Annotated in this window: 209 protein-coding genes and 4 tRNA genes (2 of these 213 running past the window's edge); 111 read left to right on the plus strand and 102 right to left on the minus strand. The window is 45.5% G+C overall.

From position 1 onward, the window contains the following. On the minus strand, nucleotides 1–1046 hold the 5' portion of the coding sequence (purB, locus tag SEDOR53_RS0110965; protein ID WP_026769765.1) for an adenylosuccinate lyase. The gene continues 301 nt to the left of window position 1, outside the view; the window shows 1046 of its 1347 coding nt (coding positions 1–1046); the start codon lies at nucleotides 1044–1046; its stop codon lies beyond the left edge, outside the window. Nucleotides 1047–1110: 64 nt separating this feature from the next. Here purB and SEDOR53_RS0110970 point away from each other — a divergent pair, with 64 nt between their 5' ends. Further along, nucleotides 1111–1857 carry a menaquinone biosynthetic enzyme MqnA/MqnD family protein gene (locus tag SEDOR53_RS0110970; protein ID WP_026769766.1) on the plus strand — a complete coding sequence of 249 codons (747 nt, stop codon included), beginning with the start codon at nucleotides 1111–1113 and terminating at the stop codon, nucleotides 1855–1857. Between the two features lie 11 nt (nucleotides 1858–1868). After that, nucleotides 1869–2621: a TylF/MycF/NovP-related O-methyltransferase gene (locus SEDOR53_RS0110975; RefSeq protein ID WP_026769767.1), complete on the plus strand. Its 753-nt coding sequence runs from the start codon at nucleotides 1869–1871 to the stop codon at nucleotides 2619–2621. Between the two features lie 14 nt (nucleotides 2622–2635). Here SEDOR53_RS0110975 and SEDOR53_RS0110980 read toward each other — a convergent pair whose 3' ends face one another. Next, nucleotides 2636–4150, minus strand: a complete 1515-nt coding sequence (locus SEDOR53_RS0110980; RefSeq protein WP_026769768.1) for a lipopolysaccharide biosynthesis protein — start codon at nucleotides 4148–4150, stop codon at nucleotides 2636–2638. 125 nt (nucleotides 4151–4275) lie between these two features. Here SEDOR53_RS0110980 and SEDOR53_RS0110985 point away from each other — a divergent pair, with 125 nt between their 5' ends. Next, on the plus strand, nucleotides 4276–5058 hold the full coding sequence (locus SEDOR53_RS0110985) for a glycosyltransferase (RefSeq protein WP_026769769.1): 783 nt from the start codon (nucleotides 4276–4278) through the stop codon (nucleotides 5056–5058). Here the strand turns inward: SEDOR53_RS0110985 and SEDOR53_RS0110990 are convergent. Then, a complete protein-coding gene (locus SEDOR53_RS0110990; protein WP_026769770.1) occupies nucleotides 5044–6195 on the minus strand; it encodes a glycosyltransferase family 9 protein in 1152 nt (383 codons plus the stop codon). The two genes, SEDOR53_RS0110985 and SEDOR53_RS0110990, sit on opposite strands and share 15 nt — an antisense overlap. A 50-nt stretch (nucleotides 6196–6245) precedes the next feature. Between SEDOR53_RS0110990 and SEDOR53_RS0110995 the strand changes: the two genes are divergently transcribed. Together SEDOR53_RS0110995 and SEDOR53_RS17780 are read left to right on the plus strand one after the other, a co-directional pair. Next, complete coding sequence (locus tag SEDOR53_RS0110995) at nucleotides 6246–6956, plus strand: class I SAM-dependent methyltransferase (RefSeq protein WP_037327942.1); 711 nt, start codon at nucleotides 6246–6248, stop codon at nucleotides 6954–6956. Further along, nucleotides 6953–7930, plus strand: a complete 978-nt coding sequence (locus SEDOR53_RS17780; RefSeq protein ID WP_051416605.1) for a hypothetical protein — start codon at nucleotides 6953–6955, stop codon at nucleotides 7928–7930. The genes SEDOR53_RS0110995 and SEDOR53_RS17780 overlap by 4 nt, the downstream gene beginning before the upstream one ends. Here SEDOR53_RS17780 and SEDOR53_RS0111005 read toward each other — a convergent pair. From SEDOR53_RS0111005 to SEDOR53_RS0111015, 3 genes are read right to left on the minus strand one after another with little or no spacing between them, the layout of a single operon-like run. After that, nucleotides 7920–8504, minus strand: coding sequence for a methyltransferase domain-containing protein (locus SEDOR53_RS0111005; RefSeq protein WP_026769772.1), 585 nt, complete (start codon nucleotides 8502–8504; stop codon nucleotides 7920–7922). The two genes, SEDOR53_RS17780 and SEDOR53_RS0111005, sit on opposite strands and share 11 nt — an antisense overlap. 11 nt (nucleotides 8505–8515) lie before the next feature. Beyond that, nucleotides 8516–9433 carry a glycosyltransferase family 2 protein gene (locus tag SEDOR53_RS0111010; RefSeq protein WP_026769773.1) on the minus strand — a complete coding sequence of 306 codons (918 nt, stop codon included), beginning with the start codon at nucleotides 9431–9433 and terminating at the stop codon, nucleotides 8516–8518. Then, a complete protein-coding gene (locus SEDOR53_RS0111015; protein ID WP_026769774.1) occupies nucleotides 9430–11922 on the minus strand; it encodes a YfhO family protein in 2493 nt (830 codons plus the stop codon). Before SEDOR53_RS0111015 ends, SEDOR53_RS0111010 begins: the two co-directional genes overlap by 4 nt. Nucleotides 11923–12023: 101 nt before the next feature. Between SEDOR53_RS0111015 and SEDOR53_RS0111020 the strand changes: the two genes are divergently transcribed. The 3 genes from SEDOR53_RS0111020 (at nucleotide 12024) to SEDOR53_RS0111030 (ending at nucleotide 14100) form a co-directional block, all read left to right on the plus strand. Continuing rightward, entirely contained in the window at nucleotides 12024–12308 is a 285-nt protein-coding gene (locus SEDOR53_RS0111020) for a hypothetical protein (protein ID WP_026769775.1), read from the plus strand. Further along, a complete protein-coding gene (locus SEDOR53_RS0111025) occupies nucleotides 12308–13090 on the plus strand; it encodes a queuosine precursor transporter (protein WP_026769776.1) in 783 nt (260 codons plus the stop codon). The genes SEDOR53_RS0111020 and SEDOR53_RS0111025 overlap by 1 nt, the downstream gene beginning before the upstream one ends. An 86-nt stretch (nucleotides 13091–13176) precedes the next feature. Further along, nucleotides 13177–14100, plus strand: a complete 924-nt coding sequence (locus tag SEDOR53_RS0111030) for a hypothetical protein (protein ID WP_026769777.1) — start codon at nucleotides 13177–13179, stop codon at nucleotides 14098–14100. Here the strand turns inward: SEDOR53_RS0111030 and SEDOR53_RS0111035 are convergent. The 4 genes from SEDOR53_RS0111035 to SEDOR53_RS0111050 are packed head-to-tail and all read right to left on the minus strand — an operon-like array spanning nucleotide 14097 to nucleotide 17200. Next, the gene (locus SEDOR53_RS0111035; protein WP_026769778.1) at nucleotides 14097–14564 is read right to left on the minus strand and encodes an NUDIX hydrolase; all 468 of its coding nucleotides are present in this window, start codon (nucleotides 14562–14564) and stop codon (nucleotides 14097–14099) included. The genes SEDOR53_RS0111030 and SEDOR53_RS0111035 overlap by 4 nt on opposite strands. Nucleotide 14565: 1 nt before the next feature. Beyond that, complete coding sequence (locus SEDOR53_RS0111040; protein WP_026769779.1) at nucleotides 14566–15504, minus strand: magnesium transporter CorA family protein; 939 nt, start codon at nucleotides 15502–15504, stop codon at nucleotides 14566–14568. A 3-nt stretch (nucleotides 15505–15507) separates the two neighbouring features. Next, on the minus strand, nucleotides 15508–16284 hold the full coding sequence (dapF, locus tag SEDOR53_RS0111045) for a diaminopimelate epimerase (protein ID WP_026769780.1): 777 nt from the start codon (nucleotides 16282–16284) through the stop codon (nucleotides 15508–15510). Between the two features lie 40 nt (nucleotides 16285–16324). Continuing rightward, on the minus strand, nucleotides 16325–17200 hold the full coding sequence (locus tag SEDOR53_RS0111050; RefSeq protein WP_026769781.1) for a nucleoside phosphorylase: 876 nt from the start codon (nucleotides 17198–17200) through the stop codon (nucleotides 16325–16327). 101 nt (nucleotides 17201–17301) lie between these two features. On the opposite strand from SEDOR53_RS0111050, the gene SEDOR53_RS0111055 reads away from it, so the two are divergent. After that, nucleotides 17302–17372: transfer RNA gene (locus SEDOR53_RS0111055), tRNA-Cys, on the plus strand. 189 nt (nucleotides 17373–17561) lie between these two features. Continuing rightward, complete coding sequence (locus SEDOR53_RS17785; protein WP_037361087.1) at nucleotides 17562–18401, plus strand: HAD-IIA family hydrolase; 840 nt, start codon at nucleotides 17562–17564, stop codon at nucleotides 18399–18401. Between the two features lie 455 nt (nucleotides 18402–18856). On the opposite strand, the gene SEDOR53_RS0111065 is transcribed toward SEDOR53_RS17785, so the two are convergent. After that, the gene (locus SEDOR53_RS0111065) at nucleotides 18857–19732 is read right to left on the minus strand and encodes a DUF4382 domain-containing protein (protein WP_026769782.1); all 876 of its coding nucleotides are present in this window, start codon (nucleotides 19730–19732) and stop codon (nucleotides 18857–18859) included. 196 nt (nucleotides 19733–19928) lie between these two features. Beyond that, on the minus strand, nucleotides 19929–20114 hold the full coding sequence (locus SEDOR53_RS19495; protein WP_084220415.1) for a cysteine-rich CWC family protein: 186 nt from the start codon (nucleotides 20112–20114) through the stop codon (nucleotides 19929–19931). A gap of 85 nt (nucleotides 20115–20199) precedes the next feature. Here SEDOR53_RS19495 and SEDOR53_RS0111080 point away from each other — a divergent pair, with 85 nt between their 5' ends. The 8 genes from SEDOR53_RS0111080 to SEDOR53_RS0111115 all read left to right on the plus strand — a co-directional run bounded on the left by SEDOR53_RS0111080 (nucleotide 20200) and on the right by SEDOR53_RS0111115 (nucleotide 31963). After that, nucleotides 20200–20781, plus strand: a complete 582-nt coding sequence (locus tag SEDOR53_RS0111080; RefSeq protein WP_026769784.1) for a helix-turn-helix domain-containing protein — start codon at nucleotides 20200–20202, stop codon at nucleotides 20779–20781. A gap of 155 nt (nucleotides 20782–20936) precedes the next feature. Continuing rightward, nucleotides 20937–24185, plus strand: coding sequence for a SusC/RagA family TonB-linked outer membrane protein (locus tag SEDOR53_RS0111085; RefSeq protein ID WP_026769785.1), 3249 nt, complete (start codon nucleotides 20937–20939; stop codon nucleotides 24183–24185). 17 nt (nucleotides 24186–24202) lie between these two features. Further along, nucleotides 24203–25780, plus strand: coding sequence for a SusD/RagB family nutrient-binding outer membrane lipoprotein (locus SEDOR53_RS0111090; RefSeq protein ID WP_026769786.1), 1578 nt, complete (start codon nucleotides 24203–24205; stop codon nucleotides 25778–25780). Nucleotides 25781–25865: 85 nt separating this feature from the next. Further along, on the plus strand, nucleotides 25866–26438 hold the full coding sequence (locus SEDOR53_RS0111095) for an HD domain-containing protein (RefSeq protein WP_026769787.1): 573 nt from the start codon (nucleotides 25866–25868) through the stop codon (nucleotides 26436–26438). A gap of 10 nt (nucleotides 26439–26448) precedes the next feature. After that, nucleotides 26449–27132 carry an HAD family hydrolase gene (locus SEDOR53_RS0111100; RefSeq protein WP_026769788.1) on the plus strand — a complete coding sequence of 228 codons (684 nt, stop codon included), beginning with the start codon at nucleotides 26449–26451 and terminating at the stop codon, nucleotides 27130–27132. 3 nt (nucleotides 27133–27135) lie between these two features. Beyond that, the gene (locus SEDOR53_RS0111105) at nucleotides 27136–28401 is read left to right on the plus strand and encodes a DUF5690 family protein (RefSeq protein ID WP_026769789.1); all 1266 of its coding nucleotides are present in this window, start codon (nucleotides 27136–27138) and stop codon (nucleotides 28399–28401) included. Continuing rightward, nucleotides 28394–29521 (plus strand): TIGR03364 family FAD-dependent oxidoreductase, encoded by a 1128-nt coding sequence (locus SEDOR53_RS0111110; protein ID WP_026769790.1) that lies wholly within the window; start codon nucleotides 28394–28396, stop codon nucleotides 29519–29521. The genes SEDOR53_RS0111105 and SEDOR53_RS0111110 overlap by 8 nt, the downstream gene beginning before the upstream one ends. A 9-nt stretch (nucleotides 29522–29530) precedes the next feature. Next, on the plus strand, nucleotides 29531–31963 hold the full coding sequence (locus SEDOR53_RS0111115; RefSeq protein ID WP_026769791.1) for a bifunctional YncE family protein/alkaline phosphatase family protein: 2433 nt from the start codon (nucleotides 29531–29533) through the stop codon (nucleotides 31961–31963). Here the strand turns inward: SEDOR53_RS0111115 and SEDOR53_RS0111120 are convergent. Continuing rightward, nucleotides 31960–32361, minus strand: coding sequence for a polymer-forming cytoskeletal protein (locus SEDOR53_RS0111120; RefSeq protein ID WP_037361094.1), 402 nt, complete (start codon nucleotides 32359–32361; stop codon nucleotides 31960–31962). The two genes, SEDOR53_RS0111115 and SEDOR53_RS0111120, sit on opposite strands and share 4 nt — an antisense overlap. Nucleotides 32362–32364: 3 nt before the next feature. After that, the gene (locus SEDOR53_RS0111125) at nucleotides 32365–33420 is read right to left on the minus strand and encodes a ParM/StbA family protein (protein ID WP_037361097.1); all 1056 of its coding nucleotides are present in this window, start codon (nucleotides 33418–33420) and stop codon (nucleotides 32365–32367) included. Between the two features lie 107 nt (nucleotides 33421–33527). Between SEDOR53_RS0111125 and SEDOR53_RS0111130 the strand changes: the two genes are divergently transcribed. Further along, entirely contained in the window at nucleotides 33528–33917 is a 390-nt protein-coding gene (locus tag SEDOR53_RS0111130; RefSeq protein ID WP_026769794.1) for a hypothetical protein, read from the plus strand. Nucleotides 33918–33927: 10 nt separating this feature from the next. Here the strand turns inward: SEDOR53_RS0111130 and SEDOR53_RS17790 are convergent, their stop codons facing one another. Further along, a complete protein-coding gene (locus tag SEDOR53_RS17790; RefSeq protein WP_037361100.1) occupies nucleotides 33928–34545 on the minus strand; it encodes a GDSL-type esterase/lipase family protein in 618 nt (205 codons plus the stop codon). A gap of 138 nt (nucleotides 34546–34683) precedes the next feature. On the opposite strand from SEDOR53_RS17790, the gene SEDOR53_RS0111140 reads away from it, so the two are divergent. Then, on the plus strand, nucleotides 34684–36990 hold the full coding sequence (locus tag SEDOR53_RS0111140; protein WP_026769795.1) for a family 20 glycosylhydrolase: 2307 nt from the start codon (nucleotides 34684–34686) through the stop codon (nucleotides 36988–36990). Here SEDOR53_RS0111140 and kynU read toward each other — a convergent pair. Then, the gene (kynU, locus tag SEDOR53_RS0111145; RefSeq protein WP_026769796.1) at nucleotides 36983–38251 is read right to left on the minus strand and encodes a kynureninase; all 1269 of its coding nucleotides are present in this window, start codon (nucleotides 38249–38251) and stop codon (nucleotides 36983–36985) included. The genes SEDOR53_RS0111140 and kynU overlap by 8 nt on opposite strands. A gap of 111 nt (nucleotides 38252–38362) precedes the next feature. Between kynU and SEDOR53_RS0111150 the strand changes: the two genes are divergently transcribed. Further along, complete coding sequence (locus SEDOR53_RS0111150; protein ID WP_026769797.1) at nucleotides 38363–39535, plus strand: exo-alpha-sialidase; 1173 nt, start codon at nucleotides 38363–38365, stop codon at nucleotides 39533–39535. Between the two features lie 5 nt (nucleotides 39536–39540). On the opposite strand, the gene SEDOR53_RS17795 is transcribed toward SEDOR53_RS0111150, so the two are convergent. Next, nucleotides 39541–40725 (minus strand): cation:dicarboxylate symporter family transporter, encoded by a 1185-nt coding sequence (locus tag SEDOR53_RS17795; RefSeq protein ID WP_037361104.1) that lies wholly within the window; start codon nucleotides 40723–40725, stop codon nucleotides 39541–39543. A 59-nt stretch (nucleotides 40726–40784) separates the two neighbouring features. On the opposite strand from SEDOR53_RS17795, the gene SEDOR53_RS0111160 reads away from it, so the two are divergent. From SEDOR53_RS0111160 to SEDOR53_RS0111190, 6 genes are all read left to right on the plus strand, one after another. After that, complete coding sequence (locus tag SEDOR53_RS0111160) at nucleotides 40785–41969, plus strand: acyl-CoA dehydrogenase family protein (protein WP_026769798.1); 1185 nt, start codon at nucleotides 40785–40787, stop codon at nucleotides 41967–41969. Nucleotides 41970–41992: 23 nt separating this feature from the next. After that, entirely contained in the window at nucleotides 41993–42499 is a 507-nt protein-coding gene (locus SEDOR53_RS0111165; protein WP_026774833.1) for a shikimate kinase, read from the plus strand. After that, complete coding sequence (locus SEDOR53_RS0111170) at nucleotides 42492–42893, plus strand: DUF423 domain-containing protein (RefSeq protein WP_026769800.1); 402 nt, start codon at nucleotides 42492–42494, stop codon at nucleotides 42891–42893. The genes SEDOR53_RS0111165 and SEDOR53_RS0111170 overlap by 8 nt, the downstream gene beginning before the upstream one ends. A 74-nt stretch (nucleotides 42894–42967) precedes the next feature. Further along, nucleotides 42968–45499, plus strand: a complete 2532-nt coding sequence (locus SEDOR53_RS0111175; RefSeq protein WP_026769801.1) for a DNA translocase FtsK — start codon at nucleotides 42968–42970, stop codon at nucleotides 45497–45499. A 114-nt stretch (nucleotides 45500–45613) separates the two neighbouring features. Beyond that, nucleotides 45614–46243, plus strand: coding sequence for an outer membrane lipoprotein carrier protein LolA (locus tag SEDOR53_RS0111185; protein ID WP_026769802.1), 630 nt, complete (start codon nucleotides 45614–45616; stop codon nucleotides 46241–46243). 15 nt (nucleotides 46244–46258) lie between these two features. After that, nucleotides 46259–47395, plus strand: a complete 1137-nt coding sequence (locus tag SEDOR53_RS0111190; protein WP_026769803.1) for an alpha/beta hydrolase — start codon at nucleotides 46259–46261, stop codon at nucleotides 47393–47395. Nucleotides 47396–47452: 57 nt separating this feature from the next. Here the strand turns inward: SEDOR53_RS0111190 and SEDOR53_RS0111195 are convergent, their stop codons facing one another. After that, nucleotides 47453–48355 carry a ribonuclease Z gene (locus tag SEDOR53_RS0111195; RefSeq protein ID WP_026769804.1) on the minus strand — a complete coding sequence of 301 codons (903 nt, stop codon included), beginning with the start codon at nucleotides 48353–48355 and terminating at the stop codon, nucleotides 47453–47455. A gap of 178 nt (nucleotides 48356–48533) precedes the next feature. Here SEDOR53_RS0111195 and rpsO point away from each other — a divergent pair, with 178 nt between their 5' ends. The 5 genes from rpsO to SEDOR53_RS0111220 all read left to right on the plus strand — a co-directional run bounded on the left by rpsO (nucleotide 48534) and on the right by SEDOR53_RS0111220 (nucleotide 53647). After that, a complete protein-coding gene (rpsO, locus tag SEDOR53_RS0111200) occupies nucleotides 48534–48806 on the plus strand; it encodes a 30S ribosomal protein S15 (RefSeq protein ID WP_026769805.1) in 273 nt (90 codons plus the stop codon). A 112-nt stretch (nucleotides 48807–48918) separates the two neighbouring features. Next, nucleotides 48919–51084: a polyribonucleotide nucleotidyltransferase gene (gene pnp, locus SEDOR53_RS0111205; RefSeq protein ID WP_026769806.1), complete on the plus strand. Its 2166-nt coding sequence runs from the start codon at nucleotides 48919–48921 to the stop codon at nucleotides 51082–51084. A gap of 80 nt (nucleotides 51085–51164) precedes the next feature. Further along, nucleotides 51165–51983 carry a 50S ribosomal protein L11 methyltransferase gene (prmA, locus tag SEDOR53_RS0111210; RefSeq protein ID WP_070415563.1) on the plus strand — a complete coding sequence of 273 codons (819 nt, stop codon included), beginning with the start codon at nucleotides 51165–51167 and terminating at the stop codon, nucleotides 51981–51983. Nucleotides 51984–52062: 79 nt separating this feature from the next. Then, nucleotides 52063–52716: a glycerol-3-phosphate 1-O-acyltransferase PlsY gene (plsY, locus tag SEDOR53_RS0111215; protein WP_026769808.1), complete on the plus strand. Its 654-nt coding sequence runs from the start codon at nucleotides 52063–52065 to the stop codon at nucleotides 52714–52716. A gap of 88 nt (nucleotides 52717–52804) precedes the next feature. After that, nucleotides 52805–53647 carry a M48 family metallopeptidase gene (locus SEDOR53_RS0111220; RefSeq protein ID WP_026769809.1) on the plus strand — a complete coding sequence of 281 codons (843 nt, stop codon included), beginning with the start codon at nucleotides 52805–52807 and terminating at the stop codon, nucleotides 53645–53647. Nucleotides 53648–53856: 209 nt separating this feature from the next. Here SEDOR53_RS0111220 and SEDOR53_RS0111230 read toward each other — a convergent pair whose 3' ends face one another. From SEDOR53_RS0111230 to SEDOR53_RS0111245, 3 genes are all read right to left on the minus strand, one after another. After that, the gene (locus tag SEDOR53_RS0111230) at nucleotides 53857–54075 is read right to left on the minus strand and encodes a hypothetical protein (protein WP_026769810.1); all 219 of its coding nucleotides are present in this window, start codon (nucleotides 54073–54075) and stop codon (nucleotides 53857–53859) included. 54 nt (nucleotides 54076–54129) lie between these two features. After that, the gene (locus SEDOR53_RS0111235) at nucleotides 54130–54381 is read right to left on the minus strand and encodes a hypothetical protein (RefSeq protein ID WP_026769811.1); all 252 of its coding nucleotides are present in this window, start codon (nucleotides 54379–54381) and stop codon (nucleotides 54130–54132) included. A 358-nt stretch (nucleotides 54382–54739) separates the two neighbouring features. Next, a protein-coding gene (locus tag SEDOR53_RS0111245) for an IS3 family transposase (protein WP_369751278.1) occupies nucleotides 54740–55860 on the minus strand; the annotation gives its coding sequence in 2 pieces (ribosomal slippage) (nucleotides 54740–55599 and nucleotides 55599–55860; 1122 coding nt in all). Between the two features lie 754 nt (nucleotides 55861–56614). On the opposite strand from SEDOR53_RS0111245, the gene SEDOR53_RS0111260 reads away from it, so the two are divergent. From SEDOR53_RS0111260 to SEDOR53_RS18590, 3 genes are all read left to right on the plus strand, one after another. Next, the gene (locus tag SEDOR53_RS0111260; protein ID WP_026769813.1) at nucleotides 56615–57547 is read left to right on the plus strand and encodes an IS1595 family transposase; all 933 of its coding nucleotides are present in this window, start codon (nucleotides 56615–56617) and stop codon (nucleotides 57545–57547) included. Further along, on the plus strand, nucleotides 57544–57972 hold the full coding sequence (locus SEDOR53_RS0111265; RefSeq protein ID WP_026769814.1) for a hypothetical protein: 429 nt from the start codon (nucleotides 57544–57546) through the stop codon (nucleotides 57970–57972). The genes SEDOR53_RS0111260 and SEDOR53_RS0111265 overlap by 4 nt, the downstream gene beginning before the upstream one ends. A gap of 197 nt (nucleotides 57973–58169) precedes the next feature. Then, complete coding sequence (locus tag SEDOR53_RS18590) at nucleotides 58170–58835, plus strand: YdeI family protein (RefSeq protein ID WP_051348035.1); 666 nt, start codon at nucleotides 58170–58172, stop codon at nucleotides 58833–58835. Nucleotide 58836: 1 nt separating this feature from the next. Here SEDOR53_RS18590 and dnaG read toward each other — a convergent pair whose 3' ends face one another. Then, nucleotides 58837–60774 carry a DNA primase gene (gene dnaG / locus SEDOR53_RS0111275; protein WP_026769815.1) on the minus strand — a complete coding sequence of 646 codons (1938 nt, stop codon included), beginning with the start codon at nucleotides 60772–60774 and terminating at the stop codon, nucleotides 58837–58839. A 55-nt stretch (nucleotides 60775–60829) separates the two neighbouring features. Between dnaG and SEDOR53_RS0111280 the strand changes: the two genes are divergently transcribed. Next, a complete protein-coding gene (locus SEDOR53_RS0111280) occupies nucleotides 60830–61576 on the plus strand; it encodes a DeoR/GlpR family DNA-binding transcription regulator (RefSeq protein WP_026769816.1) in 747 nt (248 codons plus the stop codon). Nucleotides 61577–61595: 19 nt separating this feature from the next. Here the strand turns inward: SEDOR53_RS0111280 and SEDOR53_RS0111285 are convergent, their stop codons facing one another. After that, nucleotides 61596–61976: an STAS domain-containing protein gene (locus SEDOR53_RS0111285; RefSeq protein WP_026769817.1), complete on the minus strand. Its 381-nt coding sequence runs from the start codon at nucleotides 61974–61976 to the stop codon at nucleotides 61596–61598. Nucleotides 61977–62067: 91 nt separating this feature from the next. Here SEDOR53_RS0111285 and SEDOR53_RS0111290 point away from each other — a divergent pair, with 91 nt between their 5' ends. Then, entirely contained in the window at nucleotides 62068–64611 is a 2544-nt protein-coding gene (locus tag SEDOR53_RS0111290) for an ATP-dependent Clp protease ATP-binding subunit (RefSeq protein ID WP_026769818.1), read from the plus strand. A gap of 65 nt (nucleotides 64612–64676) precedes the next feature. Here the strand turns inward: SEDOR53_RS0111290 and smpB are convergent, their stop codons facing one another. The 11 genes from smpB to SEDOR53_RS0111345 all read right to left on the minus strand — a co-directional run bounded on the left by smpB (nucleotide 64677) and on the right by SEDOR53_RS0111345 (nucleotide 74714). Next, complete coding sequence (gene smpB / locus SEDOR53_RS0111295; RefSeq protein ID WP_037361111.1) at nucleotides 64677–65117, minus strand: SsrA-binding protein SmpB; 441 nt, start codon at nucleotides 65115–65117, stop codon at nucleotides 64677–64679. A 28-nt stretch (nucleotides 65118–65145) separates the two neighbouring features. Beyond that, nucleotides 65146–66063 (minus strand): acetyl-CoA carboxylase, carboxyltransferase subunit beta, encoded by a 918-nt coding sequence (gene accD / locus SEDOR53_RS0111300; protein WP_084220416.1) that lies wholly within the window; start codon nucleotides 66061–66063, stop codon nucleotides 65146–65148. A 47-nt stretch (nucleotides 66064–66110) separates the two neighbouring features. Next, complete coding sequence (locus SEDOR53_RS0111305; RefSeq protein ID WP_037361116.1) at nucleotides 66111–67169, minus strand: class I fructose-bisphosphate aldolase; 1059 nt, start codon at nucleotides 67167–67169, stop codon at nucleotides 66111–66113. Between the two features lie 185 nt (nucleotides 67170–67354). Beyond that, on the minus strand, nucleotides 67355–68422 hold the full coding sequence (fbaA, locus tag SEDOR53_RS0111310) for a class II fructose-bisphosphate aldolase (RefSeq protein WP_026769822.1): 1068 nt from the start codon (nucleotides 68420–68422) through the stop codon (nucleotides 67355–67357). 86 nt (nucleotides 68423–68508) lie between these two features. Next, nucleotides 68509–69309: a helical backbone metal receptor gene (locus SEDOR53_RS0111315; protein WP_026769823.1), complete on the minus strand. Its 801-nt coding sequence runs from the start codon at nucleotides 69307–69309 to the stop codon at nucleotides 68509–68511. Between the two features lie 61 nt (nucleotides 69310–69370). Then, on the minus strand, nucleotides 69371–70531 hold the full coding sequence (locus SEDOR53_RS0111320) for a threonine synthase (RefSeq protein WP_026769824.1): 1161 nt from the start codon (nucleotides 70529–70531) through the stop codon (nucleotides 69371–69373). 59 nt (nucleotides 70532–70590) lie between these two features. After that, nucleotides 70591–71490: a LysR substrate-binding domain-containing protein gene (locus SEDOR53_RS0111325; RefSeq protein WP_026769825.1), complete on the minus strand. Its 900-nt coding sequence runs from the start codon at nucleotides 71488–71490 to the stop codon at nucleotides 70591–70593. A gap of 9 nt (nucleotides 71491–71499) precedes the next feature. Next, nucleotides 71500–72855 (minus strand): pyridoxal-phosphate dependent enzyme, encoded by a 1356-nt coding sequence (locus SEDOR53_RS0111330; RefSeq protein WP_026769826.1) that lies wholly within the window; start codon nucleotides 72853–72855, stop codon nucleotides 71500–71502. A 113-nt stretch (nucleotides 72856–72968) separates the two neighbouring features. After that, nucleotides 72969–73910, minus strand: coding sequence for a phosphate acyltransferase PlsX (gene plsX / locus SEDOR53_RS0111335; RefSeq protein ID WP_026769827.1), 942 nt, complete (start codon nucleotides 73908–73910; stop codon nucleotides 72969–72971). 35 nt (nucleotides 73911–73945) lie between these two features. Next, a complete protein-coding gene (gene rpmF / locus SEDOR53_RS0111340) occupies nucleotides 73946–74140 on the minus strand; it encodes a 50S ribosomal protein L32 (RefSeq protein WP_026769828.1) in 195 nt (64 codons plus the stop codon). Nucleotides 74141–74168: 28 nt separating this feature from the next. After that, the gene (locus tag SEDOR53_RS0111345) at nucleotides 74169–74714 is read right to left on the minus strand and encodes a DUF177 domain-containing protein (protein ID WP_026769829.1); all 546 of its coding nucleotides are present in this window, start codon (nucleotides 74712–74714) and stop codon (nucleotides 74169–74171) included. Nucleotides 74715–74838: 124 nt separating this feature from the next. Between SEDOR53_RS0111345 and SEDOR53_RS0111350 the strand changes: the two genes are divergently transcribed. Further along, entirely contained in the window at nucleotides 74839–75957 is a 1119-nt protein-coding gene (locus tag SEDOR53_RS0111350) for a DUF3810 domain-containing protein (protein WP_051416607.1), read from the plus strand. On the opposite strand, the gene dcd is transcribed toward SEDOR53_RS0111350, so the two are convergent. Continuing rightward, nucleotides 75954–76490: a dCTP deaminase gene (gene dcd / locus SEDOR53_RS0111355; protein WP_026769831.1), complete on the minus strand. Its 537-nt coding sequence runs from the start codon at nucleotides 76488–76490 to the stop codon at nucleotides 75954–75956. The two genes, SEDOR53_RS0111350 and dcd, sit on opposite strands and share 4 nt — an antisense overlap. A gap of 68 nt (nucleotides 76491–76558) precedes the next feature. On the opposite strand from dcd, the gene SEDOR53_RS0111360 reads away from it, so the two are divergent. Beyond that, on the plus strand, nucleotides 76559–77185 hold the full coding sequence (locus SEDOR53_RS0111360; protein ID WP_026769832.1) for a 4'-phosphopantetheinyl transferase superfamily protein: 627 nt from the start codon (nucleotides 76559–76561) through the stop codon (nucleotides 77183–77185). On the opposite strand, the gene SEDOR53_RS0111365 is transcribed toward SEDOR53_RS0111360, so the two are convergent. Both SEDOR53_RS0111365 and SEDOR53_RS0111370 read right to left on the minus strand, forming a co-directional pair. After that, nucleotides 77182–78288, minus strand: coding sequence for a hypothetical protein (locus SEDOR53_RS0111365; RefSeq protein ID WP_026769833.1), 1107 nt, complete (start codon nucleotides 78286–78288; stop codon nucleotides 77182–77184). The genes SEDOR53_RS0111360 and SEDOR53_RS0111365 overlap by 4 nt on opposite strands. Beyond that, a complete protein-coding gene (locus SEDOR53_RS0111370; RefSeq protein WP_026769834.1) occupies nucleotides 78281–79498 on the minus strand; it encodes a DUF2130 domain-containing protein in 1218 nt (405 codons plus the stop codon). Before SEDOR53_RS0111370 ends, SEDOR53_RS0111365 begins: the two co-directional genes overlap by 8 nt. Before the next feature lie 151 nt (nucleotides 79499–79649). On the opposite strand from SEDOR53_RS0111370, the gene SEDOR53_RS0111375 reads away from it, so the two are divergent. Beyond that, on the plus strand, nucleotides 79650–80198 hold the full coding sequence (locus SEDOR53_RS0111375; protein WP_026769835.1) for an ORF6N domain-containing protein: 549 nt from the start codon (nucleotides 79650–79652) through the stop codon (nucleotides 80196–80198). A gap of 50 nt (nucleotides 80199–80248) precedes the next feature. Here SEDOR53_RS0111375 and SEDOR53_RS0111380 read toward each other — a convergent pair. Then, a tRNA-Leu gene (locus SEDOR53_RS0111380) sits at nucleotides 80249–80332 on the minus strand. A 42-nt stretch (nucleotides 80333–80374) separates the two neighbouring features. Continuing rightward, complete coding sequence (gene argS, locus SEDOR53_RS0111385; protein ID WP_026769836.1) at nucleotides 80375–82147, minus strand: arginine--tRNA ligase; 1773 nt, start codon at nucleotides 82145–82147, stop codon at nucleotides 80375–80377. A gap of 59 nt (nucleotides 82148–82206) precedes the next feature. Here argS and SEDOR53_RS0111390 point away from each other — a divergent pair, with 59 nt between their 5' ends. Then, a complete protein-coding gene (locus SEDOR53_RS0111390) occupies nucleotides 82207–82698 on the plus strand; it encodes a GtrA family protein (protein ID WP_037361121.1) in 492 nt (163 codons plus the stop codon). Between the two features lie 13 nt (nucleotides 82699–82711). Here the strand turns inward: SEDOR53_RS0111390 and SEDOR53_RS0111395 are convergent, their stop codons facing one another. Further along, nucleotides 82712–85201, minus strand: coding sequence for a DUF5686 and carboxypeptidase-like regulatory domain-containing protein (locus tag SEDOR53_RS0111395; RefSeq protein ID WP_198018899.1), 2490 nt, complete (start codon nucleotides 85199–85201; stop codon nucleotides 82712–82714). A 270-nt stretch (nucleotides 85202–85471) separates the two neighbouring features. On the opposite strand from SEDOR53_RS0111395, the gene dnaK reads away from it, so the two are divergent. Then, nucleotides 85472–87388: a molecular chaperone DnaK gene (gene dnaK, locus SEDOR53_RS0111400; protein ID WP_026769839.1), complete on the plus strand. Its 1917-nt coding sequence runs from the start codon at nucleotides 85472–85474 to the stop codon at nucleotides 87386–87388. Nucleotides 87389–87444: 56 nt separating this feature from the next. Here dnaK and SEDOR53_RS0111405 read toward each other — a convergent pair whose 3' ends face one another. The 6 genes from SEDOR53_RS0111405 to SEDOR53_RS0111430 are packed head-to-tail and all read right to left on the minus strand — an operon-like array spanning nucleotide 87445 to nucleotide 96405. After that, nucleotides 87445–88413 (minus strand): FAD:protein FMN transferase, encoded by a 969-nt coding sequence (locus tag SEDOR53_RS0111405; RefSeq protein WP_232214765.1) that lies wholly within the window; start codon nucleotides 88411–88413, stop codon nucleotides 87445–87447. A 34-nt stretch (nucleotides 88414–88447) separates the two neighbouring features. Beyond that, nucleotides 88448–89659, minus strand: coding sequence for a Gfo/Idh/MocA family protein (locus SEDOR53_RS0111410; RefSeq protein ID WP_026769841.1), 1212 nt, complete (start codon nucleotides 89657–89659; stop codon nucleotides 88448–88450). 12 nt (nucleotides 89660–89671) lie between these two features. Beyond that, the gene (locus SEDOR53_RS0111415; protein WP_026769842.1) at nucleotides 89672–91012 is read right to left on the minus strand and encodes a Gfo/Idh/MocA family protein; all 1341 of its coding nucleotides are present in this window, start codon (nucleotides 91010–91012) and stop codon (nucleotides 89672–89674) included. Between the two features lie 21 nt (nucleotides 91013–91033). After that, nucleotides 91034–91747, minus strand: coding sequence for a DUF1080 domain-containing protein (locus SEDOR53_RS0111420; RefSeq protein WP_051416761.1), 714 nt, complete (start codon nucleotides 91745–91747; stop codon nucleotides 91034–91036). A 26-nt stretch (nucleotides 91748–91773) separates the two neighbouring features. After that, complete coding sequence (locus tag SEDOR53_RS0111425; protein WP_051416608.1) at nucleotides 91774–93411, minus strand: RagB/SusD family nutrient uptake outer membrane protein; 1638 nt, start codon at nucleotides 93409–93411, stop codon at nucleotides 91774–91776. Between the two features lie 51 nt (nucleotides 93412–93462). Next, entirely contained in the window at nucleotides 93463–96405 is a 2943-nt protein-coding gene (locus SEDOR53_RS0111430) for a SusC/RagA family TonB-linked outer membrane protein (RefSeq protein WP_051416609.1), read from the minus strand. 177 nt (nucleotides 96406–96582) lie between these two features. Between SEDOR53_RS0111430 and SEDOR53_RS0111435 the strand changes: the two genes are divergently transcribed. Both SEDOR53_RS0111435 and SEDOR53_RS0111440 read left to right on the plus strand, forming a co-directional pair. Continuing rightward, entirely contained in the window at nucleotides 96583–98019 is a 1437-nt protein-coding gene (locus SEDOR53_RS0111435) for a sensor histidine kinase KdpD (protein ID WP_026769846.1), read from the plus strand. Between the two features lie 2 nt (nucleotides 98020–98021). Then, nucleotides 98022–98729 (plus strand): response regulator transcription factor, encoded by a 708-nt coding sequence (locus SEDOR53_RS0111440; RefSeq protein WP_026769847.1) that lies wholly within the window; start codon nucleotides 98022–98024, stop codon nucleotides 98727–98729. A gap of 8 nt (nucleotides 98730–98737) precedes the next feature. Here the strand turns inward: SEDOR53_RS0111440 and SEDOR53_RS0111445 are convergent, their stop codons facing one another. Both SEDOR53_RS0111445 and SEDOR53_RS0111450 read right to left on the minus strand, forming a co-directional pair. Next, nucleotides 98738–100666 carry an ABC-F family ATP-binding cassette domain-containing protein gene (locus SEDOR53_RS0111445; RefSeq protein WP_026769848.1) on the minus strand — a complete coding sequence of 643 codons (1929 nt, stop codon included), beginning with the start codon at nucleotides 100664–100666 and terminating at the stop codon, nucleotides 98738–98740. A gap of 29 nt (nucleotides 100667–100695) precedes the next feature. Beyond that, complete coding sequence (locus tag SEDOR53_RS0111450) at nucleotides 100696–101790, minus strand: hypothetical protein (protein WP_026769849.1); 1095 nt, start codon at nucleotides 101788–101790, stop codon at nucleotides 100696–100698. A gap of 89 nt (nucleotides 101791–101879) precedes the next feature. On the opposite strand from SEDOR53_RS0111450, the gene thrS reads away from it, so the two are divergent. The 7 genes from thrS to SEDOR53_RS0111485 all read left to right on the plus strand — a co-directional run bounded on the left by thrS (nucleotide 101880) and on the right by SEDOR53_RS0111485 (nucleotide 108973). Continuing rightward, the gene (gene thrS, locus SEDOR53_RS0111455; protein WP_026769850.1) at nucleotides 101880–103817 is read left to right on the plus strand and encodes a threonine--tRNA ligase; all 1938 of its coding nucleotides are present in this window, start codon (nucleotides 101880–101882) and stop codon (nucleotides 103815–103817) included. A 56-nt stretch (nucleotides 103818–103873) separates the two neighbouring features. Continuing rightward, a complete protein-coding gene (infC, locus tag SEDOR53_RS0111460) occupies nucleotides 103874–104446 on the plus strand; it encodes a translation initiation factor IF-3 (protein WP_026769851.1) in 573 nt (190 codons plus the stop codon). A 163-nt stretch (nucleotides 104447–104609) separates the two neighbouring features. After that, a complete protein-coding gene (gene rpmI / locus SEDOR53_RS0111465) occupies nucleotides 104610–104810 on the plus strand; it encodes a 50S ribosomal protein L35 (protein ID WP_026769852.1) in 201 nt (66 codons plus the stop codon). Between the two features lie 59 nt (nucleotides 104811–104869). Next, on the plus strand, nucleotides 104870–105214 hold the full coding sequence (rplT, locus tag SEDOR53_RS0111470; RefSeq protein WP_026769853.1) for a 50S ribosomal protein L20: 345 nt from the start codon (nucleotides 104870–104872) through the stop codon (nucleotides 105212–105214). A 143-nt stretch (nucleotides 105215–105357) separates the two neighbouring features. Next, nucleotides 105358–106788, plus strand: a complete 1431-nt coding sequence (locus tag SEDOR53_RS0111475; protein ID WP_026769854.1) for a decarboxylase — start codon at nucleotides 105358–105360, stop codon at nucleotides 106786–106788. Nucleotides 106789–106965: 177 nt separating this feature from the next. Further along, on the plus strand, nucleotides 106966–108096 hold the full coding sequence (gene hppD, locus SEDOR53_RS0111480; RefSeq protein ID WP_026769855.1) for a 4-hydroxyphenylpyruvate dioxygenase: 1131 nt from the start codon (nucleotides 106966–106968) through the stop codon (nucleotides 108094–108096). A 118-nt stretch (nucleotides 108097–108214) separates the two neighbouring features. Continuing rightward, nucleotides 108215–108973: a murein L,D-transpeptidase family protein gene (locus tag SEDOR53_RS0111485; protein WP_051416610.1), complete on the plus strand. Its 759-nt coding sequence runs from the start codon at nucleotides 108215–108217 to the stop codon at nucleotides 108971–108973. A gap of 9 nt (nucleotides 108974–108982) precedes the next feature. Here SEDOR53_RS0111485 and SEDOR53_RS0111490 read toward each other — a convergent pair whose 3' ends face one another. Then, nucleotides 108983–110269, minus strand: coding sequence for an aspartate kinase (locus SEDOR53_RS0111490; protein ID WP_232214766.1), 1287 nt, complete (start codon nucleotides 110267–110269; stop codon nucleotides 108983–108985). Nucleotides 110270–110365: 96 nt separating this feature from the next. Between SEDOR53_RS0111490 and SEDOR53_RS17805 the strand changes: the two genes are divergently transcribed. The 6 genes from SEDOR53_RS17805 to SEDOR53_RS0111520 are packed head-to-tail and all read left to right on the plus strand — an operon-like array spanning nucleotide 110366 to nucleotide 114316. Then, entirely contained in the window at nucleotides 110366–110869 is a 504-nt protein-coding gene (locus SEDOR53_RS17805) for a CAP domain-containing protein (RefSeq protein WP_037327925.1), read from the plus strand. A 45-nt stretch (nucleotides 110870–110914) separates the two neighbouring features. Then, nucleotides 110915–111943, plus strand: coding sequence for a class 1 fructose-bisphosphatase (gene fbp, locus SEDOR53_RS0111500; protein ID WP_232214767.1), 1029 nt, complete (start codon nucleotides 110915–110917; stop codon nucleotides 111941–111943). Nucleotides 111944–111949: 6 nt separating this feature from the next. Further along, entirely contained in the window at nucleotides 111950–112447 is a 498-nt protein-coding gene (locus SEDOR53_RS0111505; RefSeq protein WP_026769859.1) for a hypothetical protein, read from the plus strand. 3 nt (nucleotides 112448–112450) lie between these two features. Further along, the gene (locus SEDOR53_RS0111510) at nucleotides 112451–113212 is read left to right on the plus strand and encodes an ABC transporter ATP-binding protein (RefSeq protein WP_026769860.1); all 762 of its coding nucleotides are present in this window, start codon (nucleotides 112451–112453) and stop codon (nucleotides 113210–113212) included. Nucleotides 113213–113230: 18 nt separating this feature from the next. Beyond that, the gene (locus SEDOR53_RS0111515; RefSeq protein ID WP_026769861.1) at nucleotides 113231–113758 is read left to right on the plus strand and encodes a YfiT family bacillithiol transferase; all 528 of its coding nucleotides are present in this window, start codon (nucleotides 113231–113233) and stop codon (nucleotides 113756–113758) included. An 18-nt stretch (nucleotides 113759–113776) separates the two neighbouring features. Next, a complete protein-coding gene (locus tag SEDOR53_RS0111520) occupies nucleotides 113777–114316 on the plus strand; it encodes an NUDIX hydrolase (RefSeq protein ID WP_198018901.1) in 540 nt (179 codons plus the stop codon). On the opposite strand, the gene SEDOR53_RS0111525 is transcribed toward SEDOR53_RS0111520, so the two are convergent. From SEDOR53_RS0111525 to SEDOR53_RS0111535, 3 genes are all read right to left on the minus strand, one after another. After that, nucleotides 114311–115594, minus strand: coding sequence for a folylpolyglutamate synthase/dihydrofolate synthase family protein (locus SEDOR53_RS0111525; RefSeq protein ID WP_026769863.1), 1284 nt, complete (start codon nucleotides 115592–115594; stop codon nucleotides 114311–114313). The genes SEDOR53_RS0111520 and SEDOR53_RS0111525 overlap by 6 nt on opposite strands. 49 nt (nucleotides 115595–115643) lie before the next feature. Beyond that, nucleotides 115644–116528 carry a hypothetical protein gene (locus SEDOR53_RS0111530; protein ID WP_026769864.1) on the minus strand — a complete coding sequence of 295 codons (885 nt, stop codon included), beginning with the start codon at nucleotides 116526–116528 and terminating at the stop codon, nucleotides 115644–115646. 141 nt (nucleotides 116529–116669) lie between these two features. After that, entirely contained in the window at nucleotides 116670–117443 is a 774-nt protein-coding gene (locus SEDOR53_RS0111535) for a TSUP family transporter (RefSeq protein ID WP_026769865.1), read from the minus strand. A gap of 114 nt (nucleotides 117444–117557) precedes the next feature. On the opposite strand from SEDOR53_RS0111535, the gene SEDOR53_RS0111540 reads away from it, so the two are divergent. Continuing rightward, the gene (locus SEDOR53_RS0111540; protein ID WP_026769866.1) at nucleotides 117558–118406 is read left to right on the plus strand and encodes a hypothetical protein; all 849 of its coding nucleotides are present in this window, start codon (nucleotides 117558–117560) and stop codon (nucleotides 118404–118406) included. An 8-nt stretch (nucleotides 118407–118414) separates the two neighbouring features. On the opposite strand, the gene SEDOR53_RS0111545 is transcribed toward SEDOR53_RS0111540, so the two are convergent. Genes SEDOR53_RS0111545 through SEDOR53_RS0111555 form a run of 3 tightly spaced genes read right to left on the minus strand, consistent with a single transcriptional unit; the run spans nucleotide 118415 to nucleotide 121348 of the window. Beyond that, on the minus strand, nucleotides 118415–119725 hold the full coding sequence (locus SEDOR53_RS0111545) for a radical SAM protein (RefSeq protein ID WP_026769867.1): 1311 nt from the start codon (nucleotides 119723–119725) through the stop codon (nucleotides 118415–118417). A 32-nt stretch (nucleotides 119726–119757) separates the two neighbouring features. Further along, nucleotides 119758–120312, minus strand: a complete 555-nt coding sequence (locus tag SEDOR53_RS0111550) for a hypothetical protein (RefSeq protein WP_026769868.1) — start codon at nucleotides 120310–120312, stop codon at nucleotides 119758–119760. 1 nt (nucleotide 120313) lies between these two features. Further along, nucleotides 120314–121348 carry an agmatinase family protein gene (locus SEDOR53_RS0111555; protein ID WP_026769869.1) on the minus strand — a complete coding sequence of 345 codons (1035 nt, stop codon included), beginning with the start codon at nucleotides 121346–121348 and terminating at the stop codon, nucleotides 120314–120316. Between the two features lie 138 nt (nucleotides 121349–121486). On the opposite strand from SEDOR53_RS0111555, the gene SEDOR53_RS0111560 reads away from it, so the two are divergent. The 3 genes from SEDOR53_RS0111560 to SEDOR53_RS17810 all read left to right on the plus strand — a co-directional run bounded on the left by SEDOR53_RS0111560 (nucleotide 121487) and on the right by SEDOR53_RS17810 (nucleotide 125107). Continuing rightward, nucleotides 121487–121897, plus strand: coding sequence for a cytochrome c maturation protein CcmE (locus SEDOR53_RS0111560; RefSeq protein WP_026769870.1), 411 nt, complete (start codon nucleotides 121487–121489; stop codon nucleotides 121895–121897). 53 nt (nucleotides 121898–121950) lie between these two features. Next, nucleotides 121951–124401 carry a cytochrome c biogenesis protein CcsA gene (ccsA, locus tag SEDOR53_RS0111565; RefSeq protein WP_026769871.1) on the plus strand — a complete coding sequence of 817 codons (2451 nt, stop codon included), beginning with the start codon at nucleotides 121951–121953 and terminating at the stop codon, nucleotides 124399–124401. A 73-nt stretch (nucleotides 124402–124474) separates the two neighbouring features. Next, complete coding sequence (locus SEDOR53_RS17810) at nucleotides 124475–125107, plus strand: DUF4294 domain-containing protein (RefSeq protein ID WP_051416611.1); 633 nt, start codon at nucleotides 124475–124477, stop codon at nucleotides 125105–125107. On the opposite strand, the gene aat is transcribed toward SEDOR53_RS17810, so the two are convergent. After that, complete coding sequence (gene aat / locus SEDOR53_RS0111575; protein ID WP_026769872.1) at nucleotides 125104–125745, minus strand: leucyl/phenylalanyl-tRNA--protein transferase; 642 nt, start codon at nucleotides 125743–125745, stop codon at nucleotides 125104–125106. The genes SEDOR53_RS17810 and aat overlap by 4 nt on opposite strands. A gap of 2 nt (nucleotides 125746–125747) precedes the next feature. Further along, the gene (locus tag SEDOR53_RS0111580; RefSeq protein WP_232214768.1) at nucleotides 125748–126056 is read right to left on the minus strand and encodes an ATP-dependent Clp protease adaptor ClpS; all 309 of its coding nucleotides are present in this window, start codon (nucleotides 126054–126056) and stop codon (nucleotides 125748–125750) included. A 105-nt stretch (nucleotides 126057–126161) separates the two neighbouring features. Here SEDOR53_RS0111580 and SEDOR53_RS0111585 point away from each other — a divergent pair, with 105 nt between their 5' ends. From SEDOR53_RS0111585 to SEDOR53_RS0111610, 6 genes are all read left to right on the plus strand, one after another. Further along, the gene (locus SEDOR53_RS0111585) at nucleotides 126162–127730 is read left to right on the plus strand and encodes a TSUP family transporter (protein WP_026769874.1); all 1569 of its coding nucleotides are present in this window, start codon (nucleotides 126162–126164) and stop codon (nucleotides 127728–127730) included. A 113-nt stretch (nucleotides 127731–127843) separates the two neighbouring features. Next, nucleotides 127844–128356: an RNA polymerase sigma factor gene (locus tag SEDOR53_RS0111590; RefSeq protein WP_026769875.1), complete on the plus strand. Its 513-nt coding sequence runs from the start codon at nucleotides 127844–127846 to the stop codon at nucleotides 128354–128356. A gap of 73 nt (nucleotides 128357–128429) precedes the next feature. Beyond that, nucleotides 128430–129467 (plus strand): FecR family protein, encoded by a 1038-nt coding sequence (locus SEDOR53_RS0111595; RefSeq protein WP_026769876.1) that lies wholly within the window; start codon nucleotides 128430–128432, stop codon nucleotides 129465–129467. A 54-nt stretch (nucleotides 129468–129521) separates the two neighbouring features. Next, on the plus strand, nucleotides 129522–132767 hold the full coding sequence (locus SEDOR53_RS0111600) for a SusC/RagA family TonB-linked outer membrane protein (protein WP_157576781.1): 3246 nt from the start codon (nucleotides 129522–129524) through the stop codon (nucleotides 132765–132767). Between the two features lie 38 nt (nucleotides 132768–132805). Then, nucleotides 132806–134551, plus strand: coding sequence for a RagB/SusD family nutrient uptake outer membrane protein (locus SEDOR53_RS0111605; protein WP_026769878.1), 1746 nt, complete (start codon nucleotides 132806–132808; stop codon nucleotides 134549–134551). An 18-nt stretch (nucleotides 134552–134569) separates the two neighbouring features. Continuing rightward, the gene (locus SEDOR53_RS0111610; RefSeq protein WP_026769879.1) at nucleotides 134570–137014 is read left to right on the plus strand and encodes a bifunctional YncE family protein/alkaline phosphatase family protein; all 2445 of its coding nucleotides are present in this window, start codon (nucleotides 134570–134572) and stop codon (nucleotides 137012–137014) included. 47 nt (nucleotides 137015–137061) lie between these two features. On the opposite strand, the gene SEDOR53_RS0111615 is transcribed toward SEDOR53_RS0111610, so the two are convergent. Beyond that, nucleotides 137062–137135, minus strand: a tRNA-Arg gene (locus SEDOR53_RS0111615). An 80-nt stretch (nucleotides 137136–137215) separates the two neighbouring features. Here SEDOR53_RS0111615 and hutH point away from each other — a divergent pair. From hutH to SEDOR53_RS0111640, 5 genes are read left to right on the plus strand one after another with little or no spacing between them, the layout of a single operon-like run. Continuing rightward, the gene (gene hutH / locus SEDOR53_RS0111620) at nucleotides 137216–138715 is read left to right on the plus strand and encodes a histidine ammonia-lyase (protein WP_051416613.1); all 1500 of its coding nucleotides are present in this window, start codon (nucleotides 137216–137218) and stop codon (nucleotides 138713–138715) included. A 47-nt stretch (nucleotides 138716–138762) separates the two neighbouring features. Further along, nucleotides 138763–140427: a glutamine--tRNA ligase/YqeY domain fusion protein gene (locus SEDOR53_RS0111625; RefSeq protein ID WP_026769881.1), complete on the plus strand. Its 1665-nt coding sequence runs from the start codon at nucleotides 138763–138765 to the stop codon at nucleotides 140425–140427. 35 nt (nucleotides 140428–140462) lie between these two features. Further along, complete coding sequence (gene tilS / locus SEDOR53_RS0111630; RefSeq protein WP_026769882.1) at nucleotides 140463–141794, plus strand: tRNA lysidine(34) synthetase TilS; 1332 nt, start codon at nucleotides 140463–140465, stop codon at nucleotides 141792–141794. Between the two features lie 53 nt (nucleotides 141795–141847). Continuing rightward, nucleotides 141848–142276 carry an antitoxin Xre-like helix-turn-helix domain-containing protein gene (locus SEDOR53_RS0111635; RefSeq protein ID WP_232214769.1) on the plus strand — a complete coding sequence of 143 codons (429 nt, stop codon included), beginning with the start codon at nucleotides 141848–141850 and terminating at the stop codon, nucleotides 142274–142276. 11 nt (nucleotides 142277–142287) lie between these two features. Next, nucleotides 142288–142758, plus strand: coding sequence for an RES family NAD+ phosphorylase (locus tag SEDOR53_RS0111640; protein ID WP_026769884.1), 471 nt, complete (start codon nucleotides 142288–142290; stop codon nucleotides 142756–142758). A gap of 14 nt (nucleotides 142759–142772) precedes the next feature. Here the strand turns inward: SEDOR53_RS0111640 and SEDOR53_RS0111645 are convergent, their stop codons facing one another. The 5 genes from SEDOR53_RS0111645 to SEDOR53_RS0111665 all read right to left on the minus strand — a co-directional run bounded on the left by SEDOR53_RS0111645 (nucleotide 142773) and on the right by SEDOR53_RS0111665 (nucleotide 147123). After that, nucleotides 142773–143462: a rhomboid family intramembrane serine protease gene (locus SEDOR53_RS0111645; protein WP_232214770.1), complete on the minus strand. Its 690-nt coding sequence runs from the start codon at nucleotides 143460–143462 to the stop codon at nucleotides 142773–142775. Beyond that, a complete protein-coding gene (locus SEDOR53_RS0111650; protein WP_026769886.1) occupies nucleotides 143440–143913 on the minus strand; it encodes a 23S rRNA (pseudouridine(1915)-N(3))-methyltransferase RlmH in 474 nt (157 codons plus the stop codon). Before SEDOR53_RS0111650 ends, SEDOR53_RS0111645 begins: the two co-directional genes overlap by 23 nt. 17 nt (nucleotides 143914–143930) lie before the next feature. Beyond that, nucleotides 143931–144752, minus strand: coding sequence for a hypothetical protein (locus SEDOR53_RS0111655; RefSeq protein WP_026769887.1), 822 nt, complete (start codon nucleotides 144750–144752; stop codon nucleotides 143931–143933). A 277-nt stretch (nucleotides 144753–145029) separates the two neighbouring features. After that, complete coding sequence (locus SEDOR53_RS0111660; RefSeq protein WP_026769888.1) at nucleotides 145030–146430, minus strand: HAMP domain-containing sensor histidine kinase; 1401 nt, start codon at nucleotides 146428–146430, stop codon at nucleotides 145030–145032. 3 nt (nucleotides 146431–146433) lie between these two features. Continuing rightward, nucleotides 146434–147123 (minus strand): response regulator transcription factor, encoded by a 690-nt coding sequence (locus tag SEDOR53_RS0111665; protein WP_026769889.1) that lies wholly within the window; start codon nucleotides 147121–147123, stop codon nucleotides 146434–146436. A gap of 164 nt (nucleotides 147124–147287) precedes the next feature. Here SEDOR53_RS0111665 and SEDOR53_RS0111670 point away from each other — a divergent pair, with 164 nt between their 5' ends. The 6 genes from SEDOR53_RS0111670 (at nucleotide 147288) to SEDOR53_RS0111695 (ending at nucleotide 153938) form a co-directional block, all read left to right on the plus strand. Beyond that, nucleotides 147288–148658: a chloride channel protein gene (locus SEDOR53_RS0111670; RefSeq protein ID WP_037361948.1), complete on the plus strand. Its 1371-nt coding sequence runs from the start codon at nucleotides 147288–147290 to the stop codon at nucleotides 148656–148658. 72 nt (nucleotides 148659–148730) lie between these two features. Further along, nucleotides 148731–151130 (plus strand): hypothetical protein, encoded by a 2400-nt coding sequence (locus tag SEDOR53_RS0111675; protein ID WP_026769891.1) that lies wholly within the window; start codon nucleotides 148731–148733, stop codon nucleotides 151128–151130. A 7-nt stretch (nucleotides 151131–151137) separates the two neighbouring features. Then, entirely contained in the window at nucleotides 151138–151722 is a 585-nt protein-coding gene (locus tag SEDOR53_RS0111680) for a Crp/Fnr family transcriptional regulator (RefSeq protein ID WP_026769892.1), read from the plus strand. Between the two features lie 86 nt (nucleotides 151723–151808). Continuing rightward, the gene (locus tag SEDOR53_RS0111685) at nucleotides 151809–152180 is read left to right on the plus strand and encodes a hypothetical protein (RefSeq protein WP_157576783.1); all 372 of its coding nucleotides are present in this window, start codon (nucleotides 151809–151811) and stop codon (nucleotides 152178–152180) included. Between the two features lie 16 nt (nucleotides 152181–152196). Continuing rightward, nucleotides 152197–153066 carry a pirin family protein gene (locus SEDOR53_RS0111690; protein WP_026769894.1) on the plus strand — a complete coding sequence of 290 codons (870 nt, stop codon included), beginning with the start codon at nucleotides 152197–152199 and terminating at the stop codon, nucleotides 153064–153066. A 17-nt stretch (nucleotides 153067–153083) separates the two neighbouring features. Further along, nucleotides 153084–153938: a pirin family protein gene (locus SEDOR53_RS0111695; protein ID WP_026769895.1), complete on the plus strand. Its 855-nt coding sequence runs from the start codon at nucleotides 153084–153086 to the stop codon at nucleotides 153936–153938. Here SEDOR53_RS0111695 and SEDOR53_RS0111700 read toward each other — a convergent pair. The 4 genes from SEDOR53_RS0111700 to SEDOR53_RS0111715 form a co-directional block, all read right to left on the minus strand. Then, nucleotides 153932–154531, minus strand: coding sequence for a cation transporter (locus SEDOR53_RS0111700; RefSeq protein ID WP_026769896.1), 600 nt, complete (start codon nucleotides 154529–154531; stop codon nucleotides 153932–153934). The two genes, SEDOR53_RS0111695 and SEDOR53_RS0111700, sit on opposite strands and share 7 nt — an antisense overlap. A 162-nt stretch (nucleotides 154532–154693) precedes the next feature. After that, nucleotides 154694–154957: a GIY-YIG nuclease family protein gene (locus tag SEDOR53_RS0111705; protein WP_369751303.1), complete on the minus strand. Its 264-nt coding sequence runs from the start codon at nucleotides 154955–154957 to the stop codon at nucleotides 154694–154696. A gap of 21 nt (nucleotides 154958–154978) precedes the next feature. Next, nucleotides 154979–155056, minus strand: a tRNA-Val gene (locus tag SEDOR53_RS0111710). Nucleotides 155057–155311: 255 nt separating this feature from the next. Continuing rightward, nucleotides 155312–156343, minus strand: coding sequence for a YCF48-related protein (locus SEDOR53_RS0111715; protein WP_051416614.1), 1032 nt, complete (start codon nucleotides 156341–156343; stop codon nucleotides 155312–155314). A gap of 44 nt (nucleotides 156344–156387) precedes the next feature. Here SEDOR53_RS0111715 and SEDOR53_RS0111720 point away from each other — a divergent pair, with 44 nt between their 5' ends. After that, nucleotides 156388–157107, plus strand: coding sequence for a ThiF family adenylyltransferase (locus SEDOR53_RS0111720; protein ID WP_026769899.1), 720 nt, complete (start codon nucleotides 156388–156390; stop codon nucleotides 157105–157107). Here the strand turns inward: SEDOR53_RS0111720 and SEDOR53_RS0111725 are convergent. Beyond that, nucleotides 157104–158270, minus strand: coding sequence for an exo-beta-N-acetylmuramidase NamZ domain-containing protein (locus tag SEDOR53_RS0111725; protein WP_026769900.1), 1167 nt, complete (start codon nucleotides 158268–158270; stop codon nucleotides 157104–157106). The two genes, SEDOR53_RS0111720 and SEDOR53_RS0111725, sit on opposite strands and share 4 nt — an antisense overlap. A 166-nt stretch (nucleotides 158271–158436) precedes the next feature. On the opposite strand from SEDOR53_RS0111725, the gene SEDOR53_RS0111730 reads away from it, so the two are divergent. The 5 genes from SEDOR53_RS0111730 to SEDOR53_RS0111750 are packed head-to-tail and all read left to right on the plus strand — an operon-like array spanning nucleotide 158437 to nucleotide 164662. After that, on the plus strand, nucleotides 158437–160326 hold the full coding sequence (locus SEDOR53_RS0111730) for a DNA topoisomerase IV subunit B (protein WP_026769901.1): 1890 nt from the start codon (nucleotides 158437–158439) through the stop codon (nucleotides 160324–160326). 43 nt (nucleotides 160327–160369) lie between these two features. Continuing rightward, on the plus strand, nucleotides 160370–161215 hold the full coding sequence (locus tag SEDOR53_RS17815; protein WP_051416615.1) for a DUF1835 domain-containing protein: 846 nt from the start codon (nucleotides 160370–160372) through the stop codon (nucleotides 161213–161215). Between the two features lie 19 nt (nucleotides 161216–161234). Then, complete coding sequence (locus tag SEDOR53_RS0111740; protein WP_026769902.1) at nucleotides 161235–161606, plus strand: hypothetical protein; 372 nt, start codon at nucleotides 161235–161237, stop codon at nucleotides 161604–161606. Nucleotides 161607–161612: 6 nt separating this feature from the next. Next, nucleotides 161613–164129 (plus strand): DNA gyrase/topoisomerase IV subunit A, encoded by a 2517-nt coding sequence (locus SEDOR53_RS0111745; protein ID WP_026769903.1) that lies wholly within the window; start codon nucleotides 161613–161615, stop codon nucleotides 164127–164129. Nucleotides 164130–164173: 44 nt separating this feature from the next. Beyond that, nucleotides 164174–164662: an SRPBCC family protein gene (locus SEDOR53_RS0111750; protein ID WP_026769904.1), complete on the plus strand. Its 489-nt coding sequence runs from the start codon at nucleotides 164174–164176 to the stop codon at nucleotides 164660–164662. On the opposite strand, the gene SEDOR53_RS0111755 is transcribed toward SEDOR53_RS0111750, so the two are convergent. Beyond that, nucleotides 164656–165558 carry a hypothetical protein gene (locus SEDOR53_RS0111755; protein ID WP_026769905.1) on the minus strand — a complete coding sequence of 301 codons (903 nt, stop codon included), beginning with the start codon at nucleotides 165556–165558 and terminating at the stop codon, nucleotides 164656–164658. The two genes, SEDOR53_RS0111750 and SEDOR53_RS0111755, sit on opposite strands and share 7 nt — an antisense overlap. A 106-nt stretch (nucleotides 165559–165664) precedes the next feature. Here SEDOR53_RS0111755 and SEDOR53_RS0111760 point away from each other — a divergent pair, with 106 nt between their 5' ends. Together SEDOR53_RS0111760 and SEDOR53_RS0111770 are read left to right on the plus strand one after the other, a co-directional pair. Beyond that, on the plus strand, nucleotides 165665–166504 hold the full coding sequence (locus tag SEDOR53_RS0111760) for a S1 RNA-binding domain-containing protein (RefSeq protein ID WP_026769906.1): 840 nt from the start codon (nucleotides 165665–165667) through the stop codon (nucleotides 166502–166504). Between the two features lie 166 nt (nucleotides 166505–166670). Continuing rightward, the gene (locus SEDOR53_RS0111770) at nucleotides 166671–167861 is read left to right on the plus strand and encodes an acetyl-CoA C-acyltransferase (protein WP_026769907.1); all 1191 of its coding nucleotides are present in this window, start codon (nucleotides 166671–166673) and stop codon (nucleotides 167859–167861) included. Here SEDOR53_RS0111770 and SEDOR53_RS0111775 read toward each other — a convergent pair. Genes SEDOR53_RS0111775 through ytxJ form a run of 3 tightly spaced genes read right to left on the minus strand, consistent with a single transcriptional unit; the run spans nucleotide 167851 to nucleotide 169719 of the window. Further along, nucleotides 167851–168690 (minus strand): sulfite exporter TauE/SafE family protein, encoded by an 840-nt coding sequence (locus SEDOR53_RS0111775; RefSeq protein WP_232214771.1) that lies wholly within the window; start codon nucleotides 168688–168690, stop codon nucleotides 167851–167853. The genes SEDOR53_RS0111770 and SEDOR53_RS0111775 overlap by 11 nt on opposite strands. Before the next feature lie 9 nt (nucleotides 168691–168699). Continuing rightward, nucleotides 168700–169338 carry an NAD(P)-dependent oxidoreductase gene (locus SEDOR53_RS0111780; RefSeq protein WP_026769909.1) on the minus strand — a complete coding sequence of 213 codons (639 nt, stop codon included), beginning with the start codon at nucleotides 169336–169338 and terminating at the stop codon, nucleotides 168700–168702. A gap of 48 nt (nucleotides 169339–169386) precedes the next feature. Beyond that, nucleotides 169387–169719: a bacillithiol system redox-active protein YtxJ gene (gene ytxJ / locus SEDOR53_RS0111785; protein ID WP_026769910.1), complete on the minus strand. Its 333-nt coding sequence runs from the start codon at nucleotides 169717–169719 to the stop codon at nucleotides 169387–169389. Nucleotides 169720–169924: 205 nt separating this feature from the next. On the opposite strand from ytxJ, the gene murC reads away from it, so the two are divergent. From murC to SEDOR53_RS0111805, 4 genes are all read left to right on the plus strand, one after another. Further along, a complete protein-coding gene (murC, locus tag SEDOR53_RS17820) occupies nucleotides 169925–171370 on the plus strand; it encodes a UDP-N-acetylmuramate--L-alanine ligase (protein WP_084220419.1) in 1446 nt (481 codons plus the stop codon). Further along, the gene (locus SEDOR53_RS0111795; protein WP_026769911.1) at nucleotides 171300–172070 is read left to right on the plus strand and encodes a 3'-5' exonuclease; all 771 of its coding nucleotides are present in this window, start codon (nucleotides 171300–171302) and stop codon (nucleotides 172068–172070) included. The genes murC and SEDOR53_RS0111795 overlap by 71 nt, the downstream gene beginning before the upstream one ends. A 108-nt stretch (nucleotides 172071–172178) precedes the next feature. After that, on the plus strand, nucleotides 172179–172937 hold the full coding sequence (locus tag SEDOR53_RS17825) for a polyprenol monophosphomannose synthase (protein WP_037361149.1): 759 nt from the start codon (nucleotides 172179–172181) through the stop codon (nucleotides 172935–172937). Nucleotides 172938–172951: 14 nt separating this feature from the next. Next, complete coding sequence (locus tag SEDOR53_RS0111805; RefSeq protein ID WP_026769912.1) at nucleotides 172952–173851, plus strand: DMT family transporter; 900 nt, start codon at nucleotides 172952–172954, stop codon at nucleotides 173849–173851. Here SEDOR53_RS0111805 and SEDOR53_RS0111810 read toward each other — a convergent pair. The 6 genes from SEDOR53_RS0111810 to ahcY form a co-directional block, all read right to left on the minus strand. Then, nucleotides 173832–174347, minus strand: coding sequence for a DUF2911 domain-containing protein (locus tag SEDOR53_RS0111810; protein WP_037327915.1), 516 nt, complete (start codon nucleotides 174345–174347; stop codon nucleotides 173832–173834). The two genes, SEDOR53_RS0111805 and SEDOR53_RS0111810, sit on opposite strands and share 20 nt — an antisense overlap. A 71-nt stretch (nucleotides 174348–174418) precedes the next feature. Beyond that, nucleotides 174419–176299, minus strand: a complete 1881-nt coding sequence (locus tag SEDOR53_RS0111815; protein ID WP_157576787.1) for a hypothetical protein — start codon at nucleotides 176297–176299, stop codon at nucleotides 174419–174421. A 213-nt stretch (nucleotides 176300–176512) separates the two neighbouring features. Further along, nucleotides 176513–177337, minus strand: a complete 825-nt coding sequence (locus SEDOR53_RS0111820; RefSeq protein ID WP_026769915.1) for a polysaccharide deacetylase family protein — start codon at nucleotides 177335–177337, stop codon at nucleotides 176513–176515. Between the two features lie 49 nt (nucleotides 177338–177386). After that, the gene (locus SEDOR53_RS0111825) at nucleotides 177387–177995 is read right to left on the minus strand and encodes a hypothetical protein (RefSeq protein ID WP_157576789.1); all 609 of its coding nucleotides are present in this window, start codon (nucleotides 177993–177995) and stop codon (nucleotides 177387–177389) included. Then, nucleotides 177985–178932 (minus strand): hypothetical protein, encoded by a 948-nt coding sequence (locus tag SEDOR53_RS17830; RefSeq protein WP_157576791.1) that lies wholly within the window; start codon nucleotides 178930–178932, stop codon nucleotides 177985–177987. The genes SEDOR53_RS0111825 and SEDOR53_RS17830 overlap by 11 nt, the downstream gene beginning before the upstream one ends. Nucleotides 178933–179042: 110 nt before the next feature. After that, a complete protein-coding gene (gene ahcY, locus SEDOR53_RS0111835; protein ID WP_026769917.1) occupies nucleotides 179043–180368 on the minus strand; it encodes an adenosylhomocysteinase in 1326 nt (441 codons plus the stop codon). Between the two features lie 119 nt (nucleotides 180369–180487). Here ahcY and SEDOR53_RS0111840 point away from each other — a divergent pair, with 119 nt between their 5' ends. Next, complete coding sequence (locus tag SEDOR53_RS0111840; protein ID WP_026769918.1) at nucleotides 180488–180985, plus strand: Lrp/AsnC family transcriptional regulator; 498 nt, start codon at nucleotides 180488–180490, stop codon at nucleotides 180983–180985. 501 nt (nucleotides 180986–181486) lie between these two features. Here SEDOR53_RS0111840 and SEDOR53_RS0111850 read toward each other — a convergent pair. The 5 genes from SEDOR53_RS0111850 to SEDOR53_RS19395 form a co-directional block, all read right to left on the minus strand. Continuing rightward, nucleotides 181487–181996, minus strand: a complete 510-nt coding sequence (locus SEDOR53_RS0111850) for a GNAT family N-acetyltransferase (RefSeq protein ID WP_026769920.1) — start codon at nucleotides 181994–181996, stop codon at nucleotides 181487–181489. Nucleotides 181997–182004: 8 nt separating this feature from the next. Beyond that, on the minus strand, nucleotides 182005–182610 hold the full coding sequence (locus SEDOR53_RS0111855; protein ID WP_051348010.1) for a phosphatase PAP2 family protein: 606 nt from the start codon (nucleotides 182608–182610) through the stop codon (nucleotides 182005–182007). Between the two features lie 36 nt (nucleotides 182611–182646). Beyond that, nucleotides 182647–185262: a valine--tRNA ligase gene (locus tag SEDOR53_RS0111860; RefSeq protein WP_026769922.1), complete on the minus strand. Its 2616-nt coding sequence runs from the start codon at nucleotides 185260–185262 to the stop codon at nucleotides 182647–182649. Between the two features lie 108 nt (nucleotides 185263–185370). Beyond that, nucleotides 185371–185601, minus strand: coding sequence for a hypothetical protein (locus SEDOR53_RS19110; protein WP_146109888.1), 231 nt, complete (start codon nucleotides 185599–185601; stop codon nucleotides 185371–185373). A 202-nt stretch (nucleotides 185602–185803) separates the two neighbouring features. Then, nucleotides 185804–185935, minus strand: a complete 132-nt coding sequence (locus SEDOR53_RS19395; RefSeq protein ID WP_255346347.1) for a hypothetical protein — start codon at nucleotides 185933–185935, stop codon at nucleotides 185804–185806. Between the two features lie 203 nt (nucleotides 185936–186138). On the opposite strand from SEDOR53_RS19395, the gene SEDOR53_RS0111875 reads away from it, so the two are divergent. The 3 genes from SEDOR53_RS0111875 (at nucleotide 186139) to SEDOR53_RS0111885 (ending at nucleotide 190296) form a co-directional block, all read left to right on the plus strand. After that, entirely contained in the window at nucleotides 186139–187452 is a 1314-nt protein-coding gene (locus SEDOR53_RS0111875; protein ID WP_026769924.1) for an exonuclease domain-containing protein, read from the plus strand. Between the two features lie 25 nt (nucleotides 187453–187477). Further along, nucleotides 187478–187774 (plus strand): hypothetical protein, encoded by a 297-nt coding sequence (locus tag SEDOR53_RS0111880; RefSeq protein WP_026769925.1) that lies wholly within the window; start codon nucleotides 187478–187480, stop codon nucleotides 187772–187774. Nucleotides 187775–188046: 272 nt separating this feature from the next. Beyond that, entirely contained in the window at nucleotides 188047–190296 is a 2250-nt protein-coding gene (locus tag SEDOR53_RS0111885; RefSeq protein ID WP_026769926.1) for a Tex family protein, read from the plus strand. A gap of 4 nt (nucleotides 190297–190300) precedes the next feature. On the opposite strand, the gene SEDOR53_RS0111890 is transcribed toward SEDOR53_RS0111885, so the two are convergent. Further along, nucleotides 190301–192037: a DUF885 family protein gene (locus SEDOR53_RS0111890; protein ID WP_026769927.1), complete on the minus strand. Its 1737-nt coding sequence runs from the start codon at nucleotides 192035–192037 to the stop codon at nucleotides 190301–190303. A gap of 2 nt (nucleotides 192038–192039) precedes the next feature. Beyond that, nucleotides 192040–192396, minus strand: a complete 357-nt coding sequence (locus SEDOR53_RS0111895; RefSeq protein ID WP_026769928.1) for a YraN family protein — start codon at nucleotides 192394–192396, stop codon at nucleotides 192040–192042. Between the two features lie 84 nt (nucleotides 192397–192480). Here SEDOR53_RS0111895 and manA point away from each other — a divergent pair, with 84 nt between their 5' ends. Further along, on the plus strand, nucleotides 192481–193707 hold the full coding sequence (gene manA, locus SEDOR53_RS0111900; RefSeq protein ID WP_026769929.1) for a mannose-6-phosphate isomerase, class I: 1227 nt from the start codon (nucleotides 192481–192483) through the stop codon (nucleotides 193705–193707). Here the strand turns inward: manA and rnhA are convergent. Genes rnhA through SEDOR53_RS0111915 form a run of 3 tightly spaced genes read right to left on the minus strand, consistent with a single transcriptional unit; the run spans nucleotide 193693 to nucleotide 196645 of the window. Next, on the minus strand, nucleotides 193693–194178 hold the full coding sequence (rnhA, locus tag SEDOR53_RS0111905; protein ID WP_026769930.1) for a ribonuclease HI: 486 nt from the start codon (nucleotides 194176–194178) through the stop codon (nucleotides 193693–193695). The genes manA and rnhA overlap by 15 nt on opposite strands. Continuing rightward, nucleotides 194175–194963: a PhzF family phenazine biosynthesis protein gene (locus SEDOR53_RS0111910; RefSeq protein ID WP_026769931.1), complete on the minus strand. Its 789-nt coding sequence runs from the start codon at nucleotides 194961–194963 to the stop codon at nucleotides 194175–194177. The genes rnhA and SEDOR53_RS0111910 overlap by 4 nt, the downstream gene beginning before the upstream one ends. 53 nt (nucleotides 194964–195016) lie before the next feature. After that, nucleotides 195017–196645 (minus strand): acyl-CoA carboxylase subunit beta, encoded by a 1629-nt coding sequence (locus tag SEDOR53_RS0111915; RefSeq protein ID WP_026769932.1) that lies wholly within the window; start codon nucleotides 196643–196645, stop codon nucleotides 195017–195019. 174 nt (nucleotides 196646–196819) lie between these two features. On the opposite strand from SEDOR53_RS0111915, the gene SEDOR53_RS0111920 reads away from it, so the two are divergent. From SEDOR53_RS0111920 to SEDOR53_RS17845, 5 genes are all read left to right on the plus strand, one after another. Then, nucleotides 196820–199600, plus strand: coding sequence for a 4-alpha-glucanotransferase (locus SEDOR53_RS0111920; protein WP_232214772.1), 2781 nt, complete (start codon nucleotides 196820–196822; stop codon nucleotides 199598–199600). A gap of 15 nt (nucleotides 199601–199615) precedes the next feature. Beyond that, the gene (locus tag SEDOR53_RS0111925) at nucleotides 199616–200629 is read left to right on the plus strand and encodes a dipeptide epimerase (protein ID WP_026769934.1); all 1014 of its coding nucleotides are present in this window, start codon (nucleotides 199616–199618) and stop codon (nucleotides 200627–200629) included. An 81-nt stretch (nucleotides 200630–200710) separates the two neighbouring features. Then, entirely contained in the window at nucleotides 200711–201280 is a 570-nt protein-coding gene (locus SEDOR53_RS18595; RefSeq protein WP_051416617.1) for a hypothetical protein, read from the plus strand. Between the two features lie 119 nt (nucleotides 201281–201399). Beyond that, nucleotides 201400–201993, plus strand: a complete 594-nt coding sequence (locus tag SEDOR53_RS17840; RefSeq protein WP_037361158.1) for an RNA methyltransferase — start codon at nucleotides 201400–201402, stop codon at nucleotides 201991–201993. 10 nt (nucleotides 201994–202003) lie between these two features. Continuing rightward, the gene (locus SEDOR53_RS17845) at nucleotides 202004–202483 is read left to right on the plus strand and encodes a TlpA disulfide reductase family protein (protein WP_084220420.1); all 480 of its coding nucleotides are present in this window, start codon (nucleotides 202004–202006) and stop codon (nucleotides 202481–202483) included. A gap of 86 nt (nucleotides 202484–202569) precedes the next feature. Here SEDOR53_RS17845 and SEDOR53_RS0111945 read toward each other — a convergent pair whose 3' ends face one another. Then, a complete protein-coding gene (locus SEDOR53_RS0111945; RefSeq protein ID WP_037361160.1) occupies nucleotides 202570–202770 on the minus strand; it encodes a hypothetical protein in 201 nt (66 codons plus the stop codon). 351 nt (nucleotides 202771–203121) lie between these two features. Here SEDOR53_RS0111945 and SEDOR53_RS0111950 point away from each other — a divergent pair, with 351 nt between their 5' ends. Next, the gene (locus SEDOR53_RS0111950; RefSeq protein WP_037361162.1) at nucleotides 203122–205401 is read left to right on the plus strand and encodes a tetratricopeptide repeat protein; all 2280 of its coding nucleotides are present in this window, start codon (nucleotides 203122–203124) and stop codon (nucleotides 205399–205401) included. Between the two features lie 5 nt (nucleotides 205402–205406). Here SEDOR53_RS0111950 and SEDOR53_RS0111955 read toward each other — a convergent pair whose 3' ends face one another. Beyond that, nucleotides 205407–206189, minus strand: a complete 783-nt coding sequence (locus SEDOR53_RS0111955) for a LytTR family DNA-binding domain-containing protein (RefSeq protein ID WP_026769937.1) — start codon at nucleotides 206187–206189, stop codon at nucleotides 205407–205409. Between the two features lie 332 nt (nucleotides 206190–206521). Between SEDOR53_RS0111955 and SEDOR53_RS0111960 the strand changes: the two genes are divergently transcribed. Both SEDOR53_RS0111960 and SEDOR53_RS0111965 read left to right on the plus strand, forming a co-directional pair. Beyond that, nucleotides 206522–206917 carry a hypothetical protein gene (locus SEDOR53_RS0111960; RefSeq protein WP_157576793.1) on the plus strand — a complete coding sequence of 132 codons (396 nt, stop codon included), beginning with the start codon at nucleotides 206522–206524 and terminating at the stop codon, nucleotides 206915–206917. 182 nt (nucleotides 206918–207099) lie between these two features. Beyond that, nucleotides 207100–211578, plus strand: coding sequence for an HYR domain-containing protein (locus tag SEDOR53_RS0111965; protein ID WP_026769939.1), 4479 nt, complete (start codon nucleotides 207100–207102; stop codon nucleotides 211576–211578). Nucleotides 211579–211712: 134 nt separating this feature from the next. Here SEDOR53_RS0111965 and SEDOR53_RS0111970 read toward each other — a convergent pair whose 3' ends face one another. The 7 genes from SEDOR53_RS0111970 to miaB all read right to left on the minus strand — a co-directional run bounded on the left by SEDOR53_RS0111970 (nucleotide 211713) and on the right by miaB (nucleotide 218096). Beyond that, entirely contained in the window at nucleotides 211713–212654 is a 942-nt protein-coding gene (locus SEDOR53_RS0111970) for a YihY/virulence factor BrkB family protein (protein ID WP_037361165.1), read from the minus strand. Further along, nucleotides 212651–213691: an endolytic transglycosylase MltG gene (gene mltG, locus SEDOR53_RS0111975; protein ID WP_198018912.1), complete on the minus strand. Its 1041-nt coding sequence runs from the start codon at nucleotides 213689–213691 to the stop codon at nucleotides 212651–212653. The genes SEDOR53_RS0111970 and mltG overlap by 4 nt, the downstream gene beginning before the upstream one ends. An 86-nt stretch (nucleotides 213692–213777) precedes the next feature. Further along, a complete protein-coding gene (gene secG, locus SEDOR53_RS0111980; RefSeq protein WP_026769942.1) occupies nucleotides 213778–214134 on the minus strand; it encodes a preprotein translocase subunit SecG in 357 nt (118 codons plus the stop codon). A 1-nt stretch (nucleotide 214135) separates the two neighbouring features. Further along, complete coding sequence (locus tag SEDOR53_RS0111985; protein WP_026769943.1) at nucleotides 214136–214858, minus strand: hypothetical protein; 723 nt, start codon at nucleotides 214856–214858, stop codon at nucleotides 214136–214138. A 21-nt stretch (nucleotides 214859–214879) separates the two neighbouring features. Next, complete coding sequence (locus SEDOR53_RS0111990; RefSeq protein ID WP_092726029.1) at nucleotides 214880–215389, minus strand: LptE family protein; 510 nt, start codon at nucleotides 215387–215389, stop codon at nucleotides 214880–214882. Beyond that, complete coding sequence (locus SEDOR53_RS0111995) at nucleotides 215382–216668, minus strand: sigma-54-dependent Fis family transcriptional regulator (RefSeq protein ID WP_026769945.1); 1287 nt, start codon at nucleotides 216666–216668, stop codon at nucleotides 215382–215384. Before SEDOR53_RS0111995 ends, SEDOR53_RS0111990 begins: the two co-directional genes overlap by 8 nt. A gap of 6 nt (nucleotides 216669–216674) precedes the next feature. After that, nucleotides 216675–218096: a tRNA (N6-isopentenyl adenosine(37)-C2)-methylthiotransferase MiaB gene (gene miaB, locus SEDOR53_RS0112000; RefSeq protein ID WP_037361964.1), complete on the minus strand. Its 1422-nt coding sequence runs from the start codon at nucleotides 218094–218096 to the stop codon at nucleotides 216675–216677. Nucleotides 218097–218224: 128 nt separating this feature from the next. Between miaB and SEDOR53_RS17850 the strand changes: the two genes are divergently transcribed. Continuing rightward, nucleotides 218225–219283 (plus strand): DUF3078 domain-containing protein, encoded by a 1059-nt coding sequence (locus tag SEDOR53_RS17850; protein ID WP_084220422.1) that lies wholly within the window; start codon nucleotides 218225–218227, stop codon nucleotides 219281–219283. On the opposite strand, the gene SEDOR53_RS0112010 is transcribed toward SEDOR53_RS17850, so the two are convergent. After that, nucleotides 219255–220373 (minus strand): 5-(carboxyamino)imidazole ribonucleotide synthase, encoded by a 1119-nt coding sequence (locus SEDOR53_RS0112010; protein WP_026769947.1) that lies wholly within the window; start codon nucleotides 220371–220373, stop codon nucleotides 219255–219257. The genes SEDOR53_RS17850 and SEDOR53_RS0112010 overlap by 29 nt on opposite strands. 101 nt (nucleotides 220374–220474) lie before the next feature. After that, complete coding sequence (locus tag SEDOR53_RS17855) at nucleotides 220475–220891, minus strand: NUDIX hydrolase (RefSeq protein WP_051416620.1); 417 nt, start codon at nucleotides 220889–220891, stop codon at nucleotides 220475–220477. 168 nt (nucleotides 220892–221059) lie between these two features. On the opposite strand from SEDOR53_RS17855, the gene SEDOR53_RS0112025 reads away from it, so the two are divergent. Continuing rightward, nucleotides 221060–221812: a hypothetical protein gene (locus SEDOR53_RS0112025; RefSeq protein WP_026769948.1), complete on the plus strand. Its 753-nt coding sequence runs from the start codon at nucleotides 221060–221062 to the stop codon at nucleotides 221810–221812. A gap of 105 nt (nucleotides 221813–221917) precedes the next feature. Here the strand turns inward: SEDOR53_RS0112025 and SEDOR53_RS0112030 are convergent, their stop codons facing one another. Both SEDOR53_RS0112030 and SEDOR53_RS0112035 read right to left on the minus strand, forming a co-directional pair. Continuing rightward, the gene (locus SEDOR53_RS0112030) at nucleotides 221918–222580 is read right to left on the minus strand and encodes a response regulator transcription factor (protein ID WP_026769949.1); all 663 of its coding nucleotides are present in this window, start codon (nucleotides 222578–222580) and stop codon (nucleotides 221918–221920) included. Nucleotides 222581–222643: 63 nt separating this feature from the next. Continuing rightward, nucleotides 222644–224494, minus strand: coding sequence for a sensor histidine kinase (locus tag SEDOR53_RS0112035; protein ID WP_026769950.1), 1851 nt, complete (start codon nucleotides 224492–224494; stop codon nucleotides 222644–222646). Nucleotides 224495–224583: 89 nt separating this feature from the next. Between SEDOR53_RS0112035 and mgrA the strand changes: the two genes are divergently transcribed. The 6 genes from mgrA (at nucleotide 224584) to lepA (ending at nucleotide 230541) form a co-directional block, all read left to right on the plus strand. Continuing rightward, nucleotides 224584–225579 carry an L-glyceraldehyde 3-phosphate reductase gene (mgrA, locus tag SEDOR53_RS0112040; RefSeq protein WP_026769951.1) on the plus strand — a complete coding sequence of 332 codons (996 nt, stop codon included), beginning with the start codon at nucleotides 224584–224586 and terminating at the stop codon, nucleotides 225577–225579. 71 nt (nucleotides 225580–225650) lie between these two features. After that, nucleotides 225651–226286: an orotate phosphoribosyltransferase gene (gene pyrE / locus SEDOR53_RS0112045; protein WP_026769952.1), complete on the plus strand. Its 636-nt coding sequence runs from the start codon at nucleotides 225651–225653 to the stop codon at nucleotides 226284–226286. A 17-nt stretch (nucleotides 226287–226303) separates the two neighbouring features. Further along, complete coding sequence (locus SEDOR53_RS17860; protein WP_051416621.1) at nucleotides 226304–226711, plus strand: hypothetical protein; 408 nt, start codon at nucleotides 226304–226306, stop codon at nucleotides 226709–226711. 4 nt (nucleotides 226712–226715) lie between these two features. Beyond that, nucleotides 226716–227882, plus strand: a complete 1167-nt coding sequence (locus SEDOR53_RS17865; protein WP_037361170.1) for a putative sugar nucleotidyl transferase — start codon at nucleotides 226716–226718, stop codon at nucleotides 227880–227882. Between the two features lie 14 nt (nucleotides 227883–227896). Then, entirely contained in the window at nucleotides 227897–228664 is a 768-nt protein-coding gene (gene tpiA / locus SEDOR53_RS0112060) for a triose-phosphate isomerase (protein ID WP_026769953.1), read from the plus strand. A 92-nt stretch (nucleotides 228665–228756) separates the two neighbouring features. Continuing rightward, entirely contained in the window at nucleotides 228757–230541 is a 1785-nt protein-coding gene (gene lepA, locus SEDOR53_RS0112065; protein WP_026769954.1) for a translation elongation factor 4, read from the plus strand. A 37-nt stretch (nucleotides 230542–230578) separates the two neighbouring features. On the opposite strand, the gene SEDOR53_RS18600 is transcribed toward lepA, so the two are convergent. Next, nucleotides 230579–230686, minus strand: the 3' portion of a protein-coding gene (locus SEDOR53_RS18600; RefSeq protein WP_157576795.1) for a hypothetical protein. The gene runs 774 nt beyond the window's last position; only the last 108 of its 882 coding nucleotides appear in the window; the start codon falls outside the window, past its right edge; its stop codon occupies nucleotides 230579–230581.

Below are 230686 nucleotides of genomic sequence, written 5' to 3' on the forward strand. Positions count from 1 at the left end.
ACATGCGCTACCGGAACGCCCAGGTTCCGTAAAACAGTGGAATCGGTAAGGTCGCGCTGGAGCCTGCTGATGGGCAGTTTAGCCGATAAATGTTCCAGGAGGGCATTGGCTACCCCCAGGTTGCCTTCGGCATTTTCAAAATCGATAGGGTTCACTTTATGGGGCATGGCCGAGGAACCAACTTCTCCTTTTTTGGTTTTCTGTTTGAAATAATCCATGCTGATATAGGTCCAGCAGTCGCGGCAAAGATCTATGAGGATATTGTTGATGCGCTTCATGGCATCAAAATGTGCCGCGAGATTGTCGTAATGTTCAATTTGCGATGTGTACTGCATGCGTTGCAGGCCCAATACCTGGTCTACAAACTCATTGCCCAGTGTGATCCAGTTCTTTTTAGGGAATGCAACATGATGGGCGTTGAAATTACCGGTAGCACCGCCGAATTTAGCGGCATACGGTATGCTCGAAAACAACTCTACCTGGTTGTGGAGCCTTTCTACAAAAACCATGATCTCTTTACCCAGCCGGGTGGGTGAAGCAGGCTGTCCGTGTGTGCGTGCGAGTAAAGAAATGTCTTTCCATTGTGCAGCCAACTGGTAAAGGTTGTTTTGCAGGTTGATGATGGAAGGCATGTATTCATGCTCCATGCAATGTTTCCAGCTTAGTGGGATAGAAGTATTATTGATGTCCTGTGAAGTGAGTCCGAAATGGATCCACTCTTTCAGTTCTGGTATGCCGGCTTTATCGAGTTGCTCCTTGAGAAAATATTCCACCGCTTTTACATCGTGGTTTGTAATGGATTCGATCTGTTTGATCTGCTGCGCATCGGCGATGCTGAAATCATCGGCCACTTTCTTCAGATGGAGCCTTGCTTTGGCGGGCAGTTTGAAGAATTTTTTATCGGCCAGGAAAAAGAAATACTCGATCTCCACCAACACCCTGTATTTGATCAGTCCGTATTCAGAAAAATATTCATCGAGGTGATGTACTTGTTTGCGGTAACGTCCGTCTACAGGGGAAATGGCGGTGAGTGGGAGCAATTCCATGGTTTAGGGTACTTGTTTTGGGTTTTGGTTAAATAACCGTTCTTTGCATGCAAAAGTAACCTAATTGGACAAGAGAATACGTGTTGGTGTTGTTAGTTATTTAAATACCAGGCCTTTGTTATATGGAATCAGGCGTTCGGACCTGATGAATGAGATGGATCTGATAGAGGAGTACCCATCGCGCATAGCCGGTATGTTGATGGATGATGCGATAGATGTGGGACTGGTTCCGGTAGCCATCATACCCAGGCTGAAAGAGGCACATATCATTACCGATTATTGTATAGGCGCCAATGCCGAAGTGGCTTCCGTGGGCATTTTCAGTGAAGTGCCGATAGAAAAGATCAGTACCGTGTTACTGGATTACCAGAGCCGCACTTCTGTTAACCTGTCAAAAGTGTTGCTGAAAGAGTACTGGAAAAAAGAAGTGGTATTTGAAGATGCGGGTAAGGATTTTCGTTCCTATATCAAAGGTACAACGGCAGGAGTAGTAATTGGCGACAGGGCGTTGGAACAGCGTACGCAATCGGCTTATATATACGACCTGGGGCTGGCCTGGCAAAAACACACAGGGCTCCCTTTTGTTTTTGCAGCATGGGTAGCGAACAAAAAGTTGGGTAAAGACTTTGAAGAAGCATTCAGCCTGGCGAACGGATATGGGTTGCATCATATCGATGAGATCGTGGCGGAAATAGATTGCCCCTGGTATGATATGAAAACCTATTACACAAAAAACATCAGCTACCAGCTGGATGAAGCAAAAAGAAAAGGACTTGACTTGTTTTTGCAAAAGTTATCTCATTTACACTAAAGGGAATTTTTATGATGAAATTAATAAGGAAGTGCTTGCGCATGCTGCGTTACGACCTGGTCAAATATGATGGGAAGAACAAGCTTCCCAGCGATTTTGAACCGCTGCACCAGGAAATCTATCAAAAAGTGGCAGACCGTACCATGACCAGTCCTGAAAGGATTTACAGCCTGGTGCAGGCAGTAAAGTATATCGAAAAACATGCGATCGAAGGTGCAATAGTAGAGTGTGGTGTTTGGAAAGGCGGGAGTATGATGGCGGTTGCCGAAACCCTTACGCATTGTAGTAATCTTAACCGCGAATTGTATTTATACGATACATTCGAAGGCATGTCGGAGCCCACTGCGCATGACAAAACTTTTTTTGGCGCCGATGCTGCTGAGATTCTTGAGTCGGATACCAATAAAGAACGAAACCTGGTATGGGCTTATTCATCGCTCGAAACCGTGCAGCAGGGCATGGCTTCTACCCGTTACCCACAAGACAAGATCAGGTACGTGAAAGGCAAAGTAGAAGATACCATACCGGCCACTTTGCCAGGTAAGATAGCGCTTCTGAGGCTTGATACAGACTGGTATGAATCTACCTTACATGAGATGATTCATCTGTTTCCCCTGCTTGAAAAAGGAGGTGTATTGTTGCTGGATGACTACGGACATTGGGAAGGTGCCCGAAAAGCAGTGGATGAATACATCGAAAAATACCAGCTCAAAATTTTACTAAACAGGATCGACGAAACAGGGCGCATCGCCATCAAACAGTAATACCCTGTTCAATACTAATTTTCTTTTCTGCGGGTGAATAAGGCTAATTTATCTACCACCAAATTGGTAAGATCGGGCGCAATCCGGATATAATAAGTGAGTGGTATAAAAAGTATAAGGAATGCCATGGAACGGATGGCGATATCGATATACAGGTTACTGCTTTGCGGAATGATGCGCACTATCCAATAGATCAATGCTGTGAACAGCAGCATATACAAATGCCTCATCGTATAAGGCTGCAGCCTGAATTTTTTCCATAAAAAGAAATACCGTACACTATTGTACAGCGTTAAGGCAATGAGGTTTGAATAAGCCAGTCCCATCAACCCCAGCCACTTGATCAACACAAAATTCAATGGAATGGAAAGGATGGTATAAAATACATTGGTGTAAAAATCGAAACGCCAGTAATTCGAAGTGCCAATGATCTGTCCATTTACACCAGTGGCCAGGTCCAGCACTTTGGCCAATCCCATTACTAATACTACAGATCCCACAATGGCATAGTTGCCATTGGTTCCGGAAGCAAGTTTATTGAGGAACAGCACCAGGTTGTGAACATTCAACCAAATGAGGCCAAACAGCCCCAGGCCAATGACCAGCAGGTTCGACACACTTTTTTTATAGATGTTGCTGATATTGGCCATGTTCTTATTCTTCCATGATTCCGATAAGACGGGTATACTGATGGAGCTGATGCTTCGCTGTGGAATTTCCAGCGTGGCGCTGACGTAGGTGGCAATGGCGAATATGCCGGTATCGGCCAGACCGCGCAGGCTAATGACAAGAATAGTGTCATTGGTTTTTGCAAGCACATTCAGGAACTGCGCACCGAAAATGAACAGGCTGAATGCGATCATTTTCTTTTTCAGCCGCTTGGTTACACTGCTGATGGGAACAAAATGTAATTTCCATTTTCGGGAACGGATCAACGCAACCAGTAATACTACTGCAGGAATAAGATAAATAATGCTGAAAAGATGTATGAAGGTTGTCATGCCAATCTGGTGGAAAGCATAGGCAACGATGAGCAGCGTGGTGAGCACACGGATACTCGTTTCCTTCAGAAAATTGGTCAGGGTAGTTTTCTTCAAACACCATCCAAATGCCTCGAGCCAGGAAAAAAGCAAAAGACAGAAGGTATACGGATAGATGGTATAAAAGTAATGGGCGAACTGGGGAGACTTGCCCAGTTTTCGAACGATGAAGTCCCTGAAAAAAAAGCCGGCAAGACAGGTGATCACAAAACCGATGCTACAAGCGATGCCGGTGATCATGGGAAGATCGTTTTTGTCAGCACCTGTGTAATCATTATAAAAAGGGAAGAATTTATAGATCGCAGGCAGGGAGCCCAATGTGCAAAGTATCGAAAGGGTAAGCGATATATCTATCATCGCCCGGGTAAGACCTATCTCATCCTGGGATAAGAAACGGGGGAACAAAATGAGGATATTGATGGCGCCAATAATAAAACCGATGAAAATATAGAGCGAAGATTTGACGCTTTGTTTTTGAATGATCCCCATAGTAAAGTTGTGTCCTTATTCAGGAAGTGGTTACCAGCGTGGTTTTTGAATATAGTCACAAAAATAGCCGAATTTTAATATGATGACCTCATAATCAATACTTTTGCCTTTACGCCATTATTCAGATGTCCCATCTTTCCGTTATAACCATTTGTTTTAATAACCTTGAAGAAGTCAAGCTCACCTGCGCTTCTGTGGATGCACAAACTATGAAACCGGCTGAGCACCTGATTGTTGACGGATCTACCAATACTGTTATTGCCGACTGGTTGGCAACCACACCGCAGCCTGCATATAGGAAATGGATGCATATTCCTGGTGAAGGCATTGTGGATAGTTTTAACAGGGGAATTGTGCATGCGGCGGGAGATATAACGCATTTGCTCAACTCTGGGGATTCGTATGCAGAAAATAATGTGATAGAGCAGGTGATAAATTTCTTCAGCCAGCATGAAGCTGTTCAGTGGGTCAGTGCAAAATTACGTACCCTGCGTAGCGGGCATATTGTAGAAGTAGGGAAGCCCTTTGATAAAAATAAGATCTACCGTGGTATGCGCAGTGTGTTGCATCCTACCTGGTTTGTGAAACGGCAGGTGTATGATCGCATCGGGTTGTATGATAAACAGTATCGCATTGCGATGGACTATGATATGATGTGCCGCATTGGAGCGGAACCGTATGCGTTCATTGATATCACTACTACGTATTTTGATAACACCGGTGTGAGCACCATTAAATACCTTGATTCACTGAAAGAGAACATCAAAGCCTATGAATCTCATTTTGGTTATTCCATCAAATGCCGGCTCTGGCAATTCCGTTTAAAAATGCTGCACCTGTTATTGCGGACAGGTTTCGGTAAAGCCTTGTACAGCTTGAAAAAAGCATTGGGCTTAGAAAACCTCTGATGCCTGCCACTTCTCTATTTTTTGTATTAATTGACCGGTGGTTACCGATGCATAAGGAATGTCGACCACGAACTCATATTCAGGCGGAACAGTTGCTGATGAAGCAATAGCTGTCATTACTTGTTCGGGATAAAAAGCAAAAAAATTAGCAGCAACGGCCGGCGGATAAGGCGCGAAACGTTTGTATTGAGAACCGTTGAAAATACCGAATACTGTACAACCCACTGCTGCGGCCAGGTGAACAGAACCCGTATCAACAGACAACAGGCATCGGGCGCCACGGAGTACAGAAAGCAACTGGGGTAATGATGTTTTTCCCGACAGGTTGATAAAGGGATGACAGTATTGATCGCAAAAAGCCGTTGTATAAGGTTCGTCATTGGCCGCGCCGCATACAACGGCAGTATAGCCTCTTTGTTCGTACAAATAATTGCTCACCGTTACAAAATGACCGGTTGGCCATATACGCGACGGATGCCGAGAGCCGGGAAAGACCACGAAATATTTATCTGGTAACGGAGCTTCAACAACAGGTAACTGATCGGTCTGTATTTGTGTATTGAGCACGCTGGAAGCGGCACCCGTTACGAATTCGGTGAACAAACGGTTTCGGAGAAATTCAAAAATGGGTTTCTCCTGCAACGTGAATAATTGATCGTATAAGCGGGTATCGTATCCTTTTTGGTAAGACTTTATATTCTCTGCATTGGCTTGCATGCCTATGGCATAAGTTGCTTTTGCAGCTTTTACAATGGCGTCATCATTGCGCAGATCACGAGAGAAAGTAGGATTGATGACAACATCAAAATGACAGAAAAATATTTTCCTCAAATAACTGAAACGATACCGCAGGTCTTTTTTGAAACGTTGCTTGTCTATCCAGTGCACTTCATCAACCAGCTTGCTGTCGAACAGGTTGAACAAGCTTTTCCAGCTTTGATTACCGCATAGATGAATTTCATGGTCTTTGAATTTTTCTGCCGAAACGATCTCTTTCAAAAAGTTACGCCAGAGTATATAATCGCCGATCTCATCAATGCGGACAATAAGCAAACGGGGTGCTGTTTTTTTACGAGAACCGGCTCTTGCGGCAAGGGAGGTGAGATCGTATAAGACGCCTTTTAATCTGTTTAGCATAACCCAAAAAACTTTATCTTAGCTCATTTAATCATTTGTTTACTTTCTGCATGGTATCCAAAGACTTCAATCCGGGCGTCAGGCATCCTTTATATTTTATCCGCAAGGGGTTGTATAACAAAATTAGTCTTTATAGCGGAGAATTGAAGGGGCGCGTGCTGGATTTTGGATGTGGCGCCAAGCCTTACCGTTCCTTATTCCAGCATGTGGATGCTTATATTGGGGTTGACTACGCCAGTGAAGGGCATAGCCATCAAAACGAAGAGATCGACGTGTACTATGACGGAAAAACCCTACCATTCGAAAATGAAAGTTTTGATGCGTTGTTCAGCTCGGAAGTGTTTGAACATGTATTCGGACTGGCACAAATATTACCAGAGATCAACCGGGTACTGAAAAAGGATGCTAAAATACTTATTACCTGCCCTTTTCTGTGGGAAGAGCACGAAGAGCCGGTTGATTATGCGAGGTATACCCGTTTTGCTTTGCAGGATATGTTGACGAAGAATGGATTTGAGATACTGATAACAGACAAGAACGGACACATGGTTCGTGCCATGCACCAGGCATTCATTGTGTACCTGCATGATTACTGGTTGCACAAAGTGCCTTTCTTTTCCAGGTTCAACCTTTTCAAAAAAATCATACGACAGGCTGTGATTCCTTCCCTGAACTGCCTGTTCCTGCTTTTTGAACCGCTTTGGCCGAAATACGACAAGCTTTATTTGAATACCATAATCCTCGCACAAAAGAAAGGATGAAGAAGATACTGTATACCGTTTGTTCTGCTAATCACCTGGCTCATTGCCAAACGATGGTACAATCTTTTTTACAATTCAACCCTGGTTATGAAGTGGTGATCGGATTGGTAGACAAGATCAATGGCCGATTCGATCCGCAACGGCTTGCGCCCTGCCGCCTGTTGGAAGTAGATACACTGGCAATCCCCGGCTTCGATCAAATGGCGAAGCAGTACACGGTTATTGAACTGAACTGCGCCATGAAAGCTTTTCTGGCTGCGTATATCATGGATCACTATGCACCTGATATATTGTTATACCTGGATGCTGATATATGGGTATTCGATTCTTTTGATTTAATAGAAGAGCGGTTAAAAGATCATGAAATAGTATTGACGCCGCATTTCATGGAACCGATGCCGGATAACGAATTGCTGCCACGCGAGCGCGATCTGCTTCGTTCAGGGTTGTACAATGCCGGGTTCCTTGGATTTAAGGCAGGAGAAAATACCAGTCGTTTCATCCATTGGTGGTGCGGACATATGGCCAATGAATGTTACTATCGATTTGAAGAAGGAATGGGGGTAGACCAAAACTGGCTGAACCTGGTTCCATTCTTCTTTGAGAAAGTGCATGTGCTCAAAGAAAAACGGGCGAACGTGGCTTACTGGAATCTTCATGAGAGAACCGTTACTAAAACGAGCAACAGATGGATGGTGAATGAGCAGGAGCCTTTGTTATTTCTGCACATCAGCGGCTATCGTTTCAGTACACCTGAGATACTATCCAGGCACCAGACCCGGTTCAATCTGGCAGATATGCCGGCATTGAATGAATTATTACACGCTTATAAACAGCAGGTCGCTTCGAATGGGTACGATGCTTTCATTGATCTTCCTTGTGCATTTGCAAAACCTGTGAAAAAATCAACCGGCCTGATGAGAACACTGAACCGGCTGTTGTCGCCAACAGGATGGAAACTGTCTAAAGTTTAGTGATTTTCAATGCCAGCACAACATTATAATCGATCTCGCAATTACTGCTGAACAAAACCTCAAAGGAGATACCCTGTAATTCCTGCAGGTGATGCATCATGGTATCATAACCCATATTGGCGTGTATATGATAAGGGTTAGCGGTAATGCCCATCTTACGGCAATAACGTTCGTATTTGGGTTGATCGGGAAAAGCCAGTACCAGATTCCCACCACTCTTTAATATGCGTATGAATTTCCGAAGTGCATCTTTTGTGTCGGTAAAGTCTTCTATGAGGTGACTCGAATACACATAATCATAGGTATTATCAGGCACGGGTATTTCACTGTTGATAACATCGCATGGAATATCCACTTTGTCTTCACCGGTATGGGTATAGGGCTTGGCATAATCGATACCATCACAATCGATCTTCTTTATTTTATCGCCACCAAAGCCAATGTCACAGCCTTTGCCCTCGCAATAGGGAAGTACCCATTTGCGCACCTTGCCTGTTTCTGACCGGGGCCCGAAACGAATTCCCCATTTTTCCAGTGTACCCCTTATTTTTCTTTTCAGAACGAAAATATCCATCGTAAAAAATATTAGTATCCCAACAATCCTTTTAAAGCATCGATCCTGAACTGGATAACCGGCCATGCTTTTGCCGGGTGCCCCGCGAGTGAATATTTGATACCCAGTATTACCGAAGCACCCAGTTTAAAAAAGTATTCCGCAATTTTGTTATAATAAGCCATCCTGCCAATGGCTTTGACCCTTACCTGTTCTCCTCTTCCTATACCACTTGCCACGCGGTACATATATTCGGCAGTCAACTTTTTTACTTCAACCACATGTTCAACAGATATGGCAGGATCATAGTATATGGGTTTGCCCATCGCCTGTAATTTGAAAAAGAATTCTTTTCCTTCACCACCGATGCGCAATGTGCCAGCTACACCAGGCAATGCTGTGTTGAATCCGTTGACGGCTACAAAATCTTCTTTTCTCACGATCATATTGGATTCCAGCGGGTACTTGCCGGGTTTGAAAATCGCTACTTCCTGTGCATAATCAAAGTTGCCTACCAGTGAGGAAACATAATAACTCATCCATTTCGGCTCGGCAGGGATATACCTGGGTGTGATCCTTCCGCCTAACCCTCCCGCATCGGCATGTTCGTTGAAAAAAGATACAATGCGCTCCAGGTAATCAGGTGCTGCAACGGCATCATCATCCATGAAACACAATAGGGGAGCGCGGCTCAGGGCTGCTCCAGTATTCCTGGCAAAAGAAGCGCCTTGTTTGTGTTCATTGAGAAAATAGAACTGCGCATCGGGATGCGCACTGATATAGTTTTCACAAATCGCGGCCGTATTATCAGATGAGTTGTTGTTGACGATGATCACCTCGTAATAAGATTTATCGAGACTTTGCCCGTAAAGGCTATTCATGGCATCCGTAATATAATCGGCACGGTTATAAGTGCAAACAACTACTGATATCTTGGGCGCTGTATTCATGAATGAGACCTGTTCCTGCGGAACTCCATCACCGCAGCACTTGCCAATAACAGCCATATCAGAAATGAAGCGCCTACTGAAGCTTTGACACTGTTGTAATAAGAAGCCGGTCTGAATTCAAACATAATGGTATGTTCTCCCGGAGGAACTGCCAGTCCACGCAATACATAGTTGGTTTGTACAATCGGAGCCTCTTTGCCGTCGATGGTAGCCTTCCAGCCACTTCCATAATATATTTCACTGAACACGGCAAACTGGTTGGTTTTGCTGTTCGAATGATATTTAATCTCGTCGTTGTCGTTATACACTTGTGAGATATGTGCGGTACTGTCGAATACAGGTTCAAAAGGAATATCTTTTTTAAACCTGTTTTCTACAATGGCCGTGTCTTTGGCGTTGAAGTGATCCATAGCCTTCATCGCCGTAACCGGGTCGGCGGCATACTTAATCTGTTTCACAAACCAGGCATGTCCCAATGCATCGGGATTTACTTGCAACATGGGCTGTCCGTTCTGCTGGTTGGGGAAGATAAAATATTTGGTATTGAGCATATCCAGCACCTGCATATTGAATGGCTGTTTACGAAGCTGGAAATTCAGCAGGTCGTCATAGATACTCAATTTAGCCGGGTGATAGCCGCCAACAGACCGGTGGTGGTATGAAGTGATGGCGTCGGAAAAAGGATCGCCGGTCAGGTTGAATACCCGCGGGCGAGTAGTATCTTTCAATATTTCAAGATCAACTGGAGTTGGGCGGAAATTATTATCGTTCAACGTTTCCTGCTCCTGGAAATTATTGTCGTTCAGGTATCTTTTGTCTACAGTGAGCAGGTCGAAAGAACCGAGCAATATCAGTGCGATCATGGCATAGACCGGCTTCAGTTTATTTTTAACAGCCAGCCACAACAAAGAAACAGCTACAGCGATCAACAGGATACTGCGTAACAAGTCCGCACCGAATATCGACTTACGGTCTTCACGCAGTGCATTATAAAAGGCATTCGCTTCTTCCTGTTTACCACCCAGCAGCTGAGTCAGGTATGCTTTGAGGTTGGTATCACTGCTGCTTATATAATCGAATGAAAGATAAAAACCCGCAGCTATTACCAGGAACCCGCCTGCTATATAAGCAGCGGTCTTGAGTTTTTTAAGTGCTTCTGCTTTATTGGTCTCGTCAAACAGGAACTGTTGTAATGTAAGTACTGCTACCAACGGGAACAATAATTGTGGAAGAATGAGAATGATGCTGGGAGCCCTGAATTTATTATACAGCGGCAGGTGATTGAACAAGAAAGTGTTGACCCCTTCGAGGTTTTTCCCCCAACTCATGATCATCGCTATTATGCATACCGCAAGTATCCACCATTTATGCCATGTCTTCAAATACACCATACCGAAAATGAACAGGAAACAGATCACGGCGCCCAGGTATACGGGTCCTGAATTGGCAGGCTGTTCTCCCCAATAGGTACTATTGGATGCGAGTTGCGTGAACTGCATGGCCTGTTCCTCCGGGATACCTTTTTCAGTGGCCAGTTTATAAAAGCGTGAGCCGGCATCAAGCTGGCTGGGGCCTCCATAGATACCCGGTATGAGGTAGGTAAAACTCTCCGCCTTGCCGTAACTCCCATAAGTAAAAGCATAGTCGATAGATAAGCCGCTACTCTTCTTGAAAGATTGGGTATGATTACTAGTGTCTACGCTGAGCGTGCTTCCGCCACGCATGGTTGCTTTGGCATAATCGGCCGTAGTTGCAAGGGTTACCATATTGGTCAGGGCTCCGAGACCTGCTGATACTATTACGATACCCAATGAATACGCCAGGTGTTTATAGTCTTTTTGTTTGATCCATTGAATGGCGAAAGCAATACCCATGATGCCCGCCATGAGAATAAAATAATAAGAGACTTGCGGATGGTTCATGCCCACCAGCAGACTGGTAAACAAGGCGGTGAGCGCAGCACCCCACCAATATTTTTTCTGAAAAACAAGCCATACAGCTCCTAACAGCGCAGGCATATAGCCCATGGCCTGTATTTTGGTATCGTGACCCACCGCTGCCAGTATGGGACTATACGTAGCATACGCATAAGCAAGTCCACCCAGGATACCCAGCCATGGCTTGATGCGTAATACCTGGCATAAAAAATAAAAACTGATGCATAAAAGGAAGAAGAATCCTGCCGGCTTGGGGAGGAAAAGCATGAAGAGTTGATGAAAATAAATGGGAGAGAAGATATTGTCGGCCCCCAGCGCTACCTGGTAACCAGGCATACCCCCAAACAGGTTATTGTTCCATAAAGGCCAGTGGTTATCGTGTTTTTGTTTATAATTCACCATGTCCTGCGCCATCCCCTGCCAATGTATCACATCGGATTGAGCGAGTACTTTACCTTCCAGCGCAGGTTTACAGTAGATCACTGCCACAAGAACAAATACAGCTACTGCAATGGCATGGGGTAATATTGCTTTCCACTGGAAATTCTTCATGATTCCTTTTTTACGATGTTGGCAAACCTACAGGAAAAATATTTGATTTTTATAGCACAGATGGTTATTTATATACAGCTGGACTGTAATTTGTGGAGAATATGAAGAGTCTCGCTTTCCTTTCCCGGTTGGCCCTGATCTGTAACCTGCTGTTCATTGTTTGCCTCATCATCCAGCGAACCCATGATTTCATTGGCAGGGCAGAAGTGAGTCATACAATTATTGTGCTGGGTTGGTTCATAGCACCCTTACTGAATTTAATGGTGCATAGCTGGTATGGGGTCAGGCTGATAAAAAAAGAACCTGTTTTATTGCCCAAATGGCTCATCATCGTTAATTTGTCGGTATTGTTTTTACAATTCTTCATTTTTTTTATACTCCCCTGATGATACACAGCATACTGAAAGACAAACCCACCAAATTGTTTTTAGGAATCAGCGCTTTTTTTGTAGCCAACGCACTCATCGCAGAATGCATTGGCGGAAAGATTTTTTCGCTGGAAAAAGTTTTCGGATTGAACCCGGTTCAATTCAACTTGTTCGGACAGTCAGGCATGTCGTTCAATCTCACCTGTGGTGTGTTGTTATGGCCGCTTGAATTTGTGATTACCGATGTAGTAAATGAATATTACGGACCGAAAGCCGTGCGAAGAATCAGTTATACCGCGGTAGCGCTGATAGGTTATGCCTTCCTGATGTTTTACCTGGCCATGCAGATAGCGCCTGCCAATTTCTGGATTGCGTCCAAACAGGCCGATGGGATACCCAATATGCAGCAGGCATTTAGCGGGATATTCGGACAAGGTATGTGGATCATCCTGGGTAGTCTTACCGCATTCCTCGTAAGCCAGATCGTGGATGTTACCGTATTTCACCGCATTAAAAAAGTTACCGGTCACAAATGGGTTTGGTTGAGGGCAACAGGCTCTACGGTTGTATCGCAACTGGTGGATAGTTTTGTAGTGCTTTTTATTGCTTTTAAAATAGGTAATGGCTGGAGCTGGCAATTGGTGCTAGCCATTTGTTTTGTAAACTATTTGTATAAATTTACAATGGCGGTAGTACTTACGCCACTGATTTACCTGATCGAAGGAAAGATAGAACGGTATGTGGGACATGAAACAGCCCACAAAATGAAGCTGGCGGCGATGGGCAAATCGGAAGAGTGAGCTGCTTAAATACAGCTTAAAATGAACCTCTTTTTTTGATGCTGGCATAGTTGTAGGCAACTTTGCAGCGATTTTAAATAAACCCTATGAAACGATTATTTATCCTTGCATGCTTCTCTTTTTGTATCCTGACCCAATTGACGGCGCAGGACAGCAGCCATACCTCCCAATGGCGTTTTTCGGCCGGAATCAACCTTTTAACTGTTCCAACGTATAACATCGTTGGCACCGATACAGGTTTTAACAACTCGTTTTCTTTAGGCCCAACCCTTTCCCTTGGTAGCAGCAGTGGTTTTGCTATCAGCTATTCGCCACGGTTTGTAATGGGTGGCGCGAATAAAGGATTGTATATGCATGCAGTGAGTGTGGGTTTTTCCCGTTACGACCTGCCTGTTTTTGATTATGCCATTACTTATGGACATTATTTTTTTACCGGTAACAAAAGCGTTCCCTATTCGCCCATGAGCAATGAAATATATGGCGACCTGACCTACAAAAAAACCTGGTTGAGGCCTTATATCGCTGCAGGAATCGGATTTGGAAAAGATACTTCAGCAAGACCTGCTTCTTCAGTAAGTGATATTGGATTGACGGCAGGCTTTAGCCATTCATTCGATTGGGAGAGTGGAGATGTTGGGTTTTCAATGATCCCTTCTGTGGGATTGAATGCCGGAACAAACGATTATTTTTCCTTCCTCAATATTACCAAGTACATAGGTCATAATTCAAAGTCTGTTAGCTACGTGAAGAAAGGTAGCGGAGGAACTGCAAGAAGCGGAGGCAGACGCGGCGGAGGGGGTACCAGCACAGGAGGAGGAACCACCACCTCTACTACTGCTGCAGCACAGGGTTTTGGTATAACCAATGTGCAACTGAATCTTGAATCATCTGTTGACATCAATAATTTGTCTATTCGCCCTACTGTAAGCCTCTTCATTCCTGTAGGAAATGCAGCAACGGGGAACAGTACCACAGCCTTCTGGCAATTGGTGTTCGAATATAAGTTCTAAGCTACTGAGTGCTGTTCGAGCACTTTCCGGACAACGATCTTATCAATGGGCAGGGTCATGATATCTTCATGAACCTGTTCCCATAGGATCCAACGAAAGACCTCACTTTCTCCTTGCGGATCAGCTACCTGGTGGGGAGCAAAATCGAAGGGACGGTCTTTTGTTTCTAGTTGCATGGGTTCTGTTGCATGTACGTAATAGTAAATGGAGATGATCTGGTCGCCTGGATGAAAAGCGGAAGGCTGGTAATAATCGGTGGTATAAATATGGTCGCCGATGTTTACAGAGAGACCGGTTTCTTCCATGAACTCGCGTTTGAGACAATCCCTCGTGCCTTCGCCGAATTCCAATCCTCCTCCGGGCAGTTTGGTGAAATACCCGCCGCGAATGAATTCATCGCTTACGAGTAAACGTTGACGACTGTCGAGCAGGATGCCATATACTCTAACGTTTATTTTTGCCATATCAGAACCATTTCTTTTTCATGAAATACCAGCTGATGATCACCGATGCGATTAGCGAAAGTACGATTGAGACATAGAATGCATATGGAGAATGCATATAGGGTATGCCTACGTTCATGCTATATATACCGGCCACTAACGCGGGAAATGAAATTATGATGATAATAGCCGTCAGGCGCTTCATCACACTATTCAGGTTATTGCTGATGATGCTGGCAAAAGCATCGAGTGTGCTGGTGAGGATATTTGTGTAAGTATTAGCCATTTCAAGGGCCTGGCTGGTATCCACGATCAGGTCGTTCAGGAATTCGCGTTCTTCTTCATTCAGTCCCAGGAAATTACTTCTCTCCAGTTTCATCATCAACATCTCATTGCCGCGCAGGGCAGTGACGAAATACACAAGACTTTTTTGTATCCGCATGAGGTTGAGCAGATCTTCGTTGCTGTTGCTTTTGTACAAACTTGTTTCATATTGGTTACGGCGGTGGTTGATCTCTTTGAGGAATTCCATGAAATTCTGCACCACTTTCTCAAACACTTTCAGGATCATCATATTCTTTTTGTCGGGATGACGTTTCTGAAAAGAGTTGAGGAATTTTTTGATGGCTCCATTGTCGAATGAGTTTACCGTAACAATCTGGTTGTGCGTTAGGATGATGCAGATGGGAATAGTGATATAGTATGCATCGCTGTCGTTGAAAGAATTATTTTCGGTAGGCGTTTTGATAACAATGAACCGCACATTGTCTTCCAGTTCATAACGCGGCCGTTCGTCTATATCCAGTGAATCGCGCAGGAAAGCGATGGGTATTTCCAGTTTTTCTCCCAATTCAATGAATTCTTCTTCCTTGAAAGGAGGAACAAGATTCACCCAGATGCCCGCTTCCGGTTTATTGATTTCAATCGTTTGACCGTCTTGGTTCTTAAAGTATTGTATCATTGGCTATATCTCTATCTCCCCTTTGAATACAAATGTCGCTGGTCCGCATAACCAGATATTCTCAAAACTGTGTTCCCCTGTCTTGTCGAATTCAACCGCGAGGTGTCCGCCCAGGGTCTGCACTTCCACCTGGTTGAATCCTTTGTCGTTATGAGCAGAAATCAGTGCAGAGGCAGTAGCACCCGTTCCGCAACTGAAGGTTTCATCTTCCACACCACGTTCATAGGTTCGTACAATGATTTTTTTATCATCGTTCTCTACAAAATTCACGTTAATGCCTTCGGCTTCAAAGTCCTTGCTATAACGGATTTCTCTGCCTGCTTTGAAAACATCGAGGTCCATCACATGGTGAACGTTCTTGACATAATGCGGAGAACCGGTATCGAGCAAAAGGTCGCCATGGTATTCTTTTACATCGCTTACATCCTGCATTTTAAGCCTGATCCAACCATTTTCGCCAAGCTCTGCTTGGTGATCGCCGTCTACTGCCCTGAATAAATAGTTTGCTTTGTGGATACCCCTGTCGAATGCAAAGCGGGTCAGACAACGGCCTCCATTGCCGCACATGCTGCTCTCACGGCCATCGGCATTGTAATAAGCCATTTCAAAATCATAGCCATCCAGCTTATTGAGGAGCATCAGGCCATCTGCCCCGATGCCGAAACGCCTGTCGCACAAAAATTTCACTTGCTGGGTATTGAGTGAAATGGAACCATCCCTGTTATCGAGGATCACAAAATCATTTCCGGTGCCCTGGTATTTGTAAAAATTAAGTTGCATGTTGTTCAAATTCAAAAGCCAAAACTAATATTATTGCTGTTTAATTCATCGCCAGTATTTCTAGTGTTTTTACGATCAATTGTTCTATAGCGGCCGCACTATCTTTACTGAATTCTTTTTTTACCCTGTTCGCCACAATAGCGCTGAGGCTCAAACAATGATGACCCAACAATTTCCCGATGCCATAGATGCCACTGGTCTCCATTTCAAAATTAGTGATGCGATGATTGCCAAAACGAAATGCGGTGAGCAGGTCTATGAAATCCGGGTTCACGAGGCCCAGTCGCAGCACCCTGCCCTGTGGACCATAAAAACCCGGACAGGTAACGGTGATGCCGTGGTAGAACCCTTCCACAAAATGTTTCAATACAGCGGCACCTGCACCGGCAATATACGGAGCAGCCATGCCACCTGTTAACTGCGTATGAGCAGTAAATGCTTTGAGTATATGCAGGTCCTCATCGTTGTTTTCCTGGCGGTAAAAATTCAGCAGGTTGTCCACCCCTAATCCATGTGTGCTGGCCACAAAACTGTCTACCGGTATATCGGCTTGCAAAGAGCCGGAAGTGCCTACGCGCACAATGGTCAATTTAGTGAGTTCCTGTTTGACCGTTCTGGCCGTAAAATCAATATTTACCAAAGCATCCAGTTCATTCAATACAATATCGATATTATCGGTGCCGATGCCTGTAGAAACCACTGAAATCCTTTTCTTTCCAATACGGCCGGTATGTGTTACAAATTCACGGTGTTGGTATTTTCCTTCGATGCTGTCGAAATGCTTGCTAACTTCCTGTACCCGGTCGGGGTCGCCCACCGTAATGACAGTAGGAGCCAGTTCTTCCGGTCTGAGGTTCAGGTGATAAACTGCCCCTCGATTATTAATGATCAACTCGCTTTCCGCTATGCGATTCATGGTCCCTTCTTTGTTCTGTACAAATCTCGTGTATTCAGGCAAAGAATTTAGAATTTTGAAATTCAGCCGTTTACTTTATTTTCGCAGCCTGAATAAGAGAAGGTCCTGTGGCCGAGTGGCTAGGCAGAGCTCTGCAAAAGCTTCTACACCAGTTCGAATCTGGTCGGGACCTCTTTTTTTCCTATAAATTCGTATATTCGTACGGTACTCTACATGCTCTTTCTTCGGTTCGGTTGACCATATCTTTTGCGTGACCTGTTGCACGCGTTCATTTCTTGCACATATTTTTCGAAGCCTGCCGCCTGCGTTTCTTGCCTGCGATCCGTATCTGTTTTTCTAAAACGAACAAAATCAACACACTATGAAAAAGAAAGGTTTTCTTATTGACATGGATGGGGTAGTGTACAAAGGCAGCGAGCCTATCCCCGGTGCAGTAGCATTTATCAATGGCCTGCGTGAGCAAGGGTTTCCCTTCCTGTTCCTGACCAATAACAGCCAGCGTACGGCCAGGGACGTCTGTTATAAGCTGCGCAAAATGGGCTTTCATGTAAGCGATGAAGATATCTTCACCTGTGCAATGGCTACAGCCCGGTACCTGGTTTCGAGAAAAGAACAGGGTACCGCTTATGTGATAGGGGAAGGCGGCCTGCTAACAGAACTTCATAATATTGGTTACTCTATTGTAGACGATCATCCCGATTATGTGATCATCGGTGAAGGAAGAACGATCATGCTGGAATCGGTTGACAAAGCCATCAACATGATCATGGGTGGGGCCAAACTGATTGCCACCAACCTGGATCCGAATTGCCCGGTAGGCAATGAGAAATACAGGGCAGGTTGTGGTGCGTTTGTTGCCATGCTGGAATTTGCCACAGGCAAACAAGCATTCAGTGTGGGTAAACCCAGCCCGGTGATGATGCGTATGGCCAGGAAGATATTGGGATTGTCTACCGCGGAGACCATCATGATCGGGGATACCATGGGCACCGATATCCTGGGCGCCGGCTCCATGGGGTTCACCACTGTACTTACTTTATCGGGCGTAACGAAAGAAGAGGACCTGGATCATTATGGATACACACCCGATTTCATCATACCCTCTGTGAAGAGTTTGCTGGATGAAGCATTGTTTACAAAAGTACTGTCCAAACAACACGAACAATTTTCATACGATGATCACACGATGATCCTGCATTAAATAAAAAGAGAGCGGCTGAGGAATCAGCCGCTTTGTCTATCCTGTATTCAAAACCAACCCGTAAGAAACGGGTACCTAAACTCATGGATAATAGTAAACTTTTTACATCGGCCGGATTTGTTTTAAGAAATAAAAGTAACGATCGCGAAAAGTATCAGTGTGGCCACTATAGCCGGTAATACCAATGCCAGGATCATACCGAGTTTATCGGGGATTGTTTTTTTCTTCATGCGTATTGGGTTTAGTTAATGAATTGGTTTAGCCCTCCAGTGTAAGTCAACAAGCGTGCCAATCTGTTTGAGCCAGGCACAGCTTGAGTTTCATCGTACCTGTTGATGATAGATGTAAGAGAATGAGCCTGAGCCTGTATAAAAAGAAAGCGGCTGAAGAATCAGCCGCTCTGTCTATCCTGTATTTAAAACCAAACCCGCAGGCACGGGAATCCTAAGCCTTATTTACTTGTGCAGTGTAACAGTAGGAAGGTCTGTTTCATTTCCTTTCATTACCTGTACATTAGTGATCGTAGTGTCCCTGTATCCGTTACTTGATTTGAACGATACACTGTAAGTGCCAGTCTTTAATCCACGAATCTTGAATTCTCCATTACCTGCTTCTGGAATCGCTGTTGCAGTATCTGTTCCGGAATAAGCTTTTACCATTGCATGTGCATCGAGCGGTAATACTTTGCCTTCAATGCTGCCGGATTGCTCCATGCTGAATGCTTTTAATGCCGGTTTCAGGTAAAACTGACCATTGTACTCACGGATGGATTCTGAAAGATCAAAGTCAATCCAAAGACCTACCTGGCCACCTGCATTATCGAGATCTTCATCGTCAATTTTTACATAGAGATAGTTGTTCTGACCGGGAGCCAGGATCAGCGGTTGTGATACATTATTGGCTAACACCACTGAATTGTTAGTACCCAGGGTAATCCGGATCTTCTCGATCCTGCCCACAGGGATATTACCAGTGGCCAATACAGTGTCCAATCCATTCCTGAGTTTCATGATATCATACACACCAGGTCTGATGTGCAGGGTATCCCATTTACCAAACTGGTCATGGTCTGTCCCGTCATCATCACTGTCTTTATCAGCATCGCTGAAATGGCTGTCGTGATTCAAATCAGGGTCGATTTTAACTTCCACTGTTTTAACATCAATGAAGACGTCGTTGAAAAGTGCAGGGTCATCTGTCAAATGCACTGTCAGGGATTTGTTTTGCGGAGTGCTCGCCGATTTGTTACAGGCGATTGCAAAAAATAATAAGAGAACCGGCAATACCATTGCCATCATCATGCCGAAGCGTTTCAAAGTAATTTTTTTCATACATCTGGGTTTTTGATAAGGATACCAGCTATCTGCCAGGCTAAATGCAACAAGTATGCCAGCCTGTTGCGCAACTGTGTTTTATAAGAAGACAATGGAGTGGGAGGAAGGTCCTAGTGGGAAGGCCAAAAAGATAAAAATAATTTCTAAAGAAGATACTTCACTTATAATTAACTACTTATGCATTATTATCAACTTATTCTTGTTGCGAATCCTGCAAATGGCTGTACGATTGCAAGCAAGCGGGACAAAGACAATTATCAAATTGTTCCCTCAATAAAGCGAGGGTGGGTGCATCAACACGGACCGATTCGCACCAGCAGCCCGGCGCTTCATTCTTGCAGCCAAACGTGGTTCCGCATTTTGAGCAGGTCTTTTGCATGGGATGCTAAATTAATATTATTATGTAGTAGCAATACCGTATATGCCCTACATTTAATTTGCAGAATATTTAAATGAACGCATGTATGCAGGAGGATATCATCAACCAGATCAGTAACCGTTTGCGGGAGCTCAGAAAGGATAAGAACATCACATTGCAGGAACTGGCCGATGCTGCAGGCGTTTCCAAGGGAATGCTCAGCCAGGTAGAAAACAACCGCAGTATCCCTTCTTTAACGGTATTGCTCAACCTGATCAGGTCTTTGCAAATAGACTTCAACGAATTCTTTAAAGATATCAACCTGCTCACCACCGATCATAAAGTGATCTACCGGAAAAAAGAACAATACCAGCCTTTCGAAAAAGAGAATGCCCATGGGTTCTTTTATCAACGGCTGTTTTCTACCACCGTGCACGATTACCATGTGGATTTTGTAATGCTGCGGCTGGAAAGCAATGCAGAACGCCAAATGGTAAGCACAGATGCTTTTGAGTTCAAATACCTGCTCAAGGGCAAAGTGGAATATACCATCGGTGAGGAAACCTACCTCATGGAAGAAGGCGATTCTCTTTTTTTCGACGCAACCGACATGCATAACCCCCGCAATGTTGGCAAAGAAGACGCCTTGCTGTTGGTGATCTACTTTTTCAAAAACAAAGCTGTATAGTTTTTTAAATACATATTTGTTTAGTATTTGTGAACATTAAGCCCTTTTAAAGGGTTTGTTGTTTACAAATACTTTACTTTTAGTTAACTTTAACTAAACTATTTCATAACACTGCGCTGATACTTTTGCCTTCTAAAACATCAAAACCCTTGTTTATGAAGCATCAGTTGATTCGCTACTTCAAGGCTTTGTTATTGTCGTTTACGACCCTTGTGATGTGCGCACATTTGTCTGCACAATCCGTTTCCGTAAAAGGAAAAGTAACAGATGCCGCTACCAAGCGCCCCGTAGAAGGGGTTAGTGTTACTGTTAAGCATACCAATATTGGCACTACCACCAATGCAAATGGTGAATTTGAACTGCATGTTGCTCCTGCAAATAGCCAGTTGTTGATCAATTATGTTGGATATGCACAAAAACAAGTGAATGCAACCAGCCAATTTTTGGATATCCTTATCGACCCTTCGTCAAAACAACTGGACGAAGTGGTGGTAACCGCCCTGGGTGTGAAAAAGGAAACCAAAAAACTGGGTTACGCTGTTCAGGAAGTAAAAGGCGCCGACCTGGTAAAAGCCCGGGAGCCTAATCCCGTCAATGGCCTTGTGGGCAAAGTTGCAGGCCTCGATGTGGCCATCAGCCGGGAAATGCTGGCTGCACCAGCCGTATCTCTCCGCGGTTATAATATCTCTTTATATGTAGTAGATGGTATTCCCATCACATCCGATACCTGGAACCTCAGTCCGGATGACATCGAATCTTATACTGTCCTGAAAGGCCTCGCTGCTACTGCTATCTATGGTAGCCGTGCCCAGGATGGCGCTATCCTCATTACTACCAAAAAGGCTAAGAAAAACGATAAAGGCTATACCATAGAATTCAATTCATCTACCCAGCTTGACAAAGGTTTTATAGCCGTTCCGAAAACACAGGCGCTCTATGGCGGAGGTGATTATTCGCAGTATGCGTTTGGAGATGGTAAAGGTGGTGGTATCAATGATGGAGACTACGACGTATGGGGACCTAAATTTGAAGGACAATTGGTTCCCCAGTACGACAGCCCTATCGACCCGGTAACCGGAGTTAGAAAGGGAACGCCTTATATTGCCCGTGGTGTGGATAACCTGAAAAAATTCATCCAGGCCGGTCTGTTAACCACCAATAACCTCAGCTTTTCATCTGCCAACGACAGATCCAATATCAGGATGTCGCTGTCTCATACTTACCAGCAGGGTATTGTACCCAATACCAAATTGAATACGGTTAATTTCAACATCAATACCGGGTACAACCTGAGTGATAAATTGAAGATTGAGGGTAACCTGAACTATAATCGTCAATTCTCTCCCAACTTTCCTGATGTTGTGTACGGCCCTAACAGCGTGATCTATAACCTGACCATCTGGACTGGCGCCGATTACGATGTGAATCAACTGCGTAATTACTGGCAGCCTGGCAAGGAAGGTGTTCAATCCATATTTGCTGAATATCAGCGTTACCACAATCCCTGGTTCATGAGTTACGAATGGTTGCGTGGTCATTATAAAACAGATGTGTATGGAACTGCTGCGTTAACCTATAAACCCAATTCGCATATCGAAGCCATTCTGAGGACGAACGTGAGCACTTTCGATGTAATGCGTAATGAGAAACTGCCTTATTCGGCACACCCCTACGGCAGGGAACTGAACCGTGGCGATTATTCTGAAGACAGGCGCACAATGTTCGACAACAACGTAGAAGGCCTGGTGAAATACACCGGTAAGATCAGGGGTGGATTTACCATTGACGGCCTTGGTGGTGTCAATGCCCGCAATTTCAGCTATAACTCCAGCTTTGTGAAAACGGACTACCTGAACGTTCCGGGGCTTTATTCTTTCGCCAATACCCTGAACCCGCTGAAAGCTTACAATTTTAATTCGAAAATGCTCGTATTGAGTGCTTATTACTCTCTTAGTGTAGACTATAAAAAATACCTTTCTGTAACTACTACCGGCAGGGTAGATAAAAACTCTACACTCCGTGTGAACAATAACACTTATTTCTATCCTTCGGTTTCAGTAGCATCTGTTATTTCAGATTATATAGACCTGCCCCGCGCCATCAGCTTCCTGAAAATCAGGGGAAGCTATGCTACGGCAAAAGCGCCCAGTACCAGCCCTTATCTCGGGCCGGCCGGATACCCGCTGGGTTATGGAACTCCTTATACAACGGTATATGGCGGACCTTCTTATTCATTGTCTGACCCTGCTTATGGTATTGGAACTGTGTACAATAACCAGACAGGCGCTTATGCACCGGGTAATAAAGTAGACCCCAATATCAAGTCTTCCGTTTCTACCAGTGCAGAGTACGGTCTGGATATCAAATTCCTGAAAAACAGACTGGGCTTGAGTGCTACTTATTACGACAATATCAAAGGTCCAGGCATCGTTACTTCAGCGCTTTCAGAAACATCCGGCTTAACCGGTATCATTACCAATGCGATTAAAACAGAGATCAAAGGTGCTGAACTGTCGCTGACCGGATCTCCCATCCAAAACAGGAAAGGCCTGTCATGGGATGTGTTGTTGAACTGGTCTACTTTCCGCGAAACTTATAAAGAACTGCCTGCCAACCTTTCGGACTACAAATTTAAGCAGGGTGACAGGGTGGATAAGCTGTACGCAAGTGTGACAGCTAAAACTCCCGATGGAAAAGTGATCAATGATGCATCAGGCTATCCTGTTTATTTGCCGAAAGCCCAGTATGTAGGAAATGGGGATGTGGATTGGAGTTGGGCTGTTTACAACAAATTCACTTATAAAACCTTCAGCCTTGCTTTCCAGTTTGATGGTAAAGTAGGAGGAAAGGTGCAGGACAGGGTATTGAGAAAGGGTATTGAAGGCGGAAGTAATATCGAAACCGTACAAGGTGCAGTAGGTGCAGCCAGGGAGTACGAGTTCCACCATTATACAGATCCGGGATTCAAAGGTACTTATGTAGGTGAGGGAGTACAGATCATCAGCGGTACACCCAAGTACGATCCGGTTACAGGCGTGATCACCAACTATAAAGACCTGCAATTTGCACCCAATAAATCCGTGGTGAATTATATCCAGGACTATGTGAGCAGTTATTTCAATGATTTCGAACACACTTCTGTAGCCAAAACCTACGCTAAATTGAGGGAATTAGTGCTGACCTATTCTCTTCCCCAGCGATTCCTGGGCAAGAAATCCTTCATTACAAAGATCGATGTGTCACTGGTTGGCCGTAATCTGCTGTATTTCTTCCCTTCCCGTTTTAAAGACATGGATGTGGACCAGTACTCTGGCAGAAACATCTATTCCGGCAACAGCAGGGAACCGAACCTGCAAACGCCCACAACGCGTAGCTACGGATTTAACGTAAACATTGTTTTCTAAACGACAAATAACCAAGCATGAAAAAGAATACAATAACCGGAGCGCTCCTTATAGCTATTGTACTGGTAGCAAGCAGTTGTTCCAAGAAGTTCGAAGAATATGCAGTCAACCCCAACCAGCCTGTGTCTGTACCTGCCTACCTGTTGTTAAGGCAGGTAGAAAATGACATGGTGGAATTTCCCGCAGGCGATGCTGATAAATTTTGCCAGTATACCTTGTCAACTTACACTTATTATGGCCTCAACGAATATTGGAGTGGTGGTGCAAGCTTAAATTATGGCACCCTGCGTAATGTGATAGCCATGGAAAAAGAGGCTGCAAAGGCATCCGGAGATAATAATCCGTACAGCGCCCTGGCTAAATTCTTCAAGGCCTATTTTTTTGTGAAGATGAGTCTGAAAGTAGGCGACATCCCCATGAGCGATGCATTAAAGGGGTTGGATAATCCCAAACCGAAATATGATACACAGAAAGACGTTTTCAAACAGTCTTTGCAATTACTTGAGGATGCCAATACACAACTGGCAAGTCTGATTGCAGCATCTAATACCTCATTATTGGGTGATTTCTACTTCCAGGAGCGCATCAGCGGCGCCAAGGATCCGCTGACGGCTTTAAAGCAGTGGCAGAAAGTAGTCAATACATTTAAACTCCGTGTGCTCATCGAACTGAGCAAGAGAGCGGATGACGCTGACCTGAATGTAAAGCAGAAGTTCGCAGATGTATTGTCGAACCCTGCCAAGTATCCTATTATGAACGATCTCACCGATAACCTTGAGTATGTTTATAACGATGCTTTCAACCAATACCCGAACAACAAGAACAACTATGGTAACGATGCATTGAGGTTGTGTGTGGCAGCAACATGGTTGAATACGTTGGCCGGACTGAAAGATTTGAGAGCGATGAAAGTAGCTGAACCTGCACGCGGTCTGGGTTATTCTGATACATCCTACCAGTCATTTGTAGGAGGAAGCAATGGTGCACCTACCAGTAACCTGGGTGGTGATGTAGTGGCGTTCAGGATTTCTGCTATCGGCCGTAAACGGTATTACGATGGATTTAAAGGTGAGAACACTTTTATCATCGGCTTCCCGGAAATGTGTTTCAATATTGCTGAAGCCATTAACCGTGGCTGGGTAACAGGCGATGCCAACAGTTGGTATCAGAAAGGTGTAAAAGCTATGTTCGCTTTTTATGGTGTGAACGATGGAGCCAATACTGTTAGCTTCTTAAAAACAACAGCACCTGGCGTATATGTGGATTATAATATTACCTTTAATTACAGTGACTATTTTGCCCAACCCGCAGTAAGTTATGCAGGTAATAATGCAACAGGGCTCAACCAAATCCTGATCCAGCGTTACCTGTCATTGGCCCGTAACTCAGGAATGGAAGCTTATTACCAGTGGCGCAGAACAGGTGTACCGGTTTTTGCCACCGGTTCAGGCGTAGGTAACGGAGGGGTGATTCCGATAAGATACCAGTACCCGGCTTCTGAATTGTCTACCAATAAAGACAATTATACTGCGGCTGTACAGAGCCAGTACAATGGCAACGACAATATCAATGCAGCCATGTGGCTGATCAAATAGATGATTTGTTCTATAAGAATATAGTTTTCAGATTGTAAAGGTGATGCCTGTAAAGGCATCGCCTTTATTTTAAACATTCATCGTTATGACGCAACAGGAGGTAACCCAGATCGTAAAAGAAATCCTTGCGCTCTATGAGCAATATGGAGATGCTGATTACATAGGCGAGCCGGTGTCGCAACTGGAGCATATGTGCCAATGCGCGCAACTGGCGGAAGAAGAGGGCTATGACAATGAAGTGATCCTGGCCGCATTCATGCACGATATAGGGCATCTCTGCGGTAACCTGTTGTCTGCCTCAGAAATGAACGGATTCGGCATTGTAGACCATGAGAAATTGGGTGAGGTATACATCAGGAGCAAAGGGTTTTCCGAAAAAGTAGCCAAACTGGTAGGGTCGCATGTGGCATCCAAAAGATACCTTACTTTTAAATATCCCGAATACTACGCAAAATTATCACCGGCCAGTAAAGAAACGCTGGTGATGCAGGGGGGTATGATGACAGTGGAAGAAGCAGAAGCATTTGAGCAGGAAGAACTGTTTCACCTGTATGTAACCCTTCGCAGGTGGGACGAAGAAGCTAAAAGAGAAAACGTTCCATTGGTTTCCCTGCAACATTATGAACGTATAATGGAAGAACACTTATTAAAACAATAGAGATCAAGAGATGAATACAGCATTGGTAGTTTTTGATATCGCCGGTACAACGGTATTGGACAAAGGAAACGTAAACGAAGCATTCCGCAGGGCTTTTACGGCATCAGGTATTGAAGTGGAAGTACCCGCTATCAACAAAGTGATGGGATATCGTAAGATAGAAGCTGTGGAGATCATCCTAGACCAGTTTGCACCTGGTAGGAAAGTAACAGAGCCCGAACTGATAGCTACTATTCACGATGTTTTTACTCAGAACATGGTTCGTTTCTATGAAAACGACGACACACTGCAGCCATTGCCTCATGTAATGGAGACATTTGAATGGCTGCAATCAAAAGGTATCAAGATAACGCTCGATACCGGATTTACACGCATCATCACAGATGCCATATTGAAGAAACTGAATTGGGACAAGCATCCGCACATAAATGCTGTGATTTGCAGCGATGAAGTGCCACAAGGCAGACCCCATCCTTATATGATTCAAAGCCTGATGCAACAAACGGGCGTTACCGATCCGGCACGTGTAGTGAAAGTGGGAGATACGGAAGTGGATATCCAGGAAGGACGGAATGCAAACTGCGGGCTCGTAGTGGCTGTTACTACCGGTGCTTACACACGCGAGGCATTGGTGCCTTATGAACCCGACTATATCATTGATTCTATGCAGGAACTGGTTGCTAAAATTCAATAGGTATTGGAAACTAAACGAGAAAAGTGGGTTGCCCTCTATGCAGCTGTTATAACCTTCCTCACTTATGCTGCTGTATATGCGTTCAGAAAGCCTTTTACAGTAGGCACATTTCAGCATGAAAAAAATGTGCTGGGCCTGCAGTATAAAGATGCCCTGGTCATTTGCCAGGTGCTGGGTTATATGGCCAGTAAGTTTTATGGGATTCGCTTTATAGCAGAGCTTAAAAGAATAGGCAGGGGCAAAACCATATTATTGCTGGTTGGTATCTCATGGCTGGCCTTGCTTTTATTTGCCCTGCTGCCGGCTCCTTTTAATATTGTATGCCTTTTTCTGAATGGATTTCCATTGGGAATGATATGGGGCATTGTGTTTTCTTTTGTGGAAGGAAGAAAAGCCACAGACTTCATAGGTGCTTCTCTTGCGGTAAGTTTTATTTTTTCTTCAGGCCTGGTTAAAACCATTGCGAAATGGCTGATGGTCTATGGAAATATAAACGAATACTGGATACCTTTTGTAACGGGATTGTTGTTTATGTTGCCCATGATATTATTGGTTTTCCTGCTGGAAAAAATACCGCCGCCTTCGGTCGAAGACACCAATAGCCGGGTAGCGCGTTTGCCCATGAATAAGGAAGAGCGAAAACAGTTTTTCAACCAGTTTAAAACAGGACTGGTGCTGCTCATCATCGTTTATGTGTTTCTTACCATTTTCCGGGACATACGCGACAATTTCGCAGCCGATATGTGGCAGGAGCTGGGCTTTGGTAACCAACCCGAAGTGTTTACCACTACAGAGGTACCTACCACCATATTGGTATTGATATTGATCAGCTGCATGATGCTGATTCAAAACAACAGGCGTGCTTTTGTACTTACGCATCTGATTGTGATACTGGGCTTTTTCATGGCAGGAGCCAGCTCCCTGTTATTTGTTACCCATCATCTCTCGCCCTTTATGTGGATGACCCTGGCCGGCCTTGGGTTATATATAGGTTATATTCCTTTCAACTGCATCTTATTTGACCGGATGATCGCTAGTTTTAAATGTGCAGGCAACGTGGGCTTCCTGATGTACCTGGCCGATTCATTCGGTTATATGGGAAGTGTGGGAGTGATCATGTTAAAGGCAGTTTTCAACCTGAAACTAAAATGGACTGCCATTTACAGCAACGGGGTAGTGGTACTGTCGGTGATGGGTATCGCACTTACTTTGCTGGCATTGGCTTATTTCAATAAAAAATATCAAACCATCGTGAACGAGCATGAGTAATAAGACAGCCATTGTTGTGGGAGCGGGAATCGTTGGACTGGCAACAGCACGCGCACTCTCATTGAAAGGCTACAAGGTAACATTAGTAGAAAGAACGCAGAAAGCTGTAGGCGCTTCCATTCGCAATTTCGGAATGCTGTGGCCGGTGGGACAACCCGAAGGCACTTTATACAACCGGGCAGTGCGCAGCAGGGAAATATGGAAAGAAGTGGCCGACAGCATCGGACTATGGTATGAAGATGCCGGAAGCCTGCACCTGGCGCACCATGCAGATGAATGGGTTGTATTGCAGGAATTGTATGATGCGTTCAAAGCATCAGGCAGACCGGTTGAATTGTTGGATAAAGATGCGATTATGCGACGTTTCAAAGGGGTGAACGGGAACGGATTACAGGGTGGCTTGTTCAGCGCCACCGAGACCATTGTAGATCCGCGTGAAGCCATCGCTTCCATCCCTGCTTATCTTGAAGAATACCTCGATGTAGCGTTTGTTTGGGGAAAGCAGGTGAATGCAATTGCCCCGGGGAAAGTATATATCGAAGGGCGGATATTAGAAGCTGATCTTGTTTTTATATGCAGTGGCGCAGATTTTGAAACCCTTTTTCCTGAAGCGTTTTCCGCATTGCCGATTACCAAATGTAAATTGCAGATGATGCGTTTCATGCCGGGAAGTCCACAATGGCGTATGGGTACTTCTTTGTGCGGAGGTCTGTCACTGATCCATTACAACAGCTTCAAAGTAGCTCCGTCACTCGGATTGCTCAGGAAAAGGTATGAGACGGAAATGCCGGAATACGTGGCAAATGGAATACATGTGATGATCTCTCAAAACGACAAAGGAGAATTGACAGTAGGCGATTCTCACGAATATGGTCATACCTTCGATCCGTTCGACAGGGTGCATATCAACGAAATGATCATTCATTACCTCAAATTATTTGCAGTATGCGATGATTGGAAATTGATACAGACCTGGAATGGCATATATCCGAAAATGACGAACGGGCAAACCGATGTTTTCCTGAACCCTATGCAAGGTGTATATATCATGAATGGATTGGGAGGTGCAGGAATGACTTTGTCTTTCGGTTTCGCAGAAGAAATGATTGCAACATTATAAACAGATGATATGAAAAAGATAGTATGGTTATTGGCTGTGTTTTGTATTTCGAGCGGTATTACAGCGCAATCATTGCAAACCCTGGAAGCAGGTCGGGTAGGGCTTCCCAACGGATGGAGCCTCACGCCGGCAGGTAAAAGCCTGCCTGTGGGTGATCTGCCGTTGAATATTGCTGTAAGCGCATCGAGAAAATTAATGGCAATAACCAATAACGGGCAAAGCACCCAGACCTTGCAGCTGATCGATGTGCAGCAAGGTAAAGTGCTGGACAATATCATAGTACCCAAATTGTGGGTAGGTTTGAAGTTCAGCGCCGATGAAAAATACCTGTACGCATCCGGTGGTAACGATAACTGGATACTGAAATATACCATCCGCCAACAAAAACTGGTGTTACAGGATAGCATCATCCTGGGTGCTAAATGGCCTAATAAAATATCACCCGCCGGCATCGATATCGATGATGCCAAACAATTGCTTTATGTGGTAACCAAAGACAACAACTCGCTGTATGTGATCGATCTTCAATCGAAGAAAACCATACAAGAGTTGAAGCTTCCGGGAGAAGCTTATACCTGTTTGTTATCACACGATAAAACCAAGCTGTATATTTCCTGCTGGGGTTGTGGCAAATTACTGACTTATCATACCGGCTCTCGTCAATTGATCGCAGAAATCAATGTGGGCAGTAACCCGAACGATATCTGTCTTTCCAAAAACGACAGGTACCTCTATGTAGCCAACGCCAATGATAACAGCGTATCAGTGATCGATACCAGGAACCAAAAAATATTGGAAACGCTGAATGCCGCTTTGTACCCTGATGCACCCAATGGATCTACTACCAATGGAGTAGCGTTGAGTCCGGATGAAAAAACACTATACATCGCCAATGCAGACAATAACTGTTTGTCTGTTTTCGATGTATCAACGCCCGGTAGTAGTCATTCAAAAGGTTTTATACCGGTGGGTTGGTATCCTTCCTGTGTAAGAACCATTGGCAAGAATATATGGGTGGCCAACGGAAAAGGATTCACTTCCATGGCCAATCCGTATGGTCCCAATCCTGTGAACAAGAAAGTGCATTTAGGTTTTCAAAAAGGTGATCCTAATAAGCCTGCAGAAGTACAATACATCGGCGGACTCTTCAAAGGAACCCTCAGCATTATCCCGGTTCCCGATGCAAAACAGTTGAGCATTTACTCACAGGTGGTATATCGCAATACACCTTATACAAAAGAAAGAGAAAAGATAAGTGAAGGCGCGGAAGGCAACCCCATACCCAGAAGAGTAGGAGATGCGTCGCCTATTAAATATGTGTTCTACATCATCAAAGAAAACAGGACTTACGACCAGGTATTGGGCGATATGCCGGAAGGTAATGGCGATACCAGTCTTTGTTTGTTTGGAGAAAAAGTAACGCCCAACCTGCATGCGCTGGCCAGGGAATTTGTATTGCTCGATAATTTTTATGTTGATGGTGAAGTAAGTGCCGATGGTCATAACTGGAGCATGGGTGCTTATGCTACCGATTACCTGGAGAAAACATGGGTAACCAGTTATGGCGGCAGAGGCGGTGATTACGATGCGGAAGGCAACAGGGCCATTGCCAATAACAAAAAAGGATTTATCTGGGATCATTGCAAAAGAGCGGGCGTGAGTTATCGTACCTATGGTGAATTTGCAGATGATTACAAGCCCAATATACCGGTGTTGAAAGATCATTTCTGTCCGTATTATACCAGTTGGGACCAGCGCGTACGTGATACCACACGGGTAGGTCAGTGGAAAAGGGAATTCGATTCGCTGGTGGCCAACCATGCGCTGCCGCAGTTAAGCACGCTTCGCATCATCAATGATCATACAGAGGGGTTGAGCAAAGGACGGCCTACGCCTTTTGCCCATGTTGCTGATAACGACCTGGCCATAGGCATGTTCATCGAGTACCTCAGCAAAAGCTCCGTGTGGAAAGAGTCTGCCGTTTTTGTTCTGGAAGACGATGCACAGGATGGCCCCGATCATGTGGATGCACACAGGAGTACAGCTTATGTGATGGGTGGATTTGTAAAAAGGCATTTTGTAGATCATAGCATGTATTCTACTTCTTCGATGCTGCGTACCATTGAACTGATTTTAGGTATTCCGCCCATGAGCCAGTACGATGCTGCTGCAACGCCCATGTGGCGCTGTTTCTCGGCAACGCCTGATCTCACGCCTTTCGCTGCAAAGCCCTTGCAGACAGATATCAATGAAAGAAATGAAGTGGTCAATGCATGGCAGAAGAAAAGCGAGACTTTCGATTTCACCAAAGAAGACCGGGCGCCCGACAGGGAGTTCACAGAAGTGATCTGGAAAGCAGTGAAAGGAGAACACGCTATTGTGCCGGCACCAAGAAGGGCTTCATTCTTCAAGCCGAATCCCAGGATGGTTGATAATGATTAGATCCAACGCGGTGGTTGAGCAGGAGTGGTATCATTATCGACGGCAGACTGCTGCTGGTGAATCGCATTCACCTGTCCATCGATGCGGGCGTCTTTATCAATAACAAGCGGAGAAGCGCTGATGTTGCCGGTGATGTTAGCACTGTCCATCATCTTCGCTTCTCCACTGACAATAATTTCTCCCTGGATCTGTCCGTACACAACCAGGCGCGCTGCATGCACATTTCCAATAATGGATCCTGTATTTCCCAGGTAAACCAGTGCACCGGCTTCCACTTCGCCATAGATAGTTCCATACACATACAATGGAACAGATACATCAATGCCACCATGCACCACGGCGCCTTTGGGAATGCAACAGATCCCATTTTTACGTATCAAAGAAAGAAGCTTCAGCACATATTAAGCTTTAAAGTCGAGGTTGGTTAGGTTTTCTGAAAAGAAAGACAACGCAGAAAATGCATTTCCGAGGTCAATGCCTGCACAACGGTTGGGATAATTATCCGACAACCGTAGTGAATTATACAGGTAACCAACACTGGCAACCCGTTCAGGTTGTGGCACTACTTCAACGGGCATCAGGTCTTTGAATTCATCTTCAACAAGCTGAACCAGTTCCGCGTAATGAGCGCCGCCGCCCAATATGTATATTTTTTCGCAGAGCTCCAGGTCGCGGTCGGTGAAATAAGTCCGCATGGAAGGAGATACCACTTTTTGATAGTATTGCAGCAGCAGTTCTTTACGTGTTTCGGCAATATCAACCCGCTTACGGTTGGCAAAGATGGACCCTTTCATAAAGACATCATCCAACTGGTGCTCATTTTTGAGTTCGAGGTAATACTTCTTGTTCAACTCCTGCGTAAGGTTGTGAATGGCATAACGTAAACCATGCGTACTGAATGCAGTTCGATGGATGAGACTGGCGTCTGAAACCATAATGCCTTCCAGTGTTCCAAAACCAAAACTAAGTACCATGAAATTTTGTGGAACAGGATTGGTTACGATATGCTTCAATCCTATGATACCACCCACGATTTCTGGAATCACTTCAAACTTTTCAATATCAAACACCTCGCGCTTTACCTGTCCTTTTACGTTGAAAGTTTGCGAATCATACTCCACCATGAAATGCCTTTTAGAAAGGTATTGCTCGGCCATCTGCTTGAATGCATGATAGGTAGAGAACGGGAAGCCGATGGTAACCGTTATGGGTTGCTGTAACCGGGGTGCAAGGTTAACCAGGGCGGCGCGGAAGAGAATGTCGAAATCTTCTTCCGCCGGCGTGGCATTCGTAACGCGCGAAGGGTTAATGCCATTGTGCCTGGCAAGATTGCCTACCATATACCAGGCATTGTCTTTTTTTACTTTGATACCGTTCAGCAGGTCTTTGGCGGTATTTTCCATATTACCGAATGCGGTTTCAAAAACACTTGGGAAATGCAGTGTAACGACGTTCATGGGCAAAATAATTGGGTTCCCAGCAATTTACTAAGTTTCCCTGCATTTCCCATAGTCCGGATAGACTTAATAGAAAGTTATTAATGAAAAAAGAGTAGGTTTGGCGCATGAAGTATTCGCAACAGGCAGGACTGATAGCTGCTGTTTTATTGATCGTCGTTTGTTTTTTTCCCTGGACCTATATTGCCAGCCGGCAGATTACCATTACGGGTTTATCTGCTGTAGGCACCAATTTCGGTAAACCCGGACTGTTCAATATTGTCATGTCGGCGATCGCTGCGTTCCTGTTTCTGATACCCCGTTTGTGGGCCAAACGAACCAATGTATTTGTATGCGCCATCAACCTGGCTTGGTCTATCCGCAATTATATTATCTTGTCAACCTGCTTGCTGGGTGAGTGCCCTGAAAAGAAAGTGGGATTATACCTATTGGTAGTACTGGCTATTGCCACGCAATTGATGGCTCTTTTTCCAAAGCTTGAAGTAAAGCAACAGTAAGTTGTGATGATCAGCGATGGAGTATCACCTGCCTGATGGTATTCGCTATTTTCTCTGCCCAAACAGCGTGTTCTTTTGCTGAATAATGCAACTGATCCGAGGCTAATAAACTGACGTCGCTTTTTGCTTTCCTGCTACCGGCAGTAATGTCAATATAATGTACATGGAATTGCGCAGCCGCTTTTACACATACATTATTGAAATGGTCAATCTCTGTCGAGATCAGCTCCCTGTCGCGGTTTGATGCAAAAGGCGTAACACCCCAATCGGGAATAGATAGCAGCATCACCCTTTCATCATGGCCGCCGGCCAGGTGTTTCGCTTTTTTCAGCAGAAAGCCCAGGTCGTTTTCAAAATCTTCAGCAGGAAGTCCGCGGTACTGGTTGTTGACGCCTATGAGCAGGCTAACAAAATCATATTGCTCGAGCAGTTTTGTATGCAAAAGGTGCTCTGCCAGTTCTCCGCTGGTCCACCCGGTCTGGGCTACTATTTCGGGTGCGCTGAAATGCAAGCCGGCCTTGCGCAATAACTGCACTGCCAGGTAAGGGAATGATTCGTGCAGGGGAACCGATTCGCCGATGGTATAAGAATCGCCGAGAGCGAGATAAGAGAAATGATGCTTGGTCATAGCAGCAGCATTGTGTTTACTAAAGATACGCTTAAAATTGAATTTGAATTTTGTTGACAGACTTTCTCATTTTCTTTGTTGCGATGCAGGCAGATTGATTAAGTTCGTGCCATCAAAAAGTATTCAAAAAACGTCTTTATGTTGCGCAGTAAATTATTTCTGCTCCTGGCTGGCCTGCCCATGCTGGTTTTTGCACAGGAAACAGTCAGTATCATTCCCAAGCCGGTTTCCTTGCAATTGAATCCGGGCCATTTCATCATTGATGAACATAGTTCCATTCATTATCGCAGTACAGAAAAAGACCTGGCTGCTGCAGCGCATTTCTTGCAGCAAAGCATCAAGACGATTTCGGGCTATACATTGCCTTCCAACAAAACCGGCTTCAAAACCATACAACTGGTATTGAAGGATACGCTTGGCTTGGGCAATGAAGGTTATTTCCTGCAGGTAACCAATTCAGGCATTACAATCCGTTCCGGCGCCAAAGCGGGGATCATTTATGGTATACAATCGCTCCTGCAAACACTTCCTGCAACGCGCACCAATGCTGTTTTGCGGGTACCTGCCATGCAGGTAACAGATTATCCCAGGTTCAAATGGCGTGGCATGCACCTGGATGTAAGCCGTCATTTCTTTTCTGCTGATGTTGTTAAAGAATATATCGACCTGATGGCCAGTTACAAGATGAATGTGTTTCATTGGCATTTATGTGATGACCAGGGTTGGCGCCTGGAGATCAAAAAATATCCGAAGCTTACCACAGTAGGGGCTTGGCGCGTAGAAAGACCCGGAAAGAATTGGAGTGACAGGGAGCCGGCTAAAGCCGGCGAAGCAGCCAACTACGGCGGCTATTATACACAGGAACAAGTAAAAGAAATCATTGCGTATGCCAAGGAAAGGAATGTGACCATCGTTCCCGAAATAGAAATGCCGGGGCATTCGGCGGCAGCCATAGCGGCTTATCCGCAGTTGGCTTGCTCGCCACACCCGCAGATGGTGGTAACGGGCGGTCAATATCCGAAGGACAATCAATCCAATTATTGCCCCGGTAACGACAGCGTGTTTGTTTTTTTGCAGGATGTGTTGAAAGAAGTGGCAGATTTGTTTCCTTCTCAATACATACATGTAGGAGGAGATGAAGTAGATAAAAGTGACTGGAAGAAATGCCCCAAATGCCAGGCCCGGATCAAACAGGAAGGATTGAAAGATGAAAATGAATTGCAGAGTTACCTGATCCGCCGCATTGAAAAGTACCTGTTGAAACTGAATAAAAAGTTGATTGGTTGGGATGAAATACTGGAAGGCGGACTGGCGCCCGAAGCTACTGTAATGAGCTGGAGAGGAGAATCAGGTGGTATTGAAGCTGCCAAGATGAAACACAATGTGGTCATGACACCCGGTTCGCCCTGTTATTTCGATCATTACCAGGCCGGCCCCGAAGGAGAGCCACTGGCTATTGGCGGATTCAATACACTGCATAAAGTGTACGACTATGAACCCATCCCTAAAGAGCTGAACGGCGATGAAGAAAAATATGTATTGGGTGCGCAGGGCAATGTGTGGACGGAATTCATTCCCACAACAGAACACCTGGAATACATGGTGTTGCCAAGGATGCTGGCGTTGGCTGAAGTGCTGTGGAGCCCTAAAGGCAGTAAGGATTGGGAAGGATTCAGCCAGCGTTTGCAATATCATTTCAACGGGTTTGATCAAAAAGGATTGCATTATTGCAAAGGCAATTTTACTGTCAATATCAAACCTGCTTCAAAAGACGGTAAACTAAAAGTGAGCCTCGCTACAGAAGCAACCCAAGGAGATATCTATTACACGCTGAACGGCGCTGCACCCAATACCGGCGATCACAAATACCAGGGGCCGATCGATATAGACAGTTCTGTTACCATTAAAGCCGTTACCGTACTCAATGGCAACGTTATGGGCGTTAAGCCGGCCGAACAGTCTTTTGTCATGCACAAAGGCATCGGCAGTAATGTTGTGTATGAGCATCCGGTCAGTAAATATTATACGGCCGATGGCCCTAATTCACTCACCGATGGTGTGCGGGGAACAGAAGCCGTAGGTAAATTCTGGCATGGGTTTAATGGCAAGGACCTGGTGGCAACAGTTGATTTAGGTATGACTAGAGACGTTCAATATCTTTCGCTGGGTTGTTTGCAACGTTACCGCGACTGGATATTCCTGCCACAATCGGTACTGTTTGAAACATCGGTAGACGGCACTCACTATACGGCTTTGCCTATCATCACTCACCAGGTATCTGTGAATGAAAAAACTACGGTCATACACGATTTTGTTGCAAGATTTGCTGCGCGGAAAATAAGGTATATACGTGCGACCGCCAAAAGTATCGGGGTATGCCCGAAAGGACACAGCGGCGAAGGACAACCGGCCTGGATATTCGCAGACGAACTGATCGTTAATTAAAATGATCTCTTAAGATCGTGTAAAAACGGTACACATCTTCAAAGCTGCAATACAAGGGAGCAGGCGCTACACGTATAACGCCCGGTTCGCGGTAATCTACCGTGATGCCGTTGTCGATCATGCGTTGGTGAATTTCTTTTCCCTTCTCCCTGAAAAAGAGAGACAACTGTGCTCCGCGGCTGTTGACATCCGCAGGGGTGAGTATCTCAAAATCCAGTTGGGGTAATTGATGCAGGAGGTATTCGAGGTAAGCAGTGAGGCGGATGCTTTTGGTACGTAACCGGTCCATTCCCGCTTCGTCAAACAATTCCAGCGAAGCTTTCAGCGCAACTGTATTGAATACCTGTGCCGTGCTGATATTCCATCCGCCTGCATCCTGCTTGGGTATAAACCCTTTTTCCATTTTAAAGCGCGTCTTTTCATCATTGCCCCACCAGCCACCCAAACGGGGGGTGTGGATGTTTTGTGCATGTTTTTCATGGATATAAGCGCCACCTACCGCACCCGGACCGGCATTGAGGTATTTGTAACTGCACCACACTGCAAAATCAACGTCCCATTTGTGTAATTGCAGGGGTACATTGCCTGCTGCATGCGCGAGATCGAAGCCCGCAACAGCACCAGCAGCATGTGTGGCAGCGGTAATGGCCGGCAGATCGAGTAACTGACCGGTATAATAATGGATGCCGCCGAAGAGTACCATCGCCAGTTCTGCACCAGTGTTGTGGATGGTTTGAACAATATCACTGGTGCGCAATGTTTTTTCATTTTCCCTCGGATTGATTTCAATGATGGTATCAGCAAGATCAAGATTGAAATGACGCACCAATGTTTCTATTGCATATTGATCGGATGGGAAAGCGCCTGCTTCCATGATGATCTTGTACCTTCCTGCAGTAGGACGGTAAAAACTCAGCATCAATAAATGCAGATTGACAGTGAGCGTATTCATGACAGTCACTTCGTTTTCATGACACCCCATCAGTTTTGCCAGTGACGATTGCACATAATGCTGGTAATACAACCAGGGGTTGGGGCCGCTGAAATAGCCGCCCACAGCCATTTCCCGCCAGGTGTCCAGTTCGGTCTGCATAGCTGCTGCTACATTTTTGGGTTGCAAGCCCAATGAATTACCGCAGAAATAAATCACGTCCCTGTCCTGGTGCCGGGGGAAATGAAATGCCTGTTTGAAATTTTGTAAAGGGTCTTGCTGGTCAGACTGGCGGGCGAATTCCGGGGTGAGGTCGAAAGTATCGGGCATACCACTGTGCGTTTCACCGAAAATAAACCATTACTGACAGGATTGGGTATACAAGGAGTTGGTTTTTTACTTAATATTACCGCTCGAAAATTTCCCCAACCCCCCAATGCTATGAGAAAAATAAACCTGGCAATATGCTTTGCCTTGTTATGTTTTGCTGTTGATACTTATGCGCAATCAACAGAAATCCCCATTTTTCAATCAGGTACCGAAGGATATAAAAGCTTTCGCATACCGGCCATCGTTCGTTTGAAGGATGGAACATTGCTTGCTTTCTGCGAAGGAAGGATCAATAACGCAGCAGATTACGGCAATGTAGATATTGTAATGAAAAGAAGCACCGATGATGGCAAAAGCTGGTCGCCACTCAGTGTCATTGCAGACAACGGATCTTTCCAGGTAGGCGGCCCGGCACCGGTAGTAGATATAAGTGACCCGGTTTATCCTAATGGCAGGGTCTTTCTTTTTATGAACACCGGCAATGCCAGTGAAAAAGAAATCAAAGAAGGCAGGGGGATCAAACAATGCATTTATAAAACATCGGTCGATGATGGACTTACCTGGTCAAGACCTGTGAAGATCACTGCACAGGTGCACAGGCCCAATAAGCCGGATGTAGATACCGCATATCATTTCAAAGAAGACTGGCGTTATTATGCCAATACACCCGGACATGCCATGCAGTTGACAGAAGGACCTTACAAAGGACGCATCTTTGTACCAGCAAACCATTCTGTAGGCCCGCCCGGCAAAGACGGTAACGAATACTTTGCACATGGCTACTATACAGATGATCACGGCAAAACTTTTCAACTGGGTAACAGCCTGCGTTTGTCTGGCAGCAATGAATCGATGGCAGCAGAACTGGCGGGAGGAAAATTGATGATGAACAGCCGTAACCAAAAAGGCGATATTCGCGAACGCATCGTTTCTGTCAGCAGCGACGGGGGGGCTTCCTGGGATACTACGTATTTCGATCCCAACCTGCCCGATCCAGTTTGTGAAGCGAGCCTGCTCAACATTGGCAGGTACAAGGGGAAAAATGTACTGGCATTCTGCAATCCGGCTGATACCAAAGAAAGAAACAACCTGATACTGCGCATCAGTTATGACGAAGGACATAGCTGGACCAAAAATTTCCTGGTAGACAAAAAAGAGGATGCTCCTCATGATGCCTATACAGCTTATTCAGACCTGGTAAAACTCAACAGGCATGAAGTAGGCGTGATGTATGAGAAGAACAATTACCGCAGCATTGTTTTCAAAGTGATCAATTGGAAGTAAGGGCATCATTCCATTGAAACGAATTCCTTTTCGGTTTTCGCAATCACAAGCGTGGCCACTCCGTTGCCAATGATATTGGTGATGGCCCTGGCCTCGCTCATAAACTTGTCGATACCCAATAAGAAAGCCAACCCTTCCAATGGTATCCGGTGAACAGCCGTTAAGGTAGATGCAAGCACAATAAAACCACTGCCGGTAACGCCGGCTGCGCCTTTGGAAGTCAGCATCAGCAATAATAATATCATGATTAATTCAGTGGCGCTGAGGTGTACATTATACAACTGCGCCAGAAAAATAACCGACATGGACAGGTAAATGGAAGTGCCGTCGAGGTTGAAGGAATAGCCTGTTGGTATCACCAATCCTACTACAGGCTTGCTGCATCCCATATCTTCCAGTTTACGCATGATGGAAGGCAACGCAGCTTCGGAAGATGAAGTGCCCAACACGAGCAATAATTCTTCTTTGATGGACGAAAGGAATGACCAGATATTGAATTTAAAATAACGCATGATGCTGCCCAATACCAATGCTACAAACAAAAACATGGTCAGGTAAACACAAGCCATCAGTTTCATGAGGGGCAGCAATGTGCTCAAGCCAAATTTACCAATGGTAAATGCTATACCTCCGAAAGCGCCGAGTGGTGCGAGGTACATAACATATTTGAGGGCGCCGAAAACGTATCGCGATAATGTTTGCAACAATCGGAGAGCGGCAGACCGGTACCGCGAATAATTGAGTACAATGCCCGTAACAATGGCCGCCAGCAAAACTTGTAAAGTGATGTTCGACTGAAAAAAGCCGATCCAACTGAAATGGGCCGATCTGGCACCGGTATATTTGGAAGCATCCTGCAGGGGCAACCCTGTTTTATCGAGCAATCCCGGTTTGATCAGGAGTGCTACTGCAATCCCGATGGCCAGGGCTAAGGTAGTTACCACTTCAAAATACACCAGCGATTTGATGCCGATACGCCCTACTTTTTTCAGGCTACCCATGCCACTGATGCCTTGTACAATGGTCAGGAAAATAATGGGTGCGATGAACAATTTGATAATATCGACAAAGGATTTGCCGATAATTTCCATTTTAACTGCGGTAGCAGGAGCGTAATGCCCCAGTAATATGCCGGCAATGATGGCAATAAGCACATAAAAGCTCAGGTGTCGGGTAATCTGTTTCCACATTTGCGGTCAAGATAATTTATTTTTGTTAGGTTGCAGCCAGAACGCAAACCAATAACGATATGGCTGCCAGAACCGATCTGTTCCAATCGCCCGATTATTACATGGTAGACGATCTGCTTACCGATGAACACAAACACATACGCGAAGCGGTACGCACTTATGTCAGGAAAGAAATATCTCCCATCATCGAAGAGTATGCCCAGCGCGCCGAATTCCCTTTGCAGATTGTAAAGCAAATGGGGGAGTTGGGCTGTTTCGGTCCAACTATTCCGGTGGAATATGGCGGCGGCGGATTGGACTATATCAGTTATGGTTTGATGATGCAGGAATTGGAACGCGGAGACAGCGGTGTGCGCAGTACGGCCAGTGTACAGGGAAGCCTGGTGATGTTCCCGATCTACGCTTATGGAAGTGAGGCTCAGAAGAAAAAATACCTGCCCAGGCTGGCCAGCGGAGAATGGCTGGGCTGCTTCGGATTAACAGAGCCCAATCATGGGAGCGACCCCTCCAGCATGGCAACACATTTTAAGGAGGCCGGTGACCATGTTGTATTGAATGGCGCCAAAATGTGGATCAGTAACGCGCCTTATGCGCAGGTAGCCGTGGTGTGGGCCAAAAATGAGGTTGGGGAAATACAGGGTGTGATCGTAGAAAGAGGGATGGAAGGGTTCAGTACGCCCACCACGCATGGCAAGTGGAGCCTGCGGGCCAGCGCTACCGGCGAATTGGTGTTCGACCATGTAAAGGTTCCGAAAGAAAACATATTACCGGGTGCAAAAGGATTGAAAGCACCGCTCAGTTGCCTCACCAAAGCCCGTTATGGCATTGCATGGGGGGCATTGGGAGCCGCCATGGACTGTTATGATACCGCATTGCGTTATGGCAAAGAACGGGTGCAGTTTGACAGGCCCATCGCCGGATTCCAGTTACAGCAGAAAAAACTGGCCGAAATGATCACCGAAATTACCAAAGCCCAACTGCTGGTATGGCGCCTCGGTGTATTGATGGATGAAGGAAAAGCCACTCCCCAGCAGGTGAGTATGGCCAAACGCAACAGTTGCGAAATTGCCGCCGATATCGCCCGCGAAGCCCGGCAGGTATTGGGGGGAATGGGCATTACCGGCGAATACAGTATCATGCGGCACATGATGAATATAGAAAGTGTAATCACGTATGAAGGCACGCACGACGTACATTTGCTGATTACCGGTATGGATATAACCGGACTGAACGCATTCAAATAATACGGAGTATAATAAATGAACCAATGAAAATATTCTTGTTAGGATTGATGGGTACGGGGAAAACTTACTGGACAAAACGATTGTCGAAGAAACTGAAAGTCGGTGGCTACGACCTTGACCAGATGGTGGAAGCACATGAAGAGAAAACCATTTCCGAAATGTTTGCCGAAGAAGGAGAAGATCATTTCCGCAAGACCGAATCGAAAATATTACGCTGGTTTGGTGAGAAAAAAAGTTTTGTATTGTCTACAGGTGGAGGAACACCCTGCTTCAACGATAATATGGATTGGATGAATAAACAGGGCATAACCATCTGGATCGATGAACCTGTTGATGTGCTGGTGCAAAGATTACTACCGGAAAAAACACATCGTCCATTGATCGCTTCCTTATCTGATAAGGAACTGAGCCGGTTCCTGGAAAATAAACTGGCCGAGCGCAGGTCTTTTTACAACCGGGCAAAAGGTCACCTGCAAGGTTCAGACATATCTGAAGAAGGGTTTATTCAAATACTGAGGATCTATGCATAAAGGTTTTCTTACTACTGCGGCCTTGCTGGGTTGCCTGGCCGTAGCATTAGGCGCCTTCGGCGCCCATGCGTTAAAAGCAATGGTAACAGAACAAATGCTCAATGCGTATGAAACGGGTGTACGTTACCAGTTTTATCATGTTTTTGCATTGGCTTTGACAGGTCTGTGCATCAAACAAACCCCGCAACCGTACTTCCATACCGCCGGCCGTTTATTCATAACAGGTATCATTCTCTTCAGCGGACCACTGTATGTTATGACCTGGCTCGATGCCGCAGGAATGACAGGGATGAAATGGATAGGGGCGATAACACCTCTCGGCGGACTCGCATTCATCGCCGCCTGGATTTTCCTGGCGCTGGGCTTTCGAAAAGCGCACAAAGTGGAAAACTGAAAACCGGTTCACCAGTTTTGCACATAAGGCTGCATCCGTTTCGGGGCTTTGGCCGTTAGCTTATATTTGTTTTCATGGCAAACCGTTTAAAAAAGAAAGCGCCATCACCGCCCAGCCCGGAGCAACTAACTCCAGATAAGGAAACACAGGTAACTGTTACCGAAGTGGTGAAAGATGAACGTACTGCCAAGATCATTGGAGCGGTGAGCCTCTTGCTTACAGTCTTTCTTTTCGTAGCATTCACTTCCTATCTCTTCACCTGGCAGGAAGACCAGGATAAAGTATACCGTTTTGGCATTAAAATTTTTGCTACCGATGACGTGCACGTCAGCAACCTCCTGGGTGTATTGGGGGCTTATGTAGCGCACCTGCTTTTTTACAAAGGATTCGGACTGGCATCCTATCTCTTTTGTACTTTCTTCTTTGTGTTGGGGGTTAATCTCCTGTTCGGAAAAAAAATATTCAACCTGGTACGCAACCTCAAATATGTACTCGCAGGTTTACTGGTATTGAGTATGGGTTTTGCGTTTGTAGCGAGAAACAGCAGCTTCTCCTGGGGAGGCGCTGTAGGAGAATTATTGAATGAATGGTTCATCAAATGGATCGGCAATGTAGGTACAGGTTTTTTGCTGCTGTTAGCCTTATTCAGCTATTTTATCTGGCGGTTCAATCCAACTTTTCGTATTCCCGAATGGAAACGCAAACCGGCTGCCGGTACCGACCCGGATATTCATGCAAGTGAAACAGCCGATGAAGCAATGTTTTTAAAAGAATGGAATGATGAAGAAGCGCATACAGGCGAAGAATCACCATTGAGCAATAACCGGTTGAAAGCAGAAGGGAAGGACGTTGTAGTGATCATGCCGCAGGAAAGCCACAACCCGATGAACGAATTTGAAGTGTTGGAAAAAGAAAGTTTGGCAGATATGCCGGAAGAAGCGGCAGTGCCAATGGAGGAAGAGGAGTATGAGGAGGAAGCATCGGAAGAAGAAGTCTATGAAGAGGAAGAAGAAACAGAAGACGATGGATTGGAATTGGAGATCAAAGAAACCCCCGAAGCATCCGGAGAGACGATCAGTGAAACGCCGGGCAAACTGGGCACGAAATACGACGCTACCCTTGATCTGAAAGGATACAAGTTCCCTTCACTTGAATTGTTGGAAACGCATGGCAGTGAAAAGATCGTACATGACCCCGCAGAGTTGGAAACCAATAAGAACCAGATCATCGCTACACTCAAGAATTACGATATCGCCATCCAACGCATAGCAGCTACAGTAGGCCCTACCGTTACTTTGTATGAGATCGTTCCGGCTCCCGGCGTACGCATTAGCCGGATCAAGAACCTGGAAGATGATATCGCATTGAGTCTTGCTGCACTGGGTATCCGCATCATCGCACCCATACCTGGCAAAGGAACCATTGGTATTGAAGTACCCAATGTTCGCAAAACGGTGGTCAGCATGAAGACATTACTGGCCAGTGATAAGTTCCAGTCCAGCTCATTTTCACTGCCCATTGCCATCGGTAAAAAGATCGACAACGATCTCTTCATCGTAGACCTGGCCAGTATGCCCCACCTGCTCATGGCTGGTGCAACGGGACAAGGTAAATCGGTTGGTCTCAATGCCATACTGGTTTCATTGCTCTATAAGAAACATCCTTCACAATTGAAGTTCGTGCTGGTAGACCCCAAGAAAGTGGAATTGAGCCTGTACAGGACCATTGAGAAACATTTCCTGGCCAAATTGCCCGGAGAAGATGAATCCATTATCACAGATACCAAGAAAGTGATCAATACCCTCAATGCGCTTTGCATTGAAATGGATAACCGTTACGATCTGTTGAAAGAAGCAGGCTGTAGGAACATCAGGGAGTACAACGATAAATTCCAGGCCCGCCGCCTCAATCCAGAAAAAGGCCATCAATATTTACCTTTCATTGTGTTGGTAGTGGATGAGTTTGCCGATCTGATCATGACGGCAGGTAAGGAAGTGGAAATGCCGATCGCACGACTGGCGCAGTTGGCGCGAGCAGTGGGTATACACCTGATCATCGCCACGCAAAGGCCTTCGGTGAATATCATTACAGGTACCATCAAAGCCAACTTCCCCGCGCGAATTGCTTTTAAAGTATCGAGCAAAATCGACAGCCGTACCATTCTCGATGCCGGAGGCGCTGAGCAATTGATTGGTAAGGGAGATATGCTGGTGAGCTACAACGGAGAGATCACACGTTTGCAATGCGCGTTCGTTGATACGCCTGAAGTAGAGCATATTTGCGAGTTCATTGGAGAACAAAAAGGGTATCCACATGCTTTCCTGTTACCGGAATATATTGATGAAAAAGACCTGGAAGGCAAAGACTTTGATGTCAACGACCGTGACCCGCTGTTCGAAGATGCAGCGCGGCTGATCGTGCAAAACCAGGTAGGATCTACTTCGCTCATACAACGCCGCATGAAACTGGGCTACAACCGGGCCGGCCGACTCATGGACCAGTTGGAGGCCGCCGGTGTGGTAGGCCCCAACCAGGGAAGCAAAGCCCGCGAAGTGTTGTTCAAAACCGATATGGAATTGCAGGAATTCCTTGATTCATTGGTATAAGCTCTGTTCACTGACGATCATCCACTGTTCACCGATTGATTTAAACTTCTTTTTACCCAAACCATCCTTCCAATGGGGAAATTGTATATTTGCGCCCATTAATTGAAGCATAGCATGAAGAAATATTGTCTTTTCCTGTTTAGTTTGGTATTTGTTATCAGCCAGTCATTTGCACAGAACGACCCCGCCGCTAAAAAAGTACTCGATGCTGTCAGCGCCAAAGTGAGGAGCCTGAAAAGCATTGTTACTACTTTTTCTATACGCCAGTTAACCAGTAAAGGGAAAGATAATGGTACCAAAACAGGACAAATTTCTGTAAAGGGACAAAAATACCTGCTCAAGCAAGGAAGGATGGAAGTGATCTGCGATGGCACTAAAACATATAACTATGATGGTAATAAGACCGTTACAGTAGCCGCAGCAGAAGAACCCGGACAAACACTGACCCCTCAGAAAATATTATCCGGCGCTTACGATAAAGATTTTTCATACAAACTCATGCCTGCCCAGGGCAATTTCCATGTTATTGAATTGCGGCCCCTCGATGCCAGGAAAAACTTCCAGAAAGTAACTGTATATGTAGACAAAGCAAAGAGCCTCATTACCAAAGCAGTGATCCTGGATAAAAGCAATAATACCTTGCAGGTGAGTTTTACCAAGATCAACACTTCAGCTAACCTGGCCGATAACCTCTTTGTTTTCAACAAAGGTAAATATCCCAAAGACGTAGAGATATTGGACTAAAGTAAACGATTACGGATGAAAAAATGGTTGTTCTTTGCCATGACACTTGCGGGCTCTCAAGTGCACGCCCAATATACTGTTCGATTAATTGTCAGTACTGTTGCCACCCGCCAGCAGGAGGATATTTATATCGCGGGTAATTTCAACGGATGGAATCCCAAGGATGAAAACTATAAGTTGAAACCTTATGCTGGTGGCAGAAAGAGCATTGTTGTGAAAGATGTTACTGCCGGTACTTATGCATTCAAGTGCACCCGCGGTAGTTTCGATAAAGTAGAATGCGCTGCCGACGGACGCGATATCAGCGACAGGATCGTGGAGGTCAATAATGATGTGACGCTGGAAATTACCGTTGCCGGATGGAAAGATGATTATCCGGAAAGACCCAAACCATTCACGGCGAGTCCGCAAGTGCGTGTACTCGACACCGCTTTCAGCATTCCGCAACTGGATAGAAAAAGACGCGTTTGGGTATACCTGCCCAAAGGCTATGCAAGTTCCTCTAAAACTTACCCTGTGCTTTATATGCAGGACGGACAAAACCTGTTCAATGAACAAACAGCTGCTTTTGGCGAATGGGGTGTAGATGAATGTCTCGATACTTTGCAGCAACAATTAGGAAAAGAATGCATTGTAGTAGGTATTGATCATGGCGGCACGAGACGCATGACCGAATACAACCCCTACGACAATGATAAATTCGGAACAGGAGAAGGTAAGCGCTATGTAGATTTTCTTGCGCATACATTGAAGCCTTATATCGACAGTAAATACAGAACGCAGAAGGCGTCTGAACATAATTTCATAGCCGGCAGCAGCATGGGCGGATTGATCAGCCTGTATGCGGTGATGCAATATCCGTCAGTGTTTGGCGGCGCCGGCGTATTCTCACCTGCTTTATGGACCGCTCCGGCCATCTATAGCGATCTGGAAAATTTCAGCACACCTACCATGCCTAAATTCTATTTTTATGCAGGTGCCAAGGAAAGTACTACCATGGTCAGCGATATGCAGAAAGCATCGGATATACTCCAGAAAAAACAACGTTATGTTATTCGAAATGTAGTGAACCCGCTTGGACAGCATAATGAAAAATACTGGAGGCAAGAGTTTGCTGCGTTTTACGTCTGGCTCGTGAAGGAGAATTTCTGATTTCGGATTTGATTATACGAGTTGTTCAGCTTAAATCAGAAATGATCAAATCAGAAATCAGACATAATACGTTACTCCCTCAATCGCCAACTGCGTATTCGGAAATGCCTGTATGGTTTCTTCTAAAAACGGTTCCAGGGCTTCATATTTGCTGCTGAAATGGCCAATCAGCAACTTGCTTGCATTGGCCTTTTGGGCAATAGCTGCGGCTTGCAGGGTAGTGGAGTGATAACGTGCAGCCGCCCTTTCTTCCAGGTCTTTCAGATAAGTGGTCTCGTGGTAAAGCAGGCTTACATTTTTTGTTTTATCGGCAATCGATTCATCGTAAATGGTATCTGCGCAGAACGCATAACTTTTTGGAGGAATACCCGGCCGGGTTACCCATTCATTTTTGATTATCTCTCCTGATCTCGTTTCATAATCGAGTCCTTCTTTCAGCCTTTCATAATATGCAGCGGGAATTTGATAAGCCGTTATTTTATCCTTATCGATCTTGCGCGGTTTCTTTTTCTCGCGTATGATAAAACCCCAACAAGGTATACGATGACGGGTAGCAAAACAGGAAACTGAAAATTTGGGATGATCGATCAGCACTCCTTCTTTTTCCAGCGGATGAAAATGCAGCGTGAAAGGCAATGCGGTAGAAGCCACTTCCAATTGCAGATTGATGATGTCTTTCAGGGGAGGGGGCGCATAAATGTGCAGGTCCTGCTCCCTGCCCAGCAAGCCCATACTGGTGATGAGCCCGAGCAGGCCAAAATAATGGTCACCATGCAGATGCGAAATGAATATATGATTGATCTTGCCCCGCTTGACCTTGTACCTGGCCAATTGCATTTGGGTGCCTTCGCCGCAGTCGATCAGGAACAATTGCTCGTTCAATGTTACCACCTGTGCGGTAGGGTGCCGCTCGTAGGCTGGAAGAGCCGAATTATTGCCTAATATGGTAACGCCAAACATAGGAGAATGGTCTGAAAATGAATTAAATACGATGATATAGCTGGTTACAAATAAACAATTTTCCTTTTGTATCTAAAAATACTGCCGCAAATTCTCCATTTTACATTATTCTTCCTAACTTTGCCGCCGAATAAAAAAAGAAAAGAAACCATTCGGAGTCTTATTTAAACATTTTGAGATGCCTTATTTAACCAAAGAAAAAAAAGCAAGCATTTTTGCTGAGTACGGTGGAAAAGCAACCAATACAGGTTCTATCGAAGGACAGGTGGCTTTGCTGACCGAACGAATCACTGAAATTTCCAATCATCTGCAAGCTAACCAAAAAGACCATTCCACACAACGTGGCCTGATGAAAATGGTAGGTCAGCGTAAGCGTTTGCTTGGATACATGCAAAAGCACAACCTGCAGGGTTACCGTGCGCTCATCGAGAAATTAGGTCTGAGAAAATAATTTTTCAGTCATGATAAATCGGCTATTCCCAACTGGTCTTTAAAGCGGTTGGGAATAGTTATTTTTATCGGTCTCCCGTTGATAAGACTTCATTCCTTAACAAAACATCATTATGTTATCACAACCAATCAGTGTGCGTTTCGACCTGGGAGGCAACCGCGAGGTGCTCATCGAAACAGGCAAACTGGCCCGCCAGGCCGACGGTGCTGTAACCGTTCGCCAGGGCAATTGTATTATCCTGGCTACTGTTGTAGCCAACAAGGAGCCGAGAGAAGGACAGGACTTCTTCCCCTTGAGTGTAGATTACCAGGAAAAATTTGCGGCTGCTGGTCGCATTCCTGGCTCTTTCTTTAAACGCGAAGCAAGACTGAATGACTATGAAATATTGACCAGCCGGTTGATCGACCGGGCGCTGCGTCCCCTCTTCCCCGAAGATTATTTCTGCGATGTGCAGGTATTGCTCAGCCTCGTATCAAGCGATGCCGAAGTGATGCCCGATTCGCTGGCCTGCCTGGCAGCATCGGCTGCACTGGCTGTTTCGGATATACCTATCAAAGAAATCATCAGTGAAGTGCGTATTGCACGCATTAAAGGCGAATTTGTGGTGAATCCCACCCGAAGCCAGCTGGAAACAGCAGAACTGGAATTTATCATCGCCGCTACCGAGAAAAACCTGATGATGGTGGAAGGGGAAGCCAAAGAATGTTCTGAAGCTGACTTGGTAAAAGCGCTGGAATTGGCACACGATGCGATCCGCATCCAGATCAAAGCGCAGGAAGAACTGCGGGCTAAAAAAGGTATTACCGCCAAACGCGATTATAAAAAACCGGAAGAGGATGAAGCCCTGAAAGCTAAAGTGGAAGCTTTTGCCAAGGATAAAGTATACCAGATATCCCGAAAAGGTTCTAGTAAACACGAACGTTCTGAAGCCTATAGCCTGCTGAAAGACGAACTAATGGCCAGCCTGGGCGAAGAAGCAACCGATCTGGAAAAGAAACTGACCAAAAAGTACTACGAAGACCTGAAATGGGAAGTGGTGCGTAATATGATCTTAGAAGATCGAATCCGTCTCGATGGCCGTCAGTTAGACCAGGTGCGTCCGCTCGCAATGGAAGTAGATCCCCTGCCCGCACCGCATGGCTCTTCTTTGTTTACCCGTGGTGAGACTCAATCACTTACAACAGTTACTTTTGGTACTGCTTTGGATGATCTACTGATAGAGAGTGCAGCTAAATCGGTTGATTCTAAATTCTACCTGCATTATAATTTTCCTCCTTTCAGCACAGGCGAAGTGAAAATGATGCGCGGGCAGAGCCGCCGCGAAGTAGGTCACGGCAACCTGGCCATGCGTTCGCTGAAACAAATGATGCCTACCGGTGACTATGCTTACACCGTTCGCGTAGTAAGCGATATCCTGGAAAGTAATGGCTCTTCTTCCATGGCTACCGTTTGTGCCGGATCACTGGCATTGATGGATGCTGGCGTACCTATTCCCAAACATGTGAGTGGGGTGGCAATGGGATTGATTACCCGTAACGATGGGAAATATGCGATCCTGACCGATATCCTGGGCGATGAAGATCACCTGGGCGATATGGACTTTAAAGTAACCGGTACCCGCGATGGTATCTGTGGCGTACAGATGGATATTAAGGTAGACGGTCTGAGCATGGATGTGATGCGCGAAGCGCTGGAGCAAGCCAGGAAGGGACGTTTACATATACTTGATGCCATGTACGAATGTATACCGGCTGCAAGGGCTGATGTGAAACCGCATGCGCCACGTATGGTAAAACTGATCATCGACAAAGAATTCATCGGGGCCGTGATAGGACCGGGTGGTAAAGTGATACAGGAAATCCAGCGCGAAACAGGTACTACCATCAATATTGAAGAAGTAGGCAATACAGGTGAAGTGAGCATCTTCTCTCCGGAGAAGAGCGGACTGGACAAAGCCGTAGCCTGGGTAAGAGGCATTGCTGCCGTGCCACAGGTAGGAGATGTATACGAAGGGCCAGTAAAAGGCATCAAGGAATTCGGCGCTTTCGTGGAATTCATGCCCGGCAAACAAGGACTGCTGCACATCAGCGAGATCAGCTGGAAGCGCCTTGAAAGCATGGACGGACTGTTCAAGGAAGGCGATATGGTGAAAGTGAAGCTGGTAGGATTGGACCCTAAAACAGGAAAATTCAAGCTCAGCCGCAAAGTACTGATGCCCAAACCTGAAGGCAGGCCCGAGGGAAAACCCCAGGGAGAAGCCAAAGCAGGAGAACAATAAGATAATTAAAAATTAAAAAGTTGAAAGTCAAAAGTTGCTGGTTCGCTGGCTACTTTTGACTTTTCCATTTTCATTGGAACATGACATCGCAATACCAATGCATTTCGATTCCTGTAACAGATGAGTCAACCAGGGAGCAAATTATTGCCGGGTTGGCCGAGGCAGGTTATGATGGGTTTGAGGAGTTGGAAGAATCGCTGCAGGCCTATGTACCGGACGATATATTTGATGCAAATACGCTCGATGAAATATTGAGTAAGCATAATCTAACATATTCAAAATCAATAATTGAAAAACAAAATTGGAATGCGGTATGGGAATCCAATTTTGAGCCGGTTCAGGTAGAAGATTTTGTAGGGGTGCGGGCGTCTTTTCATCTGCCTTTTACGGGTGTGCAGCATGAAATTGTTATTACCCCCAAAATGAGTTTTGGTACCGGGCACCATGCCACTACTTACCTGGTTATGCAACTGATGCGTGGCATTGGTTTTGAGGCTAAAACAGTGTTTGATTTTGGTACGGGTACGGGTATATTGGCGATACTGGCGGCTAAGCTGGGAGCCAAAGCCATACTGGCAGTGGATAATGATGACTGGTGCATAGAAAATGCCTTGGAGAATACTTCAGTTAATGGCACGCAAAATATTGCAATAGAGAAGGTTAATGATGCAAGATTGAATCAAAAATTTAATATTGTCATCGCTAACATCAATAAAAACATTATCCTGGATAACCTGCCATATTTAGCGGAAGACCTGGAACCGGGAGGAGATGTATTGTTGAGTGGATTGTTAAAAGAAGATGAAGCTGATATAAGGGAAGCTTGCGGTAAAATGGGATGGGTGCATCAAAATACCCTGGAACGTAAGGGGTGGATAGCTTGCTGGTTTCGGCAATAATTATCCCCTAATGGCTTGTTAACTTATTATTATCTTCATTTAAGCTATATTTGTTTCCCCAAACTTCAACCGCCCCCTGATGAACGAATTGTTGCTCATTGTATTAGCTTATTTGATTGGTTCGATACCAACGGCCGTATGGGTAAGCAGGTACTTCTTCGACATTGATATCCGTGACTATGGCAGCGGTAATGCCGGAGCCACCAATACCTTTCGTGTACTCGGCTCCAAATGGGGCAGCTTTGTAATGGTCATCGATATCATCAAAGGCGTGGTTGCCACTTCCCTGTATATTGTATTGCCTTATTACATGGCTGACGAATGGGCCCGCACCAATCTTATGATCGGACTGGGACTCTCTGCCGTGATAGGACATATTTTCCCTATCTGGGCTGGTTTCAGGGGCGGCAAAGGAGTTGCTACTTTATTGGGTATGGCTGTGGCCATCCAACCCCTGGTTGCGATTTGCTGTATCGGTGTTTTTCTTCTTGTTTTATACCTCACGCGTTTTGTATCGCTCAGCTCTATACTGGCAGGTATTTCTTTCATGGTATTCATCCTTTTTATCTTCAATGAAAAGGAACCCCTCTACCGTATTTTTGCCGTATTGGTGGCATTGATGGTGGTGCTCACCCATCAGAAAAACATAGGCCGCATACTCAAAGGAACAGAAAGCAAAGTGCCCATCCTCAAGTACCGCGATCGCCGCAAACAACGGAGAAACGCTGAATAGCCGTTAACCATTTTATTCCTGTTATCTCTTTTTCTCGCCGCAGATTTTTTGGCACGGTTCTTATCTTTGTATTGTATAAACCATTACTATGAAGAAACAAATCAAATTATTGGCAGGCATGAGCGTACTGGTTGCTTTTTCTTCCTGCACACGCAATGCGATCACAGGCCGTAGCCAATTGAACCTTGTACCGGAATCTGAAGTGCAATCGATGGCTTTTAGTCAGTATAAAGAATTCCTTTCCACCAATAAAGTAATATCACCTGCGAGCAATAGAGATGCTGAAATGGTAAAACATGTAGGTAACCGGCTGATCAGCGCCATTACCAACTATTATACTGAAAAGGGAATGAGCAATGAGCTGAGCGGCTATAATTGGGAGATCAACCTGGTGAACGACAAACAGGTGAATGCCTGGTGCATGCCCGGTGGAAAGATTGTGGTGTACAGCGGACTGCTCGCTTATACCAGAAACGAAGATGCATTGGCCATAGTAATGGGACATGAAATTACCCACGCACTGGCCAAACATGGTAACGAAAGGATGAGCCAGGGATTGTTGCAACAGATGGGGGGGGTGGCACTGTCTGTGGCTACTGCAAATAAGCCGGCTGAAACACAAAGCCTGTTCCAGACTGCTTACGGAGTAGGTACAAATGTGGGTATTATGCTGCCCTTTAGCCGCAAGAATGAATTTGAAGCCGATAAATTCGGGCTGATGTTTGCGGCTCTGGCCGGCTACAACCCCCGGGAAGCCATTCCTTTCTGGAAACGGATGGCCGATGCTGGTTCAGGTAATAAACCGCCCGAATTCCTCAGCACGCACCCCAGCGATGAGGCACGTATTGAAAGATTACAAGCGATGATGGACGAAACCGTTAAAAATTATTACCATCCGTCTGGCAAGACTATGAGTAAAAATTGGTACTAATATACCATTTTACACAAGCTAATAAAAAAGCCTCCGATCTAGGAGGCTTTAACATTTTAAAACACTTTAAATCAATTTGTTATGATAATGTTTGAAAAGATTGTTTACATGAATAGAAACTACATGGAAATTGGTAAGCTGATACATCATAAGCATGTGTACAAGTTTTTTGGAATTACTTTTCTTGTAGTGCGTGGAGAATTCTATGATTAACCCAAATGAATGGCAGCGGGATAAACGGGTTTATTCTCCTCCGATTTATCAACCAATATCACTACTATACCAACTTCATTCTCTTTTTCATATTGAGTTATGTTTATAACAGAATACCCTTTACCGATGAGTCTGTTAATTTCTTCGGTTTCCCGAAACTCATGTTCTTTTGAGAAAGGAATTGGTATGGGTATATACTTTGTTTCAGATACCATAAACTTTATTTTTTGATTGAGAAAATATAGTGATTAATGTTTATAAAAACAAATTCAGAACCGAAGCATAGAACACATGGTTGCGATTCTTTTACCATTGTCAGCAGCAAGATGACGTTCACAAAATTTTGATGTGTAATCATCAAATTCATCAAGATCGAAATTTTGCATTTTTTGACTTAAGTAACTGATCAGACTATCCAACTGCGTTTGTAGGAGGTATATATTAGTAAAAACTTGGTTAAACCTGAGGTATTCCATTTTTTGCTGATCGTTCATGGCTTTAAATCTTTCTGACTCTGTCATAGTTGTAAATTTTATTGAGTAAAAAATTGTTTTATAATTCTTCGATGTCTATTCGTGGTATGTTAAAAAATGCTGCTCCTATCCAATAGAATAAGAGTAACGGAATGCATACGAGAGCATGAATGATAGTAAAGCAAAATAGCTTCCATTGTACCACCGTGTACCAATCCGGATCATTATTAAACAGAAAAAGGATAACAATGAAAATAATAACTTCCACAAGAAGTGCTACACAATTCAGTCGCCCGGCGACTCGTAGTTTATTTTCATCTTTTGTAAACAACGCTGCGACGAAATACGCCGCAGCGTAAAAAACATACAAGACAATCTGTCGGCTCCCCTTTATTTTTACCCACGCTTAGTTAGAGTTTTCTAAGATAAGGTTTTTTCGTTCTTCCATCATTTGCGCATACCTGATCGGTGAGAGATAACCTAACGATTTGTGTGGTCGTTCAGTGTTATAGTCGATCCTCCACTCTTCGGTCTGTTCTCTCACTTCTGACAAACGATAAAACAGGTAAGCATTCAATACTTCTCTTCTGATGCTTCCATTCTTCCTTTCTATGTATGCATTTTGTGTGGGTTTCCCCGGTTGAATAAATTGTATCGTAATCTGTCTTTGCTCATCATTGCACCACTCTTCCAGTTTGTGGCTGATAAACTCTGGGCCATTGTCGCAACGGATATTGGCAGGCTTGCCTCGCTGAACAATCAGTCTTTCCAGTACCCTGATCACCCTGAGTGCCGGAAGTGAGGTGTCAACCTCTATCGCCAGCGATTCACGGTTAAAATCATCCATCACATTGAACAATCGGAACCTTCTGCCATCTACGAGCGTGTCGGTCATAAAATCAATGCTCCATACCTGGTTAGGTGCTGTTGGAACGTTTAAGGGTTGCTTTATCCGCTCTGGGAGCCGTTTCTTGCCTCTGCGACGGATATTCAGCTTCATATCTGTGTATACCCGATAGATCCGTTTATGATTCCATTCATGCCCTTTATTCCAAAGACGATAGCAACACTGCCAAAATCCAATGGCAACATGTTTGGTTGTTAAAACCGTCAGTGCATCCTGAACTTCACTGTCATCCTTAGGTTTTGGTTGATACCGGTAGGTGTTGCGGGATATNCCTGCCAGTTCGCACGCCTTACGGTTACTTAACTGCTCTTCTTCCATCAGATGATGAACAGTTTCCCGTTTCGCTTCAGGCGTTAAAACTTTTTTGCGATCAGGTTCTTCATTGCCCGGTTCTCCAGGCTTAACTCCGCCACGATCTTCTTGTACTCACTGATCTCAGCTTCCATCTGCTTCATTTTTACAACATCACTCACTTCCATGCCTCCATACTTAGCCTTCCAATTGTAAAACGTTGCTTCGCTGATACCCATCTCTCGGGCAATCTCTTTAACAGCAATTCCTGATTCCTGTTTCTTCATTGCAGATACAATCTGCGCTTCGGTAAATCTTCCTTTTTTCATGTGTTTCAAAGTTTAAAGTTAACAAGCTTTTGGTCGTTAACTCTAACCTCACATGGGTAACATTCAGGGGAAGCTTACAAATCAATACCCAGATAATTCTAGTCACCTGTTTCATAAACAATGTATTACTCTCTTACCCGTCTCTAATAAGAAGTTATTAAATAAAATCGGCGTGAGACAGTAGCTACTGGTAAGAAGGTACTGGTATACCCACACTCCAAATACACTAAAGCCCACGCCTTGACGTGAGCGTTCAGCTTATTTATTTTGGAGTGTTTAAAAATTACCAGTTTTTCTTACCCAAAAAATAGCTAACGCTAATTATGTATGTCGTTCTCTGTTGTTATATCAAATTCAAAAATTTGGTTTAAAAGTAATCATTAACAAATTTATGTAATAGTTAAAAATCCTAAAAACTGAGAGGATCACTCTCAGTAACACGTACTAATGATTAAAATAATCCCAATAGTGTTATTGCTTTTATGGCTAACTCTATCAATTTGATGAGTGCATCGATTATAAGCATAAAAATCGATGTTTTTGTTTTCTGCTTTTTAGGCATTCAAAACGATAGATGAGGGGTTTGATTTGTCCTTATCCATCGGGTAGCCTCCCAAACAAATGATGAAGCCGTCTAGCGTCTAAGTTATCCTAAAAAAGAAAGGGAGGCTACCTTTAATTTTAAGAATATCTTTACACTTATTATTACAATTAGTGTAAACATCTGCTTATCTTTGTGAAGTAAATTCACAATATGTTTTCAGCCACACCATTTAAAAGCATCCTTGAACTGATAAAAGCATTTCCAGATGAGCAATCATGTATTGATCATTTGGAAAGAGTATTGTGGGATGGAACGCCGGTATCTCCTTTCGATCCCGCGTCACAGGTATACAAGTGTAAAAACAATAGATATAAATGCAAGAACACCAACAAATATTTCAATGTAAAAATAGGTACCATTTTCGAAGGAACTAAAATTTCTTTGCAGGTATGGTATATGGCTATGTATATTTTTTCTTCTCACAAGAAGGGGATCAGTTCACACCAGTTAGCAAAAGACTTAGACGTTACACAAAAGACAGCATGGTTCATTCTTGAACGCTTACGCGAAGCAATGAATACAGAATCCTTCAAAGAAGAAATGGAAGGTGTAATAGAAGTGGACGAAACATTTGTTGGTGGTAAAAACAGAAACAGACACCATGATAAGAAAGTGAAAAACAGTCAGGGTCGATCTTTCAAAGATAAGACCCCTGTTGTAGGTTTACTTAATCGCGAAGGCAATGTAAGATGTTTTGTTGTACCGGATACATCAATTGAAAGTGTGCAGCCAATTGTAAGAGAAAATGTAAAGAAGGGTAGCATTGTAATCTCCGACGAGTGGAAGGCGTATAAGGGTCTCAACAATGATTATACTCACATGGTAGTTGAGCACGGTAAAGGTCAATATGTAAACGACGAAGGAGGTACAACCAATAGCATTGAGAACGTATGGAGCAATTTCAAAAAAGGTATAATAGGCATATATCACAACAGACCAACAAGGAAGCATTTACAGGGGTATGCAGATGAATTTGCATTTAGGTATAATACCCGCAAAGATTCTACCGATGGTAGATTTAATGTACTTTTATCGGAAACGAAGGGTAAGAGATTAACCTATCAAAACCTCATTGCAAAATGACACCGAAGATATTATACCTCGAACTGTTGGATACCTTTTACAAACTAAAGGGGTGGGAAAATAAAACACTTGGCCAAGTAAAAGAACACCAGGAAGAAGCGGATCAAGAACTGTTCAGACTTGTTATGGAAGGAATGGTAGAAAAGGAAATAGGGGCTATCATAAAAGCACTTGGTATAAAGTCTATTACTTCTTTTGAATCTTTCCTTGATTATCAACCTATCTATACAGAAGCAATAAAGATGCTTACCATAATGCAACTATCAAATAATATGAAGGAGTTTCAAGCGATGAATGCTAAGTTGAAAAAGAACTCTCAAAAAGAAAAACCATCTAAAGAATTAACTGATTTTGATAAACTCGTGAAAGCTTTTGCAAGTGTTCCTAAATCGGAAATATTAAAGAAAAAGAAAGGAGACAAATAAGTCCCTTTCTTTTTTATCAGATTGGTGTAAACTGCTATATTAATACCTAAAAATTAATATATAATAGGCGAAAAACCGAGAAAATACGTTAAAAAACGCGGCAAATAGGCAAATTTGCTGCGTTTTTCTTTGCATACCCGGTAACATTTTTTTAACTTTGCACTCCATATTACATTCCCCTGAAATCTATTTTAGGCATGTCAAATCAGAGTTTGTTTGAAAAGCTGCAGTTAAAAGATGAGAAGACCCTTTTGATTCAAGGTCTGCCTTCTTCCATCGAAAAACAGTTTACCAAGTTGTCTTATGCCAAGAATGTCACGCCTTTATTGAAGACCAAGAAGGTAGATTTTGTACTGCTTTTTGTACTCAGCCAGTGCCAGTTGAATAATGTGCTTAAGGATATATTCCCGGCGTTGCATGATGACAGCAAATTGTGGGTGGCTTATCCCAAAACCACCAGCAAGATCGTTAGTGACCTCAACCGCGATTGCAGTTGGGAATTGCTCACGCAAAGCGAATACGAATCGGTACGGCAGGTAGCGCTCGATCATGTTTGGAGTGCCATCCGGTTCAAGAAGACCGATAAAATACCCAACCGCAGCCGCGCATTTGCCGAAATGAAAAACGAGCCGGCCAACGGCATCGATTTTGAAAAAAGGCTTGTGGTTCCGCCCGTTGAACTAGATAAATTGTTCGCCCGGCATAGCGATGCCCGTGAATTCTTTTCTTCACTCTCCTTCACCAACCAAAAAGAATACGTGAGTTGGATAGAAGGTGCTAAAAAAGAAGAAACCCGGAAACGCAGGCTGGAAACGGCGTTGGAGAAACTCCTTGCCGGGAAGAAAAACCCTTCGGAGAAATAAGTTATTTCAAAATCACTGTTCCGATTTTTTTCGTCAGTTCGGTTTCAATTGCTTTCAGGTGCTTGTGCACTTCCAGTAAGCGTTTGAAATCATCAAAGCCGGCTGTCTCCATATCGCGCTGGTTTTCTTCGAACATTTTTTTAATCTTGCGCAGCTTGAAATAATTTACGCTCATCAGCACATCCTGGTGCATGGTATCGCGATTGAGGATGTTCATGCCTTCCATCACTTCATCCCATTTCTGGCTCAGTTCGTAAGGAGGCAAAGTGATGCCCGTTACCAACTGGCGTATGGTTTCATCATCGTGGTAAAGCAGTTTTTTGGGATTGGGCTCCAACCCCTGGTAATATTGCGATTTATAGGTTTCGTATAATTTTTCCAAATGCAGTGTTTCGATATGGAATTGTTCCAGTTCTTCAAAAATATACTCGGCTACAGCGCGTGTTTCATCCCATGAACGAAGACCATATTCCAGCAATACCCGCAAAACATTCCGCTCATGCGCTTCGTCCTGTAAAAAGAGCTGCTGGGTTTCATCGGGTATATTTTCTGGTTGTTGGCCGGTTGATTCAAATGCCTGTTGCCTGTTGCTTTCGAAAGGCAGTTGTTTTTCTTCTTTGGCCAGGCGCTCGCGCTTGTATTTGTTTACCAGGGTGGTGAGGCCATTCTCATCAATACGTAAGATGCCGGCACACTGGCGGATATAATCCTGCAGCTTGGTAAAATCCTCCACCCGGTTGATCCGGCTCAGGGTTTCGGCTACCTGGTTTACCACATTGCTTTTCTTCGTTACATCGCCACCCGCTTCCCGCAACATGACTTCGAGCTGGAAAATGATGAAGTCCTTTTTAGCCGCTGCTACGAATTCGTTGAAAGCTTTTGCTCCCACTTTATTTACATAGCTGTCTGGATCTTCATTATCCGGTATCAGTACCAGGCGTACATCGAGACCTTCTTCCAGGGCCATGTCTAGCCCCCGCAATGCAGCTTTCACACCGGCATTATCGCCATCATAAATAATGGTAAGATTGTTCGTGTATTTTTTAATCAGCCGTAGTTGATCGGTTGTAAGCGAAGTGCCGCCACTGGCTACTACGTTCTCAATACCCGCCTGGTGCAGGCTGATGACATCGGTATATCCTTCCACCAGCAAACATTCATCGGCTTTATCGATGGCCATCCGCGCAAAATAAGAGCCGTACAGGATCTTGCTTTTTACATACAGCTCATTTTCTGGCGTGTTGATGTACTTCGGTGCGCGGTCGTTTTTGCCAATGATGCGGGCACCGAAGCCGATGATCTTGCCGGAGATATTATGGATGGGGAAGATGATGCGGCCGCGATAGTTATCTACCAACTCGTTGTTGTTGCGAACCGAGACCAGTCCGGTTTTGGGTAATAATTCCGCGTTGAACTGGTTGGCCAGCAAAGCTTTGGTAAGCGTATCTTTTGTATCAGGGTTATAACCCAATTGGAATTTATCGATCACGGTATCCCGGAACCCGCGCTCACGGAGATAAGAAAGTGCGATGGCTTTACCATTATCGGTATGCAGGAGTTGCTCGGTAAAGAATTTCTGCGCAAAATTATTGATCACGTAGAGGCTGTCGGCCGTTTGCAGGAACTGCTTTTGCTCGGCGCTGGTTTCGGTTTCCTCTACTTCTATATGGTATCGGGCAGCCAGCCAGCGAAGGGCTTCCACATAGCTGTATTTTTCATGCTCCATCAGGAAAGTGATGGTATTACCACTTTTTCCGCAGCCAAAACATTTGTAGATTTCCTTAGAAGGCGATACCGTAAAAGAAGGACCTTTCTCATTGTGAAAGGGGCAGAGGCCGATATAATTGGTGCCCCTCTTTTTGAGTTTTACGAATTCACCTACCACATCAATGATGTCTATCCGGTTGGTGATCTGTTGTATGGTATGCTGGCTGATCATGGGCAGGAAGGCGAAGTTAGTGTACCTGATTAATTATTATTCCCTATTTTTATTCATGCTTAAAAAAGAACGACAGGCTTTCATCATTCAGCAAATCAACATACATAATAAGGTGTTGTCGTCTGACCTGAGTGTACAATTGAATGTTTCCGAAGATACCGTACGAAGGGATCTCCAGGAGTTATCCGAGGAAGGTAAACTGATCAAAGTACACGGCGGTGCCCTCTCGAAGTCTTTTCATTTTACGCTGGAAACCAATACCATCTATTCCCAGCCCGAAAAAAGAAGCATCGCTTACAAAGCGGTACAGATGATCCACGACGGGATGCTGGTGCTGCTCTCCGGTGGAACCACCATACGGGAGTTGGTAAAAGCCCTGCCACCAGAGTTGAATGCCACATTCATTACAGTAAGCGTACCCATTGCGCTGGCGCTCCTGGAGCACCCCAACAGCGAAGTGATCTTTTTAGGGAATAAAATATCCAAGAACGCACAAATGTCCGTCGGTGCGGAAGTGGTGCAGCGGTTGTCCGGTATTCGTGCCGACCTGTGCATCCTCGGTACCAACAGCATCGATGCCAACCAGGGTATTACCGACCTGGAGTGGGAGATCATTGAAGTAAAAAGAGCCATGGTCAAAGCTTCTTATAAGACCGTTTCACTGGCCATTGCCGAAAAACTTAATACCGTACAGCGCCTCCAGGTATGCAAGCCAGAAGAGATCGATGTACTCATCACCGAACTGGAGCCTTCAGACCCTATTTTAAGGGCTTACCACGACAAGGGTATTATCGTGCTTTGATCAACAAACCTTTGTGGAGTTAGATATCATCATCACTAAGTAATTCCCGTTCTATTTCTTCCATCTGCACAATATCCCATGCTTCGCTTTCGGTGGGGGTAATATTCATCGTGTCCAGCAGATCTGCATCAGCGAAAACCGCTTCTATAGGCTCCTGCAGACAGCAAATCACAAATGAAGCATTTTTTTCATAGAATTCTTGCTGGAGGTTTGCCAGAAAGCTAGCGTCTGATGTATGGATGGATGATACCTGCCGGAGATTAAGCACAATATTTTTAACAGGACCCTCCAGCTTTTCGAGCGACTTTTCGCGTATCTCGGCTGCTATATTGGCAGTAAGTTCCGCCGGAATTGGCGTTACAACGGTAAATTTCTCCTTGGTATCAATTTTGACTTCCATTTATTGTAAATTTAGATTAACAGTTGTGTATAAGTGCCACACAACTTCGGTCAAAAATATTCGTTATAATTGTATAAATCCAATCTAGGTTATGGATAATAATTTTTCAGCACAGGTTAAAGAGATCATTTCTTTCAGCAGGGAAGAGGCGTTACGTCTGGGGAATGACTTCATCGGAACAGAACACCTATTATTGGGTTTGATTCGCGACGGAGATAATACCGCTATCAAGGTCCTGAAGCAACTCAATATTGATCTTTATGAATTACGCAAAGAAGTAGAACTTGCCGTCAAAGACAAGACGGGAAAGAATATTGCCAACATCAACAGCCTGCCGCTAACCAAGCAGGCCGAGAAAGTAATAAGAGTAACCGTTCTCGAAGCAAAAGCGCTGAAGAGTCCGCTGGTAGAGACCGAGCACCTGATGTTGAGCATCCTCAAGAACAAAGAAAATATTGCCACCCAGATACTGAACCAATTCGATGTTGACTATGATCTTTTCCGCAATGAGTTGGGTATGGTAGGTACTACCAACCCGAATCCGCGGAGCGAGTTCACCGACGAAAACGAAGACGAATTCGACGAAGAAAAACGCGCTTCCGGATATCAGCAACAAAGGTCAGGCAAACAGGCAGGCAATGCCAAGAGCAAAACGCCGGTACTGGATAATTTCGGAAGGGATATCACCAGGCTGGCAGAAGCCGGTAACCTCGACCCCATCGTGGGCCGTGAAGCTGAGATCGAAAGGGTGAGCCAGATTCTTAGCCGCCGTAAAAAGAACAATCCTATTCTCATTGGTGAGCCGGGTGTGGGTAAAACAGCCATCGTAGAGGGACTGGCCCTGCGCATTGTGCAACGCAAAGTGAGCCGGGTGTTGTTTGATAAAAGGGTTATTTCGCTTGACCTGGCTGCATTGGTGGCCGGCACTAAATACCGCGGCCAGTTCGAAGAGCGCATGAAAGCGATCATGAATGAACTGGAGAAGAATAGGGATGTAATACTCTTTATAGATGAGATACATACCATTGTTGGTGCAGGTGGCGCGAGTGGATCACTTGATGCATCGAATATTTTCAAACCGGCGCTGGCCAGGGGAGAACTCCAATGCATTGGCGCTTCCACACTCGATGAATACCGCATGTACATTGAAAAAGACGGTGCATTAGACAGGCGTTTCCAGAAAGTGCTGGTTGAACCACCGAGCGTAGAAGACACCATTACCATTCTCAACAACATCAAAGCCAAATACGAGGACTTCCACAATGTATCGTATTCAGATGATGCCATTGAAGCGTGTGTAAAACTCAGCGACCGCTATATGACGGACAGGCTGCTGCCCGATAAAGCCATCGATGTGTTGGATGAAGTGGGTGCACGCGTTCACCTCAAGAACATCAATGTACCGGAGAACATCGTAGAGCTGGAGAAAAAAATTGAAGAAGTCAAGAACGAAAAAAATAAAGTAGTCAAGAGCCAGCGTTTTGAAGAAGCTGCTTCTTTGCGTGACACGGAAAAAAGATTGGGAGAAGAGCTGGAAAAAGCCAAGACTTTGTGGGAGGAAGAGAGCAAACACAAACGTTACCCGATCTCCGAAGAAAACATTGCCGAAGTGGTGAGCATGATGACGGGCATACCGGTGAAACGCATGGTACAGGCCGAGACCGAGAAACTGCGCCGCATGAGTGAAGACATGAAAGCGATGGTGGTTGGCCAGGATGAAGCGATTCTCAAAGTAGTGAAAGCCATCCAGCGTAACCGAGTGGGACTCAAAGACCCGAAAAAACCCATTGGTACTTTTATATTCCTGGGACCTACCGGTGTGGGTAAAACCGAACTGGCACGTGCACTGGCGCGCTATATGTTCGATTCGGAAGATTCACTCATACGCATCGACATGAGCGAATACATGGAGAAGTTCACTGTAAGCCGGTTGATAGGCGCCCCTCCCGGTTATGTAGGATATGAAGAAGGCGGACAGCTCACTGAAAAAGTGCGCAGGAAACCTTATTGTGTGATCCTGCTGGATGAGATTGAAAAAGCACACCCCGATATCTACAACATCCTGTTGCAGGTACTGGATGATGGACAACTGACCGATGGACTGGGAAGAAAAGTGGATTTCAAGAATACATTGATCATCATGACTTCCAATATCGGTGTGCGTCAACTGAAAGAATTTGGCGATGGTGTAGGATTTGCTACTGCTACGCGTATACAGAACGCAGAGGATAACAACAAAGCAGTGATAGAAAAAGCGCTCAAGCGTACTTTCTCTCCTGAATTCCTCAACCGTATCGACGATGTGGTGGTATTCAACACCCTCACAAGGGAGCACATCTTCAGCATTATCGACATACTGATGAAAGGTGTTTCGAAACGCCTCCAAAACCTGGGCTTCTCACTGGAGCTCACAGATGCCGCTAAGGATTTTATTGCCGATAAAGGATATGACTCTCAGTTTGGAGCCAGACCGCTGCACAGGGCCATCCAGAAATACCTGGAAGATCCACTGGCAGAAGAAATACTCAACCTGAACATCAAGCAGGGTGATGTATTGGTTGCCGATCTCGACAAAGAATCAGGTAAACTGACATTCGATTTCCGTAAGCGCGTGGAAGAAGGAGCGAATGTGTAAAGAGAAAGTAAGTACTGGTTATATCAAGCCGCTTCAATTAAAAACTGAAGCGGTTTTTGTTTTCATTATTTCAAGTGCCTTTTGATCTCTCTATCGGCATCCCTGTTCTTGATGGTCTCGCGCTTGTCGTGCAGTTTCTTACCTTTTGCCAGGCCGATCTCCACTTTCACCAGGTTTTTATCATTGAGGAATACGCGCAGGGGAACGATGGTAACGCCTTTGTCTTTCAGCGTGGCTTCCATCTTTTTCAATTCTCTTTTCGTGAGTAATAATTTGCGGTCGTGCACGGCAATATGATTATTGGTAGTGCCGTGTGAATATTCGGCGATATAAAGTCCGCGCACCCACAACTCCCCATCATCGAACAAACAAAAGGCATCGTTGAAACTTACTTTGCCATCCCTGATCGATTTAACTTCGGTACCGAGCAAGGCAATGCCTGCAACATATTTATCTTCTATGTAGTAATTGAAATAGGCCTGCCTGTTATTCATTTCCTTCGCCATGGGCCTCTGCTGTTCAATGAAAGGATAATCAATTGCGGAACAGGGTGATCACTTCGGCCAACCTGTTTTTGAGCACTTTCCGGTCAATAATAAAATCCAGGAAACCATGTTCCAGTAAAAATTCGCTGCGCTGGAAACCTTCGGGAAGATCTTTCTTGATGGTTTCTTTGATCACGCGTGGCCCCGCAAACCCAATCAGGGCACCAGGTTCGGCGATATTGAGGTCGCCCAGCATACCAAAGCTGGCAGAAATGCCACCAAAAGTAGGATCGGTGAGCAGGGAGATATAGGGAAGTCCTGCATCGCTCAGTTGAGAAAGCTTACCACTGGTTTTGGCAAGTTGCATCAGGCTGAATGCGCTCTCCATCATACGGGCGCCGCCGCTCTTACTGATTACCAGGTAAGGTAATTTGTGTTCAATGCAATAATCAACGGCACGACTGAACTTTTCTCCCATCACACTACCCAATGACCCGCCGATGAATTCAAAATCCATGCAGGCAACTACCAGTCCTTCACCATTGACAGTGCCCGTTGCCACGCGCATGGAGTCCTTCAGGTTGGTCTTGGAATGGATATCATCTAACCTTTTCTGGTAAGGTTTCAGATCGGTAAAATGCAATGCATCAACGCTGAATATGTTATCGTACATCACGGTGTACGATTTATTATCGAACAGGATGTCGAAATATTCCTCACTGCCTATGCGGTGATGGTAATTGCATTTCGGACAAACATACAGCGCTTCTTTGAGTTCTGTGGTAGTACAGATATAATTACATTCAGGGCATTTGCTCCAAAGCCCTTCAGGCGTTTCCTTTTTATCAGCCGTAGAAGTCAAAATACCCTTGCGTATACGCTTAAACCACCTGGGCTTGGCTTCTTCACCTTGCATCTCTTCTCCGGTCAGATTGACTTCAAAATCTTCTTCACGCTCTTTTTTCATATCGGACAATTCAAGTTGGGCGTCGAAGATAGACAATAATTGGTATATCAGGCAATTGTAACGGTTCTATCGAGGTAGACGTCCTGGATGGTTTGAAGCATTTCAATACCTTCCGACATCGGGCGCTGGAAAGCTTTACGCCCCAGGATCAGACCCATACCACCGGCCCTTTTGTTGATGACTGCGGTGTATACGGCTTCCGAGAGGTCACTGGCGCCCTTGCTTTCGCCACCGGAGTTGATCAGCCCCACACGGCCACTGTAACAGTTCAGTAACTGGTAACGGCAGAGATCGATGGGATGGTCGGTAGTAAGTTTTGTATACACGAGCGGACTCGTTTTGCCATGCTTGGTGGCGAGGTAACCGCCATTATTGGTGGGCAATTTTTGTTTGATGATATCGGCCTGCAGTGTTACACCCAGGTGGTTGGCCTGACCGGTAAGATCGGCCGAAGTATGGTAATCTACACCATCTACTTTAAAGGCATTGTTGCGTGTATAGCACCAGAGAATAGTAACCATACCCAGCTCGTGCGCCATTTCAAATGCTTCCGCTACTTCTTTCAGTTGTCTTGCACTCTCGGCGCTTCCCCAGTAAATAGTAGCACCTACGGCAATGGCTCCCATATTCCAGGCACTGCGGATGGTACCGAACATGGTCTGGTCATAACGGTTGGGATAACTCAGGAATTCGTTGTGGTTGATCTTCACAATAAACGGTATCCGGTGTGCGTACTTGCGACTCATCAAACCCAATACACCATAAGTAGAAGCCACGCCGTTGCAACCGCCTTCGATCGCCAGCTTCACAATATTCTCAGGATCGAAATAAATAGGGTTGGGAGCGAAGGCCGACCCGCCGCTGTGTTCCACGCCCTGGTCTACCGGGAAAATACTGCAATAGCCTGTTCCGCCGAGCCGGCCATGATCGAGCAGTGTTTGGAAATTACGCAGGGTGGTGTTATTGCGGTTACTGTTGATCCAGATCTTTTCTATGTGATCGGGTGAAGGAAGGTGAAGGCTCGATTGGTCAATGGTAGTGCATTGGTGATCGAGCAGGTAAGCGGCTTTATCGCCCAGGAGGTCGACGATTTTTTGATTGGACATGATACTACTTTTAATAAGTTAACAGTCGTTAGTTAAATAAAAGTAGGGAAAATGGTTGACTTATAAATGAAACATCATCCTGAGCGAGTAGAGAACGTCATCCCGAGCGTAGCCGAGGGATCTGCACGAATATGCAGCAGATCCTTCGACTCGCTCCGCTCGCTCAGGATGACGTTTACTATTTGTTACGCGTTCCTGTTGATACAATTAAGATCTTCAAAAGCCACTTCAAGACGTTTAGAGAAAGTCTCTTCGGCCTTACGCAACCACACACGAGGATCGTAATATTTTTTGTTGGGCTTATCAGATCCTTCAGGATTACCTAACTGACCTTGCAGGTAAGCTTCATTCTTCTTATAAAATTGTTGAACACCTTCCCAGAATGACCACTGGAGATCGGTATCGATGTTCATTTTGATGGCACCATAACCGATGGCTTCCCTGATCTGGTGCTGGGGAGAGCCGCTACCACCATGGAATACAAAATAAACAGGCTTCTTGCCGGTTTTGAGTTCTTTTTCAATATGGTCCTGGCTGTTTTTCAGGATCTCAGGGCGGAGTTCCACATTACCCGGACTATAAACACCATGCACATTGCCGAAGGCAGCAGCCACGGTGAACAGTTTGCCCACTTTGCTCAATTCTGTATAAGCATAAGCGACATGCTGTGGTTGTGTATAGAGTTTATCGTTTTCCACTCCGCTGTTGTCAACACCGTCTTCTTCACCACCGGTAACACCCAGTTCAATCTCGATGCTCATACCCAGTGGGGCCATGCGTTTGTAAAATTCAACAGAGGTATGAATGTTCTCTTCGATGGGCTCTTCAGAAAGGTCCAGCATGTGGGAGCTGAACAAAGGTTGCTTTTTCTCTTTGTAAAACTGCTCACCGGCATCAATGAGTCCGCTTACCCATGGCAACCATTTCTTTGCAGCATGGTCGGTATGCAGTATCACCGGTACGCCATAGTATTTGGCTACATTGTGAATGTGCAATGCGCCGGATACGCCTCCCGCAATATTGCCCTGGAGGTGATCGTTGGGCATTCCTTTTCCTGCGATGAACTGTGCACCGCCATTGGAAAATTGTATGATAACAGGTGAATTTACTTTTGCAGCAGTTTCAAGGGTAGCGTTGATGGTATTGGTTCCAATGGTATTCACTGCCGGCAGGGCGAAATGATTGTCTTTTGCGTCGTTGTATAAGGCTTCCAGTTCTTCTCCAAATAAGACCCCGGCTTTGTACTTTTTCATGCTAAAGTTTTTTGATTTACGGTGAATGCTCAAATTGCTTATAATTTCGGCAAGATAAGCTACTTAGGACAAATGGTTGTTAGCTTTCAGGAATGATGGGCCAGCTTTTGCAAGAGGCTGGTGAAATAAGCAGGAGTCTGCTGCAGGCGGCTGCCATACCAACTGAACATTTCGCCGTCTACCAACTCGATGGATGCCTGTGGCAATGATTGCCGGATTTCAGCAATATGCTGTTTGCGGAAAGGATAAGGTTCACTGGATAAGAGGATCAATGTTGTGTTTTTAGATGCCAACTCCTCAATGCTGGTTTCCGGGTAACGGGTTTGACCGGCAAACACATTTTGAAACCCACAACGAGTGAGCATATCATGGATAAATGTATCTCCGCCAACACTCATATAGGGGTTGCGCCAAATGAGGTAGGCAGTGCGAGTTTTTTGATGACCAGAGGTAGGGGATAAATCGGCGAAACCTTCCCGAATAATATGAATGATTTTTTCAGCTGCAGGTTCTTTACCCGTGATGATTCCTATCTGCCGTATCATAATGAGTGCGCCATCGAGCGTACTGACATTACTGGTATAAACAGGCGCCAGATCGCGGAGAGCATCCACCTGTTCTTTGGTATTCTCTTCTTTATTGGCAATGATCAGGTCGGGCCGCAATTCTTTTATCAATGCCGGCTTAACAGACTTGGTGCCGCCGATCCTTGTTTTGCTCTTAAACCATTGCTGCGGATGAACACAAAATTTCGTGATGCCCACTACTTCTTCGTCCAATCCCAGGTTGAATAATAACTCTGTTTGTGAAGGCACCAATGAAATAATACGCCTGGGAGGCTCTTTTAATTCAATGCTTCTGCCTATTTGGTCACAAAACGAGATCATGGAGATGTTAGTTGTTAGTTGGGATTAATACTTTCCCAACTAACAACTAATATACATCGCTTTATCTATACTTATACCACGATCCCGTATTGAAAAACAGCACCGTTTCATCTTCGCGTATATAATCTTTCTCGATCAGTTTTTTCAATCCTGCATAAGCAGCGCTGCCCTCGGGAGAGAGTAGTCTGCCTTCTTCTGTTGCCAGTTCCCGTGTGGCCAATGTAATAGCTTCTTCGCTGATTGCAATGGCAGTGCCACTGCTTTCGCGGATAATTTCCTGTATCATATCTTTTGCAAATGGATGAGGAACCGCCAGGCCATAAGCGATGGTGGGCTCCGGTGAAAAATGAGCAGGCAGGTGGCCTGTTTCAAATAATTGTACCATGGGGGCGCAATGGTCCGACTGCACCACTATCATACGTGGTAGCTTGCCGTTAATCCATCCAAGTTCTTTCATTTCTTTGAATGCTTTCCACATACCAATCAACCCGGTGCCGCCACCGGTAGGATATACGATCACATCGGGTAAGCGCCATTTCAGCTGCTCGGCTATTTCATAGCCCAGTGTTTTCTTGCCTTCCAGTCGATAAGGCTCTTTTAAAGTCGACATATCGAAAGCGCCGGTTGTTGCGCAAATCTCTTTGGCTTTTCTGCCACAGGCATCGATGAGTCCGTCTACCAGCAAAAGAGAGGCGCCATAAAGCCGGCACTCTTCTTTCAATGTTTCCGGTGTATGCCTGGGCATGATCACCGTGGCATTGATCTGCGCTTTAGCCGCATACGAGCTCAGGGCACCGCCTGCATTACCGGCCGTAGGCATTACACAGTGTGTGATACCCAATTCTTTGGCTTTGGAAATAGCGGCGCTGATACCCCTGGCCTTGAATGAGCCGGTTGGGTTGAAGCTCTCGTCTTTCAACAAAATTTTTTTAATGCCCAATCTTGCAGCAAGAGATGGCAATGGGAAAACCGGCGTCCATCCTTCACCCAAACTCACGATATGCTGCTTTTGATGTACAGGCAGCAACTCATGGTAACGCCACATATTCAACGGTCTGTTGTTGAGCATGCTTTTGGACAAAGGGGAAATGGCATAACGGGTTACCAGGGGTTGGTTGCAACAAGTAGCATAAGTTTGAATACTATCTGCATCATATTGCTTGCCACAGGCCGGGCAATAAAGATCGGTTGCCAAAGAATAAGATGATACTGCTGTTTCCACGCAGTAAAATTAGCGGAAGGTTTATAACCTGATCAATACATAAATGTTATGACCCATAACTACAGGTTATATATTTGTTTTGCCAACTTGATGAATTGCGTATGTAGTTCGCTGCTTTCTCCTTTTCGCTGAATAAAATAGAAGTCCCTTTCCACCCGAAGATTTTCGAAATGTACTTCTACCAGTTCACTGTATTTCAATTCCTTGGTTACAGAACGCAACGGCAGGAAGCCGAGTGAATCGGATTCAATCAAAAAATTTTTTAGCGCTTCAGTGCCGCCCAGTCTGACTTTAATCTGCAGATCGCTTAATTTAATCCGGTACTTTTCAAGTGAATATTTCAGCGCCGCCAGTGTGCCGCTGCCTCTTTCACGGATGGCCAATGGCATCTGGAGAATGTCTTTGACAGCATAGGATTTCTTTTTGGCAAGCGGACTTTTCCTGCTGCATACCGCCACCACTTTATCGGTCATGAAGGGCTGGTAGCTGACGCTGGAAAGCTTTGAACGGCCTTCGATGCAGCCGAGGTCGATGTCTTTATTGAGTAAAGCATCCATGACAATTTCGGAGTTGCGGTTCAACAGGCTGATGTTGATCTTTGGGTAATGCTGATTGAAGGCCGACAATACTTTGGGAAGGATGTACAAAGCCACCGTGGTGCTTGCACCCAGCTTGAGATCGCCTTTGGCTTGTAAAACATCGTTGATGGTAGAGATTTCAAACTCCGTTTGCTCCTGGATCGCTTTTACTTCACCGAGTTTATCGAACAACAGTTTGCCTGCGCGTGTTAGTTCAATGGCAATGCCTTTGCGTTCGAATAATTTGGTATGATAATATTCCTCGAGCGACCGGATATGCTTGCTGATGGCTGGCTGTGAGATATACAACACCTGGCTCGCTTTGGAGAAGCTCTTCTGTCGAGCCACTTCGTAGAATACTTCGTGCCGGGTGGAAATCATGGTATTAACTTATTTCGCCAGGCTCTGGATCACATCGTACTTGGTAACGATATGGTATTCGCCTTTTTCGTCTTTTGCCAGCACTGCACCGTTTTCTTTGTTGATCAGGTTGCCGATTTTTTCAACGGGAGTTACAAAATCAACCACGGGGTAGGCATGCTCGATCACACTGGATACTTTGGCGTTTTTGATTTCAGGATTACTGAATATTTTCTGGAAAAGTCCGCTTTCACTCAATGAACCCACCAGTTCATTATCCTGCATTACCGGTATCTGCTCAATATCGTGTTTCTTCATCAGTTCAACGGCTTCAGATACGATATGTCCGGGCGTTACAGTAACCAGTTTCTGATTGGCGCGGCCGTTCACGATGTCTTTGAATGTTTTTACATCCAGGAAACCGCGTTCCATCATCCATTGATCGTTATAAATTTTGCCCACATAGCGGCTACCATGATCGTGGAAGATGCAAACCACTACATCGCCTGCTTTCAAAGAATCTTTTAACTGCATCAATCCCTGCAAGCAACTGCCGGCACTGTATCCGCAGAACAATCCTTCTTCTTTGGCAATCCTGCGTGCCATCACCGCCCCATCTTTATCGGTCACCTGTTCAAAATGATCGATCACACGCATATCATAGTTCTGTGGAACAAAATCTTCACCGAAACCTTCAGAGATATAAGGATGCACTTCGTTCATGTCAATCTCACCGGTCCTGAAATATTTAGTGAGCAAAGAACCATACACATCAATGGCCCACACCTTGATGTTGGGATTCTTTTCTTTGAGATACATAGCTGTTCCTGTAATGGTACCTCCTGTGCCAGCCGTGCAAACCAGGTGCGTGATCTTGCCTTCTGTCTGCTCCCATATTTCGGGTCCTGTGCTTTCGTAATGCGCCAGCCGGTTCGCCAGGTTATCGTACTGGTTCATGTACATGGAATTGGGAATTTCCCTGGCTAGGCGTTTGGCCACACTGTAATAACTTTTGGGGTCGTCGGGTAACACGTTAGTGGGACAAACAATCACTTCCGCGCCAACGGCTTTGAGGATATCGGCCTTTTCTTTTGATTGCTTATCGGTGGTAACAAAAATGCATTTATATCCTTTCACACAGGCGGCCAGTGCCAATCCCATACCCGTGTTACCACTGGTCCCTTCTATGATGGTACCGCCGGGCTTCAGTTTACCTTCCTGTTCTGCTACTTCCACCATTTTCAACGCCATGCGGTCTTTGATGGAGTTGCCTGGATTGAAATAATCCACTTTGGCTACCACTGTAGCAGGCAGGTCTTTGGTAATCTTGTTGAGTTTAATGAGCGGTGTATTGCCAATGGTCTCCAGTATATTGTTCAGCCACATGATAGACTAACGGTTGTTTGTGCAAAGATAGAAGGAAATGGCTGATGTCTGATGTAGTCGTGTCTGATTTGATGTGTACATTTTGAAACCTGCACTGCAAATCAAATCAGGCATTACTTGAATGATTCAAGCATCTTTCCGCAGAGATCACTCTGGATCATTTTCTCTGCAAGGGTGATCATGTTCTTGAAAGCTTTGGCATTGCTGATGCCGTGGCCGATGATCACAGGCTTTGTCACGCCCAGTACGGGAGTGCCGCCGTAGTTTTCATAATGAAAACGGCTGAAATATTCGTCCTGGTCCAGTTTACGTTCGTGGGCGATATCGTAAATGGATTCGGCCATTTTGAGGATGATGTTACCGGTAAAACCATCGCAAACCATTACATCGGCTTTGCCGGTGAAAATGTCGCGGCCTTCAATGTTGCCGGTGAAATGGATCAATGTGTTTTCTTTGAGCAGGGGATAGGCAGATTGTGCCAGCAGGTTGCCTTTGCCTTCTTCTTCTCCCACATTCATCAAACCTACTTTTGGATCTGCGATATTGAGGATGTGTTGGGCATACAGACTACCCAATACTGCAAACTGGTTCAACAGTTCTGGCTTGCAATCAGCATTCAATCCTACATCGAGTAACAAACCGGTGCTGCCATCCAGTTTGGGAACAATGGTGGAAATGGTAGGTCTTTGAACACCATCGATGGGCTTGATGCTGTACATGGCGCCCACAAGCATGGCGCCCGTATTACCAGCGCTGATGAAGGCGTCGATCTTACCCGTGGCTAGTAAATGAAAGCCGATGGCGATGGAAGAACGTTGTTTTTCTTTGAGGGCCTTGGTAGGGTGCTCGTGATACCCGATGACTTCGGGGGCATGTATCAAATGCAAATCGGGTGATGTAACCTGCTGTTCTGCCAGTAAAGGCTGAACAACGGTTTCATCACCGATGCAATATAAACTTGTGGCAGAGCGATGGCCAGACAGGTATAGCTGCAAGCCTTTTACTGCTTCCAGCGGTGCGAAATCTCCGCCCATCATGTCTAAGCCTATATTCATGCCAGCAAGCTAAGGATATAATTTGAACTAAAAGGTTACGCTTTCAGGGGAGCTTTTTCAGCTACCAGTTTTCCTTTATAGAACAATTTTCCTTCGCTTACGTGTGCACGATGGCGCACATGGGCTTCACCTGTAGTGGTGTCTTTGCTTAACGTCACTTCCTGTGCAACATAGTGCGTTCTTCTTTTAGCGCTGCGCTGCTGTGAATGTCTGCGTTTAGGATTCGGCATATCTCGAAATTTATAGTATCAAAAAAGTTTATTCCAGGTTTTTAAATTGATCCAGTCCCTTCCACACCGTATTCTTGTCATCCTTCTTTGTTCCTTCTTCCATCTGCTTCAGCTTCTCCAGCACTTCCGGATTGCATTTAGATTTACCCTTTTCATCCTCTCCACATATTTTTTGCAGCGGGATGCTCAGGTTGATGAATTCGTAGATCCAGTCCGACAGGTACAGGTGACTTTCACCCCGGCTGATATAATATACATCAGGATCGTCTTCCTGCTCATTCATGGTATCGGGTTCATCCACCATTTTGACAATGATGTTAAACTCATCCCATAACTGCAAGTGCAAAGGATTGCCGCAGCGGTCACAGGTAGCTTCCACGGTACCGTCAATATCAAACCGCAATTGCATGAACCCGTTTTTTTTGTCCAGGCTCAATTTGATATTGGCATCGCAGTTGCTGAAATCCTGCTTGCCATACGGTGCAAAGAACTTATCATCCACCCTATATTCGTATACATGAATCCCCGGCTTCAGACCCACGAACGCTATCTCATATTCCCGCCGATGACTCATAACCTTTTTTTAAGGGCTTGCAAAGGTAACGCTAAATGGTGGAAATGCCAAAGCAAATTGGCTTTTCCTGGGTATTCATTTGTTCACAACCCTGAATTAGTTATAAAATAACATATTTGCATATATGAAACCCGGTACAAAGATAACACGTTCCCTGTTTCCCGCAACCATCCTGCGCCTGCTGTTGGCGCTGGGCTTGCTGGTGGTTTCTTTTTTCCCGCGGTTCGTTGAGCGTTGGTACAGCCAGGGCATTTATCCGGCCATCGGCTCTACCTTACGGCTGCTGACCAAGTGGATACCTTTCAGTATTGGGGATGTGGGCTACCTGCTGATGGCTTGCTGGTTATTTGTCAGGCTGGTTCTGTGGCTGGTGAGGTTGAAAAGGGAAGGGGTTTCGAAAGAGTTTATAAAGCATGGCCTGTTAGGCCTCATTCATTTTTTGCTGGGTGTTTATATTGTGTTCAAACTGCTATGGGGACTCAACTATAACCGCCTCGGTATTGCCTACCAACTGAAGCTGGAAAAAGTGCCGTATTCGCAGCAGCTATTAAACCAACTGACCAGCGACCTGATTGATTCGGCCAATGCTTACCGTCGTCGGCTAGACAAAGTATTGCCTGCTCCCTCGATCGATTCCATTTACCGTGATGCCTACCATGCGTACCTGCGGGTGGCCGATGCATATCCTTTTTTAGATTATCACCAGCGATCGGTCAAGGCCAGCCTGTATACGCCGGTTGCCGATTATATAAGTTTCACGGGCTATTATAACCCTTTTAGCGGGGAGGCACAATTGCGTACAGACGTGCCCCGTATTCTGCTACCTTATGTGGCTTGTCACGAAATGGCGCACCAATTGGGTTATGCCAGTGAAAGTGAAGCCAATTTTGTAGGTTTCCTGGCTGCCGCGAGCTCCGCCAATCCTTATTTCCGCTATTCCGTTTACCTTGATTTGTTTTCTTATGCCCAGGGAGAGCAATTGGCGCAATATGCACTGGATAAAGATGCCCAAGGTTTTGAAGCGGCCATTCAGCGCAATCGCAACCAGTTGGATACACTGGTGAAAAAAGACAGGCGTGAGATCAGGGATTTTTTCCGTAAACGCAGCAACCGCATTTCACCAGCCATGAACAGTCTCTATGACCAATACCTGAAAATGAATAGCCAGGAAAAGGGCATGAAGAGTTATGATGAAGTGATCGGGTGGATATTGGCGTACCGAAAGAAAGGTGCAGGCAGCTAGAATTTATTCTTCCACATCATACTTTCCACCGGCTTATTCGGCTGGCCGCTGTATTTGGCATTGCTTTTCTGGTTGTATTTCACTTCAATTTCTCCTTCTACGGGGAAATAGATCAGCTGACCAATGGGCATGCCCTTGTACACGCGCACCGGTTGTTTGCAGGAAATTTCGAGGGTCCAGTTGCCGCAAAAGCCCACATCGCCCTTACCGGCAGTTGCGTGAATGTCAATGCCCAGGCGGCCGGTAGAAGATTTACCTTCCAGAAAAGGCACATGTGCATGGGTTTCAGTATACTCTTCGGTTACACCTAAATAGAAATGATGCGGCTCCAATACAAACCCCTCTTCGGGTATTTCAAAATATTCGATGCGGTTGTGTTTTTTTGCATCCAGTACCTCGTCTACATAGCGCGCCAGCCATTTACCCAGGTGCACATCATAACTATTGCTGCCCAGGTCTTCACGCCGGTAGGGCTCAATTTTGATGGTGCCTTTCTCCATTTCCTCTAAAATGCGCTTATCTGTCAGGATCATGCTCTGTTTTTTATGGTTGAAATGCAAATAAATCTTAAATCTGCAATCTAAAGTCAATTCATTCAAGCGTGCCGCTGTTTTATCAACAAGATATCAACGAAACCACCCGGCTGGGTGTCTGGAAAATTGAAGAGCCCGAATCTTTTTTCCTTGCTAAAGTACCGTTGCAGCGTAGTATCACGCATCCGCATAAAAGATTACAACACCTGGCCGGCCGCTACCTGCTGCCTTATTTGTTCCATGACTTTCCCCACGAAGAAATTGAAATAGCCGACACGCGTAAACCCTTTCTGCCCTACGAGCAATACCACTTTTCTATTTCGCATTGTGGTGATTATGCGGCAGCCATTGTAAGCAGCCGCTACAGGGTGGGTATTGATATTGAAATGATCACGCCGCGGGTAGACAAGATCAAACACAAGTTCCTGCATTCCGAAGAGCTGGCATTTGTAAACAGTTACCCTTTGAACAAACAGGTTGCGTTATTAACGCTTTTATGGAGTGCAAAAGAAGCCATGTTCAAATGGTGGGGACGAGGAGATGTGGATTTCAGTGAAGTGATGCGCACAAAAAGTTTTGAATTGAAACACCAAGGCCTCTTTGACGGACATTTTGAGAAAGATGATTTCAGAAAGGACCTGCCATTGCATTACCAGCTGCGTACTGACTTGAGTCTGGTATGGGTGTATTCCTAATCATCCTGCCTGTTCTTCATCTTGGGAACCAGCAACAGGTTCTTTTGCAATGTTTGCTTTAACTGTCGCTTAACCAATTGACCCATGGTTTTTGACTTGGAGAAATAAGCCGGATTTTGAAAATGCGCTCCCAGTTCCCGTTTCAACTGTTCCAGTTTTTCCGGTTTGGATATCTGGTCTCCGCTCATGATATCCAACAACTCTTTCATGCGATAGCGCGCCGAAACCAGCCTGAAAGTCATCATCGTACGCTCTTCGGTCTGGTATTGTGCAATGGAGGACTGATCGAGGTGCTTCTGCACGATATCTACAAAGGGTCTGTTGTCTTTGAAGAACTGCGGCAGGTACAGGTTTTTACGGCCTTCATAAGACTGCTGATCGAAATCAATAGCCCTGATGCGGTATTGCACATCTTCAATATCAGGCGTGATGTTTACCACAAAATTATAGGAACGCATATCGCCCAATAATTGCACGAAACAACGCTCATTGAATTTCACAAATTCTTTCGCCAGCCTGATGAGATTAGTGTTGGAATTATTGAGGTATTCGTTGATGAAAATATCACCGGGAATGCCTGGTATATGTTCTTCAATGAGTGTAGCATTGTTGGTGAAATAGGTCATGCGGTTAGGGGAGAGGAGATGCTCCAGTTCCAGTCCGTATACCCTGCTTGCATCGGCCTGCTTGATATAATAATGATCGTAGTTGTCGTTGAATTTATTAACGATGCGTATGCGAAAAGGCTGACTATTACCAAAATAACAAAAATCGATCCTGGCTACATCCAGGTGCTTGCTAAAGCTCATGTCGCCCTCGGTTTTGAGGATGGCATAAATGCGTACCAGGCTCTCGCGCAGAAATTCCCATTCGCGCATATCATACGATACTTTTTCCCAGGAAGTATCATTGCCTTTTTTGTCTTTCAGCGGAACAGTATAGGTAAACCGTTGTAGGTCGCGATAAGTTACCGGCAGGTTCACTTCCCGTCCGTATTTGACCAGGTATTTGCGCAATGCATCATCCACAGGAAAAATGGGTTTTTTCTGTGAAGGCCTGCTCATCTGGTCGGCCAAAGAAATATGGTCGAAAAAACTATTCAAGCAATAAAGAATCGTTGTCGTCCAACAGGTTCAGGTCTACATCCGATCCGGCAATACCTTCTACAGAGCCCTGAATATGTGCGGCGTTGAGCAACACTTTCTCCAGTTGTTTTTCGCGGGCCTTCCACAGTTTTTCCATGGCGTCGCGTTCTTTCTGGATGCCCTGCCGGATGCTCATAAAACCTTCGCGGATGGCTTTCCATTGTTCGCCGAATTCTCCGCTCGTGAGGTAATCGTAGAGCATCACCATTTTATCGCCTTTGTTATCCTGGCTTTTTTTCGCATCGGCAATCCGGAGGATGGCATTGCGCAGCAGCAAAGCAACACTTCTCACTTCTGCAAACGTGCAGATATAAACACCGTCTTTTTCTCCGAACCGGTCCATATCTTTTGGTAAGGCCTGGGTAACGATCACCGCAACATCGGCTCCCTGGCTGCGCATATCTGCCTTCAGTTTCTCTATCCATTCGTTCGCAAAATCCTTGGTGCGTTTGCTTTCATAAATAATGCGGCCGCATTCGTTGCCAAATTGGTTGCGTACAGTCTGGATACAATCGGCCCCGCGAACGCCTTTACCCACTTCTTCCACTTTATCGAAAGGGAAGGCGGCTTCCAGCAGTTCTTCCAGCATCAGTTCCTGTACTTCGCCCTGTAATTGCATGCTGCCTTGTTCCGATTTGCGGCGCATTTCTTCGGCCAGCTTTTTCTGGTCTTCCAGTTTTTTTTCTAACTCTTTTACTTGCAGTTGGTATTCCTGCTCTTTGAGATTCATTTTTTCCGCTTCTTCTTTCACCAGTTGCTCTTTCAATTGTTCCCTGGCTTCCAGTAACCTGCGTTGAACAGAAAGTTCTAACTCTTCTTCTTTTGCTTTCAATGCTTGTTCTTTTTGCAGGAAATCCAATTCTTTTTTTCTTGCCTCCTTCAATTTTTCTTCTTTATCGGCATCTGCCAACTGCAGGATTTTCAACTGGTTCTCGAAATCGGCAGTGATGGTCTTGCGCAAGCTGTCCTGCAATTCATCCCGCAGGCGTTTTTTTTCCGTTTCCAGTTGCCGGGCTGCCTCCTGCTCTTTCTGCCTGAATTCTTCGTCTTTCTTCTTCTGCCACTCGATCACTTTGCCCCGTAATTCTTTTTCCACTTCTTCCCGGATGGAATCGCCCGGTTCGAACTGGTGGTGGCAATTGGGACAATTTATTATGAATGAAGCCATCTGCTATTTTTTTACAAATTAAGTCTAAGGAGCGGAATAAAAAACCCGACCTGAATAAAAGCGAGATAAACCATATTTAATCAGGTACTTATACCTGATTGGAATAGACGGGTTTTATTTTAAGTTGTATCCTGTATAATAATACTTAAGAATGGATAATGAAATAATAGTAAGTGAAAGCCATGTTATCAGCAAGATATACCTGGCCAGAGGCCAGAAAATAATGTTGGACAGGGATTTAGCGGAGATTTACGGTGTTGAAACAAGAAGGTTGAATGAACAGGTAAAGCGAAACCGGGAAAGGTTTCCCCAAAATTTCATGTTCCAATTGACTGATCAGGAGGTAGAAAACATGGTGTCGCAAAATGCGATACCTTCAAAACAACTGTTGGGGGGCTCATTGCCTCATGCATTTACCGAACATGAGGTATTGATGCTTGCTAATGTTTTAAAGAGTAGTAGGGCAGTAGCAGTCAGTATAAAGATCATTGACATTTTCGTTCGATTACGAGAAGCTTTGTTAGCCAACCAGGGCATTTTATTGAAAATAGAACAGTTGGATAAAAAAATATCCAACATTGGTCATGATGTAAAAATGCATGACGGTGAAATCGAAACCATTTTTGAACTGATTAAAGAGATCATGGAAGAAAAAATGAGGCCCAAGCCACGAATGCCAATCGGGTTTAAGCCGCAATAAAGGGTATAAAAAAGGAGTTATTTTCTAATAACTCCTTTTGAACTGTAGAGTGCGGAAGAGGAGATTCGAACTCCCACGGCTGTTACCCCGCTACCACCTCAAAGTAGTGCGTCTACCAATTTCGCCACCTCCGCAAGTATTGAGGACTGCAAAAGTAAAGGAAAACAGTCTAAAAATTACATCCGTTCAGGTACTTTTATTCCCAGTACGGCCATCCCTTTTTTAATAACACCTGCCGTAAGCTGGGCCAGTTGTAAGCGCAGCTCTTTTTTATCAGCCGTTTCGGCATTGCTAATGGAATGTTCTGTATAGAATGAGCTGAAAGTCTTAGCCAGATTAAAAATATAGATGGCCACTTTAGACGGATCATGCTCGCTTGCCGCTTCCTGCAATACGGAAGGGAATTGCTCCAATTCTATGGTCAGGGCTTTCTCCAGTGGCAGGAGGCTATTGCCGATATTGCCACTTTCTGGCATGGATTTACGTAACACGCTTTTGATGCGGGCATGTGTATATTGAATGAAAGGCCCGGTAAACCCATGGAAATCGATGCTCTCTTCGGGATTGAAGATCATTTTTTTTCGGGGATCCACCCGTAACAGGAAAAATTTTAATGCACCCAAACCAATCGTGTCATAGAGTTCGGCAAGTTCGGCAGTAGAAAAATCTTTTACTTTTCCCAGCTCTTCTGTTTTCTGCCGGGCTATGTTCACCATTTCATCCACGAGGTCGTCTGCATCCACTACGGTCCCTTCGCGGCTTTTCATCTTACCTGAAGGCAATTCCACCATGCCATAGCTCAGGTGATAAATGCCATCAGCCGATGGGAGATTCAGTTTCTGGCAGATCAGCTTCAATACCTTGAAATGATAATTCTGTTCATCACCTACCACATAAATACTTTGGTCTACATTAAACTCTTTCTGTTTCTGTTCAGCAAGCCCTATGTCCTGCGTGATGTATACTGAAGTGCCGTCTTTCCGTTGCACCAGCTTTTCATCCAGTCCATCGTTGGTGAGGTCGATCCACACACTGTTATCTTCTTTCTTTACAAAAACACCTTTGGACAAGCCTTCTTCCACCAGGTCTTTACCCAGCAGGTAGGTATTGCTCTCATAGTAAACCTTGTCAAAATTGCTGCCGATCCTTTGATAAGTAACGTCGAATCCTTCATATACCCAGCTGTTCATCCTGCGCCAGAGCTCCATCACTTCAGGTTTGCCGGCTTCCCAGTCGAGCAGCATTTGCTGCGTGGCTTTCATAATGGGGGCTTCTTTTTCAGCCAGCTCTTCCGTCATGCCGCTATCTACGAGTTCCTTTACCTGCTTTTTGTATGCATCGTTGAACTTCACATAATAATCTCCCACAAAATGATCTCCTTTGATGCTCGTACTTTGAGGGGTATCGCCGTTGCCGAAATACTGCCAGGCGATCATGCTCTTACAGATATGAATGCCCCTGTCGTTCACTACACAGGTCTTTACAATATCATGACCGGTAGTTTTAAGAATTTCTGCTACACTCCATCCCAGGAAATTGTTACGCAAGTGCCCGAGATGAAGGGGTTTATTGGTATTCGGAGAGGAATATTCCACCATTACTTTACTTCCGGTGGGGGCGCTGGCACCAAAGGAAAGGTTGGCTGCATTTGACTGGATGAACTGCAGCCAGTATCCATCGGCTATCGTCAGGTTGAGGAAGCCTTTAATGATGTTGAAACCGCTGAAAAGATCAGGATGCCGGTTGATCAGATGGCTACCCAATTCCTGGCCCAGGATATCCGGCGCTTTTTTTAACAGTTTTATAAAGCTGAAAAGTACCACCGTATAATCGCCTTCGAACTCGGGTTTGGTGGCATTGACCAGAACGTCATGAGGCTGTAAATCAATATTGTACAATTCTTTTAGTGCTTTTGCCGAGGCTACCTTAACCTTTAAAACAACGTTCATGGGCTTAACAATTTCGGGTTGCAAAAGTAACCAATTAAGCCCTACCTTCGCCGCCATTGATGCGAAAGTTGCACCAACATATCCGTAAACTGATCCTCGACACGGTGGACCTGTTCTACCCGTTGTTTCAAAAGATGATGCCACTGCAAACTTTCCGTTATGCAGCTTGCGGTGGTTTCAATACCTGTTTAGATATTACCCTGTTCTTTATTTCTTACAATTATATCCTGCAAAAACAGCCGGTTCATGTTGGTTTCCTTACCATCGGGGCACATATTGCCGCTTTTCTGATCGGGTTCTGTATAACATTTCCCATCGGTTTTTACCTCAGCAGGTATGTAGTGTTTCAGGCAACATCGGTTGCTAAACGCGAACAATTGGGCAAATACTTTATGGTGGTGCTGGGTTGCCTTTTCCTGAACTATGGCTTCCTGAAATTATTTGTGGATGTGCTTCACTGGTATCCTACGCCATCTAAATTGATCACTACGCTCTTCGTGGTAGCTTTCAGTTATGTTTCCCAGAAACATTTTACTTTCAAGACAGCCTGACACGATCGTTTTATCAGAATTGTAATCGTACACTGCCAAAGACACCGAAGTCATTGGTATTTGATTTGTAAAGGAGCGGGTTGGCCCCTGCAGGAATATTGCGCAGCGGAGCATACCGCCATACAAAATCGATACGCAATAGTTTGAAGATATTTTCCAGACCGGTCCCAAGCTCTGTATAGAAACCACCCCTGAGTGAACGCATACGATATTCGTAATAGAAATCATGAATATTAAGCCGTTGGTTGGCCGTAGAGAGATTACCCCATACTGTTTTAACATTCCAGAATTGCCGCATGTTGCTTTTTCGCATAAAAGGCAGCAGGTTCAAAAACTTTTTCTCCAGGTTGTGTTCAAGAGTAGCGCCTGCAAATTCATCACTGATGTATTCAAACCTGTTCATCAGGTTAAAAGATTGTTTGTTATAATAATAAATTTCATTTCCCGGGTGCACCTCCAGCAACATAAAGGGTAGTGGTTCATCGGAAAATACTTTTCCGCCATACACCATGTAATTGATCTTACCCCAGCGCGGGATGCGGGTGGTTTGACTGATGTTTACTCCTACACGGCGGTATTGATAGTCCGACCCCAGGAAACCTGCAATACCCACGGCACCGCGCAGTTCCAGAACGGGCAGATCGCTTTTCAATTTCAATTCCTTTCTGTGACGGACAATGGTTTTTTCTCCCGGGGCATAACGGAGTTTTAATCCCAATTCGGCATTTGCAATACTTACCTGCGCAGGGCGGCTCAGTAATAATCTTTTCTCAGGCAAAGGACTAAAAGTCTCGTAATTGGTAAAAGTGAAGAAAGGCTGCGCGGAAAGTTTATTACGCCATTCCTTGGTGATGGCCAGTTTGGCTTCTTCCACACCCAGGAATTTCTGGCGGATGTTCGGACGACGGATCAACTGGCTGAAAATATTATCGGTGGTGATGTCTTCGTCGTTATAGCGCGTACGACCATTATCCAGATCGTGCGTGTAAGATGAGAAAAAGCTGATACCCTGATTGCCCGGCAAACGGTAAGTAACGTCCATCCTGCCTTTGAAACGGTTATCCTTGAACCCATAGGCCAAATAACCATGCAGCCGGAGATATTTGCTGAATTTCGCTGTAGTACCGAGATCAAAGCGAACCCTGAAACGCTCCAGTTGATTACCGCTTACCCATTTGTACCAGGGGCCGATCTCAACAGCTCCAAGCTTTTTATGACCATCGAGCAGGAAAGTAAGCGTGTTGGTATAGTGAATAAAAGCGGGGATGGTTTTGATAGTGTCCATCATCTTATAGATCTTCTGCTCATTGGAACTGAGGTCTTCATGCCTTTGCTCATTCCAGAAATCAGTATCCTTATCCCGCGCACTATCAGCCACCACCACTTCTTCCTTCTGTGCATTGGCGTTCAGTTTGGCAAGAATGCTTGTATCATTAACCCTGATATTACGGTACATACTTGTTTTGCGTGCGATGAACGATAATTTCTCTTTGCCCAGGGGAGAGAAATCAACCACCAGTTTGTCTTTCGAGAACATCCAGTTGCTGTCGGACTGCAAACTGAACTCTTGTACAATACTCAGCCTGTTCACAAAGTTGATATTGGCAGTAGCGGAAATGTTCAGGTTGATGCGATAGATACCCCAGTTGCTACCGTGTATCCAGCAATCGCCACTGAACGTATTTTCCCCATCGCGTTTCGGGGTAAAGAGGAGGTGAAAATAACGCTGGCCGCCGATGTACTGGGTATCGGCGCCGCGGTAGTTATAATACCTGTCGCCCACAGTGCTGAGTGGACTAATGAACTCTTTGCCCAGCGCATGTGTTTGATCGGAATAAACATTGATCTTCTGGTTCATGCCGCCTACGAACTGCAGCATACTTTCGTTTTTCATCCCATCTGTCTTGGCAGCCTTGATCTCTTCCCGGATTTTATGCGGATCGGTACTGTAATAGTAGTCGGATAAAGCTTCTGTCAGGTAAATGGGCAAGAATGGTTTTTTCTCCGTGATGCTATCGATATTATCCAGTATAAAGGCGAAAGGTTTGAGTAGTTTTTTGTCGGCGAAATAACGGCGATCTACATTATTAAGGTCGATCTCCATTTTATTATAGAGTTCATAAGCATAGCTCTGGTACTGGTAAGGGTTGTTCTTTGCTTTATGGGCAACGATGTTTTTCCACCAGCGAAGTCCTTTGTTGAACTTGGACCTGACTTCCACCGAGCTGCCGGTTTTCAGTTGGTGTAAGGACAATATCAACAACGAACTGTCTTTGCTGTGGCCATTGATGATCTTGTGAAGCTCATCGAACCCCACATAACTAACGGCAAGGGTATCCGGGTGAAAGGGGCTGTGTTTGATGGTGAAATTGCCGGCGCTGTCGCTAACAACCCCGAAACCGGCTTTTTTCCAGAATATACTGGCAAATGGAACAGGTTCTTTGGTGAAATTGTTCATTACCCGCCCTCTGATCGTGGGTGTATGCAGATCCTGGGACCACAAAATGGTGCAGGTTAGCAGGGTACAAAAGCAAGCCATTGCTTTGTAGAAAAAGCCAATTTTCGTCACGTCGGGGGGTATACGGGGGTTATCTAATCTCGGTCAACCGGGATATAGGATCTACTAGCAATTAAGAACAAATTAAGGATTTTTTCCGGAAAAAACCATATGTGACAAAACCCTGCATATCTGGCTGACAATTTTGCATTTTAAGCTTGATGGCATGGTCATTGACCAGAATAAAGCGATTATTAATCCGAAATTCATAAAGACATGGGTAAGATAATAGGAATTGACCTTGGAACAACCAATAGTTGTGTGGCCGTTATGGAAGGTAACGAGCCCGTAGTGATAGCCAATGACGAAGGGCGTAGGACTACCCCTTCCGTAGTGGCATTTTTGAAGAATGGAGAGCGTAAAGTAGGGGATCCTGCCAAGCGCCAGGCCATTACCAACCCCCAGCATACCATCACCAGCGTGAAGCGTTTCATGGGGCGCCGGCACGACGAAGTGACCGAAGAAATCAGTCACTGGAGTTATAAAGTGGCAAAAGGTGACAATAATACCGTTCGCGTGGCTATTGAAGACCGTTTGTATACTCCCCAGGAGATCTCTGCCATGATCCTTCAGAAAATGAAGAAAACGGCGGAAGATTATCTCGGACAGGAGGTGACCGAAGCGGTGATCACCGTTCCGGCTTATTTTAACGATGCACAGCGTCAGGCTACCAAAGAAGCAGGTGAGATCGCTGGTCTGAATGTACGCCGTATTGTGAATGAACCTACAGCGGCTGCACTGGCTTATGGCCTCGATAAAAAACATGCCGATCAGAAGATCGCCGTGTTCGACCTGGGTGGTGGTACTTTCGATATTTCCATCCTGGAACTGGGTGATGGCGTTTTTGAAGTGAAATCAACCAATGGTGATACGCACCTGGGTGGTGACGACTTCGACAAAGTGATCATGGACTGGCTGGCTGATGAGTTCAAAAGCCAGGAAGCCATCGACCTGCGCAAAGACCCGATGGCCCTGCAGCGTTTGAAAGAAGCTGCTGAAAAAGCGAAGATCGAGTTAAGCTCTTCTGCAGAAACAGAGATTAACCTGCCTTATATCACAGCGGTAGACGGCGTGCCCAAGCACCTGGTGCTGAAGCTGAGCCGTGCCAAATTCGAGCAACTGGCAGACAACCTGTTTGCCCGCTGCCTGAAACCTTGTGAAGCGGCATTGAAAGATGCAGGCTACAGCACTTCACAGATCGATGAAGTGATCCTGGTGGGTGGTTCTACCCGTATCCCTAAAGTGCAGGAGATCGTAGAAAAATTCTTTGGTAAGAAACCCAATAAAGGCGTAAACCCCGATGAAGTAGTAGCCGTAGGTGCTGCTATCCAGGGTGCGGTATTAACAGGTGAAGTGAAAGATGTATTGCTGCTCGACGTTACGCCGCTTGGTTTGGGTATCGAAACCATGGGTAGTGTAATGACGGTGATGATTCCTTCTAATACTACCATCCCTACCAAGAAAACAGAAATATTCTCTACCGCCAGCGATAACCAGCCTGGCGTACAGATCCACGTATTGCAGGGAGAGCGCCCCATGGCCAACCAGAACAAGAGCCTGGGTATCTTCAACCTTGATGGTATTCCACCGGCTCCGAGGGGTGTGCCCCAGATCGAAGTAACTTTCGATATCGATGCCAACGGTCTGTTGCATGTAAGTGCAAAAGACAAAGGCACTGGCAAAGAACAGAAAATCCGTATTGAAGCGGGTAGCGGTTTGAGCAAGGAAGAAATTGAGAAAATGAAAGCCGAAGCAAAAGCCAATGAAGCATCTGATAAATCGGCACGTGAAAAAGTAGAAAAACTGAACCAGGCCGACAGCCTGATCTTCCAAACTGAGAAGCAATTCAAAGAGTTTGGTGATAAGATCCCGGCCGATAAGAAAGCACCTATCGAAGCAGCTTTAACCAAGCTGAAAGAAGCGCATAAGAGCCAGGATGTAGAAGCTGTAGATGCGGCTATGACAGAGATGAACAATGCATGGACTGCAGCGAGTGAAGAAATTTACAAAGCGCAGCAGGCTGCAGGTGGTGCACAAGCCGATGGAGGTGCACAAGCAAATGCTGGTGCTTCAAACTCTCAAGCTGGCGGCAACGACACTGTGGAAGATGCACAGTTTGAAGAAGTGAAATAATGTCTCTTTGAAATGATAAAAACTTTGCCCCGGGCTTAAGCCCGGGGCAAAGTTTTTTATTGGAGTAATGTATAGAAAGAACGGGTGGCGGTATCGCGCACAACGCCATCGGGTGTGGTGTAAATAAAATAAGCACCCAGATCTTTTTTACGCTCTACAAATTCCATGGCTTTTTTAAGCCCCATACCCATCAGCGCATTATCATAACCATCGGCTGTGATGCCATCTTTGGCCCATACGGTAACACTGATCAGGTCTGTTTGAAAAGAATAACCCGTATGCGGATCAATGAGGTGATTGATTTTCTTGGCGCCGCTTTCATAGAACTTACGGTAGTTACCAGAGGTAGTGAGCGCTCCATGCGTTAAATGAACGATCCTTTGGTAGGGAGCCTGTTCATACGGATCGTTACCCGGGGCTTCAATGCCTACCGACATTTTTTCACTACCTGGCTGCCTGCGGCCGCTGACTACCAGTTCCCCGCCAATTTCTGCCAGGAAGTTTTGAATGCCTTTCGATCTCAGGTAATTGGCCAGCACATCTGCAGTATAACCCTGGGCTATTCCGTTGAGGTCGATCTTCACGCAGGGCAGGCTCTTGTGCAGGTAATTATTTTTGAGTGATAGCTTGCCGGTGCCTACACATTTCAACAATGTGCTGATGCGTGCAGAATCGGGCAGGCTGTCCGGATGCTTCACACCAAATCCCCAGGCTTCTACAAGCGGCTGAACGGTAACGTCGAATAGTCCGTCTGTTTCCTTATAGATATCAAGAGATTTCGCAACAACGGTTTTCAGGTAATGATCGGTTGTAATACCCTCGGCCGACCGGTTGAAGCGGTTGATGCGGGAATAAGGTTTGTAAAGTGAAAGCGAACTATCGATACCATTGAGGATACTGTCGATAGCAACTTGACGAATGATAGCATGGGTATGATAGTAAGTGATATGATAGGTAGTACCCTGTGCATATCCCTCCAAATGAAATGCTTTTAGCGCAGGCTTTTGAATAAAAGAGACCTGCATTAAAAGCATTAAAAAAAGCAACAGACGATACATCTTAGAAATTATATTCCGGTTTCCATTGCTGTACGGTATTGGTGTAGATGGCTTCATTGGCCAGGTGCACACATACCGCTGTTCTGGCGCCGGTCATTACATTGGAAGCGGGACTTTGCTTTTGCACGATGGACTTATGAAAATCAACCATCGCATAATACGTACCATCTTTGGTTGGTTCAGTAAGAATGGGCATACCGCCGTCTTTGTTCCAGGTGATCTTGGTAGCACCTGTTACACCGTCTACGGTTTGTAATTCTTTGCGTGTCTGCGCTTCGGGATAGAACACGCCTTCATTGACCAGCAATGATACGGTGCCTTTGTTTCCTTTCAGTTTGAAAATATAACCTTCCCTCGCATTGGCACAGGTAGCGCCGAAATTACCGATCATACCTTCTTTGCCATAGCGCAGTACAGCCTGTACATTGTCGTAGGTTTCCCTTCCGTCTTTGTAAAAATCAATACCGCCGGTGCCCACAATAGTAGTAGGGTGGGTATTGAATGCCCAATTGATAAAATCGATCTGGTGTGATAATAATTCAGCTGGCAATCCACCTGAAAACTCTTTATACATGCGCCAGTTGATCTTTCTTTCGAGTGAAGGATCGGGTACGGGCCTGCGCCAATCCCAGTTACGGTCCCAGCGACAATCGATCTGCGTAACTTTACCCAGATAGCCTTTCTCGATCATTTCCTTCACCTTATAATACAGCGGTGTGTAGCGGTATTGGTGACCTATCTGTAATACCTGTTTTGGATAATTACCTGCAATGTTGATCAGGCTGGCTGCCTGGGGAATATTGTAGGTCATTGTTTTTTCCAGGTACACTTGCTTGCCTGCTTCCAATGCATCTTTGGCAAGGTTGAAATGCAGGCTCAAAGGCACCGCAATGATTACAGCTTCAACGTTTTTATCATCGAGCAACTGGTGATGATCTTTGTACTGCTTCACTGATTGTACAGATCCGGCGGGCAATACCTTTTCGGTTTCTTTCAACCTGAAATCCAGCACATCGCAAATGGCGACGATATTGAATTTCGTGGGCAGTTCTTTCAGGATCTGCATGATGCCTTTACCGCGGTCTCCACAACCGATCACACCAAGGTTGATGCGGTGGTCGGCATCCAGGGCAAAGGCTTTCATCATACTGTTGTGTAACAAAAGACCACCGGTAAGTACAGTGGTCTTTTTAATAAAACTTCTTCGGCTCATAACAATGACAAATCAAATTTTGGGTTCCCATCCTTTTTCATACTCTCTTCTCCAGAGTTTGGATGCTTTTGGATTGTCTAAGATATGGCCATTGTGCTGGTCGATATTCAAAGTATATCCCACCCGTTGAGCAATATTACCCAATTGTACCCATAAAGTACTCTTATAACCGGTTTCCACATCGGCATTGGGCAATTTATTATCGCGGATAGCATCAACAAAGTTTGCAAAATGCACCACGTCGAGGCCTTCACTTGGACTCAACGTATTACGTCCATCGATCTCGATGTTGGATTTTACTTCTTTGACAACTTTATTCTTTTTATCATATATGATGTAGCTGTTGCCTCCTGTGCTCATGCTGCCACCTTCGCCATAAAAAATTACGCCGCGGTCTTCGCCTTCTACCAGGCGGCTGTTGCAACTGCGCCCTTCCCATATTACAGATGTTTCACCGGGGCAATCGAAGGTAATGATCTGTGTATCGGGTGTTTCCCAGTCGTCTTTGAAATAATACCTGCCGCCTACAGAGTTCACGCGTAGGGGATAGTCTACGCCGAGTCCCCACCTGATCACATCAATTTCATGCGTACCGTTGTTCAGCGCTTCACCGGTACCCCAATGCCAGAACCAGTGCCAGTTGTAATGGATCAGGTTATCACGGAAAGGTCTGCGCGGAGCGGGGCCTTGCCATAATTCATAATCCAGTCCGGCTGGTACAGGTGCTGTTTTCCCGATACCAATGCTGCCGCGGTTATTGGTGTACCAGGCTTTGGCCATGTGTACTTTGCCAATCACGCCACCGTGTAATGCTGTGATACCTTCTGTAAGCACAGGCCATGAGCGACGCTGGCTGCCCATCTGTACTACGCGTTTGTATTTTCTTGCTGCCTGTACGGCCAGCTCGCCTTCATGAGGGTTATGGCTGAGGGGCTTTTCTACATATACGTGTTTACCCGCCTGGCAGCCGAGAATAGTGGCCGGTGCGTGCCAGTGGTCGGGCATGGCAATGGAGAGGGCATCGATGTCCTTATTGCTCAACAGCGTGCGGAGATCTTTGGTAGAAGCTGGGCGCTTACCTATTTTTTTCTCTGCAAAATCTAATCCTTTGTTCAGGGCCTTATCGTCTACATCGCACAGAAAGGCAACTTCTGTATTCTTCACCTTGCTGAAGGCGCCGATATGCGCGAGGCCACGGCCATTGGTGCCTATAACAGCTACCCGTAACCGCTCATTAGAGCCAACGATGTTGGCATAACTCTTAGAGGTAAATCCAAGCCCCAGGCCGCCAATGGCGATCCCTGCAGAGCCCATACCCATATCCCTGATGAATGTTCTTCTCGATTTTTTCATGAATGGCGTTGTTTAAAATGTTTATAATTTTCTGATTTTGATATTCCTGAATGATACCATATCTCCGTGATCCTGTAAGAGGATGGGAGATTGGGTAGGTTCACTGAAACCTTTGATGTTTTTATACTTGCTGCCGGCCACCAGTTTTTTGAACGACTCACTGCCACGCTCGTATTCCACCGTCTTCTTTCCGTTGAGCCAGTGCTCCACATGATTGCCTTTCACAATAATGCGGGCCTGGTTCCATTCTCCCACCGGCATGTCTTGCTTATTTGCGTCGGGTGCGATCAGGTCGTACAAACCTCCCTGTTTGCGATTGCCATTGATGCCCAGTTTGGCATCGGGGTGGCGTTCATCGTCCAGGATCTGGAATTCACATCCCAAAGAACTTTTCGGTAATAAAAAGTACTTGATACCGCTGTTGGAACCAGGTACTATTTTAAATTCCAGGATCAATTCAAAGTTAGTAAACAATTCTTCTGTTACGATATCGCCGCCTCTTCCTTTTCCGGCAGTAGTATCTGTACTCAATACCCCATCATTCATTACCCATCCTTTTTGAGGAAAGGGTTGCCCATTGGCTTTTTGCCATCCTTTGGAACTGGTGCCATCAAATAATAATTGCCAACCCTGGCGTTGTTCTTTTTTCGTTAACCGGGGAACCTGTGCAAACACAGTTGCAGTAACGAAACAGGAAATGAATACCAGGCAATAAAACTTTGTTTTGTTTGTCATAAAAATAAAATATGAATCGTGTTGCATTAATAACCAGGATTTTGTTTGAGGTTAGGATTGATACTGATAGAAACACTAGGTATTGGGAATACGATACGCCATGCTTCGGATGGTTTCTTATCCCACCAGGTTCCCGATGTAAATTTATTGAAACGGATCAAATCATTCCTGCGCCAACCTTCCCATGCAAATTCACGGGCACGCTCGTTGAGTAATTCGTCGAGCGTTAAGGTAGATGTGGTGTATTTGGCCAACGGATCGGTGGTAGAAAAACAACGTGCGCGCACGGTATTGACCATGTTCACGGCTTCGGCATTGGCCGCGCCGCCGTTTTTGCGCATCAGGGCTTCTGCTTTCATCAAATAAATATCTGCAAGGCGGAATACAGGTGCATCGTTGCTCATCTGGCTGATCTTGCTTCCTTTCTGCAACTCATATTTGATATTCCGGGCACCATGAAATTCTTTGGCGGTAAGCATAGTGGCCGTGTCGCCGGGCGCGTTTACAAACAAAGGGTCCAGTACAAGCGGCTTGCCCTTCTGTGCACCCGTGAGGCATTTCAGTGGAGTTACACCGTCTGCTGCAAACTGCGGCCCTACCAGCCACTGCTGCTGGCGTTTATCGGTATTGCCAAACAGTTTATAGAAATTATTATGTGTCATAGCGCGATTAACAGGAGCGAAGCCAAAACCGTAAGTCTTCTGGTGTTCGGGATGCAGGTTTTTATAGTTCCAACGCATTTCCGTTGCATATGTAGTATCATATACCACCACAAAAATATTTTCTTTTGACAATTCATTTTTGATCTTGAACGGATCGTTCCAGTTTGCATCGAGTTGGTAACCGCCGCCGCCGGTATAATTCAACACTTTATCGCAATACTTGATGCAATCGTCCCAACGCGCAGTGCCGGGCTGTAAACCGTTTGCTGTAAGCTTGCCTGTATAAATTTCTGCATTGAGGTACAACTTGGCCAGCAAAGCCCAGGCTGCGGCTTTGGTTACATGCCCGTAAGTATTGGGAGCGCCTTTGTCTGCCAGCTTGTCCATATTATCCAGTATCTGTTTTTCAACATAGGCAAAAACATCTTTCCGCTCTGAGGTAGGTGGATATAAGGGCTCGCCAACTTTCTCCACAATAGGAATATTGCCGAACATGTCCATGATCATAAAATAATACCAGGCGCGATAGATCTTCAACTCGGCCAGTACCGATTGCTTATCCAGCCCAACGCGCAATTTATCGAAATCAACTCCCTCCATGTTTTCGATCGTAGCGTTTGTATAACCCACGCCTCTGTACAAGGCATCGAAGGTATTTTTGATTTCGCTGTCGTCTTTGGTCCAGGTATGCCAGTGCAGCCCTACGATCTGGTCGCCGCCGTCGGCAGGAGGGGTGCCGTCTTTGTATGGCATAGAAGTTTCATCGGTAGTGAGGGTATTCAAATGCCAGATACGGTATTCATAACTGCCCACGATATGCGAAAATGGACGGATATAATTTGCAATCACTTCTTCTCTGGTTTTGAAGAAAGAGCCTGCCGTGATGCTGCTGTAAACGGTTTCATCGAGCTTGGTGCAGGAGAGAGAAGAGCACAGGCAGCCTATGAAGACCGATGCCATAATGAGGTAGCGGTTTCTTTTATTGGAAAATATTTTTTTCATAATGAACGATTGTGATCTGAATAATGGTTGATGTCATAAAGCCTGGCTACATTAAAAACCGAGACTGATACCCAGGGTCAGCGTGGTGGCTCTCGGATAGAAATTCATCATCGCCAGACCGGGTTCCAATCCATTCACCTGTATATCCGGGTCTCTTCCCGAAAACTTGGTGAATGTGAGCAGGTTTTGTCCCGATGCATATACCCTTGCTTTTTTCAGGTATTTGATCTTGCCTGTGTTGATGGTATAGCCCATTGTGAGGTTATCCAGTTTTACGAAATCTCCTTTTTCAATAAAGTAGTTAGAATAAGCATAAGAGGAAATGGGAATGTCCAATCCTTTCTGCAGGAAATTGTTGGAATAACGGGCCCTGTTGGTATATACGAGGTCCATGATGTTCAGCAGGTCGAACATGAAGGTGCCGCGCAGGAATACGGTCATGTCAAAACGGCCATAAGAAAGATTGTTCGACATGCCTGCGAACATTTTGGGCATACCGTTGCCGATGATCTTTTTATTCTGTGCGTCCAATGCAGGGTCTTCGGCCTGTGTGTAGAATATCCACTTGTTATTTTGTACGTCGAAGTCTTTAAAGACTTTGCCATAGAAATTACCGATAGGCTGACCCACTTCTCTTCTGAAAGCAGACCCCATGTTTTGCGGCAGGCTGTAATGATCTACCGGCGCACTGGTGGAAGCTCCATAAGTTACCGATTGCAGGAGATTGTCGTTATAAGAGAAGGTAAGGCTGTTTGTCCAGCTGAACTTCTTGTTCTCAATCAGCTTGAGGTTCAAAGCCAGTTCCACACCCCTGTTTCGCATCTTACCCAGGTTTACCAAAATGGTCTGGTGTATGAGGGAAGGCACGGGCGCAGTAGCGTCGAGGAGCAGATCGGAAGTTTCGCGACTATAGATATCGATGCTACCACTCACTTTTCCGCCGCGTAGTGCGAAGTCGATACCCAGGTTATATTCTGTTTTCTTTTCCCAGCGCAGATCGGGATTGGGATTACGACTGGCGCCATAAGTTGGAACGAAGGTGTTGTCCCACAAAAAGGAAGCGCCTGTACTCAGCGTAGCCAGTGAATTGTAAGCACCGATACCTTCCTGGTTACCGGTAACACCATAACCGAGGCGCAATTTCAAGTCTTCGAACAATCCTTTTTCCGGCATGAAAGATTCCTTGCTGATGCGCCATCCAAGGCTTACAGCGGGGAATAATCCCCATTTGTGGTTGATGCCAAATTTGGAGGAGCCTTCCCTTCGTAAGGAAGCTGTCAGCAAATATTTTTCATTGTAATTGTAAATCGCGCGGCCAAAGAAAGCGATGAGGGTGCTGGAGCTTTTTCCGCTTCCGAGACCGGCACCAGCTGTACCTGCTGCAAAAGCCTGGCCTGCACCGAGGTTGTTATAACTGAATGCATCTGTTAGAAAGTTCCTGTTAGAGGCATTGAAATCTTCGCTCATGAAATCCTGGTAACTGTAACCGGCCAGGGCACTCAGGCTGTGTTTGCCAAATCGTTTGTTATAATCCAGTGTGTATTCGAAAGTGCGGTCATAACTGAAAGAAGTGCTGCGACTTGCATTACCATTCTGACCGTTGATACGGCTCAAGAAAGCGTCGCGCGACTGATAATAGTATGAAATAACATCCCTGCGCTGGAAAGCAAAGAAGCCGGACGCTTTGAGATTGGGCATGAGATCCAGGGTTGCTTTCACGCTTCCGTTGATGTGTTTGATCCTTTCGCCATCTTCGGTTTGCATACGACGCGCATAGGGATTGCCTTTGCTGTCGAGTGGATCTTCGAAATAAGAACCATCCGTATTGAATACGGGGAAAGTAGGATTGCGGTCCATCGCATCACCATAAATGGTATTATCGCTGCTGAGGTAATTGAGAAAAGAAGTGGCGATATTACCCTGGATGGAGAGTTTGTTATCCAGCGCTTTTTGGGTAAAGCTCAATCGGGTGTTCACGATCTTGCGCCAGGTACTGATGGCAATACCATCGAGGTTACGAATCGATACGGCTGCACGGATGGAAGATTTATCGGTACCGGAAGAGACAGAAAAATTATGCACCTGGCTCACTGGTGTCTTGGACAATGCTTTGAACCAGTCGGTGCTGGCACCTCCATCATTTAGTACAAATGTGGGGTTGGTGCGTTTATATACGTCGGCATAAGCCCTGTATTGTTCGGCTGTTAACACTGCCGGAAATTTTTTGGGAATATCGGTGTAAACATAGCTGTCGTAATTGAAAGAAGCAGTGCCGCTTTTGGCGCGTTTGGTGGTTACAATGATCACGCCATTGCTTCCCCTGGTTCCATAAATGGCGGCTGCCGAACCATCGCGGAGCACGTCGATCGATTCTACGTCTTCGGGTGAGAGGTTGTTGAGGTTGCCACCCGGTACACCATCGATCACCACGAAAGGAGAAGTGCTGCCTTTCAGTGTAGATACACCACGCAACTGCATGGAGGATTGTCCGTTCGGATCGGTGCCGTTGCTGTTAACGATTACCAGGCCCGGTACCTTTCCCTGCACGAGAGACATGGGCGAGATCACAGCGCCTTTGTTGAAATCTTTTTCTTTGACACTGGTGATGGCGCTGGTAACGTCTGTTTTACGGGTTACGCCATAACCGATCACCACCACGTCTTCGATGGATTTCTCGGTCTGCACCATTGCGATAGCCAATGTAAGCGAAGCGCCCAGTTGCACCTGTTGTGTTTCATAGCCAATGGCCGAAAAGTTCAGGTATTTGGTATTGGCAGGGACGCTGATACTGAAGCTGCCGTCTGACCTGGTCTGTGTGGCCAGCTTCGAGTCTTTAACAATAACAGTGACGGCTTCGAGTGCCCTGTTATCTTTTGCGTCGGTCACTTTACCTGTGACCGTTTTGTTCTGAGCCAGCGCCGGAAGGGCTGCCAGCAGTAGCACAAATAGTGCCGGAAAGCAGAAATGGATGTAGCATGTAGTTCTTCTTTTCATATGCCGGGGTAATTGGTTGACTAGTTTGAGCCGGTTAAGCAGGAATCGTCGGCCCAAATTAGACCCGGTCATTTTTTGAACTTGTCAACAGATAACGAATGAATTGTTAATGGAAATTAAACGGCGCTTTTTTTCTTGAAAATTCATTTCTTTTATGTTCTTAACGGTACCGGCCTTATGAAGCGTTCCCTGGCAACATATATAGGAATATCGATCATCTGTTTTCTTTTACTGGCAACGGTGCAGTTCATCCTGGTACGCAATACCTATGAACTAACCAATGATCGTTTTTATTTTTCCGAGCGTATAGCTATGAAAGAAAGCTATTCGCGTTCTATCAAAAACGACAAACTGTTTCCCGGAGGGTCTGAGATCATTGATGGTTTCCTGAGCAGACATTTGAACTCCTTGCATGCGTTATACAAAAGTGGTGACCCCGCGTTCGAAACCTATAAGCAAGTGTTTGCGGACAGTATTTTTCACGAATTGCGACAAAAAGAATCTATCAGGCGCTTTCTGAATAAATTCAAACAGGAAAAGAAAGTGACAGATTCGCTCGATTATGCATTGATCGTAGAATCGCTGTCGGTGAATTTCGATAACGACTCATATATTCCCATTTACGATAAGCGCAAGCGCTACCCACTGATCGATTCTGCCATGCAGGAAGAAGCCGGCGTACGTATTGGGGGCAATTTGAGAAAAGTGTCGGAACAGAACAAGGTCAATGGTTTCTCCATCAGGGGAACACAAGGCTATGCTTACCGTATCAACTTTGAGCTGCATGTGGAACCATATAACCGGCAATCTGCCATTCTCCGGCAAATGAGTATGACCTTTTCACTTTCACTGCTCTCCATTTTAATTGTGATAACCTTGTTTTTTGTCACTTTCCGCAATTGGGTAAAGCAGAAAAAGCTTTCCGAAATGAAATCTGATTTCATCAATAATATTACGCACGAATTACATACCCCACTGGCCACAATTATTGTAGCCAACAAAAACCTGCAGAATGGCCGTATCCTGGAAAGAAAAGAAAACATACAGCCGCTGACCGATGTGATCCAGCGGCAATCGGAGCGCCTGAAAATTTTGATCGACGAAGTGCTGGACATTGCTTCCACCAACAGGATCGCACTGGATGAAAAAGAATACCGGCTGAATGACCTGCTGGATGAATTGTTGCTGGATTACCGGTTGAAATTAATGGATACCAATATAGAACTGGTATTTCACAAAGAGACCGATAAGGACCTGGTAAGGTTTGATAAATTTCATTTCACCACCATGCTGCTCAATATTTTTGATAATGCGGTGAAGTATAATTCCAATGAAATTAAAAAGCTCGCCGTTACCACTCGTGCAGACCGACACGGAGATCTTCAGGTGCTGATCCAGGATAATGGAGTAGGCATCAGCAGCGAGGATATTAAACACGTTTTCGAAAAGTTTTACCGGGCCCCCGATCAATATAAAATGCAGAGCAAGGGATTGGGACTTGGACTTTATTATGTAAAAAAGATCATCGACGCACACGGATGGAGTATCCGGGTGGACAGCAAGCCGTCTAAAGGCAGCCAGTTCATCATTACCATCCCTCATTCAAACAAGTGAACATGAAGCCGAGGATATTATTAGTGGAAGATGAAACCGATCTGGGCAATGTGGTGAAGCAGTACCTGGAAGTAATGGACTTTCATGTTGATTGGTGTAAGAACGGCAGCGAAGCCTATTCCTTATTCAGGACAGCAACCGATAACCATGACTTGTTGCTGATTGATGTGGGCTTACCTGGTATGGATGGATTTGAACTGGCAGAGTTGGTTACCCATACAAGAAAAGACGTGCCCTTTCTTTTTTTAACGGCGAGGAACGAGAAATCAGACCGGCTGCACGGACTCAAGATCGGCGCCGATGATTACATCGTAAAGCCATTTGATATTGAAGAAATGGTGTTACGGATCAGGAATATCCTGAAACGAAAATATCCGGGAAATACAACACCGCCTCATGCTGTTATTGCTATTGGGAATACCCGGTTTCACAAAGACCAGATGAAACTAATAGTGGGAAATGAAAAAGAGATCATCCTCACCGAACGTGAATCGGAATTGCTGGATTATTTATTTAAAAACGCCGACCGTATCATCAAGCGTGAAGAAATATTGACCCAACTCTGGGGCGAGAACGATTATTTCCTGGGCAGGAGCCTGGATGTATTTATTTCCAGGTTGAGAAAATACCTGGGGTCCAGCGACCTGGTGAGCATTACCAATATATACGGTGTAGGCTTTGTATTCAATACCATGCCGCCAAAAGGGTAAGCAGCTGCTTACGCCTCCATATCCAGTAATTTTTCAAAAAGAGCTTCGTATTCTTTGTTCAACGATTCGAAATGCGCCGTCGTCTTTTTGTACTCTGTTTCCAACGCCAGGAACTTTTGATGGTCGGTATAATTGGCAGGATTGCCCAGGGCTTCTTCCAGTTTCTGTTTGTCTTCCTTGGCCTTATTCAGTGCCGATTCCAGGTTACTGAGTTTTCGCTGCTGTTTTTGTAATTCTTTTTGTTGTTCCCTGTCGGGCGAAGGCTTGGCAGGCGTTTGTGCAATAACTACAGGCTGCTCAACCGCTTTGGGTGGTTCCTGCTCTTGTTTTTTCTTGGCCATCCTTTCATTCCAGGCCACCCATTCGTCGTATCCGCCTTTGAATTCTTTGATCTCGTGGTCTACGATCTCCCAGATCTTGTTGGCGGTTTTAGAAATGAAATAACGGTCGTGGCTCACCAGTATGTAACTGCCTTCGTATTTATTCAAAGCCTCTGCCAGCAATTCAACAGAATGCATATCGAGGTGGTTGGTAGGTTCGTCGAGGATCAGGAAATTGGCTTTGCTCACAATGGTTTTAGCGAGCGCTACACGCGCTTTCTCGCCACCGCTCAATACTTTGATTTTTTTCTCTACATCGTCGCCGCCGAAAAGAAAAGCGCCGAGCAGGCTGCGCAGTTCCATATCTGTTTTTTGACTGCCACACTGCTGTAATTCTTCGAGGATATTATTGCCGAGGGTAAGGGCTTCCAGTTGGTGCTGTGCATAAAAACTTTCTTCCACGTTATGTCCCCATACGCGTTCACCGGTAAATGGTTCCGTGCCTGCAATCATGCGTAATACAGTAGACTTACCCTTTCCGTTAGCGCCGATCAGGGCAATCTTATCGCCCCTGTCTATTTCGGCACCGGTATGCGATACAATGTTCAGCTTGCCAAAGCTTTTACTTACATCTTTGAGGGTGACTAATATTTTACCAGGCACTTTCTCCAACTGGAAATTGATGCGCAGATCGGGACGTTCCAATTGAACGTCCTCAATTTTTTCCAGTTTGTCCAGTCGCTTTTGCACACTCTGTGCCTGCGCGGCCTTACTGGCTTTTGCCTTGAATCGTTCAATGAATCGTTCCTGCTGCCTGATATAGTCCTGCTGGTTTTCAAATGCCTTTTGCTGCATTTCTATGCGGATGGTTTTCTCCTGCTCATAGAAATCATAATCGCCGCTATAAATATGCAGTTGGCGCTGGTAGAGCTCCACGATTTTGTTCACCATCCGGTTGAGGAAAATTTTATCGTGGCTCACGATCACCACGCTGCCCTGATAATGCAGCAAATATTTCTCCAGCCATTCGATAGAAGGGAGGTCGAGGTGGTTGGTAGGTTCATCGAGTAAGAGCACATCGGGCTGCTGCAGGATCATCTTGGCCAGCAGTACGCGCATACGCCATCCTCCGCTGAATTCCTTGTAAGGCCTTACCAGGTCTTCATTGCCGAATCCCAATCCGTGCAGTACTTCTTCTGCTTTATGATGAATATTATATCCATCCAACACGTCCATCTCGTGCAGGCTATCGGTATATTTCAATAATAGTGTTTCATTCTCCGGATCTTTTTCCAGTTCATGTCCCAATGTCTCGATCTCTTTTTCGAGTTGCCTTACTCTTTCAAAAGCGCCCAGGGCCACTTCTGTGATGGAATCGTTGGTATCGAAACTCAACAGGTCCTGGTGCAGGTATCCGATGGTGGTATCTTTTCCTTTTTCTACATTGCCTTTTGAAGGAGTATATTCTCCCACTAATAATTTGAGCAGGGTAGATTTACCCGTGCCATTATAGCCGATCAGGCCAATGCGGTCGCCCGGCTGTATATGCCAGGTGGCATCTTCTACAATTATACGTGCTCCAAATTCGAAAGTGAGGTTCTGAAAGCCTATCAGCATTGTTTATACGGTATTTTGAGGGGGCAAAGTTAATGCTGTGGCCTGTATTCCACCACAACCTTTGCATTTCGTTGTTCGGTTGAGGTGAGGAATATCTCGTAACGCTTCTGAGATTTGCCCATGGTAACCACCATCAGGGCTGTATTGGGAGGGATATCGCCCAGGTTTTCTGCCACGATCACAAATTCGTGGCGGTTATCGGTGGCATTGCATTTTGTTTTATATGTGATGGCCGAATAACTCAACCTGCCATTGCTCACTACCAGTTTATTGTTGTGGTAAAGAGAAATGGTATCGTTGTCAATGGTGCCATTGTCGTACAGGTCGATCCTGATCTCTTCATCACCGCAATACAATGTTTTCACCAATTTGTTCTCACGCTCCAGTAATACACGCGGAACCGGTGTTTTGTTGGCGATGAGTTCACGCGGGTGATGGATGCCCGTATCAGCTTTCCAACTGTGTGCAATGGCGTTATCGGCATGCTCGATGGGTTTGATGGGCGCAGCTGATTTAGGACTGGCCGGTTTCGACTGCTGCACGGTAGCGCCGGGTTTTTTAACAGCAGGCGGGTGGGTTGGGTTGGTCTTGGATTTTGCAAGCGGGACATGCGCTTTGGGCGCTTCTGGTTTTTTCTTCAGCAGAAAATCCTCTTTGGTGAAGTCTGAAGTGGCTACTTTCTCCAGGTACACTTCACCGCTGCCGCAATCTGATTTGTTCGATGAGCTTTCTGAAATAAACGTACCCTGTAATACTTCCAGCTTGCCTATTTTGGAGTAGTCGAGGTAGCAGGTCATGAGACAGGGTGCACTGCCCTGGTCGATCTTCAGCTCCAGTATTTTGGTTTCCTTGAGGAGCAGGGATTTTGACTGGTAGGTGAAAATACCCTGCAAACCTGTTTTGGCATAGAACACAGATGTCTTATAAGAATAGGTAACACCCTTAACGGCATTATTGGGAAGCTGCTCTATCTGGATCTCGTATTTGTACATCTCTTTCCGCTGGAATTCACGTAGCGTACTGCCAGTGGAAGTGAAATACCCCCTCCAGATACCGGTCAGGTGCTGTGCGTCAGCAGAAAAGCCAGAAACCAGGAAAAATAAAAGCGTAGAGATCCATCTCATTACCACAAAACTAATAAGGCAAAATAGTGTAAGCTGATAATAAAGCGTTAAAAGAAAACTCACCGCTTTCCTGTACTTTTGCATTCCTTATGATAAATATCAGTTTTCCGGATGGCGCTGTACGGGAGTATGAGGCAGGGGTTTCGGCATTGGATATCGCCAAATCGATCAGTGAAGGACTGGCCAGGAAAGTGCTGGCTGCGAGTGTGAACGGACAGGTGTGGGATGCTACGCGACCCATTTACCAGGATGCGTCGTTGAAATTACTGACCTGGGACGATGCCGACGGAAAAAATACATTCTGGCATTCTTCTGCTCACCTCCTGGCTGAAGCAGTGGAAGCTTTGTACCCCGGCGTAAAATTCTGGGTAGGCCCGGCGCTGGATAAGGGATTCTATTATGATATGGACCTGGGTGGCAGGCAAATGGGCGAAGAGGACCTGGCAAAGCTGGAACAGAAAATGAATGAGCTGGCCAAGAAGGGCAGCCAGTATATCCGCAAAGAGATCAGCAAGAAAGACGCCATTCAATATTTTACAGAGAAGGGCGATGAATACAAACTCGACCTCCTGCAAGGATTGGAAGATGGAAATATCACTTTCTATACACAGGGCGATTTTACCGATCTCTGTCGCGGGCCGCATATACCCAACACGGGTTTCATCAAAGCAATAAAGCTTACCAATGTATCCGGCGCTTACTGGAAGGGTGATGAAAAGAACAAGATGCTTACCCGTGTGTATGGTATCAGTTTCCCTAACCAGAAAGAGCTCGACGAATACCTGCAGATGCTGGAAGAAGCGAAGAAAAGAGATCACCGGAAGCTGGGTAAAGAGCTGAGCATTTATACGATGAACGATGATATCGGCCAGGGGCTGATCCTTTGGATGCCCAATGGTACCGTGATTATTGAAGAGTTGGAGAAACTGGCGAAGGAAACAGAATCGGAAGCCGGCTATAAGCGTGTGGTAACACCGCATATTGCCAAAGAGAATTTGTACCTCACCAGCGGACACCTGCCTTATTATGCAGATAGCATGTATCCGCCCATGGAACTGGAAGGAGAGCGCTATTATCTCAAGGCGATGAACTGTCCGCATCACCACAAAATATTCGATGCCGAACCCAAAAGCTACCGCGATCTTCCGTATCGTATAGCTGAATATGGAACCTGTTACCGTTATGAGCAAAGTGGTGAATTGTTCGGACTGATGCGCGTGCGTTGTCTGCACATGAACGATGCACATATCTATTGTTCCAAGGAGCAGTTCAAGCAGGAGTTCCAGGCGGTGAATGATATGTACCTGAAGTATTTCAAAATATTCGGTATTGAGAAATATGTGATGCGGCTTTCGCTGCACGACCCCGCGAAGCTGGGAGAGAAATATGTGAACGAGCCGGAGCTGTGGAAAGAAACCGAAGAAATGGTTCGTAAGGTATTGATCGAAACGGGTGTTCCTTATGTAGAGGTAAAGGGTGAGGGTGCTTTCTACGGACCTAAGATCGATGTACAGATATGGAGCGCTATTGGAAGAGAGTTTACCCTGGCTACCAACCAGGTGGATTTCGCACAACCACGCCGTTTTAAATTATCGTTCACCAATACGAACAACGAGCCCGAAATTCCCCTGGTCATTCACCGGGCGCCGTTGGGAACCCATGAGCGTTTCATTGGCTTCCTGCTGGAACATTATGCAGGCAAATTCCCTGTATGGCTGGCGCCGTTGCAGGTGAAGCTCCTGCCTATCAGCGATAAGTTCATGGACTATGCGGTTTCAGTTAAAAATCAATTGGGAAAAGCAGGCGTAAGGGTAGAGATCGATGACAGGAATGAAAAGATAGGTAAGAAGATACGCGATACAGAACTGATGAAAGTGCCGTATATGCTGGTAGTAGGGGAGAAAGAAGCCAATGAACAGAAATTGTCGGTGCGCAGACAGGGTAAGGGCGATATGGGCGTTTTTGATGTGCAGGCCTTTATAGACCTGGTATCAATAGAAATTCGGGAACGTAAATCGGGCGAGTAGTCGTCAATATCTATATCTTTAACAAAAAAACAGAATTATTCACTAAACAAGTTTTAATGGCATTACCACCAAGAGGGGGCGGAAGATTCAACCCCAGGTTTAACAGGCAACCGGAGCCTGAACATCGTATCAACGAGAGAATCCGGGTACCGCAGGTGCGTTTGGTTGGAGATAACGTAACTGTGGGTGTTTATTCAACCCAGGAAGCATTGAAGATTGCAAAAGATCAGGAGCTTGACCTGGTTGAAATATCTCCGACAGCAGATCCTCCGGTTTGTAAGGTAATCGACTATAAAAAATTCCTTTACGAGAAGAAGAAGAAGGAAAAAGAGATGAAGGCTAATTCCAAGCAGAGCGAGGTAAAAGAAATCCGCTTTACGCCTGGAACCGATGACCATGATTTCGACTTCAAAGCCAAGCATGCAGAAAAATTCCTCAAAGAAGGTAATAAAGTAAAAGCCTATGTACAGTTCAAGGGACGTGCCATCATGTTCCAGGACAGGGGGCAGTTGTTGCTACTGAAATTCGCCGAAAGGCTGGCTGAGGCCGGTGCACTGGAAAGCATGCCCAAACTGGAAGGCAAGCGTATGTTCGCCATCTTCACTCCTAAAACAGGAAAGAAAAAATAAGCTGATAATCAGTTGATTAGATAGGATGGTTGCGGAAAATAATCTTTCTGCAACCATTTTTCGTTATAAAACCTTACCTTTGCAACCCATTTCCCACATGGCTCAACAAGTGTTCCGTCTGTACGGAGCCGCCAGCAGGGTATAATCTAAGCAGATTATTAACATGCCAAAGGTAAAAACAAACTCCAGCGCCAAGAAGCGCTTCAAGGTGACCGGCAGCGGTGAGATCACCTTCCAGAAAGCATTCAAACGTCACATCCTTACCAAAAAATCTAAAAAGCGTAAAAGAGCCCTGCGCAAAAAAGGCGTTGTTGGAGATACCAACAAAGACTTCGTTTTACGTTTGTTGCGTTTGAAAGGTTAATCAGTAAACTAATTTTAAATTACCGGTCCGGGTACAACCGGACTTAAAATAAAGACACCATGCCACGTTCCGTAAATGCAGTAGCATCAAGAGCAAGGAGGAAAAGAGTCCTCAAACAGGCCAAGGGCTTCTATGGTAAGCGCAAAAATGTGTATACCGTAGCCAAGAATATTGTAGAAAAAGGTATGACCTACAGTTATGTAGGCCGTAAATTGAAAAAGCGCGAATACCGCCAGTTGTGGATCGCGCGTATCAATGCAGCCGTTAGGGCGGAAGGACTGACCTACAGCCAGTTTATCAACAAACTCAGCACCAAAGGTATTGAGTTGAACCGCAAAGTATTGGCCGACCTGGCCATGAATGAGCCTGCCAGCTTCAAAACCCTGGTTGACTCTGTAAAATAAGCGAATAACAACAGCTATATAAACCGGGAGGCGGGCTAACGCTGCTTCCCGGTTTTTTTGTGCAGAAAATTGAACAAACTATTATTTTTGTGCAATTTTAAAATTAGCAACATCCCGTTCACAGTCTAACTACTTACCCATCAATGAACAATAGCTACACCTCGCTGGTGAACCAAACCTTCCATTTCCCGCAAGATGGATTTGATGTTAATGACGATGGTTACCTGCAATTCAATGAGCTCGATCTCAAAGCACTGATAGCAAAGTACGGCACGCCCATGAAGCTGACCTACCTGCCCAAGATCGGTATGCAAATCAACAAGGCCAAGCAGATGTTTGCCCACGCGTTCAAGAAACACAAATACGAGGGCGACTATTTTTATTGTTATTGTACCAAGAGTTCGCATTTTTCTTTTGTGGTGGAGGAAGCGCTCAAACACAATATACACCTGGAGACTTCTTTCGCTTACGATATCGAGATCGTGAACCGCCTTTACGAGCGCAGGAAGATCAACAAAGAAACTTTTATCATTTGTAACGGCTACAAGCAGAAATCGTATACATCGCGTATTGCCAAGCTCATCAATTCGGGCTTTAAAAATGTAATTCCCATCCTGGATAATAAAGACGAGCTTACTGCGTATAAAAGAAGCGTTAAACAACCGTTCCGCCTGGGTATCCGCGTGGCTGCAGAAGAAGAGCCCACCTTTCCTTTTTATACCTCGCGCCTGGGTATCCGTGCCAAAGACATTCTGGAATTTTATGTAGATGAGATAGAAGGATATGAAGATAAGTTCCAGTTGAAAATGCTGCACATTTTCCTCAACAAAGGCATCAAAGATGATATCTATTACTGGTCGGAGCTGAACAAGATCATCAACCTGTATTGCCAGTTGAAGAAGATATGTCCGGAGTTGGATTCTATCAACATCGGTGGCGGTTTCCCCATCAAACACTCACTGGGCTTTGAATACGATTACCAGTTCATGATCAATGAGATCGTGAGCAATATCAAGAAAGCCTGTAAGAAAGCCAAAGTGCCCATGCCCAATATCTATACAGAGTTTGGCAGCTACACGGTGGGAGAAAGCATGGCGCATATTTACAGTGTACTGGGACAAAAAATCCAGAACGACCGCGAGTGCTGGTACATGATCGATTCTTCCTTCATTACCACATTACCCGATACATGGGGTATTGGAGAGAAATTCCTGATGCTGCCCGTTAACAAATGGGATAATGAATACCAGCGTGTGGTATTGGGAGGTATTACCTGCGACAGTCATGATTATTACGATTCCGAAGAGCATATCAATGAAGTGTTCCTTCCTAAACTCACTTCACCCGAACCATCAGACGAGCAGGCCAATAAAGAACCATTGTATGTAGGGTTCTTCCATACAGGCGCTTACCAGGATCAGATCAGTGGGTATGGCGGAATCAAGCACTGTCTTATTCCTTCGCCCAAACACGTGATCGTGGAATACGATAAGAATGGAAAATTGATCGACTGGCTCTATGCCAAGGAACAGAGTGCCCAGAGTATGTTGAAAATACTGGGTTACCTGAGATAATCTTAACTTTGTATGCATGATCCCGGATTATCCTCATAAGGTTTTCGGCGATAAGCGATTCTGCTACTGCCTTCTCATGGAAGCACTGGCAATGGATGGGCTGCACCGGCTATAGGACCGACTCCTGGCCGGTGGCCAAGGGTCATGTACCCATTTCCCATTCCAATACTTTTATCCATGTCAACAGTTACAGAACGCGCAACCGTGCGTAACGGGCAAGCGGATTTTCTGCCATTGCAGGGAACCGATTATGTAGAATTTTATGTGGGCAATGCCAAACAGGCAGCCCATTTTTATAAGACCGCTTTCGGGTTTCAAAGCCTTGCCTATGCAGGCCCCGAAACGGGTGTGAAAGACCGCGCCAGTTATGCTGTGCGGCAGAACAAACTCACTTTTGTTTTTACAACACCTCTCCGGACCAACAACCCCATGGCCGATCATGTATATAAACATGGCGATGGGGTGAAAGCGCTGGCGCTGCGCGTAGAAAATGCTACCGACGCGTGGGAACAGACCACGCAGCGTGGCGGCAGGTCATTTCTCGAACCTGTTAAGCTTACGGATGCTTATGGGGAGCTGGTGATGAGCGGCATCCACACTTATGGAGATACCATTCATCTTTTCATCGAAAGAAAAAATTACCAGGGCGTTTTTATGCCGGGCTACCGACAGTGGGAAAGCCACTATAATCCTGCGGAAACAGGATTGCAGTATGTTGATCATTGTGTAGGCAATGTAGGTTGGAATCAGATGAACCCCTGGGTGAAATTTTATGAAGAGGTGATGGGCTTCAGCAATATTCTTTCGTTCGACGATAAAGATATTTCAACAGAATATTCTGCGCTCATGAGCAAAGTGATGAGTAATGGTAACGGTTTTGTGAAGTTCCCCATCAACGAACCGGCAGAAGGCAAAAAGAAATCGCAGGTAGAAGAATACCTCGATTTTTATAATGGAGAAGGATGCCAGCACGTAGCCCTGGCTACAAACGATATTGTGAAAACGGTCACCGACTTGCAGAACCGGGGTGTGGAATTCCTGCATGTGCCCACGAGTTATTATGATGATCTGCTGGAAAGGGTAGGGCATATCGATGAAGACCTGGCGCCGCTCAAAGAACTGGGCATACTTGTTGATCGGGATAATGAAGGATATCTCTTGCAGATATTCACCAAACCGGTGGAAGACAGGCCTACGCTTTTCTTTGAGATCATCCAGCGCAAGGGTGCGAAGAGCTTTGGCAAGGGTAATTTTAAAGCCCTTTTCGAAGCTATTGAAAGAGAACAGGGTATGCGGGGTAACTTATAATTTATTTGTTCTATCTGAACACACAATTTTAGGCAACCAGGACGCGTTTTATGAGGGAGGTGCATTTTTAACTAAAAATGCACCTGCTCAATTTGCATCATTTCTTATTTTCGACCTTATGAAAATGAAAGTCCTGGTTCTTGCTTTGTGCGGCAGTATGATGGTGTTAGGTCTCTCAGCCCAGTCTTCGTTCATGGAAAATCAACGTGGTTATCCCCGTGTGATAAACGCCATCAGGGAAAAAGAAGATACACTGAAAAAACAATTCCAGGCAGCCCATCTTACCTGGCCTGCGAGACAGATTTACATGCGCAGTTTTAAGTATGATAGTCAGCTCGAAGTGTGGGTGCGTAACAATTCACACGAACCTTTCAAATTATTCAAGACGTATAAGATCTGCGCTTTGTCGGGCTCTTTGGGACCGAAGCGGATAGAAGGCGATTACCAGGTGCCTGAAGGGTTTTATTATATCAACCAGTTCAATCCCAAGAGTGTTTACCACATGTCGCTGGGACTGAATTACCCAAATATGTCAGACCAGTTGTTGAGTGATTCCGCCAGACCGGGCAGTGGCATTTATATACATGGCAGTTGTATTACGGTAGGTTGTATTCCTGTTCAGAACAGCCAGATAGAAGAGTTGTATCTGCTGGCATCTTATGCGCGTAACCTGGGACAGGATTTCATTCCGGTACATATTTTTCCCGTTCGTTTCAACGTGGAAAAGAGCAGGGAATATTTGCAAAAGATATCCAAAGAAGATAAAGAATACCAGTCTTTTACTACGCACCTGAAAGATGTGTTCGATTATTTCGAAACGCATAAAAAAATACCGCTCATTTCTGTGAACAGGAAGGGTGAATATGAAATGCTTTGATGCGCTCCCTTATTGTGGTTCGCGGTAAAGTACCTGTACGGTTTCTTTTGATTGTTGCTGCAATAGTATTTCTTTTCCATTGGTAAGCGCTTCAAACTTTTCCCGCGTATAATGCCTGATGGTAAGCAGCGTGAGGTTTTTCTCCAGTTGCACATCGAATTCATTGCTGGCTTTGCTGGCGAGTTGTTCAAGCCGTTCGGCTCGGTTGTCGAAACACAATTGCACGCCAATAGCTCCTGTTTGAACCAGGTTGGGTTTGATGCGCGACTGGTTGATCCATGCATAGAGATGGCTCATGGGCTGTTCACCTACAAAAGAGAAATCCTGGCTGTTAAGTTGCATCAATACCTGTTGTTGTTTTACCACAATGATAGGAGGCAGTGCTTTGGCATTTTTTTTATGGATGGTAGTGCCGGGCAATGAGGGATCGAGGAAGCATTTGACCAGCAAAGGAATATCTTTGTTTTGTAGGGGTTTGATTGTCTTTGGATGGATCACTTGCGCGCCATAGTAAGCCATTTCGATCACTTCCCGGAAACTCAGTTCGTGTATCAGCTGAGCATCGGGAAACTGTTTGGGATCGGCATTCATCACGCCTTCCACATCTTTCCAGATCGTAACACTTTCTGCTTCGAGGATGTTGGCAAAAACGGCAGCTGTATAATCACTTCCTTCCCTTCCCAGCGTAGTGCTTTCGTTGTCGGCCGTAGCGCCGATGAAACCCTGGGTGATAAAGATGTTAGTTGTTAGTTGTGGGTTGTTAGATGTCAGGTGAGAGAGGATTCGTTCGGAGCTTACCGGCCAATCGATGGTTGCATCGCGGAAATTATCGTCGGTCCTGAGCAGGTCGCGTACATCGAGCCACTCATTGGCAATGCCTTCCTGGTTGAGGAAATAGCTGATGATGCAGGTGCTCAATAGTTCACCTACACAAACCACCTGGTCGTAATAATAATCGAAATCCCTGATCGGCTTATCATGCAGCAGCCATTCTATTTCTGTGAAGAAATCGTTCAGTCGCGCCAGGCATGGATTGTAATGCGTAACCAGCAGGTATTTGGCGGTAGTGAGGTGTTGGTTCTTCACCACACCGAACAATTGCAACGCTTCTTCTTTTTTACCGGCATAAAAAGCTTCCACCACTTTTTCCAACGCATTAGTGGTTTTGCCCATAGCAGAAATAATAATGGTAAGCGGTTGGCCGTTGAACGACCGGACAATAGCAGCCAGGTTTTGGATCCGCTCCACGCTGTTAACACTTGCACCTCCAAATTTGAATACTTTCATTCCTTTCATCCAACAAAAATAACCCTTCACCTATTCATAAACTTAAAATTTACATAGCCTGCTTCTTTGGTACATTTGTTGCCTGTTCATTGTAAAATGAATCTTATGCCAAGGAAATCTATTATCCAACTCCCTGCTTTTTTTATAATGGTTGCCGCTTTGATGTCTTGCAGTCCTGCTCAACCGGTAGCCGAAGCTACTCCACCTCCTGTTACCTACCGGGTGGTGAAAAGTAAAATGAACGATGATATCCTGTATTATGTGAACCAGCACCGGCTGGCGAAAGGGTTGAGTAAATTGCAATCATTCGATGCGGCAACCGTACAAGCCTATAACCACAGCAAAAATATGGCTACGGGCAGAACACCATTCGGACATACAGGCTTTGAAGACCGGATAAATGCCATTGCAAAGGCAGAAGGCAGGATGAGTGCTTCTGCCGAGAATGTAGCTTATGGTGAACTCACAGCCAGGGAAGTGGTGCAAGGATGGCTGAAGAGTCCCGGACACAAGAAGAATATCGAAGGCAACTATGCACTTACGGGCATAGGCACTTATACCGATAACAGGGGTATTGTATATTTTACACAGATCTTCCTGCGACGATAAAATTTCTCTGCGATTGATTCCTGCGCCCTACCTTTATCCGAACGAATGTTTGTTTTTATGATGGTAAACAGGAATATTCTTACACTGGATGAATTTACGATTCAACAATTGCGTCAGTTTCCCAAAGCCACGGGAGAACTGAGCAGTCTTTTGCGAGACATTGGATTGGCAGCTAAACGGGTGAATGTGGAAGTGAACAAAGCCGGCCTGGTAGATATATTGGGTGATGCCGGTTCTGTGAACGTACAGGGTGAAGATGTGAAGAAACTCGATGTATATGCCAATAACCATTTCATGGGCGTACTCAAGCATGGGATCAGTTGTGCAGGCATTGGCAGCGAGGAACTGGACGATTTTGTGGTGTTCAATGATGAAGTGAGCAACAACAGTAAATATGTGGTGCTCTTTGATCCGCTCGATGGCAGCGGTAATATAGATGTCAATGTATCTATCGGTACTATTTTCAGCGTGTACAAGCGGGTGAGTGAAAAAGGCAAACCCTGCACCAAAGAAGATTTCCTGCAGCCGGGCAACCGCCAGGTAGCAGCAGGCTATGTGATCTACGGGTCCAGCACCATGCTGGTATATGCCACGCGTCGCGGTGTGAACGGGTTTACCCTCGACCCGTCGATCGGTGAATTTTCGTTGAGCCATCCCCATATTCAATGTCCTGAATATGGTATGTTTTATTCTGTGAACCATGGTAATTTTTTCCGGTACGATGAAAAAGTAAGACGGTATATCGATGGCTGCCAGCGCAAAACGAAAGATACCGGCGGTCCTTATACCCAGCGTTATATAGGAAGTATGGTGGCCGATGTGCACCGTAACCTTATCAAAGGCGGTATCTTTATGTATCCCGGAACGGTTGACAAGCCCAAAGGGAAATTGCGTTTGCTGTATGAAGCCAATCCCTGTGCTTTCATTGTAGAAGTGGCGGGAGGGGCGGCAACGGATGGCGTGCAGCGGATACTGGACATTCAACCCACTGAATTGCACCAGCGAACGCCATTGTTTATTGGAAGCAAAGGGATGATGGATGAATTAGAATTGTATCTTCAGGCAAAAATATAGCCGGTAATGAAAGTTAGATTGATGAGTATTGTGTTGTTGATACTGGGCATTGTTACATGCACTGAAGCGCAAATGAGGATAGATCCTTCAAAAATGAATTATCTCCTGAACACCAAAACCAACAATATCCTTTACCGCGATACTGTTTACAGAGGCAGCCGGGAATTCAGGATGTTGTTTGAAAGAACAGGTGACCCGGATCTCATGCATTTGTATAAACGGCACCAGACTTCCAAGATCATGAGTCAGGTACTGACATTAGCCGGAACAGTCGCTATTGTATTTGGTGTATCAGAGATCAGCGGTGGAAACAACGACCAGAAAACACCAGGGTGGCTATTGGTTACCGGAGGCTTTGTAACAGCAACTTACGGGGGATACCTGCTCCTTAAAAGCCAACAACAGTTGTTACAGGCAGTTACTGTTTTCAATGCCCGGCACAATACGGCCAGTCTTGGCATTGGCATATCATCCAGTAAGTTGGGTTTAGTGTATAAATTTTAGGTCATGCAAAAAAACATCATCCAGGTAAAGAACCTGCACAAAAAATACGGCGATTTTGAAGCAGTGAAAGGCATCAGTTTCGATGTGATGGAAGGAGAGATATTCGGCTTGCTGGGACCGAATGGTGCCGGTAAATCCACCACGCTGGAGATCATAGAAACCCTGCGGGAAAAGACCAGTGGAGAAGTATGGGTAGACGGACTGAACCTTGATACTTCACCCAACCAGATCAAGAAACTCATTGGCGTGCAGTTGCAGACTTCGGGATATTATCCCGGCCTCAAGCTGGTAGAACTGATCAGTTTGTTTGCCGGTTTGTACAACGAAAAGATCGACCCTTATGCTTTGCTCGACACGGTGAACCTGCGCGATAAAGCAGGCGCTAAATTCAAAGAGCTGAGTGGCGGACAGAAACAACGATTTTCTATTGCTACTACTCTCATCAATAAACCCAGGATCATTTTCCTCGATGAGCCTACTACCGGACTCGATCCGCAAGCGCGGCGTAACCTGTGGGACCTGATCAGCAATATCCGCAAACAGGGCACAACAGTGATCATTACTACGCATTATATGGATGAAGCAGAAGTGTTATGTGATAGAGTAGCCATTATTGACAGTGGAAAGATCATTGCTATGAACACACCCGATAAATTGATCGACGAACTGGTAGCCAGCGGATTTGAAAGACCCAAAGAAGTAAAAAAAGCCAACCTGGAAGATGTGTTCATCCATCTTACAGGGCATGTTTTACGCGAGCAATAATCATTTTAATATTTTTATATGAGCAACGACCCCCGTTATCCTATTGGTAAATATGAGCCGCAAGCTTTTTCAGCAGCGCAGAAAAAGGCCTGGTTATCTGATATTCAGTTCCTGCCGGAAGAATTGGAAAAAGCCATTCTCAATCTCGATGCAAAACAATTGCAAACACCTTATCGCGATGGAGGATGGACCGTACAACAATTGGTACATCATGTGGCCGACAGTCACCTGAATGCGTACACACGTTTCAAACTGGGACTCACCGAAACCAATCCCACCATCAGGCCTTATGAAGAAAAGGAGTGGGCCCTGCTGGCCGATGTAGAAACAATTCCTGTGAATGTTTCCATTACTTTATTGCACGCACTGCATCGCCGCTGGCATGCAGCGGTTAAAGATATCACCGATGAACAATGGCAGCGCACAGTAGTGCATCCGGATCACGGAAGACAAATGACATTGTGGTTCCTGCTGGGTATGTACGCCTGGCATGGCAAACACCATACGGCACACATCACCACACTTCGTGAAAACAAAGGTTGGTAATCATATATGACCCGGGAAATGAAGTGGAAGACCTTGTCTTCAAAATATGTTTACCACGACCGTTGGTTCAAAGCGCGTGCCGCCAGTTGTGAATTACCGGATGGTCGCATCATTGAACCTTATTATGTAGTGGAATTGCCCAACTGGGCCAATGTGGTGGTGGTAACCAAAGACGAACGGATGGTGTTTGTACAACAGTACCGCTATGCCGCAGATATGATTACCATCGAATTACCGGGCGGCGTGATAGATAAAAATGAATCGCCCGAAGCAGCCGTGAAAAGGGAGATGATAGAAGAGACAGGCTATACTTCTAATGAGATTGAATTCCTTTACCAGGTATCACCTAACCCAGCTATCAATAACAATACGGCTTATTTCTACCTTGCGAGGAATGCTGAGCCAGGCGGTACGCAAAAATTCGATCCATTCGAAGACATTGAAGTAGTAAGTTTCAGCAAAGAAGAAGTGATGCAGCTATTGCGTGAAGGCAAATTCCAGCATGGAGTGCAGGTGGGCGCTATTTATGATGCGCTGGTGAAATTGAGATGGTTATAAACGAACTTCCCCCACCAGGAACACACTCCCGCAAACTAATATCATATCATCTTTGGAAGCATGCTCCATGGCATTCTGTAGCGCTGCGTTTACTTCTTCGAATGAATGCCCATTCAACTGGTATTTAGCAGCTATCTGTTGCAAGGTTTTTTCATCGAGCGCACGTGGTATTTGTGCTTTGGTGAAATAATAAGTTGCATAGGCAGGCAATAAAGCCAGCACTTTGTCCACCTCTTTGTCTTTCACCATTCCCATTACAATATGCAATTGCTTGTAGGTAGATAGCTCCAGTTGTTCTCTTATTTGTTTGATGCCATCTATGTTATGCCCTACATCCAGCACCACCAGCGGATGCTGGTGAATGACTTCCCAACGGCCGTGTAAACCGGTTAGTTTTTTTACCTGGCGAAGGGCCTGCTGCACCATTTGGTGATCTATGCGCCATCCTTTCTGCTGCAGTTGTGTTACGGCTTCCAGTACAGTGAGTAGGTTTTTGAGCTGATAGATACCGGGTAGGTCGAGATGATATACCTGGTGTTCCTGGTGCCTGTTATCGGCTACTTCAACGACCAACTGGTGTTGTTCGTATTTCCAGTCGGTTACATAACGGGTGGTTTCTGCAAAAGAAATAGGAGAAGCGTTGGCCTTTTGTTCGAAAACCGGTTTGGTCTCGGGCAACGATTCACCAATCACCACCGGGATATGCGGTTTGATGATGCCTGCTTTTTCACCGGCAATTTCCGCGAGTGTATTGCCCAGCATGTTCATGTGATCCCATCCGATATTGGTGATGATACTTAATTCAGGTGTGATGATGTTGGTGCTGTCGAGCCGGCCTCCCAATCCTACTTCAATAACGGCTACATCTACCTGCTGACTGGCAAAATAATCGAATGCCATGGCTACAGTGATCTCGAAAAAGGAAGGTTCTATTTCTTCTATCAACGGACGGATGCGCTGCGTAAACTGCGTCACAAACGCTTCACAACACATTTCACCATTTATTTTGATCCGCTCCCTGAAATCTTTCAGGTGAGGTGAGGTATACAATCCTGTTTTATATCCTGCTGTTTGCAGTATGGCAGCCAGCATGTGACTGGTGGAGCCTTTGCCATTGGTACCTGCAACATGAATGCTTTTGAAACGCCGCTGCGGATTGCCGAGTGCTTCGCATAAACGGATGGTATTGGTGAGGTCTTTTTTAAATGCAGCAGCTCCTATGTGACTGAACATAGGCAGCCGGTTGTATAAATAGTCAAGGGTTTCCTGATAGCTCATTGAAAATAAAAATCAAAAGTAAAAATTCAAATCGACTTTTGACTTCTTTCTAACCGCGCAGTTTGAAACTGAATACCAGCGTGCCCGTTTGCTCGTCGGTATTACCAGCGTTGAGTTTGAGCATCCTGGCTTTACGCAAAGCGATGCTGCGGATATTTTGGTTATAAGTAGTAGTGCCTTTTATGTTCACTACGGCCTGTATTACATTGCCATTTCGGTCAACTGTAATATCTACCGCTACTTTGGCATTTTCGTTGAAGTCATCTTCGAAAGAAGGAAGCCTGGTGATACGACGGCCGTCGAGTCCGCTCCGGATACTCACACCGCCAGTCCCGCCACTGCCACCATGACCGCTGGATGCATTACCGGTATAGCTATCGGAATTGGGATTGCCATTAGGATTGGCCTGATCGCCATGTCCGCCTGCAATGCCTTGATCACGTACGCCATTGTAACTGTCGGCACGGTTACCACTGCTGGTGGTACTGGTTCCACCCTTAAACACTGCTTTGGGTTTTGGTGGAGCGGTAGCAGTATGGGTAGCTGTTGCTGTTGTTCTTTTCAAAGGCGCTTCGGGGCGTATCTCAGCTTTTGGAATGGGTTTGTGCAATGGCTTATTCACTACAGGCGCATCGGCATCTGCATTTTCGTCGGCACTGATATCGGGTTGATTGGAGGGCGCCTGAACAGATTTGGGTGGTGCGCTGTGCTCTTCCTGGTTAGCAGAAGGTTCGCCGGGAATCTGCGGGGCTACAGAGCCGGAACCTGTTTCGCTGTTGCCCAGGTTCACTTCAATACCTTCTCCAAAACTGGGCTGAGGTATCTGAGGTAGTGTCCATTGCAGAAAAAAGAAAAGCAGGAACAGCAAAAAACAGATAGCCAGGGTAATGGCCGATGCTTTAATGTTTTTTTCCCGCTCGAAACTGATTTCCATCTGATAGGAATTAAGCATACCAAATATACATTGAGTGTTGGAGTAAATCGCCGATGTTGAAAATTACTGCCAGAATGCTGCCGTAATCCACTTTTTGGCATAAAGAAACGTTAAAGACCGTTACCTGACGAAAAAAGCAGATCAGGCATTTTTGAAAAATATGTTATAGCCCAATCGTAACAAAGTAGCTGTTACAATGATCATGAAAAAAATACGGATGAACCGGTTTCCTTTTTTCAGCGCCAGTTTAGCGCCGGCAAAGCCTCCGAGGGCATTACATACAGCCATAGGAATGGCAATGGGCCAGAGTATGGAACCTTTACCCAGAAAAAGTATGATGGAACCAAAATTGGTAGCCATGTTCAGCATTTTGGCATGAGCGCTGGCCTGCAGGAAGTCGAAACCCAGTATGGAAATGAAAACGAGGATGAAAAAACTGCCGGAACCCGGACCGATAAAACCATCATAAAATCCAATCACAAGGCTGATGAGTAGGCTATACAGCAGCACGCTTTTCGGCGAATGGTTGCGGTGGGTATGCTGACCAAAATCTTTTTTGAAATAAGTATAAATGGCTACTATGATCAGCACAATAAAAATAACGGGTTTCATATAACGGTTACTCACCACGGTGAGCAGTTGAGATCCTGCAAATGCAGATGTGGCGGCAACAAGGCACATGAGCAGCAGCCGTTTCCCGTTCATGGCAACGCGTTTGAAATACTGTCTTGCGGCTACGGCGGTTCCGCTGAAAGCAGGGATCTTCAATGAACCGATCACAGTTGCCACCGGGTACATCGGTAGTAAAACAAGAGCAGCAGGTGTTTGGATCAGACCGCCGCCGCCTACAATGGCATCAACAAAACCGGCAGCAAAAGCGATTGTGCAGAGTAATCCAATCGTAGCGATATCCATACACATTATAAATTTCGGGCAATCTCATTGCCTTTTAACAAGTGTATAAAGATAACGGAAACGGTTCACCGCCTGTAACCTGTATTTTTGTAATGAATCCATCAAGTACCAGCCATGAAAAAAATCTATGTATTGATTAGCGGAACAACCTTGTTGTGCTGCTTTTTGCTGATGGCATGCAGTACATCCAGGAATGTACAACAAGAGGAGCCAGCGTCGAAAGGAAGCTGGCAGGCAAATAAGTTGGTCATCGATGGCAATGACAGCGACTGGACGGCCCCCTTGCGTTTTGAGTACAACAAAAAAGAAAAGTTTAGTTATGCCGTTACCAACGATCAAACACATTTGTATGTATTGCTGCGCAGTAACGATGAAAATACGCAACAGGAAATATTACGCGGAGGGTTAACGGTACTTTTCAATGCACATGCTGTTAGCGAAGAGCGGGGTGCAGCAGGCATTGTTTATCCAACAGGCAATATACCCAAAGGCCCTATGAACGGAAAACAGGAATACAATAACAATAAGCACATTGCGCTCAATAATGCGCAGGACTATTCTTTGTTCGGATTCAACACCGTAAAATCTTTGGAGAACTACGATTATGGTAAAGAGAACAAAGAAGGCATCCAGGTAAGCGTGGGGTTCAACGCCGCGGGCGAATTGGTATACGAAACGGCCGTTCCTTTTACAGCTTTATTCAATCGTAACAGCGCTGTGAACCAGGGAGGAAGAAGCCTGTCGGTTGGTTTTATCATCGACCCGATCCCGACTGACCCTGCTGCGAGAGGTGGGAGAAGAGGTCCAGGTGTTGCGGTAGGCGGCGGCTTTGGTTTTGGTGGTTATGGAAGTGGCGGTGGCATCGGTATATCCATTGGTACAGGTGGCTTTGGCGGCGGCCGCCAGCGAATGCCCAAATCAACAAGGGTATGGCGCGAGATCATATTGGCCAAAGCGCAATAACCAGCCTGCTATATATAGCGCTCAGATCCGGCGAACTCCCTGTTATAATCGCCCTTAATGCGTTCCATAGGCGGGTTGAAATAACCGAATTTTAATTGCGGGAATTCTTCTCTTATCAGGCTCATCAGTTGTTTTACGCCCAGCATTTCACCGGTTTCATGCGCGCCGATCTTTCCCATGTACCAATCGGGGTCGATGTTGAAATTACGCCACTGGATCATTGACAGATCGGTATCGATGATGAGTTTACGTAAAGCTTCATATTCTTCCACACTATCGGTCATGCCAGGGAATACGAAATAATTGATGCTGGTCCATCCGCCATAACTGCTCACCACTTTCAGGCTTTCAATGATGTCTTCGAAACGGTAATTATTCGGCCGGTAATAAGGCTCATAAATATGTTTGCGCGCCGAATTGGTGCTCACGCGGATACTGTTCAAACCTGCTTCACATAAGGCTTTTACGGCGTCCGGTTTAGAACCGTTGGTATTGATATTGATGCTGCCGCGGTTGGTATGTTTGCGTATTTCCAGGATCGACTCGCGGATGGTTTCCCACATGAGCAACGGCTCGCCTTCGCAACCCTGTCCGAAGCTAACGATAGGAAAAGGCGCTTCTATCAAATGCGGTACGGTGAATTCTACAATTTCCGCTGCGGTAGGTTTGAAGGTGAGACGGTCTTGCGTGGAAACAATGGTTTCTTCTTCGGGCTGGAAAGAGATACAACCGATGCAGTTGGCATTGCAGGCCGGAGAAGTAGGAACCGGGCATTCCCAGCGGGCCATGGAAAAATTCCTGGCAGCGGGACAATGATAGGTCATGCAACAATTCTCCATCAAATGTTTCACCAGCCTGTTGTGTGGGTAAGCCTGCAACAAATGCTCAGTACCCGATTGTATTTTTGCATTGTCGTAACCGGCGCACTCCTGCCGGATATCCTGTTCGATGCGTACGGCAGGTACATAAGTTTTATGATCGAACCATCCGGCGGCTGTATAACAAAACAGTGGAAGGGTAGGCGCATCAGGTAATGTTTCATAAGCGGCAATAAACAAACCGGTATGTGCCGGTGGAATGAATGCTGCCACAGCCCATCCCTTCTCACACAAACGCATTTCTCCCGTATTCACATCAATGCCAATACCTCTTCGCCCTGGTAACTCATAGAGGTTGCCACCGTCGGGCAATTCTATCCAGTCTTCCACGGGAATGGGAAATGCATCCCATCCGGCACGGCCCACTGCGTACAGGGTGGTGTCTTCATAGATATTACCGTTGCCGTCGGAGTAGAGGAGGTATGGTGATTGTGATAACATGCTATAAATCAAAATTAAAAAGTCAAAACGGGTTATTCAACCGACAGTTGTTTTTTGCAAAATTCGTTGAATTCCTGCTCTGTTTTATCGGTAACCGGACTTTCTGTTTCTTTTTGTACCAGCTTATTATTCTTGAAGTCGATGGTGAGCAGGTTGTCTTTCAATACCACATTGTTCATATCGCTCCATTGATAATGTTTTCTGGGGAAGCTGTTGATCACGATCTCATCCCTGTCGAATGCGACTTCCTGGGGGAATTTTGCCTGCTTTTCCAACAGGGCTGCCAGCAGGTAAGCAATGAAAGGAATGAGTCCGTGCGGCAACAGGTACCAACCACAGGCAGCCAGTAATAAAGCTATCCGGTAATGAACGGCCTGGCCTTTGTTTTCCTTCATCTTTAGATAAGCAGTATAACCAATCATCAACAATACAATGGTTGATAGAAATAGAATGGTTTTGATAGCAGGCGCAGTAAAAATGGAAAAGATGAATACTACAGCAGCCATGATGAGCATGATGAGGCTGATGCGATCCACGATCTTCGGATTGCGCGATTTGAAGGTAATGATATAGTCGTACGTCTTCATGCTATTTCACCATCAGGTTACAAAGACGCCACAACATTTGCGCGCCTACTACACTGTCCCAATCGCTTTGCCCCACGCCAATCTCAACCAGGTCAAAACCAATGAGGGTACGGCCACTTTCTCTTACTTTCCGGAAAAGATACAACACTTCTTCTCCCTCAAAGCCGCCGTGTACCGGGGTGCCCGTATTCGGACAAAGCTTGCGGTCAAGTCCGTCTACATCGAAACTGATGTAAACATGCTGGGGTAATTTATCTACGATATCGTCTACGATCTGTTTCCAGGTCTCGCCTTCGTATTGTCTTTGTTTGATGGCCCTGTCGAAATAAGTAACCACCCTGTACTGGCTATTGCAGATGTATTGCCATTCTTCTTCACAGTAATCGCGGATCCCCACCTGCACCAGTTTGCTGATCTGTGGCAATTCCTCCAGGGCATTGTACATCACAGAAGCATGCGAGTAGGTAAAATTTTCATAATTCTTTCTCAGGTCGCAATGCGCGTCGATTTGCAGGATACCAAAATCGCTGTGCTTTTCGGCCAGCGCTTTTAATATTCCTAATGAAATGCTGTGATCACCCCCCAGCAAAGCCACGAGCTTTTCGCGGTTGAGCAGGTCGCGCGCCTGTTCGTACACCCATTGATTCAGCGCAACGCCACCCGCATTGATATCTTTGAGGCTTTTGCACATGAACTTGTTCTTCTCCAGCGGTTCGCCTTTGGAAATATAATCGATGTAGAGTTCCGCCTCTTTGCGCAGGTAATCGCTTTTGAGCAACATACGTTTATCGGTCTCCCGCATGAAAAAGCCCTGTTTCCATCCATCGGGCACATCGGCATCGAAGAGGTCTACCTGCATGCTCGCTTTGAAAACATGCTCCGCCGCACGTGAGGTGCCGGCACCATAACTAACGGTTACTTCCCAGGGCACAGGAATGATCACCAGACGCGATTCCTCTTCTGAAAAAGGAAGGCCAAAGATGTTGTTATTGGGATTACTCACCGAATTGGGGTCGAATTGCGATAAGTCGGTCATGATGCTCTTTATTTGCAAACGGCGCGAAGGTAGTGCAAAGTTAGCAGTACTGTTTGATTTCTGTCATTTCTTGCCGCTTGTACCAATACCCCGCTGCGGCTCCTTTTTTTGGGTTAATTTTGCGCCAAATATGGCGAAATGAAGAAGACACATATTATTTTATTGGTATTGATAGCGGCGGCCATCGTAGTGCTCATCAGTTATACGGGCGACCTCACTACTTACGAGACCATCGCTTCGGCCAAACAGAAAGAAGGCAAATTTGTGAACCTCATAGCCAAGCTCGATAAACAGCAACCCCTCGAATACGATGCGGTAAAAAATCCCAATTACCTCAGTTTTACTGCTGTAGATACCCTGGGTAATTCCATTAAAGTAGTGTACCACAATAATAAGCCTACCGATATGGAAAAAAGCGACAGGCTAGTGTTGAAAGGAAGGGTACAGGGTGATCATTTTGAATGTAAAGACATTTTGCTGAAATGTCCTTCTAAGTATAAAGACGATCCCAAAGCCACACAGAACAGATTGCAGGCAGAAAGCAAATAAAATAGTACTATACCCGGGCACACTTCTTTACATAAACAGAATCTTCCGCATCGATGAACAATTATATAGGCGAACATTTATTTCCCGGGCAGACTGGACATTTTTTTGCAGTGCTTTCCCTGGTGGCTTCACTGGTAGCTACCATTGCTTATTTCAAAGCTAACCGCACGGTGGGTATTACAGAAAAGCAAAGCTGGATACGGCTGGCTCGCCTTTCTTTCCTCATAGAAACGGTGAGTGTGCTGGCGCTTTTTGTAACACTGTATTACATCATTTCACATCATCTTTTTGAATACAAATACGCGTATACACACAGCGACAGGAGCCTGCAGACAGAATACCTGCTGAGTTGTTTCTGGGAAGGACAGGAAGGAAGCTTCATGCTCTGGAGCTTCTGGCATTGCGTGTTGGGATGGATATTGATCTGGCGCTCGAAAGATTGGGAAGCCGGTGTGATGACGGTGATCAGTTTTGCGCAGTTCGCTATTGCCAGTATGCTGATAGGCATTTATTTTTTTGGAACCAAAGTAGGCAGTAATCCGTTCAGTTTATTACGCAACGAAGGGTTCCTGGATAATGCACCCGTTTTCCAGGATGTGGTGAACGGTGGTATCCGTGCCGATTACCTGCAATTTATAAAAGACGGAACAGGGTTGAACACGCTGTTGCAGAATTACTGGATGGTAATTCATCCGCCGGTATTGTTTCTCGGATTCGCTTCTACCATTGTGCCTTTTGCGTATGCTATGGCCGGATTGATGAACCGCCGGCACGACTGGGTAAAACCTACGATTGCCTGGGCTTGTTTTTCCGGCGCCGTGCTGGGTACCGGCATTATGATGGGTGCTGCATGGGCTTATGAGAGTTTGTCGTTCGGAGGTTATTGGGCATGGGATCCGGTAGAGAATGCTTCACTGGTGCCCTGGTTGGTATTGATCGCAGGTTTGCATACGAACCTGGTGTACAACCACAGCGGTTATTCGTTGCGGCCCACTTATTTCTTTTACCTGTTTTCTTTTTTGCTGGTATTGTATTCCACTTTCTTAACCCGCAGCGGTATCCTCGGCGATACTTCGGTGCACGCGTTTACCGACCTGGGTATGAATACGCAGTTGTTGCTGTTTGTACTGGTGTTCCTGTTGCCGGCTATAGGCCTTTTCATTGCGCGGTATAAAAGTATTCCTGCTATTGCCAAAGAAGAAAATACCTACAGCCGGGAGTTCTGGATGTTCATTGGGGCACTGGTATTGTTCCTGTCGGGCATCGTGATCATTGCCAAAACTTCTGTTCCCGTATTCAATAAAATATTCAGCACCAATATTGCGCCGCCGGAAGACCCTGAATTTGCTTACAACCAGATACAGATATTCGTGGCCATTGTAATCGGCTTGCTCAGTGCAGTTGCGCAATACTTCAAATACAAAGACACACCCAAAGCTTTTTTCAGAAAGAAAATATGGCTGCCTACTGCGATCGCCCTGGTCATCAGTATTGCCATCAGTACGTTTGGTGTGATCGGGTATGATAAAAAAGGACCCGGCTTCCTGGTTGCCATTCACCTGGCCATTTTTGCTGCAGTGTATGCTGTGGTGGCGAATACATCGTATATATGGTTGGGGATGAAAGGCCGGTTGAAAGCGGCCGGCGCTTCCGTGGCACATATTGGTTTTGGAATGGTGCTGGTAGGTATCCTCATATCATCCAGTAAAAAGACGGTGTTGAGCTGGAATACTACGGGTATTACACCACTGCGTGCAGACGAGTCTCACACTAAAAACAATCCAACAGGTAACCCTGCCGAAAATCTCACTTTGTTCAAAGGTGTAGCAACGGATATGGGTAAATACATGGTAACCTATGCATTGGATACGATGAACGAACTCGACCGCAAACGTTATTTCGAAATAGATTTTAAAGCCAAAAAAGGAGAGGAGCATTTCAAGCTTTATCCCGATGTGATCAGGAACAACAAGGGAATGGAAGGATTTGCTGCTAACCCAGCCTCCAAGCATTATTGGTATAAGGATATTTTCGTGTATATCACTTCTTTCCAGGAAAACAACAAGGCCGATACTACCAGCTTCCACAACCAGCAATTGAAAGTAGGTGATACGCTTTTCTATAGCAATGGGTTGATGATCCTGAACAAAGTGGAGAAAGAAGAACCGGCATCCATCTTCCTGGACATGACGATCGTTTCGAAAGACGGGCGCCGCTACCCGGCCCGGCCCGGTATTGCGATCGATGGCCAGCAAATGCGGGCCATTACCGATACCGTCCGCTCGCAGAGTATGGTATTGAAATTCAATCGCGTAGTAGACCCTGCGGCAGGTAAACTGGAGATAGGCGTTAAAGAAAGCGGCGCCATTACCGACCTCCTTACCCTCAAAGTATATGAATTTCCGATGATCAATATCCTCTGGCTGGGGGTAATGGTAATGGTGGTAGGGTTCATCATGTCTATCGTACAAAGACAGCAGAAAAGCCTTTTCAGGGTCAAATAATCGATTGTTAAAGCGGGTTACTTTTTTAGCCAGGCAGCATTAATGATAGAATATAGTTCTATTTTTAAAGTCGGTGAATAAACCCGGACGCCATATTGTTTTTTGGCTGGTGCTTGGCTGCTTTTTGGCATCGGTGCAACAAGTCTGTTCGCAAACGAACGGGCGCGGGCCGTATGATACCGTGAAAGTATATGCCCTAGTTACCCCCACAGGCGATACCATCCCCTTTGATTATCTGCCTACCGTAGAAGTGATTGGCAAGCTTACACGTCAATGGAAAAATTACTGGGCCAACTGGACCCGCCTGCGCAACGCCGTTTACGTTACCTATCCTTATGCCAAAGCGGCTGGTCGCATTATGAATGAGATCAATCTGCGGCTGACCAATGTAAGTGATAAAAAACAGCGGCGACTCATTATCCGTTCCAAGGAAAAAGAATTGAAAAAGCAGTTTACCGATAAGCTCACGCAACTCTCCGTTTACCAGGGTAAAGTACTCATGAAGCTCATCAACAGGGAAACGGGCAATAATTGTTACGAGATCATAGAAGAATACAAAGGATTCATCACTGCTGCTTTTTGGCAAACCGTTGCGGTGGTATTTGGCAGCAACCTGAAACAGCCTTATGATGCGAAGGGGAATGATGCAGAGATGGAGCGTATTGTGAAAGATGTAGAGAGAATGTATGGCTATTCGAGAGGCTAACCCTTGCTGATACGTTGAATAAAATCTTTTCGGGGGATCATCCTCGCACCCAGGCTTTCAAGGTGTTCGGTATACACCTGGCAGTCGATCAACTGCACGCCTTCCTGTTTCAATAGTTTCACATATTGAATAAAAGCAAACTTACTGGCATTGCTGTGTTTGCTGAACATGCTTTCGCCGAAAAAGCAATGTCCCATGCGAATGCCGTATAGTCCGCCCACTAATATTCCTTCATGCCAGGCTTCTGCACAATGTGCCACACCCATGCGGTGCAATTCATTGAATGAAGCTTCCAATTCATCGGTGATCCAGGTGCCATCCTGTCCTTTTCTTGCGAGCAGTTTGCAGTTGCGGATCACATCAGCGAAAGCGGTGTTGGTTCTGAATTGAAAGACCTGTTTTTTTTCAATGGCTTTCATGCTCTTGCTTTCCTTCAATTCATCGGGAAAGAGCACAAAGCGCGGATCGGGACTCCACCACAGGGGAATATCTCCATCGTACCAGGGGAAAATGCCGCTTTTATAAGCCAGCAACAGACGGTCAATACCCACGTCGCCACCCATGGCCAACAGGCCATCTTCCAGTGCATCCTGCACCGGAGGAAACCAGAGCTGGTCGTTCAATGCGTAGAGCGACATAGTTACAGATCAGTTGATTCAATAGTTGCGCCGATGCCCCTGTCGGTAATGGCATCGCGCATGGGTTTGAGGGTATCGTAGTCGCCTTTCTTCACCGCATATTTGCCTTTGAAATGGATGAGCAGGGCCGATTGTTCGGCCTGTTCCAGTGTATGACCGCAAACGGTCATGAGGGTTTCGATGACCCATTCGAACGTATTTACTTCGTCATTCCACACAATGAGGCTATACGGTAGTGCAGTGGCTGTAAGTATATCCTGTTCTTCCGCTTCCCAGGGCTGGGTAGATGCATTCGAGGGGTAAACCATCATGCCACAAAGTTACCATGTTTGGAAAATATTCAGCAGTTTTTAGTTTTATCCTACCAATTCGGTAGGATATGACTATCTTTGCAGATAGTACCCCTTTAAGTAATCATGACCCCAGTAATGGAGCCGGAAAACATATCGCAGACAAAAGTAGAAGCGCAGCAGAATAGTGCCAACCCTTTATTTCCTGTATTTCTTCAACTGAATAACCTGCGCCTAGTGGTAGTGGGCGGAGGGCCTGTTGCTTTGGAAAAGCTGACGGCCGTGTTGAATAACTCACCGCTTACTAATATTACCCTGGTAGCAGATGCTGTGATCGATGATATTTATGTATTGCAGCAGCAACATGCCAATATTCGCATCGTACAAAAAGAATATGCTGCCGGCGACCTGGATAACGCAGAGGTAGTCATTGTAGCAGTGAACAATATCGAAACAGCTGCACGCATACGCGAAGATGCCAAACAAAGAAGACTACTGGTGAATGTGGCCGATAAGCCTGAGCTCTGTGATTTTTATTTAAGCAGTGTGATGTCGAAGGGCAACCTGAAAGTGGCCATTTCTACGAATGGGAAATCACCTACTATTGCTAAACGGGTAAAAGAATTATTGATAGAAGTGCTGCCAGATGAAATTGACGATGTGTTGCAGAATATGCACATCATACGTGATCAGTTGAAAGGCGATTTTGCCGATAAGGTGAATACACTGAATGACCTGACCCGTGTGCTGGCAGCGAAGAAAATAGATTTGCAGGAGATCAAAACACCCAGAGAAAAAACAGGACAGAAGATAGTGAAGTGGAGCCTGTTTGCATTCGTATTCATGATCATCGGCTCTGCGATCGTTTCTTATTTTCCTTTGCCCGGCATGGTGGATGCCATCAAAACCATACCGCAACATATTGATACCAGGATGATCCTGATGATGATGTTAACGGGGTTCCTTGCGCAGATGGCCGATGGTTCTCTGGGTATGGGATATGGAACCATTTCAACAGTATTCCTGCTGGCAGTAGGAGTGCCGCCTGCCATTGTGAGTAGCCGCGTGCATTCGGCGCGTGTGTTTTCCAGTGGCGTATCCGGATACAGTCACCATCGTTTTGGCAACATCAATAAAAAATTATTCAAAACACTGGTAATACCGGGCATACTGGGTGCAGTAACCGGCGCATCGCTGGCTTGTTTCTTCAGTAAATCTCATCCGCAAGTAGCATTGTGGGTGCGGTTTTTACTGACATTCTATACTGCTTACCTCGGATATTATATCATTCGCAAAGCGTTTGTTAAAAAGAAATCATTGAACAAAGTGAAAAGGGCAGGCTGGCTCGCTTCCGTGGGTGGTTTCATGGATGCTTTTGCCGGTGGTGGATGGGGCGCATTGGTAACCAGCACACTGATTGCCAAAAGAAAAGATGCACGTTATGTGATCGGTTCTGTTTGTCTGGCAGAATTCTTTGTAGTGCTCGCAAGCGCTATCACATTTTTCATTTTGCTGGAAAACCTGCCTATAGGCGAGATCATAGGATTGATTGTAGGGGGCATGATCGCTGCGCCTATTGCAGCAAGACTGGTAGGCAAGTTGCCCTTGAAAACCATGTACATTACTATTGGAGGCTTTGTAGTACTTACCAGTATTTACACGTTGTGGAATGTAATCCACAAAATTTGGATCTAACTGTCAGCATTGAGATCACTATTAACTTATCATTAATTGTCCGCAGGATAACGCATTGATACCGCGAAAGCTTTCAATTTTGCAGGAGATATTTTTCCGGTAAACATTTAGGGATGCATGTTATTGTCGCCTTGAAAAAAGGCAACCATGATATATTTATTTCGGTTTTAAAATCGCGACATACCCATGTATTTCGCTTTTTCTATAAAAAAACGGGCGATGTTGAAGCAGCCAAAGAACTTACTCAACAATGCTTTATAAGGCTGTGGGAATACCGGCAATCATTATCTGAATCTTATACATTCGAGAGACAACTTTTTGCCATCGCTAAGAGTGTTTTATCCAACTACCTCAAAAAGGAAAAAACATTTTCCGATTTCAAAATAAGGTTTACTGCAAAACAGGATGAAGAAACGCCGGCTGACCATTATTTTGAACAACAGGATTTCATCCATACTGCATTTGAGCAGCTCACTCCTATACAACGTCAAATACTCAATCTGAAGTTTGTTGACGGCCTTACCAATAAAGAGATCTCGCATCAATTGTCATTGTCTATCAAGACGGTAGAATGGCATATCAGCAATGCTTATGGCTATTTGCGCAAGCTGGTGCACAGCATTTAGTTGCCAATATTAATAAATTATTAAGGCCAGGGGTAAAGAACCACCAGGAGAGTATTAATTATACCTGCAGATTATGAAGCGAATAAATGAAATCAGTAAAACGCATTTATCAAAAGATCCGGAATTGTTTAAAGAATTTCTGAAAATAGAAGAAGGTGATGAGTTATGGGAAGAGTGGAAAAATGAGGACGCAAGTGTAATTTCCTTAGACGAATCCATGTCAGAACAGATTATTCAGACTGTAACTGAGCATACGCGCAGGCCTAAAGTGATGTATATGGGCTTTAAGCTTTTAGCTGCGGCATGTATAGCTGCATTGGTTGTAGCCGGGGTATTTTATTTTTCTTTTTCTGATGAGAACGGAAGGCAAACGCAACTGGCCATTGTAAAGCAAAAAGATGTTCAAACTGTAAAAAAGGAAAACCGCGGAGAGATAGATATGCAATTGATATTACCCGATCATTCAATTGTGTTGTTGCATCCCAAATCTTCTGTTTCTTATGATGCAGTATGTTTTAAAAATACTGATACAGCTGTGCGGGGTATTTTTTTAACGGGATCTGCTTTTTTCAAAGTAGCTAAAAATCCCCGGAAACCCTTTACTGTGTACTCGGGAGGCTTGTCTACCGTGGCGTTGGGTACCGAGTTCGATGTAGTGAAACATGATGAAAATACCACCATTAAGCTGTATGAAGGTAAAGTGCTGGTAAGTGTATTGAAGCCCCATAAAGGTTGGGCAAAAGGGGTTGTTTTGGTTCCCGGACAAATGGTGTCGCTAAGTGATGGTGTTCCGAAAAAAATAAATGATGCTGTATTGCCGGCAAAAGCAAAAGACAGTATTTCAACAAAGAGGAAACTGAACATTAAGATAGAGCCTCCAACTCAATTATTGCCGCTTCAATGCGATAATATGCCGCTTGAAGATGTGCTGAAAACGCTGGAGCAGTATTATAAAGTGAGTATCATCTACGATAAGGAGCTGTTGAAGGATAAATATTTCAGTGGAGAAGTCCTGCCGGACAAATCTCCTGACGCAATGCTCAACATTATTTGCAACATGCAGCATTTGATAGCTGAAAAGAGCGATTCAGGGTATTTGATCCATCAATAGGTTGCTACATACGGATACACGAAAAGTAATTTTTTATCATTTCAAAATTTTAAAGTGAAACAACTACGGAATTCGCAAAGGATGTTATGCGTACTGCTTATTACTTTATTTTTTTGTGCAAAGGGTATCGCACAATCAATTACCGGAACGGTTGTAAATGACTCCGGCAATGTAATCAGCAATGCATCGATCAAAATCATTGGTAAGAAGAATAAGAAAGTATGGAACGCCGTATCGGATGAAGAGGGACGGTTTTCTTTTACTGATCTGCAAAAAGGAGAAGACGCTTATGTCGTTGAAGTTACGCATATAGGATACATGCTGTGGAAGCTTGAAAATTATAAGACAAAGAGCAAGGGCGATAACCTGCTCTTGATACGGCTTACCCAAAAAGAAAACGACCTGGAACAGGTGGTAGTTGTTGGATATGGTACACAGAAAAAGGTTGACCTTACAGGAGCCGTTTCCCAGGTGGGCAGTGAAGTTTTCGATAACAAGCCAATGCCTAATGTGGCCAGGGGGTTGGAAGGTGTTGTTCCTAATTTAAACATTGTAATGACCGATGGTAAACCCATTCGGTCTCCCAACTATAATGTAAGGGGTACTACATCGATAGGGCAGGGTGGTAGTGCGCTTGTGTTGATAGACGGTGTGCCTGGTGACCCTGGTTTGCTGAACCCCAATGATATCGAAAGCGTAACCGTTTTGAAAGATGCGGCTTCAGCAGCCATCTACGGTGCACGTGGTTCGTACGGCGTAGTATTGTTTACAACCAAAAAGCCTAAGAAAGGAAAGACGCAGATTAATTTTGGCGCCAATTATACGATCAATAAAAGAACGGTTACACCGCAGGTAGTTACTGATGGATATGAATGGACAAAAAATTTCGTAGATGCCTACAGTGCATGGTACGATTACCTCACACCGCCTACCACCATCAACAGCATCATTCCGTATACACCCGATATCATGGATTCTTTAAAGATGCGGCATGATAACCCGTCGCTGCCGAAAGTATCAGTAGATCCTGCTACAGGAAAATACCTGTATTTCGGAAGTACAGATTGGTACCATGAGCTGTATTCAAATAATACGCCTGCACAGGAATACGCATTAAGTGTTTCGGGAAGCAACGATAAAGCAGATTTCCTGATATCAGGCAGGTACTATAACCAGGGAGGTATTTTCCGGTATAACCCGGATGATTTTAAAAGATACAATCTTCGGTTGAAAGGTGGTATTCAACTTGCTCCATGGTTTACATTAAGCGACAACCTCGATTTCAATACTTACAACTATTTCTACCCGGTTGTAAACGGAGGATCACCTATATGGCGATATATAGACGTAGCCAGTGCGCCCCTGGGAACCATGTTCAACCCGGACGGAACACTTACTCCGTCATCTTACCTGGGTGTTGGAGATTTGTATACAGGCAACAACACGCAAGTAACCAAGCAGGTTTATATTCGTAATACAACATCTTTTACAGGAAACATTATCAGGAAAATGCTGAACATAAAAGGTGATTTTACGTATGCTTATACCAATAACCAGCTAACGGGCAAATATTATCCTGTTACCTACAGCTCCGGCCCTGGTATTAAAGGTTCCAACAACAATAATTACCTTCAGCAAACCACCGGCGTTACAAAATATTACGCGGCCAACCTGTATGGACAATTCGATAAAAAGTTCGGATCGCATGCAATTACCTTATTGGCTGGTACCAATATTGAAGACCAGCGCTTCGAAGCCACTTCTGTTCGCAGAGATGGTTTATTAGATCCTTCATTGCCGGATTTCAATTTGTTAAACGGACAAAACTACATTGTTACCGGCGGTGGTAACGAATGGGCGATAGCCGGGTTCTTTTTCAGAGGCAATTACAATTACAAAGAAAAATACCTGGTAGAATTCAATGGACGTTACGACGGCTCGTCTAAATTTCCTTATTATTCCCGCTTTGGCCTATTCCCATCGGTTTCTGCCGGATGGGTTCTTTCCAAAGAATCCTTTATGAATTTCACAAAAGGCTTTTTGGATAACCTGAAAATCAGGGGTTCGTTTGGTAGTTTGGGTAACGGGCAGTTGAGCAACCCTTACCAGTATATTCCCTCCATGTCTGTTAGTCAAAATACTTCCATTGCAATTAACGGCGCATTCCCTACCTATACCAGTCAGCCCGCGGTGTTGCCCAAGGGACTTACCTGGGAAACAGCATCTACCTATGATGGTGGCATAGATATGAGTTTGTTCCGTAACAGGCTTACAGCTTCCTTCGATTATTACCAACGTTATACGCGAAACATGTTTACCGTAAGCAAGCCTTTGCCTGCTGTGTTTGGAGCGGGTGTGCCTTTTGGTAACTACGCAGATCTTAAAACAACAGGGTGGGACCTGACAATTAATTGGCGCGATAAAATCAACAACAATTTAAGCTATAGCATTGGATTAGTATTGTCGGATAGCAAGGCCTTTATTACCAAGTACAACAACCCCAACAATGTGCTTCCCTATAATACTACTACTTATTATGCCGGCGAAAGATTGGGAGAAATATGGGGCATGGTCACAGACGGATTTTTTACACAGGCAGACCTGAACGGTAAGCATAACGACCAATCGTATATTGTTGTATCCAACTCCAATGTGCTGATGCCCGGTGATATTAAATTCAAAGACCTGAACGGAGATGGTAAAATCAACATTGGCCAGGGCACATTGGCCGATCATGGCGACCTGAAAGTGATCGGTAACACGCAGCCCCGGTATAGTTTCGGCATCAACACCAATTTAACCTGGAAGTCGCTTTCGTTGAGCGCGTTTTTCCAGGGTATTGGTCACCAGGACTGGTGGCCCGGAACAGAAGCCGCTTATTTCTGGGGGCAGTATAACCGCCCTTACGAATCCGTTCCCATCGATATGATGAAGAACGTATGGAGCGAAAGCAATCCCAATGCTTATTTTCCCCGCTACAGAGGTTATGTGGCATTGCAGGGAACGAGGGAATTGGTGATTCCACAAACAGGGTACCTGCAAAATGTAGCATACATCAGGTTAAAAAGCCTCAACCTTACCTGGACTATACCAGCTAAATGGGTTAAAGGTCTCAAAAGCGCCCAGGTGTTTTTTGCGGGACAGAATTTGTTCACCTATTCTCCCTTGTATAAACATACCAAGAGTTTCGACCCCGAAGTGGTGTATGGTGCTGATCCGGAAGTATCATCCGGCGCTGGCAACGGATATGATTATCCTATGTTGAAGTCTTATACGTTCGGTGTTAACATCAATTTATAAATGCAGGCAGGTTCATCAAACAATTAAAAGTGTAGAAAATGAAAAAATTAATTTGGATAGCAATCATTATTTCATCATTGCAAGGATGCACCAAATTCCTGGACAAGCAACCGTTTGCAAGCATTACGCCTGATAAAGTTTTTTCCAATGCAAGTGATATGGCGTTGTATGTGAATTCGCTTTACATCAACCAGATACCCACCGGAAACGATATAGCGCAGGGAGACGGCAATACTGATTATATCAGCAGTAACAATATCCCATCCATGATGCAGGCTTCCACCACGCCCGATAATATTGGGGGCTGGTCGTGGACTACATTGAGGAATATCAACTATTTCCTTGATAATGCTGCCGGGTCTACCATTGATAATACTGTCAAAAGCAATTATATCGGTATAGCGCGTTTTTTCAGGGCATGGTTCTACTATGGAATGGTAAAGACTTATGGAGATGTGCCCTGGTATAGCCATGCGATGGATCCTGCTGACTCGGCATTGTATAAACCAAGGGATTCCCGGGTGTTGGTAATGGATTCTGTTGTTGCCGATCTGGACTATGCTATTGCGAATATTACGCTTACAAAAGACAATGGCTGCTCCAACATTACCAAAATGACGGCACTGGCGCTGAAAGCACGCGTATGTTTGTTTGAAGGCACTTTCAGGAAATACCATACAGAGCTGAATCTTACTGCTACAGCAAACGATTATCTGAATGCCGCAGTTGCAGCCGCTACACAGATCATGAGTGCTAAACAATATTCACTGCATAATACCAATTCGCCATACAGCGATTACCGTTCTTTGTTCACCACAGAAACGCCTTTTTTCGATGAAATTATATTGGCAAGGATATACAACAATTCATTGAAGTTGTGGAATAACTTAAATGCTATTTTTTACAGCACTACACTTTCCGGCAGGTATAGTCCTACTAAACAGTTCATCGATACATATCTTAACCTGGACGGTTCCCGTTTTACCGATCAGCCCATGTTCGATACCATCTTCTTTGTGAATGAAATGAAGAACAGGGATCCGCGCTTGCAACAAACTGTTCGATGCAACGGCTACAAATACAGCGATGGCACTTCCGCTCCTCCCGATTATGCTTATACGTTCACCGGATACCAGATCATGAAATATTCGATCGACAATAAGTTGGCCAATACCAGCACCATCAATAATAATTCCATTCCTATTTTCAGGTATGCAGAAGTGTTGTTGAATTATGCGGAAGCAAAGGCTGAACTGGGACAATTTACGGCAACTGATTGGAACAATACCATCAAGCTGATACGCCAGCGTGCAGGCATACAAAATAGCAATTATCCAACTGTTATAGATAGTTATCTTCAAACCACTTATTTCCCGGATATAGCAGACGCTGCTTTGCTGGAAATCCGCAGGGAGCGTGGTACGGAACTGTTTTGTGAAGGCCTGCGATTTGACGATATTCGTCGTTGGAAAGAAGGCCCCATGATGTCTTTGCCTTACCTGGGTGTGTATGTGCCGCAGTTGAATAAACCCTATGCCATGAATGGAGATGGAGTGCTGAATGTGTCTTTTGTAACAGCGGCGCCGTCTTCAAAACAGCCTGGGGTTGTGTATGATCTTGTTGCCGGAAGCACTATTTCGCTGACCAATGGTTCTAGTGGCAATATCCATTGGTTGTATAATATGGATAGCCAGCGGAAATGGAATGATAAATACTATTATCAGCCCATTCCTACATCACAGATCGTGTTAAACCCGGCCCTCACACAGAGCCCGGGATGGTAAGAAACAAATAATTTTATTATGAAAAGAAGCGCATTATTTCTTGTAGGATTTGCTTTATCGGTTCAGGGTATTTTTTCCCAGGATTTAGCAGGACTTTCGAAGCATAGGATCATGCTGCCCAATGGTTGGGCGCTTACACCTGTAGGTAAAAGTTTGCGACTGGGCGATTTGCCTTTGAACATTGCAACAAGTGCTTCCGGAAAATGGGCGGCTGTTACGAACAACGGGCAAAGCACGCAGACGATACAATTGATCAATACCATCGATGATAAGATTTCGGACAGCATCATCATTCCGAAATCCTGGGGTGGCCTTGTTTTCAGCGAAGATGAAAAAAGCCTGTATGCATCGGGCGGAAATGATAACTGGGTGTTGGAATATGCAATTCGTAATGGTAAATTAAGCACAGTAGATACGTTTAAACTGGGGAGCCCATGGCCGGTTAAAATATCTGTTACAGGTATTGCTGTTGATAATGCCAGGCATCTCCTTTATGCGGTAACCCAGAAAGACAATAGTTTGTATGTGGTAGATATGCGATCGCATCGTATTGTACAAAAATTTTCGTTGGGAGCGGAAGGGTACACCTGTTTACTATCAAAAGATAAGTCCAGGTTATACATCAGTGTTTGGGGGGGAAAGAAGATGTTGATTTATGATTGTAAAAATCAAACCTTTATCAGAACCATCCCTGTTGGCGATCATCCGAATGATATCTGTTTGAGTAAAGATGAAAAGTGGCTGTATGTGGCTAACGCAGGCGATAATACCGTATCGGTGATTGACCTGCGCAAAGGCCAGGTTACTGAAACATTGAATGCAGCACTCTTTCCTGCTTCTTTGATAGGATCTACTACCAACAGTGTGGCTTTAAGCAAAGATGAAAAAACATTGTACGTGGCCAATGCAGATAATAATTGCATTGCAGTGTTCGATGTTAGCAAGCATGGCTCTTCGGTTTCAAAAGGGTTTATTCCCACAGGGTGGTATCCTACCTGTGTGCGTGTGGTAAACAGAAAAATTTATGTTGCCAACGGAAAGGGATTTTCTTCTTTCCCCAACCCATATGGCCCTAACCCCGTAGGCAGGGGACAAACAGTGGTTTTACATGGAGGTGATCCTGCTCCTGCCCCGAAAGTGCAATACATTGGTGGCGGGTTGATGATGGGTACCATGAGTATTATCCCGGAACCTGCTTCCGTGCAATTGTCTGTTTATTCGCAGGCAGTTTACCAGAATACGCCTTATCGTAAAAGCAAGGAATTGAACAACGACAGCGTCAAAGCCGGTAACCCTATTCCTGCAGCGGTAGGATTGCCTTCGCCGATAAAACATGTTTTCTATATCATTAAAGAGAACCGTACGTACGACCAGGTTTTGGGCGATATAAAAGAAGGCAATGGCGACAGGAACCTTGTTTTGTTTGGAGATTCAATCACGCCCAATCAGCACGCGCTCGCGAAAGAGTTTGTTTTATTAGATAATTTTTATGTAAACGGAGAAGTGAGTTCTGATGGACATAACTGGAGTATGGGCGCCTATGCAACGGATTTCCTCGAGAAAAACTGGCCCACAAGTTATGGTGCGCGCGGTGGAACGGAAATATCGTCGGGCATGCATCCATTAGGAAATAGCAGTGTTGGGTATATATGGGACCAAGCGAACAGGTATGGCGTTACTTACCGTACTTATGGAGAGTTTGCCAACCGCGATAAAGCATATCCCTATGTTCCTGTTTTGAAAGATCATGCCAGTCCGTATTTTGATGGAATGAATATGACCATCAGAGATACTTTAAGAGAGCGGGCATGGGAGCGTGAATTTGATTCTTTGATTGCTGCCGGCGCATTACCTCAATTGATGACCGTTAGATTTGGTAATGACCACACCGAGGGAACCAAAGCGGGAAGACCTACTCCATTTGCGCATGTTGCCGATAATGATCTGGCTGTTGGTATGTTTATACACCACCTTAGTACAAGCAAAGTGTGGAATCAAACAGCCGTATTTATTTTGGAAGACGACGCGCAAAATGGTCCTGATCACGTAGATGCACACCGTTCGCCTGCGTATGTAGCGGGAGGATTTGTTAGAAGACAATTTGTAGATCATACCATGTATACAACAGCTTCCGTGCTTCGAACAATTGAATTGATCCTGGGTATTCCGCCCATGACGCAATACGATGCAGCAGCAGAGCCTATGTGGCGTTGTTTCTCCAATAAGCCCGACAGTTCAGTTTTTACAATTCGTTCTTGTAATGTAAATCTCAATGATGTAAACCCATCAAACACCAAACTCGCTGCGATGTCGCAGGCATTGGATTTTTCCAAAGAAGACCTGGTAGCAGATCAGATCATGAATGAGATAATATGGAAGGCTGTAAAAGGGGAGCGGGCGATTGTTCCATCTCCGGTTCGGGCAGCATTTCTCAAGCCGTTTAAAAAAGTGGATAACGATTAACTAAAAAATAAAAGCCGCATAATTGCGGCTTTTATTTTTTAGTTCAGTGAACCGGATTGGATTCGAACCAATGACCTGCTGCTTAGAAGGCAGCTGCTCTATCCAGCTGAGCTACCGGTCCGGATAACGTGAATCGGGCGCAAAATAAAGAAAAAAAAGCCAGCTAAAAAAACCTTACTTTGCTCTAAATCGACTGATTGCATGAGCTATAACTATTTGCCGCTCGACCGTAAATGGCTGCATTTTCAACAAGTCAAAAACCTGCTCGATTTCAACCAATTGGTTTCCATCACCTTTGATGCCCACGAAAGGATCGTCGCCTGCCGCGAATACCTCGATAAAAAAATGGCCGCCGAAAACGCCCTTTTCTATGGCATCAATACCGGCTTTGGCTTCCTGCAGAATGTAAAGATCGACGCCGGGCAAATAGAACAACTACAATACAACTTATTGGTCTCGCATGCATGCGGATTGGGCGAAGAAGTGCCCCGTGATATCGTTAAGCTGATGCTGATGCTCAAGATCAAATCGCTCAGTTATGGCCACAGCGGCGTACAGATAGACACCGTTAAACGGTTGATGGATATGTACAACAACGATGTGTTGCCCGTTATCTATACACAGGGATCACTCGGCGCTTCGGGAGACCTGGCGCCGCTCAGTCACCTCAGCCTGCCATTGATTGGCTTGGGTGAAGTGTATCATGAAGGCGTAAAGAAGCCAACAGCAGCAGTAATGCAGCTATTGAAATGGGAGCCTATTCACCTGCAAAGCAAAGAGGGATTGGCACTGATCAATGGCACCCAATTCATGAGCGCTTATGGATTGTATTGTTTGAAGAAAGCAGAACACCTGCTGCAAATGGCCGACCTCGTAAGCGCACTTTCTTTCGACGCTTTCGATTGTATCACAGAACCATTCGATGAACACATCCATGCAGTGCGTGCACACAAAGGACAGGTAACAACAGCGGCACAACTACGCAAATATTTACAGGGCAGCACCATCAGCCAACGCTCCAAACAGCAGGTGCAGGACCCTTATTCTTTCCGTTGCATACCACAGGTACATGGCGCTTCCAAAGATGCCTTTGATCATGTGTTGAATATATTCCTGCGCGAAATCAATTCCGTTACCGATAACCCCAATATATTCCCCGACGACGACCTCATTGTAAGTGGTGGTAATTTTCACGGACAACCACTGGCGCTGGCGCTCGATTACCTGGCCATCGCCATGAGCGAGCTGGCCAATATTTCGGAAAGAAGAACTTACCAGCTTATCAGCGGTCAACGCGGACTGCCCCTTTTCCTGGTAAAAGACCCCGGATTGCATTCCGGATTCATGATACCGCAATACACGGCCGCCGGTATTGTTAGTGAGAACAAACAATTGTGTACGCCGGCATCGGTGGACAGTATTTCTTCATCCAATAACCAGGAAGACCACGTGAGCATGGGCGCCAATGCCGCTACCAAATGCCTTCGCGTAGTGCAGAATGTTGAAAAAGTATTGGCCATTGAACTGCTGAGCGCCGCACAGGCCCTGGAATTCAGGCGGCCTGCAGCCAGCTCGGCCCCTGTAGAGGATTTGGTGGCCGGTCTGCGCAAGGAAGTCAGCTTTAATAAGGAAGACCGCGTATTGCACGATGATATGACCAAAACCATCACATTCCTCAATAACTATCCGTTGCCTGCCTGAGGTTGGGGCGCAAAGCTTAACTTTGTGGCCCTAATAGCAACACGTATATGTCAGAGGAAAGGAACCTGAATTTTATTGAAGAAATTGTAGAAGCAGACCTGAAGAGTGGAAAACATGCATCCATCATGACCCGTTTTCCGCCTGAGCCCAACGGGTATTTGCACATTGGCCACGCCAAAAGCATTTGCCTGAATTTCGGCCTTGCTAAAAAATATGGCGGCAAAACGAACTTGCGTTTCGACGATACCAACCCTGTTACAGAAGAAACAGAATACGTAGAGAGCATCAAAGATGATGTTCGTTGGCTGGGTTTTGAATGGGCCAATGAACGCTATGCATCTGATTATTTTGAGCAACTGTTCGAATTCGCCATCCTGCTCATCACGAAAGGACTGGCTTATGTAGATGACAGCACCAGTGATGAAATAGCCAACCAAAAAGGAACACCCACACATCCGGGTGTTGAAAACCAATACCGCAACCGCAGCACGGAAGAGAACCTCAAACTCTTCAATGAAATGCGCGATGGCAAATACAAAGACGGTGAAAAAGTATTGCGTGCCAAAATAGACATGGCCAGTCCCAATATGCACATGCGCGACCCCATTCTCTATCGCATCAAACATGCACACCATCATCGTACGGGAGACAAGTGGTGTATTTATCCCATGTACGATTTTGCACACGGACAAAGCGATTCCATTGAAAACATCACGCACTCCATCTGTACCCTGGAGTTCATTCCGCACAGGCCCTTGTACGATTGGCTCATTGAAAAATTAGGAATATTTCCCTCACATCAATATGAATTTGCCCGTTTGAACATGACTTATACCGTTATGAGCAAACGCAAATTGTTGCAATTGGTGAATGAAGGATATGTGAGTGGGTGGGATGATCCCCGCATGTCTACCATCAGCGGTATGCGCAGAAGAGGGTATACGGCTGATGCCATCCGCGATTTCTGCGAAAGGATAGGAGTGGCTAAACGCGATAACCTGATCGATGTGGGATTGCTGGAATTCTTTGTACGTGAACACCTGAACAAGATAGCATTGAGAAGGATGGTGGTCTTTGACCCACTGAGAGTGGTGATCACCAATTATGCGCAGGAACATGAACTGTTACCCAGCGAGAACAATCCCGAGGATCCGGAAGCTGGCCACCGGGATATTCATTTCGGGAAGGAGATTTATATAGAGCGCGAAGACTTCATGGAAGTAGCCCCCAAAAAATATTTCAGGCTGGCACCTGGGCAAATGGTAAGACTCAAAAATGCTTATATCATCCAGTGCAATGAAGTGATCAAAGATGCGGCAGGTAATATCACCGAACTGCATTGCACTTATATCCCCGAAAGCAAAAGCGGCGCTGATACATCGGGTATTCATGTAAAAGGCACCCTGCACTGGGTAAGCGTTGCACATGCCATCGAAGCTGAAGTGCGTTTGTACGACCGTTTGTTTAAGGTAGAAGATGTGGGCAATGCAGACGGAGATTTCAAAGACCATATCAACGCCGACTCATTGCATGTTGTGCAAAACGCGTTGGCAGAACCGGCACTGCAAAACGATCCGCCTGATGCCCGTTACCAGTTCCTGCGTAAAGGATATTACATACTGGATAGAGACAGCGCAAAAGATAAGCTTGTCTTCAACAGGACTGTTACTTTGAAAGATACCTGGGCTAAAGAAGTCAAGAAAAACAATTAAAATGGCTCAATTGTACAATTGAGAATTAGCCAATAATGCTGCAATCATTCAACCAACATTGGAAGAGAACCTTTCCGCACCTTACTCCACAAAACTGCCGGCTGTTACTGGCTGTCAGTGGTGGGGTAGACAGTGTTGTATTGACTCATCTCGTGGCACAAAGCGGATTTAATTTCCGGATCGCGCATTGTAATTTTCAGTTACGGGGTGAAGAGAGCGAACGCGATGAACAATTCGTACTGGCGTTAGGTAAACAATATGGTAAAGAAGTATTGATCAGGCGATTTGATACCGGGGCCTTCGCTTCCGCCCGTAAAATGACTATACAGGAAGCGGCGAGAGAACTGCGTTATGCATGGTTCAACACCATCCGGGAAGATAGCTGGTTGGTAACAGCGCATCATGCAGATGATAATATTGAAACGATGTTGATGCACCTGTTCCGAGGCACCGGCATCAAAGGACTTGCAGGCATACAAGCCATACAGGAAGAACGCGCATTGTTAAGACCGTTGCTTCCTTTCAGGAAACAAGAATTGTTGGAATACGCCCGTGAAGCTAAATTGGACTTCGTAGAAGATTCATCCAACAGTTCAGATAAATACACCCGTAATTTTTTTCGCCATCAGTTGATTCCGGGTATCAGGGAAGTATTTCCGCAGGCGGAAGAAAATATCCTGCATACTATTGAACACCTGAAAGAAGCTTTGCAGGTTTATGATCAATCCATACATCTGCAATTGGGCAAGCTGATAGAGAAGTATGGCAATGAAATACATATTCCCGTGCTGAAATGGAAGCAGGCTACTCCTTTGCACACGCTTACCCGGGAAATGCTCAAACCCTATGGCTTTACTACTGCTCAAACAGCAGAAGCCATCAAATTGCTCGATGCCTCGAATGGCAGTTATTTGCAATCACCCACTCACCGGCTCATCCGCAACCGCAAATGGATGATCATTGCTGAAAATGCCAATGAACAGGCTGCACACATCATCATTGAAGAAACAGACAGTGAAGTGAGGTTTGCAGAAAAGACTTTAAAAATTCAAAGCCCCAAAATCAAAAGTCAAAATATCTCCGTTCCTTCCACTGCATCGGAAGCCTTTCTTGATGCCGCTAAGATCAGTTTCCCTTTGTTATTGCGTAAATGGAAACAAGGAGATTATTTTTACCCGCTGGGCATGCAAAAGAAGAAAAAGCTGAGCCGCTTTTTCATTGATCTGAAATTATCTGCTACTGACAAAGAAAAAGTATGGGTGCTGGAAATGGATAAGAAAATCATTTGGGTGATAGGATACCGGATAGACGACCGCTTTAAAATTATAGATACCACTACAGATATATTGCAATTTAAAGTAAGCTAGATGGATGATGAAGGAAAAATTTCACTTTGTTATTCGAAAATTTTCCACTACTTTTGAATCAAACTAAAGCTATGGATGCGGTACGGAAGAAATTCAAAAACCTGGGATTGAAAAACAACCTGGAAATCGTTTATTCAGCCCGTAAAGGTATTAAACCAACCATCTTCTATTCTTTTGCTGATGTAGCGAAAATGACAGAGCAAAACCTGGCAGACCTGTTACATCTTCATCCGAGAACCATTCAAAATCGGCGTAGTCAGCAGAAAAACCTTGACCCTGTAGAAGGGGAGCATTTGCTTAAGTTGATTGCCTTGTTTGTAAAAGGCGAAGAATTGTTCGGCTCCATAGATGAGTTCAATAGCTGGTTGCATAAGCCATCCTGGCAGCATAAAGAAAAGCCCAGTGAACTGCTCTCCACTCCAGGTGGTACCGATCTGATTGCAGATGAACTTGAAAGACTTGTTCACGGGTACGCCGTATAACTGGTATTGCCATGCTTGTTTATCGTATTACATTCAAGACATTCAGCTCGTCTTTATTTGCTCCTGGAATAGAGGGAAGATGGAATGGGGCTGCACGTAAAGTAGTTTATGCGGCTGAGTCCATCCCGCTGGCGTTTATGGAAAATATGATTCGCCGGAAGGGGGCAGGGTTCAATGATGATTTCCGGATCATGGTCATTGAAATTCCCGATAGCCTTGGTATTACCATTATTACACCCAGTGATTTAGCGGATGGTTGGAGGAATTTCCGGAATTATACAAAATGCCAGGCCATTGGCAATAAATGGTATGATGAAGGAATGACGGCAGTGTTACAGGTACCATCGGCTGTTTTACCAGAAGCCCATAATTATGTGATGAATAGCACCCATCCAGATTTTGCAAAAATCCGATTGGTAAGTTCTATCCCGCTTATTCCGGATGAGCGCATTGAAGACATCCTGAAAAAATATCGTCCATAGCAGGAATCATATTGTTACTTGCTGAAATAACCACTTACCTGCTGTAAGAAATGTCCAATCGCGTCGAAGTCAGACATGGCCCTGGAGAAAACGATCACGAATACAATACCGAAAATAGCACCCCAGAGGTGGGCAGAATGATTGATATTACCATGCCCTTTCCTGGCCAGGTAAGCCGAAAGGATCAGGTACAACGGGCCGAATACAAAGCCCGGGATATGAAAAGGAAAAGGGAAAATACCCATACCCAAAGTAGGATATAACAAAATGCCCGCAAAGATCACGGCAGACACAGCCCCCGAAGCGCCGAGACTCCTGTAAAGATAATTGTTCCTGTTCTGCATATAAGTGGGGATCAGGCAAACGATCAACGCCAGCAGGTACATGAAAGCGTATAACAATTTTCCTTTTTCATCAAACACAGAAACAAAGGCACGCTCTACCATATCGCCAAATAGGTAGAAAGAATACATGTTGAATGCGAGGTGCATCAGATCGGCATGAATGAATCCGCTGGTAACGAAACGATACCATTGGTTCCGTTTGTTGATGGCTGTTGGATCGAAAATGAGGTCATTGATCACTTTCTCATTCGAGAAAGCGCTGAAAGAAATTACGCAGGTGAGTGCAAGAATGGCGATGGTTACGGTGATCATAGGAGTAAGGTAAGGGTTTTGTCTTTTAGCTGTGATGGTATTTCTCATTTCGTAAAATAGTGCAGGCTCGATACAATTGTTCGGCCAGCATCAAACGGATCAGCATATGTGGAAATACCAATTTCGAAAAACTCCAGCAAAAATTAGCCCGTTGCCTAATGCGTTCATCCACACCAAAAGCCCCGCCGATCAGGAAAACCAATTGCCGGGTACTTTCATTGGCTCTTTGCTGCAGGAAAGCAGCCAGTTCCGGTGAACTCAACTGCCGGCCACGTTCATCGAGTAATACCAGGTAATCGTCTTTCTGCAATTGCAACAATACCAATTCGGCCTCCGCTTTTTTGAGTTCATGCTCATTCAGGCTGGCGGCATTTTTAGGTGGTGCAATCAACTGCCATTGCGCCGGAAAATATTTATTGAGCCGCCTGGTGAAATCTTCAATACCCGCATGTGCATAAGGTTCATGGGCCTTACCAACCGACCATAATTGAAGTTTCATGCCTCTAAAATAATTAATTATTTTATATGTGGCTTGAGCATCAGTACCTGGAGGGCTGAGAGCGGATGCAACAGGTCGGTCACGGATCCTTTTCTTTCAGGAGAAGTCAACAGAAGATCGGCTTTTACCTGGTCGGCATAGCGGAGGATCATTTCGGTATCATGACTTCCCTGTAATATTTTATAATACGGTGTATGGCCATATTCCATGAGCAGTTTATACGTAAGATAAAATGCATCTACATGCTGTTTAGAATGGGTTTCATCTGAACCCAATATGGTTACAAGGTATATCTGCGCATTGAATTTTTTTGCAAACATAAGCGATGCATGAACCTGTGTATCCGGCACAAATCCATGCACCGGAAGGAGAATGGATCTGATAGGATGGTTGAGGCAGCCTGGTGTGATTACCAAAACAGGAACAGGAAACGAAGCATAAGAAGGCAGCATATTTTCGGTCTCGCCTTTTACCAATAATACCAGATCGATATGGTGACGGGTGATCAATTGCCAATAATACGATTCATCAGGTTGTTCATTGGCAGGTGTCTCTACCAGAACGCGACTGCCCGGGTATACCGACCGGATCTTTGCAGCGAGTTTATTGATCATAGAATGATCGGGAACGGCCGTAACCGTTTTTCTCCATTTCAGCAGGCTCCACTTGCGTTGCACGTAGCCCGTTCCCGACAGGTAAAGTGTTGTATCGGCGAAAGGGTATAATTCAAAAGCCCTTTCAACGGCAATGAACGCGTGTTCGGGTGTATGAACAGGTATCAATATGTTTTTACAAGGAACCACTGGATGGACTTTAAGCCCCAAACCTATACCGCTCATATTAAGCGATAATTAGACCGGTGTTAAAATGATATTAGAATAAAAAAACAGGCTGATTATTTAATAAAGAAGCCGCTCTTGGAAAAGAGCGGCGTTAAACTAAACCCTGAGCAAATAATAACAACCTTAATTCGATTAAAATAGCTTTTTAATCAACTGCAATTAACAATACGCCTTCTACGAGCGCTTTTGCTATCGAGGGCAAGATGCCCAATTTTCATTAATGAGGCATTAATCTGGGATTAGAAAAGCATTAGAAATAAAAGGCGGGCAGGCATCATGCCTGCAAGCGGTGAAAAGCGCGTGCAACGGGCAGGTTGATGATGAAACGCGTGCCCCTGGGCGAGCCCGGCTCGATCGCTATACGCCCCTTGTGTAATTGAATGATGCGGGAAGCAAGCGATAGTCCCAGTCCGAAACCCTGCGACTGGCTGGTACTTTTAGCCCTGTAAAAAGGTTGAAATACCAGTTGTTTGTCCAACTCGCTGATGCCTGGCCCGTTATCGGATATCAACACTTGTAATTCATCGGAAACAAAATTCAGTACCACGGCCGCAAAATGATCTTCTGAGTATTTACACGCATTCAGGGCAATATTCTTGATGGCGCTGTACAACAAATCGGAGTTGCCGAAAACCAGCAGCTTGTCTTCATCGTCGGGGAAACGGTTAAAATGCAGTTCTACTGTGTAATCTTTATTTGTTTTCCGCAACTCGGAAGGCAATTTCATGAGCAGTTCATCAATCCGTACCAGCGATAACTCCATACCGTCGGTGCTGCCCGAGGCTTTGGCAAGCTCCAGCAGGCTGCGGGTAAGTTGGTTGAGTTGCTTCACGTCATCGTACACCGAACTGATCACCGAACGGTATTCTTCGGCACTTCGCTGGTTTTGCAGTGTGATCTCCAATTGGCTTGAAATAGAAGTCAGGGGAGTAGACAATTCATGCGAAGCGTTGGCAATGAATCGTCTTTGTATCTCGAAAGACTCCTGCAAACGGGTAAGCAGGTCGTTGAAAGTAGAAGATAATTCATACAGTTCATCCTTCGGCTCATAAATAGTATCAATGCGCCTGGAGAGGTTCTGTGAAGAGATCTCTTTTACCTCGTTGGTGATTTTTTTAATGGGAACCACGAGCCGTGCAGAAAACAGGAGTCCGCATACAATGGTGGCCAATATACCCGTGATAAAGCTAAGTGTGAGAATGAATTTCAACTGCGCCAGCTTGGCATAACCATCGAGGTCAAAGGCCGAAGACAGTACCACATAACTTTTATGATTACGTGTATAAGGTATAGCAACAATGGTGCGGCGATGATCTGTGTAAACATATTCGCCTTCGGACCGCACCCTTGCCAGCAATGCGCCGTTGGCTGTTTCTGCATCTACGGTACTGTCTACATGACGATAAATTTCATGATCATGCTCATCATACACGATCACACTTTTTTCCTGTATGGTAAAGAACATATTCGCATCGATCTTACTCATCAGGTCTTTATCAATTCCTTCCACCTTTGTCAGGAGACTGATGGTGGTAAGCGCCCTGTTGTGTAATCTTTTCCTGAAATCTTTTTCCCTGTTGAGGTTGGTAAGATAATAAACGGAAGTACACACGATCAGTAATATGATGGTTACCACCAGTGTAAACAACAAAGTGATGCGGTACTTGATCTTCATCGGCTATAGCTCCTTTAAAATATAACCCATGCCTACCTGCGTATGGATAAGCCGGGTGGAGAAATGTTTGTCGATCTTGTTGCGAAGGTAATTAACGTATACGTCGATCACATTGGTTTTGGTATCGAAATCAATATCCCACACACTTTCTGCGATATCGGCCCTCGATAGTACGCGATTCCTGTTACGCATGAAATACTCCAACAACTGAAACTCTTTGGCAGTCAGCAGTATCTGCTGCCCTTCGCGTTTTACCTCCTTGGTATCGAGGTTCATTTCGAGTCCGCCTACTTTTAAAATATTCCCTGTGGGTAACTGTTGGTACATGGTCCTTTTCAGCAGGGCCCTGATACGCACCAGCAGTTCTTTGAACTCAAAAGGCTTGATCACATAATCATCTGCCCCCGCATCAAACCCTTCAATCTTGTCTTCCGTTGAACTCAGGGCGGTGAGCATGATCACCGGCACCTGCTGGTTGTGGTTGCGGATGATCTTGCACAATTCATAGCCATTGAGCCCGGGCAGGTTGATGTCGAGTATTACCAGGTCATAAGTGTGTGAAAGGAATAACTTCCTGCCAATCAGTCCGTCAAATGCCATTTCCACATGATATCCGTTCTCCGATAGCCCTTTTTTAAGGGCATTGGCTATCTTTTTCTCATCCTCCACGATCAGTAATTTCCGCTCTTCCATAGTCAACAATACGGTTTTTCTATAATTTGTATGGCAGTCGCTTAAAATCTAATCTGCTTCTAATATCCCCACAAAAACCTAATCCCTATTTTTGCAACCATTTTACCGGGTTGCATTGTCAGGATGAATTTACCGATTTACCAGAACAGATGAACGTTATTTCTATGTCCCTATTCAATGCTATCAGAGCCAAATTAAAGAAGCATTTCGATCGCATTCGCAATGAACGAATCAAAAAGAATTTATTACAGGCCATCCCGTTCTGGGTTGCTTCGTTGCTCACCGGTTTGGTAGCCGTTGCCTATACTAAAATCTTTGCCGTTGCCGAAAAGGGTGCGGCTTATATTTTTCAACTGCCTCATCACCTGCTTTTGGTTGTTACACCGGTATGTTTTCTCATAGCCTGGTGGATGGTAAAAAAATGGGCGCCTTTTGCCAAAGGCAGTGGTATTCCACAGGTAATTGCTGCCATTGAACTGGCAACGCCCAAACACAACGATAAAGTAGACCGCTTGCTGAGCGTGCGTATCATTATAGTAAAGATCGCGTCCAGTTGCATGGTATTGCTCGGAGGAGGTATTACCGGTCGCGAAGGTCCTACCATCCAGATTGCAGGTTCTATATTCAGGAAAGTGAACCTGTTGCTGCCCGAATGGTGGCCTAAGATATCCAAGCGCAATATGATCATGACGGGGGCGGCAGCCGGATTGGCCGCTGCTTTCAATACACCCTTGGGGGGAATTGTGTTTGCTGTGGAAGAGCTCACAAAAACACATATCAGTTTCTTCAAGACCGCTATTTTTTCTGCGGTAATTATAGCAGGACTGGTAGCGCAAGCATTTCTGGGGCCTTATCTCTACCTGGGATATCCCGATGTAAGTCATCTTTCTGCTTCGGTTTTCCTGGGTGTAGCGGTGATTGCTGTGGTAGCCGGGATAGCGGGCAGCCTGATGAGCAAATGCATACTGCTGATCATGCGCATACGCAAACGGTCAACCAATCAATACAGGCAATTGCTTTACCTCCTTTGCTGCGCCCTGGTGATAGCCACCATGGGTTTACTCGCCGGACAGCAAGCATTGGGCTCGGGTAAAGACCTCATGAACCAGGTATTGTTCACAGATCAAAAACATGTGGTATGGTATATGCCCCTGTTGCGTATCGTAGGTCCTATAATTACATTCACCACAGGTGCAGCCGGGGGCGTTTTTGCGCCCGCGCTGAGTGCCGGGGCCGGTATCGGATCGGTATTGTCGGGCTGGTTCCACGCCAGCGCCAACGACTCCAACCTGCTCATACTGGCGGGTATGGTGGCTTTTCTTACAGGTGTTACCCGCTCACCCTTCACTTCAGCCATATTGGTGCTGGAAATGACCGACAGGCACAATGTGATCTTCCATCTCATGCTGGCAGGCATGGTAGCAGCGCTTGTTTCGGTACTGGTAGATAAACATTCATTTTATGACCATCTCAAGCACCAGCATATACATGATCTTACGCATGAAAAAAAGCCTCCCAAGGTTTTAGCATCTTAATATGAAACTTCGATTTATCTTACAGGGCGTTTTTCAGTTAAAACGCCCTGTGATTTTTCTAAGAACATAAGAATGAAAAAGAAGTTTCTCTACCTGTGCTTTTTTGTATTCACCACGCTGCTCTGTCATAAAGCTTCGGCGCAGCAGATCGATTCTGTGATGGCGGCATACCAGGAGCAATTCCCCAAAGAAAAGATACATATCCATTTCGACCGGTCTATCTACAATAAATCCGAAACGATCTGGTACAAAGTGTATATCCTGTCAGGCGGTGAATTGAGTACACTGAGTAAAAACGTATATGTAGAATGGTACGATACCACGGGCAAGATGCTTTACCAAACAGTTGCCCCCTTGTTCCAGTCTACCGCCAAAGGCAGCTTTGATGTGCCTGCCAATTACACCGGTAATTTCCTGCATGTAAAAGCATATACCCGTTGGATGCTGAACGATGATGCTGCTTTTTTATACGAGAGAGACCTCGCAGTGAATAATCCTGCGCCTGCACAAAAAAAGATGCCGGCAGCTATGAAAACCAGGCTGGAACTGTTTCCCGAAGGAGGCACCCTGGTGCAGGGATTGAATACGCGGGTTGCTTTCAAAGCCACCAACCAGTTTGGTGTACCGGTACGTATCAAAGCGTTGTTACAGAATGATAAAGGCAAAACACTAGATACACTCAAAGTGAAACACGATGGTATGGGATTGTTTTCCCTGCTAAGTCACGCCAATGAATCTTACAAGATCGGTTGGACAGACGAGTATGGTAATAAAGGCATTACTCCTATACCGATAGAAAAACAGGAAGGCAGTTCACTGGCTGTGAGCACTACGAACGATAAAGCATTGGTGAAAGTAGAGCGCACAGCCAATGTACCCGATAATTTCAAACAGGTACACCTGCTGGTACACATGAACCAGCAACTGTTTTATAAAGTAGCATTGAACATGATGGAAAAAACCTTGCTCAATGCACAAATACCTATTGATGAAATGCCCACAGGCATCCTGCAGTTTTCGTTGTTTACGAGCGACTGGCTACCGATAGCCGAGCGGATCGTTTTTGTGAACAATCACCTGCACGAATTCAATGTTAAATTCAGTACCCCGATAATAGGTCTCGAAAAAAGGGCCCGCAATATCATCGAAGTGCTGGTGAACGACACAGCCTTTACCAATATGTCTGTTGCTGTAACCGACGCTTCGGTGGTACCTCCGGATAAACACACGATCTTCTCAGATTTTTTATTGAGTGATGATATCAGAGGCAAAGTGTATAATCCCGCATATTATTTCACCAGCGATGCCGATAGCATTACCTCAAAGCTCGACCTGGTAATGATGACCAACGGATGGCGGCGTTTCGATTGGGACAAGATCAAAGCGGCCCCAATGCCCTCCTTAAAATACCCGCACGAAACGGATTACCTCAAACTGACGGGTAAAGTGTATGGTGTGAAAGGCAGTCTCGCCAGGATACCGCTCCAGTTGAATTTCATTCTCAGGGGAAAAGACAGTAGTACACAGTTGATATTTGTTCCGGTAGAAAAAGATGGAAGCTTTGAGCAAAAAGGTTTGTTCTTCTACGATACGGTGAGGGCTTTTTACAGTTTCAACGGAAAAGAAAAACTCAGCGATGTGATGCAGGTGCAGGTAGAGAATGGTTTGCTCAGGCAGTTTCCCAAATCAATGAAACTGGGCCCCAGCCAGATGCAAAACGATAGCCTCGCTTCGCTGAAATTGCAATATTTTTTTGCAGAACAGGAGAAACTGCGGAAGCTGAAGGCGGCAGCTACCTTGCAGGAAGTGACTGTTAAGGCCAAAATAAAAGACCCGCTAAAAGTAATGGATGAAAAATATGCCAGCGGCCTGTTCTCGGGAGGCGATGGTTATTCATTCGATCTTACAGATGATAAATCGATTATTGGCGCGATGGATGTGCTGGGGTATTTGCAAGGAAAAGTGGCCGGGTTGATGATCACCGGTTCAGGGCCACAGGCAAGTCTCAGCTGGCGTGGTGGCAGCCCCGATCTTTACCTGAATGAGATGAGGTCTGATATCAGCATGGTACAAAGCACACCGGTAACAGACATCGCTTATATCAAAGTCTTCCGTCCGCCTTTCTTTGGATCTGCAGGCGGAGGTAGTGGTGGAGCAATTGCCATTTATACAAAGAAAGGAGGAGATAGTCGCCGCTCAGACGCCAACAGTCGTGGCATGGAAAGCACCATACTGGGCGGTTATTCCCGCTTCAAAGAGTTTTATAGCCCCTCTTATGAAAAATCTTCCGATAGCTTTGACCCGGATGTAAGAACCACTTTATACTGGAACCCTTATGTGCTCACGAATAAAAAGAGTCCGAGGGTAAAACTGGAGTTCTATAATAACGACATCAGTAAAAAACTGCAGGTAGTACTGGAAGGAGTTAATGGAGAGGGGAAGATGATCAGAATTACCAGGCTACTGGAATAAAGGCGTTATGGAATACGATCTGTTACTGAAACATATCACCCAACACATACAATTAACGCAGGAAGAAACAGCGTATTTCACGGCTTTGCTTACCTATAAAAAAGTGAAACGCAAACAATTCCTGTTGCAGGAGGGTGATGTGAACAGGTATGCCTGTTTTGTAACCGATGGTTGTTTGAGAAGTTATTCCATAGATAAAAACGGGTTTGAGCATGTGCTGCAGTTCGCGCCGCCCGGATGGTGGATCGGTGATATGAAAAGCTTTATTGCGCAGGAGCCGGCCACTTTGTACATCGATGCAATAGATGACAGCACCGTATTGTTGTTGTTAAAATCAGACCTGGATAAATTATATCAACAGATACCCCAATTCGAACACTTCTTCCGCGTACTGGCCGAAAAATCGCTGGCCACCTATCAACACCGGCTCCTTAACAATTTAAGCCTCTCGGCCCGCGAGCGCTACGAAAATTTTTGCCAATTGTATCCTTCTCTCATACAATGCCTCCCTCAAAAACAGATAGCTGCCTACATTGGGGTCACTCCCGAATTCCTGAGCAAAATGCTGAGCCAAACTCCTCCCAAAAAATAATCTAGGTTAAGAATTTTTGTTAAGATAGGTTATTGGAAGCCGCCAGGCTGCCGGCGTATTTTTGTGTTGTAAAAAAAGGAGATGATATGAACAAGACAGAGATACTGGTAGTAGATTTCAACGAGTCAAGCCTGCTTCAAGCGCTGGATGCAGTAAGCAGCAATGCATCCTGGAACAGCATTGGTGTTTCATCGGATGAAAATGCCATTGAAAAATTTCACCAGTTCCATTTCGATGTACTGTTGCTGGCCAATTCAATAGGAGAGCAGGAAGCCAGGAAACTGCAAAAGCTTTTCCTGCATCAGCAAGCATATGGGCTTATTGTAACCTATGAGCCAACGCAATTGCATGAAGTCGTTGAACGAGTAACGCTTGCGCTTAACAAACAAAAAGCAGCACACAAGCATTCATTTTCGGTAACCGATGATGCATTTAAACCCAAAGTAAATATTCAATAAATTAAAGGAGCATATCATGAAAAAATCAATCGAGAGAATAATACCCAGGCCGGCCAGACCAGGCATGGTAGGAGATGGATTCCGGGTGTATAATTTTATCCCGGGAGCCAATATTACACAGCGCAGGATCAGTCCCTTCCTGATGCTCGATTTCAATGCAGCGTATGACTTCGGCCCCTCTGCTGTTCCCCGTGGTGTAGATGTACACCCGCACAAAGGATTTGAAACCGTTACCATTGCTTACCAGGGAAGCGTGGCACACCACGATAGCGCCGGTAACAGCGGCGTGATCAATCCCGGTGATGTGCAATGGATGACAGCTGGTGGCGGTATATTGCACAAAGAATACCACGAAAAAGAATACGCTAAAAAAGGCGGACCCTTTGAAATGGTTCAATTATGGGTGAACCTGCCCAAAAAAGACAAGCTGACGCCCGCCCATTACCAGGCGCTTACAGCCGATATGATGGGGAAAGCGATATTGCCCAATGACGGCGGTGTGGTGAATGTGATCGCCGGTGAATTCAATGGTGTAAAAGGACCTGCTGCTACTTATTCACCTGTGAACCTCTTTGATATCAAACTGAATGCAGGTAAAGAAGTCAGCACCAGCCTGCCCGCTCATTATAATACAGCGATACTTGTTGTGAACGGATCTATTGAAGTGAATGGCGAGAAAGCGCCGGAACATAGTTTTATATTATTCAAAAACGAAGGCACCGATATCAATATCAAAGCTGCAGAACAAGCTATATTGCTGGTAATGAGCGGTGAACCTATCGACGAACCGATTGCCAGTTACGGACCTTTTGTGATGAACACGCAGGAAGAGATATACGATGCGATCCAGGAGTTTCAATCCGGTAAATTTGGTGTATTAGAATAACCTAAACTGTGTTAACCATGAAAAAATCAATTGAACATGTATTAGAGGGAAGGGAAAAGCTGATCACCAAGGAAGAAAAAGTGATACAACCCTTGCCACATAAAGATTTCAGGTTTGCCAATCCATTTATTGTAATACACCATCTTGGTCCGGATACCATTAGTCCGGGCCAGGAATTGCGTATCCACCCACATCCGCACAGGGGCTTTGCACCTGTTACTTTTCAATTGCAGGGAGAAGGATACCATAAAGACAATGCGGGACATGATGAAGTGATCAGGGCAGGTGGAGCGCAATGGATGTTTGCAGGAAAAGGATTGTTGCATAGTGAAGGGCCAACCAAAGATTTGCTCGCAAAAGGAGGAACGCAGGAGTTGATCCAGATTTGGGTAAATGTGCCCAAAGCAAAAAAATGGGATCCGCCTTCTTATCAATCGGCACCGCAGGCATCACAGCCAACTGTGTTGGAACAGGAGGGTGTGTCTTTGCGATTGGTGAGCGGTGAATATGAAGGCAAGACAGGTCCATTGAAAAGTTTCACACCTGTTATATCTATTATTGGAACCATTGCAAAAGGAAAACAAGTACAGTTCACGGCCACGCCGGGTTACTGGACTTTGCTATACATAGCAAAAGGTATGGTGAACATCAACCAGGAAAGTATTGCTGCACATCACCTGGTAGTGTTTCAAAAAGAAAATGACGAAGTGATCGTTACTGCAGAAGAAAATGCACAGGTATTGTTTCTGTCGGCCGAACCCATTGATGAACCGGTTGCTGCGAAAGATAATTTTGTAATGAACACACAGGAAGAGGTCAACCAGGCAATGGAAGATTACAAGAATGGTGTATTCGGAGAACTGGTTTATTGATCAGCTACATGCTCCGGCCAGATGAGCTCATCGTGAGAATGTGCAATTTCTTTGATGGTAGCCCAGATCAACCATACGCCTACTAAAATGGCGATGATGGGGTCAAAGATATATTTGCCTGTCAATAACACCAGCAGGCCTGCAACCACGGGCGCCAGTGAAACATACACATCGCCTACAATGTGTATATAGGTGAGACGAATAGCAGCGTTTCTGTCTTTAATGGAATACAATATCCTGGCAACACCCCAGTTAGCAATGGCTGCCAGTAGTCCGGCTATCAATGGTATATAGCCAATAGTTGGCACAGGATGAATGATATTATTCACAGATTGCCATATCAGGAAAACGCTGATGGAAATGAGTCCGATGGAATTGAGCACATTGGCCAGGCGCTGGAAATTGCGCGACATGGTAACAGGCAACAGGTAAGCCAGAAAAAGACAAACCAGCGCCAGTTCATCAGAAAAATTATGTACTCCATCCATGATCAGGCTGGTGCTATGCCCTTCGGCGCCACCAAGCATTTCGCCAACGAATATAATGGTGTTAAGTCCGGCAGCTAATGCAAGGAGTTTTCTGACTTTGGCCATACGTATTGTGATTGAATCAATGGGAATTTAAATTTACCATTTTTTCAATTCACCTATATTAACCTTACTACAATGAAAAAAGCCTCAACATTTCTGTTAAGGCTTTTTCTGTGGGAGCACACGGGTTCGAACCGCGGACCCTCCCGCCGAAGGCGGGATGCTCTAATCTGTTGAGTTAATCAACTCCTCTATTCTTTTTCTACTCTTCCAGCTTTTTATCTCCCTTTCTCGTTTATATGCGAGTTCTTTAGATAAAAAAGTCTCAGCATATTTAAGGCTCCAATCTCCGACTCCTCCGGTAAAACCTTTATGATTAGTATTGTGTTTTCTTATGCGTTCAGATATATCATCGCCTGTATACCCGATGTAGAACCGGTCTTTTATAGCAGAATATATGATATAGGTTATGAACATAAAAAGCCCCATAGAAATTCTATGGGGTATATTTGGTGGGAGCACACGGGTTCGAACCGCGGACCCTCTGCTTGTAAGGCAGATGCTCTAAACCAGCTGAGCTATGCTCCCTTTTTTGTTGTTTGGGAGTGCAAAAATAGGGACTGTGGGATAACTGCCAAAAAAATGTTGATTTTTTTTCAAACCATAACTTTTTCATTGCCAAATAGTAAAAAGAACAAAGGGTAACCTGTTACCAGATTACCCTTGTTTTACCCTGCTGCATAAAAAATGGAAAAAACTATAAGTTTTTTTGTATTGCTAGTACGGATATATGACCGTTACAGGCATCAGTTGGTTTAATTGAAGTTTCGTTTTAATCATATTTTAAGGAATCTGCAGCCGGGCGATTTTTCCGCCGCCTCCTGCCAGGTATACAGCCTTGCCGTTTTTGGCTTTTTGTACCACATGGAACCCTTCTTTACTGATGAGCAACCAATTCATCCCCCCATCAGTGGAAATATCCACCCCGGAAGTACCGCAGGTAACCAGTTGCTGGTTATTCAAATAGATCACGCATGACCGGTATCCATGCGGAGGGGTGTAAGGCTTCGATACCTGAACACCGCCCGGTTGAATGGATAACAATACGCAATTGCCTGAGCTGATGGTGTCTTTGGCAAAATCGCCGCCAACCACCACCGCCCTGTTTACCGATTCGTTCACTGCAATGGAATTGGCGCCTGTACTTTCCAATCCCTGCATTAATGGTAGCGAATCTTTGTGGTAGAAACCAGTCCAGAGATTAGATCTCCTGCCGCCCGAAATAAAAGTAACTGTGTATTCCTTGTTGAAACTGGTGAGCTTAACATTGGTACCGCTGGAAGCAAAAAAGGCTTCTCCCTCGGCCAGTTCGGGAAAAGAAGCCGTATTCAGTTTTTCCCAGGTATCGCCCCCGTCGTAAGTGCGGGCGAAAAAAGCTTTTTTATTGATGGGGTCGCCTATTACGATGCCTGTTTTTTCGTTGGCAAAATGCATGGCATCGAGGAACATGCCTTTGGTACTGTCTTCAAACACTTTATGCCAGCTGGCGCCACCATCGGTGGTTTTCAGGATCACTGCAGGTTCTGCAATGCCCATGATCACCGCCGTTCGATCGTCAAAAGCCTCGATATCCCTGAAATCCCTTTTTTCATAGCCCGGAACGGTAAGCCATGTCCAGCTACGGCCACCGTCTGCAGACCGTGCTACCGTGCCCCCGCTGCCACTGACCCATACCAGGCTATCGTTTACAACACTCAATCCACGCAAACTCACCCGTTTGCCAGACTGCAACAATTGAAGAGAAGGGGGCTGGGCCTGAGCAGCAGGCGCCACCCATAACAACCCCGCACAGGAAATAATTTTTAAAAACCGCATACTAACTACATTTTTGCACCCTAAAATAATCAATTAGTAGTATCATGATCCCTTACTGGATGAGCCGTACCCAGTTGATGCTGGGCGATGAAAAAGTGGAAAAACTGATGAACAAAAATGTACTCGTGGTGGGACTGGGTGGCGTTGGCGGTATCTGTGCCGAAATGATCGCGCGGTCGGGCGTGGGGCGCATGACGATCATCGACGCAGATACGGTAGACCTGAGTAATGCTAACCGGCAAATACCGGCACTGCATTCAACCGCCGGAAAACTGAAAGCAGAAGTGCTGGCAGACCGGTTGAAAGACATTAATCCGTCATTGGAATTGACGGTGCTTACCGAATACATACGCGATAGCCGTACCATTGAGATCCTGGATGCGGGGCAATTCGATTATGCAGTGGATTGCATCGATACTTTATCACCCAAAGTACATTTCATCAAAGCCTGCCGTGAAAGAAAAATACCGATCGTAAGCTCATTGGGCGCCGGAGGTAAAGTAGATCCTTCGCAAGTAAAAGTGACGGATATTTCCAAAACCTACGAGTGCAACCTGGCCAAGTATGTACGAAAGAAACTGCGCGGCTTGGGTATCCGTAAAGGGATTACGGTGGTATTCAGCGCCGAAAAAGTAGACCAGTCGCGCGTGATAGAAACAGAAAAAGCCTACCCTAAGAAATCTGTTATCGGTACCATCAGTTATATGCCGGCCATTTTTGGCTGTACCGCCGCCAGCGTGGTGATCAGAAACCTGATGGATTAATATAAAAGATATGCAGCCGTTGCCGCTTTCCAGTCATCAACGCGGGTATGTTTCGTAATAGCTGCAAGGAAAGCGGGAAGTGGCAAGCTAAAAAGGGCTTCACTGTTACACAATCCTGTTAGCTTATCAAGGTGTCCTTTACCAGAAGGGTTTACATGCGTTGGATAAGGAGCCCAGGCAAATTCTTTCGGATACAAAGATTGAATGAGTTTGATCAGCAACAACCCGCTCCAGACAGATTGAAAGCGATCAGGTGCTGTTATTTCCATCTTTACTCCATTGCAGCGTTCGCCCGCATACTTACCTTCAGATGGAGTGAATTCAGTTGCATGCACAGATAATCCTTCCTCACTCATTTCTTTTAGTCCGTTTGCCAAAACAGGCCCGTTGATCCAAGGTGCTCCCGCTACACGGAATGCATGATGAGTGCCACGCCCTTCACTAATATTGGTGGCTTCGAGCATGCAAAGACCCGGGTACAATAACATGCTTTGAAAATCTTGTATAGCAGGTGAAGTAGGAACAAAAGGAATATCCCAATCGGGTTGGAAACTATTCCTGTCCCATCCTTTGCAAGCAACTACTTCAATAGATGCACCAAGTTTTCGTGCGGCATTGAAGTAAAGCGCCAGTTCTCCCAAAGTGCAACTATGTCTTACCGGAACAGGCCAGCGGCCGATAAAGGAAGCAGTATCCGGTTCCATCATAGGGCCTTCTGCCAAATGCATATTGCCCGAAACAGGGTTGGGCCGGTCCAATATCACCAATGGTTTTTGAAAATGAGCAGCAGCTTCGATTACATACGAAAGCGTCCAGAGATAAGTATAAAAACGGGCGCCGATATCCGGTATATCAAACAATAAAATATCTATGCCGGCAAGATCACCTTCCGAAGGGGCTAGTTTTGGTCCGTATAAACTGACAATAGGTAAGCCCGTTAGCGGATCACTGCCATCCTGCATGGCTTGTCCGTCGGCCCCCCTTGCATCGAGCCCATGTTCCGGTGCGAAAAGTACGCGAATATTGAAACCTGCTTCCAGTAATGCCCGGCGTGATGGTTGTAATGCATGGGTGGTAGCCGCATGATTGGTCACCAGTCCGATGGCCGCTTTTTTCCAGGAAGGAGATTGTTGCAGGAGAATGTCAACGCCAAATTGTACCATGCGCAAATGTATGGGTTCCGTTTTTTATCCACATTGTGGAGGCATTTGTAGAAAATAAAACTTGGGACAAGGCACGAGGTGGTTAGATTTGCGGGTTGGGGAATCGGTATGAAATTTGACCCCGAAAAATACGATTCAATATAATTTATAATAAGACAGGAAATATATGGCCGAACTGAAGAATACAAACGAGTATACCGAAGAATCGATACGGTCGCTCGACTGGCGGGAACACATCCGGTTGAGGCCCGGTATGTACATTGGAAAGCTGGGCGATGGCTCCGCTCCAGATGATGGAATCTATGTATTGCTCAAAGAAGTTGTGGATAACTGCATCGATGAATATACCATGGGCCATGGCAGGCAGGTGGAGATCAACATCGAAGGCAAAAAGGTAACGGTGCGCGACTACGGACGAGGTATCCCCCTGGGTAAAGTGGTGGATGTGGTGAGTAAGATCAATACCGGCGCCAAATACGATAGCAAGGCATTCCAGAAAAGTGTGGGATTGAACGGTGTGGGTACGAAGGCGGTGAATGCATTGAGCCAGTATTTTAAAGTAACGGCTTTCCGTGATGGAAAAGAAAAAACAGCAGAGTTCGAGAAAGGCGTGCTGGTCAATGAGCACAAAGAAGCCAAAACCACGGAAGAAAACGGAACATTGGTAACCTTCACACCCGATGAAAGCGTATTCCGCAATTTCCATTTCATCCACGAATACCTCGATAACCAGTTATGGAACTATTGTTACCTCAACGCAGGGTTGGCCATACACCTGAACGGGAAAAAATACATCAGCAAGAACGGTCTGCTCGATCTGCTGCAACGCAAAACCAATCCGGATGAACTGCGTTATCCCATTATTCATTTAAAAGGAAATGATATAGAAGTCGCCATGTCGCATAACAACGATTATGGCGAAGACCTGTTTTCTTTCGTGAACGGACAATTCACCACACAGGGCGGCACCCACCAACAGGCTTTCAGGGAAGCTTATGTAAAAGTGGTGCGCGATTTTTTCAAGAAAGATTACGATGCATCCGATATACGTACCAGCATTGTGGCGGCTGTTTCGGTGCGGGTGCAGGAGCCCGTGTTTGAAAGCCAGACAAAGACCAAACTGGGATCGTTGAATGTGTATGAGAATGGACCCAGTATGAAAAATTTTGTGCTGGAATTTTTGTCGAAAGAACTGGATAACTACCTGCATCGCAACCCCACCATTGCCGATGCCCTGAAGAAAAGGATCGAGCAAAGCGAAAGAGAGCGAAAAGAACTGGCAGGCATTAAAAAACTGGCAAATGAGCGTGCTAAAAAAGCCAACCTGCACAATAAGAAACTGCGCGATTGCCGTGTGCACCTGAATGATGAGCCGCCTTCTAAGAACAAAGAAGAGTTTGTATCGTCGCAGAATAATAGCACCATTTTCATAACAGAGGGCGACAGCGCCAGTGGAAGTATTACCAAATCTAGGAATGTAGATACACAGGCCGTGTTCAGTCTCCGGGGTAAGCCGTTGAATGCTTATGGGCTGACCAAAAAAGTGGTATATGAAAATGAAGAGTTTAATTTGTTGCAGCATGCGTTGAATATCGAAGACGGACTGGAAGGCCTTCGATACAACAATATTGTCATCGCTACCGATGCCGATGTGGATGGTATGCACATCAGGTTGCTCATGATGACTTTCTTTTTACAGTTCTTCCCCGACCTGGTGAAAAGAGGGCATGTATATATTCTGGAAACACCGCTGTTCCGGGTGCGTAATAAACAAGAGACCTTGTATTGTTACGATGAAGGAGAAAAACAAAAAGCCATCACCAAACTGGGAGGCAAGCCTGAGATCACGCGCTTCAAAGGATTGGGAGAGATATCACCCGAAGAGTTCGGACGCTTCATTGGCGAAGACATGCGTGTGCAACCGGTTATCCTCGAGCAGGGCGATCATATACAGCAATTGCTGGAATATTATATGGGAAAGAATACCATGGAAAGACAAGACTTCATCATCAATAACCTGCGGGTAGAACTGGATGAAGTGGAAACGGTCATTTAATCAATCTAAACCTGCCTGGCGGTAACCAGGCTATTCAATCATAATGATTCATATAGTATTTGAACAGACGAACGTAGCAATATTGCAAAAGGCAATGGAACTCGATGAGGCTTTACAGGGAGAAGTAGTAGAGATCAAAGACGATTATGCGGTTGGGCCGCTGCTGAACATTTATGAAACAGAAGGATACCAGGCCCGGCGCGACTGGTGGAAGACCCTTTTGGAATATTCGCCCTATACCGATTCGTTGAATATAGTGGATGATAAACTGGCAGTACACCAATTATTGAAAGTAATCGATGAACAGCCGGAACAGGAATTATGGATATGGATGGGACAGAACGCACATGATGTATGCAGTTACTATTGGCTGATGAGCCAGTTGAAAGAATACCAGGGACGCGTGCAGGTATTGTACCTGAACAATCTTCCGTTCATCAATGAGAAAGGAAATATTTTTTATCCTACCCATCTCCACGAAATACAACCCAAAGAATTCCGTAAAGCCATGCGCCTGGCTCGTCCCATTACCCTCAGTGAGTTTGAAGTAGATCCGGATGAATGGAAGAAATTATGCCAGGAAAATGCAATGGTGCGGTTCCTGGAAGGAGGTAAAAAAATCACCGGTAAAGAAGTGGATTTTTACGATAAAGACATCTTTGCCAACCTCAACGGCGCCATGAAACTGGGTAGATTGCTGAGCACTACATTGGGAAAAATGAAAGTGCAAACCGGCGATGTGTTCCTGGTATGGCGTATCAGGGAACTGGCAGCAGAAGGGAAACTGGAAATTGCCGGCGACTGGAATAAAGGATGGAAAGAGATCGTAGTAAAATTACCCGGTACCGGTGCAGTAGTAACGGAAACAGTAGAAGAAGAACAAGGATAAAACGTTTAAAAAAGAAACAATGGTAAAGGTTATTCCAGTACAACAGATAGGATCAGATGAAAGAGGGACCACGCATGTGTTCGAAACCGACAGAACAGGACAATTCATCGTGTCATACCGCAAAGCAGGCAGTTCCAGCGGAAGGCATTATCACAAAGGCGTTTCGCCCAGGAAGAATCCCGAACAGATCATCATCATGCAGGGAGAAGCAACCGTAAACTGGTTCAATGTGCGCGGCGATGAAAAAGGAACACTGAAAGTAAAAGCGCCTGCGATGGTAATGATAGAACCCTGGGCCTGGCATGAAGTGGTTGCCGATACAGACATAGTTGTTTTTGAACTCAATGCACTGGCAGACGGACAGGACGATACCTACCGGATTGAAAAATAGCAGATCATGGCGAAAGAAAAGAAAGAGAACAGGATTTTTGAAAACGAGACCGGTGTACAGGGACAGTATAAGAACTGGTTCCTGGAATATGCTTCTTATGTAATACTGGAAAGGGCGGTGCCGGCTATTGAAGATGGGTTGAAACCGGTACAACGGCGCATCCTTCATTCCATGAAAGAAATGGATGATGGACGCTTCAATAAAGTGGCCAATATCATTGGTCAGAGTATGCAGTTCCACCCGCATGGCGATGCCAGTATTGGCGACGCATTGGTGAACCTCGGGCAAAAAGACCTGCTCATTGACACACAGGGAAACTGGGGCGATGTAAGAACCGGTGATGAAGCGGCTGCCTCGCGTTATATTGAAGCGCGTTTGTCGAAGTTCGCGCTGGAAGTGGCTTTCAATGCCAAGACCACTAACTGGCAGTTGAGTTATGATGGAAGAAAGAACGAGCCGGTTACCCTGCCTATGAAATTCCCTTTGCTGTTGGCGCAGGGGGCTGATGGTATTGCAGTGGGACTTTCAACCAAAATATTGCCGCATAATTTCAGTGAACTGATCGAGGCTTCGATCAAATGCCTGAAAGGAAGAAAATACGAGTTGTATCCCGATTTCCAAACGGGAGGCATGATTGATGTGTCTAACTATAACGATGGAAAAAGAGGCGGCAAGGTAAGGGTACGCTCACGCATAGAAGAATTGGATAAGAAAACGCTGGTCATCCGCGATGTGCCTTATGGTGTTACTACATCACAGCTGATGGAAAGTATCACCAAAGCGAATGATCAGGGAAAGATCAAGATCAGGAAAGTGATCGATGTTACCGCCAGTGAAGTAGAAATACAGATCGATCTCGCGGCGGGCATATCACCCGATATCACCATTGATGCCCTATACGCTTTTACCGATTGTGAAGTGAGCATTTCACCCAACGCCTGCGTGATCAGTGAACAGAGACCGGTATTTCTGGGCGTGCATGAATTGTTACAGGTATCTACAGAAAATACCAAAAACCTGCTGGGACGCGAGTTGGAGATCAAACTGGCAGAACTGGAAGACAAATGGCATTATACCTCACTCGAAAAAATATTCTTTGAAGAAAAGATATACAAAGAGCTGGAGCAAAAGCACGCTACCTGGGACAAAGTAATTGAAGCCATTGACAAAGCATTTGTTCCCTTCAAGAAAAAACTGAAACGCCCCATTGAGCGGGAAGACATACTCAAACTCACCGAAAAACCGGTGCGGAGGATCTATCGTCTCGATATCAATGAACTCAATGAACAGATCAAAGGCATTGAAGCAGATATCAAACAGGTGAAATACGACCTGGAGCACCTGACTGATTTTGCAGTGGCTTATTTCGAAACCCTGCTGAAGAAATACGGGAAAGGACGCGAACGTAAAACGGAGATCAGGGAATTCGATACCATCCAGGTGAAACACGTGGCCATCGCCAATACCAAACTGTACCTGAACAGGGCCGAAGGCTTTATTGGTACGGGTTTGAAGAAAGATGAGTTCTTATGTGATTGTTCGGACTACGACGATATCATTGCTTTTACAAAAGCAGGTACGATGAAAGTGGTGAAGGTAGCCGATAAGGTCTTCATTGGAAAAGACATCATACACGCCGCAGTGTTCCAGAAGAACGATGAACGCACTACCTACAACATGATCTATGTTGATGGAGCCAGCGGTGTAAGCTATGCCAAGCGCTTCAATGTAACTGGTGTTACCAGGGATAAAGAATACAACCTTACCAAAGGGTCGGAGAAAAGTAAAGTGCATTATTTCACGCCCAACCTCAATGGTGAAGCAGAAGTAGTGAAAGTGGTACTGAGTCCCAATTGTTCAGCCCGCATCAAAGAGTTCGATTTTTATTTCGAAGAACTGGAGATCAAAGGCCGGAGCAGTATGGGTAACCAGGTAACCAAGTATCCCATCAAAACCGTTAAATTCAAAGAAGCGGGAAGGGCTACACTGGCCGGCAGAAAACTGTGGTTCGATGATAAATTCGGCAGGTTGAATACGGAAAGCAAAGGCCAATACCTGGGCAGTTTTGAAGAAGAAAAAGTATTGGTCTTATACGAAGATGGCAGTTACGAATTGACGGATACGGAACTTACCCAGCGTTTCGAACCCGAAAAGATCATCCTCATCGAAAAATTCGATCCGGAAAAAGTGATCACCGCTGTTTATCTCGATAATGAGAAAGCACAGTTCAACATCAAGCGCTTTAAGATAGAGACCACTACGCTGAAGACGCAGTTCCTCTTTATCAAAGAAGGCAAAGGCAATCGCCTGGAAACAGCCACTACAGATGAAAACCCTATACTGACAGTGCATTCAGGAAAGGGTACCCAAATACGCAAAGCGAAATTCAAAGTAGCCAGTATGGTAGAAGTGATGGGATGGAAAGCTGTAGGCGCCAAGCTCACCGATTTCAATAAGAGTATTGAAATGGAGTGGGAGCACCGGCCCAAAGAAGAAAATACAGCGCCCGAATTGTTTGGCTAAACCCCTGGCTGTTTTTTTGCGTATACTTAATAAAAGTAAGCGCTATGGCTAAAGCTTATGCATTCATTACCCGCTGGCAAGTACGTGCTCCCTTAGAGCAAGTATGGGACCTTATCTATGATTCGGTACAATGGCCGCAGTGGTGGAAAGGTGTATTGGCCGTATCGGTTATCAAAGCAGGCGATGAAACAGGCCTGGGAGGTGTGCGGAAATATACCTGGAAGAGTGTGTTACCTTATCGGTTGGAATTCGATATGGAACTGGTGGTGATAGACCGTTACAGGTATATGAAGGGTATTGCGGCAGGAGAACTGGATGGAATAGGTGAATGGTATTTTGAGGAAAAAGACGGGATCACTTATGTTCAATATAACTGGAATGTATTTACCAGGAAAGCATGGATGAACGCCTGTCATTTTATGCTGAAACCTGTTTTCGAATTCAATCACCACCAGGTGATGGCCTGGGGGGCAAAGGGATTGGCCCGTAAATTGAACGCTGAATTGCTCAGTTGCCGTTCAAACGCTTATTGATGCTTTTTCTTCAATCTGATGGTGGCCGTCTGGTCCAGGTCACTTGTCAGTATTAATTCATGCCGCGTATTGCCATCGTAAATGATCATAGCTGCTGTATTGGGCGGAATGGTGCCCAGGTTTTCGGCGTACATGCTCAGTTCATTGTAAGTCAGCGTTGAATCAAGTGTAACTTTCAGCCTGATGGCTTTATGGGTAAGAGAAGCTTTGTGTAATATCTCTTTATTGTTGAAGAACAATGAGATCATGTCGTTGTCAATAGTACCATTGTCGTAAACTTCCACGCGAATAGAAGAAGCGGCGATCTCCAATTCTTGTGTAAAGGTCTTGCGGCGTGCCAGGAAATCTTCCCGGACCGGCAGAACGCTATCGCGCTTGGTACTGGCCATATTGGCAACGGTATCAAGCGGTTCAAGACCCGTTTCAACAGACGCGAGTGTAGCTGTATCGGCAGAAAACCTGAAACGGAAATTCAGATCGGGTACGGTAAACTTATGTGCGGCATCGCTGGTAAAGCTGCCGGAGAGCGATGATTCGGTCCTGGAAGAGATCAGGGTAAAGTTGCCAGACATGATACAATCCACCCCCATGCGGGTGCTGGTGGATTGGTAATGTATCAATGATAATGGGTTGATGTGCAACTTTTTGGTTGGTGCATCATAAGTGCCGGATACCTTGGCGGTAAAAAGACTGTCCCTGAAATAATAACTGAAAGTTCCGCTGATCAACCTGCCCCTTTGCTTCAGTTTCAATTCGGCCATATAGCTGCTGTTCTCGCCATTGGCCACCACAGTTCCCAACCCATACCAACTGCCGTTCAAAGATTGTGCGGCTGACCATTTAGCCTGTACGAATAAAATCATCACTAAAAAGGTGGTGCGGAAAAAATGTTTCATAAGGTGCGTAAAGTAGTAAAGGTTGAACAGACGGGTTTGCAAAGTTGCCAACAAGGTGTTGCGGGTAACTATGCGTATCTTCGTATTTGAACAAAACCCATACCAAATGATCAGGGTAGGAACATACCAGGTGTTGAAAGTGAACAGGAAAGTCGAATTCGGTTTCTACCTCGATGATGGCGCAGAAGGCATCCTGCTGCCCAAAAGGCTTGCCCCCAAAGGGTTACGGGCGGGAGACGAAGTGCGGGTCTTTGTGTACCACGATTCGGATAACCGGTTGATTGCTACTACGCAGGAAGCCAAAGGATCGGTTGGAGATATTGTAAAGTTAACAGTAGTGGCTGTTACACGCCAGGGCGCTTTTCTTGACTGGGGCTTAATGAAAGACCTGTTTGTTCCTACTTCCAAGCAATTGGGTGGTATGCGGGTAGGCGCCGAATACCTGGTGAAGATATACCTGGATGAAATGACCGGAAGGGTGGCTGCCACCGAAAAGATCGAAGCCCTGCTTTCCAACGACGAGCTCACGGTAAAAGAAATGGAATTGGTTGACCTGGTGGCCTATCGCCCCACAGAACTGGGTTATTCGATGATCATCAATGGAAAGCATACAGGCCTTCTTCACAGCAATGAAATATTCCGCGAGCTCAGTCCGGGCGATAAAATGCAGGGCTTTGTCAAAACCATCCGCCCCGATAATAAGATAGATGTAGTGATTGGAAAACCGGGCTTTCAGAAAGTGGAAGACGAAGCCACCAAAATATTACGACTGCTGCAGGAACACGACGGATACCTTCCTTACCACGATAAATCCGATCCACAAGCGATTTATGATTTCTTTGGCATGAGTAAGAAAGCATTTAAAATGACCACCGGAAACCTGTATAAACAACGGAAGATCGAGTTCACAAAAACAGGCATTAAGGCGCTTTCAGATAACACCTGATCTTTTCCCAACAACGTCATCCTGAGCGAGCGAAGCGAGTCGAAGGAACTGCTCGAACACTCGGTCAGATCCCTCGGCTTCGCTCGGGATGACGATGAAAATACCCATGACTTCAAAAGTTAACGATTGTTAGCTTTGGCTTATCTTTGCTTAAATATCTTACTTCATGAAAATAGTATACATCGTTTCGGCAGTGAGGACTCCGATAGGCAGTTTTGGCGGATCATTGAAAGATTTTTCGGCTACCCGGTTGGGTTCTATCGCAGTAAAAGCAGCTGTTGAACGAGCCGGTATACAACCAGGCGATGTACAGGAATTGCTGATGGGCTGTGTGTTACAGGCAGATCTGGGTCAGGCGCCGGCAAGGCAGGTAGCTACCTTTGCGGGACTGCCCAATAGTGTGATCTGCACTACCGTTAACAAAGTATGCGCCAGCGGCATGAAAGCTATTGCGCAAGGTGCGCAAAGTATTTTATTGGGCGATGCCGATGTGATAGTGGCCGGTGGGATGGAGAGCATGAGCAATGTGCCGTTCTACAGTTCCAATATGCGCTGGGGTAATAAATATGGTAATGTGAACCTGGTAGATGGCCTGGCCAAAGACGGACTCACCGATGTATACCATCAATATGCCATGGGCAATGCAGCCGAATTGTGCGCAAAAGAATGCCATATTTCACGTGAAGAACAGGATGCGTTTGCTGTAGAAAGTTATAAAAGAAGCCAGGCTGCCTGGAGCCAGGGAAAATTCGATGCAGAAGTGATACCGGTACCAGTGCCGCAACGTAAAGGAGATCCCATTCCATTTTCAAAAGACGAAGACGCTTTCAACGTAAAGTTCGATAAGATACCCGAGCTCAAACCTGCTTTCATCAAAGATGGCACGGTTACAGCAGCCAACGCTTCTACCATGAACGATGGCGCCGCAGCAGTAGTGTTGATGAGCAAAGAAAAAGCAGAAGCACTGGGCATTAAACCTTTGGCAATTATTCGCAGCTATGCCGATGCCGAGCAGGCGCCGGAATGGTTTACGACCACGCCTTCCCTTGCTGTACCCAAAGCAGTGTCCAAAGCGGGATTGCAAATGAAAGACATCGATTTTGTAGAACTGAATGAAGCGTTTTCTGTTGTAGGGATTGCCAATATGCAAAAAATGAATCTCGATCCTGCCAAAGTGAATGTACATGGAGGAGCCGTATCATTGGGACATCCACTGGGTTGCAGCGGCGCCCGCATCATTGTTACACTCATCAATGTACTCAAACAGCACGGAGGCAAAATAGGAGCGGCCGGTATCTGCAACGGCGGCGGCGGCGCCAGCGCTATGGTTATTGAGAATATGACGATCAAACATTAGACAGAAGCTCCTTCACAACAATACAGATACCCATCACCAATACAAACCATCCGAATCCCTTTTTCAATTCATTGCCCTGTAATTTCGTTTTGAAGTGATCGCCAATAAAAGTACCTGCAATGGAAGTGGCGGTGATCGCCAGCAATAAGGTCCAGTCAAATTGATGATGGGCCAGATCGCCCAGGAACCCGAACAAAGAATTCATGGCAATGATGAGCAGGGAAGTGCCCACCGCTTCTTTCATTTCAAGATGAAAAGAGAATAATAAAACGGGTATGATAATGAACCCGCCACCTGCTCCCAGCAAGCCGGTGAGTATGCCGGTTTCAATACCACGTAGCAATGCCTTGCTCAAATGCAGTTGCCGGTCATTTCCTTCTGCTGTACAATGGGTCTCTTTACGGATCATGTTCAGCGCTGCCACAAACATCACCACTGCAAACAGCAGCATAACGGCGATGGACTTGGTCATCACAAAACTGCCTATCGAAAACAAGTGCGTTGGGATAGCAGGCACTACAAACTTCCGCATGATCACTACCGTAATAATGGAAGACAATCCGAAATAAAAAGCTGCTTTCAGGTTAACCAGCTGCTTGCGGTAATTGAGATAAGCGCCTGCCAGGCTACTGCCTCCCACGATAAAAAGAGAATAGCCCGTAGCTAAAATAGGTTCTATATGAAAAAGGTAGACTAAAACAGGGATCGTCAGGATCGAACCTCCGCCACCGATCAGGCCCAGCGAGATTCCTATGAGAAGAGCTGTAAAATATCCGGCAATCTCCATGCTGTTTCTTGAAGCAAAGATGGAGAATAATACCGTAACCACATTATTTTTTTACCCCCTGCTGATGCCAACCCTATGCCGCAGGTAATGATCGGCCGTTACTTCATTCACCATGAAATCAGCAATATCTCCTGCCGCTACCTGAAAATGATTGGGACTGGGGGGATAATCGGCATTGGTAACATACCTGCCTGTATGGTCCTGGTCAAGGATATCGGGAGAACAAACGAAGGTCCACTCGAGTGGAGACTGTTGAAGGTATTGATAAGCATGCAGGTGTTCCAGTCCTACTGCTTTGTATTGTTCCGGATAAGTTTCTGCTTCAATAATGAAATGTCCCGATTCGTCATTCAATACACCCATTCCGCCAAGTGCCACGATCCGTTTTACGCCCGCTTTTTGCATTTGGGTGATGATATTTTTGATGCCTAGGCTCCTGGTCTTATCTGTTCCGTCAACGGAGCCGCCCAATACAGAGATCACTGCATCGGCGCCTGTTACAGCGTCGGATACTTCTGCTTCATCGAACACATAGCCTTTGATGACTTCCAGTTGGTGATTGGCGGTTTCTTTATCGAAGAGGTATTCCACGTTACGTCCGAATGCACGTACCTGATATCCTTTATTCAATGCAGATTGAACAACTCTTTTGCCTACTTGTCCGGTAGCACCGAATACAGTTAAGATCATATTGCCTGTTTTAAGGCAATTTACAAAAATAAAAGGCAGTGAAAAGGATCAGGCGGCAGCCTGTTCGGCTATTTCTTCGGGGGTAATGGCCGTATGGCTTTCATCGTAAATGCATTCGCCATTTCGGATGATCAATACCTGCGGCGATTCGTGGTGTACGCGGAATTGTTCGGCTACCTGTGCAGACAAAGACCGGTAGTTGAGCAGGTCGAGAAAATAAAAATCAATGGCTTCCGGCGCGGCGGCACGCTCGAGCCGACTGAGTACGGTAGAGCTGATACTGCAACGGGTACTGTGTTTGAAAATAACCTGTGGCCTGGAAAATGACGTTTGCTGAATAGCGGCCAGTTGCTCCGGCGAAGTAAGGGGAATCCAATTCATGCTACGATGTACCATTTACATTCTGAAATAACGGGGATTAGTAGTAGGGCAACCCCGGCCCCTGGACGAACTACAAGACGAAAGGAGACTCATTCCCAGTATAACCAAAAGAGATAAAGTGAGAATCTTTTTCATACAGATAGGTATATAAAATATTTAGCCCTTAATTTGCGGCTGCTCCAAAGATAATCATAATAAGCATCCGATGAAGGTACATTTTATCGCAATAGGTGGCAGCGTGATGCACCAACTGGCCATTGCATTGAAACACAAGGGCTATGAAGTGTCGGGCTCCGACGATGAGATATTTGAACCGGCCAGTTCCAACCTGGCGGCAGAAGGACTGTTGCCGGCAGAAATGGGCTGGCACCCCGGTCTGATTACCAACGATATAGACGCGGTGATCCTGGGGATGCATGCAAAAGCCGATAACCCCGAATTGCTGAAAGCGATGGAACTCGGACTGAAAATATATTCTTTTCCTGAATATATTTTTCATGAGAGCCGCGATAAAAAAAGGATCGTGGTAGGAGGCAGTCATGGCAAGACTACCACTACCAGTATGATCATGCATGTGCTCAGGCAACTGCACCGCGATTTTGATTACCTGGTAGGAGCAAGGGTAGAAGGCTTTGCCCAATCGGTTAACATTACGCATGCGCCGGTCATTGTATGTGAAGGGGATGAATATCCCGCCAGCGTCATAGAAAAAAGGCCAAAGTTCCATTTTCTCTACCCGCATGTAGCCATTATTACCGGCATCGCCTGGGACCATATCAATGTGTTTCCCACTTTCAATTTTTACCTGGAGCAATTTGTGCTCTTCATTCAAAAAATAGAAAAAGGCGGCGTGCTCATTTATAATGAAACAGATCCGGTATTGCGTCAACTGGTGAACGATCACAAACGCAGCGACATACGCTACCAGCCTTATGATGTACCGGTACATACGATCAGTGATGGACAAACGAAGGTTACGATTGAAAACAGCAGCGGTCTTCTGCAGGTATTTGGTAACCATAACCTCATGAACCTGCATGCTGCTTATTATGCGTGCAAAGAAATGGGTATTACAGCGCCGGATTTTGTACAGGCCATTGGCAGTTTTACAGGCGCCGCTAAAAGACTGGAACTCGTTGCTTCTAATGAATATACCCGTGTATACCGTGATTTTGCACACGCACCGAGTAAGGTGAAGGCAACAATTGAAGCTGTGAAGCAACAATATCCCAACCGGAAACTGCTAGCCGTACTGGAGCTGCATACATTCAGCAGCCTGAATGAAAAATTCATGCAGGAATACCAGGGTGCAATGGATAAGGCCGACCAGGCCGTTGTATTTTATTCCAAGCATGCCCTTGCACTCAAACGCATGCCCGATCTGCCTATCGACAAAGTACAGCAAGGTTTTGCCAAACCAGGTCTGCTGGTGCTGAACGACCGTGCTGCACTGGAGCAATGGTTGAAAGAACAGGCTTACCAGGATACCACACTGCTTTTCATGAGCAGTGGCAATTATGATGGCCTGGATATGCTTACATTCGCAAAATCAAATCACAGAATAATTACCCTTGCTACCCATGAAACTCCAACTAAGCAGACCTATTGCTTTCATCGACCTGGAAACCACCGGCGTCAATATCAGTGTTGATCGTATTGTTGAATTAGCGATCGTAAAAATAATGCCGGATGGTTCGAGGCAGGTAAAGCGCAAGCTGATCAACCCGTTGATGCCCATCCCTGCCAGCGCCAGCGCAATACATGGCATCACCGATGAAATGGTGAAGGATGCTCCCAGTTTCAAACAGGTGGCAAACGAAGTCAAACAATTTATTGACAATTGCGACATGGGCGGATACAACAGCAACCGGTTCGATATACCCATGCTCATTGAAGAATTCCTGCGCATAGGGATCGCTTTTTCTGTGGAAGGAAAAAAGATGGTGGATGTACAGAAAGTATTTCACATGATGGAGCAACGAACCTTGAGCGCGGCATATAAGTTCTATTGTCAGAAAACACTGGATGATGCGCATAGCGCCGAAGCGGATGCCACCGCTACCTGGGAAGTACTGGAAGCGCAGATAGAGCGGTATCCGCAAATAGGTAACACCGTAGAAAGTATTGTGAAGTTCACCGGAGAAGATGATATTGTAGATTTTGCCCGCCGCTTTGTGAAAGAAAAAGGGATTGAAGTGTTCAACTTCGGCAAACACAAAGGCAAGCCGGTGGCACAAGTGCTCAAAGAAGAGCCCCAGTATTACGATTGGATGATGAAAGGAGATTTTGCCATGAATACCAAGCAGAAACTCACCGAGATACTGAACCGGACCTTATTAAAAAAAGGTTAGGCATCATTTACTGACCGTTATACATTAAGTATTTACCGTAAATTTTTTGCCGGCAGCATGTTGAAACGCTTCTGAATTGTACCTTAGCGACTCAATTTATCTGGCTGTTTGGAAAAACTTGTTATCATACCTACGTACAATGAAAAGGATAACATCGAAGCCATCATTTCGGCGGTATTCGATCTTAACCAGGGTTACCATGTACTGGTGATCGACGATGGTTCACCGGATGGTACGGCGGATATTGTACGCGCACTTATGCAACGATATCCCGATCAGTTGTTCATGGAAGAAAGGAAGGGAAAACTGGGTTTGGGAACTGCCTATATCCATGGTTTCAAATGGAGCCTCGAACGAGGGTACCAGTTCATTTTTGAAATGGATGCTGATTTCTCCCATAACCCCAATGATCTTGAGCGTTTATATGAAGCCTGCAAAACAGGTGGTGCCGACCTGGCGGTAGGTAGTCGTTACGTGCCCGGAGGAAAAACAGAGAACTGGCCGCTCGACAGGAAATTATATTCCAAAGGCGGCGCCCTTTATACCAAACTCATTACCTGGATGCCCGTTAATGATCCCACCGCCGGCTTTGTCTGCTATCGTAATACCGTATTGGAAACCATCAACCTCGATGAGATCATGTTCGTGGGCTATGCTTTCCAGATAGAAATGAAATTCGCTACCTGGAAACTCGGTTTCAAGATCAAAGAGATACCCATCACTTTTGTCGATCGCAAAGTAGGCGTCAGCAAAATGAGCAAAGGCATCATCAAGGAAGGCGTAATAGGTGTGTTGAGGGTGCAATGGCATAGCTTATTCACGAATTACCGTAAACGGGTAAAAAATGTAATGCCTACCGTTTTCTGATTATTTTTGCGCCGATGAAAGAGGCGTTGATTAAGTTACACATTTCGGTTTTCCTGGCCGGCTTCACCGGTATCCTGGGTATTTTAATCAGTTTGAATGAAGGGTTGCTGGTATGGTACCGGCTCATGATCACCGTGGTCAGTTTATTTGCTTTGCTGCAATGGAAGAAAAAGCTGCATCATGTAACGCCGTTACAAGTATGGCGCATGTTCGGTATCGGTGCATTGATCGCTTTGCACTGGGTGCTTTTTTATGGAAGCATCAAAGCTTCCAATGTTTCTATTGGATTGGTATGTTTTGCATCGGTAGGCTTTTTCACCGCATTACTCGAACCGGTGTTTACCTCAAAGAAATTCAGCTGGGTAGAAACTTTGCTGGGATTGATCAGCCTGCTGGGTATCTGGCTCATTTTCCATTTTGATGCACGCTATCGCGTAGGCATCGCCTTAGGTGTTGCCTGCGCTGTACTGGCAGCGCTTTTTACAGTACTCAATAAAAAATACGTGCACATCGCACCGCCACAGACCATGATGCTGTACGAATTGAGTGGCGGACTGGTAGTGCTTACCCTGCTCATGCCCTTCTATCTTGCTTATTTTCCTGTAGCGAGCATATTTCCCGGGTGGAAAGATTGGATAGGGCTGCTCATCCTGAGCTGGCTCTGCACCGTATTGATGATGGACCTGATGCTGCAAGCGCTGAAAAAAGTATCGGCTTTCACGCAAAACCTCAGCCTCAACCTGGAACCGGTATATGGCATTCTCATGGCATTTATACTGTTCCATGAAAATAAAAACCTGAACGCCAGCTTTTATGCAGGCTTCGCGTTGATCGCACTCTCAGTTGTATTGCAGATGGCCAGGATCGGCTTGCCGCATATCAGGCAGCAACAGGTCAGCGTACGTGAAAAGTAGCTTCCGTATTGCCCCAAGCCAGTGATACGGCACCAGATTTGGATATGGTATAAGTAAGCCTTTCTACAGGAGCTTTGGTCTTACCCGCTTTTACCGCTACCCTCAATGCATCATCAGCTTCTTTGTATTGAAAAGCGCCCCATTGTTTCCAGGTCTTATTGAAGATCAGGGTCCATTCTCCGCCATGTACCAATACAAAGAAACCATATTTACCTGCAGGCAATGATTTACCATCAATGGTGATATCCTTGCTGGTCTCGAATACAGTAGCTTCATTAGCACCGGCACGCCATACTTTGTCCTCCATGGGTTCTACATCTTTGCCCATGGTCCTTCCTTTCAAAGCAGGCTGACTGTAATTGATGGTGATAGTGGCTCCATTGCCCAGGGTTTCACTGGTGGTGGCAGCCGGACTGGGTTTGGCATTTTGCGCAAAAGCTGCAGTGGTTGTTAACAAGAGCGAGCAGGCAATAGCCAACAAAGATTTGTTTTTCATAACGATGCTTGTTTGAAAGAACAAGTTAATAAAAACCCTAAAGGCAACCCGGAAATAGTGATAAGCGGTCATCAGTTCATGATCGCAAAATCGGGTTTCCTGATGAACTGGCTGTTGTATTTGTAAATGAGGTTGGTAGTAAATTCAATGTTCCAGGGGGTTAAAGTGCCGGTGGTACGCGGAAAGTAAAATGCCCGCAGTTCCATGGTCCCAAATACCAGGTTCTCATTCCTGGTACGGGCGCCGGCTCCAACAGCGGTATAGATATCGCCCTTGCTGAAGTTGGCCACGCCGGTTTGTTTGAGATAGGAAACGTTGGCAAAGCCAAAGGGCGCAAAGCTGAACCCGAAAAACCGCCAGGTATTATAGAAAACAGATTCCATGTTGAAAGTAACCCTGGTAGAGGCCCTGATGTTTTCATTGCTGAGCTGCGGGATGCCATAAATGCTTGAAAGGAACAGGGGCCCGTTCAGTTTTGTACGTGCCTGTTGGGTAATGCTGCCGCTGATAAAATGACGCAGGAACCACCGGCTGTTGCCCAACTTGCGCAAACGGGTAAAATATTCAACACTCGTAAGAAAACTCATGTCTTCCAGGTTGCCTTCATCAATATAAGTGCCGCCGCGTACAATGTAATTGATGTAATTTTTCCGGTTGGAGAAATAATTGCGCTGATAATCGAAGCCAAAATAGGGTCTCGATAAATTATTGCGGTTGCTCCAGCCGCCTGTGAGTGAAAGACTGAAACCTTCGGGAACGTCTTCATTCCGGCCGAAACCATAGAGGAAATTGGTATGATAATAATCCTGCTCAAAAATGGTAAAAGAGCTCAATACGCTTACCTGGTTGGAATAAGCGACGTTGTACCTGGTTTTATAAATATCGGGTATATGATCAAAATCCTGGTGCAAGCCTCTTAATGCAATGAAACGCTTCAAACGTGATTTCAGGTTCTCATGAATATTGCTCCGGGCACCGATATTGTAACCCGCCCATACATCGGCCTGCCGGTAAGTGTATTTGAAGTCAGATTGATAGAGTGAGTCACCGATATATGCATTGTCGGTATAATGAAGCGCTGCTCCAAACCCACCCGTCCAAACATGATAAGGGCTCACCAATGGCAGATCGCCCCGCACGTAAAAATTTTTCTCTTCCCTGCGGCCACTGTTGAATGCCGGAGCTTCTGTTTCGTATCCCAGCGCCATGTTCAGGAAAGTGCCGGCAATATTGCGTTTCAGGTATTCAACGCCCATTCCGTAATTAGGACGTCGATCCATATCATAGAGGCCCTGTACCTGTAAGCGGTCGCCCGAGCCCACGAAATTATCATCGTTCAATTGAACGCCCACACTGGTAATAGAGCCGGCATCCATGCTTCCGCCGATGGGGAAGACGTCTTTGCAAATGATGACCACATCCACTGAATCGGGACAACAACCGGTTTCTTTCACTACGATCCGCGCGTCCTGTAAATAAGAAAGCTCACGCAGGAACCTTTCGTTATCTGCTAACAGGGGAGCATAGAGTGTATCACCTTTTGAAAAGAAAAGATTGTTCAGTATCACATGCTTTCGCGTGCTGGTATGCAATGCATCGCCAAGGTCGTTGAAAATATTGTGCACTACATGTGTGGTATCGTTGACCGATTTACTAAAGCCCAGTTTCTCAATTGCTATGTTACGGATGATCTTACCCTGGAATTTTCTGAAAGCCGAATCGTTCCGCACAGCGCCATTGGGAGGAACAATGATATCGGGATTGCTTACGGAAACACTTTTGCCTATCCAGCCCAACAAACCTTTTTTACCCGCCAGGAAAAAAGCCGTATCCTTTTTTTGTTCCTGCGCCAGCAGGGAGCCGGTAAAACAATACAGGCATGTGCACACCAATAAAAGGATTCGGGAGGTATGGGTAGACGGGTGCCGCATGCGTGTGTATAAATGTATCACTTGTGCGTCAAGTTAACCAATCGTCATTGATCTGCAACAATTTGGAATGCCAAAACTGTTAAAAAAAAGCCCTGTAGACGCACGCCGGGTTCGATTTTGGCATGGGTTTGGTTAAATAAAAGTGAATCCTTACTCAATACCTTATTTATTCCTATGATCAACCAAAAAGGGCCCCGCGCGGCGGGGCCCTTTTTTATATACCTCTAACTAAGGTTATTTTTTACCTGCCTGTACGGTAGGATAGTGGTCCATGGTTTCAAATACGTTCCTCGGATCCTGCTTGAGCATTTTGATGAACTGCCTGAGGGAATCGGCAAATTGCGGTTTTTCAAATAACCTGTCATGAGAAAGAATAACAATGGCATTTGCTGCATTGGTGTTGCCGTCATCGAAATGCTGATTGATCCTTTTTACCATTTCAGCAGCGCCCTCACGGGGTGCTTTCATTTTAGCCTGCTGACCCCATTCCAGGTCCCAGCCAATGATCTTGTACCCAAGTGAATCGAGACGCTTGATGAGCGGGTTGTTCGCTTTTTGTCCGGTTATGTTACCATTCGAAGCCCAGGTATTGTTACCCGGAAGGCGGATGATATGAACAGGTACCTGCAGCTCTTTCTCATTCCGCATAAAATCCTGGAAAGCGCTGTCCGGCATGGAGTAAAACTTGCTGTACTTATCGTTGAACCCATGACTGAAACTGTGGTTGGCCAGCAGGAACTGGGGATAGCTGTTACGAATAGAATCGATCAGTCTTTTTTTGAAAGGTCCTACCTGGTTGAAGCCCACGGCAAAGAAAGTAGCTTTAACACCTTCTTCACGAAAAATATTCCGGCAATTGGTGGTTCCGGGGGGCTGTGGAGAATCGTCCCAGGTAAGGAAAATATATCTTTTAGAACTGTCGTACTTGATCACACTGCCTGGCATCATCTTGGCAGAAGCGGCTTTCGCAGAATCGGCAGCGGCTTTGTCAGGTGAAGGTTTACTCTTGCAACTTGCCAATAACGCAATGCCCAGACCGGCATACAAAAATGTTTTCATTGGTTTCATAGTATATCAACGATGTTGAACGCAAAGATATTGTATTTACTCATCTGAACCTTTCTGAAAGCGCATAACATACCTTGTCGTTGATGCGTTTGAAAATGTCATCGTTGATGCGTCGCAGTTTCCTTTGTTTCCGATTGGCCAGCAGCCTTCCTTCGCCGTCGAAATACTGGGGCTGGTTGAAGAATGTGAGGATATAGTATTTCTTATCGGTAAAAGGCAGTTTCCATAAAATGGGTTTCATGGAAAGGAAGGTCATGTTCTTTTTCTGACCATCAACATAATAGTCGAGGTTGTTGACCCATACACAATGAATTTCACGCATTTTTCGCAGGAGTGGCAGAACGGTTGCAGTATCCATTTGGAAGCGCCTGATAGAATCTGCCAATCTTGGTTCATTGAATTCGAACTCGTATATATATTTCAGTTTTTCGGTAATGAAAGTGATGGATACATAATCCAGGTCCCTGTCGGTAAACTCTGCAGAAAAAGGATGGTGGCTATAAATGTCCCTGTACGATTGTTCGATATCGTTCAGGGCTGCTTCATTTTCATAATAATAATTGGCCGCCAGCTTCTTGTTGGAAAAGCAGGAACTGCATACAGCGATCATGCAACCTAGTAATAATATGAGTGAGGAGTTACGGCGCATGCTTCCTGGTTTTTTTTAGTGTACAATGAGAAACGCCGAATATCAGCCGTTCCAGGAATGCGCGCGTGACCTGTTGCAGGCTCAGTGCGCCATAATCCCAATAAGTGATATTGATCATGCCATTGCTGACCTCTTCAATCTGCTCAAGTATGATATAATGCGTGGGTATACCTGGCTTGATAACGCGGTGGTCTTTTTGGTATAAAGTCATGTTATTCACAAACAGGGCCACCGTACCGGTTTGCAATTTTTCTTTGAGATAAGTGTAGAGATCATCTGTGCGGATACGGATGAGATCACTGCCTTTGGCCTTTACTTTAAAGTTTAACAATGCACGTATCATCCTGTTGAACTTGCTGAAATTGGTGGCTGCCCAAAAACCGTTTTCATCTCCCATATCAAAATGACGGTCAAAGAAATTCAAATACCCTTTGAAATGATCGGCCAGGGTAAGGAACCAGATCTGGTCGGCCGGCCGGATGTCCAGTTCTCCTTTGAAAGCCAGTCGCCCTGCGGCTTCTTTGATCTCAGGGGATGGAGTCAGCAGTACGCGGCCGTATTGCACTTTGCCATTGCGGTATAGATCGACCATGTTTTTTGCATAACCCAATGGGTCGAAATGCAAAGGCAGGTACGACAAAGCCGCATAGGAACAAAAATTGGTATTGTTGCCCTCGTGGACGCGCAGCGGTTCATTGAGATTGTTGTTCACATTTTCGAGGAACTCATCGGGACTTACATGCGGCCAGTATTTGCTTGCTGATAAAGTGTCCATACTTTTCATGAATGCGAGCGCTGCTGCTTTTGAAGAGACGGGCGTAATATCCCTGGGAGGTCTGGGCCGGGCGGGAGATAATACCTGCGCCGGAAGGGAAAGCGTAAAACTGAAGTAAAAGAGAATAGTAAAGCAGACGATATGGGTTATCTCTTTCTTCAAGCCAGTTATTTGCGTAAGCTGTTGGATATAAACGAAAGTAATGAAATAAAAAACAAAGCCCAACCACGATGGGTTGGGCTTTGCAGTAATCTTTCAATACAAATCAGGTATTAATACCTGTAGTGTTCCGCTTTGAACGGACCGTTCTTGGGAATACCCAGGTAAGAAGCCTGCTCGTCGGACAGTTCATCCAGTTGAGCGCCTACTTTGGCCAGGTGCAAACGGGCTACTTTCTCATCCAGGTGCTTAGGCAACACATACACTTTGTTCTCGTAGTTCTTGTGGTTGCTCCACAGTTCAATCTGCGCCAGTGTTTGGTTAGAGAAAGAGTTGCTCATTACAAAAGAAGGGTGACCGGTAGCGCAACCCAGGTTTACCAGGCGGCCTTCTGCCAGTACGATCACGTCTTTACCATCGATGTTGTACAGGTCAACCTGTGGTTTGATGGTGTCTTTGGTGTTGCCATAGTTTTTATTCAACCAGGCCATGTCAATTTCAATATCAAAGTGACCGATGTTGCATACGATCGCTTTGTCTTTCATGGAGCGGAAATGCTTTTCAGTGATCAGGTCGCGGCAACCGGAAGCGGTTACAACAATGTCAGCTTCTTTCACTGCATCTACCATGCGTTTTACTTCAAAGCCGTCCATAGAAGCCTGCAGCGCGCAGATCGGATCGATCTCGGTAACGATCACGCGGCAACCTGCACCACGCAATGATTGTGCAGAACCTTTACCCACATCGCCATAACCACCTACTACTGCTACTTTACCGGCCATCATTACATCGGTAGCACGACGGATCGCATCTACCAGTGATTCCTGGCAACCGTATTTGTTATCGAATTTAGATTTGGTAACAGAGTCGTTTACGTTAATGGCAGGAATGGGCAATGTGCCTTTGGCCATACGCTCGTACAGGCGGTGAACACCGGTAGTGGTTTCTTCACTCAGTCCTTTGATGTGCTGAACCAGTTCAGGGTATTTATCGAATACGATATTGGTGAGGTCGCCACCATCATCGAGGATCATGTTCAACGGACGGTCGGCGCCACCGAAGAACAAAGTCTGCTCAATACACCAGTCCGCATCTTCCAGTGACTGGCCTTTCCAGGCAAATACGCCAATACCGGCAGCGGCAATAGCGGCGGCGGCATGGTCCTGCGTAGAGAAGATATTACAAGAACTCCATTTCACTTCGGCGCCCAGGGCAACCAGTGTTTCAATCAGCACAGCTGTTTGGATGGTCATGTGCAGACAACCGGCAATGCGGGCGCCTTTGAGTGGCTGTGAAGGGCCATACTCTGCACGGATGCTCATCAGACCGGGCATTTCTGCTTCGGCCAGGCGGATTTCCTTACGGCCCCAGTTGGCCAGGCTGATATCAGCCACTTTATTTTTCAGACTGAAATCGATGGATTTGGTAAGCGTTGACATAGATCTGTTTTTAGGAACCACAAAAATAGAAATACCAGAATAAAATACCAGTTATTTAATTTTATTTGGGATAAATACTTGTTTATTGTACATTTAAAAGAATAAAATAGCAGTTATTCATGGCAAAACAGGCAAAAAAAGAGGAATCCACTAGCGGCTATTCGATCGACGAAAAAGACCTGGCCATTTTGCGGGTTTTACAACAGAACGCCCGGGCTACGGTAAAAGAGATTGCCGATACTGTACACTTGAGCACGACCCCGGTTCATGAGCGTATTAAGCGTATGGAAGAAGCGGGGGTGATTAAACAATATGCCACCCTGGTAGATCACTCTAAAGTAAATAAAGGATTAATGGTGATTTGTTATGTGTCGTTAAAACAGCACAGCAGGAATGCCGGGGCCAAATTCATCAAACAGGTAAACGAGTTGAATGAAGTGATTGAATGTTATAATATTTCAGGAGAGTTCGACTTCATGCTCAAAGTGGTGGCTGAGAGTATGGATGCTTATTATGATTTTCATGTGAACAAACTGAGTCAGTCGGAAAACATCGGGCATGTACAAAGTGTTTTTGTGATGGGGATCATCAAGCAAACGCATGTGCTGGTGCATTGATAATTAAGTATCATGTTTGCTGTGGGACCACAAAAAATAGTGCATGAACGTCGTCTGATAGTTAGCAAACCGAAAAAAAAAGCGTATAGCCCCCCTCAAATAGTTATCTGGAGAAAAAAAATAATATACGGCATCTTCCGGGTAATTACCGGAGAGGAGAAAATAGTATACGGGCTCCGGCAAATAGCTGTCAGACAGTGAAAAACAGTGTAGAGTCTCTGGCAAATAGTTATCCGGCGAAAAAAAATACGGTATAAACTTCTCCCAATAGCTACCGGCCCCCAAAAAATAGTGCGCGGACGCCACCAAATAGTTATCTGGCGGGAAAAAATAGTGCACGGACGCCACCAAATAGTTATCTGGCGGGAAAAAATAGTGTACGAATTCCGCCAGATAGTTATTTTTTCCTGAAAATATGACCCCGGTAGTGCAAAAACACAGAAAGCTTCACCCACACGACGTAAAAAAGCTGTGATCAGTTCGTAAATCCGGGCAGTTTTGTTAAGATTGGTTATTTAGATCATACTGCATGATGTAATCGTCCATGAAAAAACCATTGCCGATATCCAGTTTCACTTCATCCAATACAGAGAATCCCTGCTTCTCGTAAAAACCTTTTGCATTGTTGTGGCGGTTCACTTGCAGGATGAGTTTTGCGCCGCCATTGTCTCTGGCAAACCCGATCACTTTTTGCAACAGGGCTTTGCCGGCACCTGTCTTCTGTGTGGTGGGAACCACATACAGCTTGTGCAGTTTGAATTTTGTACTCCCTTCCTGTGAAACACCGGCGAAGCCCAGGGTGGTATGATCCAACTCGGCTATATAAAACTGGTGGCCCTCCTGCATTTGCTTTTGCAATGCTTCCGGTGAATACATCCAGGCCAGCATATAATCTATCTGTTCCTGCGAAAGGATAGCGCCGTAGGTAGAAGGCCAGGTATCGAAAGCGATCTGCCGGATCGCAGGAATATCAGCCGGTGTAGCTTCGCGTATGATCAAAGTGCTGTGCATGCACTAAATTATTTCTTTTTGACGAAGAATTTCTGGTTGAGCCAGTGCGCCAGATAAGCGCTGCCAATGCCCACTGCGGCGCCGGCCAATACATCGGACGGATAATGTTGCCCCAGGTACATGCGTGAATATCCTACACCGGTAGCCCATGCATAGAACGGAACGGTTACATACCATTTCTTGCATTGAATAGAGACAGCAGCGGCGGTGGAGAAAGCGGTTGAAACGTGTCCGGAAGGGAAAGATTTATCGGTCTCTACCACATCGGGGTAAATGCCTGTATAGGTAGCATAGGGGCGTGGCCTGCCCACGATGGTCTTAAGACCTTGTGTAGCGATGGTGGCAATGACCAGGCTGCCTGCTACTTCATAAGCCTTTTGCATCAGTTTTTTGTCTTTATTGATGAGGGCTACTGCCGCCATACCCAACGGTGCAGCTACAGCAATGGGTTTGGCCGTACTGGAAATACCTCTCCATAAGTCACTGGAAGGAGGGTTGTGGTTGATGTTACGCAACATATCCACTTCCCAGGAAGCTTGCGAGAAACTTTGGATAAAAGAAAAGCATCCTACGATCAGCAGGATGCTTTTTATAATGAAAGAAGATGATTTCATGATGTAATATTAACGTATCCGGATCATTTGATCCTGTTAAAGATGCTGCAGGCTTTCTTCAATCGTCTTGATCCTGGCAAGGGCATCGGCCTGCTTTTTTCTTTCCAGCTCCACCACTTCGGGTTTGGCATTCTGCACAAAGCGTTCATTGCCGAGTTTCTTCGCCACACTTTCCAGGAACTTTTGCTGGTAATCAAGGTCTTTCAACAGTTCGGCTTTCAATGCATCAGCATCGATTTGTTTTTCCGATTCAATGAAGAACCGGTCTTTTTCAACAGCCACTACAATACTGTTGGCAACAGCATCCGCAGTGTATTGAACAGATGCGGCATTTACCTGCTTGGCCAATATGTTTTCAATGGCTTCATAGCCCGCTTTATTGGTTGTTTGAATATGCAGTTGGATGCTGTCTTTGGGCTTTACCTGGTTCTTGTTTCGGGCATCACGCAGCGCAGAGATCACCTGTTTCAGGAGCTGGCCTTCGCTTAATACCAATGCATCGGCATTACCGGGCTTGCTGTATTGTTTTACGCAGAGATCATCGGTTCTTTCTTTCAACTGATGATAAATCTCTTCGGTGATGAAAGGCATGAAAGGATGCAATAATTCTACCAGTTCTTCAAAATACTGAACTGTTTTTTCGTAAACAGCAGCATCGATGGGTTGTTCAAAGCCGGGCTTCACCCATTCGAGGTACCAGCTGCAGAAATCATCCCAGATAAGTGAGTAAAGGGTTTTCAAGGCTTCGCTCAGGCGGAACTGGGTCATCAGTTCATTTACTTCCCCTTTCACCTGGTTGAGCCTGTTTTCAAACCAGGTAAGCGCGAAGTTGTGTGCAGTGTCTTCATTAGCTTGTGTTTGCCGTCCTTCCCACATTTTCACCAGCTTCAACGCATTCCATATTTTGTTGTTGAAGTTGCGGCCTTGCTCCAGCGCGCTTTCATCAAACAAAATATCATTGCCGGCAGGGGAGGCGATCATGATACCGAAGCGAACGGCATCGGCGCCGTACTGATCGATCAATGCCAACAAATCGGGCGAGTTACCCAGACTCTTGCTCATCTTCCTTCCCAGCTTATCACGCACAATACCGGTGAAATAAACATCTTTGAAAGGCTTCTCTCCCATGTACTCGTAACCCGCCATGATCATGCGTGCCACCCAGAAGAAAATGATCTCAGGTGCAGTAACCAATGTGTTGGTTGGGTAATAATATTTTACTTCTGCATTGCCAGGGTTAGATAATCCTTTGAACACTTCAAAAGGCCAGAGCCAGCTCGAAAACCAGGTATCCAGGCAATCATCATCCTGCCTGATCTCTTCTATGCTGACTTTTACCTGTTCACTCTTGAACTGTTCAAAAGCTTCTTCCCTCGAAATAGCCACCACAAACGATCCATCGGGTGCATACCATGCCGGGATACGATGTCCCCACCAAAGCTGCCGGCTGATACACCAGTCTTTGATGTTCTCCATCCAATGGCGGTAGAGGTTTTTGAATTTAGCAGGGTGGAAGTGAATGTCTTCATTCATCACCGCTTCCAGCGCAGGAACAGAGATGTTTTTCATGCTTACCCACCATTGCAGGCTCAGCCGCGGTTCAACCACTGCATCGGTTCTTTCACTGAAGCCAACCTGGTTGGTATAGTCTTCGATCTTTACCAGGTGCCCGGCGGCTTCCAGTTGCGGTACGATCTTCTTCCTTACATCAAGCCTGTCTTCGCCAATGAACAATTGCGCGGCTTCGCTCATCGTACCATCATCATTCATGGTATCAACGATCTCCAGCTTGTATTTCTGTCCCAGTTGATAATCGTTCATATCATGCGCCGGCGTTACTTTCAAAGCGCCGGTACCAAAGTCCATCGTCACATAATCATCTGCAATGATGGGAATGCGCCTGCCGATGAGGGGAACGATGGCATATTTACCGTGCAGGTGCTTGTAACGCTCATCCTGCGGGTTCACGCAGATGGCGGTATCACCCAGGATGGTCTCGGGGCGCACTGTTGCAATGGTGATATAAGTATTGCTGTCGTCGTCTATTTTGTAGCGTAGATGATAGAGTTTGCTCTGTACTTCTTTATAAATTACTTCTTCATCACTCAACGCAGTTTTAGCGCGCACATCCCAATTGATCATGCGCTTGCCGCGATAGATGTATCCTTTTTTATAAAGGTCGATGAAGACCTGTAGTACGGAACGGGAATAATCGGGATCCATGGTGAAGGAAGTACGGTCCCAGTCGAGCCCGCATCCCATTTTCTTGAGCTGCTGTAAAATGATGCCACCGTATTTCTCTTTCCATTCCCAGGCATATTTCAAAAAATCCTCCCTGCTGAGTGAGGATTTGGTAATGCCTCTTTCCCGCAGCATGGCCACCACTTTGGCTTCGGTGGCAATGGAAGCATGATCGGTTCCGGGAACCCAGCAGGCATTTTTCCCCTGCATGCGGGCGCGGCGTACGAGTATATCCTGTATGGTATTATTCAGGCAATGTCCCATGTGCAACACACCGGTAACATTCGGTGGCGGGATCACCACTGTGTATGCCTCCCTGTTGTCGGGTTTGCTACTGAAATAGCCTTTCTTCAGCCAATGATCATACCAAAGGGCTTCTGCTTCTCCGTGGATAAAATTCTTGCTTAACATAAGGGGTGCAAAAGTAATGAAAATACGGCACCTCATTTTAATCGAAGAGGAGAACAGCAATTGGAGAACAGGTGATAAAAAATGGGGGGAGGGGGGAAGGCTATTACATTACCAGGTAAGCATCTCGGGATTCCATTCCACGAGCGTTGCCGGCGTAACAGCAGGGGTTTCGTTACCGGGATCGGTTTCGGTGGTAACCGTTCTGGTTACCCGAATTGATTGGCAGCAGGAAGAAGCTTTTCTGCAAGCTTCTTTGCCGAGGTCTTCGAGACGGCTGCGGCCCCCGGAGCAGGCCATCAATCCAACTACCAATAAGCAAACCAATAAGGAATATTTCATGGTACTCGATTTCTTCTTCAAAATTAACCGCTGTTTCCTGATTTCCAGGTTAAGCTTTGTTAATTATAGTAAACGTTTGTTGGGGGACAAAGTTACACAGATGCCTGAAATATTTTTCGGCATGGCAGGGGGAATAAATTACCTTTTCCGCGAAAGGATCCGCGGACTGGCTCACTGACCGGCAGAAGGAATAGATTGGTTATTAACCCAATCTTCCTTTTAATTCAAAATAAGAAATCAGTATCACGGTAACGGCAACTACAATAACAATGATGCCATTCCTGATCTGTTCTGCTGATAAGTGAACATGATGGTGGTGTCGAGCTTTTTCCATAACAAGCAATTTTAAAAATGATTGTTGATGGTGTTTCATTCAGACATGGACAGGGGGTTGGCTGTCACAGGATACAGGTTATAACATCGAAAACGTCGCAAGCTAATAGAGGGTGCCGGGGCTGAAATTCATGCCAGGCTTGCGTTCTAAATCTTAGTTGTAAGATACGCCATTATTACCGAATTTACAAGTTTTATAAGCGGATGCAATTTGCAATTGTTGACATAGAAACCACCGGCGGATTTCCCCAGCAACACGGGATTACCGAGATCGCCATCGTATTGCATAATGGCACCGAAGTGGAAGGAAAATATGAGACCCTGGTGAACCCGCACCAACCCATCCCGGCTTTCATTGCCAACATGACCGGTATCACCGATACCATGACTGCTGCCGCACCCTCTTTTGAGGAAGTAGCACCCTATATTTATAACCTGCTGCACGACCGGGTTTTTGTGGCCCACAATGTGAACTTCGATTTTTCTTTTGTAAAATATCATTTGCAACAGGCTGGATTTCAGTTGAATACGCCAAAGTTGTGTACCATCCGCTTAAGCCGGAAAGTGTTCCCTGGTTATCGCAAATACGGACTGGGCCATCTCTGCCGCGAGCTGGGCATTGCCATTGAAAACCGCCACCGGGCAGGGGGCGATGCGATGGCCACATCGCAGGTGCTGGACCTGGTACTACAGAACAACGGCCTGCGGCTGATCAAGGAAATGTTGAAAAAGGAGAACCACAGCCAGTTGTTGCCGGCCAACCTACCCGAAGACCAGGTGGTGAACCTACCCAAAGAACCGGGGGTTTATTATTTTCATGATGTCAAGGGTAAAGTGATCTATGTGGGCAAGGCCAAAAACCTGAAGAAAAGAGTATTGAGCCATTTTTCCGGATTGGATACGAGCAAAAAAAGACAGGAATTCTTGAGGACCATCCATTCTGTTACATGTACGGTTTGTCCAACGGAATTCATTGCTTCTTTGTTCGAAAGTGTAGAGATCAAACGCCTTTGGCCCATCCACAACAAGAGCCAGAAAAGATTCGAGCAGTTATGGGGCATCTATCTTTTCGAAGACAGCCGCGGATACCTGCGACTGGCCATCGATAAAAAAAGAAAACACCTGGAGCCATTGGCTTCTTATGGTCTGCTGGTAGATGCGCATCGCGCCTTATGGAAACTCGTGAAGCAATTTGAATTACATCCCTCGCTTTGTTTCCTCGATCAGAACAGTCCGGCTGTTTTACCGGATGTTACCGAATATAATCAACAGGTAGAAGCCTCCATCACCTGGCTGCGCTCACAGAAGGAAACCTTTCTTATCCGTGACAAACAAAGTTGCGTGCTGGTAGAAGACGGCGTATTTTACGGAATGGGTACCATTGAAGCAGATATCAGCATTACGGAACTGGATACCCTCAAATCATACCTCACACATTACCCGGAAAACGAAGTGATCCGCTCCATGATCCGGAATTATACAGAACGCTACCCGGCTAGAGTAGTACGCATGGGCTAATCATAAACAATTTAAAAAATCAGCTATGGATATTTTTTTACAGGTTAATTTTAATTCAATTACCAGTGAATGCTTTACTATTGTTAACCCGCCTGTTATCCCTAATACGGGTGACACAGTAGACTTTGAGTTTTCCGAATTCATCGAAAATAAAAAGGAGGTGCGCAAACTCGAAAACTACTTAGAGAATGGCCTTTTTATCGCAGAAAGGCTGAGTATCAGTTATTATAAAGAGCATGTCAAAGTGATTCTTGTTTTGTACGAAGACAAGCATTTCATCGAAGCGTATGGAGATAAATTTGTAACGACGAGGCTTATTTGATATTGTGTTTTACGAATTGAGCAAAAGGCAGTTCTTTCGTTCCTCTACCATGGCTGTTGGGCTTATAATCGAAGCGCCGGGTGATATAGGCCGGCTGTATCAGTCAATAGCAATTCCATCCTCATAAGGTACTGTTTGTTGGCAAAGCAGGGTTGTCATGGGAGGAGTTTTTATCTGTTAATCCTGCCTCATTATTCTAAATTATATTATTGCAAGTATTGCCTACATTCGCAGCCCTTATTTTGATCACGTAATGAATTAACACGAATCCAATGACCGAATTTGCTCCATTGATCTCTTCCAGGCTGAATGTAAGAACTACCCAGGTTGAAGCCGTTTTATCGTTGTTTGCAGAAGGCGCCACCATCCCTTTCATTGCGCGTTACCGTAAAGACAAAACAGGCGGACTGGATGAAGTGCAGATACAGCAAGTACAAGACGAAGCCAAGTTTCTGAAAGAATTTACAGAACGCAGGACTTTCATTGAGAAAGCCATCAATGAGCAGGATAAAATGACGGAGGCTTTGCAGGATAAATTGAATGCGGCTACTACCATTGCAGAACTGGAAGATATTTACCTGCCCTATAAACCCAAACGCAAAACAAAAGCACAAACGGCAAGAGAGAACGGTTTAGAACCCTTATCTATACTGATGCTGGCACAGGAGCGAGGAGATGTACAGGAAATCGCCGCTTCTTTCATCAACGAAAAAGTTAAGACAGCTGAAGAAGCTTTGCAGGGAGCACGTGATATCATTGCGGAAACCATTAATGAAGATGCACAGGTAAGGGCCAAACTGCGTAAACTGTTTGAAGAAACCGGCACCATGCAGAGCAAAGTGTTGACCGATAAAGAAACAGAAGGCGTTAAATACAAAGATTATTTCGATTTTTCGGAGCCCATTCATAAGATACCCTCGCACCGCACACTGGCCATATTGCGCGGATTCCTGGAAGGATTCCTGCGCATGAGCATTGCGCCACTTGAAGAAGAAGCGCTGCTGATGCTGGAAGAATCTTATGTTAAAAGCATGAATCCCTGGAATGAACACGTGAAGAAAGCGGTTAAAGATGCTTACCGTCGTTTATTACAGCCGAGTCTCGAAAGTGAATTCAGAACAGCGCTGAAACAAAAGGCCGATGAAGAAGCCATCAATGTGTTTGCAGAAAACCTGCGCCAGTTATTGCTGAGTGCTCCTTTGGGCAGCAAACGTATACTGGCTATCGATCCCGGGTACCGTACCGGTTGTAAAGTGGTATGCCTGGATGAAAAAGGAGAATTGAAGAAAACAGACCTGATCTATGTGCACGAGAACAACCGTATTTATGAGAGTGAGCACAAGATCAAAGAACTGGTGAAACAATACCAGGTAGAAGCTATTGCTATTGGTGACGGTACGGCAGGAAGGGAAACAGAACAATTCATCAAGAAGATGGCTTTGGGTTTACCGGTATTCCTGGTAAATGAAGATGGAGCGTCTGTGTATTCCGCTTCTGAAACCGCCCGTGAAGAATTTCCTGATTATGATGTAACGGTTCGCGGATCAGTGAGCATCGGCCGCCGCCTGATGGATCCGCTGGCCGAACTCGTGAAAATAGATCCCAAGAGCATCGGCGTTGGCCAATACCAGCACGATGTGAACCAGTTCCGCCTAAAAGAAAGGCTCGATCAAACGGTAGTAAGTTGTGTGAACAGTGTGGGCGTGAACCTGAATACCGCCAGCAAACATTTGTTGAGTTATGTAAGCGGTATCGGTGGTACGCTGGCAGATAATATTGTAAAGTATCGCAACGAGATAGGAAGGTTCAGTGATCGTGCACAGTTGCTCAAAGTGCCCAGGCTGGGAGGTAAAGCCTATGAACAATGCGCCGGCTTCCTGCGTATCAAGGAAGGAGGCAACCCGCTTGATGCAAGTGCCGTGCATCCCGAGGCGTATACACTGGTACAACAGATGGCAGGCGACCTGGCGGTAGATGTACAGGCTTTGATCGGGTCGGAAGAATTGCTGAAAAAGATTGAGCCGAAAAAATATGTATCTGAACAATTTGGTGAATTAACCATTCGTGATATCATCAATGAACTAAAGAAACCTGGCCTCGATCCACGAAATGAACTGGAACAGTTCGAGTTTGCCAATATCTACAAAATAGAAGACGTGTCTACAGGAATGGTAGTGCCGGGCGTAGTAACCAACCTCACACGCTTTGGCGCTTTTATAGACATCGGCGTTAAGCAAGACGGGCTTGTGCATGTAAGTGAAATTGCACACCAGTATATCAGCGATCCGGGTGAGGCTTTGAAACTGGGCCAGAAAGTGAATGTGAAAGTACTGGAAGTAGATATGCCCCGCAAACGGATCGCTCTTTCCATCAAACAGACTGAAGAAGCGCCTGCAAGAGGACAACGCGCATCGCAGGGCAACAACAGGAATCCTAAATCTTTTACCAGGAAAGAAGAAGATCTTAGTACGTTGAGTGTGAATGATGCGCTGACTGCACTGAAAAAGAAATTTGGGAAATAGCCGATCAGTGTGCTACGTCGTAAAAACGCCAGGACGTAGTGAAATCGCGCTTGAGTGGTTGATTGGTGAGGATAGCCCTTACCATTTCAACAGGCATATTGTTTTCCCGTAGTATAGCATCATTGAATGCTTTCAGGCTCATCTTGCTGCTGTCGACCAGTTCTTTTTTCAACGCATAAAACTGAAAAGCGCCTGTCATGTATGCCAGTTGGTAAAGTGGTCCGTATCCCCCGGTAAATGAGCGGCGCACTTCACCTTCTGCATTGGCCCTTTCATGTCCCACGCGTTCTACCAGGAAATCGATACACTGCTGGGGTGTCCATTTACCCAAATGATAATTGAGTGAAAAGATGATCCGTGCGCAACGATGCATTCGCCAGAACAACATGCCTACGCGGTCTTCATGGGAACGCGGGAATTGCGCATCCCATAAAAGGAATTCCCAGTAGAGCGACCAGCCCTCTGTCCAGAACGGTGTTCTGAAATTGCGATACGATTTGAAGCGGTTGTTCATGAACCCTTGCAAATGATGTCCGGCAATGAGTTCATGATGAACAGTAGCCCTTGAAAAATGCGGGTTATTGCCACGCATACTCATCATACGGGAAGCAGAATCCATGGTATTGGTAGGGTATGCGATCAGCAGTACTTCACCTCCCAAGAAAAAAGGACTTACCAGTTGTTGTGCGGGTGACATCATGGTCATGCGCCAGGTTTCTTCGGCCAGCGGCGGAATGGTCACCATATCATGTTTTTTGATGAAATCAATGGACTGATGATAAAGATCCATGATCATCTGTGGCTGCCGTCCTTCGGGCACATAAGTGTTTTTTACTTTTTCCAGTGCGGCTTTCCAATTGTTTCCAAAACCCATGTCGCGCGAAGCTTTCAGCATCTCTGTATCGCACCATGCAAATTCTTTATTGGCAATGGCTACCAGTTCTTCGGGTGAATAGGGTATCATTTCATACTGTAACTGGCGTATCAGTTCATCCCTGCCAATGGGTGTTCCTACAATGCCGCTGCCATCTGGTTTTTGCAGTCCGGTCTTATTGCCTTTATTTTTTAACAGTGTGGCATAAAAGGTGAGCGCGCTGTCAAGCGTCAGGTAGGGACCATATATCCAGCGGGTAAAAGCCGGATCGTAACCATAATAAAAATTGTAAACACTTTTCAGTGCCGCCTGTAATCCTTTGACGGTGCCTTCTGCACGAAGGGCCAGTGGCATGGGTAATGGGGCTTCCTGGTTTTGCAGGATCAATACCTGCCGGTCGAGCCGCCGCAACATCTGTTGCATTTGTAATGCTATGGATTCAGCAGGCATATAAGCGCCACGGCGCCGGAGCTGTTCCCAGCGGTAGATACTGTCGGCAAAAGAAAGGTAGCGATGGATGGCTTTGTACTCTTTTTCTTCTTTGTTAAGCTGGTACAGTTCATTGTTGAGTTCCCGCTTGAACAACAGAAAATCTACCTGGCTGCTCACCTGCATTGAATCGAAATTCAGTTGTTCCAGCCTGGCCAGGTAATCGCGGTTGAAGCGTTGAAAACGTTCTCTTCTTTCCGGTGAATTGATAATCGTATAAAAACGGCTGAGGCTGCCTTTATCCGCCTCGTACATGGCCATCAGCGGCTGCACTTCACTGGTCTGGTAATACGTATCGAGCGGGTCTTTCATCTGGGCATGGCCTGTATGCAGGGTTCCCAGCAATAAGAATATCAATAGGTAAATACGTGTTTTCATCCTTAAAAGTAAACATCCTCGATCAAAAAAAATGCTGCGGCTTGTTGGTTGTTCAATGTAATGGCCAATACATCGAACTGAAGGTATTGCCATTGCGGATGGAGGTATTGGTAGGCTTCCGCCGCATTGCGCAGGTGCTGCATTTTTTCTTTGGTAATGCTTTCTTCAGGCAGGCCATAGCTGAGGTTTTGCCGGGTTTTCACTTCTACAAAATGCAAACGGTTGCCACGGCAGGCAATGATGTCCACTTCCCAATGCCGGTGGCGCCAGTTGCGATGGAGAATGCTATACCCGGCCTCGTACAGGTAGTTTGCCGCGAGTTGTTCGCCCATTTTGCCAGTGTGTAAATGGTGTAACATATTAACTTTGATTTTATTAAATTCTCGTTCTTGTGTATGATATTTGCTATGTGTAGTTTTTTAAAAGTATAACGGGTTTCAGCGATGCAACAACAAAGCGATAAAATCATACGACTGCAAGGTAAAGTGCAACACTACGCTTGGGGCGGAGCGGAATTTATCCCGGGTCTTTTGGGTATTTCCAATGAACAGAAAAAACCTTTTGCAGAATACTGGATGGGCGCACATCCTTCTGCACCTTCTGAACTCATCTCTTCTAAAGGGAATCAATCATTATATGAAGCCATCAGCTGTCACCCGGCAACTATGCTGGGTGAAAAAGTGTACCAGGCTTTTGGTGAACTGCCTTATCTCTTCAAAGTGCTCGATGTGAAGCAGATGCTTTCCATACAAGTGCATCCTACCAAAAAAGAAGCGGAAAAAGGATATGATGCGGAAGAAGCGGAGGGCATACCATTGAACGCACCACATCGCAACTATAAAGACCGCAACCATAAACCCGAAGTGATGGTAGCGTTGAGCGAGTTCTGGCTATTACATGGATTTAAATCCAAAGCGGCGCTGGAAAAGTTGTTGAGTGAAGTGCCTGAATTCAATGTATTCCTGCCTTATTTCAGGAAAGCGGGCGTTAAGGCTTTGTATCAGATGGTAATGGAAATGGGACAAGCCGAAGTGAGTGCTTTATTGACCCCATTGGTAAAAAGAGCTATCCGGTTGAAACAGGAAGGAACCATCGACCCGTCGCACCCCGCATGGTGGGTGGCGGAATGGTATGCTTACCAGCCTGAAGGAGCGGATATTGACAGGGGTATTTTTTCGATTTATTTTTTCAACATTGTTCGGCTCAGTCCCGGCCAGGCCATATTCCAGGGTGCGGGTATTCCGCATGCATACCTGCAGGGACAAAACATAGAGTTGATGGCCAATAGCGATAATGTATTACGGGGCGGACTCACACCCAAACACATTGATGTGCCGGAGCTCATGAAGCATACCATTTTTGAAGAAGTAGTACCTGAAATTCTGAATGGAAAAACAGTGCTCCCGGGAGAAACCGTTTATCCATGCCCTGTGCCTGATTTTGGTATCAGCAAAATTGAACTCAATAGCGGACTTTCTTATACCAGCCGGGCTGCTTCGCTTGAAATATGCATTGTAACAGATGGCGGCGCATTGATCGATAATAGCCTTGTGCTGAAAAGGGGAGAAGCAGTGGCTATGCTGCCAGGAGCTGAATATACTATTTATGCATCCGGACCCTGTACCATCTTCAAAGCATTCGTGCCTGGTGAATCATCAGACGTTGAGTGACCGTTCATATCCTTCATCAATCAATAAATGCTTGCTGTCGGCCGCTGCTGTAGCGAGCTCATCGCAACGGTTATTCAGGGCATTATCGGCATGTCCCTTCACCCATACAAAGCGCGGTTTGTAATGGCGTGTGAGTTGATAATAACGCGTCCAGAGGTCTTTATTTTTTTTCCCTCCTTTGAAATCGGTGCGTATCCAGTTGTCGAGCCATTTTTTTTCTACGGAATTCACTATATACTGGCTATCGGTATAGATAGTGAGTGGAATATTTTTTTTAGTGAGCGATTCCAGTGCCACGATCACCGCCAGCAATTCCATGCGATTGTTGGTGGTAAGACGATAGCCGGCCGATAATTCTTTGCGCTGTTGTCCCCATAGCAATACCACACCATAACCGCCAGGCCCGGGATTACCCCTTGCAGCGCCATCGGTATAAATGAGTAACTGGTGTCCCTGTAGTTGTTCACTCATGACAGCGAATAAGTTCCTTTCATGTACAATATGGCCTGTCCAGCAATGGTAACCCTTTCTCCCAGAAAACCACACCAAAGATGACCGCGTCTTTTAGACAATTGAATGGCTTTCATATCTGTTCGCTGTAGTTCATTGGCCCAGAATGGAATGAGTGTAGCATGGGCTGATCCGGTAACAGGGTCTTCTCCGATAGCAGAGTTGGGTACAAAAAAACGTGATACAAAATCGGCTTCATGTCCTTTTGCGGTAACAATGATGCCTGTTGTATTGGGCACCTGGTTCAGGTGCAAATAATTGGGCGTTACTTTTTCTACTTCTTCCTGTGTGTTGTACACCACAAAATAATCGCGCGACTTCAGTACACGGGCAGGAGGGATACTCAGTCCCTTCAGCAGTTCAACCGGCGCTTCTACAGCAACGGGCATGCGTGCAGGGAAATTCATTTCCAATATATCTTCTTTACGGGTAACGTTGAGTTCACCACTTTTGCAATAAAAGCGGATAGATGGCTGATTGTATCCCAGTTCTGTGAAAATGATGAATGCCGTAGCCAGTGTTGGATGCCCGGCAAGGTCTATTTCAAATTCAGGAGTGAACCAACGGATATCATAAGCGCCGTCTTTCCGTTGCACAAAAAAAGCAGTCTCAGATAAATTGTTTTGATTGGCTAATTGCTGCATGGTGTCGGTGGGAAGCCAGGACTCAAGCGGACATACAGCTGCCGGATTGCCGCCGAACATGGTATGTGTGAATGCATTGACAATATAAATGGGTAATGACATGGAATAGGTAATGAATGAGGTGCTAAAATTAAAGCAATATTTTCAATGTGCTCTCAGACCTGGAACACACCGGTTTTAAATTCATCAATAACAGCATTGTGGTTGGCCGCATGAATGCCGGCAGCGATCAGTTCACGTGTTTGAATAGGATCAATGATATCATCCACCCATAACCTGGCCGCTGCATAATACGGAGAGGTCTGGCTTTCGTAACGGTCTTTGATGGTTTGCAACAATTGCTGTTCTTCTTCGGACGATATTTCTTTGCCTTGTTGCTTCATGGCCGCTACCTGTATCTGTAATAAAGTTTTAGCAGCCTGCTCACCACCCATCACGGCGATCCTTGCCGAAGGCCATGCATAAATGAAACGCGGATCATAGGCTTTGCCGCACATGGCATAATTACCGGCGCCATAGCTGTTGCCTATTATGATGGTGATCTTTGGCACTATGGAATTAGCCACTGCATTCACCAGCTTGGCGCCGTCTTTGATGATGCCACTGTGTTCGCTGCGGCTGCCTACCATGAAGCCGGTCACATCCTGCAAAAAAACAAGCGGTATTTTTTTCTGGTTGCAATTGAGAATGAAGCGGGCTGCTTTATCAGCACTGTCGTTGTAAATAACACCGCCCAATTGCATTTCTCCTTTTTTTGTTTTGCATACGAGCCGTTGGTTAGCCACAATACCTACTGCCCATCCGTCGATACGGGCATAACCACAGAGAATGGTTTGTCCATATTCCTGTTTGAATTCTTCGAATACACTATCATCGGTAATACAGGCGATGATCTCGCGCATATCGTAAGGTCTGAGGTTGCCTTCGGGAATGATGCCATATAAATGCGCAGGATCTTTTTTAGGTGGCAGGGCAGTTGTTCTGTTGAATCCTGCCAATGCTTGCGGCCCTAATTTAGATACCATTTTTTTGATGTGATCGAGGCATTCCTGTTCATTGCTGAATTTATAATCGGCAATGCCGCTGATGGCATTGTGTGTTTCAGCGCCCCCCAATGTTTCTGCATCCACTTCTTCGCCAATGGCTGCCTTGACAAGATAAGGCCCTGCTAAAAAAATACTGCCGTTGCCTTCTACCATCAGGGTCTCATCGCTCATGATGGGCAGGTAAGCGCCGCCTGCCACGCATGCGCCCATCACAGCCGCGATCTGTGTAATGCCCATAGCGCTCATGCGGGCATTGTTGCGGAATATCCTCCCAAAATGTTCTTTGTCGGGAAATATTTCATCCTGCATGGGAAGGAATACACCTGCACTATCTACCAGGTAAATGATGGGTAACCTGTTCTCCATAGCTATTTCCTGCAAGCGCAGGTTTTTTTTACCGGTGATGGGAAACCAGGCGCCCGCTTTCACAGTCTGGTCGTTGGCCACCACCACGCATTGCCTGCCGCTGATGTAACCGATGCCGGCAACGGTTCCGCCGGCCGGGCACCCGCCTTCAGCCTCATACATATCATAACCGGCGAAAGCGCCTATTTCATGAAAAGGTTGGTCACTGTCACACAGGTAAGCGATCCTTTCACGGGCTGTGAGCTTGTTACGCTCTGCCTGGCGGGCAATAGCCTTTTTGCCGCCTCCCTGGCAAATTTGCTCAAACCGGCTGCGCACCTGCGATACAGCCAACTTCATCCAGTCTTCGTTGCGGTTGAATTGATGCTTCATCTACGAACAATTGTTAGTCTGCCAAAGATAGGGCTAGGATTGTTAGCGTGAAAACAGGATAAATGCGACTGAAAGCTTATTTTGCAAGCTGGATCTTTTTATTGTGTTATAAATACACATTATTTACTACTTTAGCACCCTAACCCTATATTGTAAGAATTGAAAACGGATCGCTTGCCTTCTGCCAGACAATATCATGCTCCTGCTGTGCCTGCAACTGCTGTGGCAAAAAAAGCACCAGGCGTATTTCGGAAAATAACCTTCCAACTGAAATTTCATACGTTATTCGGACAGGAACTGTTCATCGTGGGAAATCATTTGTTGTTAGGCAATAACGATTTAGCGGGTGCATTGTCCATGGAATATGAGAACGGTGATTATTGGCGGGCTGTTATTGAGTTGAACGAAGCGCAATGCACCGACCAGGAGATCACGTATAATTATGTACTGAAAAATGCAGATGGCCTCATTAGTTTTGACTGGGGCGCCGATAAAAAATTCAATCCCGCCAGACTCTGTAAAGCAGAGACTATTTTTTACGATGCCTGGAATTACGCCGGTTATTTTGAGAATGCATTTTATACCGAGCCCTTCAAGCAGGTTTTACTGAAACACAACCATACAGCAATAAAAAGCGATCATGTTGGAAAAACAACGCATGTGCTGATGGTAAAGAGTCCGCTCTTGCAAGCCGGCCAAACCCTGTGCATACTGGGCAATACTGTTGAATTGGGGAATTGGGATACTGTTGCACCGGTATTGATGAACAGGCAGGAAGGGGAGGATAGCTTTACAGCATCGCTCGATCTGAGCCACGCGTCTTTCCCGATTGCTTACAAGTATGGTGTATACGATACAGAGAAAAATATTTTCCTACGGTATGAAGATGGCGACAACAGGATTTTGAACGACCCCGGCGCCAAAAACAGGCAGGTGACTGTGAATGATGGATTCACCATATTGCCCGATAATACCTGGAAAGGTGCAGGCGTTGCTATTCCTGTGTTCGGCCTGCGCAGTGAGCAGAGCCTGGGGGTAGGAGAGTTTACCGACCTGAAACTGCTGGTCAACTGGGCACGTACTACGGGCTTGAAACTGATACAGCTGTTACCGGTGAACGATACAACGGCTACACATAGCTGGACAGATTCTTATCCGTATGCAGCGATTTCGGCTTTTGCACTGCATCCTATTTACCTGAATGTGGAAGTGCTTGCCGGTACCAAAAACAAAACCATACGGCAAAAAATATCCGAAGAAAGAGAGCGGCTGAATCATTTGCCGGTAGTGGATTATGAATCGGTGATCAAGACCAAGTGGTCGATCATCCAGGACCTGTATGCAGAAGCAAAAAATGATTTTTTCCTGCACAAAGATTACCAGGATTATTTTGAACAGAACAAACATTGGCTGGAACCCTATGCTGCCTTTTGTTACCTGCGCGACCTGTATGGAACGGTTGATTTCAACCAGTGGCCTCAATATGCCCGGTACGATGCAACCACCATTCAAACACTGATCGGTTCACACCAGGATGAAATAGGGTTACATTATTATATCCAGTACAACCTGCACTTACAACTGAAAGAAGCCACCGCTTATGCACATGCGAATGGCATCATTGTTAAAGGCGATATAGCCATTGGTGTGTACAGGCATGGTGTGGATGCATGGCAGAATCCTGAATTGTATCACATGGATGCGCAGGCGGGTGCGCCACCCGATGATTTTGCCGTGAAGGGACAGAACTGGGGATTTCCCACTTACAACTGGGAGCGCATGCGTGAAGATGGTTTCGCCTGGTGGAAGCAGCGTTTTGAACAGATGAGTTACTATTTCGATGCTTTCCGTATCGATCATATATTGGGTTTCTTCCGGATATTCAGCATTCCCATGCATGCAATAGAAGGTATCATGGGACATTTTGTGCCTGCTATTCCGGTACGCATCAATGAATTTCATAACAGGAAGATCAATATAGATCTGCATCGTTTTACCCAGCCATATATCTCAGATCAGGTATTATGGGAAATATTCGGGCACGACAACGATCTGGTTAAAAAAGAATTTCTGCAATCTGCCGGAGATGGTTCGTATGCTCTCAAACCTGCTTTTGCTACACAACGGCAGGTAGAGACTTATTTCGCAGCGCTGGAAAATGATGCGCATCACCAGAAAGTCAAAACGGGTCTTTTCGATTTGATCAGCAATGTGATATTGTTCGAAGCAGAGCAGGCTGATGGCATGCATTTTCATTTCCGTTTCGGGATGGAAAATACCAGTTCATATCGCCACCTCGATGAGCAGACAAAACAGGCCCTGCATGAGCTGTATATAGATTATTTCTTCCGCAGACAGGATGAGTTCTGGAAGAAAGAAGCGTTGCTCAAACTGCCTGCTTTGAAGCGGGTGACCAATATGCTGGTATGCGGGGAAGACCTGGGCCTCGTGCCGGCTTGTGTACCTGATGTGATGCACCAATTGGGACTGCTGAGCCTTGAGATACAGCGGATGCCCAAGGCCAGCCATACAAAATTCTTCAACCCCAAAGATGCGCCTTACCTGAGTGTGGTAACGCCCTCTACGCATGATATGAGTACCATACGCGGCTGGTGGGAAGAAGACAAAACAACGATACAGCAATTCTACAACGAGGAACTTGAAGAGCCCGGAACAGCGCCTTATTATTGTGAGCCATGGATCAACAAAGCCATTGTATTGCAACACCTGCATTCACCCGCTATGTGGAGCATTTTTCAATTGCAGGATATCCTGGGCATAAGCGAGCAATTGCGCCGCGAGAATCCCGGTGAAGAACGTATCAACATACCCGCTAATCCCCGCCATTACTGGCAATACCGCATGCACCTTACTTTGGAATCATTACTTGCGGCCAATGCATTCAATGAGGAATTCTATAATTATGTAATAGCCAGTGGCAGATTGTCTGATTAATTTAAAATAACAGCTTTGAAACTTCGATACTGGCAGCAGAACCTCCCTTTTCAATACCCGTTCACCATCTCGAACGGACGTACCAAAACCCATCAGCCAGCATTGGTAGTAACACTGGAGTTGGGGCCTTTTACCGGCATCGGCGAGGCGCCGGCCATTGTGTATTACAATATCACAGTGGAACAAATGATGGCAGACCTGGAAAGCAAAAAAACATTGGTGGAAAAATTTGCACTCACCGATCCCGAAAGATACTGGCATTACCTGCACCATCTTTTTCCAAACAATCCATTCCTTGTATGTGCACTGGACATAGCCTGCTGGGACCTGTACGGAAAAATGAAAGGCCAGCCGCTCTATGCTTTGTGGAATACGAAATGGGAACATACTGCTATCACAGATTATACCATTGGTATTGACCAGATAGACCAAATGGTGGCCAAAATGAAAGCAAAGCCCTGGCCGGTATACAAGATCAAACTGGGAACCGATGAAGACATCGCCATTGTAAAAGCATTGCGAGCCAATACCGATGCTCGTTTCAGGATCGATGCCAATGCCGGATGGACAACCGAAGAAGCATTGGAAAAAATACCGCAACTGGCCGAACTGGGTGTAGAGTTCATCGAACAACCGCTGGCAAAAGACAACTGGGAGGGGATGAAAGTTTTATTTGAAGGATCGCCACTTCCATTATTTGCAGATGAAAGTTGTGTAACGGAAACAGACGTGGAAAAATGCCATGGCCGTTTTCACGGGATCAACATCAAGCTCACCAAATGCAGTGGCATCACGCCTGCCAGGCGAATGATCACAAAAGCACGTTCATTGGGCATGCAGGTAATGATGGGAAGTATGAATGAATCTACAATTGGTTCATCGGCTATTGCGCATTTTCTGCCGCAACTGGACCATGCAGACCTGGACGGCCCCTTGCTGTTATCACAAGATGTAGCACAAGGGCTGACTTATGATTTCGGAACTGTTCTTGTATCAGGAAAACCTGGCCTGGGTATCAGTCCCTTATAAGATGCAGATTTACATTTGTTTAACAGATTTAGTCGTTTCTGGCATTGCGTTTGGCTTATATAGAGTATAAAACGTTCGACCATGAAAAAGTTAATTCTACCCACCTTGTTGCTCGCAGCTGTGCTGATGAGCAGTTATACAGAAGCACAGGTTCGACTGAATGTGAACCTCAACATAGGGAGACCTGCCTGGGGCTTGCCCGGTGAATATGAGGGCGATTATTATTACCTCCCTGAGATTGATAGTTATTATGATATCCCCCATCGCTCATTCATTTACCTGAGCGACGGACGCTGGGTGATCGGCGCTTCTTTGCCTGCTATGTATAGTGATTATGACCTTTATGGCGGATATAAAGTAGCCATCAATGAACCCAGACCCTGGTATCGTTGCGATTATTACCGGGATCGTTACCGTGATTATTACAATACCTACAGAAGGCCCGTGGTAATAGACAACAGATACCCGGCGTATGGTGGCGATCGTTATGGTTATGGCGGAAAATGGAAAGACAAATTCTACAATGGCCACGATAACCGCAAATGGGACAGGGGAGACCGCGACGATGATGACCGTGGTGGCCGTTGGGGAGACCGCGGTGAACGCGAGCGCGAACAGGGCAGAGGCTGGGGCCGCCGCGAAAGAGACTAAACACGCATGGTTTTGACAGTGATCATAAAACTCCTTTGCCCCGGGCTTAAGCCCGGGGCAAAGGAGTTTTATTTGGTTTCTTCTCCGTTGTTGTCGAATTTCGAAGCAAGAACAAGCGCATGACACCGGAAAGGAAAAATAAATTGATACAAGTATTGAATAAGCGCCAACCCAACCTGACTGTAGTGATGGAAAATATACAGGATCCGCATAATATTGCCGCAGTCATGCGAACCTGTGATGCGGTAGGCATACAGGATATATATATTCTAAATACCAAAATTCCACGTCACGACAAGTTCGGACCTAAAAGCAGCAGCAGCGCAGCCAAATGGTTGACCGTACATCATTTCGATAATGCTGCAGCGTGCTTTGCACAATTAAGACAGCAATACAGCCGCATTTTTACCACGCATCTTGCCGCCGATGCTGTAAGTGTTTATGATATCGATTTTACAGGGAGTGTAGCGCTTGTGTTCGGCAATGAGCATTCCGGCGTGAGTGAAGAGATCAGGTTGCTGGCCGACGGTAATTTCATCATCCCCCAGGTTGGCATCATCCAAAGCCTGAATGTGTCTGTTGCCTGCGCTGTGAGTATTTATGAAGCTATGCGACAGAAAACCCTTGCAGGGCATTATGAGCAGCAGTCTCTGCCGAAAGCTCAATCAGATCAACTAATGACCGAATGGGGTATTACAACCCAGAATTATTAAATGTATCGCTATGAAAAAACTACTTATTTGCTTATGCTGCTACCTGCTATCAGTAATGACGGAGGCCCAGTCGATCCCTAAAATGAAGATCGGTGAACTGATGAAGATGGTTGATACCAGTTCCGCGCCTACGGTCTTTAATTTTTGGGCAAGTTGGTGCGGCCCCTGTGTGCACGAGATCCCCTGGTTCGAAAAACAAGTGGCGGCTTTCAAAGCAAAGGGTGTGAAGTTGGTACTCGTGAGTCTCGACTTCCCCGATGATTATCCCAAAGCGATCGCAGCTTTTGCCCAAAAGCAGCATTATCATTCCAGTATTATATGGCTCGATGAACAAGATCCCAATGTTTTTTGTCCGATGATAGACAAATCCTGGGACGGCACCATCCCGGTGACCTTGATGGTAAACAATAAAAAGCATTACCGGCAATTTTTTAATCACCAGTTACCAGAGACAAGGCTGGTTCTTGAATTGAAGAAATTGGCTGAATAATGTGCCAATGGCTCAACACTCAATGCGTTTTTTAACGCCCCCCTGCGTATCATCATTGAGTAATTGAGTATCGAGCCATCGGGACATTATAACTGCGTCTCTTCTTCTTCTTTTAGTTGAGATAATCTTCGGAAAAGATAAATGGCTACTGCCAATGCCGATAAGCTACAGATAGCCAGCGTAGTACCCAATGTGCTGCCATAATGGATGCCGTCACTGAGGGCGTAGGTAATCAAAAAAAGTAAAGCAATGATGATCAGGTTCCGGAAAAAGCGGCTTTTTTTCATATGCATTCGTTTTTGATATCAGTATGAGATGCGGGCCGTTAAGAAATCCATAAAAAGTTGAAAAATAATATTCAACTGTTTCTTTCCTCTGCCTTCCTAGTTAGGTATGTAATACTGACGTTTAATTCAAATCCAATGAGCAGGATCAATGAGTTGAGGTAAATCAGCAACATCAGGATGAGTACGGTTCCGATAGATGCGTTTCATGCAAAGGATGATTTTTTTAATGCATACGAAAGGTTGCATTATTTTTTATTTATATTGTTAGACAATGTTATGGGTTATTCGTTTAATTTTAAACGAACTAACCCTGGTTGATTTAAACAGGACGTCGAAACTACTGAACCTTTTATGAAGAAGATATTGTTGATGCTTGTGATATTCACCGGTTGTATAGGTGTGGGGTGGACGCAGCAGGCAAAATTAGATAGCTTATTACGCGTAAACGAGGCGTATCAGAAAGAAGATTCTTTAAAGGTTATTTACCTGCGCAATATTTTCAGGCAGTATGCAATTTTGAAACAGTTCGATAAAGTGGAAAGCTTCGGCGAAGCGGCTGTTTCCCTCGCAAAAAAACTACCCAATAAAAGTATACTGGAAGTTATCTATTATAAATTGGGCGCCTCTTATCACGGTGTGTCAGATTATCTCAAAGCCCTTTCTTATTACCAGAAAGCACTCGAAGTGGGAAAGGAAGCTGCCGATAAAGTGCATATGGCTGATACGTATCTGAATATGGGAGCGCTGTACAATGATATTCCGGATTATGCTAAATCGCTGGAAGCCCATCAGAATGCAATTATTTTATATGAGCACTTGGGGAAAAAAGGCGAAGTGGCCAGTTGTTACATGAATATCGGGGAGATCTATGAGGGTCTTGGCCAGTTTAAACAGGCATCGGAATACATACACAAAGCTTTAAAAATATTTGAGGATGCAAGCAGTACAAGCAGAGGAGTGGCTGTTGCCTGTGAAGCACTTGGAAATATCTTAATGATGGCCTCAGATAACGAGCTTATGAACATGCGGATCAGGCCGGCGGAAAAATATGAAAAAGCACTCCAGCTATTTAACAGGGCCCTGCCAATAGCAGAGAAAGAAGAGGATTATTCGATGAAATCTTCCATTATGACGGGCATTGGCAAAATATACGAAGCCCGGCAAAACAAAGAAACTGCGCTGAAATATTACCTGACCTCCATGGAGGTAAACAAGAAAGCCAATGAAAAACTTACGCTGGCAGAAAATTACCTAAACCTGGGCAGGTATTATACAAAAAATAAAGATTATGGGAATGGTTTTATTAACCTGAAACAGGGCCTGGATATAGCAAGGCAGATCAATGTTTCAGGAGTACAAAAAAATGCATTGGAAAGCCTGAGTAATTTATATGAAACAACAGGCCGTTTCGACAGTTCGCTTTTTTATTACCGGGAGTATATTGTCATGCGTGACAGCATCTATAATAATGAAAAGGAAAGGGAGATCACGCGCAAGCAATTGCAACTCGATTTTAATATTAAGGAAAGGGAATATAAACTGACCCAGCAGTTGACCGATGAAAGCCTGAAACAGCAGATATTGCTGGCAAAACAACAACAGCAGGAGATCATTCTCAGAAAGCAGCAATTAGAGATCAGTGATCAGGAAAAAAGCCTTCAAAGAGTTGCCTTTCTTAAAAAAGAGGCAGACCTGGAAAACGCAAAGAAATTGGAAATCACCCGGTTGCAAAAGGAGCAATTAAGGGCTCGTTTCGATAAAAAGATCAAAGACAGCAGGATCAGCGCCCAGCAGGCACAGATCGAATTCGATGCAAAATTATCAACCGCACTGGCAATAATTGCCATTACTACTTTGGGTGCTGGAATACTGGTATTTTACAACCACTATAAAACCGTTAAGCTAAACAAATTGGTTTCGAAACAAAAGCAGACTTTGGAAGAGCTGGTATCGGTAAAGGATACAATATTCGGTATTGTGAGTCACGATCTCAGAACGCCGGTCAATAACCTGATCTCTTTCAGCTCACTGCTGGCAAACGGGCATATTGAGCAAAAGAGACTGGCTCAATATACAGAATTGATAAAAGGCACACTGGATCATACTGCCAGCTTAATGGATAACCTGCTTAACTGGTCGGCCAGCCAGATGCAGGGCTTTGCACCCGTTATAGAGGATATTGATATGGCAGCTATTGTAGAACATGTTATCAGTGGCGCGCACCATACAATAGGAGCAAAAAACCTGACGGTGAACAACAGCGTCAAGGAGGGGGTAAGGGTATTGGGCGACCGCAACATGGTAGAACTGATCGTTCGTAACCTGGTTAGCAATGCCATTAAATTTTCCGGCCAGGATGGGTTATTGGAAATTTTTGCGAAGAGAGACGGCAAAGAGATGGTGCTCTCAGTGAGAGATAATGGTGTAGGAATCAGCGAAACAAAAGTGCAGCAGATCAATGATGTCGCCATAAAATCAATTGAAAGCACCTACGGGACCAATAGAGAAAAAGGAACCGGTCTTGGCTTACTGTTAAGCAAGCATTTTGCAGCTATATTACATGGGAATATCACTGTGAACAGCCGTCCTGGGGCAGGCAGTATATTTCATATAACCTTACCCGCGGCATGAAGGTATTATTCCCCAAAGCGGGTCAATGTTTTTTTATGTACTACCGTATCCAGCAATGCCTGTTTATAGGCTGTACTGATTGGGATTATATTGTTGTCTTTCAGCAGTATTTCGCCCACTGTAATATTTTTAATATACAGCAGATTAACCATATACTGTTTGTGAACGCGTATGAAGAAGCTGGCGGGCAATTGCTTTTCCAGGTTCTTTAAACTCACCAGGACCAAATGTGTTTTCTGGCTCGTAGTATGTATTTTGGAAAAATCCCCCATACTTTCAATATATAACACGTCGCCCATATCAAGCCTGGTATAACCGCTGGCATCTTTGATGAAGAAATAGGCTTGAGCGTCGATGGTCTTGATCAGGTTGTTACCGGTATCGGGAGAAGATGCTTTAGGGCCCGCCTGGTTATTCTGCAACCTCTTTAACTGGATGTATTCAATCGCCTTGTTGGCGGCATGGATCAGTCGTTCCAGTTTAACCGGTTTTACGATATAATCGATCACATTCAGGTTGAAGCTCTCGGCAGCATACTCCGGATGGGATGAAATAAATATAAAAACGGGGTGATTTTTGGTGCTTTTCAGCAGTTCTATGCCAGACAGGCCCGGCATGTCTATGTCAGAAAAAACAATATCTATTTTGTTGTCTCTCAAAATATTCACTGCTTCCAATCCACTTGAGAGGGTGGCATATATTTCCAGGCTGGCAATTTGTTTTAGTTTCAGCGCAAGCGAGTCGCATTCAATAATGTTATCATCTATTATGATACAACGATATTTCATCTTGGCAGAGGTTAGTAAGGGTACTGAGCTAAAATTTTGCCTGAAATTAAGCTGTTTTTTCGTCTCATCTACGAAATCAATGCTCTAGTCTATTAAAATCATTGTGTTATCAACTCAATTTTGCCTGGAATTGGCAATTTGTCAAATTACATCCTTGTAGATATTTCTCTACAGTAATTTACAGACGCTACTACAATCAACCTAACTAAAAACCTGCATATGAACCTTGCGCTGTTCAATTGAAAAATACCTGTGCTTCCCGACCTTATTTCCTATCGAATATGCAGTTCCCAACTGTATTCTATAATTTTTTAATAATTAAAAACTTGATTATGTTAAAACGGCTACTCTTTTTTATGCTGGTTATGGGCTTTGTAAGCATTTCTTTTGGCCAGTCTTCTGAAACCGTGTATAAAAACTGGCAGGTTTTTCCTGAAACCAGGAACTCAATAGAGATCTTTTACCGTGTTGTTAAATGTAACAACACAAACCAGGTACAGATCAGCGTCTTTAATGATGGTCCTGCAGATCAAAATGCGCAGTTTACCCTCACTATTACAAATAATGGAGACGGTCAGAATTTGTCGAAAGATTTCAACTTCGCCAGCAAAAAAGGCGTGTTCAATAAGCCTGACTGCGATAGCGATGCTTTGAATGATTTGAAGATCAGTCTTCCTGCTGGGTTTGACCCTTCGGGCCTGTCTGTAAAAAAAATATATAAAAACTAAGTGCAACAGGATGCTTAGAAGGATAATTTTCTGAGATCATGCTTAATGGTCATTATCAAAACCACTTTATGAAAAAAATTCTACTCTTTGTAACATGCCTTTTTGTTACAATCCTTTCGTTCGCACACGTTACGGAAATACGTGTTAATCAGGCCCAGGACGGCTCTTTAACATGGTATCTGATGACCTATCATCAGGTAAATGAATGCGGCCATTCGGGTGCGGGGCTCACTATTAACGGGGTCAATTACCCTATTGATGCAGAATTTGCCGGGAATGCCTCTTCATTAAGTCCCACTATTTTTGCTGCGGCATCACCTACTTATCTGGGCTTTGGCTTTAACAGCTATGCTACTGTTCATACTCCGTTCCTGGGTACCACACTGAGCGTAGCCCCTTATTCAAACAATGTATGCTGGGCTTTTTTGGTAGGAGGCTCCGGTAATTTTACACCGCCTCCACCCCCGGTTTGTACAAGTTGCCCGATAACAGGCTGGAGCAATACAGTTACATTGCCAGGTAACAATAATGGAACACCCTGTAATCCTGCAGATGATTACACCACTGCTAGCATAAGGGTCAACCATCTTTCCTGTGCATCCATTACAGGTACCAAAAGCTTTAAGGTAATTTACGATCCTTCGGGGGCGAATATTTCCTATGGGCCGTTTAATTACAATACCGGAGTAACAACAGATGTATCCATTTCCATACCCTATGGAGCCAGTAACAGTACTATGGTTGAAGTAATAGATGCTGCTTTCCCATGCCAGGTAACACATGGTCTTTCCATACCCAATGGACAGTACCTGGGGGAAAAAGACCTGGTACCGCCAACTATTTCGAGCCCGGGCCCCATTACGGTCAATAATGATCCAGGTATATGCGGTGCGAGCGTAGCATATACAGTAAATTATAGCGACAATTGCGGCGTTCCAACCATTCAGCAAACGGCTGGTTTGCCCAGCGGTTCGGTATTCCCTGTTGGAACTACTACCAACAGTTTTATCGTAACCGATGCGGCAGGTAATACAGCCAGCGCTTCGTTCACTGTAACGGTAAAAGACAATGAAGCGCCGGTGCCAACTACTTCAACAACAGGTTCAAAGACCATTTCAGTGCCTTATGGTAATACAAATGGCTGGAGCCCGTGGATATTTAATTTTTCTGACCCCTTACCCGCTGGAGCTGTTGTAACTGGCGCGAGCTTATCTTATACAGCTGTAGACCAGGGATGGGGAGGAACCGGTGATTACGATCATATGTATGTTTCGGGTACCCATATCGGCGATAACCAATTATTCCATTACGCGCAGTCATTCACCATCAATTATAACGGAAGTATCCCCGGATATAATTATGGCGGCAATAATACTTTGCAGATGAATTTCACCGGTTATCCTGGCTGGGTAGGTTATTTCCGAGGAGGCACACTTACGATAAATTACCAGATAAATGCCCTGCCCGCTGTTAAGGCCGAATGCGCTGCAACAATTACAGCGCCTACTGCTAAAGACAATTGCTCGGGTATGGTAACAGGAACTACCAGTGATCCACTTACTTATAACAATCAAGGTACTTATACCATACACTGGACATACCAGGATGCCAGTGGAAATACCGCTACTCAAACACAGGCCGTTATTATCAAAGATGTTACTCCACCTGTGATTACAACAGCGCCGGGTAGTATGGATGCAACGGTTGAGTGTTCCGATGCTGCTTCTTTGGCAGCAGCATTGGCGTTGGCCCCAGTAGCTACCGACAATTGCAGTACAGCAACCATACATTTATTAAGCGATGTAAAGACCGCAGGCTGTGGTAGTTCCTATAAACAGGTTAGAACCTGGAACTTTACCGATGCAAGTGGCAATACGAGCGTCAATAACTTTATACAGACCATCACTGTACTGGATAGAACAGCGCCAGTTTTGAGTGCAGCACCTGCTAACATTACAGTAGACTGTAACGCAGTACCTGTAGCAGCTACTTTAACAGCAACAGATAATTGTGATGCATCGCCTGTAGTAGTATTTGCGGAGACAAGCACGCAGAATGGCGATATCAATAATGCGGGTCATTACAATTATACTATTACCAGAACCTGGACAGCCAAAGACGCATGTGGAAATACTTCTTCTGCAGTACAGGTAATCACCGTTCATGATATTACTGCGCCAACATTAACTACTCCTTCTGCCATAAACGCAGTGAATGATAAGGGTATATGCGGAGCAGCCATCAACTTTGCTGCAACGGCTTCGGATATTTGCGGTCCTGTTGTGATTACGTATAGCCAGAATCCAGGAACAGTATTCCCTGTAGGTGTTACTATTGTAAATGTGACCGCTACCGATGTAAGTGGTAACGTGTCTTCGGGAACCTTTACCATAGTAGTTGCTGATACTGAGAATCCAACGATCACAGCTCCGGCCAATATCAGTGTAAATAACGATGCAGGCAAGTGCGGCGCAATGGTTAATCTGGGCACGCCGGTAACCAATGATAATTGCGGTGTGGCGGGCGTAGTAAATAATGCCCCTGCCTTCTTCCCTGTGGGTACAACAACAGTAACCTGGACGGTAACGGATATCCATGGCAATACCAACAGTGTTTCGCAATCAATTACAGTAACAGATAACGAGAAACCCACGATCAGCACGGTGAATATTAGTGTGAACAATGATCCGGGCAAGTGTTCGGCCACAGTAAGCTTAGGTACCCCGCTCACCAAAGACAACTGCGGTGTACAGCGTGTGGTGAATGACCATCCGTCGGCTACTTACCCTGTAGGCACCACAATAGTAACCTGGACGGTAACAGATATCCATGGCAATACGAATAGCACTGTACAGACAGTGGTTGTTACAGATAATGAAGCGCCGGTGATAGCCTGCGCGGGCAACCAGGTATTCTGTGCTAATACTGGCGGTAATACCAATTACACAATTCCTGTATTAAGTCAGGGAGATAATTGCGGAATAGCCAGTACCCTGTATACAGTAACAGGCGCAACAACAAGAAACGGCGCGGGTATCGATGTAAGCGGTGTATTCAATATCGGTACATCAACAGTAAGCTACACAGTAATGGATATACATGGTAATGTAAGTACCTGCAGCTTCACAGTGAAAGTGAACCCCCTGCCGGTAGCCAGTATCGCACCGAGCAATGCTGATGCGTTCTGTAATAAGTTAACCCTTACTGGCAGCAGTACATTAAACGGACCGTTTGGCTACCAGTGGTTGTACAGCACGGGCAGCTTTGCCGCTACACAGCAGATCAGCTTAGGCTTAACGAATGGAGATGGCGTATATAGCCTGTATACTACAGATGGCAATGGTTGCAGGAGTGAATTTGCGGCCACCTACATGTATGCGAAAGAAACCCTCGCAAGCAGCTACACGATCCTGGCAGGCAGGCAGGTAGAGTTGAGCGACCACAATATAGTGTCCGGCGGCAGTGTGGGTGTGATGAGCGCAAGGGGCAGGGCTAAGTTTGGAGAGAAGACAACCGTAGCTTCGGCGGGGGCATTTGTAAAAGCACCAAGAATAGATGCAGAGAGTGGAGTGGTGATCAACCAGAAGATCTATGGGGTAGCTGCTGTTGGCTTACCAACGATGGTGTATAACACAACAAGCACAAGAGGACTGCCCAATTTTACTGTTCGCAAGAATACAACAGCAACGGTAAGTGGTAATTACAAAGAAGTTAATATTGGTCAAGGCGCAGTTGTTACGTTGGGTGGTACAGTATTTGGATCGATAGAGATAGGCCAGGGAGCAACGGTATTGTTTACGAGTCCTGTGATCAATATAGGCAGGTTGCATGTAAGCGGCGGTTCATCTGCAGGCGCCTATACGAACGTACGTTTTGCAGGCAACAGCCAGGTACTTGTAAGCAATGGGGTAGAGATAGGTAAGAAGAGCAAGATCAATGCAGACCGTTATAAAGTTACGTTCTATGTAGGGCAGAAACTATTGGTGGAAGAAGACCACCAGCACGCGGGAGAAGAGAATCACCAGTTTGAAGGAGGTGATGCAGGCGATGGAGGAGGTTACTTCACGGTACATGGTGGTGAAGAAGGAAATGATCATGGAAGCGATGATGGTTATAGAGGGGAGCAGGGTGAAGACCACCAGGATGGCCGCGGTACCAGGAAAACGGATACCTGGGTGAATGCGAATGTATATGCACCGAATGGCCAGCTGGAAGTACAGGGCAACAGGGACAGTACGCATATGACGGGTCTGTTTATAGCCCAGGAGATACAGAGTGAAAAGCGCAATGTGATCTGGAACAGTTATGATTGCAGTGTTGGACCGGTAGTAACGGCATCAGCAACCGGTGACAATACCACCCTTACACAAACAGCCAATGAAGACAAAGTAAAAGTGAGCTCAGAAGAATCAGAACTGAAAGTAACGGTAGCTCCGAACCCAACCAGCACTTACTTCACACTGAAGATCCAAAGCAGGTATGAGACACCGGTGAATTTGCGGGTGATGGATGCATCAGGAAGAGCGATAGAAGCAAGATCAGGACTGCATAGCAACAGTAGCTTGCAGGTAGGAGAAAACTACCAGAGCGGGACCTACTTTGCAGAATTTATTCAGGGATCCAAGCGTAAGGTCGTACAACTGATCAAAGCGAGGAAGTAATCAAGGGGGATTATTATTTTCTGAATCAAGGGCTGCTCAGTTTGAGCGGCCCTTTTTGTATAGGAGTTGTAGCGAATCTATAAACATCCGGAAAATTATTCTTAAGGAACTAAGGCTGATCATACTGCAGACCGTCATGTATTTCTTTCTTCTGCCTTCCTGGTCAGGTATGTAATACTGACGTTTAATTCAAATCCAATGAGCAGGATCAATGAGTTGAGGTAAATCAGCAACATCAGGATGAGTACGGTTCCGATAGAGCCGTAAACGCGGTTGTAATTGGAGCTGGCGAACAGGCTTACCCACGAAGAGAATGCGATGGTGGTAACCAGTATCAATGCAGTGGCCAGTAGAGAGCCAGGCGATACCAAATGCCATCTTTTTTTTACAGAAGGAGCAAACTTATAGATCATCGCCACGCAATAGAAGAGCAAACCCGTGATAATGAACCAACGGACCCCGTTCCACCAGGGTAGCCTGGCCCTCCTGCGCATGTGGAAGAGATTTTTAAGGAGACCGGCGAGCTGTTCTTGTCCTATCAATACCAACGCAGAAGCAATGACCAGCAACACAAGAATACCGGTGAGCCGGATAGCGCGCCAACGCTGGTACAGGAAAAAACCTTTCTGTTCCTGTATCGATCGGTCGAACGTGCGTATGATGCCGATGATAGCATTGGAAGCGTAAAAGATAAGCAATATGAAACCAAAAGAAAATACGCCTACGTGTTTTTCCAGCAATCCATCCAGTATGTCTTTGATGAAACGATAAGTGGCAGAGTCTGGAGAAATGTCTTTGAATAATTTAAGTATTTCCATTTCAAAACTGGCCGAAGCGGGAAAATAAGGTAACAGTGCAAACAAAAACAGGAGGGCTGCCGGCATGGCCATGATAAAGTTGAATGAAATGGCGGCGGCTCTTTCGTTCAAGCCTACTTTATTGATCTGCCGGAAGAAAAAACGCACCACATCGTATAACGGAAGGCCCCGGAACCCGGGAATGACCATTACCTTGCTCTTGTTGATGAGCCAGGCAATGGGAGCAAGGTTAACAATGTGTCGTTCAATTTTTGTCAATGCTCAGGCGAGTTTTGTTTTTTGGCCATATAGGCATCCAATGCTTTCTGGTATTCTCTGGCGTACTGCATATGCTCTTCATACGTGCTGCTGAAATGATGATAACCGCTGAAATCACTTTTGGCAACAAAATAAAGATAATCTGTACGCGGTGCATTCAATACAATGTCGATGGTTTTAGGCGATGGGGTACAGATCGGACCGGGGGGCAATCCTTTCTTCCGGTACGTATTATAAGGAGATGGATTGCCCAGGTATTTTTCATAGATGCGGGTGAGTGTAAAATCCTTCATGGCATATTTGATCGTGGGGCATGCCTGCAAGGGCATATCTTTTCCCAGCCGGTTGATGTACACACCGGCGATCTTGGATTTGTCGGATTCAAAATTGGTTTCTTCTTCTACAATGGAAGCCAGGGTATATGCTTCTTCAGGGGTGAAAGAAAGTTGCCGGGCTTTTTGCATACGGTCATTGCGGCTCCAGAAAGCATTCCTGGTATCGGCAAGCTTGCGCAATATTTTATTGAAAGAAGTGTTCCAATAAAAAGAATACGTATCGGGCAATATAAGGGTAAATACGGTATTCGTATCTACTCCAAAAGGCTTGAGCGAGTCGTTCGACTGCAGAAAATTCATTACTGCAACAGAATCTGTATTGAAGTTTTTACCAACCAGGTGTGCCAGGTCTTCTTTCACCCTCAGTTTATTGATGACCAGTTTGATGGATGCCTGCCGGTTGTTTCTCAGCATGCGTGCGATGCTGAACAGGTTATCGCCCTTTTTTATTTCATATTTGCCGGGCTTCAGTTTATTCCATATACCCCATGTTGTTGCCAGCAATGAAAGAGTGCCCGGGTGCTTGACCAGGTGCTCCTGCTGCAGCGTTTGTATCACATCTTTTTGTGTATTCCTGCCTTCTTCCACTACCAGGTAGCGGCTCTTTTCTTCAAAGCCGGTGCCTGAAGTGAGGCTTTGCCAGGAAAAAATACCTGCTGTAACAATGAACAAAAGCAATAATATCAAAAGGATCTTTTTCATAACCATGCCCTCTTCCGGTGTTTAAATTAATTAAAAAACCCTGTCTGAATACACAGGCAGGGTCTGAAATATCTTTTAACGATTGTTTATTTTTTAGCAGAATCAGCAGGCTTCGCAGAAGCAGCATTAGCCGGAACAGTATTGGCCGGTGCTGCAGGAGCGCTGGTACTAGTATTCACTTTCTGAATGATGGAAGTATCAACACCACCTGATGTACCGCCTTTCAGGAAAAGGGTAGAAGAAAGCGCCAGCAGGGCAATGATGCCTGAAAAAATCCAGGTGCCTTTTTCTAATACGTCGGTCGTTTGCTTTACACCCATGAACTGGTTGCTGAACCCGCCAACAGTACCGGAAAGTCCACCCCCCTTGGGGTTCTGCACCAACACAATGAAACCAAGCACCACAGAAGCTATTACAATCAGAATCAAAAACAGAATGATCATTTTATATACCTTTTAATTGTTGTATCCTGGCCGCAAAATAAGCGGTTTTTTCAGGATTTAAGAAACTTAATTTAATATAGAGCTGGATGGCTTTGTCTGTTTGTCCCTGCTTTCCCAGCACTTCTGCCATACTTTCGGTAATCACTTCGCGCTGCTCGTTAGAGCTTTCGGCGCTTTGTATTACGTCTTTTTCCTGTTTAGACGATACGCCCAGGTCTATATTGGTATCGGCGGGCTTCATTTGCTTGAGCCAGTCGGTGAACTTGCGCATCTGGGAAACCAGCTTGTCCTGCGGAATCGCATCCAAATCGATTTTAATGCCTTGCGAAGCAAAGTAATCAGTGGTATACAATTTTTCCTGCTTTGCTTCTATATCGAGTTTGGCATCTGCTTCCAGCGGCTTTTTAAAACTCGCCAACTGATCAGATAACAGGGAAGATATCTTGGCGGTCACCGGCGCCACACTGGTTACCTGTTCGTCATGGGCATCTTTGTTCAACTGGAGCTGCAGCCAAAATGGATTGGTAAAGTATAAAGCTGTTTTAGTGCTTTGGGAAACGGCTTGGGGTTGTTGTGTGTTTTTTAATTTGGCAGCCAGCAGCAATTGCGCTGGTGCAAAATAAGGATGTGCAGCAACAAGCCCTTCCAGTTGCGCTACGCTTACTTCACTGAAGTTGGTTTTACCGGTCAGGTGCAATAAGGTCTTTTCCAGGGAAGCATTCATAGTACTAAAAATACAATTTGATTACCAGTTGGAGAAAATGCGGTTAAAAATATCATCGGTAATACTGCGAACGATCTCGTCCAGCAATCCGCTTTCGGCCTGCTGCAAAGTAAGGTTGGCCGAATAGTCGAAACTCCTGCTTACATCGAATTCTTCGGTTGTATTCTCCAGTGTCTTCCTCAATGTCATGTGAACAGTAACGGTCAACCGGTTGGTCGTAGGCTGTTGTGCGCTCACACCAACGGTCTGTGAGGGATCGTAATTGGTGATCTGTCCGTTCAGCACATAATGTGCATCGTCGCTGTTGGTGCGGGTGAGTTTGGTGCTTCCAACGATCTTTTGCTGCAGCTTATCGGTCAGTTTCTGGCTTACCTGCGGGTTTACATAACGCGCCTTGTTTTCAATGAAGCCGATCTTGATGGTTTTGACATTGGCCGGAATGGTAGCATCTTTAAAAGAATACACCCCGCATCCGCTCATCAAAAACAACAATAACAGGCAGACAACAATTCGACTTTTAATACTATTCATCAATGTCATATTCTTTCAGTTTCCGGTAAAGTGTTCTTTCGCTGATGCCCAGGTCGAGCGAGGCGTCCCTTCTCTTTCCCTTGTGTTTCTTCAGCGCTTTCACGATCAGTTCTTTTTCCTTGTCCATGATATTCAGCGATTCCTCTACTTCTTCGTGCTGATGAATACCCTCATCGTGCAGTAGTACGGGCTGTGATCCATGTGCTGATGGGTAGTAAGTTGTTGCAGCGGGACTGGCCGGCGAAGCAATTGAAGGAGAAGTGATGATGGATTGAGCCTCGCCATTGTTGTGGTATTCCTGAATAAGTGAATCCCGGGTGAAATTAGCAGCGGCGCCTGCCAGTGAAGGGTTCTGCAATATTTCAAGGAACATTTTCTTCAGCTCCGTTACATCTTTCTTCATGTCGAAAAATAGTTTGTACAGGATCTCTCTTTCATTGGCGAATTCACCGGTTGGTGCAGCATGTCCGGCCAACACCGGCATCCGGTTGAATTTGTCCTGGTTGGGCAGGAACCTGCTCAGTTCAACTGCCGTAATAACGGGTGATGAACTGAGTACAGATATCTGTTCCGCAATATTCTTCAATTCGCGCACATTGCCCTGCCAGGGGTGGTTAATTAACAGGTTTTTCGCATCGTCGTCGAGTTGTACAGGTGCGGTCTTGTATTTTTCTGAAAAGTCTACCACGAATTTTCTGAAGAGTAAAGGAATGTCTTCTTTCCTGTCGCGCAATGCAGGTACCCTGATGGGGACAGTGCTCAAACGATAATAGAGGTCTTCCCTGAATCTTCCTTTTTGTGTGAACTCCAATAATTCCCTGTTGGTAGCTGCAATAACGCGCACATCGGTTTTCTGTACTTTAGATGAACCCACACGAATGAATTCACCGGTTTCCAGTACGCGTAACAGCCTGGCCTGCGTGCCCAATGGCATTTCTCCAATCTCGTCCAGGAAAATGGTGCCTCCGTTAACGGTCTCAAAATATCCTTTCCGGCTGTCTACCGCTCCCGTGAAAGCGCCTTTCTCGTGACCAAACAATTCCGAGTCGATGGTGCCCTCGGGTATAGCACCACAGTTCACCGCTATGAACGGGTTGTGTTTGCGGGCAGATAATGCGTGTATGATCTGTGAAAATACTTCCTTACCTACGCCGCTTTCACCTACGATTAACACGGTGAGATCGGTAGCCGCTACCTGCGCCGCTGTATTCAGGGCGTAGTTGAGGGCTGGGGAGTTGCCGATAATACCGAATCTGTTTTTTATGCTTTGTAAATCCATAGTTTTTTAATTACCAACGATTTCTCCCACTAAGGTTGCCTTGGTACAATCCACCACTTTCACCATCACGTAATCAGCGGGTGTATAAGGATGGTTGCCTTTGGGGAACACGATCACTTTATTCTGACTATTCCGGCCATACCATTGTGCATCGCTTTTCTTGCTATTGCCTTCTATCAATACTTTAAACGTTTTGCCGAGGTCGAGCTGGTTGCTTTGGCGCGATAAATTTCCCTGGAGGTCTACGATTTCCTGTAACCTTCTTTTCTTCACTGCTTCGGGAATATCGTCTGTATAACGCCTGGCAGCCAATGTGCCGGGTCTCTCGCTGTAGAAGTACATATAGCTCATATCGAATCGGCCGTACTCCATAATGCTTAGGGTGTCCTGGTGATCTTCTTCCGTTTCGGTACAGAAACCGGCAATGATATCGGAACTGATACCACAATCGGGGATGATCTCGCGGATACGATCCACTTTGGCTTTATACCATTCGCGTGTATAAGTACGGTTCATCAACTGCAAGATCCTCGTGCTGCCGCTCTGTACGGGCAGATGGATATAATTGCAGATGTTCTCATATTTTGCAATGGTGTACAATACTTCGTCGGTAATATCTTTCGGATGTGAAGTGCTGAAACGTACACGCAGATCGGGACTGATCAGCGCCACTTTTTCAAGCAGCCTGGCAAATGTTATAGTCTCATCTTTTGCTTCATCGATCCAATAATAACTATCTACGTTCTGTCCGAGCAGCGTAATCTCTTTATAGCCTTTGTTGAACAGATCCTGCGACTCGGCCACGATAGAAACGGCATCGCGGCTGCGCTCCCTGCCACGTGTAAATGGTACTACACAGAAGCTGCACATATTATTACATCCCCGCATGATCGATACGAAAGCGTTGATGCCATTGCTGTCGATACGGATAGGGGAGATATCGGCATAAGTCTCTTCACGGCTCAGCAAAACATTCACTGCTTTCTGTCCGGTTTCTGCTTCGGAGATCAGCGAGGGGAGACTTCGATAAGCATCTGGACCTACTACCATGTCTACCAGTTTTTCTTCTTCCAGTAATTGAGATTTCAAACGCTCGGCCATACAACCCAGTACGCCAATGAGCATGCCCTTGCGTTTTCCCTTGAGTTTCCTGAATTCATGCAGGCGTTTGCGAACGGTTTGTTCCGCTTTTTCCCTGATAGAACAGGTATTCACCAGTATCAGGTCGGCCTCTTCTGCCAGCCGGGTTGCGCCGAATCCTTCCTGGTTCAATATGGAAGCTACCACTTCACTGTCGGCAAAATTCATGGCACATCCATAACTTTCTATATAGAAACGTTTCCGGTACTGATTGGGGTCGTTTTCAAAAGGCTTCAAGGCTTCACCCTGGCGACTTTCATCATGTTCTTTTCCTGCTATAGCCAGCATTTCCATGCGTTTGAAAATTTAGAGGGCAAAACTACGTAAAATTCCCTTGTTTATGCCAGTTTGTCAGCACCCGATTTGATGAATGGTGTCATTCCTTATTTTTACGCATAAATCAGCATTTACAATCGATGAATAAATGTATTCTATTGGCTATAATGGCCATTGGTATTCAATTTGGGCAGGCACAGGATGTATTGAACAAGATAAAGGCCGAGACCGCCAGGACGATCAAAAAAGAGACAGATACCACCAAATGGGACTGGAAAAGAGGTGGGTTGTTAAGTTTTAACATTTCTCAAGGATCATTGAGTAACTGGTCGGCTGGTGGCGACAATTTCTCTCTCGCGGCAAGTGGTTATTTCAACTATTTTTTCTATCATAAAAAGAGGCGCTATACCTGGGATAATAACCTGGATGTGAACATGGGCTACGTGCAGACCACCAGTCTGAGTGGCCGCAAGAACGACGACCGCATCGATTTCCTGAGTAAGTATGGTTATAAGATAGACAGCGTGGGAAAAGTATATGTGTCTACCTTGTTCAATTTCCGGTCACAGTTTTTCGACGGGTTCAGTTACAACAATAATGTACCAACGCTGTCGTCTTCTTTTTTGTCGCCGGCTTATATCATATTGTCGTTGGGTATGGATTATAAACCCAGTGATAAATTCTCGCTTTTCCTTTCTCCGCTTACATCGCGTATGACCATCATTGCACACGATTCGCTGGCCAGAAAAGGACTATATGGTGTACCGCCCGGATCGCATAGCATTAACCAGATCGGTGCATTTGCCACCATCAATTATATGACATCGATTGGTAAAAACGTGGGTTATAAAGGGAGGCTCGACCTGTTTTCGAACTATGCCGATCAGCCGCAGAATGTGGATTTTTTCATGACGAACATGTTTTCTTTCCGCATCAATAAAGCGTTCACCGCCACTTATAACTTAGACATGATCTACGACGATAATGTGCGGTTATTCGGAGCCAATAAAAATTCACCCGGGTTGCAGTTGAAAAGCCTGATCGGCATCGGCTTCCAGCATCCGCTGGCAGTGAGGAAAGCCGTTCGTCAACCCAAACTGTTGCCGCCGCCACCGCTTCCTCCGATTATACCGGTGATCGACAGTGTGCAGCAGGTAGTGAAAAGGGCGGTCAGGCTATCACCTTCAAAAGGTGCTTGATCTTATTGGCCTGGTAAGCCAGGTCCTGGTAGTCTTTACTGATGATGGTTACATGTCCCATTTTGCGACCGGGTTTGGTTTCTGTTTTACCATAGAGATGAACAAACACATTGTCGGTCTTCAATACATCTTCGAGGTTTTCATATTTGGCTTCCCCGGTATAACCTTCAGCGCCCAGCAGGTTCACGATGGCTGAAGGCAGAATGGGATCGGTATTGCCCAGCGGGTAATTGAGTATGATTCGCCACAACATATCGTATTGGCTGCTGTAATTGGCTTCGATGGTATGATGGCCGCTGTTGTGGACACGGGGCGCCGTTTCATTCACGAGCACTTCCTGGTTTTTATCAACGAACAATTCAACGGCAAACAATCCGGGACTGTTCAGGTGTTTTACTACTTTCAGTGCAATGGCTTCTGCTTTCCACAATACCTGTTCGGGAAGAATAGCCGGACTCAGCTGGTAATCCAGCAGGTTCAGCACGGGGTCGAATATCATTTCAGCAGGAGGGTAGAGGGTTGCTTCGCCCTGGTTACTCATGGCTACGATCACAGCGATTTCTTTGTGAATGGGAACCATTTTTTCCAACACAGCGGGTACATCGAAGCCCAGGTCAATGTCTTTGTGCTCTTTCAGTACTTGCACTCCTTTGCCGTCATAGCCACCTTCTCCGGTTTTGTGAACAGCCGGCAGGAAAGAAAGATGTTCCTGCAATTCGTTCCTGGCTTCTGTGATAATGAATTCTGAAGTAGGTATATCGTGCTGGCGGTAGAAAGCTTTTTGTGTGATCTTGTTTTTGATGGTACGGATTGCTGAAGGCCTGGGATATACATGTACGCCTTCGGCTTCTAATTTCTCAAGCGCCTCCACATTAACGGATTCGATTTCTATGGTGATGGCATCCAGGCCTTTTCCAAAACGATATACGGTGTCAAAATCAGTAATATCGCCCTGTACAAAATGATGGCATAAATGCGCTGCAGGACAATCGCTTTCTTTATCCAGTACCGATGTCTCCACCACATAATTGGCCGAAGCCTGTAATAACATCCTGCCCAACTGGCCACCGCCGAGAATACCTACTTTCATACAGTTTGATTAGAGGGCAAAGGTAGGAGGAAATTAGATGTTAGTTGTCAGTTGTAAGATGTCAGAGCTATTTCTAACAAGTCACAACTAACATCTAACAACTATTTCTTTATCGCTTCCCTGACTACCTCTACGATATTAGGATAACTATCGTTCAAGCAGGCTTCCAATTCGGTGCCTTGCACCCAACGGATATCCGTAATGTCTTCTTCCGTTTGCGGTGTCAATGGCTGGTTGCCGGCAGCATGCATACGGAACCAATGGGTTTCTTTGATGACGTTATTGTTTAAATGAAGATCGAAATAATGATGATAACCCATGGATATGAGCTCTTCACGTATTACTGCTGCGAGGCCGGTTTCTTCTTTCACTTCTCTCAGCGCGCAGTCTTCAATCGTTTCTCCTTCGTCGAGCTTGCCTTTGGGAAGATCCCATTTGCCACGCCTGAAGATCATGAGTAAGGCACCTGCCTCATTAAAGACCAGTCCGCCGCCCGCTATGATTTTTATCGGTTCCATTCCCCAAAAATAAATACGGCCGGTTTAAACGGCCAACTTGTTTTAACAACTGGTTCATACCAACTTATTGGTAGATGAAAATACCGTGGTAATGGTATTCCTGCTCAGTCTGCTGCCAATTATTTTTACTATCAACATTCATTCATTCATCGACACAAACAAATACCTATGAAGCAGCTTATCAGTTTTTGTGCTTTTATTGCCGCTGTTTCGGCTTTATTGTTGATTGGCAATAGCTGCAGCAAATCATCCGGCAACAATTCGTCGGGACCGGGAAATAATACTTCCGGAACCACTGCCCAGGCGGCCTACGATAACCAGAGTGGTGGTATTTATAAAGGCACGCTGACGGGCTCAAGTGGTTATTTTGTAGTTAACCTGCAGGCTGCTCAACCTTATGTGGTTTACCAATGGACTGATCCGGCCAGTGCTTCTGATAGTTTACCCGCCGCTTCATTGGGTAACTGGCAAAGTGGCCAGGCGCTTTCCAAAGCATTGTTTACCGGTACCAGCGGGGCGAAGATATGGTTCTCTGTAGGTGCTACCGGCGGCAATCCTTCGATAGATTCTGTGTATTTTCCCAGCCACCAGGGGCCGGTATATGCAGCCATTGCAAAAGAAACATCTTCGAATCCAGTGAGAGTGTACCAGGGTTCAGCCACGCCGGTAAGCAGCAATGGAGGAAAATGTGTGAACGCTGTTGTGAATATATGGACAGCCGGCAGCTCAGCTATGGGCACATACCTCACCACTACTGGTGAGCATGGAGCAGGTACAGGAACTGTTAGCGGTAATCAGGTCCAGATAAGTATGGGAGGTGAGTCAGGTTCTCTTAGCATCAGTAGTGATGCAAGTTCTATAACAGGCGGTGTAGGGGGTAGTACCTGTTCCCATAACATTTCATTGAAACGGATCTTCTGAGGGGAGGATACGTAAGCCAGTTGCATTTCCTGTTTATGTTGTGCCCAACACACATAGCAGGTACATGCACTGGCTTTTACTTTTAAACAAACCGGTTCGGATGATTCATAGCCTGATCAGGCCCTGATTGGAAGCGAAACGCAATAAACCCGCCAGGTTGCGTGCTTTGGTTTTAAGCATCATATTCTTGCGATGGGTTTCCACCGTTCTGTAACTGATGTGCAGCGCTTCGGCTATTTTTTCATTGGTATATTCTTTCGCCAAAAGTTGTACGATCTCTTTTTCGCGCTCTGTAAATGTTACGGGCTCTTCTGCAGTTTCCTTTTTTTGTTCTTTATAGCTATCGATGATGCGGTTGCTGACTGCTTCGCTAAAGAAAAACTGTCCGCTCATAACACGGTTGATACCTTCTACCAACTCGTGCCGGGTGCAGCTTTTTAACAGATATCCAGCTATGCCTGCCTGTACCATTTCGGCAATGATCTCTTCTTCGTCGTGCGTGGTGAGAATGAGGATCTTTATCTGTGGCTTGTGTTGTTGTATCCATCGCGTCAACTCCATGCCATCCGGCCTGGGCATGCTGATATCGATCAGGCATACGTCCACTTCCGTTTTGTTGAGCCAATCAATTACCTGTTCGCCGTTTTCCGCTGTTGCCGCGATCTCGAAATTGGGTTCTGTTCTAAGTAATGAAACCAAACCGTCGAGTAGTACCCGGTGATCGTCGGCAATCAATAGTTGTATCCTTTTCGATGCCACTGCTTTCATATACGTAAATCTAAAGGCTGCGCCGCTGTTTCACAATACCAATATTCCGGTAGCAACCCGGTATCAGGTGTATGGAATTTCAATGATGATGGTGGTTCCCATGCCAGGCTGGCTGTCAATGTCAATGGTTCCGCGCATGTTTTTGGTGCGCGACTGCATATTGTTGAGTCCGTTTCCCACCGTATTTTCACGCACCGCATCAAAGCCACGGCCATCGTCTTCAATGGTAATATTGATATGGCGCTCATAACGAACCAATTGCACTGTTGCGTTCCTGGCGTGTGCATGCTTTACAATGTTGTTCATGGCTTCCAGCACCACCTGGTAAATACCCAGCTCTACTGTTTCATGTAGTCGTTCTGTGAACCCGTATGTGGTGTAATTGATGTGTATGACCGATTGATGACTGATCCGGTTGAACAGGCTTTGTAGTGCGGCGATCACGCCCAGTCGCGATAAGGTAGCCGGCATGATATTATAAGCGATGTTCTTCATTTCCTGCATGGCTTCATCGAGTAATACCAGTACTTCTTTCAGGTTTTCTTTTTCCTGACCAGGCATGGTGCCTGTTTCTTCTACGGCCGACAGTTTGAGTTTGGTGGCCGATAAGAGCGAACCCAATGTGTCGTGCAGGTCATCGGCAATTCTTTTTCTTTCCCTGTCGGCCGCTGCAATGGTAGTGCGCAGATTTTCCTGCTGCTGCATGTTCAATGCGGCCTGGAAATGATTCCTTTGTCGCAGGCTATACCATTTGTAGAGCAGCCATGCGATCAGGATACTGGCACAAGCGATGCCAATACTGAGGTCTTTCCATAGCTTCTGCCGGTTCAGTGCAGCGTCCTGTAGCCGTTGCTGGGCTTCCATCTTGTAACGGTTCTCTTTTTCCAGCAGTACACGTTGGTTGTTTTCGGCCACGATGCTATCCCTTACCTGGGTAAAACGAAGATGATAAGCATAAGCGCTGTCGTAATTGCGCAATGAGGCAAAAGCAATAGACAATTGCTCATAGGCATCCTGCAAACATTCCATATAGATCAGTTCCTGGGAAATGGACAATCCTTTTCTCAAAAGGGAAAGCGCTTGCGGATACTGTTTCAGGCGGTTATAAATGGTGCCTCCATTTACATAATAACGCGCCAGGTCGTAACGGTTGATCCATCGGATGTATTGTTCGCTGATGTGGAGCGCAGCAAGACTGTATTGCAGTGAATGTGGCAGGTCGTTCATTTGCGCATAGACTTCAGCCAGCTTGTTGTCGGCATATGCCAGTTGCTCATTTTTATTGGCGTTGAGTACTACTTGGGAGTCATCGAAAACAGCTATGGCTTTATGAATGTATGAGATGGCATTGGCATAATTCTTTTCCAGAATTGTGAGGTCGGCCAGGTAAAAGAGCCCTTTTGCCTCCAGTGATTTGTCGTGCAGCTCATCGGCCAGCTTCAGGAAATCGATAAAATATTGTTTGGCGACTTCCAGCTTACCTTGCTTCATCAGTATATAGCCGATCACTCCTTTAAAATGAGCGATCCGTTCGGGGTTGTTGAGGGCTTCGGCCCTGGCCAGTCCATCAACCGAAATTTCCATAGCGCCGGTATAATTGCCCAGCAGGAAAAAATCGTTATTCAGTGCTGGCCTGAAATCATGCAATTCCAAATAATACTGGCGCCGGGAAACGGCCAGTTTCAACCCCTCTTTGAAATACAGGATGGCTGAGTCGTATCGCCTGGCGAGATGAAAAGCCACTCCTGTGTTCCGCAATGCTATAAGCGCCCCACCGGTATCTTTCTGAATCCAGGTCTGGAGCAAAACCTTTTTAGCATGCCCAATGGCGGCATCGCTGCCTGCAGGTTGCTGGGCTAAAATGCCGTTGACCAAAGCAATGGCTAAAACCAGGCTTGCGGTTTTAAGATTCAATACAGGAAAAGATTTTTGAAAAGTTACGATTAGTTTTATCCTGTCACGTATTTTTAGCCTTATTTATCATTCATCAATTCTCAATAACCATGTCTTATACAGCAAGCTCCAATCGTTATGAACAGATGGAATACCGCCGATGCGGCAACAGCGGTCTCATGCTGCCGGCCGTTTCGCTGGGCCTATGGCATAATTTCGGTGATATCGATTCAATGGATAAAGCGCGTGATATTTTGCGCACAGCGTTCGACCATGGCATCACGCATTTCGATCTGGCCAATAATTATGGCCCGCCTCCCGGATCGGCAGAGAAAAATTTCGGACAGCTTTTCAAAGCAGATTTCCTGCCTTACCGCGACGAGCTCATCATCTCCACCAAAGCAGGATGGAAGATGTGGGAAGGGCCTTATGGCGACTGGGGTTCCCGGAAATACCTGGTGGCCAGTCTTGACCAGAGCCTGAAAAGAATGGGACTTGATTATGTAGATATTTATTACCACCATCGTCCCGATCCGCATACGCCCTTGGAAGAGACCATGTCTACACTCGATCTCATTGTTCGCCAGGGTAAAGCTTTGTATGTAGGTATCTCCAGCTATCAGCCGGCAGAAGCAGCCAAAGCCATCGCCATCTTGCGGGAGTTGGGTACACCTTGTCTTATTCATCAACCCAAATACTCAATGTTTGAGCGTTGGGTGGAAAATGGTTTGTTAGATGTATTGGGACGTGAAGGAGTGGGTTGTATACCTTTCTCCCCGCTTGCACAAGGCATGCTTACCAATAAATACCTGAAAGGGGTGCCAACAGATTCACGGGCTGCATCGCACAGGGGTAATGGTGCCATGGAAGAAGACCAGGTAACACCGGAGAAGCTGGATAAAGTGAAACGATTGAATGTATTGGCAGAGCAGCGTGGACAGTCGCTCGCGCAAATGGCGCTGGCATGGGTGCTGAAGGATCCGCGCATTACTTCGGTATTGATAGGCGCCAGTAAACCGGAGCAAGTAACGGATTCGTTGCAATGCATCAAAAATTACCAGTTCAGTTCAGAAGAGCTGGCGCTGATCGAAGGGATCCTGAGGTAATGAGTTGTTAGAAAATAGGTCCTCAGCCCACCGTCTAACAACTACCAACTTGTTTTACGTATTTTCGCAGCATGACCAATGAAAAAGCCGTAGCCGAGAAACTGTTGCAGGTTGGAGCAGTGAAGTTAAGTCCCGATGCCCCATTTACCTGGGCCAGTGGCTGGAAGAGCCCTATTTACTGCGATAACCGTAAAGTGTTATCATTTCCCTTTGTGCGTGATTTTATTAAAAGTGAGTTATGCAATGTGATTTTTGAGAAATTTCCGGAGGCAGAAGTGCTGGCCGGCGTTGCTACTGCCGGCATCCCTTGGGGAGCCATGGCTGCTGATCAACTCAAATTGCCTTATATGTATGTGCGTCCCAAACCCAAGGAACATGGATTGGGCAACCAGATAGAGGGGGCTTATACAGCCGGACAAAAAGTGCTGGTCATAGAAGACCTCATTTCTACCGGTAAGAGCAGCTTGCAGGTGGTAGACGTATTGCGTAGCGCCGGAGTAGAAGTAGTAGGCATGGTTTCCATTTTTAATTATGGTTTTTCAATAGCGGACACCGCTTTTGAAACAGCGGGTGTGCCATTCCGGTCGCTCACCAATTACAGCAATCTGATTGAACTGGCCATTGAAAAAGGACAGGTAGCTTCATCGCTGGAGCCTGTATTGCTGGAATGGAGAAATGATCCGGCGAATTGGAAAGGAGTCCATTGAGCAATGTATAAAGCTTTATGAAAAGAACAATTTATTTTTTAGTAGTATTCATTTTGGGAAGTTCCCTTTGCTTAAGGGCACAGCAACCCAGACCGGAATGGGTAACCATCAAATCGGCGAACCTGCGATGTTGGGAATGTAAAGAGCGGTTAGATAGATACTTGTTGCTGGAAAAGGACAATACCGACAATGGTATTTTGCAGTGGAAAATAAATCTATTGCAGGGTGAAATACGTGTTCAGTTTTTACCCGACAGAACCACCGCAGGAGCCATCAAAGCAGCGCTGAACAATGCAGGCTTTGATGCTGATGCAGAGAAAGCGGAGCCTGAAGCGTACAAGAAGCTGCCGCCGGTTTGCAAACGTGCAGAAGATGGTGGTGGACCGCAGAAAGGCAAACCCTGTCATATACCTCCGGTTAACTGATTGCATGGCCATCATTCTGTTCGATAATACTGTAAGGGCTCATTTCTACCCGCTTACCCAAACCCGCGCCATTGCCGGATTGCGCATGGGTATTGTGACCATTCGTGAACGATGGTCATTGTGGACACGCGAGCCTGTGTATGTGCACACAACCGGTTACCTGCAACAATTGTATGAAAGTCCGGCTGCGGAAACGCATTTATGGATCGATGCTACGGTATTGCCTTCTGCTGAGCTGTTAAGTGCTTTATCAGACATTGAAGAAGGCTCATGCCTGGCAGATGAGCAGGGGTTGATTGCAGGGAAAACGCAAATAGCTTTCGAGTCGTTTAATCCTGCTAACGGCTTGCATTATTTTAAAGAAGTGCGTAAGTATGCACAGGCCAGGCGGATACAACATCCCTGGCACCTGACGCAATACAATGATTTTTTGCTGCGGCAGGATTTCGACCTGCTGGTTGAAGGCCGTAATTCGCTGCCTATTCCCGAAACCAATCGTGTTAGTCAACCGGAAGCAATTTTTATTGAAGAAGGAGCAGTGGTGGAGCATTGCATCATCAATGCAGCTACTGGTCCGGTTTATATTGGAAAGAACGCTACGATAATGGAAGGCTCAGCCATACGCGGACCTTTTGCATTGGGTGAAGGGGCTGCTGTGAAAATGAACAGCCGCATTTATGGCGCTACCACCATTGGACCCTGGTGCATGGGTGGTGGCGAGATCAAGAACAGCATACTCATGGGCTACTCCAACAAAGCGCACGATGGTTATTTAGGCGACTCGGTAGTGGGTGAGTGGTGCAATTTCGGGGCGGGGGCTACCAATAGTAATGTAAAGAATACGGCCGGAATGGTACAGGTATGGGACGAGCAGAGCGGAGCCTTCATACCTGCTGCACAAAAATGCGGTGTATTTATGGGTGATTATTCCCGCGTGGCTATCAATGCGTCGATCAATACCGGGTCGGTAATAGGGGTGAGCTGTAATGTATTTGGGAACGGACTGCTGCCCAAAAGGATCAAAGATTTCAGTTGGGGAACGGAAGGAGCTGTTTATAAACTCGATAAAGCCCTGGAAGACATCGGTAATTGGAAAAAAATGAAGCAGCAAACAGTTTCGGAAGCGGAAGCTTCGGTGCTGGCCTTTATCTTTGCGCATCATTCAAAATAAAGGAAACCCCTAACATGAGAAAGCAAATAGCCGCCGCCAACTGGAAAATGAACCTGACCCTTTCACAGGGAGAGCAATTACTGAAAGATATTCAATCCAAGCCTCATACATTAGGCGCTAACCAACTGGCCATATTTGCCGTTCCTTTCCCATACCTACCCATGGCCCAGCAGCAACTGGCCGGTAAACAAAATGTATTTATTGCAGCACAGAACTGCTACAGCAAAAAAAGCGGTGCCTATACCGGCGAGGTATCGGTTGAAATGCTGCAGTCGCTGGGCATATCTTATGTGGTGCTGGGGCATTCCGAGCGCCGCGAATATTTTCAGGAAAGCAACCAGTTCCTTGCAGAAAAGATCAATATCTGCCTGGAATACAACATACATCCCATCTTCTGCTGCGGCGAGCCATTGAGCATTCGCGAAGCCAATACACAGAATGCTTTTGTTGCCAAACAACTCGAAGAATCTTTATACCATCTCAGTGCCGAACAACTGAAACAGGTAGTGATCGCTTATGAACCCATCTGGGCCATCGGTACCGGCAAAACGGCCACCAGTGCACAGGCGCAGGAAATGCACGCTTTCATCCGCGAACAACTCACTGCCAAATATGGTGCTGCAACAGCCAATGAAATCACCATTCTTTACGGTGGAAGCGTGAAGGCAGCCAATGCAGGCGAAATTTTTGGTCAGCCTGATGTTGACGGCGGACTGGTAGGTGGCGCTTCTATTATTGCCGACGAATTTGTGGCTATTATCAATGCACTGAAAAACAATTAGACAATTTGCCAATTAGTTAATTCGACAATGAAAATATACCTCAATTGTCGAATTGCCGAATTGCCGAATTGATCAATTATCTTTGCTGCTCTATGAAGAAGATCAGGAATTTTTGCATCATTGCGCATATCGACCATGGTAAGAGTACGCTGGCTGACAGGTTATTGGAACATACCAAGACCATTGGCGAGCGGGAGATGATGGACCAGGTACTGGACGATATGGACCTTGAGCGGGAGAAAGGTATTACTATTAAGAGTCATGCGATACAGATCAACTACTCGTATAAGGGTGAACAATATGTACTGAACCTGATCGATACACCCGGTCACGTGGATTTCAGTTATGAAGTGAGCCGTGCACTGGCTGCCTGTGAAGGAGCCCTCTTGCTGGTGGATGCTTCACAAGGTATACAGGCCCAGACAATCAGTAACTTATACCTGGCAATTGACAATGACCTTGAGATCATCCCGGTTATCAATAAGATCGATATGGATGGTGCCAAGATACCTGAAGTGACCGACCAGATCGTGGACCTCATTGGTTGTAAGCAGGAAGACATCCTGCTGGCCAGCGGCAAATCGGGTATTGGTATCGAAGAAATTTTACAGGCTATTGTTGAGCGTATACCTGCTCCTGAAGGCAATGTAGACGCTCCTTTGCAGGCCCTGATATTCGATAGCGTGTTCAATAGTTTCAGGGGTATTATTGTATATTACCGCATCCTCAACGGGGTGATCCGCAAAGGCGATAAGATACGTTTCATATCTACGGGTAACGACTATTTTGCAGATGAAGTAGGGGTGCTCAAACTCAGCATGACGCCTAAAAATGAAGTCGCTGCAGGAGATGTAGGATATATCATCACCGGCATCAAGAACGCCAAAGAGGTGAAAGTGGGTGATACCATTACCCTCGCTAATAATCCCGGTGAAATGATCCATGGTTTCGAGGAAGTGAAGCCCATGGTATTTGCCGGTATCTTCCCGGTGAATACAGATGAATTCGAAGAACTGCGTGATTGTATGGACAAGCTGCAGTTGAATGATGCCTCACTTACTTTCGAACTGGAAACCTCCCAGGCGCTGGGCTTTGGTTTCCGTTGCGGCTTCCTGGGTCTCCTGCACATGGAGATCATACAGGAGCGGCTGGAGCGGGAGTTCAACCAAACGGTTATTACCACCGTACCAAACGTTAGCTTCCACGCTTATACTACAAGAGGGGAGAAGATCATCGTCAATAATCCGGCGGAAATGCCCGATCCTGTTAAGATAGACAGGATTGAAGAGCCTTTTATCAAGGCACAGATCATCACTTTACCGGAATACATCGGCAATATCATGACGCTTTGCCTGGGTAAACGAGGCATACTCATCAATCAAAGTTATCTCACACCCACACGTGTTGAGCTGATCTTTGAAATGCCACTTACTGAGATCGTATTTGATTTCTACGATAAATTGAAAAGTTCTACACGGGGCTATGCTTCTTTCGATTATACACCGATCGACTGGCGAGAAGCAGATATCGTAAAAATGGATATCCTCCTCAATAACGATAAAGTAGATGCGCTCAGTGCCCTTATCCACCGCAGCCGTGCACAGGATTTCGGCAGGAAGCTTTGTGAAAAATTAAAAGAGTTGCTGCCCAGGCAACAGTTCCAGATAGCCATCCAGGCTGCCATCGGTGCCAAGATCATTGCGCGTGAAAATATCAGTGCTATGCGCAAAGACGTTACGGCCAAATGTTATGGTGGTGATATCAGTCGTAAGCGGAAGCTCCTGGAAAAACAAAAAGAAGGAAAGAAACGCATGCGCCAGATCGGTAACGTAGAAGTGCCGCAGGAAGCGTTTTTGGCTGTACTTAAATTAGATTAGTTGTCAGTTATCTTTCATATTTCTGACAACTCTCAACTCATTGTCTCGGCGGATTAACCCTGGAACTGGGATCTACTTCTGCAACCACCCGTTTGTACACCCACCTGCCGGAAATCCATTGAAAGCCCTCATAGCCGCCCTCCGG

This window comes from Asinibacterium sp. OR53 (assembly GCF_000515315.1).
Taxonomy (GTDB): domain Bacteria; phylum Bacteroidota; class Bacteroidia; order Chitinophagales; family Chitinophagaceae; genus Sediminibacterium.

Bases quoted from the DNA above. Each gene is read 5' to 3' on its own strand.
- SEDOR53_RS0111445 (WP_026769848.1), bottom strand. From the start codon at position 100,666: ATGCTGATAGGCTTTCAGAACCTCACTTTCGAATTTGGAGCACGTATA.
- aat (WP_026769872.1), bottom strand. From the start codon at position 125,745: ATGTCGCTCTACGCATTGAACGACCAGCTCTGGTTTCCTCCGGTGCAG.
- SEDOR53_RS0111655 (WP_026769887.1), bottom strand. From the start codon at position 144,752: ATGAGCGGTATAGGTTTGGGGCTTAAAGTCCATCCAGTGGTTCCTTGT.
- SEDOR53_RS0111650 (WP_026769886.1), bottom strand. From the start codon at position 143,913: ATGAAACTTCAATTATGGTCGGTTGGTAAGGCCCATGAACCTTATGCA.
- SEDOR53_RS0111745 (WP_026769903.1), top strand. From the start codon at position 161,613: ATGGCGAAAGAAAAGAAAGAGAACAGGATTTTTGAAAACGAGACCGGT.
- SEDOR53_RS0110990 (WP_026769770.1), bottom strand. From the start codon at position 6,195: ATGCTAAACAGATTAAAAGGCGTCTTATACGATCTCACCTCCCTTGCC.
- SEDOR53_RS0111330 (WP_026769826.1), bottom strand. From the start codon at position 72,855: ATGTGGCTGAACAATATACTGGAGACCATTGGCAATACACCGCTCATT.
- SEDOR53_RS0111410 (WP_026769841.1), bottom strand. From the start codon at position 89,659: ATGAGCCGAAGAAGTTTTATTAAAAAGACCACTGTACTTACCGGTGGT.
- SEDOR53_RS0111090 (WP_026769786.1), top strand. From the start codon at position 24,203: ATGAAAAAGAATACAATAACCGGAGCGCTCCTTATAGCTATTGTACTG.
- SEDOR53_RS17840 (WP_037361158.1), top strand. From the start codon at position 201,400: ATGACACCGGAAAGGAAAAATAAATTGATACAAGTATTGAATAAGCGC.
- SEDOR53_RS0111955 (WP_026769937.1), bottom strand. From the start codon at position 206,189: ATGAAATATCGTTGTATCATAATAGATGATAACATTATTGAATGCGAC.
- SEDOR53_RS0111805 (WP_026769912.1), top strand. From the start codon at position 172,952: ATGAAAGAGGCGTTGATTAAGTTACACATTTCGGTTTTCCTGGCCGGC.
- SEDOR53_RS0111220 (WP_026769809.1), top strand. From the start codon at position 52,805: ATGAAGAAACAAATCAAATTATTGGCAGGCATGAGCGTACTGGTTGCT.
- SEDOR53_RS17850 (WP_084220422.1), top strand. From the start codon at position 218,225: ATGAATAAATGTATTCTATTGGCTATAATGGCCATTGGTATTCAATTT.
- SEDOR53_RS0111680 (WP_026769892.1), top strand. From the start codon at position 151,138: ATGGAATACGATCTGTTACTGAAACATATCACCCAACACATACAATTA.
- SEDOR53_RS19395 (WP_255346347.1), bottom strand. From the start codon at position 185,935: ATGGAAAAAGCTCGACACCACCATCATGTTCACTTATCAGCAGAACAG.
- miaB (WP_037361964.1), bottom strand. From the start codon at position 218,096: ATGCTGGCTATAGCAGGAAAAGAACATGATGAAAGTCGCCAGGGTGAA.
- SEDOR53_RS0111350 (WP_051416607.1), top strand. From the start codon at position 74,839: ATGAAACCCGGTACAAAGATAACACGTTCCCTGTTTCCCGCAACCATC.
- SEDOR53_RS0111715 (WP_051416614.1), bottom strand. From the start codon at position 156,343: ATGCGGTTTTTAAAAATTATTTCCTGTGCGGGGTTGTTATGGGTGGCG.
- SEDOR53_RS0111640 (WP_026769884.1), top strand. From the start codon at position 142,288: ATGCTTGTTTATCGTATTACATTCAAGACATTCAGCTCGTCTTTATTT.
- SEDOR53_RS17860 (WP_051416621.1), top strand. From the start codon at position 226,304: ATGAAAAGAACAATTTATTTTTTAGTAGTATTCATTTTGGGAAGTTCC.
- SEDOR53_RS0111505 (WP_026769859.1), top strand. From the start codon at position 111,950: ATGAAAGTTAGATTGATGAGTATTGTGTTGTTGATACTGGGCATTGTT.
- SEDOR53_RS0111185 (WP_026769802.1), top strand. From the start codon at position 45,614: ATGAAGAAATATTGTCTTTTCCTGTTTAGTTTGGTATTTGTTATCAGC.
- SEDOR53_RS0110995 (WP_037327942.1), top strand. From the start codon at position 6,246: ATGGTATCCAAAGACTTCAATCCGGGCGTCAGGCATCCTTTATATTTT.
- SEDOR53_RS0111325 (WP_026769825.1), bottom strand. From the start codon at position 71,490: ATGATTTCCACCCGGCACGAAGTATTCTACGAAGTGGCTCGACAGAAG.
- SEDOR53_RS0111755 (WP_026769905.1), bottom strand. From the start codon at position 165,558: ATGAAACATTTTTTCCGCACCACCTTTTTAGTGATGATTTTATTCGTA.
- SEDOR53_RS0111490 (WP_232214766.1), bottom strand. From the start codon at position 110,269: ATGAAAGGAATGAAAGTATTCAAATTTGGAGGTGCAAGTGTTAACAGC.
- SEDOR53_RS0111700 (WP_026769896.1), bottom strand. From the start codon at position 154,531: ATGGCCAAAGTCAGAAAACTCCTTGCATTAGCTGCCGGACTTAACACC.
- SEDOR53_RS0111595 (WP_026769876.1), top strand. From the start codon at position 128,430: ATGAAGCGAATAAATGAAATCAGTAAAACGCATTTATCAAAAGATCCG.
- SEDOR53_RS0111515 (WP_026769861.1), top strand. From the start codon at position 113,231: ATGAGCAACGACCCCCGTTATCCTATTGGTAAATATGAGCCGCAAGCT.
- SEDOR53_RS0111110 (WP_026769790.1), top strand. From the start codon at position 28,394: ATGAGTAATAAGACAGCCATTGTTGTGGGAGCGGGAATCGTTGGACTG.
- dnaK (WP_026769839.1), top strand. From the start codon at position 85,472: ATGGGTAAGATAATAGGAATTGACCTTGGAACAACCAATAGTTGTGTG.
- SEDOR53_RS17795 (WP_037361104.1), bottom strand. From the start codon at position 40,725: ATGTGGAAACAGATTACCCGACACCTGAGCTTTTATGTGCTTATTGCC.
- dnaG (WP_026769815.1), bottom strand. From the start codon at position 60,774: ATGATCAGCCAGCATACCATACAACAGATCACCAACCGGATAGACATC.
- SEDOR53_RS0111690 (WP_026769894.1), top strand. From the start codon at position 152,197: ATGAAAAAATCAATCGAGAGAATAATACCCAGGCCGGCCAGACCAGGC.
- SEDOR53_RS19110 (WP_146109888.1), bottom strand. From the start codon at position 185,601: ATGAAATATTCCTTATTGGTTTGCTTATTGGTAGTTGGATTGATGGCC.
- SEDOR53_RS0111370 (WP_026769834.1), bottom strand. From the start codon at position 79,498: ATGGCTTCATTCATAATAAATTGTCCCAATTGCCACCACCAGTTCGAA.
- SEDOR53_RS0111050 (WP_026769781.1), bottom strand. From the start codon at position 17,200: ATGAATCGCATAGCGGAAAGCGAGTTGATCATTAATAATCGAGGGGCA.
- SEDOR53_RS17790 (WP_037361100.1), bottom strand. From the start codon at position 34,545: ATGACCAAGCATCATTTCTCTTATCTCGCTCTCGGCGATTCTTATACC.
- SEDOR53_RS18590 (WP_051348035.1), top strand. From the start codon at position 58,170: ATGTCAAATCAGAGTTTGTTTGAAAAGCTGCAGTTAAAAGATGAGAAG.
- SEDOR53_RS0111040 (WP_026769779.1), bottom strand. From the start codon at position 15,504: ATGATACAATACTTTAAGAACCAAGACGGTCAAACGATTGAAATCAAT.
- SEDOR53_RS0111695 (WP_026769895.1), top strand. From the start codon at position 153,084: ATGAAAAAATCAATTGAACATGTATTAGAGGGAAGGGAAAAGCTGATC.
- SEDOR53_RS0111420 (WP_051416761.1), bottom strand. From the start codon at position 91,747: ATGACAAACAAAACAAAGTTTTATTGCCTGGTATTCATTTCCTGTTTC.
- SEDOR53_RS0111760 (WP_026769906.1), top strand. From the start codon at position 165,665: ATGATCAGGGTAGGAACATACCAGGTGTTGAAAGTGAACAGGAAAGTC.
- SEDOR53_RS0111020 (WP_026769775.1), top strand. From the start codon at position 12,024: ATGAAGAGTCTCGCTTTCCTTTCCCGGTTGGCCCTGATCTGTAACCTG.
- accD (WP_084220416.1), bottom strand. From the start codon at position 66,063: ATGAAAAAAGAGCGTGAAGAAGATTTTGAAGTCAATCTGACCGGAGAA.
- ccsA (WP_026769871.1), top strand. From the start codon at position 121,951: ATGAACAATTATATAGGCGAACATTTATTTCCCGGGCAGACTGGACAT.
- SEDOR53_RS0111440 (WP_026769847.1), top strand. From the start codon at position 98,022: ATGAAGCCGAGGATATTATTAGTGGAAGATGAAACCGATCTGGGCAAT.
- SEDOR53_RS0111080 (WP_026769784.1), top strand. From the start codon at position 20,200: ATGCAGGAGGATATCATCAACCAGATCAGTAACCGTTTGCGGGAGCTC.
- fbaA (WP_026769822.1), bottom strand. From the start codon at position 68,422: ATGAAAAAGTACAAAGCCGGGGTCTTATTTGGAGAAGAACTGGAAGCC.
- SEDOR53_RS0111685 (WP_157576783.1), top strand. From the start codon at position 151,809: ATGAACAAGACAGAGATACTGGTAGTAGATTTCAACGAGTCAAGCCTG.
- SEDOR53_RS0111625 (WP_026769881.1), top strand. From the start codon at position 138,763: ATGTCAGAGGAAAGGAACCTGAATTTTATTGAAGAAATTGTAGAAGCA.
- mgrA (WP_026769951.1), top strand. From the start codon at position 224,584: ATGTCTTATACAGCAAGCTCCAATCGTTATGAACAGATGGAATACCGC.
- SEDOR53_RS0110985 (WP_026769769.1), top strand. From the start codon at position 4,276: ATGTCCCATCTTTCCGTTATAACCATTTGTTTTAATAACCTTGAAGAA.
- SEDOR53_RS0111985 (WP_026769943.1), bottom strand. From the start codon at position 214,858: ATGAATGCTTCCCTGGAAAAGACCTTATTGCACCTGACCGGTAAAACC.
- SEDOR53_RS0110975 (WP_026769767.1), top strand. From the start codon at position 1,869: ATGATGAAATTAATAAGGAAGTGCTTGCGCATGCTGCGTTACGACCTG.
- manA (WP_026769929.1), top strand. From the start codon at position 192,481: ATGCAACAACAAAGCGATAAAATCATACGACTGCAAGGTAAAGTGCAA.
- SEDOR53_RS0111285 (WP_026769817.1), bottom strand. From the start codon at position 61,976: ATGGAAGTCAAAATTGATACCAAGGAGAAATTTACCGTTGTAACGCCA.
- SEDOR53_RS0111560 (WP_026769870.1), top strand. From the start codon at position 121,487: ATGAAGAAGACACATATTATTTTATTGGTATTGATAGCGGCGGCCATC.
- SEDOR53_RS0111820 (WP_026769915.1), bottom strand. From the start codon at position 177,337: ATGAAAACATTTTTGTATGCCGGTCTGGGCATTGCGTTATTGGCAAGT.
- SEDOR53_RS0111720 (WP_026769899.1), top strand. From the start codon at position 156,388: ATGATCCCTTACTGGATGAGCCGTACCCAGTTGATGCTGGGCGATGAA.
- SEDOR53_RS0111510 (WP_026769860.1), top strand. From the start codon at position 112,451: ATGCAAAAAAACATCATCCAGGTAAAGAACCTGCACAAAAAATACGGC.
- SEDOR53_RS17815 (WP_051416615.1), top strand. From the start codon at position 160,370: ATGATTCATATAGTATTTGAACAGACGAACGTAGCAATATTGCAAAAG.
- argS (WP_026769836.1), bottom strand. From the start codon at position 82,147: ATGAACGTTGTTTTAAAGGTTAAGGTAGCCTCGGCAAAAGCACTAAAA.
- SEDOR53_RS0112010 (WP_026769947.1), bottom strand. From the start codon at position 220,373: ATGAAAGTAGGTATTCTCGGCGGTGGCCAGTTGGGCAGGATGTTATTA.
- SEDOR53_RS0111890 (WP_026769927.1), bottom strand. From the start codon at position 192,037: ATGAAAACACGTATTTACCTATTGATATTCTTATTGCTGGGAACCCTG.
- SEDOR53_RS0111390 (WP_037361121.1), top strand. From the start codon at position 82,207: ATGCGAAAGTTGCACCAACATATCCGTAAACTGATCCTCGACACGGTG.
- SEDOR53_RS0111425 (WP_051416608.1), bottom strand. From the start codon at position 93,411: ATGAAAAAAATATTTTCCAATAAAAGAAACCGCTACCTCATTATGGCA.
- rpsO (WP_026769805.1), top strand. From the start codon at position 48,534: ATGCCTTATTTAACCAAAGAAAAAAAAGCAAGCATTTTTGCTGAGTAC.
- tilS (WP_026769882.1), top strand. From the start codon at position 140,463: ATGCTGCAATCATTCAACCAACATTGGAAGAGAACCTTTCCGCACCTT.
- SEDOR53_RS0111855 (WP_051348010.1), bottom strand. From the start codon at position 182,610: ATGAAATCATCTTCTTTCATTATAAAAAGCATCCTGCTGATCGTAGGA.
- hppD (WP_026769855.1), top strand. From the start codon at position 106,966: ATGTCAACAGTTACAGAACGCGCAACCGTGCGTAACGGGCAAGCGGAT.
- SEDOR53_RS0111665 (WP_026769889.1), bottom strand. From the start codon at position 147,123: ATGGAAGAGCGGAAATTACTGATCGTGGAGGATGAGAAAAAGATAGCC.
- thrS (WP_026769850.1), top strand. From the start codon at position 101,880: ATGATAAATATCAGTTTTCCGGATGGCGCTGTACGGGAGTATGAGGCA.
- SEDOR53_RS0111740 (WP_026769902.1), top strand. From the start codon at position 161,235: ATGGTAAAGGTTATTCCAGTACAACAGATAGGATCAGATGAAAGAGGG.
- SEDOR53_RS0111580 (WP_232214768.1), bottom strand. From the start codon at position 126,056: ATGATGGTTTACCCCTCGAATGCATCTACCCAGCCCTGGGAAGCGGAA.
- SEDOR53_RS0111705 (WP_369751303.1), bottom strand. From the start codon at position 154,957: ATGGGGCTTTTTATGTTCATAACCTATATCATATATTCTGCTATAAAA.
- SEDOR53_RS0112030 (WP_026769949.1), bottom strand. From the start codon at position 222,580: ATGAAAGCAGTGGCATCGAAAAGGATACAACTATTGATTGCCGACGAT.
- SEDOR53_RS0111945 (WP_037361160.1), bottom strand. From the start codon at position 202,770: ATGAAAAAAAGCCGCTTTTTCCGGAACCTGATCATCATTGCTTTACTT.
- SEDOR53_RS0111880 (WP_026769925.1), top strand. From the start codon at position 187,478: ATGGATATTTTTTTACAGGTTAATTTTAATTCAATTACCAGTGAATGC.
- plsY (WP_026769808.1), top strand. From the start codon at position 52,063: ATGAACGAATTGTTGCTCATTGTATTAGCTTATTTGATTGGTTCGATA.
- SEDOR53_RS0111260 (WP_026769813.1), top strand. From the start codon at position 56,615: ATGTTTTCAGCCACACCATTTAAAAGCATCCTTGAACTGATAAAAGCA.
- SEDOR53_RS0111885 (WP_026769926.1), top strand. From the start codon at position 188,047: ATGACCGAATTTGCTCCATTGATCTCTTCCAGGCTGAATGTAAGAACT.
- SEDOR53_RS0111485 (WP_051416610.1), top strand. From the start codon at position 108,215: ATGAAAATGAAAGTCCTGGTTCTTGCTTTGTGCGGCAGTATGATGGTG.
- SEDOR53_RS0111140 (WP_026769795.1), top strand. From the start codon at position 34,684: ATGTTGCGCAGTAAATTATTTCTGCTCCTGGCTGGCCTGCCCATGCTG.
- SEDOR53_RS0111415 (WP_026769842.1), bottom strand. From the start codon at position 91,012: ATGAAAAAATCGAGAAGAACATTCATCAGGGATATGGGTATGGGCTCT.
- SEDOR53_RS0111895 (WP_026769928.1), bottom strand. From the start codon at position 192,396: ATGTTACACCATTTACACACTGGCAAAATGGGCGAACAACTCGCGGCA.
- SEDOR53_RS0111915 (WP_026769932.1), bottom strand. From the start codon at position 196,645: ATGAAGCATCAATTCAACCGCAACGAAGACTGGATGAAGTTGGCTGTA.
- SEDOR53_RS19495 (WP_084220415.1), bottom strand. From the start codon at position 20,114: ATGCAAAAGACCTGCTCAAAATGCGGAACCACGTTTGGCTGCAAGAAT.
- SEDOR53_RS0111010 (WP_026769773.1), bottom strand. From the start codon at position 9,433: ATGAATACAGCGCCCAAGATATCAGTAGTTGTTTGCACTTATAACCGT.
- SEDOR53_RS17785 (WP_037361087.1), top strand. From the start codon at position 17,562: ATGAAAAAGAAAGGTTTTCTTATTGACATGGATGGGGTAGTGTACAAA.
- SEDOR53_RS0111085 (WP_026769785.1), top strand. From the start codon at position 20,937: ATGAAGCATCAGTTGATTCGCTACTTCAAGGCTTTGTTATTGTCGTTT.
- SEDOR53_RS0111435 (WP_026769846.1), top strand. From the start codon at position 96,583: ATGAAGCGTTCCCTGGCAACATATATAGGAATATCGATCATCTGTTTT.
- SEDOR53_RS18595 (WP_051416617.1), top strand. From the start codon at position 200,711: ATGAAAAAGTTAATTCTACCCACCTTGTTGCTCGCAGCTGTGCTGATG.
- SEDOR53_RS0111025 (WP_026769776.1), top strand. From the start codon at position 12,308: ATGATACACAGCATACTGAAAGACAAACCCACCAAATTGTTTTTAGGA.
- SEDOR53_RS0111540 (WP_026769866.1), top strand. From the start codon at position 117,558: ATGAAAAAAATCTATGTATTGATTAGCGGAACAACCTTGTTGTGCTGC.
- SEDOR53_RS0111535 (WP_026769865.1), bottom strand. From the start codon at position 117,443: ATGGATATCGCTACGATTGGATTACTCTGCACAATCGCTTTTGCTGCC.
- hutH (WP_051416613.1), top strand. From the start codon at position 137,216: ATGAGCTATAACTATTTGCCGCTCGACCGTAAATGGCTGCATTTTCAA.
- ytxJ (WP_026769910.1), bottom strand. From the start codon at position 169,719: ATGAATTGGATTCCCCTTACTTCGCCGGAGCAACTGGCCGCTATTCAG.
- lepA (WP_026769954.1), top strand. From the start codon at position 228,757: ATGAAGAAGATCAGGAATTTTTGCATCATTGCGCATATCGACCATGGT.
- SEDOR53_RS0111990 (WP_092726029.1), bottom strand. From the start codon at position 215,389: ATGAATAGTATTAAAAGTCGAATTGTTGTCTGCCTGTTATTGTTGTTT.
- ahcY (WP_026769917.1), bottom strand. From the start codon at position 180,368: ATGTCAACGCTTACCAAATCCATCGATTTCAGTCTGAAAAATAAAGTG.
- tpiA (WP_026769953.1), top strand. From the start codon at position 227,897: ATGAGAAAGCAAATAGCCGCCGCCAACTGGAAAATGAACCTGACCCTT.
- SEDOR53_RS0111475 (WP_026769854.1), top strand. From the start codon at position 105,358: ATGAACAATAGCTACACCTCGCTGGTGAACCAAACCTTCCATTTCCCG.
- SEDOR53_RS17780 (WP_051416605.1), top strand. From the start codon at position 6,953: ATGAAGAAGATACTGTATACCGTTTGTTCTGCTAATCACCTGGCTCAT.
- SEDOR53_RS0111265 (WP_026769814.1), top strand. From the start codon at position 57,544: ATGACACCGAAGATATTATACCTCGAACTGTTGGATACCTTTTACAAA.
- SEDOR53_RS0111965 (WP_026769939.1), top strand. From the start codon at position 207,100: ATGACCTATCATCAGGTAAATGAATGCGGCCATTCGGGTGCGGGGCTC.
- SEDOR53_RS0111030 (WP_026769777.1), top strand. From the start codon at position 13,177: ATGAAACGATTATTTATCCTTGCATGCTTCTCTTTTTGTATCCTGACC.
- SEDOR53_RS0111190 (WP_026769803.1), top strand. From the start codon at position 46,259: ATGAAAAAATGGTTGTTCTTTGCCATGACACTTGCGGGCTCTCAAGTG.
- fbp (WP_232214767.1), top strand. From the start codon at position 110,915: ATGTTTGTTTTTATGATGGTAAACAGGAATATTCTTACACTGGATGAA.
- SEDOR53_RS0111660 (WP_026769888.1), bottom strand. From the start codon at position 146,430: ATGAAGATCAAGTACCGCATCACTTTGTTGTTTACACTGGTGGTAACC.
- secG (WP_026769942.1), bottom strand. From the start codon at position 214,134: ATGATCATTCTGTTTTTGATTCTGATTGTAATAGCTTCTGTGGTGCTT.
- infC (WP_026769851.1), top strand. From the start codon at position 103,874: ATGGCATTACCACCAAGAGGGGGCGGAAGATTCAACCCCAGGTTTAAC.
- SEDOR53_RS0111305 (WP_037361116.1), bottom strand. From the start codon at position 67,169: ATGTCCAATCAAAAAATCGTCGACCTCCTGGGCGATAAAGCCGCTTAC.
- SEDOR53_RS0111290 (WP_026769818.1), top strand. From the start codon at position 62,068: ATGGATAATAATTTTTCAGCACAGGTTAAAGAGATCATTTCTTTCAGC.
- SEDOR53_RS0111825 (WP_157576789.1), bottom strand. From the start codon at position 177,995: ATGCGCCGTAACTCCTCACTCATATTATTACTAGGTTGCATGATCGCT.
- SEDOR53_RS0111430 (WP_051416609.1), bottom strand. From the start codon at position 96,405: ATGAAAAGAAGAACTACATGCTACATCCATTTCTGCTTTCCGGCACTA.
- SEDOR53_RS0111670 (WP_037361948.1), top strand. From the start codon at position 147,288: ATGTCCCTATTCAATGCTATCAGAGCCAAATTAAAGAAGCATTTCGAT.
- rpmF (WP_026769828.1), bottom strand. From the start codon at position 74,140: ATGCCGAATCCTAAACGCAGACATTCACAGCAGCGCAGCGCTAAAAGA.
- SEDOR53_RS0111525 (WP_026769863.1), bottom strand. From the start codon at position 115,594: ATGAGCTATCAGGAAACCCTTGACTATTTATACAACCGGCTGCCTATG.
- SEDOR53_RS0111375 (WP_026769835.1), top strand. From the start codon at position 79,650: ATGGATAATGAAATAATAGTAAGTGAAAGCCATGTTATCAGCAAGATA.
- SEDOR53_RS0111015 (WP_026769774.1), bottom strand. From the start codon at position 11,922: ATGAAGAATTTCCAGTGGAAAGCAATATTACCCCATGCCATTGCAGTA.
- dcd (WP_026769831.1), bottom strand. From the start codon at position 76,490: ATGATCCTGACAGATAAGCGCATTTTAGAGGAAATGGAGAAAGGCACC.
- SEDOR53_RS0111810 (WP_037327915.1), bottom strand. From the start codon at position 174,347: ATGAAAAACAAATCTTTGTTGGCTATTGCCTGCTCGCTCTTGTTAACA.
- SEDOR53_RS0110980 (WP_026769768.1), bottom strand. From the start codon at position 4,150: ATGGGGATCATTCAAAAACAAAGCGTCAAATCTTCGCTCTATATTTTC.
- SEDOR53_RS0111840 (WP_026769918.1), top strand. From the start codon at position 180,488: ATGGCAAAACAGGCAAAAAAAGAGGAATCCACTAGCGGCTATTCGATC.
- SEDOR53_RS0111160 (WP_026769798.1), top strand. From the start codon at position 40,785: ATGGCTGCCAGAACCGATCTGTTCCAATCGCCCGATTATTACATGGTA.
- SEDOR53_RS0111750 (WP_026769904.1), top strand. From the start codon at position 164,174: ATGGCTAAAGCTTATGCATTCATTACCCGCTGGCAAGTACGTGCTCCC.
- SEDOR53_RS0111530 (WP_026769864.1), bottom strand. From the start codon at position 116,528: ATGGAAATCAGTTTCGAGCGGGAAAAAAACATTAAAGCATCGGCCATT.
- SEDOR53_RS0111195 (WP_026769804.1), bottom strand. From the start codon at position 48,355: ATGTTTGGCGTTACCATATTAGGCAATAATTCGGCTCTTCCAGCCTAC.
- SEDOR53_RS0111170 (WP_026769800.1), top strand. From the start codon at position 42,492: ATGCATAAAGGTTTTCTTACTACTGCGGCCTTGCTGGGTTGCCTGGCC.
- SEDOR53_RS0111950 (WP_037361162.1), top strand. From the start codon at position 203,122: ATGAAGAAGATATTGTTGATGCTTGTGATATTCACCGGTTGTATAGGT.
- SEDOR53_RS0111995 (WP_026769945.1), bottom strand. From the start codon at position 216,668: ATGGATTTACAAAGCATAAAAAACAGATTCGGTATTATCGGCAACTCC.
- prmA (WP_070415563.1), top strand. From the start codon at position 51,165: ATGACATCGCAATACCAATGCATTTCGATTCCTGTAACAGATGAGTCA.
- SEDOR53_RS0111345 (WP_026769829.1), bottom strand. From the start codon at position 74,714: ATGAGTCATCGGCGGGAATATGAGATAGCGTTCGTGGGTCTGAAGCCG.
- SEDOR53_RS0111590 (WP_026769875.1), top strand. From the start codon at position 127,844: ATGCATGTTATTGTCGCCTTGAAAAAAGGCAACCATGATATATTTATT.
- SEDOR53_RS0111550 (WP_026769868.1), bottom strand. From the start codon at position 120,312: ATGAAGACGTACGACTATATCATTACCTTCAAATCGCGCAATCCGAAG.
- SEDOR53_RS0111230 (WP_026769810.1), bottom strand. From the start codon at position 54,075: ATGGTATCTGAAACAAAGTATATACCCATACCAATTCCTTTCTCAAAA.
- rnhA (WP_026769930.1), bottom strand. From the start codon at position 194,178: ATGAGTGAACAACTACAGGGACACCAGTTACTCATTTATACCGATGGC.
- SEDOR53_RS0111405 (WP_232214765.1), bottom strand. From the start codon at position 88,413: ATGCAGGTCTCTTTTATTCAAAAGCCTGCGCTAAAAGCATTTCATTTG.
- SEDOR53_RS17845 (WP_084220420.1), top strand. From the start codon at position 202,004: ATGAAAAAACTACTTATTTGCTTATGCTGCTACCTGCTATCAGTAATG.
- SEDOR53_RS0112025 (WP_026769948.1), top strand. From the start codon at position 221,060: ATGAAGCAGCTTATCAGTTTTTGTGCTTTTATTGCCGCTGTTTCGGCT.
- SEDOR53_RS0111035 (WP_026769778.1), bottom strand. From the start codon at position 14,564: ATGGCAAAAATAAACGTTAGAGTATATGGCATCCTGCTCGACAGTCGT.
- SEDOR53_RS0111315 (WP_026769823.1), bottom strand. From the start codon at position 69,309: ATGATCTCGTTTTGTGACCAAATAGGCAGAAGCATTGAATTAAAAGAG.
- SEDOR53_RS0111095 (WP_026769787.1), top strand. From the start codon at position 25,866: ATGACGCAACAGGAGGTAACCCAGATCGTAAAAGAAATCCTTGCGCTC.
- SEDOR53_RS0111100 (WP_026769788.1), top strand. From the start codon at position 26,449: ATGAATACAGCATTGGTAGTTTTTGATATCGCCGGTACAACGGTATTG.
- SEDOR53_RS0111130 (WP_026769794.1), top strand. From the start codon at position 33,528: ATGAAGTATTCGCAACAGGCAGGACTGATAGCTGCTGTTTTATTGATC.
- SEDOR53_RS0111165 (WP_026774833.1), top strand. From the start codon at position 41,993: ATGAAAATATTCTTGTTAGGATTGATGGGTACGGGGAAAACTTACTGG.
- SEDOR53_RS0111875 (WP_026769924.1), top strand. From the start codon at position 186,139: ATGCAATTTGCAATTGTTGACATAGAAACCACCGGCGGATTTCCCCAG.
- SEDOR53_RS0111770 (WP_026769907.1), top strand. From the start codon at position 166,671: ATGAAAATAGTATACATCGTTTCGGCAGTGAGGACTCCGATAGGCAGT.
- pnp (WP_026769806.1), top strand. From the start codon at position 48,919: ATGTTATCACAACCAATCAGTGTGCGTTTCGACCTGGGAGGCAACCGC.
- SEDOR53_RS17855 (WP_051416620.1), bottom strand. From the start codon at position 220,891: ATGGAACCGATAAAAATCATAGCGGGCGGCGGACTGGTCTTTAATGAG.
- SEDOR53_RS0111780 (WP_026769909.1), bottom strand. From the start codon at position 169,338: ATGATCTTAACTGTATTCGGTGCTACCGGACAAGTAGGCAAAAGAGTT.
- SEDOR53_RS0111520 (WP_198018901.1), top strand. From the start codon at position 113,777: ATGAAGTGGAAGACCTTGTCTTCAAAATATGTTTACCACGACCGTTGG.
- SEDOR53_RS0111730 (WP_026769901.1), top strand. From the start codon at position 158,437: ATGGCCGAACTGAAGAATACAAACGAGTATACCGAAGAATCGATACGG.
- SEDOR53_RS0111065 (WP_026769782.1), bottom strand. From the start codon at position 19,732: ATGAAAAAAATTACTTTGAAACGCTTCGGCATGATGATGGCAATGGTA.
- SEDOR53_RS0111235 (WP_026769811.1), bottom strand. From the start codon at position 54,381: ATGACAGAGTCAGAAAGATTTAAAGCCATGAACGATCAGCAAAAAATG.
- SEDOR53_RS0111795 (WP_026769911.1), top strand. From the start codon at position 171,300: ATGAAACTCCAACTAAGCAGACCTATTGCTTTCATCGACCTGGAAACC.
- SEDOR53_RS17805 (WP_037327925.1), top strand. From the start codon at position 110,366: ATGCCAAGGAAATCTATTATCCAACTCCCTGCTTTTTTTATAATGGTT.
- rplT (WP_026769853.1), top strand. From the start codon at position 104,870: ATGCCACGTTCCGTAAATGCAGTAGCATCAAGAGCAAGGAGGAAAAGA.
- SEDOR53_RS0111725 (WP_026769900.1), bottom strand. From the start codon at position 158,270: ATGGTACAATTTGGCGTTGACATTCTCCTGCAACAATCTCCTTCCTGG.
- kynU (WP_026769796.1), bottom strand. From the start codon at position 38,251: ATGCCCGATACTTTCGACCTCACCCCGGAATTCGCCCGCCAGTCTGAC.
- SEDOR53_RS0111555 (WP_026769869.1), bottom strand. From the start codon at position 121,348: ATGACCGACTTATCGCAATTCGACCCCAATTCGGTGAGTAATCCCAAT.
- SEDOR53_RS0111585 (WP_026769874.1), top strand. From the start codon at position 126,162: ATGACCCCAGTAATGGAGCCGGAAAACATATCGCAGACAAAAGTAGAA.
- SEDOR53_RS0111910 (WP_026769931.1), bottom strand. From the start codon at position 194,963: ATGTCATTACCCATTTATATTGTCAATGCATTCACACATACCATGTTC.
- SEDOR53_RS17865 (WP_037361170.1), top strand. From the start codon at position 226,716: ATGGCCATCATTCTGTTCGATAATACTGTAAGGGCTCATTTCTACCCG.
- plsX (WP_026769827.1), bottom strand. From the start codon at position 73,910: ATGAATATAGGCTTAGACATGATGGGCGGAGATTTCGCACCGCTGGAA.
- SEDOR53_RS0111675 (WP_026769891.1), top strand. From the start codon at position 148,731: ATGAAAAAGAAGTTTCTCTACCTGTGCTTTTTTGTATTCACCACGCTG.
- dapF (WP_026769780.1), bottom strand. From the start codon at position 16,284: ATGCAACTTAATTTTTACAAATACCAGGGCACCGGAAATGATTTTGTG.
- SEDOR53_RS0111115 (WP_026769791.1), top strand. From the start codon at position 29,531: ATGAAAAAGATAGTATGGTTATTGGCTGTGTTTTGTATTTCGAGCGGT.
- SEDOR53_RS0111850 (WP_026769920.1), bottom strand. From the start codon at position 181,996: ATGCACAGCACTTTGATCATACGCGAAGCTACACCGGCTGATATTCCT.
- SEDOR53_RS0111175 (WP_026769801.1), top strand. From the start codon at position 42,968: ATGGCAAACCGTTTAAAAAAGAAAGCGCCATCACCGCCCAGCCCGGAG.
- rpmI (WP_026769852.1), top strand. From the start codon at position 104,610: ATGCCAAAGGTAAAAACAAACTCCAGCGCCAAGAAGCGCTTCAAGGTG.
- SEDOR53_RS0111605 (WP_026769878.1), top strand. From the start codon at position 132,806: ATGAAAAAATTAATTTGGATAGCAATCATTATTTCATCATTGCAAGGA.
- SEDOR53_RS0111005 (WP_026769772.1), bottom strand. From the start codon at position 8,504: ATGGATATTTTCGTTCTGAAAAGAAAAATAAGGGGTACACTGGAAAAA.
- SEDOR53_RS0111610 (WP_026769879.1), top strand. From the start codon at position 134,570: ATGAAAAGAAGCGCATTATTTCTTGTAGGATTTGCTTTATCGGTTCAG.
- murC (WP_084220419.1), top strand. From the start codon at position 169,925: ATGAAGGTACATTTTATCGCAATAGGTGGCAGCGTGATGCACCAACTG.
- SEDOR53_RS0111645 (WP_232214770.1), bottom strand. From the start codon at position 143,462: ATGAGAAATACCATCACAGCTAAAAGACAAAACCCTTACCTTACTCCT.
- SEDOR53_RS0111545 (WP_026769867.1), bottom strand. From the start codon at position 119,725: ATGTTATCACAATCACCATACCTCCTCTACTCCGACGGCAACGGTAAT.
- SEDOR53_RS0111860 (WP_026769922.1), bottom strand. From the start codon at position 185,262: ATGTTAAGCAAGAATTTTATCCACGGAGAAGCAGAAGCCCTTTGGTAT.
- mltG (WP_198018912.1), bottom strand. From the start codon at position 213,691: ATGAAAAAGATCCTTTTGATATTATTGCTTTTGTTCATTGTTACAGCA.
- SEDOR53_RS0111125 (WP_037361097.1), bottom strand. From the start codon at position 33,420: ATGAACGTCGTTACACTGCATTTCCCAAGTGTTTTTGAAACCGCATTC.
- SEDOR53_RS0111280 (WP_026769816.1), top strand. From the start codon at position 60,830: ATGCTTAAAAAAGAACGACAGGCTTTCATCATTCAGCAAATCAACATA.
- SEDOR53_RS0111150 (WP_026769797.1), top strand. From the start codon at position 38,363: ATGAGAAAAATAAACCTGGCAATATGCTTTGCCTTGTTATGTTTTGCT.
- SEDOR53_RS0111450 (WP_026769849.1), bottom strand. From the start codon at position 101,790: ATGAGATGGATCTCTACGCTTTTATTTTTCCTGGTTTCTGGCTTTTCT.
- pyrE (WP_026769952.1), top strand. From the start codon at position 225,651: ATGACCAATGAAAAAGCCGTAGCCGAGAAACTGTTGCAGGTTGGAGCA.
- SEDOR53_RS0111960 (WP_157576793.1), top strand. From the start codon at position 206,522: ATGTTAAAACGGCTACTCTTTTTTATGCTGGTTATGGGCTTTGTAAGC.
- smpB (WP_037361111.1), bottom strand. From the start codon at position 65,117: ATGGCGAAGGAAATGAATAACAGGCAGGCCTATTTCAATTACTACATA.